This is a genomic window from Actinocorallia herbida (genome assembly GCF_003751225.1).
Taxonomy (GTDB): Bacteria; Actinomycetota; Actinomycetes; order Streptosporangiales; family Streptosporangiaceae; genus Actinocorallia; species Actinocorallia herbida.
Genome location: NZ_RJKE01000001.1, coordinates 274,841 through 501,814, shown reverse-complemented (window position 1 = coordinate 501,814; position 226,974 = coordinate 274,841). Strand labels below are relative to the sequence as shown.

The 226,974-nt window shown below is 70.4% G+C and carries 210 protein-coding genes, 1 tRNA gene and 1 riboswitch (2 of these 212 only partly in view); of the genes, 99 read left to right on the top strand and 112 right to left on the bottom strand.

All coding sequences use genetic code 11. From position 1 onward, the window contains the following. The 5 genes from EDD29_RS02590 to EDD29_RS02570 all read left to right on the top strand — a co-directional run. Window positions 1-21, top strand: partial view of a BREX-2 system ATPase PglY family protein gene (locus tag EDD29_RS02590; RefSeq protein WP_123661993.1) — the final stretch only. 3,789 nt of this gene lie to the left of the window's left edge; the window shows 21 of its 3,810 coding nt (coding positions 3,790-3,810); its start codon lies beyond the left edge, outside the window; the stop codon is at window positions 19-21. After that, window positions 18-2,657 (top strand): BREX-2 system phosphatase PglZ, encoded by a 2,640-nt coding sequence (pglZ, locus tag EDD29_RS02585; RefSeq protein ID WP_123661992.1) that lies wholly within the window; start codon window positions 18-20, stop codon window positions 2,655-2,657. Before EDD29_RS02590 ends, pglZ begins: the two co-directional genes overlap by 4 nt. After that, on the top strand, window positions 2,654-3,961 hold the full coding sequence (brxD, locus tag EDD29_RS02580; protein ID WP_123661991.1) for a BREX system ATP-binding protein BrxD: 1,308 nt from the start codon (window positions 2,654-2,656) through the stop codon (window positions 3,959-3,961). Before pglZ ends, brxD begins: the two co-directional genes overlap by 4 nt. A 14-nt stretch (window positions 3,962-3,975) precedes the next feature. Then, the gene (locus tag EDD29_RS02575; protein ID WP_211359530.1) at window positions 3,976-6,066 is read left to right on the top strand and encodes a DEAD/DEAH box helicase; all 2,091 of its coding nucleotides are present in this window, start codon (window positions 3,976-3,978) and stop codon (window positions 6,064-6,066) included. 106 nt (window positions 6,067-6,172) lie between these two features. Then, window positions 6,173-8,050: a DNA/RNA helicase domain-containing protein gene (locus EDD29_RS02570; RefSeq protein ID WP_246053352.1), complete on the top strand. Its 1,878-nt coding sequence runs from the start codon at window positions 6,173-6,175 to the stop codon at window positions 8,048-8,050. A gap of 279 nt (window positions 8,051-8,329) precedes the next feature. Here the strand turns inward: EDD29_RS02570 and EDD29_RS02565 are convergent, their stop codons facing one another. Continuing rightward, a complete protein-coding gene (locus EDD29_RS02565) occupies window positions 8,330-8,890 on the bottom strand; it encodes a hypothetical protein (RefSeq protein ID WP_148085858.1) in 561 nt (186 codons plus the stop codon). 269 nt (window positions 8,891-9,159) lie between these two features. Between EDD29_RS02565 and EDD29_RS02560 the strand changes: the two genes are divergently transcribed. The 4 genes from EDD29_RS02560 (at window position 9,160) to EDD29_RS02545 (ending at window position 17,633) form a co-directional block, all read left to right on the top strand. Then, the gene (locus EDD29_RS02560; protein WP_123670220.1) at window positions 9,160-10,698 is read left to right on the top strand and encodes a TIGR02677 family protein; all 1,539 of its coding nucleotides are present in this window, start codon (window positions 9,160-9,162) and stop codon (window positions 10,696-10,698) included. A gap of 74 nt (window positions 10,699-10,772) precedes the next feature. Continuing rightward, on the top strand, window positions 10,773-12,116 hold the full coding sequence (locus EDD29_RS02555; RefSeq protein WP_123661987.1) for a DUF2398 family protein: 1,344 nt from the start codon (window positions 10,773-10,775) through the stop codon (window positions 12,114-12,116). Continuing rightward, complete coding sequence (locus EDD29_RS02550; protein ID WP_123661986.1) at window positions 12,113-16,267, top strand: TIGR02680 family protein; 4,155 nt, start codon at window positions 12,113-12,115, stop codon at window positions 16,265-16,267. Before EDD29_RS02555 ends, EDD29_RS02550 begins: the two co-directional genes overlap by 4 nt. A gap of 31 nt (window positions 16,268-16,298) precedes the next feature. Then, complete coding sequence (locus tag EDD29_RS02545) at window positions 16,299-17,633, top strand: TIGR02679 family protein (protein WP_170201270.1); 1,335 nt, start codon at window positions 16,299-16,301, stop codon at window positions 17,631-17,633. On the opposite strand, the gene EDD29_RS02540 is transcribed toward EDD29_RS02545, so the two are convergent. Together EDD29_RS02540 and EDD29_RS02535 are read right to left on the bottom strand one after the other, a co-directional pair. Next, on the bottom strand, window positions 17,599-18,180 hold the full coding sequence (locus EDD29_RS02540; RefSeq protein WP_123661984.1) for a fasciclin domain-containing protein: 582 nt from the start codon (window positions 18,178-18,180) through the stop codon (window positions 17,599-17,601). The two genes, EDD29_RS02545 and EDD29_RS02540, sit on opposite strands and share 35 nt — an antisense overlap. Window positions 18,181-18,343: 163 nt before the next feature. Continuing rightward, complete coding sequence (locus tag EDD29_RS02535; protein ID WP_123661983.1) at window positions 18,344-19,003, bottom strand: TetR/AcrR family transcriptional regulator C-terminal domain-containing protein; 660 nt, start codon at window positions 19,001-19,003, stop codon at window positions 18,344-18,346. 106 nt (window positions 19,004-19,109) lie between these two features. Here EDD29_RS02535 and EDD29_RS02530 point away from each other — a divergent pair, with 106 nt between their 5' ends. The 5 genes from EDD29_RS02530 (at window position 19,110) to EDD29_RS02510 (ending at window position 24,002) form a co-directional block, all read left to right on the top strand. Further along, window positions 19,110-20,054 carry an ATP-binding cassette domain-containing protein gene (locus tag EDD29_RS02530; protein WP_123661982.1) on the top strand — a complete coding sequence of 315 codons (945 nt, stop codon included), beginning with the start codon at window positions 19,110-19,112 and terminating at the stop codon, window positions 20,052-20,054. Beyond that, complete coding sequence (locus EDD29_RS02525) at window positions 20,051-20,836, top strand: ABC transporter permease (protein WP_123661981.1); 786 nt, start codon at window positions 20,051-20,053, stop codon at window positions 20,834-20,836. The genes EDD29_RS02530 and EDD29_RS02525 overlap by 4 nt, the downstream gene beginning before the upstream one ends. Window positions 20,837-20,988: 152 nt before the next feature. Beyond that, window positions 20,989-22,278 carry an ABC transporter permease gene (locus EDD29_RS02520; protein WP_148085857.1) on the top strand — a complete coding sequence of 430 codons (1,290 nt, stop codon included), beginning with the start codon at window positions 20,989-20,991 and terminating at the stop codon, window positions 22,276-22,278. Between the two features lie 9 nt (window positions 22,279-22,287). After that, entirely contained in the window at window positions 22,288-23,277 is a 990-nt protein-coding gene (locus EDD29_RS02515) for an efflux RND transporter periplasmic adaptor subunit (protein WP_123661979.1), read from the top strand. Then, a complete protein-coding gene (locus tag EDD29_RS02510) occupies window positions 23,274-24,002 on the top strand; it encodes an ABC transporter ATP-binding protein (protein ID WP_123661978.1) in 729 nt (242 codons plus the stop codon). Before EDD29_RS02515 ends, EDD29_RS02510 begins: the two co-directional genes overlap by 4 nt. Before the next feature lie 17 nt (window positions 24,003-24,019). On the opposite strand, the gene murA is transcribed toward EDD29_RS02510, so the two are convergent. The 3 genes from murA to dapE all read right to left on the bottom strand — a co-directional run bounded on the left by murA (window position 24,020) and on the right by dapE (window position 27,434). Then, window positions 24,020-25,360, bottom strand: coding sequence for a UDP-N-acetylglucosamine 1-carboxyvinyltransferase (gene murA, locus EDD29_RS02505; RefSeq protein WP_123661977.1), 1,341 nt, complete (start codon window positions 25,358-25,360; stop codon window positions 24,020-24,022). Between the two features lie 153 nt (window positions 25,361-25,513). After that, complete coding sequence (locus tag EDD29_RS02500; protein WP_123661976.1) at window positions 25,514-26,341, bottom strand: hypothetical protein; 828 nt, start codon at window positions 26,339-26,341, stop codon at window positions 25,514-25,516. 1 nt (window position 26,342) lies between these two features. Then, entirely contained in the window at window positions 26,343-27,434 is a 1,092-nt protein-coding gene (dapE, locus tag EDD29_RS02495) for a succinyl-diaminopimelate desuccinylase (protein WP_123661975.1), read from the bottom strand. A gap of 81 nt (window positions 27,435-27,515) precedes the next feature. On the opposite strand from dapE, the gene EDD29_RS02490 reads away from it, so the two are divergent. Then, window positions 27,516-28,301 carry an LOG family protein gene (locus EDD29_RS02490; protein ID WP_123661974.1) on the top strand — a complete coding sequence of 262 codons (786 nt, stop codon included), beginning with the start codon at window positions 27,516-27,518 and terminating at the stop codon, window positions 28,299-28,301. Between the two features lie 20 nt (window positions 28,302-28,321). Here the strand turns inward: EDD29_RS02490 and EDD29_RS02485 are convergent, their stop codons facing one another. After that, complete coding sequence (locus EDD29_RS02485; RefSeq protein ID WP_246052462.1) at window positions 28,322-29,338, bottom strand: NAD(P)-dependent alcohol dehydrogenase; 1,017 nt, start codon at window positions 29,336-29,338, stop codon at window positions 28,322-28,324. Further along, on the bottom strand, window positions 29,335-29,703 hold the full coding sequence (locus tag EDD29_RS02480) for a DUF6285 domain-containing protein (protein ID WP_123661972.1): 369 nt from the start codon (window positions 29,701-29,703) through the stop codon (window positions 29,335-29,337). The genes EDD29_RS02485 and EDD29_RS02480 overlap by 4 nt, the downstream gene beginning before the upstream one ends. 59 nt (window positions 29,704-29,762) lie before the next feature. On the opposite strand from EDD29_RS02480, the gene EDD29_RS02475 reads away from it, so the two are divergent. Next, entirely contained in the window at window positions 29,763-30,935 is a 1,173-nt protein-coding gene (locus EDD29_RS02475; protein WP_123661971.1) for an acyl-CoA dehydrogenase family protein, read from the top strand. 3 nt (window positions 30,936-30,938) lie between these two features. Here the strand turns inward: EDD29_RS02475 and EDD29_RS02470 are convergent, their stop codons facing one another. Further along, complete coding sequence (locus EDD29_RS02470; protein WP_123661970.1) at window positions 30,939-31,874, bottom strand: phosphotransferase family protein; 936 nt, start codon at window positions 31,872-31,874, stop codon at window positions 30,939-30,941. Window positions 31,875-31,916: 42 nt separating this feature from the next. Here EDD29_RS02470 and EDD29_RS02465 point away from each other — a divergent pair, with 42 nt between their 5' ends. The 4 genes from EDD29_RS02465 (at window position 31,917) to EDD29_RS02450 (ending at window position 35,132) form a co-directional block, all read left to right on the top strand. Next, on the top strand, window positions 31,917-32,936 hold the full coding sequence (locus EDD29_RS02465) for a PHP domain-containing protein (protein WP_123661969.1): 1,020 nt from the start codon (window positions 31,917-31,919) through the stop codon (window positions 32,934-32,936). 47 nt (window positions 32,937-32,983) lie between these two features. Further along, window positions 32,984-33,892, top strand: coding sequence for an LLM class F420-dependent oxidoreductase (locus tag EDD29_RS02460; protein ID WP_123661968.1), 909 nt, complete (start codon window positions 32,984-32,986; stop codon window positions 33,890-33,892). Between the two features lie 83 nt (window positions 33,893-33,975). Continuing rightward, window positions 33,976-34,923 (top strand): hypothetical protein, encoded by a 948-nt coding sequence (locus EDD29_RS02455; protein WP_123661967.1) that lies wholly within the window; start codon window positions 33,976-33,978, stop codon window positions 34,921-34,923. Further along, window positions 34,923-35,132: a hypothetical protein gene (locus tag EDD29_RS02450; protein WP_123661966.1), complete on the top strand. Its 210-nt coding sequence runs from the start codon at window positions 34,923-34,925 to the stop codon at window positions 35,130-35,132. Before EDD29_RS02455 ends, EDD29_RS02450 begins: the two co-directional genes overlap by 1 nt. Window positions 35,133-35,154: 22 nt before the next feature. Here the strand turns inward: EDD29_RS02450 and EDD29_RS02445 are convergent, their stop codons facing one another. The 3 genes from EDD29_RS02445 to EDD29_RS02435 all read right to left on the bottom strand — a co-directional run bounded on the left by EDD29_RS02445 (window position 35,155) and on the right by EDD29_RS02435 (window position 36,861). Next, window positions 35,155-35,619, bottom strand: a complete 465-nt coding sequence (locus EDD29_RS02445) for a hypothetical protein (RefSeq protein WP_123661965.1) — start codon at window positions 35,617-35,619, stop codon at window positions 35,155-35,157. A gap of 97 nt (window positions 35,620-35,716) precedes the next feature. Next, window positions 35,717-36,097 carry a hypothetical protein gene (locus EDD29_RS02440; RefSeq protein WP_123661964.1) on the bottom strand — a complete coding sequence of 127 codons (381 nt, stop codon included), beginning with the start codon at window positions 36,095-36,097 and terminating at the stop codon, window positions 35,717-35,719. Next, entirely contained in the window at window positions 36,094-36,861 is a 768-nt protein-coding gene (locus EDD29_RS02435; protein WP_281281013.1) for an NAD-dependent protein deacetylase, read from the bottom strand. Before EDD29_RS02435 ends, EDD29_RS02440 begins: the two co-directional genes overlap by 4 nt. Window positions 36,862-37,275: 414 nt before the next feature. Here EDD29_RS02435 and EDD29_RS48050 point away from each other — a divergent pair, with 414 nt between their 5' ends. After that, window positions 37,276-37,518: a DUF397 domain-containing protein gene (locus tag EDD29_RS48050; protein WP_123661962.1), complete on the top strand. Its 243-nt coding sequence runs from the start codon at window positions 37,276-37,278 to the stop codon at window positions 37,516-37,518. Here the strand turns inward: EDD29_RS48050 and EDD29_RS02425 are convergent. Continuing rightward, a complete protein-coding gene (locus EDD29_RS02425) occupies window positions 37,515-38,399 on the bottom strand; it encodes a helix-turn-helix domain-containing protein (RefSeq protein WP_170201269.1) in 885 nt (294 codons plus the stop codon). The two genes, EDD29_RS48050 and EDD29_RS02425, sit on opposite strands and share 4 nt — an antisense overlap. Before the next feature lie 542 nt (window positions 38,400-38,941). On the opposite strand from EDD29_RS02425, the gene EDD29_RS02420 reads away from it, so the two are divergent. Together EDD29_RS02420 and EDD29_RS02415 are read left to right on the top strand one after the other, a co-directional pair. Beyond that, window positions 38,942-39,601: a hypothetical protein gene (locus EDD29_RS02420; protein ID WP_123661960.1), complete on the top strand. Its 660-nt coding sequence runs from the start codon at window positions 38,942-38,944 to the stop codon at window positions 39,599-39,601. Window positions 39,602-39,701: 100 nt separating this feature from the next. Continuing rightward, on the top strand, window positions 39,702-40,073 hold the full coding sequence (locus EDD29_RS02415; RefSeq protein WP_123661959.1) for a thioredoxin family protein: 372 nt from the start codon (window positions 39,702-39,704) through the stop codon (window positions 40,071-40,073). A gap of 30 nt (window positions 40,074-40,103) precedes the next feature. Here the strand turns inward: EDD29_RS02415 and EDD29_RS02410 are convergent, their stop codons facing one another. From EDD29_RS02410 to EDD29_RS02375, 8 genes are all read right to left on the bottom strand, one after another. Next, window positions 40,104-41,321, bottom strand: a complete 1,218-nt coding sequence (locus EDD29_RS02410) for an oxygenase MpaB family protein (RefSeq protein WP_148085856.1) — start codon at window positions 41,319-41,321, stop codon at window positions 40,104-40,106. Between the two features lie 94 nt (window positions 41,322-41,415). Next, window positions 41,416-42,264 carry a serine/threonine-protein kinase gene (locus tag EDD29_RS02405; protein ID WP_170201268.1) on the bottom strand — a complete coding sequence of 283 codons (849 nt, stop codon included), beginning with the start codon at window positions 42,262-42,264 and terminating at the stop codon, window positions 41,416-41,418. 200 nt (window positions 42,265-42,464) lie between these two features. Beyond that, entirely contained in the window at window positions 42,465-44,171 is a 1,707-nt protein-coding gene (locus tag EDD29_RS02400) for a PucR family transcriptional regulator (protein WP_123661956.1), read from the bottom strand. A gap of 13 nt (window positions 44,172-44,184) precedes the next feature. Next, window positions 44,185-44,898, bottom strand: coding sequence for an ABC transporter ATP-binding protein (locus EDD29_RS02395; protein ID WP_123661955.1), 714 nt, complete (start codon window positions 44,896-44,898; stop codon window positions 44,185-44,187). Next, complete coding sequence (locus EDD29_RS02390) at window positions 44,895-45,713, bottom strand: ABC transporter ATP-binding protein (protein WP_123661954.1); 819 nt, start codon at window positions 45,711-45,713, stop codon at window positions 44,895-44,897. Before EDD29_RS02390 ends, EDD29_RS02395 begins: the two co-directional genes overlap by 4 nt. After that, window positions 45,710-47,407, bottom strand: a complete 1,698-nt coding sequence (locus tag EDD29_RS02385) for a branched-chain amino acid ABC transporter permease (RefSeq protein ID WP_123661953.1) — start codon at window positions 47,405-47,407, stop codon at window positions 45,710-45,712. Before EDD29_RS02385 ends, EDD29_RS02390 begins: the two co-directional genes overlap by 4 nt. After that, a complete protein-coding gene (locus EDD29_RS02380) occupies window positions 47,404-48,372 on the bottom strand; it encodes a branched-chain amino acid ABC transporter permease (RefSeq protein ID WP_211359529.1) in 969 nt (322 codons plus the stop codon). Before EDD29_RS02380 ends, EDD29_RS02385 begins: the two co-directional genes overlap by 4 nt. Window positions 48,373-48,447: 75 nt before the next feature. After that, entirely contained in the window at window positions 48,448-49,659 is a 1,212-nt protein-coding gene (locus EDD29_RS02375) for a branched-chain amino acid ABC transporter substrate-binding protein (RefSeq protein ID WP_211359528.1), read from the bottom strand. 410 nt (window positions 49,660-50,069) lie between these two features. Here EDD29_RS02375 and EDD29_RS02370 point away from each other — a divergent pair, with 410 nt between their 5' ends. Next, window positions 50,070-51,311 (top strand): PucR family transcriptional regulator, encoded by a 1,242-nt coding sequence (locus EDD29_RS02370; protein WP_148085855.1) that lies wholly within the window; start codon window positions 50,070-50,072, stop codon window positions 51,309-51,311. Between the two features lie 50 nt (window positions 51,312-51,361). Here the strand turns inward: EDD29_RS02370 and EDD29_RS02365 are convergent, their stop codons facing one another. Further along, entirely contained in the window at window positions 51,362-52,933 is a 1,572-nt protein-coding gene (locus tag EDD29_RS02365; RefSeq protein WP_123661951.1) for a PucR family transcriptional regulator, read from the bottom strand. A gap of 104 nt (window positions 52,934-53,037) precedes the next feature. Here EDD29_RS02365 and EDD29_RS02360 point away from each other — a divergent pair, with 104 nt between their 5' ends. From EDD29_RS02360 to EDD29_RS02340, 5 genes are read left to right on the top strand one after another with little or no spacing between them, the layout of a single operon-like run. Further along, window positions 53,038-53,856: a GNAT family N-acetyltransferase gene (locus EDD29_RS02360; RefSeq protein WP_211359527.1), complete on the top strand. Its 819-nt coding sequence runs from the start codon at window positions 53,038-53,040 to the stop codon at window positions 53,854-53,856. After that, window positions 53,853-54,965, top strand: coding sequence for an o-succinylbenzoate synthase (gene menC, locus EDD29_RS02355; RefSeq protein WP_123661950.1), 1,113 nt, complete (start codon window positions 53,853-53,855; stop codon window positions 54,963-54,965). The genes EDD29_RS02360 and menC overlap by 4 nt, the downstream gene beginning before the upstream one ends. A 51-nt stretch (window positions 54,966-55,016) precedes the next feature. After that, window positions 55,017-55,916 carry an ABC transporter substrate-binding protein gene (locus tag EDD29_RS02350; RefSeq protein WP_123661949.1) on the top strand — a complete coding sequence of 300 codons (900 nt, stop codon included), beginning with the start codon at window positions 55,017-55,019 and terminating at the stop codon, window positions 55,914-55,916. Continuing rightward, window positions 55,913-56,728, top strand: coding sequence for an amino acid ABC transporter permease (locus EDD29_RS02345; protein WP_123661948.1), 816 nt, complete (start codon window positions 55,913-55,915; stop codon window positions 56,726-56,728). Before EDD29_RS02350 ends, EDD29_RS02345 begins: the two co-directional genes overlap by 4 nt. Beyond that, window positions 56,725-57,513, top strand: coding sequence for an amino acid ABC transporter ATP-binding protein (locus EDD29_RS02340; protein WP_123661947.1), 789 nt, complete (start codon window positions 56,725-56,727; stop codon window positions 57,511-57,513). Before EDD29_RS02345 ends, EDD29_RS02340 begins: the two co-directional genes overlap by 4 nt. 80 nt (window positions 57,514-57,593) lie before the next feature. Here EDD29_RS02340 and EDD29_RS02335 read toward each other — a convergent pair whose 3' ends face one another. From EDD29_RS02335 to EDD29_RS02310, 6 genes are all read right to left on the bottom strand, one after another. Next, entirely contained in the window at window positions 57,594-62,087 is a 4,494-nt protein-coding gene (locus EDD29_RS02335) for a cation-translocating P-type ATPase (protein ID WP_123661946.1), read from the bottom strand. Window positions 62,088-62,225: 138 nt separating this feature from the next. Then, window positions 62,226-63,446: a hypothetical protein gene (locus EDD29_RS02330; RefSeq protein WP_211359526.1), complete on the bottom strand. Its 1,221-nt coding sequence runs from the start codon at window positions 63,444-63,446 to the stop codon at window positions 62,226-62,228. Next, window positions 63,436-64,701, bottom strand: coding sequence for a hypothetical protein (locus EDD29_RS02325; protein ID WP_148085854.1), 1,266 nt, complete (start codon window positions 64,699-64,701; stop codon window positions 63,436-63,438). The genes EDD29_RS02330 and EDD29_RS02325 overlap by 11 nt, the downstream gene beginning before the upstream one ends. Then, window positions 64,698-65,426 (bottom strand): hypothetical protein, encoded by a 729-nt coding sequence (locus tag EDD29_RS02320; protein ID WP_123661944.1) that lies wholly within the window; start codon window positions 65,424-65,426, stop codon window positions 64,698-64,700. Before EDD29_RS02320 ends, EDD29_RS02325 begins: the two co-directional genes overlap by 4 nt. Window positions 65,427-65,505: 79 nt before the next feature. Then, complete coding sequence (locus tag EDD29_RS02315; RefSeq protein WP_170201267.1) at window positions 65,506-65,784, bottom strand: DUF202 domain-containing protein; 279 nt, start codon at window positions 65,782-65,784, stop codon at window positions 65,506-65,508. Window positions 65,785-65,786: 2 nt separating this feature from the next. Continuing rightward, the gene (locus EDD29_RS02310) at window positions 65,787-66,152 is read right to left on the bottom strand and encodes a YidH family protein (RefSeq protein WP_123661942.1); all 366 of its coding nucleotides are present in this window, start codon (window positions 66,150-66,152) and stop codon (window positions 65,787-65,789) included. Between the two features lie 381 nt (window positions 66,153-66,533). On the opposite strand from EDD29_RS02310, the gene EDD29_RS02305 reads away from it, so the two are divergent. Then, entirely contained in the window at window positions 66,534-68,438 is a 1,905-nt protein-coding gene (locus EDD29_RS02305) for a hypothetical protein (protein ID WP_123661941.1), read from the top strand. A 297-nt stretch (window positions 68,439-68,735) separates the two neighbouring features. Continuing rightward, entirely contained in the window at window positions 68,736-71,462 is a 2,727-nt protein-coding gene (locus tag EDD29_RS02300) for a tetratricopeptide repeat protein (RefSeq protein ID WP_123661940.1), read from the top strand. Window positions 71,463-71,517: 55 nt separating this feature from the next. On the opposite strand, the gene EDD29_RS02295 is transcribed toward EDD29_RS02300, so the two are convergent. Beyond that, window positions 71,518-72,285, bottom strand: coding sequence for an SGNH/GDSL hydrolase family protein (locus EDD29_RS02295; protein WP_123661939.1), 768 nt, complete (start codon window positions 72,283-72,285; stop codon window positions 71,518-71,520). Between the two features lie 152 nt (window positions 72,286-72,437). On the opposite strand from EDD29_RS02295, the gene EDD29_RS02290 reads away from it, so the two are divergent. Together EDD29_RS02290 and EDD29_RS02285 are read left to right on the top strand one after the other, a co-directional pair. Beyond that, entirely contained in the window at window positions 72,438-73,517 is a 1,080-nt protein-coding gene (locus EDD29_RS02290; protein ID WP_123661938.1) for an NAD(P)H-dependent amine dehydrogenase family protein, read from the top strand. Continuing rightward, a complete protein-coding gene (locus tag EDD29_RS02285; protein WP_123661937.1) occupies window positions 73,514-73,996 on the top strand; it encodes a carboxymuconolactone decarboxylase family protein in 483 nt (160 codons plus the stop codon). Before EDD29_RS02290 ends, EDD29_RS02285 begins: the two co-directional genes overlap by 4 nt. A gap of 118 nt (window positions 73,997-74,114) precedes the next feature. On the opposite strand, the gene EDD29_RS02280 is transcribed toward EDD29_RS02285, so the two are convergent. The 6 genes from EDD29_RS02280 to EDD29_RS02255 form a co-directional block, all read right to left on the bottom strand. Beyond that, window positions 74,115-74,966, bottom strand: coding sequence for a phage holin family protein (locus EDD29_RS02280; protein WP_170201266.1), 852 nt, complete (start codon window positions 74,964-74,966; stop codon window positions 74,115-74,117). 133 nt (window positions 74,967-75,099) lie between these two features. Then, entirely contained in the window at window positions 75,100-76,662 is a 1,563-nt protein-coding gene (locus tag EDD29_RS02275) for a GMC oxidoreductase (protein ID WP_246052461.1), read from the bottom strand. A 234-nt stretch (window positions 76,663-76,896) separates the two neighbouring features. After that, on the bottom strand, window positions 76,897-77,412 hold the full coding sequence (locus EDD29_RS47555; protein WP_123661934.1) for an Hsp20/alpha crystallin family protein: 516 nt from the start codon (window positions 77,410-77,412) through the stop codon (window positions 76,897-76,899). Window positions 77,413-77,522: 110 nt separating this feature from the next. Further along, entirely contained in the window at window positions 77,523-78,761 is a 1,239-nt protein-coding gene (locus EDD29_RS02265) for an FG-GAP repeat domain-containing protein (protein WP_170201265.1), read from the bottom strand. Between the two features lie 290 nt (window positions 78,762-79,051). Further along, entirely contained in the window at window positions 79,052-79,936 is an 885-nt protein-coding gene (locus EDD29_RS02260) for a hypothetical protein (RefSeq protein ID WP_148085853.1), read from the bottom strand. 62 nt (window positions 79,937-79,998) lie between these two features. Then, on the bottom strand, window positions 79,999-81,489 hold the full coding sequence (locus EDD29_RS02255; protein WP_123661931.1) for a carotenoid oxygenase family protein: 1,491 nt from the start codon (window positions 81,487-81,489) through the stop codon (window positions 79,999-80,001). Between the two features lie 55 nt (window positions 81,490-81,544). Here EDD29_RS02255 and EDD29_RS02250 point away from each other — a divergent pair, with 55 nt between their 5' ends. Further along, complete coding sequence (locus EDD29_RS02250) at window positions 81,545-82,225, top strand: TetR/AcrR family transcriptional regulator (protein WP_170201264.1); 681 nt, start codon at window positions 81,545-81,547, stop codon at window positions 82,223-82,225. A gap of 13 nt (window positions 82,226-82,238) precedes the next feature. Here the strand turns inward: EDD29_RS02250 and EDD29_RS02245 are convergent, their stop codons facing one another. Together EDD29_RS02245 and EDD29_RS02240 are read right to left on the bottom strand one after the other, a co-directional pair. Then, window positions 82,239-82,664 carry a hypothetical protein gene (locus EDD29_RS02245; protein ID WP_123661929.1) on the bottom strand — a complete coding sequence of 142 codons (426 nt, stop codon included), beginning with the start codon at window positions 82,662-82,664 and terminating at the stop codon, window positions 82,239-82,241. 69 nt (window positions 82,665-82,733) lie between these two features. Next, entirely contained in the window at window positions 82,734-83,315 is a 582-nt protein-coding gene (locus EDD29_RS02240; RefSeq protein ID WP_123670216.1) for a DUF4291 domain-containing protein, read from the bottom strand. Between the two features lie 156 nt (window positions 83,316-83,471). On the opposite strand from EDD29_RS02240, the gene EDD29_RS02235 reads away from it, so the two are divergent. After that, window positions 83,472-84,380 carry a D-alanyl-D-alanine carboxypeptidase family protein gene (locus EDD29_RS02235; RefSeq protein ID WP_170201263.1) on the top strand — a complete coding sequence of 303 codons (909 nt, stop codon included), beginning with the start codon at window positions 83,472-83,474 and terminating at the stop codon, window positions 84,378-84,380. An 18-nt stretch (window positions 84,381-84,398) separates the two neighbouring features. On the opposite strand, the gene EDD29_RS47550 is transcribed toward EDD29_RS02235, so the two are convergent. The 4 genes from EDD29_RS47550 to EDD29_RS02215 all read right to left on the bottom strand — a co-directional run bounded on the left by EDD29_RS47550 (window position 84,399) and on the right by EDD29_RS02215 (window position 87,157). Continuing rightward, the gene (locus tag EDD29_RS47550) at window positions 84,399-84,593 is read right to left on the bottom strand and encodes a DUF397 domain-containing protein (protein WP_123661927.1); all 195 of its coding nucleotides are present in this window, start codon (window positions 84,591-84,593) and stop codon (window positions 84,399-84,401) included. Next, window positions 84,590-85,429, bottom strand: a complete 840-nt coding sequence (locus EDD29_RS02225; RefSeq protein WP_123661926.1) for a helix-turn-helix domain-containing protein — start codon at window positions 85,427-85,429, stop codon at window positions 84,590-84,592. The genes EDD29_RS47550 and EDD29_RS02225 overlap by 4 nt, the downstream gene beginning before the upstream one ends. A gap of 91 nt (window positions 85,430-85,520) precedes the next feature. Beyond that, window positions 85,521-86,255, bottom strand: coding sequence for an ABC transporter permease (locus tag EDD29_RS02220; protein ID WP_123661925.1), 735 nt, complete (start codon window positions 86,253-86,255; stop codon window positions 85,521-85,523). After that, complete coding sequence (locus EDD29_RS02215; RefSeq protein ID WP_123661924.1) at window positions 86,252-87,157, bottom strand: ABC transporter ATP-binding protein; 906 nt, start codon at window positions 87,155-87,157, stop codon at window positions 86,252-86,254. The genes EDD29_RS02220 and EDD29_RS02215 overlap by 4 nt, the downstream gene beginning before the upstream one ends. 92 nt (window positions 87,158-87,249) lie before the next feature. Between EDD29_RS02215 and EDD29_RS02210 the strand changes: the two genes are divergently transcribed. Further along, the gene (locus tag EDD29_RS02210) at window positions 87,250-88,674 is read left to right on the top strand and encodes a sensor histidine kinase (RefSeq protein WP_211359525.1); all 1,425 of its coding nucleotides are present in this window, start codon (window positions 87,250-87,252) and stop codon (window positions 88,672-88,674) included. 10 nt (window positions 88,675-88,684) lie between these two features. Further along, entirely contained in the window at window positions 88,685-89,332 is a 648-nt protein-coding gene (locus EDD29_RS02205) for a response regulator transcription factor (protein WP_123661922.1), read from the top strand. Here EDD29_RS02205 and EDD29_RS02200 read toward each other — a convergent pair. Together EDD29_RS02200 and EDD29_RS02195 are read right to left on the bottom strand one after the other, a co-directional pair. Next, window positions 89,329-89,904 carry a dihydrofolate reductase family protein gene (locus tag EDD29_RS02200; RefSeq protein ID WP_123670215.1) on the bottom strand — a complete coding sequence of 192 codons (576 nt, stop codon included), beginning with the start codon at window positions 89,902-89,904 and terminating at the stop codon, window positions 89,329-89,331. The two genes, EDD29_RS02205 and EDD29_RS02200, sit on opposite strands and share 4 nt — an antisense overlap. Then, the gene (locus EDD29_RS02195) at window positions 89,804-90,997 is read right to left on the bottom strand and encodes an MFS transporter (protein WP_123661921.1); all 1,194 of its coding nucleotides are present in this window, start codon (window positions 90,995-90,997) and stop codon (window positions 89,804-89,806) included. The genes EDD29_RS02200 and EDD29_RS02195 overlap by 101 nt, the downstream gene beginning before the upstream one ends. Window positions 90,998-91,044: 47 nt before the next feature. Between EDD29_RS02195 and pdxR the strand changes: the two genes are divergently transcribed. The 3 genes from pdxR to EDD29_RS02180 all read left to right on the top strand — a co-directional run bounded on the left by pdxR (window position 91,045) and on the right by EDD29_RS02180 (window position 94,950). Next, on the top strand, window positions 91,045-92,421 hold the full coding sequence (pdxR, locus tag EDD29_RS02190) for a MocR-like pyridoxine biosynthesis transcription factor PdxR (RefSeq protein WP_123661920.1): 1,377 nt from the start codon (window positions 91,045-91,047) through the stop codon (window positions 92,419-92,421). 178 nt (window positions 92,422-92,599) lie between these two features. Continuing rightward, the gene (locus EDD29_RS46160; protein WP_123661919.1) at window positions 92,600-94,219 is read left to right on the top strand and encodes a serine/threonine-protein kinase; all 1,620 of its coding nucleotides are present in this window, start codon (window positions 92,600-92,602) and stop codon (window positions 94,217-94,219) included. Next, on the top strand, window positions 94,216-94,950 hold the full coding sequence (locus EDD29_RS02180) for a DNA alkylation repair protein (RefSeq protein WP_246052459.1): 735 nt from the start codon (window positions 94,216-94,218) through the stop codon (window positions 94,948-94,950). The genes EDD29_RS46160 and EDD29_RS02180 overlap by 4 nt, the downstream gene beginning before the upstream one ends. 105 nt (window positions 94,951-95,055) lie before the next feature. Here the strand turns inward: EDD29_RS02180 and EDD29_RS44870 are convergent, their stop codons facing one another. Beyond that, entirely contained in the window at window positions 95,056-95,958 is a 903-nt protein-coding gene (locus tag EDD29_RS44870) for an SEC-C metal-binding domain-containing protein (protein ID WP_148085852.1), read from the bottom strand. Window positions 95,959-96,084: 126 nt separating this feature from the next. On the opposite strand from EDD29_RS44870, the gene EDD29_RS02165 reads away from it, so the two are divergent. Beyond that, complete coding sequence (locus EDD29_RS02165) at window positions 96,085-96,474, top strand: hypothetical protein (protein WP_170201262.1); 390 nt, start codon at window positions 96,085-96,087, stop codon at window positions 96,472-96,474. 184 nt (window positions 96,475-96,658) lie between these two features. Further along, window positions 96,659-97,483: an intradiol ring-cleavage dioxygenase gene (locus EDD29_RS02160; protein WP_123661914.1), complete on the top strand. Its 825-nt coding sequence runs from the start codon at window positions 96,659-96,661 to the stop codon at window positions 97,481-97,483. A 69-nt stretch (window positions 97,484-97,552) separates the two neighbouring features. Here the strand turns inward: EDD29_RS02160 and EDD29_RS02155 are convergent, their stop codons facing one another. Genes EDD29_RS02155 through EDD29_RS02130 form a run of 6 tightly spaced genes read right to left on the bottom strand, consistent with a single transcriptional unit; the run spans window position 97,553 to window position 102,671 of the window. Beyond that, window positions 97,553-98,308, bottom strand: a complete 756-nt coding sequence (locus EDD29_RS02155) for an ABC transporter ATP-binding protein (RefSeq protein WP_123661913.1) — start codon at window positions 98,306-98,308, stop codon at window positions 97,553-97,555. Beyond that, a complete protein-coding gene (locus EDD29_RS02150; RefSeq protein ID WP_170201261.1) occupies window positions 98,292-99,242 on the bottom strand; it encodes an ABC transporter permease subunit in 951 nt (316 codons plus the stop codon). The genes EDD29_RS02155 and EDD29_RS02150 overlap by 17 nt, the downstream gene beginning before the upstream one ends. Further along, complete coding sequence (locus EDD29_RS02145) at window positions 99,239-100,198, bottom strand: ABC transporter substrate-binding protein (RefSeq protein ID WP_170201260.1); 960 nt, start codon at window positions 100,196-100,198, stop codon at window positions 99,239-99,241. The genes EDD29_RS02150 and EDD29_RS02145 overlap by 4 nt, the downstream gene beginning before the upstream one ends. Window positions 100,199-100,224: 26 nt before the next feature. Continuing rightward, the gene (locus EDD29_RS02140; RefSeq protein WP_123661910.1) at window positions 100,225-101,232 is read right to left on the bottom strand and encodes a class I SAM-dependent methyltransferase; all 1,008 of its coding nucleotides are present in this window, start codon (window positions 101,230-101,232) and stop codon (window positions 100,225-100,227) included. Between the two features lie 6 nt (window positions 101,233-101,238). Continuing rightward, a complete protein-coding gene (locus EDD29_RS02135) occupies window positions 101,239-101,589 on the bottom strand; it encodes a RidA family protein (protein ID WP_123661909.1) in 351 nt (116 codons plus the stop codon). Continuing rightward, window positions 101,586-102,671, bottom strand: a complete 1,086-nt coding sequence (locus EDD29_RS02130; RefSeq protein ID WP_123661908.1) for an alpha-hydroxy acid oxidase — start codon at window positions 102,669-102,671, stop codon at window positions 101,586-101,588. The genes EDD29_RS02135 and EDD29_RS02130 overlap by 4 nt, the downstream gene beginning before the upstream one ends. A 137-nt stretch (window positions 102,672-102,808) precedes the next feature. Between EDD29_RS02130 and EDD29_RS02125 the strand changes: the two genes are divergently transcribed. Further along, entirely contained in the window at window positions 102,809-103,438 is a 630-nt protein-coding gene (locus EDD29_RS02125; protein WP_123661907.1) for a TetR/AcrR family transcriptional regulator, read from the top strand. Here EDD29_RS02125 and EDD29_RS02120 read toward each other — a convergent pair. Genes EDD29_RS02120 through EDD29_RS02110 form a run of 3 tightly spaced genes read right to left on the bottom strand, consistent with a single transcriptional unit; the run spans window position 103,410 to window position 105,963 of the window. After that, a complete protein-coding gene (locus EDD29_RS02120; protein WP_123661906.1) occupies window positions 103,410-103,745 on the bottom strand; it encodes a YciI family protein in 336 nt (111 codons plus the stop codon). The two genes, EDD29_RS02125 and EDD29_RS02120, sit on opposite strands and share 29 nt — an antisense overlap. Further along, window positions 103,745-105,070, bottom strand: coding sequence for an MFS transporter (locus EDD29_RS02115; RefSeq protein ID WP_123661905.1), 1,326 nt, complete (start codon window positions 105,068-105,070; stop codon window positions 103,745-103,747). Before EDD29_RS02115 ends, EDD29_RS02120 begins: the two co-directional genes overlap by 1 nt. Then, window positions 105,067-105,963: a prephenate dehydratase gene (locus EDD29_RS02110; RefSeq protein WP_123661904.1), complete on the bottom strand. Its 897-nt coding sequence runs from the start codon at window positions 105,961-105,963 to the stop codon at window positions 105,067-105,069. Before EDD29_RS02110 ends, EDD29_RS02115 begins: the two co-directional genes overlap by 4 nt. A gap of 235 nt (window positions 105,964-106,198) precedes the next feature. Between EDD29_RS02110 and EDD29_RS02105 the strand changes: the two genes are divergently transcribed. Further along, window positions 106,199-106,726, top strand: a complete 528-nt coding sequence (locus tag EDD29_RS02105; RefSeq protein WP_170201259.1) for a NaeI family type II restriction endonuclease — start codon at window positions 106,199-106,201, stop codon at window positions 106,724-106,726. Between the two features lie 147 nt (window positions 106,727-106,873). On the opposite strand, the gene EDD29_RS02100 is transcribed toward EDD29_RS02105, so the two are convergent. Further along, complete coding sequence (locus EDD29_RS02100; RefSeq protein WP_123661902.1) at window positions 106,874-107,902, bottom strand: SRA domain-containing endonuclease; 1,029 nt, start codon at window positions 107,900-107,902, stop codon at window positions 106,874-106,876. A gap of 148 nt (window positions 107,903-108,050) precedes the next feature. Here EDD29_RS02100 and EDD29_RS02095 point away from each other — a divergent pair, with 148 nt between their 5' ends. After that, the gene (locus EDD29_RS02095; protein ID WP_123661901.1) at window positions 108,051-111,152 is read left to right on the top strand and encodes a DEAD/DEAH box helicase; all 3,102 of its coding nucleotides are present in this window, start codon (window positions 108,051-108,053) and stop codon (window positions 111,150-111,152) included. Between the two features lie 110 nt (window positions 111,153-111,262). On the opposite strand, the gene EDD29_RS02090 is transcribed toward EDD29_RS02095, so the two are convergent. Beyond that, complete coding sequence (locus EDD29_RS02090) at window positions 111,263-111,439, bottom strand: DUF397 domain-containing protein (protein WP_123661900.1); 177 nt, start codon at window positions 111,437-111,439, stop codon at window positions 111,263-111,265. After that, complete coding sequence (locus EDD29_RS02085) at window positions 111,429-112,250, bottom strand: helix-turn-helix domain-containing protein (protein ID WP_123661899.1); 822 nt, start codon at window positions 112,248-112,250, stop codon at window positions 111,429-111,431. The genes EDD29_RS02090 and EDD29_RS02085 overlap by 11 nt, the downstream gene beginning before the upstream one ends. A gap of 260 nt (window positions 112,251-112,510) precedes the next feature. Here EDD29_RS02085 and EDD29_RS02080 point away from each other — a divergent pair, with 260 nt between their 5' ends. From EDD29_RS02080 to EDD29_RS02030, 10 genes are all read left to right on the top strand, one after another. Then, a complete protein-coding gene (locus EDD29_RS02080) occupies window positions 112,511-112,834 on the top strand; it encodes a hypothetical protein (protein WP_148085851.1) in 324 nt (107 codons plus the stop codon). Beyond that, window positions 112,831-113,088 (top strand): hypothetical protein, encoded by a 258-nt coding sequence (locus EDD29_RS02075; protein WP_123661897.1) that lies wholly within the window; start codon window positions 112,831-112,833, stop codon window positions 113,086-113,088. The genes EDD29_RS02080 and EDD29_RS02075 overlap by 4 nt, the downstream gene beginning before the upstream one ends. A gap of 304 nt (window positions 113,089-113,392) precedes the next feature. After that, entirely contained in the window at window positions 113,393-113,656 is a 264-nt protein-coding gene (locus EDD29_RS02070) for a hypothetical protein (protein WP_211359523.1), read from the top strand. Then, entirely contained in the window at window positions 113,640-114,176 is a 537-nt protein-coding gene (locus EDD29_RS02065) for a DUF6879 family protein (protein WP_211359522.1), read from the top strand. Before EDD29_RS02070 ends, EDD29_RS02065 begins: the two co-directional genes overlap by 17 nt. A gap of 10 nt (window positions 114,177-114,186) precedes the next feature. Further along, entirely contained in the window at window positions 114,187-115,050 is an 864-nt protein-coding gene (locus EDD29_RS02060; protein WP_123661895.1) for a helix-turn-helix domain-containing protein, read from the top strand. A gap of 97 nt (window positions 115,051-115,147) precedes the next feature. Further along, complete coding sequence (locus EDD29_RS02055; protein ID WP_170201258.1) at window positions 115,148-116,296, top strand: amidohydrolase family protein; 1,149 nt, start codon at window positions 115,148-115,150, stop codon at window positions 116,294-116,296. Between the two features lies 1 nt (window position 116,297). Next, window positions 116,298-117,413, top strand: coding sequence for a hypothetical protein (locus tag EDD29_RS02050; protein ID WP_123661893.1), 1,116 nt, complete (start codon window positions 116,298-116,300; stop codon window positions 117,411-117,413). Window positions 117,414-117,537: 124 nt separating this feature from the next. After that, window positions 117,538-118,839, top strand: coding sequence for an aspartate--tRNA(Asn) ligase (gene aspS, locus EDD29_RS02045; protein ID WP_123661892.1), 1,302 nt, complete (start codon window positions 117,538-117,540; stop codon window positions 118,837-118,839). A 121-nt stretch (window positions 118,840-118,960) separates the two neighbouring features. Continuing rightward, entirely contained in the window at window positions 118,961-119,437 is a 477-nt protein-coding gene (locus tag EDD29_RS02040; protein WP_170201257.1) for an ATP-binding protein, read from the top strand. A 156-nt stretch (window positions 119,438-119,593) separates the two neighbouring features. Beyond that, entirely contained in the window at window positions 119,594-120,922 is a 1,329-nt protein-coding gene (locus EDD29_RS02030) for a hypothetical protein (protein WP_148085849.1), read from the top strand. Window positions 120,923-121,026: 104 nt separating this feature from the next. On the opposite strand, the gene EDD29_RS02025 is transcribed toward EDD29_RS02030, so the two are convergent. The 3 genes from EDD29_RS02025 to EDD29_RS02010 all read right to left on the bottom strand — a co-directional run bounded on the left by EDD29_RS02025 (window position 121,027) and on the right by EDD29_RS02010 (window position 124,356). Next, window positions 121,027-122,133 (bottom strand): SPFH domain-containing protein, encoded by a 1,107-nt coding sequence (locus tag EDD29_RS02025; protein WP_123661888.1) that lies wholly within the window; start codon window positions 122,131-122,133, stop codon window positions 121,027-121,029. Between the two features lie 369 nt (window positions 122,134-122,502). Further along, window positions 122,503-123,597 carry a sulfite oxidase gene (locus EDD29_RS02015; protein WP_211359521.1) on the bottom strand — a complete coding sequence of 365 codons (1,095 nt, stop codon included), beginning with the start codon at window positions 123,595-123,597 and terminating at the stop codon, window positions 122,503-122,505. Window positions 123,598-123,681: 84 nt separating this feature from the next. Then, window positions 123,682-124,356, bottom strand: a complete 675-nt coding sequence (locus EDD29_RS02010) for a cyclase family protein (RefSeq protein WP_123661886.1) — start codon at window positions 124,354-124,356, stop codon at window positions 123,682-123,684. A 254-nt stretch (window positions 124,357-124,610) separates the two neighbouring features. Here EDD29_RS02010 and EDD29_RS47545 point away from each other — a divergent pair, with 254 nt between their 5' ends. After that, window positions 124,611-124,745 (top strand): hypothetical protein, encoded by a 135-nt coding sequence (locus EDD29_RS47545; RefSeq protein WP_281280833.1) that lies wholly within the window; start codon window positions 124,611-124,613, stop codon window positions 124,743-124,745. Window positions 124,746-124,910: 165 nt separating this feature from the next. On the opposite strand, the gene EDD29_RS02005 is transcribed toward EDD29_RS47545, so the two are convergent. Then, the gene (locus EDD29_RS02005; protein WP_123661885.1) at window positions 124,911-125,348 is read right to left on the bottom strand and encodes an XRE family transcriptional regulator; all 438 of its coding nucleotides are present in this window, start codon (window positions 125,346-125,348) and stop codon (window positions 124,911-124,913) included. 202 nt (window positions 125,349-125,550) lie between these two features. On the opposite strand from EDD29_RS02005, the gene EDD29_RS02000 reads away from it, so the two are divergent. After that, window positions 125,551-125,624: transfer RNA gene (locus tag EDD29_RS02000), tRNA-Met, on the top strand. Between the two features lie 152 nt (window positions 125,625-125,776). Continuing rightward, on the top strand, window positions 125,777-126,646 hold the full coding sequence (locus tag EDD29_RS01995; protein ID WP_123661884.1) for an alpha/beta fold hydrolase: 870 nt from the start codon (window positions 125,777-125,779) through the stop codon (window positions 126,644-126,646). Between the two features lie 251 nt (window positions 126,647-126,897). Here the strand turns inward: EDD29_RS01995 and EDD29_RS01990 are convergent, their stop codons facing one another. Next, entirely contained in the window at window positions 126,898-127,296 is a 399-nt protein-coding gene (locus EDD29_RS01990) for a VOC family protein (RefSeq protein WP_123670212.1), read from the bottom strand. 540 nt (window positions 127,297-127,836) lie between these two features. On the opposite strand from EDD29_RS01990, the gene EDD29_RS01985 reads away from it, so the two are divergent. Together EDD29_RS01985 and EDD29_RS01980 are read left to right on the top strand one after the other, a co-directional pair. Beyond that, window positions 127,837-129,189: a tyrosine-type recombinase/integrase gene (locus tag EDD29_RS01985; protein ID WP_123661883.1), complete on the top strand. Its 1,353-nt coding sequence runs from the start codon at window positions 127,837-127,839 to the stop codon at window positions 129,187-129,189. A 2,598-nt stretch (window positions 129,190-131,787) separates the two neighbouring features. After that, complete coding sequence (locus tag EDD29_RS01980) at window positions 131,788-134,295, top strand: hypothetical protein (RefSeq protein ID WP_123661882.1); 2,508 nt, start codon at window positions 131,788-131,790, stop codon at window positions 134,293-134,295. A 1,089-nt stretch (window positions 134,296-135,384) separates the two neighbouring features. On the opposite strand, the gene EDD29_RS01975 is transcribed toward EDD29_RS01980, so the two are convergent. From EDD29_RS01975 to EDD29_RS01950, 6 genes are all read right to left on the bottom strand, one after another. Then, window positions 135,385-136,488, bottom strand: a complete 1,104-nt coding sequence (locus EDD29_RS01975; protein WP_170201256.1) for a DNA adenine methylase — start codon at window positions 136,486-136,488, stop codon at window positions 135,385-135,387. A 154-nt stretch (window positions 136,489-136,642) separates the two neighbouring features. Then, window positions 136,643-138,052: a hypothetical protein gene (locus EDD29_RS01970; RefSeq protein WP_148085848.1), complete on the bottom strand. Its 1,410-nt coding sequence runs from the start codon at window positions 138,050-138,052 to the stop codon at window positions 136,643-136,645. A 3-nt stretch (window positions 138,053-138,055) separates the two neighbouring features. After that, window positions 138,056-140,059 (bottom strand): ATP-binding protein, encoded by a 2,004-nt coding sequence (locus EDD29_RS01965; protein ID WP_123661879.1) that lies wholly within the window; start codon window positions 140,057-140,059, stop codon window positions 138,056-138,058. Between the two features lie 771 nt (window positions 140,060-140,830). Continuing rightward, window positions 140,831-141,739 (bottom strand): aminoglycoside phosphotransferase family protein, encoded by a 909-nt coding sequence (locus EDD29_RS01960; RefSeq protein ID WP_123661878.1) that lies wholly within the window; start codon window positions 141,737-141,739, stop codon window positions 140,831-140,833. Beyond that, the gene (locus EDD29_RS01955) at window positions 141,739-142,866 is read right to left on the bottom strand and encodes an aminotransferase class V-fold PLP-dependent enzyme (RefSeq protein ID WP_170201255.1); all 1,128 of its coding nucleotides are present in this window, start codon (window positions 142,864-142,866) and stop codon (window positions 141,739-141,741) included. Before EDD29_RS01955 ends, EDD29_RS01960 begins: the two co-directional genes overlap by 1 nt. Window positions 142,867-142,876: 10 nt before the next feature. After that, a complete protein-coding gene (locus EDD29_RS01950) occupies window positions 142,877-145,264 on the bottom strand; it encodes an ATP-binding protein (protein WP_123661876.1) in 2,388 nt (795 codons plus the stop codon). A 453-nt stretch (window positions 145,265-145,717) separates the two neighbouring features. Here EDD29_RS01950 and EDD29_RS01945 point away from each other — a divergent pair, with 453 nt between their 5' ends. From EDD29_RS01945 to EDD29_RS01935, 4 genes are all read left to right on the top strand, one after another. After that, entirely contained in the window at window positions 145,718-146,176 is a 459-nt protein-coding gene (locus tag EDD29_RS01945; RefSeq protein ID WP_123661875.1) for a plasmid mobilization protein, read from the top strand. Then, entirely contained in the window at window positions 146,173-147,666 is a 1,494-nt protein-coding gene (locus tag EDD29_RS44865) for a relaxase/mobilization nuclease domain-containing protein (protein WP_148085846.1), read from the top strand. The genes EDD29_RS01945 and EDD29_RS44865 overlap by 4 nt, the downstream gene beginning before the upstream one ends. Before the next feature lie 227 nt (window positions 147,667-147,893). Beyond that, window positions 147,894-148,412 (top strand): hypothetical protein, encoded by a 519-nt coding sequence (locus EDD29_RS01940; RefSeq protein ID WP_123661874.1) that lies wholly within the window; start codon window positions 147,894-147,896, stop codon window positions 148,410-148,412. Then, window positions 148,409-148,618, top strand: a complete 210-nt coding sequence (locus EDD29_RS01935) for a helix-turn-helix domain-containing protein (protein ID WP_123661873.1) — start codon at window positions 148,409-148,411, stop codon at window positions 148,616-148,618. Before EDD29_RS01940 ends, EDD29_RS01935 begins: the two co-directional genes overlap by 4 nt. 957 nt (window positions 148,619-149,575) lie before the next feature. On the opposite strand, the gene EDD29_RS01930 is transcribed toward EDD29_RS01935, so the two are convergent. Next, window positions 149,576-149,986, bottom strand: a complete 411-nt coding sequence (locus EDD29_RS01930) for an ATP-binding protein (protein ID WP_123661872.1) — start codon at window positions 149,984-149,986, stop codon at window positions 149,576-149,578. Window positions 149,987-150,154: 168 nt separating this feature from the next. Here EDD29_RS01930 and EDD29_RS01925 point away from each other — a divergent pair, with 168 nt between their 5' ends. Both EDD29_RS01925 and EDD29_RS01920 read left to right on the top strand, forming a co-directional pair. Beyond that, window positions 150,155-151,024, top strand: coding sequence for a helix-turn-helix domain-containing protein (locus EDD29_RS01925; RefSeq protein ID WP_246052457.1), 870 nt, complete (start codon window positions 150,155-150,157; stop codon window positions 151,022-151,024). Window positions 151,025-151,032: 8 nt separating this feature from the next. Beyond that, window positions 151,033-151,254, top strand: a complete 222-nt coding sequence (locus tag EDD29_RS01920; protein WP_123661871.1) for a DUF397 domain-containing protein — start codon at window positions 151,033-151,035, stop codon at window positions 151,252-151,254. Window positions 151,255-152,749: 1,495 nt separating this feature from the next. Here the strand turns inward: EDD29_RS01920 and EDD29_RS01915 are convergent. Next, window positions 152,750-153,892, bottom strand: coding sequence for an acyl-CoA dehydrogenase family protein (locus tag EDD29_RS01915; protein ID WP_123661870.1), 1,143 nt, complete (start codon window positions 153,890-153,892; stop codon window positions 152,750-152,752). A gap of 197 nt (window positions 153,893-154,089) precedes the next feature. On the opposite strand from EDD29_RS01915, the gene EDD29_RS01910 reads away from it, so the two are divergent. Further along, complete coding sequence (locus EDD29_RS01910) at window positions 154,090-154,602, top strand: hypothetical protein (protein WP_148085845.1); 513 nt, start codon at window positions 154,090-154,092, stop codon at window positions 154,600-154,602. Between the two features lie 12 nt (window positions 154,603-154,614). Here EDD29_RS01910 and EDD29_RS01905 read toward each other — a convergent pair whose 3' ends face one another. The 10 genes from EDD29_RS01905 to fdxA form a co-directional block, all read right to left on the bottom strand. Beyond that, a complete protein-coding gene (locus EDD29_RS01905) occupies window positions 154,615-155,103 on the bottom strand; it encodes a DUF2617 family protein (RefSeq protein ID WP_123661868.1) in 489 nt (162 codons plus the stop codon). A 54-nt stretch (window positions 155,104-155,157) separates the two neighbouring features. Then, on the bottom strand, window positions 155,158-156,051 hold the full coding sequence (locus EDD29_RS01900) for a S1C family serine protease (protein WP_123661867.1): 894 nt from the start codon (window positions 156,049-156,051) through the stop codon (window positions 155,158-155,160). Next, window positions 156,048-156,503: a T3SS (YopN, CesT) and YbjN peptide-binding chaperone 1 gene (locus EDD29_RS01895; RefSeq protein ID WP_170201253.1), complete on the bottom strand. Its 456-nt coding sequence runs from the start codon at window positions 156,501-156,503 to the stop codon at window positions 156,048-156,050. The genes EDD29_RS01900 and EDD29_RS01895 overlap by 4 nt, the downstream gene beginning before the upstream one ends. A 25-nt stretch (window positions 156,504-156,528) precedes the next feature. Next, window positions 156,529-158,058 (bottom strand): polyamine aminopropyltransferase, encoded by a 1,530-nt coding sequence (locus EDD29_RS01890; protein WP_123661865.1) that lies wholly within the window; start codon window positions 158,056-158,058, stop codon window positions 156,529-156,531. A gap of 25 nt (window positions 158,059-158,083) precedes the next feature. Further along, on the bottom strand, window positions 158,084-158,515 hold the full coding sequence (locus EDD29_RS01885) for a DUF350 domain-containing protein (RefSeq protein ID WP_123661864.1): 432 nt from the start codon (window positions 158,513-158,515) through the stop codon (window positions 158,084-158,086). Next, window positions 158,515-159,228 carry a hypothetical protein gene (locus EDD29_RS01880; protein ID WP_123661863.1) on the bottom strand — a complete coding sequence of 238 codons (714 nt, stop codon included), beginning with the start codon at window positions 159,226-159,228 and terminating at the stop codon, window positions 158,515-158,517. Before EDD29_RS01880 ends, EDD29_RS01885 begins: the two co-directional genes overlap by 1 nt. After that, on the bottom strand, window positions 159,225-159,626 hold the full coding sequence (locus tag EDD29_RS01875; RefSeq protein ID WP_123661862.1) for a DUF4247 domain-containing protein: 402 nt from the start codon (window positions 159,624-159,626) through the stop codon (window positions 159,225-159,227). The genes EDD29_RS01880 and EDD29_RS01875 overlap by 4 nt, the downstream gene beginning before the upstream one ends. Then, entirely contained in the window at window positions 159,623-160,126 is a 504-nt protein-coding gene (locus EDD29_RS01870) for a DUF2617 family protein (protein WP_246052456.1), read from the bottom strand. Before EDD29_RS01870 ends, EDD29_RS01875 begins: the two co-directional genes overlap by 4 nt. A gap of 60 nt (window positions 160,127-160,186) precedes the next feature. After that, window positions 160,187-161,266 (bottom strand): succinyldiaminopimelate transaminase, encoded by a 1,080-nt coding sequence (dapC, locus tag EDD29_RS01865; protein WP_123661861.1) that lies wholly within the window; start codon window positions 161,264-161,266, stop codon window positions 160,187-160,189. A gap of 74 nt (window positions 161,267-161,340) precedes the next feature. After that, window positions 161,341-161,661, bottom strand: a complete 321-nt coding sequence (fdxA, locus tag EDD29_RS01860) for a ferredoxin (RefSeq protein ID WP_123661860.1) — start codon at window positions 161,659-161,661, stop codon at window positions 161,341-161,343. 181 nt (window positions 161,662-161,842) lie between these two features. Here fdxA and EDD29_RS01855 point away from each other — a divergent pair, with 181 nt between their 5' ends. Then, a complete protein-coding gene (locus EDD29_RS01855) occupies window positions 161,843-162,100 on the top strand; it encodes a putative acetyltransferase (RefSeq protein ID WP_123661859.1) in 258 nt (85 codons plus the stop codon). Here the strand turns inward: EDD29_RS01855 and EDD29_RS01850 are convergent. Further along, window positions 162,097-162,978: a crotonase/enoyl-CoA hydratase family protein gene (locus EDD29_RS01850; RefSeq protein WP_123661858.1), complete on the bottom strand. Its 882-nt coding sequence runs from the start codon at window positions 162,976-162,978 to the stop codon at window positions 162,097-162,099. The genes EDD29_RS01855 and EDD29_RS01850 overlap by 4 nt on opposite strands. Before the next feature lie 106 nt (window positions 162,979-163,084). Between EDD29_RS01850 and EDD29_RS01845 the strand changes: the two genes are divergently transcribed. Next, entirely contained in the window at window positions 163,085-163,888 is an 804-nt protein-coding gene (locus EDD29_RS01845) for a class I SAM-dependent methyltransferase (RefSeq protein WP_123661857.1), read from the top strand. A gap of 7 nt (window positions 163,889-163,895) precedes the next feature. Here the strand turns inward: EDD29_RS01845 and EDD29_RS01840 are convergent, their stop codons facing one another. Next, entirely contained in the window at window positions 163,896-164,537 is a 642-nt protein-coding gene (locus EDD29_RS01840; protein WP_123661856.1) for a hypothetical protein, read from the bottom strand. Between the two features lie 109 nt (window positions 164,538-164,646). Here EDD29_RS01840 and EDD29_RS01835 point away from each other — a divergent pair, with 109 nt between their 5' ends. The 4 genes from EDD29_RS01835 (at window position 164,647) to EDD29_RS01820 (ending at window position 167,382) form a co-directional block, all read left to right on the top strand. Continuing rightward, the gene (locus tag EDD29_RS01835; protein ID WP_148085844.1) at window positions 164,647-165,699 is read left to right on the top strand and encodes a M48 family metalloprotease; all 1,053 of its coding nucleotides are present in this window, start codon (window positions 164,647-164,649) and stop codon (window positions 165,697-165,699) included. A gap of 97 nt (window positions 165,700-165,796) precedes the next feature. After that, entirely contained in the window at window positions 165,797-166,285 is a 489-nt protein-coding gene (locus EDD29_RS01830; RefSeq protein WP_123661854.1) for a hypothetical protein, read from the top strand. Further along, window positions 166,279-166,929: a hypothetical protein gene (locus tag EDD29_RS01825; RefSeq protein WP_123661853.1), complete on the top strand. Its 651-nt coding sequence runs from the start codon at window positions 166,279-166,281 to the stop codon at window positions 166,927-166,929. Before EDD29_RS01830 ends, EDD29_RS01825 begins: the two co-directional genes overlap by 7 nt. A gap of 102 nt (window positions 166,930-167,031) precedes the next feature. Further along, the gene (locus tag EDD29_RS01820) at window positions 167,032-167,382 is read left to right on the top strand and encodes an STAS domain-containing protein (protein ID WP_123661852.1); all 351 of its coding nucleotides are present in this window, start codon (window positions 167,032-167,034) and stop codon (window positions 167,380-167,382) included. Window positions 167,383-167,520: 138 nt separating this feature from the next. Here the strand turns inward: EDD29_RS01820 and EDD29_RS01815 are convergent, their stop codons facing one another. Beyond that, window positions 167,521-167,757, bottom strand: a complete 237-nt coding sequence (locus EDD29_RS01815; RefSeq protein WP_123661851.1) for a helix-turn-helix domain-containing protein — start codon at window positions 167,755-167,757, stop codon at window positions 167,521-167,523. Between the two features lie 120 nt (window positions 167,758-167,877). Between EDD29_RS01815 and EDD29_RS01805 the strand changes: the two genes are divergently transcribed. Further along, window positions 167,878-168,834: a D-isomer specific 2-hydroxyacid dehydrogenase family protein gene (locus EDD29_RS01805; RefSeq protein ID WP_148085843.1), complete on the top strand. Its 957-nt coding sequence runs from the start codon at window positions 167,878-167,880 to the stop codon at window positions 168,832-168,834. Window positions 168,835-168,891: 57 nt separating this feature from the next. Here EDD29_RS01805 and EDD29_RS01800 read toward each other — a convergent pair whose 3' ends face one another. The 3 genes from EDD29_RS01800 to EDD29_RS01790 are packed head-to-tail and all read right to left on the bottom strand — an operon-like array spanning window position 168,892 to window position 170,317. Next, complete coding sequence (locus EDD29_RS01800; RefSeq protein ID WP_123661848.1) at window positions 168,892-169,224, bottom strand: hypothetical protein; 333 nt, start codon at window positions 169,222-169,224, stop codon at window positions 168,892-168,894. 59 nt (window positions 169,225-169,283) lie between these two features. Continuing rightward, window positions 169,284-169,625 carry an STAS domain-containing protein gene (locus EDD29_RS01795; RefSeq protein WP_211359520.1) on the bottom strand — a complete coding sequence of 114 codons (342 nt, stop codon included), beginning with the start codon at window positions 169,623-169,625 and terminating at the stop codon, window positions 169,284-169,286. Continuing rightward, window positions 169,622-170,317, bottom strand: coding sequence for a hypothetical protein (locus EDD29_RS01790; RefSeq protein ID WP_148085842.1), 696 nt, complete (start codon window positions 170,315-170,317; stop codon window positions 169,622-169,624). The genes EDD29_RS01795 and EDD29_RS01790 overlap by 4 nt, the downstream gene beginning before the upstream one ends. Before the next feature lie 190 nt (window positions 170,318-170,507). Here EDD29_RS01790 and EDD29_RS44860 point away from each other — a divergent pair, with 190 nt between their 5' ends. From EDD29_RS44860 to EDD29_RS44855, 3 genes are read left to right on the top strand one after another with little or no spacing between them, the layout of a single operon-like run. Further along, on the top strand, window positions 170,508-171,074 hold the full coding sequence (locus tag EDD29_RS44860) for a hypothetical protein (RefSeq protein WP_148085841.1): 567 nt from the start codon (window positions 170,508-170,510) through the stop codon (window positions 171,072-171,074). Then, window positions 171,068-171,889, top strand: a complete 822-nt coding sequence (locus tag EDD29_RS46155) for a hypothetical protein (RefSeq protein ID WP_123661845.1) — start codon at window positions 171,068-171,070, stop codon at window positions 171,887-171,889. Before EDD29_RS44860 ends, EDD29_RS46155 begins: the two co-directional genes overlap by 7 nt. A gap of 21 nt (window positions 171,890-171,910) precedes the next feature. Beyond that, window positions 171,911-172,636, top strand: a complete 726-nt coding sequence (locus tag EDD29_RS44855) for a hypothetical protein (RefSeq protein ID WP_148085840.1) — start codon at window positions 171,911-171,913, stop codon at window positions 172,634-172,636. A 241-nt stretch (window positions 172,637-172,877) separates the two neighbouring features. Here the strand turns inward: EDD29_RS44855 and EDD29_RS45220 are convergent, their stop codons facing one another. After that, entirely contained in the window at window positions 172,878-173,042 is a 165-nt protein-coding gene (locus tag EDD29_RS45220) for a hypothetical protein (protein ID WP_170201252.1), read from the bottom strand. Window positions 173,043-173,354: 312 nt separating this feature from the next. Between EDD29_RS45220 and EDD29_RS01775 the strand changes: the two genes are divergently transcribed. Continuing rightward, the gene (locus EDD29_RS01775) at window positions 173,355-174,116 is read left to right on the top strand and encodes a helix-turn-helix domain-containing protein (protein ID WP_123661844.1); all 762 of its coding nucleotides are present in this window, start codon (window positions 173,355-173,357) and stop codon (window positions 174,114-174,116) included. Further along, window positions 174,113-174,304 (top strand): DUF397 domain-containing protein, encoded by a 192-nt coding sequence (locus EDD29_RS01770; RefSeq protein ID WP_123661843.1) that lies wholly within the window; start codon window positions 174,113-174,115, stop codon window positions 174,302-174,304. Before EDD29_RS01775 ends, EDD29_RS01770 begins: the two co-directional genes overlap by 4 nt. Here EDD29_RS01770 and EDD29_RS01765 read toward each other — a convergent pair. The 4 genes from EDD29_RS01765 to EDD29_RS01750 form a co-directional block, all read right to left on the bottom strand. Beyond that, window positions 174,301-175,344 (bottom strand): AI-2E family transporter, encoded by a 1,044-nt coding sequence (locus EDD29_RS01765; protein ID WP_123661842.1) that lies wholly within the window; start codon window positions 175,342-175,344, stop codon window positions 174,301-174,303. The genes EDD29_RS01770 and EDD29_RS01765 overlap by 4 nt on opposite strands. 52 nt (window positions 175,345-175,396) lie before the next feature. After that, a complete protein-coding gene (locus tag EDD29_RS01760) occupies window positions 175,397-175,612 on the bottom strand; it encodes a helix-turn-helix domain-containing protein (protein ID WP_123661841.1) in 216 nt (71 codons plus the stop codon). Window positions 175,613-175,695: 83 nt separating this feature from the next. Beyond that, window positions 175,696-176,004 carry a hypothetical protein gene (locus EDD29_RS01755; protein ID WP_148085839.1) on the bottom strand — a complete coding sequence of 103 codons (309 nt, stop codon included), beginning with the start codon at window positions 176,002-176,004 and terminating at the stop codon, window positions 175,696-175,698. Window positions 176,005-176,041: 37 nt separating this feature from the next. Next, a complete protein-coding gene (locus tag EDD29_RS01750) occupies window positions 176,042-176,743 on the bottom strand; it encodes a Uma2 family endonuclease (RefSeq protein ID WP_123661839.1) in 702 nt (233 codons plus the stop codon). A 78-nt stretch (window positions 176,744-176,821) separates the two neighbouring features. Here EDD29_RS01750 and EDD29_RS01745 point away from each other — a divergent pair, with 78 nt between their 5' ends. Then, on the top strand, window positions 176,822-177,049 hold the full coding sequence (locus EDD29_RS01745; RefSeq protein ID WP_123670208.1) for an EF-hand domain-containing protein: 228 nt from the start codon (window positions 176,822-176,824) through the stop codon (window positions 177,047-177,049). 18 nt (window positions 177,050-177,067) lie between these two features. Here EDD29_RS01745 and rraA read toward each other — a convergent pair whose 3' ends face one another. Both rraA and rocD read right to left on the bottom strand, forming a co-directional pair. Continuing rightward, window positions 177,068-177,550 carry a ribonuclease E activity regulator RraA gene (rraA, locus tag EDD29_RS01740; RefSeq protein WP_123661838.1) on the bottom strand — a complete coding sequence of 161 codons (483 nt, stop codon included), beginning with the start codon at window positions 177,548-177,550 and terminating at the stop codon, window positions 177,068-177,070. 67 nt (window positions 177,551-177,617) lie between these two features. After that, on the bottom strand, window positions 177,618-178,808 hold the full coding sequence (gene rocD / locus EDD29_RS01735) for an ornithine--oxo-acid transaminase (RefSeq protein WP_123661837.1): 1,191 nt from the start codon (window positions 178,806-178,808) through the stop codon (window positions 177,618-177,620). Between the two features lie 67 nt (window positions 178,809-178,875). Between rocD and EDD29_RS01730 the strand changes: the two genes are divergently transcribed. Then, window positions 178,876-179,313, top strand: a complete 438-nt coding sequence (locus EDD29_RS01730; RefSeq protein WP_123661836.1) for an Lrp/AsnC family transcriptional regulator — start codon at window positions 178,876-178,878, stop codon at window positions 179,311-179,313. A 7-nt stretch (window positions 179,314-179,320) separates the two neighbouring features. On the opposite strand, the gene EDD29_RS01725 is transcribed toward EDD29_RS01730, so the two are convergent. The 3 genes from EDD29_RS01725 to mshB are packed head-to-tail and all read right to left on the bottom strand — an operon-like array spanning window position 179,321 to window position 181,070. Next, the gene (locus EDD29_RS01725) at window positions 179,321-179,815 is read right to left on the bottom strand and encodes a flavin reductase family protein (RefSeq protein ID WP_123661835.1); all 495 of its coding nucleotides are present in this window, start codon (window positions 179,813-179,815) and stop codon (window positions 179,321-179,323) included. Continuing rightward, entirely contained in the window at window positions 179,793-180,212 is a 420-nt protein-coding gene (locus EDD29_RS01720; RefSeq protein WP_170201251.1) for a DUF6113 family protein, read from the bottom strand. The genes EDD29_RS01725 and EDD29_RS01720 overlap by 23 nt, the downstream gene beginning before the upstream one ends. Window positions 180,213-180,218: 6 nt before the next feature. Further along, the gene (mshB, locus tag EDD29_RS01715; protein WP_123661833.1) at window positions 180,219-181,070 is read right to left on the bottom strand and encodes an N-acetyl-1-D-myo-inositol-2-amino-2-deoxy-alpha-D-glucopyranoside deacetylase; all 852 of its coding nucleotides are present in this window, start codon (window positions 181,068-181,070) and stop codon (window positions 180,219-180,221) included. 156 nt (window positions 181,071-181,226) lie between these two features. Here mshB and EDD29_RS01710 point away from each other — a divergent pair, with 156 nt between their 5' ends. Together EDD29_RS01710 and EDD29_RS01705 are read left to right on the top strand one after the other, a co-directional pair. Then, window positions 181,227-183,035 carry an ABC transporter transmembrane domain-containing protein gene (locus EDD29_RS01710; RefSeq protein WP_123661832.1) on the top strand — a complete coding sequence of 603 codons (1,809 nt, stop codon included), beginning with the start codon at window positions 181,227-181,229 and terminating at the stop codon, window positions 183,033-183,035. Next, entirely contained in the window at window positions 183,032-184,738 is a 1,707-nt protein-coding gene (locus EDD29_RS01705; RefSeq protein ID WP_246052455.1) for an ABC transporter ATP-binding protein, read from the top strand. The genes EDD29_RS01710 and EDD29_RS01705 overlap by 4 nt, the downstream gene beginning before the upstream one ends. Before the next feature lie 13 nt (window positions 184,739-184,751). Here the strand turns inward: EDD29_RS01705 and EDD29_RS01700 are convergent, their stop codons facing one another. Next, window positions 184,752-185,702: a LysR family transcriptional regulator gene (locus EDD29_RS01700; protein ID WP_123670206.1), complete on the bottom strand. Its 951-nt coding sequence runs from the start codon at window positions 185,700-185,702 to the stop codon at window positions 184,752-184,754. A gap of 110 nt (window positions 185,703-185,812) precedes the next feature. On the opposite strand from EDD29_RS01700, the gene EDD29_RS01695 reads away from it, so the two are divergent. Continuing rightward, window positions 185,813-187,882, top strand: a complete 2,070-nt coding sequence (locus EDD29_RS01695; protein ID WP_123661831.1) for a S9 family peptidase — start codon at window positions 185,813-185,815, stop codon at window positions 187,880-187,882. A gap of 18 nt (window positions 187,883-187,900) precedes the next feature. Here the strand turns inward: EDD29_RS01695 and EDD29_RS01690 are convergent, their stop codons facing one another. Next, window positions 187,901-188,524 carry a TetR/AcrR family transcriptional regulator gene (locus EDD29_RS01690; RefSeq protein ID WP_123661830.1) on the bottom strand — a complete coding sequence of 208 codons (624 nt, stop codon included), beginning with the start codon at window positions 188,522-188,524 and terminating at the stop codon, window positions 187,901-187,903. A 66-nt stretch (window positions 188,525-188,590) separates the two neighbouring features. On the opposite strand from EDD29_RS01690, the gene EDD29_RS01685 reads away from it, so the two are divergent. From EDD29_RS01685 to EDD29_RS01665, 5 genes are all read left to right on the top strand, one after another. Continuing rightward, entirely contained in the window at window positions 188,591-189,142 is a 552-nt protein-coding gene (locus EDD29_RS01685) for a peroxiredoxin-like family protein (protein WP_123661829.1), read from the top strand. A 192-nt stretch (window positions 189,143-189,334) separates the two neighbouring features. Then, entirely contained in the window at window positions 189,335-190,024 is a 690-nt protein-coding gene (locus EDD29_RS01680) for a succinate dehydrogenase cytochrome b subunit (protein WP_281280832.1), read from the top strand. Beyond that, window positions 190,024-191,982: a fumarate reductase/succinate dehydrogenase flavoprotein subunit gene (locus EDD29_RS01675; protein WP_123661827.1), complete on the top strand. Its 1,959-nt coding sequence runs from the start codon at window positions 190,024-190,026 to the stop codon at window positions 191,980-191,982. The genes EDD29_RS01680 and EDD29_RS01675 overlap by 1 nt, the downstream gene beginning before the upstream one ends. Before the next feature lie 14 nt (window positions 191,983-191,996). Continuing rightward, window positions 191,997-192,737, top strand: coding sequence for a succinate dehydrogenase/fumarate reductase iron-sulfur subunit (locus tag EDD29_RS01670; RefSeq protein ID WP_123661826.1), 741 nt, complete (start codon window positions 191,997-191,999; stop codon window positions 192,735-192,737). 175 nt (window positions 192,738-192,912) lie between these two features. Beyond that, window positions 192,913-193,473 (top strand): hypothetical protein, encoded by a 561-nt coding sequence (locus EDD29_RS01665; RefSeq protein WP_123661825.1) that lies wholly within the window; start codon window positions 192,913-192,915, stop codon window positions 193,471-193,473. An 83-nt stretch (window positions 193,474-193,556) separates the two neighbouring features. On the opposite strand, the gene EDD29_RS01660 is transcribed toward EDD29_RS01665, so the two are convergent. From EDD29_RS01660 to EDD29_RS01650, 3 genes are read right to left on the bottom strand one after another with little or no spacing between them, the layout of a single operon-like run. Beyond that, window positions 193,557-194,327 (bottom strand): succinate dehydrogenase/fumarate reductase iron-sulfur subunit, encoded by a 771-nt coding sequence (locus EDD29_RS01660; protein ID WP_123661824.1) that lies wholly within the window; start codon window positions 194,325-194,327, stop codon window positions 193,557-193,559. After that, window positions 194,327-196,210: a fumarate reductase/succinate dehydrogenase flavoprotein subunit gene (locus tag EDD29_RS01655; protein ID WP_123661823.1), complete on the bottom strand. Its 1,884-nt coding sequence runs from the start codon at window positions 196,208-196,210 to the stop codon at window positions 194,327-194,329. Before EDD29_RS01655 ends, EDD29_RS01660 begins: the two co-directional genes overlap by 1 nt. Before the next feature lie 8 nt (window positions 196,211-196,218). Beyond that, window positions 196,219-197,049: a hypothetical protein gene (locus EDD29_RS01650; RefSeq protein WP_123661822.1), complete on the bottom strand. Its 831-nt coding sequence runs from the start codon at window positions 197,047-197,049 to the stop codon at window positions 196,219-196,221. 263 nt (window positions 197,050-197,312) lie between these two features. Between EDD29_RS01650 and EDD29_RS01645 the strand changes: the two genes are divergently transcribed. Then, window positions 197,313-197,828, top strand: coding sequence for a DUF4282 domain-containing protein (locus tag EDD29_RS01645; protein ID WP_123661821.1), 516 nt, complete (start codon window positions 197,313-197,315; stop codon window positions 197,826-197,828). Between the two features lie 12 nt (window positions 197,829-197,840). Here EDD29_RS01645 and EDD29_RS01640 read toward each other — a convergent pair whose 3' ends face one another. Together EDD29_RS01640 and EDD29_RS01635 are read right to left on the bottom strand one after the other, a co-directional pair. Beyond that, a complete protein-coding gene (locus EDD29_RS01640) occupies window positions 197,841-198,134 on the bottom strand; it encodes a hypothetical protein (RefSeq protein ID WP_123661820.1) in 294 nt (97 codons plus the stop codon). Window positions 198,135-198,190: 56 nt separating this feature from the next. Continuing rightward, a complete protein-coding gene (locus EDD29_RS01635) occupies window positions 198,191-199,297 on the bottom strand; it encodes a glycosyltransferase family 4 protein (RefSeq protein ID WP_170201250.1) in 1,107 nt (368 codons plus the stop codon). Window positions 199,298-199,895: 598 nt separating this feature from the next. On the opposite strand from EDD29_RS01635, the gene EDD29_RS01625 reads away from it, so the two are divergent. The 6 genes from EDD29_RS01625 (at window position 199,896) to EDD29_RS01600 (ending at window position 207,783) form a co-directional block, all read left to right on the top strand. Next, on the top strand, window positions 199,896-201,464 hold the full coding sequence (locus EDD29_RS01625) for a protein kinase domain-containing protein (protein ID WP_123661817.1): 1,569 nt from the start codon (window positions 199,896-199,898) through the stop codon (window positions 201,462-201,464). A gap of 42 nt (window positions 201,465-201,506) precedes the next feature. Continuing rightward, window positions 201,507-202,616: a coiled-coil domain-containing protein gene (locus EDD29_RS01620; protein WP_148085838.1), complete on the top strand. Its 1,110-nt coding sequence runs from the start codon at window positions 201,507-201,509 to the stop codon at window positions 202,614-202,616. Beyond that, the gene (locus EDD29_RS01615; protein WP_246052454.1) at window positions 202,606-204,495 is read left to right on the top strand and encodes an AAA family ATPase; all 1,890 of its coding nucleotides are present in this window, start codon (window positions 202,606-202,608) and stop codon (window positions 204,493-204,495) included. The genes EDD29_RS01620 and EDD29_RS01615 overlap by 11 nt, the downstream gene beginning before the upstream one ends. Further along, window positions 204,492-205,190, top strand: a complete 699-nt coding sequence (locus EDD29_RS01610; protein ID WP_246052453.1) for a 4Fe-4S single cluster domain-containing protein — start codon at window positions 204,492-204,494, stop codon at window positions 205,188-205,190. Before EDD29_RS01615 ends, EDD29_RS01610 begins: the two co-directional genes overlap by 4 nt. Beyond that, window positions 205,178-206,611 (top strand): FHA domain-containing protein, encoded by a 1,434-nt coding sequence (locus tag EDD29_RS01605; protein ID WP_123661813.1) that lies wholly within the window; start codon window positions 205,178-205,180, stop codon window positions 206,609-206,611. Before EDD29_RS01610 ends, EDD29_RS01605 begins: the two co-directional genes overlap by 13 nt. A gap of 176 nt (window positions 206,612-206,787) precedes the next feature. Next, the gene (locus EDD29_RS01600) at window positions 206,788-207,783 is read left to right on the top strand and encodes a hypothetical protein (protein ID WP_123661812.1); all 996 of its coding nucleotides are present in this window, start codon (window positions 206,788-206,790) and stop codon (window positions 207,781-207,783) included. A 367-nt stretch (window positions 207,784-208,150) separates the two neighbouring features. Here EDD29_RS01600 and typA read toward each other — a convergent pair whose 3' ends face one another. Beyond that, entirely contained in the window at window positions 208,151-210,001 is a 1,851-nt protein-coding gene (gene typA, locus EDD29_RS01595) for a translational GTPase TypA (RefSeq protein ID WP_123661811.1), read from the bottom strand. 194 nt (window positions 210,002-210,195) lie between these two features. Then, window positions 210,196-210,338, top strand: a riboswitch (cyclic di-AMP (ydaO/yuaA leader). Between the two features lie 4 nt (window positions 210,339-210,342). On the opposite strand from typA, the gene EDD29_RS01590 reads away from it, so the two are divergent. Next, window positions 210,343-211,254 carry a C40 family peptidase gene (locus EDD29_RS01590; protein ID WP_148085837.1) on the top strand — a complete coding sequence of 304 codons (912 nt, stop codon included), beginning with the start codon at window positions 210,343-210,345 and terminating at the stop codon, window positions 211,252-211,254. On the opposite strand, the gene EDD29_RS01585 is transcribed toward EDD29_RS01590, so the two are convergent. From EDD29_RS01585 to EDD29_RS01545, 9 genes are read right to left on the bottom strand one after another with little or no spacing between them, the layout of a single operon-like run. Further along, complete coding sequence (locus EDD29_RS01585; RefSeq protein WP_246052452.1) at window positions 211,251-211,685, bottom strand: (deoxy)nucleoside triphosphate pyrophosphohydrolase; 435 nt, start codon at window positions 211,683-211,685, stop codon at window positions 211,251-211,253. The two genes, EDD29_RS01590 and EDD29_RS01585, sit on opposite strands and share 4 nt — an antisense overlap. Before the next feature lie 12 nt (window positions 211,686-211,697). Next, window positions 211,698-212,468 carry an SEC-C domain-containing protein gene (locus EDD29_RS46650; protein WP_246052451.1) on the bottom strand — a complete coding sequence of 257 codons (771 nt, stop codon included), beginning with the start codon at window positions 212,466-212,468 and terminating at the stop codon, window positions 211,698-211,700. A 53-nt stretch (window positions 212,469-212,521) separates the two neighbouring features. Continuing rightward, the gene (locus tag EDD29_RS01575) at window positions 212,522-213,571 is read right to left on the bottom strand and encodes a C40 family peptidase (RefSeq protein ID WP_123661809.1); all 1,050 of its coding nucleotides are present in this window, start codon (window positions 213,569-213,571) and stop codon (window positions 212,522-212,524) included. Beyond that, window positions 213,568-214,209, bottom strand: a complete 642-nt coding sequence (locus tag EDD29_RS01570) for a hypothetical protein (protein ID WP_123661808.1) — start codon at window positions 214,207-214,209, stop codon at window positions 213,568-213,570. The genes EDD29_RS01575 and EDD29_RS01570 overlap by 4 nt, the downstream gene beginning before the upstream one ends. A gap of 6 nt (window positions 214,210-214,215) precedes the next feature. Continuing rightward, complete coding sequence (locus EDD29_RS01565; RefSeq protein WP_123661807.1) at window positions 214,216-216,315, bottom strand: type IV secretion system protein; 2,100 nt, start codon at window positions 216,313-216,315, stop codon at window positions 214,216-214,218. Continuing rightward, window positions 216,312-218,777 carry an ATP-binding protein gene (locus EDD29_RS01560; RefSeq protein WP_123661806.1) on the bottom strand — a complete coding sequence of 822 codons (2,466 nt, stop codon included), beginning with the start codon at window positions 218,775-218,777 and terminating at the stop codon, window positions 216,312-216,314. The genes EDD29_RS01565 and EDD29_RS01560 overlap by 4 nt, the downstream gene beginning before the upstream one ends. Next, window positions 218,774-223,405 carry a TcpE family conjugal transfer membrane protein gene (locus tag EDD29_RS47540; protein WP_123661805.1) on the bottom strand — a complete coding sequence of 1,544 codons (4,632 nt, stop codon included), beginning with the start codon at window positions 223,403-223,405 and terminating at the stop codon, window positions 218,774-218,776. Before EDD29_RS47540 ends, EDD29_RS01560 begins: the two co-directional genes overlap by 4 nt. Window positions 223,406-223,451: 46 nt before the next feature. Then, a complete protein-coding gene (locus tag EDD29_RS01550) occupies window positions 223,452-223,736 on the bottom strand; it encodes a hypothetical protein (RefSeq protein WP_123670204.1) in 285 nt (94 codons plus the stop codon). 16 nt (window positions 223,737-223,752) lie between these two features. Further along, window positions 223,753-224,709, bottom strand: a complete 957-nt coding sequence (locus tag EDD29_RS01545) for a conjugal transfer protein (RefSeq protein ID WP_148085836.1) — start codon at window positions 224,707-224,709, stop codon at window positions 223,753-223,755. 705 nt (window positions 224,710-225,414) lie between these two features. On the opposite strand from EDD29_RS01545, the gene EDD29_RS01540 reads away from it, so the two are divergent. Both EDD29_RS01540 and EDD29_RS01535 read left to right on the top strand, forming a co-directional pair. Further along, the gene (locus tag EDD29_RS01540; RefSeq protein WP_123661803.1) at window positions 225,415-226,173 is read left to right on the top strand and encodes an ABC transporter ATP-binding protein; all 759 of its coding nucleotides are present in this window, start codon (window positions 225,415-225,417) and stop codon (window positions 226,171-226,173) included. Between the two features lie 3 nt (window positions 226,174-226,176). Continuing rightward, window positions 226,177-226,974 carry the 5' portion of an FtsX-like permease family protein gene (locus EDD29_RS01535; protein WP_123661802.1) on the top strand. Its footprint extends 534 nt past the window's final position, so the window shows 798 of its 1,332 coding nt (coding positions 1-798); its start codon is at window positions 226,177-226,179; the stop codon falls past the right edge of the window.

Below are 226,974 nucleotides of genomic sequence, written 5' to 3'. Positions count from 1 at the left end.
GGCGTGGAGCCGCCGCGATGACCGAAGCACCCGTCGTTGACCGGCGGATCGTCGAGGCTCTGCTCGAGGTCGAGCTGGAGCGCAAGCCCGAACACCGGCTCGTCCTGGTGCACGGCCGCTATGAACAGGGCGCGTCGGAGCGGTTCTCGATGCGGATCGACGGCAGGGAACGACGGATCAGCGTCACCGACCAGCCGTCCGTCCTCGGCGTCGCCGACGCCTGGCTGAGGCACCGGACCGCCGAGGATGCCGAGGACGGGGACACCCTCGTCGTCACCACCACGGCCCCGCCCGCCCAGCTCGGACTCGACCTGTGCGCCCACGCGCTGCGCCGGACGACGTTGACGGTCTCCCTGGAGGAGATCGTGCGGCGCCGCTTCGGTGCCGCCCAGATCGACCCGCGCATCCGCCGGAACACCTGGCTGGTCGAGGCGCTTCTGGCCGCCGAGCCGGCAGTCGGCTGGCGCGCCGCCGCGGCCACCGCGGACTGGCGGCGGAGCGGCGGCAGGCTGCTCAGCCTCGACGCAGCGGTCCGGGTGCTGATCGAGGAGCGGATGGGCCGTGTCTTCGACCTCGACGCGCTGCTCGCCTGGTCGCGGACGGCGCTCTTTCCCGGCGAGTTCGCCAAGCTCTCCGCCGACGAGCGCGAGGGCATCACCGCCTGGCTGCGCGGCCATGTGGGCGACGCGGCCGTGATCGTCCTCTCGCTCGCCGAGCAGGGCCGCGCCTCCGACGCGATGGCGTTGGGCGTCGTCAGCGCGGTGCTGACCGACGCCCGGGCCGCACCAGAGGCCGCCCTGGCCGTTGGCGGGCTTTTCGGCGCTGCCGCCCCCTCCGTCACGGACCTGAAGACCTTCAGCTCCGCCGTCCAGGGCACTCTCACCCGCTGGATCGGTGAGGCCGCGTCCGGCCGCGGCGGCGCAGGGGACCGCGTCAAGGCCGTGGTCGACCGAGCGGACGAGCTCGCCGAGCAGGCGGGAATCCGCGATGCGCTCGCCGACAACCCCTACCTTCCCTCGGGGATGCGTGTTCGGCTCCAGCAGCTCGCCCACGCCCTCGGCGGCAACTCCGACTGCGCTGAGACCGCGCTGCGTCATCTCGCCGATCACCGGCTCGCCGACCTGAACGCCGACCGGCTCACCACGGCCCGCATGGCCGTCCGGTTGCGGCGCTGGCTCGACGACGCGACGGAGCCACTCGTCACCTCGGTCTCCGTGGGGGTGCGCGAGCACCTGGCCTCCTGGGGTTGGGTCGACCGCGCGCTCGCGGTCCTCTGGGACGGCGACCAGGACAGCGACCCGATCGTGGCGGGCGCCTACCGGCTGCTGTTCACCGAAGCGCAGGCTCGGCGGAACCTGCTGGACGAGGCCTTCGCAGGACGCCTCACGGCCTGGGCCGCGCACGCCACCTCCGTCGAGCCCGGCGGCTGCCTGCTCATCGAGGACGTGCTCACCAAGGTCGTCCTGCCGCTCGGCGCGGTCCGTGCCCCCCTCGTCCTCGTGCTGGACGGCATGAGCGCCGCCGTCGCCGCCGAACTCGGCGAGGAGCTGTACCGGGGTGGCTGGAAAGAGGTCTCCGCGACCGGTGCGCGCCGCGCCGCCGTGGCCATGATCCCCTCGCTCACCACTCTCAGCCGGGCATCACTGCTCAGTGGAACACCCACGAGCGGCGGCCAGAAGGCCGAGAGCGACGGATTCGCCGCCTACTTCCGCACGCACCGCCGCGAGGCGCTGCTGTTCCACAAAGCCGACATCGCCGGGGGAGCGGGGCAGCGGCTCGCCCAGCCGCTGCACGACGCGATCGCCGGTGAGGCCGTCGTCGCCGTGGTGCTGAACACCATCGACGAGGCGCTCGACCACGGGCGCGCGCGCTGGCAGTGGTCCGTCTCCGACATCGGCCATCTCGCCGAGTTGGCCGGGGCGGCGCGTGGCGCGGGCCGTCCGCTGGTGCTGGTGTCCGACCATGGACATGTGCTGGAACGCAGTGAGAACGCGCCCGCGCCCGGCGGTACCGGTGCCGCCCGGTGGCGCATCGGCTCGCCCGCACAGGGCGAGGTTTCGGTGAGCGGACCCCGGGTCCTCGAAGGCGGCGGCACCGTGACCGTGCCGTGGCGCGAGGACCTGCGTTACACATCGCGCAAGAGCGGCTACCACGGCGGGGCGTCTCTCGCGGAGATGACCGTGCCGGTCCTGACCTTCGTTCCCTCGATGGACGTCGCTCCGCCCGCCGTGCGGGAACTGGCGCCGGAGACCGTGACACCGTCCTGGTGGCAGGGCGGGGCCGCGGCCGTCGTCGAGGCTCCCGTCCGGCTGGCTGCGCCCGACAGCGGGGCGCTGCTGGACATCGTCCAGAGCCTCGGCTCCCAGGTCGTGGCCAGCGAGCGGTTCCGCGAGCAGAAGCGCCACGTGCGGCGGGCTCCGGACAATGCGCAGGTCATCACAGTCATCGATGCGCTCGTATCCGCTGACGGCCACAGGCTGTCGCCCGCCGCGGTCGCCGCTGCAGCGGGCGGCCGGGCCTCGCGCGATGCGATCCCGTTCGTGACCGTGCTGGAGCGGCTGCTGAACGTCGAGGGCTATCCCGTGCTAGGTCTCATCGACGGCGGACGGACCGTGCGGCTGGACGTCGCGCTGCTGCGCGAGCAGTTCGGGCTGTGAGCGGGCAGGTCAGCGCCGCGCGGCGGCGCGAGGTCATCGACGCGCTGCGCCGCGGCACCGTGCCGCAAGCGGGCCTCGACCTGTTCGCCGTCGGGCTCGACCGGTTCGCAGGCAGCCTCGACGAGGAACTGGATACCGTCGCCAAGGGCGGCGCGGCCTTCCACGCGGTGCGCGGCGAGTACGGCTCGGGCAAGACTTTCTTCGCCCGGTGGCTGGGCGAGCGCGCGAAGCGAGCGGGCCTGGCCGTAGCGGAGATCCAGATCTCCGAGACCGAGACGCCGCTGCACCGGCTGGAGACCGTCTACCGCCGCCTCACCGAACGGCTCGCGACCGCCACGCACGCGCCGAGCGCCCTTCGCGCCGTCATCGACGGCTGGTTCTACACGCTCGAAGAAGACGTCCTCGACGAGGGCGATCTTGACGACGACGCGCTGGCCAAGGCCGTCGAGGAGCTGATGGAACGGCGGCTCGCCGACGTCGCTCGGACCACTCCCGCCTTCTCGGCCGCGCTGCGCGGCTACCACCGGGCGCGTGGCGCGGGCGACACGGCCACCGCGGAGGCGCTGATCGCCTGGCTCGGCGGGCAGAAGTCCGTCGCCGCCACCGCCAAGCGCACCGCCGGGGTTCGCGGCGACCTCGACCACTTCGCGGCGCTCGGCTTCCTGCAAGGGCTGCTCACGGTGCTGCGCGACAGCGGGCACCCCGGGCTGCTGCTCGTCCTGGACGAGATCGAGACCCTGCAGCGGGTGCGCGGCGACGTCCGGGAGAAGGGGCTGAACGCGCTGCGGCAGCTCATCGACGAGATCGACACCGGGCGCTTCCCCGGGCTGTTCCTGGTCGTCACGGGCACTCCGGCCTTCTACGACGGGCAGCAGGGGGTGCAGCGGCTGCCACCGCTCGCCCAGCGGCTGGCCACCGATTTCACCACCGACCCGCGCTTCGACTCGCCCCGCGCGGTCCAGCTCCGGCTCACCGGGTTCGACCTACCGCGCCTGGGCGAACTCGGCAGGGCCGTGCGCGACCTCTACGCGGCTGGTGCGACGGACGCGCAGCGGATCAATGAGGCCGTAGACGACGCGTACATCGCGGAGCTGGCCACGGCCGTCACGGGCGGGCTCGGGGGCAAGGTGGGGATCGCGCCGCGGGTGTTCCTGCGCAAGCTCGTCGCCGACGTGCTGGACCGGGTCGAGGAGTTCTCGGAGTTCGATCCGCGGTTGCACTACGCGCTCACCCTCTCGTCCGCCGAGCTGAACGAGGCCGAGCGCAGCGCGGCGGCAGCCGACGACATCGACCTCGATCTCTGACGGGCGGGCTCCCGATGGACGATCTCTCGCCCGTGCTGGTTCACCACATCGTCAACACGCTCGGGTGGCCCGCGCTGCGGCCGTTGCAGCGGGAGGCGGTCGGGCCCGTCATGGGTGGGTCGGACGCGCTGCTACTGGCGCCGACCGCGGGAGGAAAGACCGAGGCAGCGGTATTCCCGCTGCTGTCGGCGATGGAACGGGAGCGGTGGACGGGGCTTTCGGTCCTGTACGTGTGCCCGATCAAGGCGCTGCTGAACAACCTGCTGCCCCGGCTGGAGACCTACTGCGGGTGGGTGGGGCGGCGGGTCGGGCTGTGGCACGGGGACGTGACCTCCTCGCGGCGGCGGGCGCTGCTGCGGGACCGGCCGGACATCCTGCTGACGACGCCGGAATCGCTGGAGGCGATGCTGGTGAGCGTCAACGTCGACCATCGGACGGTGTTCTCGGGGCTGCGGGCGATCGTCGTGGACGAGGTACACGCGTTCGCCGGGGACGACCGGGGGTGGCATCTGCTCGCGGTGCTGGAGCGGCTCAGCCGGGTGGCGGGGCGGCCGATCCAGCGGGTGGGGCTGTCGGCGACCGTCGGGAATCCAGAAGAGCTGATGGAGTGGTTGCAGGGATCCTCGCGCGGCTCCCGGCCGCGGGCCGTGGTCGCACCGGATGTGGTGGGCACGCCGGTGCTGCCGCCGCCCGGGGAGATCGAACTCGACTACGTCGGGTCCGTCGCCAACGCGGCGAAGGTGATCGCGGCGCTGCACCGGGGTGAGAAGCGGCTGGTGTTCTGCGACTCTCGGCAGCTCGTGGAGGAGCTGGGGGCGGCGCTGCGGGCGCGGGACGTCACCACGTTCCTGTCCCATGCCTCGCTGTCGGTGGACGAGAGACGGCGGGCCGAGGAGGCGTTCGCTTCGGGGCGGGACTGCGTCATCGTCTCGACCAGCACGCTGGAGCTGGGGATCGACGTCGGGGACCTGGACCGGGTGATCCAGATCAACGCGCCTTCCAGCGTCGCGTCGTTCCTCCAGCGGCTCGGGCGGACCGGGCGGCGGGCCGGGTCGGTGCGCAACTGCCTCTTCCTGGCGCTCGACCTCGACTCGCTGGTCGAAGCGGCTGCCTTGCTGCTCCTGTGGGGGCGCGGGTACGTCGAGCCCGTCTTGGCACCGCCGGAGCCGCGGCACATCGTCGCCCAGCAGGTGCTCGGGCTCGCGCTCCAGGAGAACAAGATCGGGCGCGGGCTCTGGGCTCAGTCGTGGAATGGCCTGGCACCGTTCGACCGGAGCGCTGAGCCGATCGTCGCCCACCTGGTGAACGAGGGCTTCCTGGAGCGGGACGGCGAGTTCCTGTTCATCGGCCCCGAGGCCGAGGCCCGGTTCGGGCGCCGCCACTTCATGGGCATGACCGCGGTCTTCACCGCGCCGCCCGAGTTCACCGTCATCTCCGGCCGGCAGGAGATCGGCCGCACCGACCCGATGCTGCTCACCGAGGCCGTCGAGGGCCCGCGCGTCCTCCTGCTGGCGGGCCGCAGCTGGAAGGTCACCTGGATCGACTGGAAGCGCCGCCGCTGCTTCGTCGAACCCTCCGACCTGCGCGGCAAGGCCCGCTGGTACTCCCCAGGCCTCTCCGGCGCCTCCTACGCCCTCACCCGCGCCTGCCGCGAGGTCCTCCTGGGCGCCGACCCACCCGTCTCCCTCACCCGCCGCGCCACCGCCCACCTGGCCGAGGCCCGCGAAGACGCCCTCCCCACCGTCCACCCCGGCGGCACCGTCGTCCGCCGCACCGACCACGACCTGCGCTGGTACACCTGGGCCGGCTTCCGCACCAACGCCGTCCTCGCCTCCACCCTCGGTTCCCTCGCCGACGAGTCCCAGCGCATCGACGACGTCTGGATCCGCCTTGCCCCCGAGACCGCCGTCGGTGCCTTCCGCACCGCCACCTCAGCCGCTCACCTCGTCCTCCCCCACGTCGATGAGGAGGCTCTACGCGGCCTGAAGTTCAGCGAGGCCCTCCCCCGCCGCCTCGCCCTCACCACCCTCGCCACCCGCTTCGCCGACCTCCCCCATGCCGAAGCAGTCCTGGAAGAACCGGTCCGCTTCCTGGTGGACCGCTGAGAGCCGCAGGTGAGACCGTGGCTTCCGCCTGGTCGCCGAATTCGGCGAAGCCATTCTGTCGGTGGGCCCGCATAAATTGTCGCCCGGAGGTGGTGGGGCGGTGTCCATGATCGATCGGCCGGAGCGGGGTAACCGAAACGGTGTGGATTCCTTCGTGTGGGCAGGGCGGGTCGTCGAACTGAAGCGGCATCTGGCCGATGCCCCCGACGAGTTCGTCGCCCGGTGCACGCGACGCTATGCGGCCGCGGGATACGGCGACGTGGGCTTTTCGGAGGCCCAGAGCTGGCGGAACAGCTGGCCGGCGCTCGTCGAATTGTGCGAGCGGGCGGGGCTCGCCGACTGGACGATCTACCTCGAGTACGGCACGCCCGGTGGCTCCAGCCGATTCGACGCACTATTGCTGTCGTCGGCCCCGGACGGGCGATCGGTCTTGACCATCGTCGAACTGAAGCAGTGGACCGACACCACGGTGCTGTCGGATCTACGAGTCCTCCGCTCGGACGGGGTCGAGGCGGTCCACCCGGTTAACCAGGTCAAGGCCTATCTCGCATTCATCGAGAACTGGTCGCCTTCGGCCGATCTCAGGTGCCGGGGAGTCGTGCTCCTCCACAATGCCGAAGCCAAGGAGACCGCGAGCCTCAGCGGAGGACAGACCGAGATCCCCGTTCTGGGCAAAGCCGCCCTGCAGGCCGACGTGCCTGAAGAAGCACTCAGAAAACGACTAGGCCTGTCCGGGCACCGCCCGCCACACGAACGACAGGTCTCGGCGATGACCGACATCGTTTGGCGACCCGGGCGGAAAATGCTCGACAGCCTCAGCTCCGTCCTTGAGAAGAACAGTGCGTTCATCCTGATCGGCGATCAGCAGGAGGCCCTCCTGAAGATCAATGCGGCCATCGACCGAGCACTGCGCTCTGGCCAGAAGGCCGTCATCGCCGTTGGCGGGGGCCCTGGAAGCGGCAAGACGGTGATCGCCACTCGTGTCCTGGCCCATCTGGCAGGACGCGCAGATGTGAGTCCGCTGTACCTGAGTGCTTCCGGCACGCTGCGGAAACAGATGCAGCAGGCCGCCGCAGGCGTCGAAGGCGCAAGGGACCTGTTCCGCGGTACCGACACGGCCTTGAGCCCCGGCGGAGCATCTCGGCGCGTGGTGCTGCTGGACGAAGGCCAACGCCTTATCTGGAGGCCGCCGGGTTCCGGGCCCCTGAATCACATCATCGGGCGCTCGCAGGCGGTCGTGGTGTTTCTCGACGAACGTCAGGTGATCCGGCCGAAGGAAGGAGTCACGGTCGAGGAGATCGGAGACCATGCCCGACATCAAAGAGCAGAGTTCGAGATGATCTCCTTGTCGGGCTGTTTCCGCTGCGGTGGCTCCCGCGCCTACGGCGGCTGGATCAACGACCTTCTCTACGAGACGCCGAGCCCCTGGATCGGCGCGGACTACGACCTCGGCGCCTCCCGCGACCCCCGGCAGCTGCAGAGTTGGATCGACTCCCATGTGGACAGGGGAAGTCCCTCCCGTATCGCGGCCGGGTTCTGCTGGCCCTGGGGCGAAGCCCGCGACCCCCTCCCCGAGGACGTGGCCATCGAGTGGGACGACGACGCCGGCGTCCGTCACGGGTGGTCGGCGCCATGGAACGCGCGTCGAGCGACCGCGGAAGCACCCGTTTCCCAGTTCTGGGCGACCGGCCGGAACGGGCATCGACAGATCGGCTGCGTCTACACCGCGCAGGGCCTCGAATACGACTACGGCGGCGTCATCATGGGCGGTGATCTGGTCCGTAGGGGAGACCGTTGGGAGGCCCGCCCAGGGAAGAGCCATGACAAGGACCTCATGCACCTCGATCGCGACCGCTACCTTCCGCTCGCCCTGAACATCTATCGAATTCTGCTCACTCGCGGCATGAAAGGAACCAGAATCTACTCCACCGACCCCGAAACCCAGACTTTCCTGGCAGACCTGATTCCGGCGAACGGCGGCTGATGCGCTGACCTCGAGCCACCCGCCGTGCCCGGTCGGCGATGGCCGCGGCCGCCGGACCCCGGGACCTCCGCGAGGTCTCCGTCGACCGAAGAGCGCAGCAGGTCCATGATTCTCGCGAAGTTCTCCGAGGCGAGATCGCCCGTCGGCTCGTCGCACAGCAGGAGCACGGGGTCGTGCACTGTCGTGCGGGCCACCGCGGCGGCGGTCAAGGACTCGAAGAATCCCGGGGGCGGGTTCACCGGCCGTCGCGGCGGGCCTACGGCAAGCTGCCGGCGGAGGTCAGAATGTGCAGGCGGAGTACCACGGGCCGGTGAGGTGGGTGTAGTCGGTGGGCGGAGAAGTCAGCTCGACGTCTTCGGGGTCGGTGCCCGGAGGGAGTCGGACGAGGTCGCACAGGTCGAGGTCGATGGTTCCGGTGTCGAGCCATACGAAACCGTCCTCGGACCCGGTGGAGCGGACGTAGAAGAGGCCGGCCAGAGCCGGGCCGTCGGACGGGGCCGTATCCGCCACGCGGTCGAGGAAGGGGCGGGAGACGAAGGTGGCGGCGCGAGTCGGCCAGTCGGTGAGGAGCGCGACGCCCAGGACGTAGAAGGCGAGCAGGGGGACGAGGGCCGCGGCGATGAACCGGTCGTCCGGGAGAATGCGCGGCTTGGAGGAGGCTAGACCGCCGACCCAGCACACGAAAGCGACGACGGAGAGCGCGGCGCCGAGGAGCACCGCCCCCAGGTCCCACATCGTCGCGTCCGCGTACGCGAGGACCGCGATGGTCACCGTGCCGCTCGCGGCCCCCGGCGGCCTCAGCCGCCAGGCCCGGCGGATCCATGACTCCGGCGTGCGCACGGCCGGGACCTGCCGGGGTACCGAGGAGGGATGCATCGTCTTCCCGAGTTCATGACGATCGGCCGGCGAGCCCTGCCGAGATCCACGCGGACCGCCTCGCGCACCCTCGCAGGCCCACATGGAGTTTCCGCCCTTACCGGTTGAAGCCTGCCAAATCCAAGATCCACCGGCAAGCCGTCCGGGCCCACCTGCCCGTCCGGCACACGCACGAGGTGTGACCTGTGGAAAAAGGGGCGGGGGCGTCGGTGGGGAGGGCGATACTGGGGACGATGAATGAGGGTACGGGTGGGCCGCGGGGGTGGGGGTTGGACTCCCTGGCGGTCGGGGATCGGTTGCGGCTGCTGCAGTTCGTTCGGAGAGACGAGGCCGGGGGGTATCTGTGGGTGTTGAGGGGGATCGATCGGCTTCGGTCTCGGCATCGGGTGCAGGTGGGGGTGGACGAGGTCGCCTCGGTGCTGCGGGAGCTCTCCGAGGGTTACGAGGAGGCGCCTCGGCTTGAGGGGGTGCTGCTGCGGGAGCGGCTGGACTCGCTGGCGGCCGATGGGCTGCTGCATCGGCATGACGACGTGTCGCGGGCCGGGTCGCTGGCGGGATATCGGAACCGGCAGTCGGTGTACCAGTTCTCCGAGCTGGGGTATCGGGCGTACACGCTGGTCGAGGAGTTGCTGGGGGCTCAGGTTCATGATGTGAACCTGTCTCGGCTGGCGTTCTCGGACGTGCTGGAGGATCTGCGGGCGCTGGCGCGGGCCAACCGGTCGGGGGACGGGCGGCAGGTGCTGCGGCGGCTCAGCCGGCTGGATGAGGCCGTCAAGGACATGGGGCGGCGGTCGGCGCGGTTCCATGTGACGCTCGGGGAGATCGTCAGCATGACGGACGCTTCGCCTGAGCTGTTCCTGCGGTACAAGAACGCGCTGCTCGCGCACATGCGGGACTTCATGGACGACCTTGACCGGTACCTGCCGCGGCTCGACCAGGCCGTGCGGGAGGTCGAGGAGTCCGGCGTCTACACGATGCTGACGCGGGCGGCCGAGGCCGATGAGAGGCCGCTGCTGGAGGCGGGGGCGCGGATGGCCGACTGGGAGCAGCGCTGGCGGGGGCTGCGGAGCTGGTTCGTCGCGGGGACGGACGGGCGCTCGGGCGTCACCGAGCTGCACTCGGCGACGCGCACCGCGGTCTCCGCGGTGATCGCGCTGCTGCGCCAGCTCAGCGAGGCGGGTCGCAGCGGGGTGAACCGGGCCTCGGAGCTGCGGCACCTGGCGTCCTGGCTGGTCCGCGCGCCCGACGAGGACGCCGCGCACGCCCTCGCGACCGCCGCGTTCAACCTTTCCTCCGCGCGCCACCTCGGCGGCGCCTACGACGATGAGGAGCGCATCGACGAGGGCACCCGCTGGTGGGACTCCCCCGGCGTCGAGATCGCCCTCACCCCGTTCCGGACGGGCCGGCCCGCCGGGCCCGGCGCGCCCCAGCCCGTCCGCGCGGACACCGGGGCGCGGGCCGAGTTGCGCCGCCGCCAGGTCGCCGAGCGCGCCGCCGAGCGGGCGGCCGCCCGCGCCCTCGCCGACGACGGCCCGGTGGGGCGCGAGCTGGGCGAGGACGAGACGAGGGTCCTGCTGCGCCTCCTCACCAAGGCCCTGGAGGCCCGCACCGTGATCTCCGGCCGCCTGTCCTCCGGCACCGGCGCCGACGACATCGTCGTCCTGCGCCTGCGCCCCGCCGAGACCGGCGACATCGTCCGCATCCCCGGCGGCACCCTCCACCTCCCCGGCTTCGCCCTGGAGATCGAGACCCTGGAGCGCACCCGTGGCTGAACCACGCCCCACCGTCGGCGTCCCCGGGTGGCCGCACCCGACCTGGGCCGGTCCGGAGATCCCGGAGCGCGCCCGTGGCTGAACCGCGCGCCGCCGCCGATGTCGCCGACGCCGATCTGGGTTCCTACCAGGCGGCCGTAAGGCTCGTGCTCTCCCACGGACTCATCACGGCCCGGCATCCTCGGCCGGGGATCTTGGACAGGGTGCTTCCGTGGGCGGATCTGCTGGCGAGGGATCTCCGTGATCTGTGCGGGTACACGCTGGTGGCGACGACCCGTCAGGTGCGGCTGGTCCGGCGGCTCGACGGGCTCGATCCGAGCCGGGGGCGGGTGTTCGTCAACCGGGCGGGGCGGGCGTTCGACCGGCGGCGGCTGGCCTACCTGTGCCTTGTGCTGTCCACCTTCCAGCGATCAAGGGTCGAGGTGAGCCTCACCGACATCGTGCGGGCGCTCACCCCGGCCGCCCAGGCGATCGACGGGCTCGGCTACGACCCCCTCCAGGGCCCGCACAAGGCCGCCGTCGTCGACGTCGTCGGCTGGCTGCTCGACCGGGACGCCCTCGCCGTCTCCGACGGGTCCGTGGAGGCGTGGGCGCGCTCGGCCGAGGGCGACGCCCTGTTCGACGTCGACCACGACATCTGCGCCGCCCTGCTGCGCCCCGCGCGGCCCCTCCAGCATCTGACGGGCGCGGCGGGCCTCCTGGAGGACCCGCACGGCCCCGCAGCCGCCCGGGTCCGCCGGATGGTCCTGGAACGCCCCGTCGTCTACTACGCCGACCTCGATCCGGAGGCCGCGGCGGTCCTGCGCCGCGACGGCCTGGCCGAGAACCTCGCCCGGCTCACCGGCACCGTCGTGGAGCGGCGGGCCGAGGGCGTCTCGCTGATCGACCCGTCCGGCTCCTTCACCGACCGGCCTTTCCCGGGCCGGGGCGCGCTCGCCCGCGCGGCGGGTCTGCTGCTCGGCAAGGTCGCCGACGCACTCGACGGCGGCATGCTCAGGCGGGCGGCCGGACCGTCCGACGCCGAGGAGCAGGCGGCCCTGCGTGCACGGCTCGACAAGGCCGTCCCCGAAGACACCCTCGCCCGGGGCATGGCATGGGATCTCCCCCGCTTCGCCTCGCCGGAGGTGTCCGCCGAGACACTGCCGCTGGTGGAGCGGCACCGCCTGGAGCAGATGGTGCAGGAGCTCTACACGGAGTTCGGCGCCGACTCCTTCACCGCCGCCTGGCGGGCCGACCCTCTGGGGCTTCTCGACGCCTCGCTCGCCTTCCTTTCCGACCTCCGCCTGGTGCGGCCCGTCCCGGGCGGCGTCCTCGTGCTGCCCGCCGCGGTCCGCTACCGCAACATCACCCAGGCCCTGCCCACTCCGGACGGCCAGATCGGCCTGTTCGCCGGGGCCACCGCTCAGGAGCAGCCGTGACCAGCCGATTCCGTCCGTCCCGCGCCGGACTCGTCAACATCTGGGACTACGTGGACGAGGAGTTCGTCTTCGCCGACGGACGCCTCGTGCTGCGCGGGCACAACGGTTCGGGCAAGACCAAGGCCCTCGAGGTGCTGTTCCCCTTCGTACTCGACGGGGTCACCGACGCCCGCAGGCTCGACCCGTTCAGTGGCGAGAACCGCACGATGAAGTCGAACCTCCTCTACCGGGGGCAGGAGTCCGAATACGGCTTCGTCTGGATGGAGTTCGCGCAGGAGGACGAGACGGTCACCTTGATCGTCGCGTTGCGGGCGCACAAGGACCGGCCGAAGGTGAACACCTCGTTCTTCGTCACGCGCAAGCGGATCGGCGTCGACTTCGGGCTGCTCACCGACGACGCGCGCCCGCTCACCGAGAAGCACCTGCGCGGCGTGCTCGGCCCGGAGTGCTCCTATGCGACGGCGACGGAGTACCGCGAGGCGATCGACGCCGAGCTGTTCGGCCTGGGCCGCCAGCGCTACACCCAGCTCATCGACCTCCTGCTCGCGCTGCGCCGCCCGCTGCTGGCCAAGGACCTGGACCCCGAGAAGGTCTCGGCGACCCTGACGGCCGGGCTCAGCCCCGTCTCCGACGGCCTCGTCGAGCGGGCCGCGCGTGATTTCGACAACCTCTCGGCCGTGCAGCGCCTCAGCGAGGACCTCACCGCCGCCGACGGGGCCGCCGAGCGCTTCCTGGCCGTCTACACCGGCTATCTGAAGGCGGGCGGCAGGCACCAGGCCGATCTCGTCGCCGACCGGACGCGCAAGGCGGTCGAGCGCGCTGCGGCGCTGCGCAAGGCGGCCCGGCAGGAGTCCGAGGCCAAGGAGGCCGAGACCGCCGCGCTGGAGGAGCGGGACTCTGCGGAGAGCCGTAGGAACGAGCTGGAGGGCGAGCTCAAGACGCTGCGCTCGGACGAGGCCTACCGGAGCCAGGAGAACCTCGACGAGCTCCGGTCGCGGGTGCGCACCGGCAGGGAGAGCCTCGCCCGGCAGCGCAGGACGTTCGCGGCGATGGAGGAGCAGCTCGCCGCGCTGCGCGGGGAGGCGACGGACTTCGCCGGGCGGCTGGAGGATCGCAGGAAAGCCGTCGCCGAGGCCGCCGCGGACGCCGAGCGGGCCGCGCGGGCGGCCGGGATCGAGCACGACGACGCCGAACTGCCCGAAGTGAAGGCCCGGGTCACGGCCCGGGAAGAAGGCGTAAGGCGAGTCCTCGCCCTGCTCGACTCCGTAGCGGCCGCGGACGGCGAGCGCGACCGCGCCGGAGCGACCGCCGAGACCTCGCGCGGGCGCCTGGAGGAGGCCGACGACGCGTGCACGGCGGCCGCGGAGGCCGTCGAGACCGCGAGGGGTGAGGTTCGCAGCGAACTCGAAGCCTGGGCGGAGCGCTGGGATGCCGTCGGTGAGGACGACGCCGCGGTTCTGCTGCGCGCGCTCCAGGAGGTCTCCGGCCCCGGCGCCCCCGCCCTCGCGACGGTCTTCGCCGACCTCGCCGAGGAGCGCCGCGGCAGGCTGGCCGACGAGCGGGCCGACCTGCGGGCCGCCAGGCGCGCGACGGCCGAGCGCCGGGCCCTCCTGGTCGAGGAACGCGCCAGGATCGCCGCGCAGACCCAGGATGCCCCAGCCTCGCATCCGGCCCGGTCGGCCCGTCCTGCAGAGCGCCCGGGAGGGCCCTTGTGGGAACTCGTCCGGTTCGCCGACGACCTTCCCGAAAGCGAAGGCGCCGCGCTGGAAGCCGCCCTGGACGCGGCAGGTCTTCTCACCGCCTGGATCCCGCCGGACCCGGCCGTGATCCCTGCTCTGCTTTCGGCCGAGGAGAGCGACGCCTATCTGCGGCCCCTGCCCGAGCCCGAGCGCCCTTCAGGACGCACTCTTGCCGACGTGCTCGTGCCCGAAGAGCAGGACCGTGTACCGGAGGCCGTGCTGGCGGGCGTTCTGCGCTCAGTGGCCCTGGCTTCGGAAGTGGGCCCGCGGACGCCGGCCCCTGCCATCGGCTTGGACGGCGGGTTCACCTACGGCGTCCAGGTGGGCGCGTGCCGCAAAGCGGTGCCCGAGTTCATCGGGCCGGTGCACCGGGCGGCGCGGCGGGCCCGGCTCATCGCCGAACACGACGCGCTGATCGCCGGCGCGGACGCGCAGGACACGGCGCTCGCCGACCGGCTGACGGACGTCGAGGAGGCCCTCGCGGTCCTGCGCAAGGCCAAGGACGCTCTGCCTTCACTCGCCCCCGTCCTCACCGCCCTCGGCGAGGTCGCCACCGCGTCGGCGCTGCTCGCCGCCGCGCGCCGGGTCCACGCCGAGGCGTCGATCGCGGCGGACGCCGCGGTGGCCGCCGCGGAGCAGGCGCGACGCGTGCTGCGGCTGGTCGCAGGCGAACTGGATCTGCCGTCCGGGCGGGCGGAGCTCCAGGTCGTCCAGGGGGCGATCGCCGATCACCTGCGCAGCGCCGAGCGGCGGGCCGCCGCGGAGCAGGCCGTCGCCGCGGGCGAGGCCGAGGTGGCGAGCCGGGACGCGCTCATCACCAGGTCCGCCCTGGGGGCCGAGGCCGAATCCGCCTCGCTGCGGGAGAACGCCGGCCGCCAGGAAGAGCTGGAGAAGCGGCTCAGCGCCTTGGAGGACAACCTCAGCGCCCCGTTGAAGGCGATCCTTGAGCGGCTTGAGGTCGCCGAGGGCGAGTTCACGCAGGCGTCGGCCGCGTGGACGGCCGCCGACACACGTGCGCAGAGCGCGCGTGAGAGCCTGATCCGCGCCGAGACCCTGCACGGGCAGCTGGCCGCCCAGCTCGCGGAGGCGGTGGGCGGGTTGCTGGAGGCCGCCCGGCGAGTCGGGCCGTTCGCCGAGCCCGAACTGCGGGCCGTGCTGGGCGTTCCGGCCGAAGCACCGCCATGGCCGCATCCGACCCGGTGGGCCTCCTCCGAGGACACCGCCGAAGCCGTCATCTCCGGACTCGCGGAAGCGGAAGCCGAGGAGGCCGTCGCAAGAGTGGTCCCGGAAGACGCGGCCGCATTCGTGCGCGCGCTCGATACGGCCACCACGGGGCACTCGGCCGGGGAGGAGGCGCGGCGGGACTCCCGGCGGCGCCTGAACACGGCCTTGAAGTCCTTCGGCGAGGTCCTCGCCGAGCGTGAGGAGGACTACCGTCTCGACACCGAGTCGGACGACGCGCTCGTCTACGTCCGGGTCGCCGACCCCGACGGCCGCCACCCGGTCGCCGAGTTCGCCGCCCGGGTCCGCGAGCGTGCCGAGGAGCAGCGTTTCCTGCTGGAGGACCAGGAGCGCCGGGTCCTGGAGGACGAGCTCCTCGCCGAGCTGTCCCAGGAGATCTTCGACCGCGTGTACACCGCCCGGGAACTCGTGGAGCGGATGGACGCCGACACGCGCTCACGGCCGATGTCCAACGGCACGACCGTCGGCATCCGATGGGTGGCCTCGCCCCGGGTCACCGACGCTCAGCGGGAGGTGTCGGCCCTCCTTGAGCTGTCGGACCTGGGCCGCGACCAGCTCGGGCGTCTGCGCGCCGCGCTACGGCAGATGCTTCGCGACCACCGGGCCGCCCATCCTCGCGCGACGTACAAGGAGGCCCTCAGCGCGGTCCTGGACTACCGCTCCTGGCGCTCGTTCGAGCTGCGGTTGAAGGTGCCCGGCCAGGACGAGGTGAGGCTGACGCGCAAACAGCACTCGCTGATGTCCGGCGGAGAGAAGTCGGCGGCCATCCACCTGCCGTTGTTCGCGGCGGCCAACGCCCTGTACGAGTCGGCGAAGCCGGACTGCCCCAGGATGATCGCCCTGGACGAGGCGTTCGCCGGCATCGACGACAGGTACAAACCCGACCTTCTGGGCCTGACCGTCCAATACGGCCTGGACACCTTCATGACGGGCCACGACCTATGGATCCGATACAAGACGGTTCCCGCCGCCGCCCATTACGACATGCACTCCGACAAACTCGCCCACACCGTCTCGGCGATGCTCATCCTCTGGGACGGCGCCGAACTCGTCGACTCCGGCGCGGGCTTCTCCGGCAACGAGGAGCTGGCCTCGTCCCTCCTCGGCTTTTCTCCCACCCGCCGGGCCCCCTCCGCCATCGGCCTCTTCGGCGCCGAGGAGCCCGCCTGACTCCCGCCCCCAGCCTCCGAGGAAGGCCGCCGTGCAGAACGACTCGCTCTCCAGCCTGCGCCGCCCCACCCTGGCCGACCTGTTCGCCCTGGCCAGGAAGCGCCTGGAGTCCGGCCATGCCTCGCTCTCCGTCGAGATCGCCTCTCCCGAGGCGCACAGGGAGCTCGTCGGGCTGCTCGGTCCGTTGCCGAGGTTCCGGGTGGGGGCGACGGCCCGCGTACGGATGAGCGAACTGGACGCGGCGGTCCGGGCCAGGACGGGGATGGCGCTCGGCGACGTCTTGGTCGAGCTGCACGGCAGGCCCCTGCGCGACCGCCGTGCGGAGGCCGCCACCGCGGCCGGGGCCCGCGCGGCGCTGCTCGCGACCGCCGAAGCCACCGAGCTGACGTCCCATGCCTGGTACCGCGCCTGGGTCGGCGAACTGCGCGCGACGTCCAACGGAACCCTCACCCGGCTCTTGGGCCGCCCCGACAGGCTGGCCCGCGCCGTGCGCGTCCTGGAGCTCCTCGACGGCAACGCGACGACCCTGCCCGAGCTCGCGGACAAGGCGACCGGCGACGCCCACGCGCTGGACTCCGGCCGGCCGCTTTCCGGGCTCGTGCTGGCCGCGCTCGCCTTCCGGGCCGGTTCGGCGGCCCCCGATTCGGCGGAGGATCGGCGCGACCTGTGGGAGCGGTTCGGCGTCGCCGAGAACGCCTACAGCAGCACCGTGCTCGTGCTCAACCTGCCCGCGCGGGGCGAGGCCCTCGGCGAATGGATGACGAGCGGTGCCCGGCACGGCACCGCGCTGCGGGTCACCCTCGACCAGCTGGTCCGCCATCCCGTCAGCCCTGACGCCACGGTGGTGCACGTGTGCGAGAACCCTTCGGTCCTGGGCGGCGCGGCCAGAGAGCTGGGACCGGCCTGCCCGCCCCTGGTCTGCGCCGAAGGGCAGCCGTCCGTCGCCTTCCTCGAGCTCGCCGAACGGATCGCCCTCTGCGGAGGTTCTTTGCGTTACCACGGGGATTTCGACTGGCCTGGCATCCGGATGACGGCGGCTCTGGTCTCGCGTCATGGTGCGGCGCCTTGGCGGATGTCCTCGACGGACTACCTCCAAGGGCTCGCGGACGCCGAGCGGTCCGTTTCCAGGCCGCCGCTCAAGGGCGGCGCACAGGAGACTCCCTGGGACCCCGAGCTGCAGGAAGTGATGCGGGCCAGGGGCGTCGCCCTGAGCGAGGAATCTGTGATCCCGTCCCTGCTTTCGGACCTGCGCGCGCACGCGGCGAACTCTGTGGGCGGACATGGACGCGCGGCCCGGGGCGAGGCCGGGCCGCGCGTGTTCGAGGGAGGGGTCAGGTCTGGGGCGGGACCAGGACGGAGTCGATGACGTAGACGGTGGCGTTCGCGGTCTGGATGCCGCCGCAGGTGATCTTCGAGCCGTTGACCATGTAGTCGTAGTTGCTGCCCCGGACGATGACGGGGCTGCCCTCCAGGGTGATGAGGGTGGCGTTCTGGAGGTCGGCGGTCGTCTTCTGGCCGTTGACGACGTGGTAGTTGAGGGTCTTGGCCAGGGCCGCCTGGTCGGTCAGGAGCTGGTCCCGCTCGGCCTGCGGGATCGCCGCGAACGCGTCGTTCGTCGGGGCGAAGACGGTGAGCGCGGGGGCGGCGTTGAGGGTGGTGGTGAGCCCTGCGGTCTGGATCGCGGTGTTCAGCGTCGACAGGAACGGCAGGGAGGCCACGGCCGTCGCGACGGGCTGGGTCGCCATCGTGGCGAGGCTGCCCGGTCCGGTCGCCGGGATGGACGCGCAGGCGGGGCCGAACGGTTCGGCGGTGAGCCCGCCGGGCGCCGCCGACGCCGGGGGCGCCGTCACCGCCGTGAGGCCGAGTCCCAGGACGAGCGCGGCGCCCGCGCCGATGGCCTGCCATTTCTGCATGACGTCCCCCTCTGTCGCGAATAGCCCTTTTTCTGGGTATTCGCCCGAAAGGCGGGTCGGGACGCCGTCCCCGGGGCGACCTTGCCCGAAGCCCGGCGGTTTCCAGTCCGCGCTTTGACCCCCGACGCGGTCCGGGCGTACGGCGGGCCGAAGGAGAGGACCCTCAGCGCGCGCGCAGGCGGGCTTCGAGGCCGTCGAGGATGATCTCGAGGCCGAAGTCGAACTTCTCCTCCACGAACACCGCCTCGTCGACCCCGGCCTGCTGCTCCAGCCGGGCGCGCAGGCGGGGGTAGGAGGCCGCGATCTCCCCTGCCTCGGCGAGCGCCTCGCGCATGGCCGCGGTGTCCCCGCGCTGCTTGACGGGGTCCAGCGACGCGTCGGAGAGGGCGGCGCCCCCGGCGAAGGTGGACGCGGCGTTCACCGCCCAGTCCAGGTCCCAGCCCGTGAAGCCCGCCGCCTCGTAGATCGCGTAGCTGGCGTCCTGGACGCGGGCCATGCCGTGGCCGTACACGAAATAGGCGCCCGTCGCGGCGATGACCCAGGTGTGGCCGCGCAGGGTCTCGTAGGTGTCGCGGGCATGCCGCCGCGCCGCCTCGCGCCAGCCGAGCTCCGCGGGGTCATGGGCGCCGACCTCGCTCCAGACCCGGTCGCACGCCAGGGAGACGAGGTTCTCCTTGCTGCCGACGTGCCAGTACATCGCGGTCGCGGCCGAGCCGAGGCGCTGGCCCAGCTTGCGCATGCTGAGGCCGTCGATGCCCGCCTCGTCGAGCAGGGTGACGGCGGCCTGGACGATCTGCTCTCTGGTCAAGGTCTCGCGGGGCATGGGGACAGCGTATTGCACACTGTTCAATCTTCCTCTTGCACAGCGTTCAAGTTTCTTTTACAGTGTTCAACACAGGGACTTGAACACTGTGCAAGAAGGAGTGGTGATGACGGACTCAGCCGCTATCTCAGCCATCGGGCTGCGCAAGGCGCTCGGCGGCAAGACCGTGCTGGACGGGGTCGACCTGCACGCCGCGGAAGGCAGCGTGCTGGCCCTGCTCGGCGCCAACGGCGCGGGCAAGACGACCGCGGTGCGCATCCTGTCGACGCTGCTGCGGCCCGACGCCGGCACCGCGCGCATCGCCGGGCACGACCTGGCCACCGCGCCCGAGGCGGTCCGCGCCGCGATCGGCCTGACCGGCCAGTTCGCCGCGCTCGACGGCCTGCTCACCGCCGAGGAGAACCTCTTCCTCATGGCGGACCTGCACCACCTGCCCAAGCGGGAGGGCCGCCGCCGCGCGGCCCACCTGCTGGAGAGGTTCGAGCTGACCGGCCGCGCCCGCGAGACCGCGGCGACGTTCTCCGGCGGCCTGCGCCGCCGCCTCGACCTCGCGATGACGCTCGTCGGGGAGCCCCGCGTCATCTTCCTCGACGAGCCCACGACCGGCCTCGACCCGCGCAGCAGGCACACCCTGTGGGACATCATCCGGGACCTGGTGGCCGACGGCGTCACCATCCTGCTGACGACCCAGTACCTGGACGAGGCCGACCGCCTCGCCGACCGGGTGGCCGTGCTGGACGGCGGCCGGATCGTCGCCGAGGGCACCCCCGCCGAACTGAAGCGGCGCATCCCGGGCGGCCATGTCCTCCTGCGCCTCCCCGACGAGCGCGCCCTCGCCTCCGCCGGGGCGCTCTTCCCCGCTTCGGTCCCCGACTCCGACGCCCTCACCCTGCGCGTACCCGGCGACGGCGACATCGCCATGCTCCGCGCCGTCATCGACGCCCTGAACGGCGCCTCCCTGGAACCCGACTCCTTGACCGTCCATACGCCCGACCTGGACGACGTCTTCTTCGCCCTCACCGGAAACGCGACCTTGGAGACCTCCCGATGAGCACCGCCCACGCCCTGCGCGACTCCCTGACGATGCTGCGCCGCGACCTGCGCCACCAGCAGCGCTACCCGTCCATGACGATCTCCATCGTCATCATGCCCGTGCTGTTCCTCCTGCTGTTCGTCTACGTCTTCGGCGGGGCGATCGGCCCCGGCATCGGCCTGTCCGGCCCCCGCGCCGACTACGTGAACTACGTGATCCCGGGCATCCTGCTCATGGCGGTGGCCACCGGCACGATCTCCACCGCGGTCGCGGTGTGCACCGACCTGACCGAGGGCATCGTCCAACGCTTCCGCAGCATGCCCGTCTCCCCCGGCTCGGTGGTGACGGGGCACGTGGCGGGCAACATGATCCAGGTCGCCTTCATCCTCGTGCTGATCTTCGGCATCGCCTTCGCCACCGGCTTCCGGCCCGACGCCTCGCCCATCGAATGGCTCGCCGCCCTGGGCCTCCTGTTCCTCACCGCCTTCGGCCTGAGCTGGCTGTCGGCCGCTCTGGGGCTGCGCGCGAAGACCCCTGAGGCCGCGAGCAACGCCCCCACACCGCTGACCTTCCTCCCGTTCCTCGGCAGCGCCGTCGTCACGCCGGAGTCCATGCCGTCCGGCCTTCGCTGGTTCGCCGAGCACCAGCCCTTCACGCCCATCACCGAGACGCTGCGCGGCCTCCTCCTCGGCACCCCCATCGGCTCGGACGCCTACGCCGCCCTCGCCTGGTGCCTGGGCCTCGCCCTCGTCGGCTACCTCTGGGCCCGCGTCACCTTCGCTCGCCTGACCCGCTCCTGACCTCCGCCTCCGCCCACCGCGCGCTTCTTCCAGGACCCTCCCCGCGAGGGTCCTTTAGCGCTTTCCGGCCGCGCCCGGAGAATTCGCATTAAGACGGGGCTCCAGTCACAGAAACATCACGTAATGCTGGACATAGGGCGGATCTGGGTAGAGTGAGCGGCCGCACTTCCGGTGATCATCGAGGTCGCATGCCAATCTGGGGACTCGTACTCTCCGCATTCGCGGAGATACGCGTGGGCAAGGTCAGGGTGATCCTGTCGACGTTCTGTGTGGCCTGCCTCGTCGGCACGGTGACCATCGCCGCGGCTATTTCCTACCTCACCCAGCAGATGGCCCGGCAATTCTTCGAGCAGCAGGCCGGACGGCCCGGGACCATGAGCGTTTCGGTCGAATTCAAGCAGATCGAGGAAGGCGCCGGCGTCAGCGTCGAGAGCTTCACCGAGGTGCAGAACGCCTTCGCGAGGTACAAGATAACCGCCTCTCCCATCGCCTCCATCGACACCACGGTGCGGACCCCGTCGGGTGAGGTGCTGTCCACCCAAGGCCGGAACTCCCCTCCTCAGTTCATGATCAACGGCGCCGACAGCAGTCTCGCCGACATCCGCGCACTGAAGATCATCGGCGGCCGGTGGCTGACGGAGACCGACGACCTGCGACTCGAACCGAGCCTCGTGGTCAGCCAGGGCTTTCTCAGGACGGCGGGCATCCCCCGCGCGACCGCCCTCGACACGACGCTCCAGATCGCCACCGGCGGACACTGGACCCGCGCGCGCATCGTCGGCGTCCTGGACATCGGCCAGGAATGGGGCCCCGGCGGGGAACAGACGGGCAGCGTCCCTCAGGTGTATCTGCCCGCGGAATCCGTCATCGGCCTCGGCCTGCCGATCATGTACTCGGAATTCGTCATGAGAGTGCCGCCCGAGACGGCGAAGCGGACCGGAAAGCAGATCCGGGAAGACGCGAAGCACTGGACCGGGGTCATGGGCGTATCGGTCAGCCCGCAGTTCGGGGACTTCGGGCAGATCGGCAGGAGCCTGCGCCTGATCATGTACGGCGCGGCACTCGGAATGCTGTTGCTCGGCTCGCTTCCGGTCATCGCCCTCGGCATTTTCGCGGTGCGGCAGCGCCGCAGCGAGTTCGGCGTGCACCGGTGCTTCGGCGCGACCGGTCCCGACCTCTTCTTCACAGTGCTCCTGGAAGCGCTGATCACCTGTACCGCCGCGGGACTCGTCGGTGTGCTCGGCGCGTTCGTCGTCACCGGGAGAGCCGCGGATTTCGTGCTGCGGCGGCAACTGCCCGGCGTGGCCTCGATCGACACGTCCTTCCCCTGGGAGGCCGCCCAGCTCGGGCTCGGCGTCGCGGTCTGCGTGGGGCTCTTCACCGGGCTCATCCCCGCCTGGCGCGCGATGCAGAAGTCCGTCATCCGGGCGATCCGGGCTTAAGGAGATCTCATGGGAATCTGGGTCAACCGGGCCGGCAAGGCGGCCATCCTGCTCGTCGTCGCCGGGGTGGTCGGGGCCACCGGCTACCTCGCCGGCAACGGCGCCGCCGCGCCCGAGCCCGTCGCGGAGCGGATCCCCGAAGCCGACTTCTCGCCCCGCGTGATCAAGGTCGACGAGGGCACCATCGTCTCCCGGCTCGTCCTCGACGCCACCGTCCAGGCCGACCCCGCGGTCGGGGTCCGGCCGGAGAAGGGCGGCGAGGTCACCAAGGTCTACGTCAAGGCCGGTGACAGCGTGGTGAAGGGGCAGACCCTGTTGTCCTTCAAGTACCAGCCGCCGCAGTCCGACCCCAAGAAGAAGCCGCCGAAGCCGCAGACGCTGTATCTGAGCGCGCCCGCGGCGGGCAAGATCCGCTCGGTCAACGCGCACGTGGGGACCCCGGTCTCGCCGGGCGACCCGGCCTTCACCGTCGACAAGGGACTCTTCCGGGCCGTCGCGAACGTCGAGAGCAAGAACGTCTACAAGCTGTACAACAAGCCGAGGTCGATCAAGCTCCAGATAGACCACGGCCCGGCGCCGTTCGACTGCAGGCTCCTGGACTACGGCGCGGGCACCGGCGGTGACGGCGGTGACGGCGGCGCCGAGGTCAAGGTGACGTGCCGGATCCCGCTCGGCAAGCGGGTGTTCGCCGGGCTGCCCGGCAAGATGTCGATCCTCACCGACAAGGCCGCCGGCGTCCCGGTCGTCCCGCTCTCGGCCGTCCTCGGGCAGAACGGCACCGGATACGTGACCGTCGTGCAGGACGGGAAGCAGGAGCGGCGCAAGGTGAAGCTCGGCCTCAACGACGGCGAGAAGGTGGAGATCCGGGAGGGCCTCGAGGTCGGCGAGCGGATCCTCGACCGGGCGCCCGAGGACGCCGCATTCTCCGGCCCGGACTCGAACGGACCGAACCTGGGCGAGAACGGCGGACAGGGCGAGCCGATGGTGATCATGCCGTGACCCGGCCGGACGTGAAAGTCGCCGGGGCGGCCCCTCCCACGACACCGGCCGTCGAGGTCACCGGCGTCTCGAAGCGGTTCAAGATCCGCGGGAAACCCGATCCGATCACCGTGCTCGACGACATCCGGCTGACCGTGCCCAGCGGCGGGATCGCCTCGATCGTGGGCCTGTCGGGCGCCGGGAAGTCGACCCTGCTCAACATCCTCGGCCTGCTCGACCAGCCGGACGACGGCAGCATCAGCGTGTTCGGCACGAACGCCACGGCCCTGCCGGAGCGCGGCCGCGCGTCCCTGCGCGGAAAGACGATCGGGTTCGTCTTCCAGCAGCTGAACCTGCTGTCCGGGCGGACCGCCCTTCAGCAGGTCGCCGTGCCGCTCCTCTACGAGGGCGGCCGGGCGCTGCGGGAACGTCGACGCCTGGCCGAGGAGGCCCTCACCCGGGTCGGCCTCCAGGACCGGCTGCACTCCAAGGTGTCGGAGCTGTCCGGCGGCGAGCAGCAGCGGGTCGCGATCGCCCGCGCCCTCATCCGCGATCCCCGGCTGATCCTCGCCGACGAACCGACCGGCGCCCTCGACCCCGTCACCGCGGACCAGGTCATGGACCTCCTGTTCCGCACCGCGCGCGAGGACGGCCGCGCCCTCATCCTCGTCACCCACGACCTGTCGCTGGCCCGCCGGGCCGACACCGTGCACACCCTCGACGGCGGCCGGCTGACCGCCTCGTAGCCGCCGACGGGCGCGGCTCAGCCGACGGGCGCGGTCTCGACCTGGCCGCCCATGGCGGTGAGCTTGCCGACCGGGTCCTCGTAGCCGCGCTCCAGGTAGCGGGTCCCGGAGATGGTGCTGGTCCCCTCGGCCACCAGCGCCGCGAGCACGAAGGCGAAACCCGCGCGCAGGTCGGGGATCTCCAGGTCGCGGCCGGTCAGCGGGGTCGGCCCGTTCACCACCGCGGAGTGCGCGTGGTCGCGGTTGGCGAACCGGCAGGAGTCCCCGACCAGGCACGCGGTGTTCAGCTCGATCCGCGCGCCCATCTGCCTGAGCTGCTCGGTGTAGCCGAAGCGGTCCTCGTAGATCGTCTCGTGGACGATGCTGGCGCCCTTGGCCTGGGTCAGCAGGAGGACCAGCGGCTGCTGCCAGTCGGTGAGAAGGCCGGGGTGCACGTCGGTGCGGATGTTGGCCGCGGTGAGGTCCCTGGCCCGGTAGAAGGCGAGGCCGCGCGGGGTCTCGGCGAAACCGCCGCCGATCCGGTGCAGGGAGTTGATCAGCCCGGTGAGGTCGGTCTGGCGGGCACCGATGACCTCGACGCTGCCGCCGGTCGCCACGGCCGCCGCGGCGAACGACGCGGCCTCCACCCGGTCGGTGATCGCGGTGTGCCCGGTGCCGCGCAGGCGCTTGACGCCCTCGATGACGATGCGCCGGTCGGTCTGCACCTCGATGAGCGCGCCCATCTTCTGGAGCATGAGGATCGTGTCGATGATCTCGGGCTCGATCGCCGCGTTGTGGATCACGGTGGTGCCCCGGGCCAGCACCGCGGCGAGGACGATGTTCTCGGTCGCGCCCACGCTCGGGAAGGCCAGTTCGATGTGCGCGCCGACCAGGCCCGTGGTGCGCACGTGGACGGCGGTGGGCTGCTCGATCACCTCGGCGCCCATCTGCCGGAGCGCGTCGAGGTGGTAGTCGATCGGGCGCTTGCCGATCTGGCACCCGCCCGGCAGCGGGATCACCGCCTCCCCGACCCGGTGCAGCAGCGGCCCCATCATCAGGATCGGGATCCGGTTGGCGCCGGTGTACCGCTCGGCCAGCCCGGAGTCGGCGATGGTGCCCGCCTCCACCCGGATCTCGTGCCGTCCGGTCCAGTCGACGGTGGCCCCGAGCTGCTGGAGCATCCCGACGACCAGGTCGACCTCGACGATGCGCGGCACGTTCGCGATCCTGACCGGTTCCTCGGTCAGCAGCGCGGCCACCATCTGCTTGGTGATCGCGTTCTTCGCGCCGGAGACCTTCACCTCGCCCTTCAACGGCATGCCGCCGGTGATGCGGTACAGATGCCGGTCGGCGGACATGGCGTCGGTGCCGGTGCTCATGGGGCTCCTCAAGATCGGAATTCTCTCGCGCAAGGCTACGGCCGCCGGAGCCACAGGGCCCGAACGCCGGTCCGCCTCTGTGAGACGGCCGCGGGCCCCGTTGTATTCCGCGTGAGGCGGTCCGGCGATCGTAGGTGATTCGGGCCCATATCGTCAGCGGACGAGAACGCGGTCCTTCGGGGCCTCGGTGTCGTCGGCCCAGCCGTCGTGGCCGGTTTCCGCGGTCCACCTGCGGCCCGCGTGGCGGACCTCGGTGAGGCCGTAGGTCTCGGCGTGGGTGACCGCCCAGGCGGCCAGGGACCTGCCGGTGGCGGCCTTCCCCGTTCCTTCGGGGACGCTGACGGCCCCGTCCTCGGCGCGCACCTTGTCGCCGTAGGTACGGCCCAGTTCGGTGAACGCCTTCTTCGGGTCCGCCTTCACCGCCTCGTCGGGGCGGAACCAGCAGGTGACCTCGCCGCCCTTCTCACCGGTGAAGCCCGCCGCGAGGATCTCGGCCATCGGCTCGTGCTGGGCGTACAGGCTGCCGTCGAAGCTGCGCTGGACCTCCTGGGCGGCCTCGTGCAGGTCCTTCTTGGCGTAGCCGTCGACCTTCTCCAGCGCGTCGAAGAACTTGCGCGAGGAGTAGACCGGGTCCTGGAGCTGGTCGGCGCTGCCCCAGCCCTGCGACGGCCGCTGCTGGAAGATGCCGACGGAGTCGCGGTCGCCGTAGGCGAGGTTCTCGATGTGCGACTCCTGCTCGGCGGTCGCGTACGCGATCACCACGGCCCGCCGGGGCAGGTCCTTGCGGTGCGCGACGCCCGCGATGGTCGCCGCGTTGGCGGCCTGGCCGAGGCTGAGCTGCACCTCGCCCGTGGGCGCGGTGATCCGGCAGCCGTCGCCCAGCAGGGCGGTGTGCGCGTTCATGAACAGGCGGTAGCCGCCGTAGCCGATGGCCGCGACCAGGGCCACCGCGAGCAGACCGGCCAGGGCGCGCCAGCGCATCTCAGCCTCCGGAAAGCCAGGAGCGCAGCCGCTTCTCGCAGGCCGCGACGGACTCCAGGGACACCCGCTCGTCCTTGTGGTGGGCGAGGGTCGGCTCGCCCGGGCCGAAGTTCACCGCGGGCACGCCGAGGCCGGAGAAGAGCGAGACGTCGGTCCAGCCCAGTTTGGCCCTGACCTTCCCGAGCTCGACCGCGTGCTCCAGCTCGACATCGGTGACGGACCGGACGAACGCCCGTGCGGCCGGATCCTGGAGCCCGGGCCTGGCCGCCTCGCTCGCGTCGACGACCTCGACCTCGTATCCGGCGAACAGCTCGCGCAGATGGGCCTCGGCCTCGGCGAGGTTCCGGTCGGGCGCGTACCGGTGGTTGACCGAGATCGTGCAGGCGTCCGGGACGACGTTGCGGGCGACGCCGCCGGAGGCGAAGACCGCGTTCAGGCCCTCGTGGTAGGTGATGCCGTCGACCACGGGCCGCCGGGGCTCGTAGGCGCTCAGCAGGTCGAGCAGGGGCTTCATCTTGTGGATCGCGTTCTCGCCCATCCACGAGCGGGCCGTGTGCGCGCGGGCTCCCCTGGCCGTCACGTCGACGGTGACGGTGCCCTGGCAACCGCCCTCCACCTCGCCGTCGGTCGGCTCCATGAGCACCGCGAAGTCCGCCGCGAGCAGTTCGGGACGGGTCTCGGCGAGGCGCTTCAGCCCGTTGCGGTCGGCACTGACCTCTTCGCACTCGTACGCCAGGAACGTAATGTCACGCGTGGGTTCCGGCAGGGTCGCGGCGAGGTGCAGCAGGACGGCGAGGCCGCCCTTCATGTCGCAGCTCCCCAGGCCCCACAGGGTGTCGCCGTCCAGCCGGGACGGGAGGTTGCCGTTCGCCGGGACGGTGTCGATGTGACCGGCGAGCACGATCCGCTCCGCGCGCCCGAAGTGGGTGCGGGCCACGAGCGTGTCCCCGTCGCGGACGACCTCCAGATGGGCGTGGGCGCGCAGCCCGGCCTCGATCGCGTCGGTCAGCGCGCGCTCGGACCCGCTCTCTGACGGAGTGTCGACGAGGGCCCTGACCAGGGAGGTGACGTCCTGCGAGAGATCCATGTGCATTGAGCTTACTTCGCTTCCCGGACTTCGACGCCTCTGGGCGGGGACACGGTTCGGACGCCCCCGGGCATTACGGTGAAGTGCATGGACGAGACTTCTCACCGCCGTGGTCCCGCGACGCTGCGGGGCCGGGCACGCCCGTCGACCACGCATGATCAGCGCCTGCTCGACGAGCGCGGATCCGCCGAATGGCTGCACAAGGACCCGTGGCGCGTCCTGCGCATCCAGGCGGAGTTCGTGGAGGGATTCGGGCTGCTCGCCGAACTCGGCAGGGCCGTCAGCGTGTTCGGTTCGGCGCGGATCAAGCCGGGCAGCCCCTACTACGAGCTCGCCACGGAGGTCGGCGGCCGCCTCGCCGCAGCGGGCTACGCGGTGATCACCGGTGGCGGCCCCGGCATCATGGAGGCCGCCAACAAGGGCGCCGACCCGCACGGCCTCTCCGTCGGCCTCGGCATCGAGCTGCCCTTCGAGCAGGGCATGAACGCATTCGTGGACCTCGGCATGCAGTTCCGCTATTTCTTCGTGCGCAAGACCATGTTCGTCAAGTACTCGCAGGCCTTCGTGGTGCTTCCCGGTGGGTTCGGCACCCTGGACGAGTTGTTCGAGGCGATCACCCTCGTCCAGACCCGGAAGATCACGAGGTTCCCGATCGTCCTGATGGGCGTCTCGTTCTGGCAGCCCCTCCTCGACTGGATCACCGGCACCCTCCAGGCCGAGGGCCTGATCTCGCCCGACGACCCCGCCCTCCTCCACCTCACCGACGACCCCGACGAGGCCGTCCGCATCGTCATCGAAGGCCACATGAACGCCGGCCAGGCCGACATCGAGGCCCGCGTCCAGGCCGCCACCGCCGAAGAGGCCGGCACCTGACCGCACCGCGTTCCCGGCCGTCAGAAGATGAGGACCGGCTTGATGGCCTTGCCGGTCTTGGCGGCGGTCACGGCGGCGTCGATGTCGGCGAAGGCGAAGGTGGTGATCAGGCGTTCCAGGGGGAGGCGGCCCTTGCGGTGGTGCTCGATGAGTTCGGGGATGAAGCGCTGGGGGATGGCGTCGCCCTCGATGGAGCCGCGGATGCCGCGGCCGTTCATGAGGTGGCGCTGGTCGAGTTCGACGGGGTTCTTCTGGCCCTGGAAGCCGACGGTGACGCACTGGCCGGGGGCCGCCAGGGACTTGACGGCCGCGCGGACGACGTCCGGATAGCCGATGCACTCGACGGCGTGGTCCATCGCGTTGAACGGGGCCTCGGAGGGGTCGACGGCTTCCGTCGCGCCCAGCTCCAGGGCCAGCGCGCGGCGGGACGGGTTGGGGTCGACCGCCACGATCCGCTCGCAGCCCGCGATCCGGGCCGCCATGACGGCGCTCAGCCCGACGGCGCCGAGCGCGAACACCGCGAGGGAGGACCCCGGCTCCGGGCGCAGGACGTTGAGGACGGCTCCCGCGCCCGTCTGGACGCCGCACCCCAGCGGGGCGAGGAGTTCCAGCGGGAGGTCGTCGGGGACGCGGATGACGTTGCGCTCGGTCGTCACGGTGAACGTGGCGAACGAGCCCTGGCCGAGGAGCCTTTCCCCGAGGTAGTTGAGCCGGAGGAAGTCGGCGCAGTACGCCATCCTGCCGTTCTCGCAGGCGGGGCACGCCCCGCACCAGGAGTAGCTGAGGACGACATGGTCGCCGGCTTCGACGCCGCTGACGGCGTCCCCCACCGCCTCGACGACGCCCGCGCCCTCGTGACCGAGGATCTGGCCCGGCACCACGGGGTGGGCCGCGGTCACGAGGTCGGTGTGGCAGACGCCGGAGGCGACGAGCCGGACCAGCACCTCTTCGGGTCCGGGCTCGCGCAGCTCCACGGGACGCCGCTCGAAGCGGCCCTCGGGCGAGGTCGGGAAGGCCGCCTCCACGGTATAAGTCACCGCTTACTTATATCCCCCGCCGCCGCGGCGGCATAACCCGGGTTGGCCACTTCGAGCTTGGCGCGGACCGTGTCCAGCAACTCCCCGCGCACCTCGTCGAAGCGGTCGTCGAGGTCGCCGTCACGGATCGCCCCGGCGAGCGCCGCGTCGTCGGCGAAGCCGAGGCGGGCCAGCCGGTCCCGGTGCTCGGCCTCGTGCCCCGGCCCTTCGGCGAGCTCCCGCTCGACCATCCCGAGGACGTTCGCGGCGACCAGGGTGTGGAAGCGCAGGCGGCCGGAGGCGGACGGCAGGACGTCCCGTTCCAGGAACTCACGGACCGACTCCACGAGTTGCGCGGCGGTCGGCACATCGTGCGGCAGGGGCATGGCGCGGGCTTCCCTTCACAAGACAGAATGCGATTCTAGTCGAACGAAGGGCGAAGTCCATGAGCTTCGAGATCCCGGCATCCGTCCGCCCCCTGCGCGATGCCGTCTATGCGTTCATGACCGAGCGGGTGGAACCCGCCGAGGAGGCCCTGCACGCGGGCGACAAGGACCTGCTGCGCAAGCTCCAGCAGGAGGCCAAGGCCGAAGGGCTGTGGGCGCTGGGGCACCCCAAGGAGATCGGCGGAGGCGGCCTGCCCTTCCTGGACTACGTGTACATCAACGAGGTCCAGGGCCGGAGCGAGTTCGGCCAGCTCGCCCTGGGGACGTTCACCCTCCAGGACTCGCTCATGCTGCACAAGTACGCGGCCCCCAGCCAGCGCGAAAGGTTCCTCGCGCCCCTGGTGCAGGCCGACATCTGGCCGTCCTTCGCCATGACGGAGCCCGGCCTCTCCAGCTCCGACCCCACCCAGCTCAGCACGACCGCCGAACTCGTCGACGGGCAGTGGGTCATCCGCGGCCGGAAGTGGTTCACCACCGGCGCGGACCGGGCCGCCTACACGACGGTCATGTGCCGGACCGAGACGGACGCGAGCCCGTACCTGTCGTTCAGCATGATCCTCGTGCCCACGGACACCCCCGGGTACACGATCATCCGGGACACCCCCGTCCTCGGCCTCGACGGCGGCCACATGGAGGTCGTCTACGACGACGTGCGCGTCCCGGAGGAGAACCTCCTCGGGCCCCGCGGGCACGGCTTCGTCATCGCCCAGGAGCGCCTCGGCCCGGGCCGGATCTTCCACTGCATGCGGTGGCTCGGCCAGGCCCAGCGCGCGTTCGACCTGCTGTGCCGCAGGCTGCACGCCCGCGAGGCCTTCGGCGGGCCGCTCGCCGACAAGCAGCTCCTCCAGCAGCACGTCTTCGACTCCTACACCGAGATCCAGGCCGCGCGCCTGCTCACCCTGCACGCCGCGCACGAGATCGACGCGGGCGGCCAGGCGCGGGTGGAGATCGGCGCGATCAAGGTCGCGGGCGCGCGGATGCTGCACAACGTCATCGACCGGGCGATCCAGGTGCACGGGGCCGAGGGCCTGACCGGGGACACCCCGCTGGACCGCATGTACCGCCACGCCAGGGCCGGCCGGATCTACGACGGCCCCGACGAGGTGCACATCAGCCGCACGGCCCAGCGCATCCTCAAGGTGTACGAGAAGGGCGGCAGCTACGCCTTCTAGGCCCTAGGCCAGGGCGGTGAGCAGGTCGAACTCGTTCTCGGCGACCCTCCGGCCGAGCGCCGCGAGCTCGACCGAGCGCTCACCGCCCGTCAGGTGGCGGCTCGTCTGCACGATGCAGATGACGCCCCAGCGCAGCACGCCGTACAGCTCCCACCAGCGCAGGGCCTCGCGGTCGACCTTCGTTCCCGAGGCCCGCTCGTAGGACCCGACGAGTTCGTCGTATCCCCCGAAACCGCCCGCCGGGAGCGGGGATCCGAACCGCCAGGGCTTGGCGCACAGCCAGCCGAGGTCCTCCAGCGGGTCGCCGATGTGGGACAGCTCCCAGTCCAGGACGGCCCGGACGCCGTCGGGGCCGATGATGAGGTTGCCGTTCCGGAAATCACCGTGCACGACCGTCGTGGCGGACGGCTCAGGGCGGGTCAGCCGGAGTCTGCGCAAGGCGAGTTCCAGAGCGGGATACGGGTCGGGGAAGCCGTCGAGGACCAGCTCCCACAGGTCGAACTGATCCTCGTCCGACAGACCGGGCACGCTGTCGGCGGGGATCCGGTGGATCGCGGCGAGGATCTCGCCGCACTCGGCGGCCAGGCCCGACCGCGCCTGCGCCAGCTCGGGCGAGCGGAGGATCTTGCGCGGGATCGTCTCGCCGTCGATCCGGGTCATCACGATGTAGCCCTCACCCGCGGCGATCACCTCGGGACTCGGCGCGCCCGCCTTCGCGGCCGCGCGCATGAGGGCGGCCTCGACGTCCAGGGAGTTGCCGGTGGCGGCCCCGCCCGGGGTGTCGCGGCGAAGGATCAGCGCGTGCCTCTCGCCCGCCTGGGTGACCGCGTCGAACGCCGTGGTCAGCCGGGACGCGCCCGCGCCGTCCCGGCGCAGCCCCTCGATCTGGAGGCCGGGCCCGTAGATCCCGCCCAGCACCTCGTGCAGCAGCTCTTCCATCCCGACATATAAGCATTTACTTATGCGGGGTACCACTCCCCTATGGAACCCGTTGAGGCGCTGCGGCGCATCGCGTTCCTCCTCGAACGCGCCCACGAGCCCACCTACCGGGTGCGTGCCTTCCGCACGGCCGCCGCGACCGTAGGGGCGCTCGACCGGGGCGAGCTGGAGAGACGCGTACGAGAAGGCACCCTTGGGGAGCTGCCGGGCATCGGAAAGGTGACGGCGCTGGTCGTGACCGAGGCCGTCGGCGGAGAGGTCCCCGTGTACCTGCGGCGTCTGGAGGCCACCGAGGGACAGCCCCTGGACGAGGCGGCGGCGGCACTCCGCGGCGCGCTCCGGGGGGACCTGCACACCCACAGCGACTGGTCGGACGGCGGTTCGCCCATCCGGGAGATGGCCGAGACGGCACGCGCGCTCGGCCACGAGTACCTGGCGCTCACCGACCACTCCCCGCGGCTGAAGGTGGCCCGCGGCCTTTCCGCCGACCGGCTGCGCGAGCAGCTCGACGTGGTCGCCGCGCTCAACGCGGAGCTCTCCCCCTTCCGGATCCTCACCGGGATCGAAGTGGACATCCTGGACGACGGGTCGCTCGACCAGGAGCCCGGCCTGCTCGACCGGCTCGACGTCGTCGTCGCCAGCGTGCACTCGAAACTGCGGATGGACCGGGTGGACATGACCCGCCGGCTCGTCGCCGCCGTGTCGAACCCGCTGGTGGACGTCCTCGGCCACTGCACGGGCCGGATCGTCAAGGCGGGCGGCGCGAGGGGCGGGCTCCGGCCGGAGTCGGAGTTCGACGCGGGACTCGTCTTCGACGCGTGCGCCGCCTACGGCACCGCAGTCGAGATCAACTCCCGGCCGGAACGCCTCGACCCGCCCAAGCGGCTGCTCAGGCTCGCCGTGGAGGCCGGCTGCTCGTTCTCCATCGACTCCGACGCCCATGCCCCCGGCCAGCTCGACTGGCTCGGCAACGGCTGCGAGCGGGCCGTGCGCTGCGGCGTCGCCCCGGAGTCCGTCGTGAACACGCGTACGGCGGACGCGCTGTCGGGCGGTCGCGGGTGATCGTGCAGAATCCGGGTGACACACCCCACGGACCGAGGAGCGCACTCGTGCGGATCGGGATCTCACTGCTGGACAAGGGCGGACCTGACGCCCTGCGCCACTACACCGACGACGTGCGGCAGGCCGCCGACGACGGTTTCTCCTCCGCCTGGCTCACCCAGGTCTTCGGCCTGGACGCGCTGACCGCGATCACCGTCGCGGGCGGCGCCGTGCCCGGCATCGAACTCGGCACGTCCGTCGTGCCGACCTACCCGCGCCACCCCGCCGCCCTCGCCCAGCAGGCCCTGACGACCGCGCTGGCGATCGGCGACGGCCGGCTCACCTTGGGCGTCGGCCTCTCGCACAAGATCGTCATCGAGGGCATGTTCGGCTACGACTTCGCCCGTCCGGCGCGGCACATGGAGGAGTACCTGTCCGTCCTCGGCCCGCTGCTGTCCGGCGAGCACGTGGCGTTCGAGGGCGAGACCGTCAAGGCCCAGATCGGGTTCGGCATCGGCACCGAGGCGCGGGTGCCGGTCGTCGTGGCCGCGCTCGGCCCGCGGATGCTGAAGATCGCGGCGGAGAAGGCCGACGGCACCGTCCTGTGGATGACCGGGCCGAAGACCGTCCGCGACCACATCGTGCCGACGATCACCGCGGCCGCCGCCGCGGCGGGCCGCCCCGCGCCGCGCGTCGTGTGCATCCTGCCGTTCGGCGTCACCGACGACGTCGAGGAGGCCCGCGCGCGGGCCGGGGAGATCTTCCAGATGTACGGATCGCTGCCGTCGTACCGGGCGATGATGGACCGGGAGGGCGTGGACGGGCCCGCCGGGCTCGCCGTCGTCGGCGACGAGGACTCCGTGGCCGCTCAGCTGGAGGAACTGCGCGAGGCGGGCGTCACCGACTTCGTCGCGGGCGGTTTTCTCTCCGGCAAGGACAAGGAACGCACGCGTGCGTTCCTCAAAACCTTGCTCTAACCCCAGAAATCCCACCGAACGGGCTGTGGACAACTTCCCTTGACGGGCGCCTCCCGATGGTACAAACGCATCGGGAGGTGGTCATGGAACGGCTCTACGCCCTCACGGGCCCCGTCATCGACCCCGCGCTTCCGCCGAAGACGCGCGAGGTTCTGGAGAACCATCCGGAGTCGCTGCACCCCGGCACGGGGCCTCGTCCGGCCGGCCCGCTCGGCGGGCTCCGGCCGATGGACGCCGTGCTCGCCCTCTGGCAGACGCCGGTGTGGACCTACGTGCCCGCGCTGATCGGCACGCTGTACTCGCCCAGAGTGCGCAACATCGCCTTCGCGGCGCAGGCGCTGGTCATCGCCGGGTTCGTCCTCCAGCCGGGCCTGGCGCTGGCCGTGCAGCTGTGCCTCCAGCCGTTCGTCTTCGCGTTCCTGCTGAGCCGGTGCGGCGAGGGCGTGGCCGGGCGGCTCGCCCGCGACAACCACGGGCGCTACCTGCTGCCCCAGGAGCTCAACGGCCAGTACGGGGATCTGCTCGGCCGGGCGCGCAAGGCGGTCGCCTCCGTGCTCTTCTCCCGGGTGCAGACCCAGGGCCTGCTCGACGACATCCGCAACACCGTCACGCTGCCCCAGCAGGTCTGGGACATCGCCGAGACGATCTTCGAGCTGGACCGGCTGTCGGACGAGCACCGCGGCGCCGACGCCCGCAACCCACAGGTGGCCGAGCTGCTCGCGCCACAGCGCGAGGTGCTGCGACTGGCCACCGCCTCGGTCACCGAGCGGATCGAGGCGCTGGAGGCCTACGCCGCGCGGGTCAAGGCCGCCGACGAGGCGCTCCACCAGTGGGAGACCGTGCAGCGGCTCGCCGCCAGGGGCGACGCGTACCAGGATCTGCTCGCCCGCACCGTCCGCGACGAACTCGCCGTCGCCGAGATCGAGGGCCTCACCGAGCAGGCGCGCGTCGTCGAAGAGGCGCTGCGCGCCAGCGTCGAAAAGGCGAGGCGGGCAGGGCTCGCGCTCGTCCCCGAGAGGAAGGCGGGCTGATGTCCTCGCGCTCCGTCAAGCACACCGACCAGAACTCCACGATGGCCGAAGGGCGCGACGTCAAGCGCGCGCTCGCCCGGTTCTCGCCCGGCGGGCTGGCCCAGCTCGTCCGGGTGCCCTGGCCGGTGAACCTGCTCGGCGCGGCCCTCGTGCTGGTCCAGGTCTACCTGGCGATCGCGTTCGTCGCCTCGCTGGTCGAGCCCGGCTGAAGAGCCGTCGCGCCGCCGCCCGTCAGAACCCGGGCAGCGCGAGGTGCGGCAGGAAGAGCGCGGAGCCGACGACCATCCACCAGGCGCCGAGCAGCACGAGCGTGCCCAGGGAGGCCATCACCAGCCGCCATTGCGGCAGCGTGCCGCGGAACAGGCGGTCGCGGCGCGGGTCGAACAGGGCCCGCGGGTCGATCTTGCCGAACAGGCCGAAGGACGTCACATAAGGCGCCCCGAACGCCGAGAGCGAGACCATGCCGACGGCGAACAGCACCCCTACCGCGGCCATGCCCACCGCGACGATCCCTACCGCGAGCTGACCGATCGCGATGACGCCGCGGGCCACCTGCCCGATCGCGATCACCCCCGTGGCCAACTGGCCGAACGCGATCACCCCGGTGGCCAACTGCCCGATCGCGATGATCCCGACCGCCTCCTGCCCGATCGCGATGAACCCGACGTCATCCCCGCCCACCGTCACGATCCGCATGCGGGGAGCATAGACACCCGCTCACCCCCACCGCACCCCTTTCCACCCGGATACCCACCTTTACCGGCCTCCCATCGAGCCCCCTCCCGGGCGGGGGTCAGGGGGTGGGGAGGCGGGCGCCGAGGTCGGCGGCGAGGGCGTCGGGGGAGGCGACGGTGACGGTGAGGGCCTCGTGGGGTCGGGGGCCGAAGCAGCGGACGGGCTCGCGGAAGGAGACGCAGACGCCGGACAGGGCCGAGCCGAAGGTGATGCCCGTGTCGACGAAGGAGAGGCGCACGCCGATGGCGCGGTGGGCCTTGTAAGGGCCGGAGGGCGTCGCCGAGGCGATGTTCGACAGCGGCGTCGCCAGCGTCCAGCGGCCGAAGACCGCGCGCAGTTCGCGGTCGTCGACCGTGACGCGGCTGTTGCCCGGCCGCACCCCGAGGAGCGCGAGGAGAGGGCGGTAGAGCGGTGTGAAGACGAACGGGTAGTCGGTCATGACAAGGCCTCCAGCAGAGTGCGGAGCGTCGCGCCGAGCGGCGCGTCGACGCGGCACAGCGCGTCGGCGTCCGACCGCGTCGGCCCCTGGTTGACGATCAGGACGGGAATGCCGTGCGAGGCCGCGTGCCGGACGAACCTTCGGCCGGAGTGGACGGTGAGGGAGGAGCCGAGGACCAGCAGGGCGCCCGCGCCGGAGGTGAGCTCGTAGCAGTCGGCGACCCGGGGCCGCGGCACGGTCTCCCCGAAGAAGATCACGTCTGGCTTGAGCACCCCGCCGCAGGACGCGCAGTCCACGAGGGTGAAGGAGGCGGTCTCGGCGTCGGTCAGCGACACGTCGCCGTCGGGGTTGACCAGGGTGGGCCTGGCCTCCCAGTCCGGGTTCGCCGCGCGCAGCCGGGCGTCCAGCGCGTCACGCGGGGTCGGCTCGCCACATCCGAGGCAGACCACCCGGTCCAGCGCCCCGTGCAGCTCCACGACCCGGCCGGATCCGGCCGCCTGGTGCAGCCCGTCGACGTTCTGGGTGATCACCCCGTTGACGAGCCCGCGCCGCTCCAGCTCCGCCACCACCCGGTGCCCCGCATTGGGCTCCGCCCGCGTCATATGCCGCCACCCCAGATGCGCCCGCGCCCAATACCGGCGCCGGGCCTCCACACCCCCCACGAACGTCTGGTACGTCATCGGCGACGACGGCCGAGACCTCCCCGTCGCCCCCCGATAGTCGGGAATCCCCGACTCCGTCGACATCCCCGCCCCGCTCAGCACCACCACGTCCCCGTCCGCCACAAGATCGGCGAGCAGCTCCGCACCCCCGACCCCCACCGGGCCCACAGTCCGAGTCACCACCCCTTCATGGTGCCCCACGACCCCCCATGCCCCGACCCCGCCCTCACCCCGCCCCCGGAGACCCACCGCCCCACGAACGACTTCCCGAACGCAATTCCCAGGAATTCCCGAGCCATGATCCCGCGCCCTTCGCTCGGCATCGTGATTCGGCGATTCGCGGCTACCGGAGCGGGTACAACCGATAGTTTCTGTCGCGGACCTTTGATGAAGGCCCGGTGTGGCGACACACCGTCCGTCGGTGTGCGTGTCAGCCGTGTGCCGCAAGCCTGCCCGCAGTGGCCGGTGACCCGGGTCGCGTTCCGCTGACCGGCCAATGAAGAGAAGTGCGGTGCGATGGATCCGTTCGGTGGCGCGGTGCGGCGCCTTGGAGTGCTGCGTGCTGCCGGGCCGGCGACCGAGGTCGTGTGGCGTAAGGCTTCGGCGAGCGAGACGAGCGGGTGCGTGGAAGTGGCCGTGGCGGGCCGCGCGGTTTATGTGCAGGACTCCAAGCAGGCGGACGGAGGGGTCGTGCTGGGGCTGTCGGCGCGTGCTTGGCGGGGGCTGGCGGGGTCGGTCGTGCGGGATTTCTCGCGTTAGGCGCCTATGTCGGCGATCACCGCTTCGAGGAAGGGCACGGTCTCGTCCTCGGGGAGGGTGAGGCGGCGGAGGTTCTCGAAGGCGACGCGGTACTCCGTGATGCGGGTGTCCCGGTCTGCGACGTTGGTGTCGGACGAGCGCGCGTTCTCGATGAAGAGCACGTCGCCGAGGCGGCTGTCGGCGAAGCCGAGAATGGTGAACTCGCCCTGCATCCCGAAGTGCGCACCCTGCGTGAACGGGATCAGCTCGATGATGATGTTCGGTTCCGCCGACATCTCGACGAGATGGCGCAACTGGCGGGTCATGATGCCGCGGTCGGTCTGGCCGCCGACGTGCCTGCGCAGCGCGGCCTCGTCGAGGACGACGTGCAGGAGGGGCGGGTCGGCGCGGCCGAGCACCTGGTCCTGCCGCTGCATGCGGACCTCGACGATGATGTCCCGCTGCTCCCGGGTTCTGGCGAACTCGATGGTCAGGGCGTTGGCGTATTCCTCTATCTGGAGGAGGCCGGGGATGGCGAGGGGCTGGAGGCAGCGGATGGTGGAGGCGCCCGCCTCGTAGCCGATGAACTCGGTGTAGGCGGGGGAGATCTCGTTGCGGTAGAGGGCCCACCAGCCGCGTTGGCGGCCGTCGCGGGCGAGTTCGGTGAGGCGGCCGATGGCGGGGTCGCCGTCGGGCATGCCGTAGTAGCGCAGGAGGGCGTGCAGATCCGTCGTGGAGACGCCGACGCTGCCGCCTTCGATGCGGATGAGCTTGGACAGCGACCAGTCCAGCGCCGAAGCCGCCTGGTCCTGGGTCGAGCCGTGCTCCTGGCGAAGCCGTTGCAGCTCGCTGGTGAGAATGGCGCGCTGCACGACGGGTCCCGGACCCGAAGGCATGCTCATGCCGACCCCAACCCTTCTGTTGAGTTCTCCGCTTTCCCGCAGACGGGAACGTCGCTGTCGGCCGCCCTTCGAGATGCTTCGATTAGAACAGCTATGTGGCGGACGGCCAAGTCCGCTCCGCAAGAAGTGGCTTAATGCCATGCGGATATGAGCGGTAAGGATGAACGCCACCTCGCACACCGGTATCCCGACACTTTCCCAGGAATCCCATCCGCCCGGTGAGGCCCACCCGTTCTGAGGGATGTGCCCGAGGTATCAAGATTCGCCGATGGCCGCTTCCGGACGGGCAGAGTGCTGGCTGGCGGTATGCAAGATTGCCTCCCGCCCGGTGCTGCGAAAGAACGTCGCCGTCCGGTGGGAAGCAGAACAGTAGAAAGCAATCAGCCCGGAACAGAGCCCCGAAAACAAAGCTCGGATAATGGAAGCGCGGAGCCCCTGTCGTAACCAAGGGCTCCGCGCAGAACCGAAGATCCCAAGCCGCTGAGCCAAAAGGGGAACCTCGATCCATGATGAGCATAAGGTCTGTTGAGACGGCCTATCCAGTGGCGTTCGCGGAGGACGCCACCGGGGCCGGCGGATTCCTGGGGGGATTCGCGCCGGTGGCGCCGCGCCACCACACGTCGCTCGTGGCGTTCGACGTCTGCGCCTTCGGCGCCGGCCACCGGGACGAGAGCGGGCGCTTCGCGCTGAGGCGCGACATGTACGCGGCGGTGCGGGCCGCCTTCCAGAGGGCGGGCCTGCCCTGGGACGAGTGCCACCGGGAGGACCGCGGCGACGGCGCGCTCGTCGTCCTTCCGCCGGACGTGCCGCTCCATCTGCTGCTCGACCCGCTCGCGCACGGGCTCGCCCGGGAAGTGCGCGCGGGGAACGCGCGGCTGCGCGACGAGGCGCGGCTGCGGCTGCGCGCGGCGGTCCACTGCGGCTACCTCTACCGGGACGACCACGGCATCGTCGGCCACGCCGTCAACCACACGTTCCGGCTGCTGAACGCCGGGGCCTTCCAGAACGCGATGGCGCTGACCCTGACCGACGTGGGGCTGCTCGCCTCGGAGCGGCTCTACCAGGACGTCACCGCCCACGGGCCGGACGTGGACACCGCGTGCTACGAGCCGGTGCGGCTCGAGTGCAAGGAGACCAGGACCACCGCCTGGTTGTGGGTGCGCGAGGGCACCGGGCGCTGGGCGTTCGGCAGGCCCGCCTGACGCCCGCCGGAAGGCCGGAACCCGCACCGGGAACAGGGAAGGGCGGGGCGTGGTTTCACAGGCATACGACGCCGCGACAGCGAAAGCGAAGGAGAACGCGATGGCCACGGTCGAGCTGACCAAGGAGACCTTTGAGGAGGCCTTCGGGCGCGAGGGGCTGGTGCTGGTCGACTTCTGGGCGAGCTGGTGCGGTCCCTGCCGGAACTTCGCCCCGGTCTACGAGCGGGTCTCCGCGGAGCACCCGGACGCGGTGTTCGGCAAGGTCGACACCGAGGCCGAGCGTGAGCTGGCCGCGGCGTTCGAGATCACCTCGATCCCGACGCTCGTCGTCGCGCGCGACGGGATCATCCTGTACGCCGAGCCCGGGGCCCTCCCCGAGGTCGCGCTGAAGGAACTGGTCGGCAAGGCGCTGGAGCTCGACATGGACGAGGTCCGCGCCGCCGTCGCCGCCCGGCAGAGCGCCGGGAACTAAGGGCTCCCGCTCGCCGCTCCCCCGTCTCCGTCACTCCGGGGGGCCGGCGGCGGGGTGGTCGGACGAGGCGTCCACGAGGTCGTGACCGACGCCCAGGCGGGCGGCGGTCGCGGCCGTCGTGGCGTCGATGAAACGCAGCGCGCGGCGGAGTTTGCGGTCCATCCCGCCGGGGACCGCGTGCTGGATCACGTTGACGGCGCGCACCGGGGCCGCCATGACCGCGGGCAGGTGCCGCCACGCGTTGCGCCGGACGCCGAGCCGGTCGGCGATCTGGTCGCCCGCGAAGGTCCGGGCGAGACCGTGCACCATCGGGCGGGCGGTGCGCCGCAGGACGGGCGACAGCGGGCCCGCCTGGCTCGCGAGGTTGTCCGGCATGATCACGTCGAGCAGTTCCGCGACGAGTTCGCGGCTGTAGGCGCTGGGTTCCGCGCCGGTCAGGTGGTAGATCTCCTCGAGTTCGGCGAAGTCCCGCTCGGTCCGGGGCAGGATCCGCGGATCCACCCCCATGAGGTATCCGACATAACGGAAAAGGTGGTGGATCGCCGAGCGTTCCCGTGGCGTGTGCGGGATGCCGAAGCGTCCCATGACGCGCAGCGGGATCAGGCTGAACTCGATGAGGGTGTAGGCGGAGTCGGCCTGGTTGATCGGGTGGCCGAGCTCGGCGGCGTCCCAGGAGCCTTCGGGGAGGCCGGTCAGGATGTGGTGCCGCACGAACGCGTGGATCAGCCGCACCCGGACCGTCGCGGCGACCCCTGGCGCGAACCTCGCGAGGCCGCCCGGACGGGCCGCCGCCCACAGCCACGAGGCCGTCTCGAACGCGCGGACCGCGCCCCGGTCGGTGAAGCGCCGGGTGAGCGCGAGGGGCTCGACCGCGGCCCCGTTGACGTAGCTGCCGACGAGCGAGGCGGTGCCGAGGGCCGTCAGGACGGCGACGGGGTGCCGGCAGTAGGCGTGCGAGGCGAGATCCAGCAGGTCCCGGTCCAGCCACTCCGGTTCGGCGTCGATCTCGGCGAACAGCCGCACCACCGACGCGGGCGCGTCGGGCACCGCCCCGATCCCTTCCGCCAGCGCCCGCCGGATCCGCCGCATCCCGGGGCCCCGCCCCTCCGCCACCAGGTCGGCCACCACCGCGTCCGCGACCGGATCCCCCCACCCGAGCGCCTCCACGAACACCCGCGTCCGCTCCGGATACCGCGCCAGCGCGCCCTCGACCCCGGTCGCTCTCCCGGGAACCACACCGCTCGTCATGCCAGGCACCCTAAGCCAGTAAGCGCTTGCTTGCTAGCCCGGGGCGAGACCTCGCCCGATCACCGCCTGTCGGAGGCGGGGCGGCGCGGGCGCGTCATGCGGCGAGGGCGAAGGGGGCGGGGACGGGGGCCGGGGTGAAGTGCGGACGGCCGCGGCGGGTCCAGCCGAGACCGTAGAGGCGGCGGGCGAGGATCTCCACGGTGCGGAGGAGGGCGTGGGCGGAGTGGACGCGGGCGTCGGGGTCCTTGGCCAGGCCCGCCTTGACGAGGGGCTGGAGGTGGGGGTCGCCGGAGTCGGGGACTGGGCTGTGGAGATGCTGGGCGGCGAGTTCGGCGAGGTAGCGGGCCGGGTAGGGGCGACCGCCGGTGAGGCATTCGTAGAAGACCGCGGTGGCGGCGTAGAGGTCCCAGGAAGGAGTGGCGGGAAGGGCCTGCCACTGTTCGGGGGGCATGTACGCGGGGGTGCCTATCGGGTCGGTCTCGGTGCCGGTGGGGACGGCGATGCCGAAGTCGATCAGGGTGACCTCGCCCTTGGGGCCGACGAGGAGGTTGCCGGGCTTGAGGTCACGGTGCACGATCCCGGCGCGGTGGGTGGCCTCCAGTGCGCGCAGGACGCCCTGGAAGACCAGGAGGGCGGCTTCGGGGGCGAGCGGGCCGGTCTCGGCGAGCAGTTCCTTCAGGGGACGGCCCGGCGCGTGGTCCATGACGAGCGCCGCGGCGTCGCCGTGCTCGAGGTGGTCGAGGAGGCGGACGACGTTCCGGGAGCGCACCGCGGCGAGGTGCCCGGCCTCGATCGCGAACGCGCCGCGCCGGGCTGGATCGGTCAGGTACTTGACGGCCACCCGACGGCCGTCGCGGTCCCGGACCGCGGCGACGACGCGCCCGTGCGCCCCCTCGCCGAGGGTCTCGATGGTGGTGTAACCCGGCGCGCTCCAGCCGTCCATGTCCACGGTCTCCTTTCGACCGTGAACAGCATCCGTCATACGAATCACCCCGCGCCTGAGCACGGAGTACCGGTCTGCCCGGACGCCCGGGACAAACGGCTCTACGGCCCGGGACTTCCGACACGGGACACCATAAGTACTGAAATCGGTCACCTGACACAGATGCCGCCGAAACACAGATGCCGCCGAAACCGGAGGCGTCAGGGCTCGCGGCGCGCCGCGCGGAGCTGGAGCATCGCCAGCAGCCTCCGGTCGGGATCGGCCAGATCGAGCCCGGTCAGGGCCACCGCGCGGCGCACCCGGTGCCGCAGCGTGTTGGGGTGGACGTGGAGCCCTTCGGCGACCTTGGCCACGTCGCCGAACGCGTCGAGGTAGAGCAGCAGGGAGCGGGCGAGGTCGGTGCCGTGCCGCGCGTCGTGCCGGACCAGCAGGTCCAGCGACGGGTCCCGGACGGCCGGGTCGCGGAACAGCCCCACGATCTCGTCGAGCACGACCGAGGCGTGCAGTTCCTCGAAGGTGGCCACGGCGCGGTCGCCCATCCGGACCATCGACTCGAGCATCCGGTCGGCGCTCAGCCGGGCGGCGGGCACCTCCTCCATCCCGGAGACGACCCGCGCGATGGCGGCCTGCACGGGGGTGCCGAGGTTCTGCCGCAAGGCGCTGACGAGCCCTTGGACCCACCGGGTGACCGCGGCCCCGTCCGTCGTCCCCGACGTCTCGGGCAGGAGCAGATAGACGCGTCCCGCAAGGTGCGTCACCAAGGCGAGCTGACGGTACGCGGCGGCGTACACCGAGACGATCTCGGTGGTCCGGGCGTCGCGCAGCTCCCGGCGGGAGGGGTCCACCTGCTCCGCCGGGGCTCTCGGGTCGATGGCGATGACCGTCATCTGCGCGCAAGGGTCGAGGCCGAGGTGCCCGACGACGGCGCCGGCCGGGACCCGCCCGTCGATGAGGGCCCCGGCCAGGTCCTCCCGAAGGCCGGCCGCCAAGGACGCCTCACCCCGGTAGCGGACAAGGTGGAGGGCCGCGAGCCGCGCAGAGCCGCGCAGCACCTCCGAGGTGCGCGGCGACAGCGGGGACAGGCCCCTCTGCACCCAGATGGTGCCGAGCAGCCTTGACCCCGCCCGGACGGCCGCCACCACGCGGGGCCGTAGCCCGAGCTCCTCGTACGCGGGCACGTCGACGATCTCCTCACCCGCCCGCAGCCGTTGGTAGACGCCCCACTCGCGCAGCACCGAGAGGTACCGCTCGGGGCAGTTGCGGGTGAGGATCGACTCCCTGCGCATGTCGTCGGCGCCGTCGTCGGACTTGGAATAGGCGACGACGTGGTTGGCGGAGTCCTCGATGGCCACGATCCCGCCCGTCAGGGTGGCGATCGTCTGCGCGAGCGAGAACAGGTCGCCGTGGGAGTCGCCGGGGTCGAGGCCCGGGAGCATCACCGCGTTGCCGACGACGGCCTGCGCGACGGTCTCGACCTGTTCCCACCTGGCCTGCGCGGTGAGCGTCAGCAGGGCCACCCCGGCGGCCTCCGCGGTCTCCAGGAGCCGCTCGGTCCCGTCGCCCGGGCGGAGCGCGACGGCGGTCGCGCCGTCCCGCCCCGCGGCGCGCACCAGCCCGTCGGCGGCCGCGCCGCGCACCCCGATCGCCAGCACGAGGGCGCCCGCGGGGTGCGTCGCCTCGTCGCCGGGCTCGGTGATCACCACATCGGTGAGCGGGACGTCGGTGCCGCGCGGCGCGACGACCAGCACGGCGAGCGGGCCGAGCGCGGTGAGGGCGTCGCGCAGCCGCGACGGCTCCTCACCGCGCGCGAGTCCGCGCAGCGCCAGCCCCCGCGCCGGCAGCCCTCCGCCGGCGGGCGGTTCACCCGACGGAGGTTCGTCCGACGGCGGTCCCGGCAGTCCTCGCATCGGCGCTCGCCGCCTAGTCCTCGCCGAGGTAGGCCTTGCGGACCTCCTCGTCGTGCCGCAGTTCCTCGCCGGTGCCCGAGAGCACCAGGGAGCCGGTCTCCATGACATGGCCCTGGTCGGCGAGGGCGAGGGCGGCCTGGGCGTTCTGCTCGACGAGCAGGATCGTCATGCCGTCTTCGCGCAGCGCCCCGACCGTCCTCATGATCTGCTGGGTCATCAGCGGGGACAGGCCCATCGAGGGCTCGTCCAGCAGGAGCAGCCTGGGCCGGCACATGAGGGCGCGGCCCATGGCGAGCATCTGCTGCTCGCCGCCGGACAGCGTGCCCGCCGCCTGCCTCCTGCGCTCGCCCAGGACCGGGAACATGTCGTACGCCCGTTGGACGTCCTCGGCTACGCCGGGGTCCTTGCGCAGGTAGGCGCCGAGGAGAAGGTTCTCCTCGATGGTCATCTTCGGGAAGATGTGCCTGCCTTCCGGCGAGTGGGCGAGGCCGAGCGTGACGACCTGGTGCGGGCGCATGCCGTCGAGGCGCTTCCCGTCGAAGACGACGGTCCCGGACACGGGCTTGAGCAGCCCGGAAAGGGTGCGCATCGTGGTCGTCTTGCCCGCGCCGTTCGTGCCGATGAGGGTGACGATCTCGCCTTCCCCGACAGAGAACGAGATGCCCTTCACCGCTCGGACCTTGCCGTAGGCGACCTGAAGGTCCTCGACCTCCAACAGAGCGCTCATTGCCCCTCCCCGGCTTCCGTGGACGCCACGGGCGTCTCCTCATGAGGGGTACCGATGTAGGCCGCGATGACCCGTTCGTCGGCGCGGACCGTCTCGGCGTTCCCCTCGACGAGCTTGCGGCCCTGGGTGAGCACGATGATGCGCTCGCACAGGTTGAAGATGAACCGCATGTCGTGCTCGATGACGACGACGGCGAGGCCCCGGTCCCGGATGGCGAAGACCAGTTCCATGGTCTCCCGCGTCTCCTGGGGGTTCATGCCCGCCGTGGGCTCGTCCAGGAGGAGCACTCCCGGGTCCGACGCCAGCGCGCGCGCTATCTCGAGCCGCCTTTGGTCGCCGTAGGGCAGGTTGCGGGCGAGGGCCTCGGAGTGCCGGGCGATACCGGTGAACTCCAGCAGCTCCCTGGCCTTGTCCCTGGCCTCGGCCTCGGTCCTGCGGTAGCGGGGGCCGCGGCCGATGGCGGAGAACAGCCCTTCCTTGAGCCGGACGTGCCGGCCCACCATGACGTTCTCCAGGACCGTCATGTTGGGGAAGAGACGGATGTTCTGGAATGTCCGGGAGACGCCCGCCGCGGTCACGTCGTAGGGCCGCTTGGGGAGGCGCTTCCCCTTGTAGAGGATCTCGCCTTCGGTCGGCGTGTACAGACCCGTCAGGCAGTTGAAGAACGTGGTCTTCCCCGCGCCGTTCGGGCCGATCAGGCCGACGATCTCGCCGTGCCCGACCGACAGGTCGACGCCGTCGACGGCGGTGAGGCCGCCGAACCGCATCGTGACGCCCCGGACGTCGAGGATCGGCCCGTCGTTGGACGCGCTCATGCCTTCACCCCCGCGGGCTCCCGGCCGACGGCGGCGTGCGCCTCTGCGTCGGCGATCTCTTCCTCGTGGAACTCGAGACGCGCCTGCCTGCTGGGCACCAGGCCCTCCGGGCGCAGCCGCATCATGAGGATGAGCGTCGCGCCGAACAGCAGGAGCTGCTTGTCGGCGAAGAACTCGAACTTCTCCGGCACCACGAACAGCAGGAAGCCGCCGACGAGCGGTCCGCTGACCGTGCCCATGCCGCCCAGCACCACGGCCGCCAGCAGGAACGCCGAGTTCGGCGGGGCGGTGCTGAGGAACTGGTACTGGTCGGGCGTCACGGTGGTCGTCACATGCGCCTGGACGGTCCCGGCGAGCCCGGCGAGGGCGGCGCCGAGCCCGAAGGCCAGGAGCTTGAACCGGTAGCCGTTGATGCCCATCGCCTCGGCCGCGGTCTCGTCCTCGCGGATGGCGACCCAGGCGCGGCCGATCCGGGAGTCGGCGACGCGGTGGAAGACGAACACCACGAACGCGATCACCGCGATGAGCAGCAGGTAGTAGTTGGCGAACCTGCCGATCGTCAGCCCGAGGAAGTGGTGCTCCTCGCCGAAGTCGTAGCCGAGGACCACGAGGTCGGGGATGTTGGGGATGCCGTTCGGGCCGTTGGTGACGTGCGGCCCGGAGATGCCGTCCAGGTTGTTGACGAGGATCCGGAAGATCTCCCCGAACCCGAGCGTCACGATGGCGAGGTAGTCGCCGCGCACGCGCAGCGTGGGCGCGCCGATGATGACGCCCGCGATGACCGCGACGACCATGCCGGCGAGCATCGCCGCCCAGAACGGCAGCGGCTCCCCCGCGAAGCGCGAGTACGTGGAGCCCGACACCAGGGCGGCGACGTAGGCGCCGACGCCGAGGAAGGCCACGTAGCCGAGGTCGAGCAGGCCGGACAGGCCGACCACGATGTTCAGGCCGAGGGCGACCGCACCGAAGACGAGGATGTTGGCGGCCAGGGACGTGTAGGCGTCTCCGGTCTGCACCAGCGCGAACCCCACGGCGGCGACGAGGGCCGCGACGCCCGTCGCGTAACGCCGCCGCGTGAACATGTCCTTGACGGGCCCGGGAAGGCCGCTCTCCTTGACGGCCCGTACGGCGAAGCCGGCGGCGAGGCAGAAGGCGAGGAACTGCTCGGTGTGCTCGGTGGCCAGCCCGTAGCTGAGCAGGAGCATCCCGCCGAAGACGAGCACCAGGACGGCGGCGATCTCGACCGCGGCGGGGAGCCGCCAAGCGATCGGGACCGCTTCGCCGTCGGCCGGCAGGGCCAGTGCGCCCGCGAGAGCGAGCAGGGACCCTACTGCCGCGACATACGCGCCGGGCTCCCAGTTGGCGACGCCGCCGAGTTCCCACGCGATGGCCGCGACGCCGTACAGGGTGCACGCCGCGACGCCGAAGCAGGCGCCGCGTAGTGCGCGCGCCGCACGACCCGCAGGGAGGACGGCGAAGCGCGGCCCGCTCAACGCGGCGACCGCGAAGAGGAGGGCGAGGACCGCGGACACCAGCGTGATGAGCTGGTTGCCCGCCGGGTAGAACGCGACGGTCAGATCGCCGGGGAAGGACGACGTCCAGGTCCACGGGAGCATCGTCGAGCCGAGGACGAGGGCCGCGCCCGCCGCGGCGAGCGCGGCGGCGGTCTTGAAGGGGAGCCGCACGAGGGTCATGCCCTGTCCCCCGTTCTTTCTCCGAGCAGGCCCTGCGGACGCACCAGGAGGACGAGGATCAGGATGACGAACGCCCACACGTCCTTCCAGGCGCCGCCGCCGAACTGCGCGACCGCGTCGAGGTAGCCGAGGCCGCCGGCCGCGAGGGACTCCACGACGCCGAGGACGATCCCGCCCAGCATGGCGCCGTACACGTTGCCGATGCCGCCGAGCACCGCCGCGGTGAACGCCTTGAGGCCCGCGATGAAGCCCATCTCGTAGGTGAGCTGGCCGTACCGCAGCCCGTGCGCGAGCCCCGCCACGGCGGCGAGGGACGCGCCGATGACGAACGCGATGACGATGATGCGGTCGGTGTCGATGCCCATGAGGCCCGCGGTGTCCGGGTCCTGGGCGGTCGCCTGCATGGCGCGCCCGGTCCGGGTCCTGCGGACGAAGTAGGCGAGCACGAGCATCGCGACGAGCGCGAGCACGAGGGTCAGGACGTCCGCCCATTGGAGGGTGACGCCGCCGATCTCCAGGGCCTCGCCCGGGAGCTGCGGGAACACCTGGGGCTGCTTGGCCCCGAGGGTCAGGCCGTCGGCGCCGTTCGTCGGCCAGTACAGGAAGACGAGCTGCTGGACGAAGATAGCCAGGCCGATCGCGGTGATCAGCGGGGCGAGGCGCGGCGCGTTGCGCAGCGGGCGGTAGGCGAACCGCTCGGCCCCCACCGCGGCGAGCACCGAGATCGCCACACCGCCGATCAGCATGATCGGCAGAGCGAGCCACAGCGACATGTGCTGGAGCGGGGGGATCCAGGCGTACATGGCGAGCGCGCCGAATCCGCCGAGCATGAAGATCTCGCCGTGCGCGAAGTTGATCAGTTGGACGATGCCGTAGACCATCGTGTATCCGACGGCGATCAGTCCGTACATGGCGCCGAGGACGACGCCGCTGGTGATGAGCTGCATCAGCTCGGTCAGACTCACCCGAATCCTCCGGTGTTTCGTTTCGGGAGGAGGGGCGCCCGTCGCGCCGTTGCGCCGCGCGCCCCTCCGGGTGGGTCAGCTCTGCTCAAGGACGGTCCACTTGCCGTCCTTGACGATGTTGAGGGTGACGTCGTAGTTCTTGTTGTCGCCGAACTCGTCGTAGGCGATCGGGCCGGTCAGGCCGTCGAAGGAGACCGTCTGGACCGCGTCGGTCACGGCCTTGCGCAGACCGTCCGCCGGCACCTTGCCGCCGTTGGCCTCGACCGCGGCCTTGACGCCCTGGAGGATCGACTGGACGGCGTCGTAGGTGTACGGGCCGAAGATGCCGTAGGGCTCGGTGTGCCCGGCGGCGGTGTAGGCCTCGATGAACTTCTTCTGCGCGTCGGTGTCCCCGATCGGACGGGCGGCCGTGGTGGCCACGTCGCCTTCGGCGGCCTCGCCGGCGAGCTTGATGTACTCGGCGTCGAAGACGGCGTCGCAGCCGAGCACCGGCACGTCGACGCCCGCGGCCTTGAGCTGCTTGGACAGCGGGCCGGCCTGCGGGTACTCGCCGCCGTAGACGACGGCCTTGGCGCCGGAGTTCTTGATGTTGCTGACGACCGCGGAGAAGTCGGTGTCCTTCTCGCCGATCTGCTGCTTCAGGACGACCTTTCCGCCGAGTTCCTCGAACTTGGCGGCGAACTTGGTGGCGACGCCGAGGCCGTAGACCTTGCCGTCGTTGACCGTCGCGACCTCCTTGACGCCGAGTTCCTCGATGAGGTACTTCGACAGCTCGGGCGCCTCATTGGTGTCCGTGGTGACCGTGCGGAAATAGGTCGGGAACTGACGGGCGGGGGCCTCGACGTCCTTCTCACCGCGGGTCAGGGTCGGGTTGGTGTTCGCGCCGGAGATCTGCACGAGGTCGGCGTCGGCCAGTGTCGGCATCATCGACAGCGAGACGCTGGAGTTGTAGGCCCCGACCACGCCGACGACGTCCTTGTCGGCCACGAACGCCGCGGCGTTCTGCTGGCCGATGCTCGGGGTCGCCTGGTCGTCCTTGGCGACGAGCTCGAAGGTGACGCCCGGGACCAGCTTGCCGTCGTTGGCGTCCTTGACCGCGAGCTCCGCCGAGTGCTGCATGCCGAGGCCGACGGCCGCGAGGGCGCCGGTCAGGGGGGCGTCGAACGCGATCTTCAGGGTGGTCGAGGCGGAGTCGGCGGACTCCTCGCCGCGCGAGCCGCAGGCGGTGAGCGCGAGTGCGCCGGCCAGCAGCGTCACGCCGAGCCGAAGCATCGGACCGTTGCGCATTTATTGCTCCTTAGGGGGGACCCCGGACGGGGCCTCGATGGACGGGGCGTCCACCGGTCGGGGAGAGGGTCGGGCAAACCCTAGGGAGCGATTCCGGCTCAGCCCTTGTCCACTCGGACAACGTGTTCCGGGCAACGGTGTCCGACCGGCCAATGCCAGACCCGCGGCGCTCTTTCGCCCCGGACAACGGTCTGATCAGGGCAAAGATCTTTCCCTGACCGTAACGGCGGCGAAATGGCCCGGCACTACCCGACTCCGCTTCGTCGCGGACGACGGCAATTGTCGGAGCGCACAAAGGGGAGGACTCCTGGCCCGTTCCATCTCGACGAACCCGCGCGCTGTCCCGGTTCTCCCGGGGCGGAATTCCGCGCCTCTCACCGTGCTCTCATGTTGGTCTCTATCCTTGTCGCGTGGACCAACCCCCCTCAGGCGCCCGGTCCGGTGGTGGTGACCTGTTCGCCCTTGCCCGGTCCGTCGCGACCGTGAGCGGTGGCCTTGTCGTCATCGAGGACGCCGCGCACCAGGTGATCGCCTACTCGCCGTCGGCCGAGGGCGCCGACGCCGTCCGGCTGCGCACCATCCTCGACCGGGCCTGCCCGCGCGCGGTGGTGGAGGCGCTGCGCGCGGACGGCGTCCTCCAGCGGCTCGCGGCGCGCGAAGAAGTCGTCGAAGTGGCCACCGGGGCGGAGATGCGCCCGAGGATGGCCATCGGGGTCTCGGCGGGCAGCCGCCCGCTCGGCTCGATCTGGGTGCAGGAGGCCGAGCTGCCGCTCGACCCGCAGACCCCCAACGCGCTGGTGGGCGCCGCCCGGATCGCCGCCCGGCTGCTCCTGGACAACGCCTACGGCGGCGCCGCGGAGGTGCAGGAGGCCAACCGCGCGAACCTCACGCACGGGCTGCTCACCGGGCGCTTCCCCGCCGCGTCCCTCGCCGCGCAGCTGGGCGTCGACCCCGCGTCGTCGGCCGCGGTCGTCGGCATCGACCTGCGCGACACCGCCGAGGAGTCCCAGCGGGAGCTGGACCTCGCCGAGGCGCGCGAACTCGTCGCCGTGCACGCCGCCGCCTACCGGCGCAACGCCATGATCGCCGAGGCGTGCGGGCAGATCTACGTGATGTTGCCGGGCTGCCCGGAGGACGACAGGGCGCTGCTGTCCTGGACCGCAGAGGCCGTCGCCGGGCTGCGGCGGCACATCGGGCACCCGGTCCAGGCCGCCTACGCCGGAATCGCGCCGCGGCTGGACGACATCCCCGACTTCAAGCGGGTCGCCTGCCGGATCCTCCAGGTCGCCGCGGAACGCCCCGACCAGGCGGTCACCTCGCACACCGACGTGCGGTCGGCGCTGCTGCTGCGCGAGATGCTCGACGTGCTGGGCAGGCACGGCGTCCACCACCCCGCCCTGGAGGGGCTCGTGGCCGCCGACACCCGCCAGGGCACCGACCTCGCCGTCTCGCTACGCCACTACCTCGACGCCTTCGGCGACGTCGCTCAGGCCGCCCAGGTCCTCCACGTCCACCCCAACACCCTCCGCCACCGCGTCCGCCGCGCCACCGACCTCACCGGTCTCGACCTCGACGACCCGGACGAGCGCCTCGCCGCGACCGTCATGCTCCGCATGCTGACCGCCCCCGCCGACTCCCCCGTGATCCCCTGACCCGTCCCGCGCGACCCGGCCGGGCCCCGGCCACGGGCCTTGACGAGGGATCACCGCGACGCCGGAGGCGGCGCCAAGCGCAGCTGGAGCCAGAGGACGAGGCGGGTGTCGGGGTCGGTGAGGTCCAGGGTGAAGAGTTCGGCGGCCCGGGTGAGGCGGTAGCGGAGGGTGTTGGGGTGGACGGTGAGGGCCTCCGCCGCGGCGCGGATGTCGCCGTCCGCGTTGAAGTAGGCGAGGAACGTCTCGGCGTAGGTGGTCTTGTGGGCGGTGTCGTGGGCGCGGACGGCGGGGCCCGCGCCTTCGGCGAGGCGCGGGAGGGCCGGGAGGGCGTGCCCGAGGTCCAGGAGGGTGACGGTCGGGCGGATCTCGTCGATCGTCGCGACCGGGCACTCCTCGGCGGCGAGGACCCGCAGGACGGTGTCGGCGTCCCGGCGGGAGGCCGAGGCGCGGTCCAGGCGGGGCACGACGGAGCCGAGGGCCGCCTTGACGGGGAGCTGGAGCGCCCGCTCGGCGCGCGCGGTCACGTCGGCCACGAAGTCGCGCTTCGCCTCTCCGGGCAGGAGTGCGTAGACGACGCCGTCGAGGAGGGCGCATCCGTGCCTGCCGAAGTGGGCCTCGCAGTGGAGGCTCACAAGGTCGATCAGCTGGAGTGACGCGCGGGCGATCCAAGACTCGTCGTGGCCTGCGGCGTTCACGTGGAAGGCCGCCACGACGGCCGGGGCGTCCAGGGAGAGCCCGAGCTGAGGGGCCACGATGGGCGCGCTCTCCGGGTCTTCCAAGAGGCGGTGCAGGAGGTCGCCGCGCTGGCGGCGGGCCAGGTCGTGGGAGGTCCTCGCGCGCAGGAGGTGCAGCGCGGCTATGCGCCCGGCGTCTTCCAGCGCCCTGAAGGCGTCCTCGCCGAGATCGCCTTCGGCCTCGACCACCCAGATCGAGCCGAGGAGTTCGCCTCCGGCCCGGACCCCTACGGCGAGCCTGGACAGCCCGCCTACGCCGGACGGGAAGCGCAGTGCCTTATGGGTCCGCGCGAGTTCGCGGTACTGCGGGACGTTCTCCTCCAGATATGGGACGTGGAGGCCGAGGATGCCCTGGCGGCGCTCCTCGTCGATCGGCTGCCCGCGCAGGGTCGAGTAGGCGAGGATCCGCTGGTAGGGGTCCTCGATGGCCGTCGCGCCGCCGACGGCTCCGGCGATCGCGTTGGCGAGGGAGAAGAGGTCTCCGGCGTGGGAGCCCGCGGGGGCTCCCCCGCGTGGGGCGGCGACCGCGGTGAGCGCGGAGCCGATCAGCGCGTCGAGCTGCTGCCAGGCGACCTCGTCGTCGGCGCACAGCAGGGCGAGCCCGGCGTCCCCGGCGGCTTGGGCGAGCTCGCCGAGCGCAGCGCCGTAGCGCTTGATCACGAGCCCCGCGAAGCCCGCCCGAGCGGCCTCCGGCAGCAGCGCGCGGCCCTCCGAAGGCGGGACCCCGACGGCGAGGAGGAGCGCCCCGTCCATCCTGGGCAGCGGGGCGCGGGGCTCGTAGAGCAGGGTTCCGGCCACCGGGATCTCGGTGCCGCGGGGGGCGGTCACGACGCTGATCGGTTCCGCGCCCAGCGCTTCTACCAGGTGTTCGAGGGTCGAGGCGGGCACGAACGCCAGGGTATGCGGCTTTTGGCCTATCCGATAAATCACTTTTGTCACCTTTGGCCAATCAGCTAAAGCAGGGTTGCCGTTGGGTTGACGAGAGTGGAACCGTGCTCAATCCATCTCCCTCCGATCTCGCCCACCGGCAGGCCGACGCCGCCGCCGGCGCCGCAGGGGTGCGCGTGGAGGCGGTCGAGGACCCGGCCCGGCTGCACGCCGTCGCGCGGCTGCTCGCCGAGGTCTGGGAGACCCCTCCGGGCGAGGACCCCCTGCCGGTCGACGTCCTGCGGTCCGCCGCCCACGCGGGCGGCGCGATCCACGCCGCCTTCGGCCCGCAGAGCATGATCGGCGCGAGCGCCGCGATCTGGGGCCCGCCCGAGGCGCGCGACGTCTACTCGCTGATCGCCGGGGCGCACCGCACCGGCGGCGGCGTCGGCTACGCGCTCAAGCTCGCCCAGCGCGCCTGGGCCATGGAGCGCGGCGCCCGGACGATCACCTGGACCTACGATCCGCTGATCCGCCGCAACGCCTGGTTCAACCTGGTCAAGCTCAGCGCGACCGCCCCCGAGTACACCGTCGACTTCTACGGCCCCATGAACGACGGGTTCAACGCCGGAGACGAGTCCGACAGGCTCACCGTCCGCTGGCGGCTCGACGCCTTCCGGCCGGGCCGCGCCACCGATCCCGAGCCGCGCCCCGCGCCCGAGCCCGACCTCGCGCCCGACGGTCTGCCCTACCTCGCCCGCCGCGGCGCCGACGTGTGGTGCCGCGTGCCCGAGGACATCCTCGCCGTCCGCGCCGCCGACCGGGGCCTGGCCCTCGCCTGGCGCCGGGCCGTCCGCGAGGTCTTCCTGTCCGCCGAAGGGCTGTCCGCCGTGTCGATCTCGCGCGACGGCTGGTACCACCTGACCCACGAGGAGACCCCGTGAGGATCGAGAACGTCGAGCTGATCTCCATCGAGGTGCCTCTGGTCGGGGCCTTCCGCACCTCCTTCGGCACCGACACCGTCCGCTCGACCTTCCTGCTGCGCGTCGGCACCGACGAGGGCGAGGGCTGGGCGGAGTTCGCGGGCGACCCCGACCCCCTGTACTGCGCGGAGTTCAACGCCTCCGCCGAACTCGCCCTGCGCGACCACCTGATCCCCCGCGTCGCGGCGCTGGGCGACGGCGTCACGGCCGCCAAGGTCGGCCCCGCGGTGCAGCCGGTCAAGGGACACCGCCTGGCGAAGGCCGTACTGGAGACCGCCCTCCTGGACGCCGAACTGCGCTCCTACGGGATGTCGTTCGCGACCCACCTCGGGTCGGTGAAGGACCGGGTCCCTTCCGGCGTCTCCGTCGGGATCATGGACTCGATCCCTGAACTGCTGGCCGCCGTCGAGGGCTACCTCGCCGACGGCTACCTGCGGATCAAGCTCAAGATCGAGCCGGGCTGGGACGTCGAGGCGGTCCGCGCCGTGCGCGAGACCTTCGGCGACGACCTGCTGCTCCAGGTGGACGCCAACTGCGCGTACTCGCTGACCGACGCCGAGCACCTGCGCGGGCTGGACGACTACGGCCTCCTCCTCATCGAGCAGCCCCTGGAGGAGGACGAGCTGCGCGGCCACGCCGAGCTGTCCAAGCTCGTCCGCACGCCGATCTGCCTCGACGAGTCGATCACCTCGGCCAGGGACGCCGCCACCGCGATCGCCCTCGGCGCCTGCCGGGTGATCAACATCAAGCCCGCGAGGGTCGGCGGTTACCTCGAGGCCCGCCGGATCCACGACCTCTCGGTGGCCAACGGCATCCCCGTCTGGTGCGGCGGCATGTTGGAGACCGGGGTCGGGCGCTCGGCGAACCTCGCCCTGGCCGCGCTCCCGGGCTTCGTCCTTCCCGGCGACACCTCCGCCTCGGCCCGCTACTACGCCGAGGACCTGACCGAGCCCTTCGTCCTGGAGGACGGGCACATCGCGGTGCCCGACGGACCGGGCACCGGCGTCACCGTCCGTCCCGACTCCCTGGCCAAGGTCACGACCGGACGCCGCGAGCTGTACGCGCGCTAAGAGACCTCCTCCCACCCGCCCTCCCTGTAGTTCGCAAGAAGGAAGCCCCACATGAACCTCTTCTCCCGACGCCTCTTCGGCGCGGCCGTCGCGGCCGCCCTCGTCGCCGGGTCCGTCGCGGCCTGCGGCGGCGACTCCACGGAGGAGGCGGACACCGCGAAGCCCGCGGGTTCGGCCGCCCCGCTGTACGCCGAACTGCCCGCGGACCAGCAGAAGGCCGGCAAGATCGTCGTCGGCTCCGACATCGCCTATGCGCCGATGGAGTACTTCGACACCGACGGCGAGACCGTCCTCGGCTTCGACAAGGAGCTGGGCGACAAGCTCGGTGCGCAGCTCGGCGTCGAGTTCGAGTTCCAGTCCGCGTCCTTCGACGGTCTGATCACCTCGCTGAAGTCGGGCCGCTTCGACCTCGTGATGTCCGGCATGTCGGACACCAAGGAGAGGCAGGCCGAGGTCGACTTCGTCGACTACTACGTCGCCGGCGCCATGATGCTCGTCAAGAAGGGCAACCCCGAGGGCCTGGCCACGCTGGCCGACCTGTGCGGCAAGACCATCGCCGTCCAGCGCGGGACGACCCAGGAGGGCTACGCGCAGGAGCAGAGCGCCCAGTGCGAGAAGGACGGCGGTCAGAAGATCGACATCCTGTCCTTCGACCGCGAGACCGAGGCGATGCTCCAGATCAAGCAGGGCCGCGCCGTCGCGGGCCTCCAGGACTACCCGGTCGCCACCTACAACGTCCGCGAGTCCGGCGGCGAGTACGAGGTCGTCGGTGAGCAGATCCAGGCCGGGCCGCTCGGCATCGCCGTCGACAAGGCGGACACCGCGCTCCGCGACGTCGTCCAGAAGGCGCTCGCCGCCATCATCGCCAACGGCGAGTACGGCGAGCTCATCGACAAGTGGGAGATCCCGGCCGGCGCCGTCACCGAGGCCGAGATCAACGCGGGCACGTGAACGACACGATGATCAAGGCGGTCCCGGTCCGCCACCACAGCCGCTGGATCTTCCTGGCGATCATCGTCGCCGGCGCCGCGGTCACCGTCCGCGCCCTCATGGGCGCCGACATCGACTACGACGTCACGCTGGAGTTCCTCACCGCGGAGAACGTGCTCAAGGGCCTGTGGAGCACGCTGTGGATCAGCGTGCTCGCGCAGGTGGTCGGCATCGTCCTCGGCGTCGTCGCCGCGGTGATGGCCGGATCCCGCTTCGTCGAGGTCCGCGCCGTCTCCGCCCTCTACGTGTGGCTGTTCCGCGGCACCCCGGTGCTGGTCCAGCTCCTGCTCTGGTACAACCTGTCGCTCGTCGTGGACACGGTGACGATCCCGGGCGTCGGAAGCTGGGAGACGAACTCCCTCATCACCCCGTTCGTCGCGGCCCTGCTCGGCCTCGGCATCAACGAGGGCGCCTACATGGCGGAGATCGTCCGGGCCGGGATCTCCTCGGTCGACAAGGGGCAGAGCGAGGCCGCCCAGGCGCTCGGCCTGTCCCCCGCCCACACGATGCGGCGGGTCGTCCTGCCGCAGGCGATGCGGGTCATCGTGCCGCCGACGGGCAACCAGTTCGTCAGCATGCTCAAGACCAGCTCGCTCGCCTACGCCATCCAGTACGGCGAGCTGCTCCAGTCGGCGGTGCGGGTCTACACCAACAACCTGATGATCGTCGAGCTGCTGCTCACGGTCTCGATCTGGTACCTGGTGCTGACCACGATCGCCACGGTCCTCCAGAGGTTCCTGGAGAGGCGCTACTCCAAGGGGGTCCAGCGATGACCGTCGACATCCCCGTCGCGCGCAGGGTGCCGATCGTCCGGGCGCGGGGCGTGCGCAAGAGCTTCGGCGAGCACGAGGTGCTCTCCGGCATCGACCTTGAGGTCGCCCCCGGCGAGGTCTCCTGCATCATCGGCCCTTCGGGCTCCGGCAAGTCGACGTTCCTGCGGTGCGTCAACCACCTGGAGCGGATCGACGGAGGCCGGCTCGAGGTGAACGGCCATCTCATCGGCTACAAGGAGAAGGCCGGGAAGCTCTACGAGCTGCGTGAGAAGGAGGTCGCCGCGCAGCGCCGGGAGATCGGCATGGTCTTCCAGCGCTTCAACCTCTTCCCGCACATGACGGCGCTGCAGAACATCATGGAGGCTCCCGTCCGGGTGAAGGGCGAGGCCAAGGCGACCGCGCGCGCACGCGCGCTGCGCCTGCTCGACCGGGTCGGACTGGGGTCGCGCGGTGACGCCTACCCCGCCCGGCTCTCCGGCGGCCAGCAGCAGCGCGTCGCGATCGCCCGCGCGCTGGCGATGGAGCCGACGCTGATGCTCTTCGACGAGCCCACCTCCGCGCTCGACCCCGAGCTGGTCGGCGAGGTCCTGGACGTCATGCGCGACCTGGCCGCCGACGGCATGACGATGCTCGTGGTCACGCACGAGATCGGCTTCGCCCGTGAGGTCGCCGACTCGCTGGTCTTCCTCGACGGCGGCGTCGTCGTGGAGTCCGGCAAGCCCCGCGAGGTCCTGGCCGCCCCGACGCAGGAGCGCACCCGCGCGTTCCTGTCGAAGGTCCTCTGAACCAGGACGCTCCGCAGGACCCCGAGGGCCCCGTCCGCCGCGCTCCCCCGCGGCGTCCGGGGCCCTCGGCCTTCCCGGGGTCAGACGGGCAGGACCGCGGTGAACGCCGCGAGCCTGACCCTGACCCGCTCTGGCAGGACCGCCGGGACCACCTCGCGCAAGCGCGCCGGAATGCCCGCCGAGGCGTCCGGGATGGGGATGCGGGTGAGGACGAAGGCGAGAATGGCCGCGCTCGCCGCCGCCATGTAGGCGACGAACCAGCCGTGCGGCAGCAGCGGGCGGCAGCCGAAGAAGTGGCTGAGCCCGGGGATCTGCACGACCGCGGCGAGGACCGTCAGCGAGAACACGCCGGAGGCGAACACCAGCGGATCCCTGCCGCCCGCGGCGATCGTCTGGAAGAGCTGGGTCGCCACCAGCGCCACGAGGCCCGTGGTGGACGCCTGAAGCCGGGTGCCGCCCGCGAGGCCGAGCACGAACGCCGCGAACGCCGCGGCCGCCGTGGTGACGCCGCGCACGCAGATGTCGTGCGTCAGCGCCGTGCCCAGCGACCGCTCCGGGCCCTCGGCCAGCAGGTCCGCCTTGGTGACCCGGTGCGGCGGGCGGACCGCGAGGGCGATCGCGGGCAGCAGGTCGGTCAGCATGTTGACCAGCAGGAGCTGGCGGACGTTGAGCGGGCTCGCGCCCATCAGCACGCCGGTGCCGACGGTGAAGCCGATCTCGCCGAGGTTGCCGCCGAGCAGGACGGCCAGCGCGTCGCGGGTCGAGCGCCACATCGCGCGGCAGTCGGCGATGGCCTCGGTGATCGTCTCGATCCGGTTGTCGGTGATGACCACGTCGGCCGACTCGCGGGCCGCGGGCGAGGCGCGCTCGCCGAGCGCGATGCCGACGTCGGCGAGCCGGATCGCGGGGGCGTCGTTGGCCCCGTCGCCGGTCACCGCGACGACCTTGCCGAGCGCGTGCAGCGCCCCCACCGTCCTCGCCTTCTGCGCCGGGGTCATCCGGGCGAAGACCGACACGTCCGACAGCGCCTTGGCGAGTTCCGCGTCGCTGAGCGCGTCGAGGTCGGCACCCGTCATCACCCGGCCGTCCAGGATGCCGAGGTCCGCGGCGATCGCCTCGGCGGTGCTCGGATGGTCGCCGGTGATCATGATGATGCCGACGCCCGCGGTGCGCAGCCGGGCCACGGCCGCCGCGGCGGTCGGCCGGACGGGGTCGGCGATGCACAGGAGGCCGAGGAAGACCAGGTCCGCCACGTGCTCCTCGGTGAGCTCGGTGAGCTCGGCGCGCCGCCCCACGGGCATCTCGCGGTCGGCCACCGCGAGGACCCGGAAGCCCCTCCTGGCCAGCGCCTCGATCTCCTCGGCCACCCGGGCGCGCGCCACGGCGTCGAAGGGGCGGCTCGCCCCTTCACGCTGCCAGGTCGCGCACCTCTCCAGGACGAGTTCCGGCGCGCCCTTGACGCTCAGCCACCGCCCGGTGGAGGAGGCCCCCAGGACGGCGTGGTAGCCGCGGGCCGGCTCGAACGGCAGCTCGTCGAGGCGCTCCCACTTCTCCATGCGGCCGCCCAGGCCGAGTTCGTCCACCGCGTACATGACGGCCCGGTCGGTCGGGTGCGGAGGCCGCTCGCCGTTGAGGTCGGGGCCCGCGCGCATCGCCACGGCGACGACCTCCAGGAGGCCGTCCGGCAGGTCCTCCACCGGCGCGGAGTCGACGCCGTCGGACACCTGCCGGAGCCGCAGCCTGCCTTCGGTGAGGGTGCCCGTCTTGTCGAAGCACAGGACGTCGACGCGGCCCAGCGCCTCGATCGTGGCGGGGTTGCGGACGAGGGCGCCGCGCCGCGTCAGGCGGCGCGCCGTGGCCAGCTCGGCCGCGGTGGCCACGAAGGGCAGCCCTTCGGGGACCGCGGCGACGGCGAGGCTGACGGCCGAGCCGAGCGCTCTGCCGAACGGCTGGCCGCGCAGGAGGTTGGAGCCGAGGAGGGAGATCCCGGCGGCGAGCGAGACGGGCAGCGTCACGCGGGTGAGCGCGCGCAGCCGCCTCTCCACACCGGTCTCGCGGTACTCCGCCCCCGCGAGGTGAGCCGTCCGCCCGACCTCGGTCGACGACCCGGTGGCGACGACGACGCCCACCGCCTCGCCCGCGGCGACGACCGTTCCCTGGTAGACCATCGAGCGCCGTTCGGCGACCAGCGGCGAGAAGCTGGGCTCGGCCTCCTTCTCGACGAGCTGGGACTCGCCCGTCAGGCTCGACTCGTCCATCTCCAGGTTGTCGGCGCTCAGGAGGCGGCAGTCGGCGGGTACGGAGTCGCCCGCGGTGAACCGGATGACGTCGCCGGGCACCAGGTCCTCGCCGGCCGCGGCGCGCTCCCCGTCGGGCCGGGTGAGCCTGACCTTGACGGCGCTGCGGTCCACGAGGCCGCGCAGCGCCCGGTCGGCCCCGAGGCGCTGGAGGCCCGACAGGACCGCGTTGGTGGCCAGGACGACGCCGATGAGCGTCGCGTCCGTCACCGACCCCACGACGGCGGAGACGCCCGCGCCCAAGGCGAGCGCCGGGGTGAGCGGGTTGTCCAGTTCCTCCAGGACCAGGCGGCTCAGCCCGTGCTCGTGCGGGCTCTCGTGGCCCGCCCCGGTGCGGCGCTTCGCGGCCTCCTCGCCGGTCAGCCCGGTGGCGGCGGAGTCCAGATGGTCCAGCACCTCCTCGGCGGGCCAGGAGTGCCACGGCGTGCGGTCCACGGAGATGGGGCGCGGAAGGCGGGAGAGCCCGAGGCCCGCCCAGGCGCCCTGGGCGAAGGCGGAGAATCCCGACAGGTCCACCGCGAGCTGGGCGCGCCGGTCGGAGGTCTCGGCGGGGCCCGCAGCCGACAGCAGGAGCGCGGTGAGCGAGCCGAGCTTGGCCGTGCGGGCGCTGCGGCGGCTGTTGTCGTGCGCCCTCGGCACGGAGTCCAGGAGCAGGCACACCGTCTCCAGGCCGGGCCCGCACAGGACGTCGGCGCCCCACGGCGGCGGCGCGGCGTCGACGAGCACGCCGATCCCGACGTCGGCGGCCGACAGCGCCTCGCGGTCCTCCGGCGAGACCAGGGCCACGACATGGGCGTCGGCCTGGAGCGCCCGGACCGCGTCGGCGGGCGCGCCCGCGCGGAGACCGTCCACCCGGAGCCGCTGCTCCAGGCCCCGGCCGTCGCCGGTGATGAGGACGAGCCCCGCCTTGCGCGCGGAGGCCACGAGCGCTTCGGCCGTGGGATGCAGTTCCGGCACCACCGAGACCAGCGCCGCGGGCGCGTCCCGGTGCTCGAGCAGCAGGACCAGGGCGCCTCTGCGGCGCAGGACCGCGATCCGCTCGGCGAGGTCGGGCTCTCCGTCGAACAGGGTCGAGCCGCGGCTGAGCGGGCTCATCAGCCATCCGTCGGCGCGGGCGACCGCCCGGGGCCTGGTGAGGTCGGCGAGGGCGTGCGCCCGCGCGTAGAGCGCCTCGGGGCCGTACTCGGCCGAGATGGGGACCACCGCGTCGATGATCATCCGGCCGGTGCGCAGCGCCGCGGCGTCGAGGAGGACGCGGTCCACCCGGTCGAGGCGGCGCAGGAAGGCGGTGTCGAGCACGAGCGCGTCGCGTTCGGCGAGCGCGCGCGAGAGCTGTCCGCAGAAGGACTCGCGTCCTAGCCTCGCCGCCTTCGGCACGCCCGCGACCAGCACCCCCTGGGCGCGGCCCGCGTCCTGCGTGAACGCCCACGCCCCGGCCGTCGCCGTGGCGGAGAACGGCCCGCTCCACCGCTGCACGCCCTCCACCGGGCCCTCGGGCAGCGGGACGGGGCGCGGCGCGCGCACCAGGGGCTCGGCCTGGAAGGAGCCCCGCTCCGCCACCAGATCCGCGGCCCTGCGGTGCCAGACCGCGCGGCGCGCGCGCAGCTCCGCGACGTGCGAGGCGCGCCGCGAGAACGACAGCAGCAGCCCGACGGGCTGGGCGGCGAGCACCTGGCTGGCCAGCAGGCCGACGGAGAAGCAGCTGTCGGCCGCGCGCTTGCCGACCGTGCGCTCCAGCGCGGTGCGCAGCGGCGGGTTCACGTCGGTCAGGCCGAGCACCGCGGAGACGGCGGACGGGAGGAACGCCACGCGCAGCGTCGCGGCGACCGCGGCGACGCCCCAGCCCACGAGGTTGGCGCCCGCGTGCACGGCCTCGGACACCAGGGAGCCCGCCTCGCCGGGGTGGACCGCGCGCAGATGCGGCTCGTCCTCCAGCCCGTGCTCCCGCTCGACCTCGTCGACGATCGCGAGGAGGTCCTCGTCGACCACCCCTTCGTGAACGACGAGAACATGGCCGAGCACCCCGTTGACCTCCGCGCGGGACACCCCGTCGACGGCCTCCAGCGCGGTCTCCAGGTCGGCGGCGAACTTCTCGCCGCCCTCGCCCTTGACCGCGATGTGGCGGTGGCCGTCGGCCGGGCCGTGCACCTCGCGGTCGGCGGCCGCCGCGGACACCAGGCGCACGACCGACAGCGACCCCTTGACGGCGTCCGCCGGAATCCGCCCGACCCTCGCGGGCAGCCCGACCGCCGCGCCGAGCGCGCGCCGAAGCACCATGGTTCCCCCGTGGCGGCCCGCCCCTCACGCGGAGGCGACCCGTGTGTCACCCATAGCCATCGGAGACGATCTTTATGCTCCCGGCCTGGACAAGATCACGGAGTGCGGAGGTCAGGGCCCGGAGGCCGGACCCGCGGGTCAGGTGCGGTGGTCGCCCCGCAGGACGCGCGCCACCAGGCCGTCGCCGCTTCCGTCGGCGGAGCCCGTATCGCCGAACTGGCCGTAGCCGGTACGCGACCAGAGCGAGTCGGCGGCGTAGTAGGGCAGCGGCCTGTCCCCCGAGGTGTCCAGCAGGGACTCAGGGCTCCGGTGGTCGCGGACCGCCTTGGCGCACGCCTGGCACGCCCGGACCCTGATGGAGTCGCGCGAGCCGATGCGCCGCCACGTCACCTGGGCGGTGGCGTCGCCGTGCAGCGGGTTGTAGAAGCACAGCGGGCTCGGCGGGATCTCCCTGCCGCCCTTCCTGCGGGCGCGCACCGCCGCGATGGCGTCGCTCCCGATGTCCACGAGGACGAGCACGCCCGCGAGGTCCGGGACGCCCTTCGCCGCGTCGAGCACCTTGCCCGCCGCCTGGTAGGCGTCCAGGGCGAGGGAGATGAGCTCCTGTCCGCGGGGATCGTCCGAAGGCACCTCGGTGCCTTCGACGAGTTCCCCGAGAGCGACGACCGCCGCGGCGGCCTGCTTGCGCAGCCCGTTCTCGTCCGCGTGGCGGGCCGCCTCCAGCGTCGCCCTGGACAGCACGAGGGGGTGGGCCTCACGCGGTGCGGGACCGCGCGTCCGCCTCCAGCGCCATACCGCGAGCCCCGCCACCGCGGCCGCCCCGAGCCCGAGCGCGGTGACGCGCACGGGCGAGGTGTCGCCCCACTCGTCCTTCGTGAGCCTGGCGACCGGATTGGGCGTCTCGTGCAGGTAAGCGGTCGCCTTCTCGTACTCGGCTTCGGCGTTGCCGGCGGTGATCGCGTCCATCGCCTTGAGGAGGCGGTCCGCCAGCGGGGCCTCGTCGTACTCGTCGAGGTAGCGGACGAGGGCGGCGCCGTAGATCGCGTCGGTCCCCTCCTGCCGGGTGCCGCCGAAGCGCTTGGCGGTGAGGCTTCCGGACGCGGTCGGCACGAGGTACACGCCGTCGCGCTTGAGCCTGTCGTGCACGATGGTGATCATCTCGTCGGGCTCGCTCCAGGTGCCGCCCTTGACGAACGGCACCATGATGATCCAGAAGGGCACGGTCTCCTTCTCGACCGCCGCCAGGACCTTCGCCCGGTCCGCCTCGGGGAGCGCGGTCTCGTAGGCGGGGTCCAGGTACAGGGGTGAGCGGCGCAGCGCGGCGGCGACGATCTCGCCGGGGGACGGTTCAGCGGACACCGAGGGACTCCAGTACTCGTGCGGCGAGGTCGGGACGGCCGCCGAAGCCCGTGCGCCACAGGCTTTCGACCTCGGGATAGGGACGGCCGTCGGGGACGCGCAGGATCGCGGTCCGCACCCGGCTCCTGGACAGACCGGCGCACACGGCGCAGACCTGGCCTGGAGGATGGCCCGCGTCGGCGCTCGTCCTGGCCCGGGTGCCGAGCCCGTGCAGCGGGTTGACCTGGCAGAAGAGCGGGCCCCGTGAGAGGTCCTGGGCGAGGGCGAGCGTGCCCTGGCGGCACAGGACGATGACGCCGAGCAGGTCGAGCGCCTCCACGGCCGGGTCGGTGCCGCGGCGCGCCTCGTCGGCGACGAGCAGGGCCGCGTCGTAGGCCCGCATCGCGGTCGCCGCGCCCGTGGTGTCGCCCGCCTTGTCCAGCCCCTCGGCGAGGGTGCGCAGTTCCTTGCGCGAGGTCGTCCTGAGGCGGCCCAGGCTCGGCTTCGTCCGCCACGACGCCTTGGCCTTGGCCTCGCCCCGGCCCGCCCAGAGGCCCTTGGCCGCGGCCCAGAAGCCCCAGAGGACGAGGACGAGGAGCGGCCCGAGGATGAGCAGTCCGGCGAAGAACGGGCCTGCGATCTCGGGCTCGGGGCCGAAGGGCTCGTCCTCGGCGAAGGACGGGAGGTCGGGAGGACCGTCCGGGAGGCGGGGCTCCCCGGCGGGCAGGGCGGCGGCGGCGGTGAGGACCGTCTCCACCCGGCCGAGCAGGTCGGCGAAGGGCCTCTCGTAGTCGGCGGCGTTCCTGTCCTCGTACGCGACGACTTGGTAACCGAAGTCGCGGGGCACCCCGTAGTCCCTGCCTTCGAGGTCGCCGTCCTGGTCGACCATCAGGTACAGGCCGTCCTTGCGGAACTCGTCGTACACGCCCGCGAGCAGGAGGGAGGCGTTTCCCTCCGTCTCGCTCTCGTTCGGATCCGGCACCGCGATGAAGTAGACGTCGGTCTTGAGCGCCTCGGCGGCGGTCTTCATCTCGGCCCGCAGCTCCCGGCGCATCGGGCCGGGCATCGCGTCGGCGAGGTCCGTGTCGACGAACAGCGGGTCATCGCGCAGCGCCTCGGCGATCCGCTCCCAGCGCGCGGTGGCGTGCGGAGGGATCACGCCCTCGGCGAACGCGGGGGCGAGCGGCAGCGCGAGGAGCACCACCACGAAGGCGGCCGCCGCCCTTCGGACGGTCCGGGCACCTCGTGAGGGAACCGGGTTCCTGGTACCGCTCATCGGCGGCCTCCCTTCCGTCCCTTGCGGCGGGCCGCCTGCGCGGACTTGCCTTTGCGGGACGTGTTCGCGCGGGGGGCGCCCGCGGCCTTCTGCGGTGCCCTGCCCCGGGCGGATCCCTTGTTCCTGGACTTCAGGGCTCGATTCAGCAGGATCGCGACACCGACGAGGAGGGCGCCCGCGGCGGTGCCGACGGCCAGGGCCGTCATCTCGACGCGGTCGCGGTCGTCGCTCGCGCTCTCGTATTCGGGTGCCCTGGTCGCGGCGGCGACCCGGGCCGCGGGGTCGGGCGCGGACAGCATCTCGGCGAACCGCACGAAGTGCTCGACCAGGTTGGTGCCGTAGGGCAGTTCCCGCCGGGTGGCGCGCCAGGCGTCCTGGGCGGGGAGCGCGGAGCCGTACATCCGGGCCTCGCCGCTCCCGGTGGTGTCGGTGACGACGTAGAGCCCGTCCTTCCGGAGCCTGTCGTGCAGGATCGGGATGAACTCGCCGGGACTCGCGTACTCGTCGAGGAAGATGTGCTGGGGCGTCACGACGACGTAGTACGGGACGCCGAGGGGATCCAGCGCCGTTTTGAGGTCCGCGCGGATCGCGTCCGGGTCGACGAGGCGCGCCTCGTGGTCGGTGACCTGCACCGGGTCCTCGGCGAGCGCCTCCGCGACGAGGTCGGTGCGGCTCGGCGGGTCCGGTGGCGCGGCTGCGACCGGCCCCGCACTCAGACCGAACAAAAGGACAAAACTGGCAATTAGCCCCAGGCGCAACACGCCGGGCAGTCTAACCAAGTCGGTCACACGCGCCAGGGGCCGTTCACAGCACGATGGCCAGTGCGGCGATCGCCACCACCACCCCGGCGAGGGTGATCATGCGCGCGCGGCGCGGGTCGCCGGGCCTGCGCTCCGGCCCGCGCACCGTGCGGCTGACCCACCAGACGCCCACCGCGACCAGGAGGATCAGCAGGCCGGGCAGGGGCGCGGCGCGGATGCTCGCCGCGCCGAGGGCGGCCAGCGAGATCGCGCTGCGCAGCCAGGCGAGCTCCGTCCGCTCCCCGGCGAGCCCGGGATCGCGCCCTTCGAGGTCCACGGCCACCGTCAGAACTCAAGGACCGCGGACACCGCGACGACGGCCGCGGCGAGGAAGGCGACCGCGGTGATGGTCCCCGCGAGCAGCTTCGGCAGCGCCGAAGGCGGCAAGGGCTCCCCGCGCCTCAGCGCGCGCTGGTTGCGCCCCCACTCCAGGTACCCCGCGACCGAGATGGACCCGCCGAGCACGATCAGCGGGACGGCGAGCAGGTGCCGGCCCCACGGGACCCCGGGAAAGGGCGGCAGCAACTGGGCGATCGCCAGCCCGGCGACGACCAGGGCGAGGCCCGTGCGGCTCCAGGCCAGGAACGTCCGCTCGTTGGCGAACGTGAAGCGCACGTCCGGTTCCGCGTCGTGCATCTTGATCTTGGCCATCGCTTTCTTCGGGACCGCTCCAACACCTCCATTCGACCACGCCCCGCCGCACGGAAATCGTCCACCCCTGGACAACTTCCCTGCCAGGAAATACCGATCAACCAGGCATTTTCGATCAATTCGGTTGTCATCACCCCCGTCGGCCGGACCTCCCGACGGCCTCCCCGGGACGGGGGCGGGATGGACCGGGCGCGCCGGTCGGCCGGGGGACGGCTGTGGCACTGGCCGAACCCGCCAACACATCGCACGAACGCGCCAATCCGCTCACATCCCACCAGGTCATGGCAGGTGTGACATATCGGCGGCGCTTCGCGTGGGATCGATGGTCGCAGTTCGTGAAAATTGCATTACTCTCGGGAAACGGCTCTGTAGCTTCATCGCATGCGTACTTGCTTCGGCACCGAAGAGGAAGAGGAGTACCGGGCCGCGCGCGAGCTGATCGTCCGGCGCTGCCGGGCCTGGGCGGAGGACCAGGGCGTCCGCCTCGTTCCCGAGATCATCGATGCCGCGCTCCAGTTCCGGCACGAGTGCCCCGATGGGCGGCTGGGGTTCTGGCGGCCCGCCGAAGTCCGGCAGTTCCTCCTGGAATGGGTGCCGGAGCGCGTCGCGGCCGAGCCCGAGGACCTCGCGTGCGTGCCCGAGGCGCTGCGGACCCTGCTGCGCTACCTGGACGCCGCGGGCCTGCGCGACCCGCGCGCGGGCGACCCCGCGGAGGCCGAACGGGCCATCACCCGCACGGTCCCCCTGTTCACGGCGGCGATCCGCGACCAGGAGCGCTACAGCGTCACCAAGTACTGGAAGCTCACCGCGGCCCGGCACGGCATCCCCCTCACCGACCGGCTCGGACTGGAACGCCTGAAATCCGGGGTCTCGGCCGGGCGGATCCCGCACGACAGGGACCTGCTCATCCGGCTCGCCGAACGCGCGCCCGCCCCCGTCCGGCGGGCCGTGGCGCCGCCTCCGCTGGCCCTGCCCTGCGCCGACGAACTGCGCGAGGCCGCGGAGCGCTCGCCGGTCGTCAGGCGGCTGTCGGCGCTGGTGGCATGGGTCGGCTCGGACGGCAGGCCGCTGACCCCGCGCGGGGAGATCCCTCCCGTCGACGCCCGCGCGCTGGTACGGCTGCTGGAGAACGGCAATGGATGCGGCGACATCGGCGATCTGCCCCTGCTGGTCGCCTGGGCGCGCAAGGCCCGGATCATCCGGGTGCACGCGGGACGGCTCACGAAGGTCGGCAGGGCGTCCGCCGTGCTCGCCGACCCGCTCGCCCTGTGGCGGCGGGCTTTCAGTGCCTTCCCCCGCCTCGGGGACAGCTTCTGCGCCTCCGGCTCCATCCTGCGCACGGACTTCGCCGAGACGGTGCCCGACCTGCTCAACGCGCTGTACGGGCTGCCCTGCCCGGTGCCCGGCCACCGGCTCCAGGACAAGGTGTGGCTGTACTGCACCGCGCCCTACGACCTCGCCGACATCGACGGCGAGCAGCGCATTCTGTGGCGTTCCGCCCTGGACCAGGATCTATCGCTCACCCTGCGCGCGCTAGGCGACCTCGGCGCTCTGGAGCTCCAGGGACCGCTCCTCCCCGAGCAGGGAAGGAGCCGCAGGGGCGCGGCCTGGGACGCGGCCCACGCGCCCGCCGTGTCGCTCACCCCGCTGGCCGCGGCGGAGGTGCGCGAGGCTCTGCTCGCCGAAGGCCGCGAGTGCGGGCGTATCGGAGAGCTCGCCTCCGCGCGGCCCGCGGAGCTGCTCGGGGTCGCCGCCGAGCGCTATCCCGCCGACGCCGCCCGCGCCGAGATCCGCGGCTGGCTCGCCGCGCACGACAACGACGTGCCCGCCCTGGTGGAGGCCGTACGATCGTGTCCCTTCCGCGACCGCACGCTGCTCCTCCTGGACACGCTCGTCGACGCCCTCAGCGACGGCCCCTCCCTTCTGCTCTCCCTGCGCGACGACCCCGTGCTCGCCCCGTCCGCCCTCACCGCCCTCCTGCGCCGCGGGCTGCTGTCCCCCGACGCCCTGGCTCCCGAGGAGCATCTGCTCGCGCTCACCGACGGGCTCCTGCGCCTGCTGGAGATCGCCGGGGCTGACGCAGTGCGGGAGTCGCTCGAACGCGAGATCCCCCCGCAGGAGCCCGCGCTGGTCGCCGTGGACGTGCTGGCCGCGGGGCACCCCGACGCCGCGGCCGTCGCCGACTTCTGCGCGCTCGTCCTCGCGCCGCTGGCGGGCCGCGCGGCCCTGCCGCACGAGCCCGTACCCGAGCCCCTGTCCGCGCCCTTGGACGACCGCACGCCCTGACCAGTGATCCCTCGCCCCGGGAGCGGGCGCTCCGGTTGAAGGCTTCGCCCGATCCGGATAGTTTCGCGGTGGCCCAGGGGCCGGCCGGGGCGCCGGGCACCCCCGCGCCGGAACAGCCCACCGAGGGCTGCCGCGCCGCCCGGAGCGCACGCCGCCGGGGTCCCACACCTCCGGGAGCACATCCTGTCCGCCTGCCATCCCCTCCTCGACGTCGCCGCGCTGTGCGGGCTCGACGCGGCGACCACCGCCGCGCTGGAGAAGCTGCTCGCGGAGGTCGCGCCGCCCGCGGACCCGACCGTGCAGCTCGCCTTCGACGATCCGGCGATCCTGCGCGCGGAGCTGGCGCGGGGCCTGGGCGACCTCGCCGCCGCGCTCGCGCGCGCGGGCGACCGGCCGCGGGAGATCATCGCCCGGCGCGTCCTGGCGGGCCTCCTTCCGCCCGGTCTTCCCCTGGCCGGGGTGCTGCGCGACCTCGCCGCCGCGCACGCCGCCTCGGGCGATCTGGAAGAGGCCGTCGCGGTGCGCGGGCGGGCCTTCCGGCTGCTGGAGTCGCTGGCGGCCGAGGACGAGCGGCGGTGGCCGGACGTGCTGGCCGACGCCGAGGCTTACACGGAACTGCTCGCCGAGGCGGACCGCCCGACCGACGCGGCGGTGGTGAGCCGCCGCGTCGTCCGCGGCCTCGCCCTGCTCCTCGCCGACGGCCGCGAAGGGCTCCGGCCGGAGTACGCGCGGAGCCTTCGCCTGTGGGGCGACAGCCTGGCCGGCGACGACGAGTACGTCGAGGCCGCCGACGCCGTCAGGCAGAGCGCCGAGCAGTTCCGCCTGCTCGGCGACCGCTACTCCGCCGCGCTCTCCCTCGCCCGGGTCAGCTCGCTCCAGGCCCTCCTCGACGATCTGGAAGGGGCGCTGGACAGCTCGCGGGAGGCGCTCGCCGAGGTCCAGGCACTGGCCCGGGAGGACGTCGACGGCGACTGGCGGATGACGCGCTGCTCCGCCGTCCAGACGGTGGCCTCCCGCCTGTCCGCCCTGGACCGCCCGGACGAGGCGCTGGAGGCGCTGCTGTCCGTGCGCGACGGTTTCGCCGGGCTGTACGCCGAGGACACCGGCATCCACCACTGGTACGCCGACTACCTGGAGGACCTCGCGACGGCCTGCTCCGCCGTCGGCGCGGAGTCCGAGGCGCTGAAGACCGCGGAAGACCTCGTGCACGTCTACCGGGACAGGAACGCGGGGATGCCTGCGGAGCCCGACAGGGAACTCGCCTATTCCCTGCTGAGGCTGGTCGGCCTGCGCCGGGACGCGGGGGACGTAGGGCAGGCCATCCAGGCCGCGCGGGAGGCCGCCGGGCTGTTCCGGGACCTCGGTGAGGACGCCCGGTACGTCCACTGCCTGTGCCTGGTGAGCGACCACCTCGCGCTGCTCGACGACTCCGACGACGGCCTGGGCGCCGCGGAGGAGGCCGTCGAAGCCGCCCGGCGCGAGGGCGGACGGCCGCTCGGCGAAGCCCTCGTGACGCTGGGCAACCGGCTGGACGACCGTGACAGGGCCGACGAGTCCTTCGCCGCCGCGGCCGAGGCCGTCGACGTGCTCACCGAGCTGGGCGGGCACGCCGACCTCCTCGCGCCCGCCCTGCACGACCGGGGGTCGCGCGCGCGGTCTCTCGGCATGCACGACCTCGCCCTCCAGTCCGCGCTGGACGCCACGGCGCTGTACCAGGAGCTGTACGAGGAGGACCTCGCCCACGGCCTCCTGCTCGCCGACGCCCTCTGCCTGCTCGGGCAGATCCGCGAGGCCGAGGAGTCCTTCGAGCACGCCGTCACCGCACTGGACCGGGCCGTCAGCCTTCTGGAGCGCATCAGCCGGCCCGATCTCCCCCGCGCGGCCACCGCGCTGGCCGTCGCGCTGCACGACGCGAGCCGCTACCACGAGCGGATAGGCGGCCTGGAGAAGGCGCTCGGGCTGATGCGGCGCGCCATCACGCTGTACGGCGAGCTGTCCCGGGACGAGCCCGACCGGTTCCGTCCGCTGCTCGCGGGCGCCTGGCGGTCGCTCGGCATCTATCTGGCGAAGCTCGGCCAGACCGAGGAGGCCTTCACCGCCGCGCTGTTCGACGTGGACCTGCACCGCGAGATCGGGGACCTGCCTAACCTCGCCCAGGCGCTGCGCGCCCTCGGCCTGCACCACGAGGCGCTGGGCAGGCCCGCGGAGGCCGTCGGGGCCACCCGTGAGTCGCTGGAGGTCTACGAGGAGCTGCACCTGCTGCGCGGCGGCGCCTACTTCGCCGCGCAGACCGCCGTGGTGTCGAGCCGCCTCGCGGCGCTCGTCGGCGCCCCGGAGGCGGTCGCGCTGCGGGAGCGGGCCGTGGCGCTGTTCACCGAGGCGGGAGAGGCGGTGGAGGCCGCCGCCGAGCTGATGCGGCTGCTGCGCGAGCGGAGCCTGGCCGGGCTCGACGTCGAGCCGACGATCGCGGCGATCTCCGCGCAAGGCAGCGCGGTCGGGACCGTGCGCCATCTCAACGCGGTCGCCGACGAACTGCTCGACGACGGCGCGCTGGAGGCCGCCGATCTCCTGCACACCCGGGCGTGGGCGCTGTGGGAGATCCACCTCCTGGAGGTGCCCGACGCGCCGCGCGTCACGGCGGTCGCCCTCCTGGAGACCGACGCGGCGCTGCGGGCCAGGCTCGGGCTCCCCGACGCCGCCGCGACGGCCCAGGCCGAGGCCCTGGAACTGCTGGAGCCGCTGCTCGACGCCTACGCGGCCGAGCACCTGAACGCGCTCGCCCGGGTGCTCAGCAAGCTCGCGGGCTACCTCGCCGACGCCGACCGCCCCGGCGACGCGCTCCCGCACCAGACCCGTGCGGCCGGCCTGCACGAGGACATCGCCACCCGCTCCCCCGCGCACCGCCCCGCCCTGGCCACCGCCCTGTCGGTCCTGGCCGACCTCCAGTCCCGCACCGGCGCGCCCGAGGCCGCCCGCACCCGGGCCCGCGCCGAAGCCCTGACCGCGGCCCTCACCGACGAGTGACCGGGCCCGGGGGACGGCCGGGCCCGGTCACTCGACCGTCCGACGTATCGGTGGGTCAGCCGCCGAGGGCCGCGGTGACGACCGGGAGGTAGCCCTGCGCGTGGCCGGTGGCGGTCGGGTGGATGTTGCCCGAGTCGATCCACGCGGTGGAGGTGCAGATCTCGTGGCCGGCGAAGCCGGGGCGGGCGTCGGCGAAGGTGAAGCCGGCGGCCGCGGCGCGGGCGGCGAGGACCGCGGTGAGGCCGTCGGCCGCGGTGTTGATGAGGTCGCGCTTGGCCGCGCTGAGGCCGCCCGCGCACAGGCCGCCCTGCTTGTAGAGGCGCGGGTAGCCCACGACGACGACCTCGGCCTGCGGGGCCCGGGTGCGGATCTGCGCGTAGAGGGTGTCGAGCTCACCGGGCAGCTCGCTCTGGACGAACTCCGTGCCCTCTTCCAGGGCGCCGCGGCAGGTCGCGGTGGTGCCGTACTGGCACGACAGCATCGTGGAGCCGAAGCCCGCGTCGTTGCCTCCGATGCTGATGGTGACGTGCGTGGTGCCGGAGCCGAGGGCCGAGAGCTGGTTCGCGACGACGTCGGGGATGGTGGCTCCGCCGCAGGCGACGAACTTGAAGGCGGTGCCGGGGTGCGCGACGGCGTACCTGGCCGGGTAGGCGTTGGCGCTTCGGGTGCACAGCAGGTTGGTGTAGGACCCCGCGCCGGTACCGGACGAATAGGAGTCGCCGAGTGCGACGTACTCAGGCGACGCGGCGTGGACGGGGGCGGTGGCGAGCCCGGCGGCGAGGCCGAAGGCCGCGGTGCCGAGCAGCAGGCGCAGGAGGCGCATGGGGTCTCTCCTCAGAGGGGTGGGTCGAGGCTCCCCGCAAGGATGAGACCCGCCCTGTGCTCCGGGCATCGGGGAAATCACCGGCCAGGTGGAGCCTTGACCGGATACTTGTGACTCTATTCACACAACCAAACGCTTGCTAGGCTTTCCCTATGATCTCCACGATTGTCTGGGGCACCGGCAATGTCGGCCGGGCCGCGATCCGGGCCGTTGCGGCCCATCCGGAACTTGAGCTGAGCGCCGTCGTCGTGCACAACGCGGAGAAGGTCGGGCGCGACGCGGGCGACCTGTGCGGGCTCGAACGATCTCTCGGCGTCGCGGCGACCGCCGACATCGACGCCGTGCTCGCCGCACGGCCCGGCGCCGTCGTCTACGCCGCGTCCGGGGACATCCGCCCCGACGACGCGCTCAATGACATCTGCCGCGCGATCGCGTCCGGCGCGGTGGTCGTGACCCCGTCCCTCTACGCGCTGTACGACCAGCGCAACGCCCCCGCCGAGATGCGCGAGCAGGTGCTCGCCGCGGTCGCCGAAGGCGGCGGGTCCCTGTTCGTCTCCGGCGTCGACCCCGGCTGGGGCAACGACGTGCTACCGGTCATCATCAGCGGGCTCGGCTCGGTCGTCGACGTCGTCCGGTGCCAGGAGATCTTCGACTACACCACCTACGACCAGGAGGACTCCGTCCGCTACCTGGTCGGCATGGGCCAGCCCATGGACTACGAGCCGCCGATGCTCGCGCCGACCGTGCCGACCATGGTGTGGGGCGGGCAGGTCAGGCTCATCGCGCGGGCCCTCGGCGTCGAACTCGACGAGGTGCGCGAGACCCTCGACCGCCGCGCGCTGGACGAGACGGTCACCACCAAGCTCATGGGCGACTTCGAGGCGGGCACGCAGGGCGCCGTCCGCTTCGAGGTGCAGGGCATCGTGGACGGCGAGCCGAAGATCGTCATCGAGCACGTCACCCGCATCCACGCGGCGTGCGCGCCCGACTGGCCCGTGCCCCCGTCGGGCGACGGGGCCCACCGCGTCATCATCGAGGGCAGCCCGCACATCGAGGTCAGCGTCGAGGCCCACGACGAGGGCGGCAACCGGTCGGCGGGCGGCAACGCCACCGCGGTCGGCCGCCTGGTGAACGCGATCGACTGGCTCGTGGCGAACGAGCCCGGACTGTACGACGCCTTGGACGTCCCGCTGCGCGGCGCGGTGGGCAAGCTCGGAAGGAAGCCGGCGTGAACATCGACATCCCGGAGGGCAAGGACCCCATCCTCTACGTGTGGGGCGAGTTGGTGCCGGGCATCGGGGCCGCCGCGTCGGCGTTCTCGCTCTCGGTGTACGAGCACACCACCCTCGGCCTGCGCGAGTTCGAGGCGGCCCGGCTGCGCGTCGCGCAGATCAACGGGTGCGTCTTCTGCCTGGACTGGCGTACCGAGCGGGACGGCGAGAAGGTCGAGGACGCGTTCCTCGACGAGGTCGCGAACTGGCGGACCGCCAAGGGCTTCGACGACCGCACCAGGCTCGCCGCCGAGTACGCCGAGCGGTACTGCACCGACCACCACGGCCTCGACGAGGAGTTCTGGGCGCGGATGTCCGCGCACTACTCCCAGGTGGAGGTGGTGGAGCTGAGCATGAGCATCGGCTCGTGGCTGGCGTTCGGGCGGCTCAACCACGTGCTCGGCCTCGACGCGATGTGCATGCTGCCGCGCATCGACTGAAAAGCGATCCGGGCCGGCCGCGTGAACGCGGTCGGCCCGGAACCCCCATCCCCGGGGCTCTGGCACCGCCGGGCCGGCCGGAATTCCGGCGGCCGCGGCGGACGATCGTCGTCGTCGGTCAGCGCCGCGCGTACTGCGGAGCCGGGATGTCCTCGCGGGTCGGCGCCGCCTGCGCGGTGCGCGGCGCCCGCAGGGCCTTGGCGTCCTTCGGCGTCTCCCGGCCGGTCCGCGACGTCTCCCTGGCGTCCTTGCGGCCGAGCGCCGCGGCGGCGGCGACGAGCACCACGCCGACGCCCATGGACGCCGCCCATAGCGGCACGAAGAGCGCGAGCACCGCGATGAGGGCCACCACGAGCGCGGCGGCGCCGAGGGCCCCCGCGACACCGGCCGCGGTCAGCTTGCCGCGCTGCTCGGTGATCGCCGCCTCGCGCGCGTTCGCGGCCTCGGCGGCGGCACTGCGGACCTCCGCGCGCACCATGCGCGCCATCTCCTCGCTCGCCTGCTGGAACAGGCGGCCCACGCTGCTCTGGAGTGAGTTCCCCGCGTCCTCGATCCGGCCGGCCGCCTCGCGGCGGTCGCGGTCCGCGGCTTCCTCGGCATGGTCCGGCCGGGTGCCGTACCGTTCGGGGGCGGGGGGCGCGGTGTCCGCACGACGACCCGGGATCACCCGCTCGGTGCGGGGCTCCTCGGCGGCGTACCCCTGCCCGGCGGGCTGCCGCTCGTAGGCGGACCGGTCGTAGGGCTGGTCATGAGGCCGGTCGTAGGCGGGCTGCTCCGGACGGGGCGGCGCGGGCTGCTGCCGGCCCTCGTAGGCGGGCTGGTCGTAAGCGGGCTGGTCGTAAGCGGGCCGCTCTTGGGCGGGGCCACCGGCCACGCGGCGGTCGGCCACGGGCTCCGCGGTGACGGCCTGGGGAGGCGCCTCGCGGCGCGGCTGCGGAACGGGCTGATTCTCGGGATCGGCCTCTGTCATCGTTCCTTTCCCTTCGCGTCGGAAGTTCATGGAACAAGGCTTTCCCCATAACAGTTTGGTAAAACACCTTCCTGCTCAAGGCAAGGGAAACCGGCCGCACGCGCCCGCGGCCGGTCCTGCTCTCAGGCCGTCACTACAGCCCGGTGGTGATGATGTTCTCGATGTTGCGCTCGGCGAGCGCGGTGATGGTGACGAACGGGTTCACGCTGGTGTTGCCGGGGATCAGCGAACCGTCCATCACGTAGAGACCGCTGTAGCCGTGGAGCCGTCCGTAGTTGTCGGTCGCCTTGTTCAGCACGGCGCCGCCCAGGGGGTGGTAGGTGAGGCCGTCCTGCCACTGCTTGGTCCCGCCGAAGAGGTCGGTCCGGTAGATCGTCCCCTCCTTCGAGTTGATCTTGTTGAAGATGGTCTTGGCCATGTCGATCGACGTCTGCTTCCACGCCTTCTGCCAGCTGAGGTCCACGCCGCCCGTCGAGGCGTTGTAGGAGAACTCGGCGCGGTTCGGCGTGTTGGTGATCGACAGGTAGAGCGAGGCGTAGGTCTCGATGCCCGTCGGCAGCGGCGCGACCTCGGCGAAGGCGCCGCCCGCGGCCCAGTTGTCGATGCCGGTCGTCGGGATGGACGACTGGACCGAGCCGGTCGGGTCCCACATGTGGTTGGCGCGGCCGCACATGACGTTGCCGTTGTCGCCCCAGCCCTTGCCGACCTCGTTGTTGAGGTTCGGCAGCGCGCCGGTCGCCTTCAGCTTCACCAGGAGCTTGCTCGTGCCGACGCTGCCCGCGGCGAAGAAGACGCGGTCCGCGCTCACCGTCTTGGTGGCCACGACGTCGCCCGCGGTGTTCAGCTGCTCGATCGAGATCGTGTAGCCGCCCGCCGCGCGCGGCGTCACCGAGGTGACCTTGTGCAGCGGCGAGATCGCCACGCGGTTGGTCGCCTTGGCCGCCGGAAGGTAGGTCTTCTGGAGGCTCTTCTTGCCGGCGTTGTTGCCGTAGATGACCTCGGCGTCGAGCGCCGACTTCGGCACCGTCCCGGCCTGCTCGGCCTTCATGTAGTCGAAGTCGTAGACGTTCGAGACGAAGACGTGGTCGAAGTTGGACCGCTGGGCGTGCTTGCGGCCGACGCGGGCGTACTTGTAGCAGTCGGCGGTCTCCCACCAGGACTGGTCGATGTCGGTGACGCCCAGCCCGGCGCGGGCGCGCGGGTAGTAGGTGTCGTACATCTCGTTGGCGTCGACCGAGGGCAGGACGCCCCCGAAGCGGGCGCGCGGCGGGGTGACCGCCATGCCGCCGTTGACCAGCGAGCCGCCGCCGACGCCGCGGCCCTGGTACACGGTGATGCCGCTGAAGTCCTCGGCGTCGAGGATGCCGGTGTACTTCGGGACGTCCTTGTCGATCGGGAACCCGAGGAAGCTGGACACCGGCTGCTTGGTCTTCGTGCGCAGCCAGAAGGACCGGACGTCCGGGCTCTTGGTGTTGGCGAAGATCTTGCCGTCGGATCCGGGGGTGTCCCAGGCCTGACCCATCTCGATGATGTGGACGTCGATGCCCGCCTGCGCGAGGCGCAGGGCCGCGACGGAGCCGCCGTATCCGCTGCCGATGATCAGCGCGGGGACGTGGGAGCCCGACGCGATGGGCGCGGGCGGGGGCGCGGCAGCGGCGGGGACCGCCCTGCCGAGCACCGCCGCGGCACCCAACATAGAACCGGTTCCAGCAATGAATCCACGACGCGAGACTTGCAGCCTTCGCGCTCTGTACACGCCTTCATCACTCATGTGATGCACCTCACTCCTTTCGAGCTAGAACACGTTCTACCTCGCTGAGTGAGCCGCGTCACTACTTTCCCTGCGGCACAATGTGGCCACGATCACATCTTTACGAACAGGAAAAAGGCGGGAAGCCCGCTCGGGCTCCCCGCCTTCTCCGGTCGCGGGTCAGGCCTCCTTGGGGGCCTCGACCTCGGCCTCCACCTCGGCCGGCGCCGCGCTCACCGCCGCCTCGACGGGCGCGGCGGTGCCGACCGTGATGGCGACGCGACCGGGGCGGGCCTCGGCGAAGGCGTCGGCCACCCTTACGCGCAGCACTCCCGCGTCGTACACGGCGCTCACCGCGTCGGCGGTGACGTGCTCGGGGAGCACGAACTCGCGACGGAACGAGCCGTACCGGATCTCGCGGCGGCCGCGGTCGCCACCGGTCTCGTCACGGCGCTCGCCGCGCACGATCAGCCTGCCGCGCTCGACCTCGACCGCGACGTCCTTGGCCGCGTCCAGACCGGGCACCTCGACGGCCACGACGGCGTCCTGGCCGTCCCGGGTCACCTCGGCGCTCGGCACGAACGCCCGCCGCTGCGCGGCCGCCGGCGCCTGCGCGAACGCGGGGCCGAAAGCCTGCCGGACCACGGCGTCGAACTCGGCGAAGGGGTCGCGCCGCCACAGGGAAACAGTGCTCATGATCTTCTCTCCTCCAACTGCCGGCTCACTGCCATTGCCTTGTATGACTCAGTAAACCTGAGCGAGGTCGACTCAATTCCAGGCGGCGGTGAGACCTGCGTCACCGAGGATCAGGGGCTGAGAAGGGTGAAGCTCTCGACGCCGCCGGTGGCCCTTCGGATCACCCTCTCGGTGGCGGTCCCGCCCGTGTGCAGGTGGAGGTCGGTGCCGCCGTAGCCGTCGGTCGAGGTGAACAGCACGTCGGCGCGGCGATCCCCGGCGACGTTCGGCAGCGCGAGGTGCTCGCCGTAGCCGACCGCCTCGGACTCGCCCCCGTAGGCGCCGCTGCGCGGGCCGACGCCCTCGTCGGTGCCCGGGTAGAGGGCCACGTACGAGTGGAAGGACCACAGCGAGGCGAGGAGTTCTCCCCTGCCGTCGCCGGTGAAGTCGCCGATCGCGAAGACGCCCGACGCGGGCGCGTCCTGGCCCGTCACGGTCGCCTTCGGAGCGGCGAAGCCCCGGCCGTCGCTCAACTGGGTCGTGAACCCCTGCTCGTCCTCGGTCCCGGCGTCCTGGGTCCGGACGAGGTCGGCGCGGCGGTCGCCGTCGAGGTCGCCCAGGACGAACCGCAGCGCGCGCTTGGTCGGCACGGACCAGCGCGTCTCGGTGGCGGTCCGCGGCCCGCGGGCGGAGCCCGGCAGCAGCGTGAACGGCTGGTCATAGACGGCGGACGGCGGGGTGGCCGAGCCGTCGGGGGTGGCCTGGGAGGCGACGAGGTCCGCGCGGCCGTCGCCGGTCACGTCGCCGGAGGCCAGGAACGTCCCGAACCTCTTGAGCCCGTTGGTGAGGCGGACCGCGCCCTTGGTCGTGAGACCCTTCTTGCCGCCCTTGAGCACCAGGACGCCGGACCTGCCCCGGTCGCTGCGCACGGCGAGGTCGGCGTAGCCGTCCCCGTTGTAGTCGCCGGAGCTCATGACGGTGCCGAACCTTGCGGTGTCCGGGGCTCCCTGGGCGCTGCCCGGACCGTCCTGCCGGGCGGAGAAGCCCGGCAGGATCTCCTTGGCCCGCTTCCCCGTCAGGCCCTTCTTCGAGCCGTGGAGGACGACGACCGCGCCCGCCGTCCCGACCGCGAGGTCGGCGAACCCGTCGCGGTCGAAGTCGCCGCTGACGATCTCCGCGCCGAACCGCTCCCCGGAGCGGGAGCGGCCGGGCACGCCCGCGGTGTCCCGCGTGATGGTCCGCCACTGCTTGCCGAGCCTGTTCGCCCCGTTCAGGACGAGCACGCCCCCGGCCTTCTTCCGGCCCTTCGTCGCGAGCCCGGGGTGGCCCGCGACGATGTCGACCCTTCCGTCGCCGTTGAAGTCGCCCACCTTGGCGGGCTTCCTTGCGGCCTTCGCTGCCGGCTCCGCCGCCGACGCGCCTTGTCCGACTGTCCCTACGGCCGTTGTCGCGAACATCCCTACGGCCGTGAACAGTGCCACCGACTTGCGCACACCGTCCTCCTCGACGCCCTGCGGCCCGCGTTTCGGAACCGCTCCGGGCCCTCAGAGGACGCCGCCGCACACGTCCGAGTTCGCCCTAGAACGCGATGTTCAGCACCTGTCGTCCGAATGTTCACGAAAGACGGCACCGGCCGGGACCACGTCGGGAATCGGCGTCCTCAGTGGTCGTCGCCCGCTTCGCGTCGCGGCCAGACCTCGATGCCCAGGCCGGGAAGCCACAGGTCGCCGTCGTCCCCGGCGCCGACGTCATGGGCCATGAGGCTCCGAGGGTCGCGGACCCGGGTCCGCAGCTCGGCGACGACGACCCGCGCGATCTCCGCGGCGGACCCCGGATCCGCCTCGGGAAGGTCGATCCGCCACCGGCCGTACCGATCGACGGACCGCCATCCGCGCGCGCGCATCACGTCCTCGTCATCCGTGCCGCGATCCTCGACGATGGCGCAGAGTTCCGCACCGTGGTCCCGGAGGTCGTAGTTGAGCAGCACGTCCCTGCCCTCCGCACGCAGCCGGAAGGCCACCCAGCATTCGCCGGCCTGCACCGGCATGTGCTCCACGAACGACGAGAGCACCCGCTCTAGAGCCTCGCCGAACTCCTCCCAGCCCACCCTGCCGTTCAGGTGGCCGGCGTACTCGTAGTAGCGGGTGACCGGCCCCGGGCCCTTGCGGTCGAGCCGCCACAGGTAGGGCGGGCGTTGGGGCGACGGCGTCCCGTAGTTGCGCTGGAGCGCGTCGTACTCCTTCCGCAGGAACTCGCGCGTGTCCACGGAGACGAGCGTCGCGGCCGCGCGGTCCCCCGTGAGCAACAGGGTGTCCCCCCTGCGGCCCCATCTGACGTACGGCCCGTCCCCGGTCGCGCCGAGCAGGGTGGGCGGCCCGATCCGCTCGACGATCGCCGCGTAGACGGGGCGCATCTCCTCGCGCCGCTCCACCGGCCCCGCGCCGGGCGGGTACTCCACGATCGGTCTCGGGAGGCGATACGGCGTTGCGAGCATCTTCTCGGCGAAGTCCGCCGCGCGTTCCGCGGCGCTCAGGGGATCGACCATGGGCGCGATCTTCGCGCGCCCCACCGACAGGACGCGGCGTTTCCGGGAATCTCAGGAGCGGGTCAGAGGGCCGCCACGCGCGGGGTGAAGGCGCCGTGGAAGTTGAAGGGCAGGTGGAAGGGCAGCCAGGCCTCGGCGATCGGCCCGTCGGGGAGGTGCGCGGCCTCGAAGACCATGAGGCGGCTTCGGTGGGACGGGGCGTGGTACCCGACCGTCAGGATCCAGCCGTCGTCCTCCGCCGCGCCCGGCCCGCGCGGCACGAAGACCGGTTCGACCAGGACGTCCTCGGGGGTCGCGTAGGCGTCGGTCGCGCCGGTGCGGTGGTCGAAGCGGGCGATGCCGAAGCCGGGCCCGAGCGGCCCGGTGAGGCCGTCGGTGCGGGCCAGCGCGTAGCTGTAGCGGTGCTCGGCCGCCGAGAGCCGCAGGTCGAACTGAGGCGCCTCCACCGCCGCCCCGCTGACGGTCTCGGTCTCGACCGCGCCCGAGGCCCGGATCCGGTACCGGGTGAGCGTCCCCGCCGCCGCGTCGGCCCGGCGCACGTCGGCGAAGAACGCCATCGCCGCCCCGAACGTCTCGGGCGCGTACCTGACGAGGTCGACGACGACATCCGGGCCGTCGTCGTAGGCGTTGACGAAGTGGAAGAAGAAGAACGGATCCGTCTCCACCACCCGGACGGGACCGCCGTCGCGCGGCACGAGGAGGAACGCCGCCGCCTCGTCCGGCGCGAAGTGCAGCGCGTCCATCATCGGCGCGGCGCCCGTCATGATCGGGACGGGGTCGAAGCGCAACGGGGTCGCGGCGAACACCTGGTACCCGCGCGTCAGGGCCATGTCGTGCATGAAGGAGAAACCGGGCAGCGGCACCGCGCGCAGGTAGCGGGTGGCGCCCGCCCGGTCGGTCTCGTAGAGCCGGAGCCGCATCCGGGGCCGTGCCTCGGCGAGGGTCTCGCGCAGCCTGCTCCTGCGCTCCTTGGCGTCGCCCCCGGCGCGCACCCAGCGCGCGTCCACGCGCGGCATATAGGGGTCGAATCCGAAGTTCACCACCGCGCCGGTCTCCGGGTCGTGCCGGAAATGCGCGGAGTAGGCGCCGAGGAGCCCTTTGAGCGCTCCCCCGAGGTCGGTGGTCCCGCGCGTCTCCAGGGTGTCGGCGTCGAGCTCGTGCGGGCGGCCCGCCTCCCAGAGGGCGAGGACCCGGTCGTCGCGGAGCAGGACGCTGGTGTTGGCGGTGTTGGCGGGCGGGCGCAGCATGTTGGCCGCGACGCCGCCCCGGCGCTGGCGGCCGAGGCCCCGCGTCGTCAGGCGCCCCTTGCGCAGCGACGTCGTGTACTGCCGCGTGCGCACGAAGCGGTTGCGGAAGCGGACGCCGCGCCCGTCGAGGGCGAACGCGCCGATCATCCCGTCGGTGTCGAAGAGGCAGTCCACGGCCGTGGGACCGACGTCCCAGCGGCCCGACCCGTTGCGGTACAGGGTGCCGGTGAGCCCTTCCGGCAGCCGTCCGGTGATCTCGTCGACGGCGAGGTCCCGCTCGCCGGGAACCGCTTCCCACATGCGCATAAAAGACAAGCTGTACTTTTTGGAGGACCGCGTCAAGGGCCCCTACGATGACCCCGTGGCCAACCAGCGCGGCCGCGGCCGCCCGGCGGGCCCCGGCGTCGACCCCGAGCAGCGCCGCGCGGACCTCCTGGACGCCGCGGAGGAGGCCCTGCGCCTGCACGGGCCCACCGCGAGCCTGAGCGACATGGCCCGCGCGTCCGGCTACGCCCGCTCCGCCGTCTACGCGGTCTTCCCCAGCAGGCCCGCGGTCCTGGCCGCTCTCGGCCACCGCCACGCCGACCGCCTCATGGCCGCGATGCTCACCGCGCTCGGCGGTCCCGGCCCCGCCGAGGACCGCTTCCACGCGATGCTCGACGTCCTGTTCGCCTGGGCGGAGCGCGAGCCGTCCCTCTACCGCGCCCTCGCCCGCCCGCCCGACGGACCGGCGACGGGCTCCCCGGCGCGACCGGGTACTCCAGGCGCCCGTCATCAGGCCCACGGATACGGACCCGGCACGCTCGTCACCGGCCTCGCCGAGGCGATCGAGGCGATGCTGACCGCCACCGGCACCCCGCCGGAGCTCGCCGCGCCCAGCGCCCAGGCCATGCTCGGCTCGGCCACCGCCGCCATCGACTGGTGGCTCGCCGCCGGCGCCGCTCTCCCCCGCGCCGCGCTCGTCACCCAGATCGGATCCCTCGCCTGGCACGGCGGCGCGGAACTCCTCGCGTCCTGGTTCACCGGCCCGTCCGAACCCTGACGGCCGAGGGCGGTCAGTCGGAGCTGAGCGAGATCACGGCTTTGTCGCCGTCTCGGGCGAGGATGCGGAGTTTGAGCATGCGGACCGGGGAGGTGCCGAGCCACGAGGCGTTCGCGCCGAGCCCGCTGACGCGCATCTTGCCGGTGCCGCCCGTCCGGTAGGTGTAGCGCCAGGTGGAGTCGGCCGGATCGAAGGAGAAGGTCCGGAAGCCGAAGCGCTCGTTCAGCGGGATCTCCGTTCTGCCGTCGACGAGGATCTCGCAGTTCCCGTTGAAGCAGGCGCGGACGTCCCTCCCGTCGGCCGCGCGCGGGAGTCCGTCCCGCGCGGCACCGCCCGCCGTCGCGTCGTTCACGCCCTCGCACGCGGCGCAGGCCGCCGCCATCCCGACGAGCGCGGACGCCGCGGCCGCCGCCCTGCCCAGATTCCGAAGCCAGGTCATGACGGAGAGTGTCGCATCCGTCACGCCCCGCCGAACCGTCAGTCGACCTCGCCCCGGCGTGCCGCGGCCTCAGCTCAGCCGAAGGTGCGGCGCCTCGAACGGGTAGGGCCGCGACGGCGGCAGGAGATCCCGCGCCCGGCCGTGCCGCCCGTCCACGACGAGCCGGTGGATCCGCCGGGTGAGCGGCGTGAGGTCGACGATCTCGCGCACCCACTCGTCGGCGTACTCGTCGATGGCGTGGCGGCTGACGCCGACCTGGATGCTGCGCGCTTCGAGCTTCCCGCCCCGCAGCGTCCGCTCGGGATCCCATTGGACCCGGACGTCGGCTTCGCGCAGCGCCTTCCGCCAGGCCGCGGAGTCGCCGTGGACGTCCCGTTCCGGACTCGTCAGCACGGCTCGGCGCAGCGCGGACTCCCAGCCCGAGCGGCTGATCCGCACGCCGAGGATCCGCTCCTGGCCGGGTTTGCGGCCCCACCCGCTGCGCTCCATCAGCCAGAGGAACGAGGGCTTGATCCAGGTCATCCGGGTGCGCGAGAACGGCGGGACGAACCCGCCCGCCCGGACCGCCGCGTCGCCGATGGCCGGGCCGTAGGCCTGGTAGACGACGATGTCGTCCGCGTCGTAGTCCGCCCGGATCTCGTACATCTGCATCGGCCCAACCTGCCGGGCGGGCACCGCCTCCGCCACCGGTTTTTCCGCCCGGCACACCCCCGATGTCTCTTTACGGACATGTCGATTTCCTGCGGGATTCTCAAGATCGCGGTAATCTCTCCGGGCTTGCGAGGAATCCGACGAAGGGGACAGCCCATGTTCAAGAAGCTGACCGCGACGGCGCTCGCGGCGTCCATGCTCACCCTGGTCCCGGTCGGCGCCGCGGAGGCCAAGCCCAAGGCCCCGGCGGGCGTCTCCGGCACGTCGGCGATCCTCTTCGACGCCACCACGGGGAAGGTCCTGTGGAAGCGCAATCCGAACAAGCGGATGCCGGTCGGCAGCATGAACAAGGTCGCGCTGGCGATGGTCGTGCTCAAGCGCGGCGACCTGGGCCGCAAGATCACCATCAAGCAGAAGTACAAGGACTGGGTCGACAGCTGGGGCGCCAGCAACAGCCACCTCGTCCCCGGCGACGTCCTCACCGCCCGCCAGCTCCTCGAGGCGATGCTCATCGAGTCCGGCAGCGACGCCGCCTACGCCCTCGCGGAGTCCTACGGCGGCACCGGCGGCTACCTCGGCGCCCAGAACAAGATGGACGCCCTGGCCAAGAAGCTCGGCATGACGCGCACGAACTACGAGTCCTTCGACGGCCAGCCCGCGAAGGGCGACCTCACCACCGCCGCCGACCAGCTCAAGCTGGCCCGGTACGCGATGAAGAACAAGACCTTCGCCACGATCGTCAGGACCGTCCGGAAGGACATCACCTCCCTGAAGGGCCGCGTCTACCCGCTGCGCACCCAGGACCTCCTGCTCAAGGGCAGCGGCACCGACGAGGACAACACCGGCTACCCGGGCCTCTTCGGCATCAAGACCGGCTCCACGGGCTCCGCCGGCGGCTGCTACATGTTCGTCGCCCGCCGCAAGAAGCACACCGTGTACGGCATCGTCCTCAAGAGCACCTCCACCACCACGCGCTTCACCGACGCCGTCAAGATGCTCGACTGGGCCTACAGCACCAAGACCACGGTCACCCTCACCCCGGCCCCGCCCCGCATCGCGTCCTGACGCGGTACCGGCCGCCCGTCAGCCCCGCACCCCGTCGAACAGCGCCCGCAGAACCACCCGCGAGACGACGACCCGGCCGTCGGCGGGACGCTTGGAGTCCCGGAGCGAGACCGCGTCCCGACCGTCGGCCAGTTCCACGCAGTTCCCGCCCTGACCCGTGCTCCGTGTGCTCTTTCGCCAAACCGTGCAGAGCTCTTCCCGACTCGCTGTCACCGGGACTCCTCCAGTCTGCGCCTGATCAGGTCGACCGACTCGGCCTGGGAAAGCGCCTCGCCCATGAGTGTATGAAAGCGCGTGCGACCGGTCATGACGAGATCCGGCCTCTGGATGATCTGGGCGCCTCCTCCCGTCTCGACGTACATCAGGTCCGTGCCGTCGCCGAACCCGAGCAGGGTGAAGCTCGAATCCAGCGCGGCGGGAATGACCGGCTCGAACGGCAGGACATGGATGCCCACCCGCGGCAGCGCGGACAGTTCGATCAGCCTCAGCAGTTGCCCGGCCATCACCTCCGCCCCGCCCACGGGACGGAGGAGCACCGACGCGTCGAGAACGAACTTCGCGACCGGAGGTACTTTCGCGGTGAGGAGTTCCTGTCGTAGAAGGCGTCCGGCGACGCGGGACTCCGCGGTCTGCTCAGGGGTGTCCAGGCTCATGGTGCCTCGCGCATACGCCTCGGTCTGGAGGAGCCCTGGCACGACCTGCGCGGAGTACTCGCACAGGACCGTCGCCTTCTTTTCGTACTCCAGATAAGCCTCGAAACCGGGCAGAAGAACGCGTGATCCCTGAGCGGACTTGAGGGAGCGGTGGAGGCGGACGAAGAGGCCGTCGTCGCTGTCCCAGCCTTCGGTCTTGAAGTAGGTGTCGAGGTCCAGGGCGGTCCGGGGGGAGACGGTGCGTTCGCCGGACTCCAGTTTCGCGAGCCACTGCGGCGTGCAGCCCAGCGCCGTCGCGAGGCGGCTGCGCGACAGCCCCGCGTTGGCGCGGAGCCTGCGCAGCTCGTCCCTGAAGTGGGTCCGCAGGGAGTCCGGATCGACGGCGGTGCGGCTCATCGGCGCCTCACTCGGTTCGCGTGACGGTATGTCGCCGACAGTAATCCTCGCCCGGGGCCTTGTCCGTTCTTTCCGCCGGAACGAGCTTCCGTCATTCCCAGCGGAACACGCGGACGGCGAGGGCCGTGAAGAGGGCGAGGCCGACGGTGATGACGGCCAGGTGGGAGAGTTCGGGCCAGTCGCCGGCCCAGGTGTCGCGGAGGGCGTTCACGAAGGGGCCCACCACCGAGTAGTCGCTGACGGTGCGCAGCGCGTCGGGCATGACCTCGCGGGGGATCCACATGCCGGCGAGGAACAGCAGCGGGAACATCGCGGCGGAGCCGAACGCCGGGGCCGATTTGCCGCTGGCGGCCACCCCCGCGATCACCAGGCCGAGCGCGAGCATCGCCGCGGCGCCGAGCAGGAACACCAGGACGAATCCGACGGGGTTCGCCGGGAGGTCGGAGCCGAGGACGAGCCACGCGGAGCCGACGATCGCGAGCGCGCCGACCGCCACGACGGCCAGGTTGAGCAGGAGCTGCGCGCCCAGGAGGCGGGCCGGGTGGACGGGCGTCGTGGACATCCGGCGCAGGATGCCCTGCTCACGGTAGGTGGCCAGTACTGCGGGCAGCATGGTGAAGGCCGCGGTCAGCAGCGAGAGGAGGATCATCGTCGCGGGGAGCTGGGCGTCGACGAAGCGCTCGCCGCCGAGGTTCGGGTCGGCCTTGCGCAGGTCGGGGATCTGGCCGATGCCGAGTACCAGGCCGACGGGGAGCAGCAGCGTGAAGAGGCCGCCGGCCCAGTCGCGCAGGAACAGCTTGGTCTCGACGAGCAGGATCTTCTTCACTTGATCTTCCTTCCGGTGAGGGCGACGAACGCGTCGTCGAGTGTCGCCTGCTCGACCCGCAGCCCGGTGGGGACGACGCCGTGCCGGGCCAGCAGGAGCGTCACGGCGGGGACGAGGTCGCCCGTGCCGGAGACCACGACGTGGCCGTCCTCGACGCCCGCGTCGGCGACCTCGGGGATCTCGGTCAGGAGGGCGAGGTCGAACTCCGCCGAGGGGCGGAACCGCATCGTCTGGCCGCCGCCGATCCGGGCGACGAGCCCGTCGGGGGTGTCGATCGCGGCGACCCTGCCCGTGTCGATGAGCGCGATCCGGTCGCAGAGGCGCTCGGCCTCCTCCATGAAGTGGGTGACGAGCACGATCGTCACGCCCGAGTCGCGGACCTGCTCGACCAGCTCCCAGGTGTCGCGGCGGGACTGCGGGTCGAGGCCCGTCGTCAGCTCGTCCAGCACGGCGACGCGCGGCTTCCCGACGAGTGCGAGGGCCACCGACAGCCGCTGCTTCTGCCCGCCGGAAAGCGACGCGAACAACGCGTTCCGCTTGTCGGCGAGCCCGACCCGCGCCATCAGCTCGGGCCAGTCGGCGGGGTCGGGATAGAAGGAGGCGTAGAGGTCGAGTGCCTCCCAGACCTTGATCTTCTCGGGCAGCGCCGAGCTCTGGAGCTGGACGCCGAGGACGCGGCGCAGCGCGTCGCGGTCCTCGGCGGGGTCGATTCCCGCGACGCGCACCAGGCCGCCGTCCCGCGCGCGGAGCCCGGACACGCACTCGACGGTGGTCGTCTTGCCCGCGCCGTTCGGTCCGAGGATCCCGAAGATCTCCCCGGCCGCGACCGTGAACGACACGTCGTCCACCGCCACGTGGTCCTCGTACCTTTTGTGGAGGTTCTCCACCTCTATGACGTTCATGGCGACCAAGCTAGAAAGGCCCGGCGGGTCCGGACATCGGCGCTGAATGCCGATCCATGGTGCATCTAGGTGCCATAGGACTCTTCGCCCAGATGAAGCACACTGTCAGGATGCTGCGGAGATACGGTCAGGTCGGTGCGCTGCTGGCGCTCGTCGTCGCCGAGCTCGTCGCGCTCGCGACCACCGTGCTGTGCGTCGTCCTCGTCTTCGGCCTCGGCCTGGTCTTCGTGCTCCCGCCGCAGGTCCGCCTCGTCCGGAAGGTGACCGGCGCGGCACGACGCCTCGTGGAGTCCTCCACCGGAACCCGGATCGACCCGCCCTACCTTCCCCCGCCTCCGCCCCCGGTACCGCAGCCCGACGGCATGTACCGCTCCCACCGCACCCTCTACAAGTCGCCCCGGTTCCCCGCCTGGAACGACCGCTGGAAGTGGCTGGCCGAGGACCCCGCGACCTGGCGCGACGCCCTCTGGCTACTGCTCGACCCGCTCGTCAAGCTGGCGCTGCTGCCCCTGCTGTTGCTGCTTCCGGCCCACGGGCTGCGCGTGCACGCCGCTTGGTGCGGCCTCCTGCTCTCCGCCACCGCCTCCAGCCGGCTGAACCAGCGGCTGGAGCGGGTGACCCGTGCGCGGCACCTGGCGGTCGGCACCCAGGCCGCCGAGATGCGCCGGATCGAACGCGACCTGCACGACGGCGCCCAAGCCCGCCTCATCGCCCTCGGCATGACGCTCGGCACCGCCGAACAGCTCATGGACACCGACCCCGACGCGGCCAAGGCGATGATGGCCAGGGCCCGGGAGGCGTCGGCCGAGACCCTCACCGAGCTGCGCCGCGTCATCCACGCCGTCCATCCGCCCGTCCTCGCCGAACGCGGCCTCGCCGACGCCGTGCGGCTCCTCGCGCTGGAGAGCCCGCTGCGCGCGTCGGTCGAGATCGACCTCCCGCACCGGCCGGAACCGCCCGTGGAGGCCGCCGTCTACTTCGCGGTCAGCGAGCTGCTCGCCAACGCCGCCCGGCACTCGGGCGCCGCGTCCGTCGAGGTGGCCCTCGGCGGGGTCGGGCCGCACCTGTTCGTCCGGGTCGCCGACGACGGCCGGGGCGGCGCGGACCCGTCGGCGGGAACGGGACTCCACGGGATCGAAGACCGGCTCGCGGCCTTCGACGGGACCGTGGCCGTCGACAGCCCGCCCGGCGGAGGGACCGCGGTCACGCTGGAACTCCCGAAGGTCCTGCCCGAGCACTGGGCCGGCCTCCCGGCCGGGCTGCCTCGCTGGAAGACCCTGCTCATGGTCGCGCTGTGGTCGACGGCCTGGTGCCCGCTGTTCCCGCAGGGCATCGTCGCGGGGCTCCTCAAGACCTTCGACGCCGACGTGCGTTCCTGGTTCCTGGCCCTGTACCTGCCCGAGCCGTGGCAGTGGCCGTGCGTCGTCTTCATGATCGCCCTCGGCACGGCGATGGTCGCCCTCGCCGTGGCCCTCCCGTCGACGGTCCCGCGTGCCCGCCCCTCGTGGGAGGCGTAGGCTCCTGCCGATGCTCCGCGTTCTCGTCGCCGAAGACCTCTACCTCCTGCGCGACGGCCTCGTCCGGCTGCTCGAAGCCCACGGATTCGAGGTGGTCGCCGCCGTCGAGACCGGGCCCGAGCTCCTGAAGGGCCTGCTCGAACTGCGCCCCGACGTCTCCGTCGTCGACGTCCGTCTCCCGCCGACCCTCACCGACGAGGGCCTCCAGGCCGCCCTGGCCGCCCGCAAGGCGATCCCCGGCCTTCCGGTCCTCGTCCTCTCCCAGCACGTCCAGCAGCTCTACGCGCGCGAACTCCTCGCCGACGGCTCCGGCGCCATCGGCTACCTCCTGAAGGACCGCGTCTTCAACGCCGCCCAGTTCGTCGACGCCGTCACCCGCGTCGCCTCCGGTGGCACCGCCATGGACCCCGAGGTCATCGCCGCCCTCCTCGCCCCCACTCCCACCGACCCCCTCGCCGCCCTCACCCCTCGCGAACACGACGTCCTCGCCCACATGGCCCAGGGCCTCTCCAACGCCGCGATCTCCGCGACCCTCCACCTCAGCGAAAGCACCATCGCCAAGCACACCGCCGCGATCTTCACCAAACTGGCCCTGCCCCCCTCCGACGACACCAACCGCCGGGTCCAGGCCGTCCTCACCTACCTCCAGTCCCGCTAGGCGCCGGCGCCGGACGCCCGGCGCACGACCCGGTAGCGCAGATGGGTGGCGTGCGGGGTGATCCCGGCGTCCAGGCACTCGAAGGCGTGCGGGTCGGCTCCGGTGAACAGCCGGGTGCCGGAGCCGAGCGTGAACGGCGCCAGCTGCAGGCGCAGTTCGTCCACGAGCCCCGCCGCCAGGGCCTGCCGGGTGACGTCGGCGCCCATGATGATCACGTGCTTCGCGCCCGCCGCCTCGTGCGCCCGCCGGACCGCCTCGGCGAGGCCGCCGACGAAGGCGAACGAGGCGCTCGTCATCTCGAGGTCGTCGCGGGTCCGGTGGGTGACGACGAACGACGGTGCCGGGTAGGGCGTGTCGTTCCACCGGTCGAGGCCGACGTCGAAGGTGCGGCGGCCGAGGACCACCGCGCCGACCGTGGCGAGCGTGTCGGCGATGATCTCGCGGTCGGCGGGCGAGGGGTCGAAGATCCAGTCATGCAGCCGTTCGCCGCCCGCTCCCATCGGCAGTTCCGCGCCGACGTCCGGCCCGGTCATGAAGCCGTCGAGCGAGACGGTCACGTGTGCGTGCAGCATCGGGATTCCCCTTCAGGGTGAGCGCGGCGAGGATGAGCGCCGCGGTGAGCGCGTAGGCGACGGGGTAGCCGGTCAGGCCGGCCGCGACGCCCAGGGCCGCCGCCCCGACGCCCATCCCGGCGTCGAAGGCGAGGTTCCACAGGGCGCTGACGGTGCCGTAGCCGGAGGCGTCGACCCGGGAGAGCATCAGGGTGTGGATGGCCGTTTGGGCGAGGCCGAACCCTGTGCCGAGCAGGGCTCCGGCGACCAGCGGCGTGAGCCCGAGGAGGGCGGTTCCGGCGGCGGCGACCACCAGGGCGGGCGCCACGAGGCGGGACGGCCCGTGCCGGTCCGCCAGCCGCCCGCCCCACCAGCGGCTCGCGGTCATCGCGAGCGCCTGGCACAGCAGCGCCGCCGGCGCGGCCCGGCCCGCCGTGATCGGCAGGAACGTGATCGCCGCACCGGCCGCCATGGCCGTCGCGCCGAACATCACCGACGGCCGGACCAGGCCGGGGCTGCGCAGTCCGGCCCGCATCCCGCCCTGTTCGCCGGTGCCGCGGCCGGGCAGCGCGGGCAGGCAGCACAGCCCGGCCATCGCGGCCAGGCCGCCGACCACGAAGACCGGGGTGAAGCCGACCGCGTGGGCCAGCCAGACCCCGAGCGGCAGGGCCAGCACCGCCGGGACCGCCGCGACGATCCCGGCCACGCCCAGGCCCTCTCCGCGACGTCCCTCGGGCACGAGCAGCGGGACCAGTGCCCCGCCGACCACGACCACGAGACCCGTTCCGAGGCCGCGCGCGAACGACACCCCGCCGACCAGCGCGGCGGAGGTCCCGAGCGGGAGAAGCAGGGCGGGCAGGCCGAGCAGGAGCAGTCCGGCGCCGAGCACGTTCCGGTGGCCGAAGCGGGCCGTCAGCGCGGGGGTGGCGAGCTCGGCGACGACCGTCGCGGCCAGCAGCAGCGCGTTGGCCGCCCCAGCCTCCGCCCTGCCCGCGCCGCCGCCCGCGACGTAGAGCGGCACCACCGAGAGCAGCAGGTAGAAGCCGGTCATCGCGCCGAAGGTGGTGGTGAACAACAGGGCGAGCCGTCCGTTCACCAGTCGCGGTGGGGTCATGCGGAGACCGTAAAACGGCGGACCGGCCTCCGCTAAGGTCCAATTCCGTGTCCGTCGAGTGGGCCGGTCGGTCGCCGGAGCTGCTGGTGCGGCTGGATCGCGCGCGGCCGCTGCGCGTCCAGCTGGAGTCCGCGCTGCGGGAGGCGATCCGGTCGGGACGGCTGTCGCCCGGCGAACGCCTGCCGTCGTCGCGGGCGATGGCGGCGCGGCTCGGCGTCTCCCGCGGGCTCGTGCAGGAGGCCTTCGACCAGCTCAAGGCCGAGGGGTATCTGACCGCCCGCACCGGCTCCGCGACACGGGTGGCCGCGCCGGCGGCCCCGCCCGCGGCGCCCGCCGCCCGGCCTGAGCCCCCGGCCCCGCCGCTGCTCGCCGACTTCCGGACCGGTGTCCCCGATCTCGCCTCGTTCCCGCGCGCCGACTGGGCCTGGGCGCAGCGCGAGGCGGCCAGGACGGCCCGCACCGCCGATCTGGGGTACGGCGATCCGCGCGGTGCCCGCGAGCTCCGCGAGGTGCTGGCGGGCTATCTGCGGCGGGTGCGCGGCGCCGCCGCCGACCCCGGCGACCTCGTGATCTGTGGCGGCTTCGCGCAGGGGCTGATCCTCGCGCTGCGCGCGGCCGGGGTCCGCCGGGTGGCCTTCGAGGACCCCGGATACGACGCCGAGCTGCTGGAGGCCGCCGCCTGGCTCGGCGTGGAGGCGGTGCCCGTCCCGGTCGACGAGGAGGGCATCGACGTCGAGGCCCTGCTCGCCTCGGGGGCGGACGCCGCGGTCCTCACCCCTGCCCACCAGTGGCCGACGGGGGTGGTGCTGTCCCCCGCGCGGCGCCGGGCGCTCGCCGCGACGGACCTGCTGCTCGTCGAGGACGACTACGACGCGGAGTTCCGTTACGACCGCGACCCCGTCGGCGTGCTCCAGGGCCTGGCCGCCGACCGCGTCCTGCTGATGGGCACGGTCTCCAAGTCGCTCGCCCCGGCGGTGCGGCTCGGCTGGATCCTCTGCCCGCCCGCCATGACCGGGGCCGTCGCCCGGCAGAAGGCGATCGTCGACAGGGGGTCGCCGCACCTGGACCAGCTGGCGCTGGCCGCGCTGCTCCACTCCGGCCGCTACGACCGTCACCTGCGGCGGATGCGCACGCTGTACGCGGCCCGCCGCGCGGCCCTGGTCGCCGCACTCGCCCTGCACGCGCCGCAGGTCCGCCTGTCGGGCCTGGCGGCGGGCTTCCACGCCGTCGCCCACCTGCCCGCGCACCTGTCCGAAGAAGCGGTCATCGCCGCCGCCCGCGACCGCGGCGTGGCCCTCTACGGCCTGAGCACCCACCACTCGAACAGCACCGCGACCCCGCCCCTCCTCGTCCTCGGCTTCGGAAACCTCCCAGAACACCTGATCCACGAGGCGATAGCCCTGATCGCCCCGCTCCTCCGCTGAGCCCCGAAGCGCGCGCCCCGGGCCTCACCTTCGCCGACTACGGTGCGCTCGTGCGCCGGCTCGAGTCGGCGCCGCGATGGGTGGTGATCTGGCCGTGATCGGCCAGTGTGGGGAGGTTGCTGCGGGTGGGCGGTGATCTTGTGGAGGATCTTGGGCGGTGAGTTCGAGGAGGCCGGGGATGGGCGAGAACCTTGCGCTGTCGGGGCGGTATCGGCTCGACGGGCCGATCGGGCGGGGCGGCATGGGCGAGGTGTGGCGGGGGACCGACCTGCGGCTCGGGCGTCCCGTGGCCGTCAAGCTGCTGTCGAAGGAGCTCGTGGGCAGCGCCTCGGCGCGGCGGAGGTTCGAGCGGGAGGCGGCGGCCGCTGCGGTGCTGCGGCACCGGGGCATCGCGGTCGTCTACGACAGCGGCTTCGACGAGACGACCGGGCAGCTGTTCTTCGTCATGGAACTGCTCGAGGGCGAGGATCTCCAGCGCGTCCTGGACCGCAACCCGGCGGGCCTGCCGCCGGAGGTCGTGCGGGACCACGCGGCGCAGATCGCGGCGGCGCTGGGCGAGGCGCACGAGCGGGGCGTCGTGCACCGGGACGTCAAGCCCGCGAACGTCATCGTCCAGCCGGACGGCGAGCTGAAGATCTGCGACTTCGGCATCGCCCGCCTCGACGCGTCCCGGGGCTCGCTCACGCAAGGCGCGATAGGCACGCCCTCGTACATGGCGCCCGAGCAGTTCCGCAACGAGGAGGTCGACGGGCGCGCCGATCTGTACTCGCTCGGCTGCCTCCTGTACGCCCTCGCGTCGGGCCGCCCGCCCTTCGTCGCCGACTCGGTGCCCGCGCTGCTCTACCAGCACCTGAACGCCGCGCCCCGGCCGCTCACCGAGGTCCGTCCCGGCTTCCCGGCCGACCTCGCGGCGTACGTCGCGCAGCTGCTCGCCAAGGATCCCGCCGGCCGGCCGCCTTCGGGCCGGATCCTGGCCGGGGCGCTGCGCGGCCACGCCGTCCCGTCCACCGGGCCCGTCGAGGCGTCCCCTTCCCCGCACGCCCCGCCGACGCTGCCCTCCGGCCGGGGAGCGGCCCGGTCGAGAGCCGCGGTCGCCGTCGCGGCCGCCGCCGTGGTCGTCGTCGGGGCGGCCGCCGCCGCGGCGTGGGCGCTGTCCGGGGACGACGAGAAGAAGGTGCGGGAAACGCCACAGGCAGCCGCCTCCGCACCCGCTTCGGCTCCGGCCTCTCCCGCGGGGCCGCCGCGTCCGGCCTCGGTCCCCGACGGCTGGTACGTCCTGGACCCCGCCTCCTACCAGGCCCCCGACTGCCCTCCTTCGGGGTCCGGCTACCTGCTCAACGTCGACGCGAAGATCGGATCCGTCACCTTCTGCGACATCTCCGCCGGCCGGTACTCCGACGTCGCCCTCAGCACGACCGTCACCCTCACGGGCGCCCAGTGCGCCTCCCTCATCCTGCGCCGCGCCGAACCCTTCTCCTACGAGTTCGTCGTCTGCGCCAACGGCGGGGGCTTCGCCAGGAAATGGACGCGCGACGATGCCGTCCTCCTCACGGAGAAGGGCCCCGGCGACCCGATCGCCGGCCCGGTGACCCTGACCGCCGTGGCCCAGGGCGGCACCCTCTCCCTCTCGCTGAACGGCACCCCCTTCCACAGCGTGCGGGACTCCCAGATCGAGGCGGGCGGCGTGGCCCTCGGCACCTCCGTCATCGAGGACGGCACCGCGAGCACCCTCCCCTTCACCGACCTCACCGTCTGGACCCCGGCCGCCCCCATCGAAGGCCACGGGACATCGCGGTGACCGACCCGGAGAAGACCGGAGAGGACCTGACCGCCCGGCGGTTCACCGCACGCCTCGAAGCACTGGCCTCCCCGGACGAACTGGCGAAGATCCGGCGCTACTTCAAGACCGGCGAAGGCGGCTACGCCGAGGGCGACGTGTTCCTCGGCGTCAAGATGGGCGAGGTCTTCGCCCTCGCCAAGGAGTTCATCGATCTGCCGCTCCCGGAGATCGACGAGCTCCTCGACAGCCCCCTGCACGAGGTGCGCGCCGGAGCGCTCAGCATCATGGACAAGCAGGCCCGCCGCAAGCGCACTCCCGCCGCGCACCGCACGGCGCTGTACGAGCTGTACCTGCGCCGCCTGGACCGGATCGACAACTGGGACCTGGTCGACCTCGCCGCCCCCCACGTCATCGGCGGCCATCTCGCCGACAAGCCCCGCGAACCGCTCTACCACCTCGCCCGCGCCACCGACGTGTGGGCCCGCCGCACCGCCGTCTACGCCGCCCTCCACCTGGTCCGCCTGGGCGACCTGGACGATCTGTACGGCATCGCCGAGATCCTCCTCGCCGACGACCACGACCTGATCCACAAGGCCGTCGGCGGCGTCCTGCGCGAAGCCGGCAAGAAGGACCGCCCCCGCCTCCTGTCCTTCCTGGACGCCCACGCCGCCGCGATGCCCCGCACCATGCTCCGCCACGCCACCGAACACCTCGACCAAGACCTCCGAACCCACTACCGACGCTTGTAGCGGGCGCCCTCCAGACCGTCAGGCCCCGGCCTCACAGGCCGGGGTCGGGCACGGCTCAGGCGTTGCTCTCACCCCGGTCGCCGCCGCCCCTCCCGTCACCCGACCTCAGACCCCGCAGCACTTCTTGTACTTGTGCCCGGAGCCGCACCAGCAGGGCTCGTTGCGCCCCGGAGGCCAGGTGAGCAGGGGCGTCCCGGTCCACGCGGCCTCGTAGAGGTGCTCCCGGCGGGTCGCCTCCTCCGCCGGGTCGCGGCCGGTCGCGGCGGCGAAGGACAGGAGGTCGTCCACGCGCAGGGGCAGGATCGTCAGCTTCGACACGCCCGCTTCCCGCGCCGACGCGCGCCAGCCCAGCTCGACCTCGCGGAAGTAAGAGCCCGGAGAGTCCTTCGCCTTCCCGGACACCAGCCCCGCGGCGAACGCCGCGGCCACGTCGGAGCCGACGAAGAAGGACCCCAGCACCCGGCCGTCGGCGTCCGGGGCGTCCGTCCTGTCGTTCAGGCGCGCCCGGTTCCGGGAGACCGCCAGATCGGCGGTGTCGGGGGGCAGGCCGAGCGCCGCCCGTACGCGGGCCCGGCCCACGAGTTCGAACCCCGAGAAGACATCGACGTCCGCCAGGGCGTCCTCGTCCAGGGCGAGGACTTCACGGCAGGCCATGTTGAACCAGGTGAGCGCCTCCGCCGGCCGGCCCTGCGACTCCAGCCACTCGGCGGCGAGCGTGGCGGGGCCGGGCAGCGGACCCGCCGCCGAGAGCCGCGCCAACTCCGCCTCGGCCTCCTCGGGCCGGCCCAGCTCCGCGAGGAGCTCGATCCGCGCGGTCCGCGCGAACTGCGCGTCCTCCTCGTCGGCCGACGCCGCGAGCCCGTCGTAGATCTCCAGCGCCCGCGCGCTCTCCCCGGCGTCCGCCCACGCGCGGGCGGCCTCCATCAGGATCTCCGCCCGCTGGTCCGGCCACTTGAGCGCGTCCTTCTCCAGCGCCAGAGCCTCCGCCTTGCCCTTTGCCGTTCCCATGCCGCCAAATCTAGGGCCTGACCTCGCCGGATGCCGGATGATCCCCGCACTCGGCCCGCCCCTGACCGTCGGCCCGGAGCCGCCGAAGACGACAATGGGGACAGAGCGCTCGGACGGGGGTCGGGCATGCGGAGGATCTATCCCGTGGCGGGGATCGCGCTGGGGTGCGCGTGGGCCGTCGGCGGCGACAAGCCCGTGTGGGAGCACGCGATCAGGACCGTGGTCCTCCTGCTCGTCCTGCTGCCGGTCGCCGAGATGGTGCTGAACCGGCGGAGGGCGCGCGGCGACGCCCCGATCCCGCGCCTGCGGCACGGCCCGATCATCACCGCGAAGCTCAGCCTCGTCGTGCTCGCCGCGGGCGCCCAGCTGGCCTTGGCCCTGGTCACCTCGTGGGCCTCGGTGATCGTCGGCATCGCCCTCGCCGCCGTCATCATCGGCGTCGGCCCGTTCGCGGACTCCTTCTTCGTCCGTGACCCGAAGGCACCGCCGCACGACGACGGAAGCGAGCCCTCGTGACCCGCCCCACCTCAGAGCGTCAGGCCTTCCGGTAGACGCGGACGTGGTCGACGTCCATCGTCGGGGGAGCCCGCGACGGCCTCAGCGGCCCTTCAGCGAATTCGAGTCCGGCCATCACAGCCCCTTCACAAAGCGCGGCCAGACTCCCTAGCGGCAACGCCCTCCCACCCGAAAGGCCCACCCCATGACCGACGACCACGACCGGGGTCTCGCGTTCGACCTGTCCACTCTCATGGGCCGCCGCGGCGTGCTCGGCCTGATCGGCGGGGCCGCTCTCGCCGGCCTCGTCGGCTGCGCCGCCGAGGACAAGACGTCCGCCACGGCCTCGGCGACGGCGGGCGGCGGCCCCGGGGGCCAGGCTCCCCCGCCCGGAGGCGGCGGCGAGGCGACCCCGGAAGGCGAGATCCCCAACGAGACCGCGGGCCCCTACCCGGGCGACGGCTCGAACGGCCCGAACGTGCTCACCCAGTCCGGCATCGTGCGGAGCGACCTCCGCACGAGCTTCGGCGACGCGAGCGGCGTGGCCGAAGGCGTCCCGCTCACCATCGAGCTGACCCTCGCCGACGACGGCGAACCGCTCGCCGGCGCGGCCGTGTACCTGTGGCACTGCGACCGGGACGGCAACTACTCGCTCTACTCCGACGGCATCACCGGCGAGAACTACCTGCGCGGCGTGCAGGAGGCCGACAAGAAGGGGAAGGTGAAGTTCACCAGCATCTTCCCCGCCTGCTACTCGGGCCGCTGGCCGCACATCCACTTCGAGGTCTACGAGTCGCTCAAGTCCGCGACCACCCCGGGCACCCCCGTCAAGACGACCCAGCTCGCCTTCCCCAAGGCGGTCTGCGACACCGTCTTCGCCACCGACGGCTACTCCGCCAGCATCAGGAACCTCTCCGAGGTGTCCCTCGACACCGACAACGTCTTCTCCGACGGCCACGACCTCCAGCTCGCCACCGTCACCGGCTCGGTCGCCAAGGGCTACAGGGCCACCCTCGCCGTCCCCCTCTAGGCGGGCAGGCGACCGCCGCGGGCCGACGACCGGCCCGCGGCAGGACATCCCCTCCCTCTTCCGCACGGGTCAGGCGGCGGCGAGGAGGGTGGTGAGCGCGTCGGACGTGAGGGCCCCGCGGGACTCGGCGGTGAGGTCCGAGGCCAGCCGGCCCCCGGACAGCACCAGCAGCCGGTCGCCGACGGTCGTCGCGTGGTCCATGTTGTGGGTGATCATGAGGGTGGTGCAGCCGAGGTCGGCGGCGAGGTCCAGGGTCAGTTCGAGGACGCGGGACTGGGTGCCGGGGTCGAGCGCGGCGAGGTGCTCGTCCAGCAGCAGGACCTCCGGGGCGGTCAGCGCGGCCATGATCATGGTGAGGCTCTGCCGCTGGCCCGCCGACAGGAGCCGGACGGGGGCCGACAGCCGGGTCTCCAGGCCGAGACCGAGCATCGCGAGCCGGTCGCGCATGAGGGCGCGGTGCGCCTTGGTCACCGCGGGGCGCAGGCCCCGGCGACCGCCCCTGCGCAGGGCCAGGGCCATGTTGTCCTCGATGCTGAGCTCCGGCACCGAGCCGAGGTGGGGGTTGTCGAACACGCGGGCCACGTGCCGGGCGCGGCGGTGGTCGCCCTGGCGGGTCACGTCGCGCCCGCCGATGACGACGGTGCCCGAGGTGGGGCGGAGCGTCCCGGAGACGATCTGGATGAGGGAGCTCTTGCCCGCGCCGTTGCTGCCGACGATGGCCACGAACTGCCCCTTCGGGACGGACAGCGACAGGCCGTCCAGCGCCGTCACCTCGCCCGGGGTGCCCGGATTGTGCACCAGGCGGACGTCACGGAGTTCGAGCAAGGCGTTCTCCTAGGTCTCGGTGACCGCCGCGCGGCCTGCGCACGGCCCACGCGGGCAGCCACCCGCCGATGCGGCGGGTGAGGATCTGGGCGGCGACCGCCAGCGTCAGCGTCGCGGCGGTGACCAGCTTCAGGTCGCTCGCCGCGAGGCCGAGGCGCAGCGCCATCACCTGCACGAACTGGTAGAGCAGCGCCCCGACCAGCACCGCGGCCATGGCCTTGACCACGCGCGACGGTTCCGGCCGCAGGACCAGGTCGCCGAGCAGCAGCGCGCCGACCCCGGCGATGAGGGTTCCGGTGCCGCCGTTGACGTCGAGGTACCCCTGGGTGTGCACGGTGAGGGCGCCGCCGAGCGCGGCGAGCGCGTTGGCGAGCATGAGCGTCACCGCGACGGCCCCGCCCTGCGCGACCCCCTGCGCCCGCGCCATCACCGGGTTCAGCCCGGTGGCCCGCAGCGCGAGCCCGGCCTCGGTGCGCAGGAAGTACGCCGCCAGGCCCAGCACCGCGACGTCCAGCACGAGCAGCACACCGGAGATCCACAGGTCGCGGGCGTCGGGGCCGAGGTCGGCGAACCCGTCGAGCAGGCCCTGCCCGGTGGCCAGGCTGATCGCCGGCTCCCCCATGATCCGGAGGTTGACGCTGAACAGCGCCAGCGACATCACCAGCCCGGCCAGCAGCACCGGGATCTTCAGGGTGAGGTGGAGCACCGCGGTGACCAGCCCGGCCGCCGCGCCGACGAGCGCGGCGGCGGGCAGGCTGAGGGACGGCGCCATGCCGTGCCCCACCAGGACGGCGCTGGCCGCCCCACCGGTGACGAACGAGCCGTCCACGGTGAGGTCGAAGTCGCGCAGCACCCGGAAGAGCACGAACACGCCGGCGTAGGTGATGACGAGGGGCAGCCCGGTCACCAGGGTGTCGAGGAGGATGCCGGTCACTGCGCGGCACCCGCCGGCAGCGTCAGCTCGAGTGCCTTCACGGTCTCCGGGTTCACCGCCCAGGTGACCTCCCCCGGCTGGGCGAAGGGGACCTCGCCGGGCGCCGCGCCGAGATGGACCTTGGCGGCGACCTGCCCGCCGAGCACTCCGAGCTGCGGATAGTCGGGGCCGAGCGTGGCGAGCACGCCGGGCTGCTCGACGTCACCGCCCACCAGGTAGAGCTGCTGGCCGGCCGAGGCGGCGGCCTTGCCGACGGCGGGCAGCCCGGTCTGGACGTCCGCGTCGGGCCCGATGAGGATGGCGTCGGCGCGTCCTTCGAGCGAGCGGGCGGCGGCCGGGACGTCGGCCGAGCCGTTGACGGACGCCTCGACGAGCTTGATCCCCGGGTGCGCCGCGACGGCCTGGCGCAACTGGTCGACCCACACCTTGGAGTTGGTGTTCGACGGCTTGTAGATCGTGCCGAGCGTGGTGAACGCGGGCTGCACCTGCACCATCTGGTCCAGCAGCTTGGCCGGTTCGATGAAGTCGATACTGCCGGTGACCTGGCCGCCGGGGGCCTCCAGGGAGGCGGCGAGTCCCGCGCCGACCGGATCGCCCATCGCGACCGCGACGATCGGGAAGTCCGGCTTGAGCTTGGCGAGGGCGAGCACCGCGGGCGTGCCCAGCACCTCGACCATCTCGACATCACTGTCGGCGAACTGCCGGGCGATGGTCTGGATGGATCCGGCGTTGCCCTCGGCGTTGCGCTCGACCCACTCGACCTGGTCGGGCTTCAGCCCGGCCTCCGCGAGGAACCCCTGCTTGAAGCCCTCCTGGATCTGGGTGAACAGCGGTGCGGAGGAGATCAGGAACATTCCGACCTTGACCTTCTCCGGCGCCTTGCCCCCTTCGTCCGACGAGCCGCAGCCCGCGGTGAGGAGCACGAGGGCGAAGACCGCGGCCAGCGGGCGTCTCATGCCCCGCCGGCCCGGGACCGTGGTTCTCACACCGCCTCCAGCTGGAACAGGTAGCCGCCGGGCGGGTTCGGCACGGCGTGCTCGACCGCGCAGCGCCAGCCGGATTCGGCGAACGCCGCCCGCCATTCCTCCAGCGTCGGCAGGTAGACGCCCATGAGCGCGTGGACGAGCTCGAACCCCAGCGTGAAGATCGGGGTGCCGTCGCCGGGCAGCCCGGTCGAGCGCACCACGTCGCACAGGAGGAAGGTGTGCGCGTTGGGGAAGGTCTCGCGCAGGCCGCGCAGGGTGTTCACACAGGTGTCGTGCGGCCAGAAGTCGTGGCCCATGAACGAGCACGTGATGACGTCGACGTCCTCGGCGCCCGGGATCTCACCGAGGTCCAGCACGTCGGCCCGGTGCACCGAGATCACGTCGGCCAGCCCTGCGGAGGCCACCGACTGGGAGGCCAGTTCGACCGAGGCCGACGAGATGTCCAGGCCGATACCGCGCGTCCCGGGACGGATGCCCGCCACCCGCATGAGCCGCTGGCCGGAGCCGCAGCCGAGGTCGGCGACGACGGAGGCGCCCTTGGCCTCCAGCAGCCGGTCGAACAGCGGCTCCACGTCGCCGTCGCCGATCAGCTTGGAGCCGATCGCCACGGCCCGCATGTCGCGGCTGTAGAAGTCACCGCCGCGGCTCGCCTCGGACGTCACCCCCGGGGCCTCGGTGAACAGGGTGCCGCAGCCCCGCACCATCCAGTAGAAGTAGCCGCGCGCGGCGAAGGCGTCGTCGAACAGCGGGCCGGGCCGGACGATGGCGCCGTCGATCTCGACGATCCCGCCCCACATCAGCGCGTTCATGTACCGCGCGACGACGGTCGGGTCGAGCCCCTCACCGGACTCGCCGAGGGTGTAGACGCCCTCGACGTGCAGGGCGTCGAGGATGCCGAGCTCGTGCGTGGCCGACAGCGCCACGGACACCAGGTAGGAGGAGAAGTGGGAGGCCGTGGGCCCTTGGACGAAGGAGACGGGAGCGGAGGGCGAAGAGACGGTCATGCGTGATCACCTTTCTCGGGATGGAACGGCGACTGCTTGGATCTCTATGCGGAGCCCCGGCAGGGCCAGGGCGGTCACCAGCGTGGTGCGGGCCGGTGGGTCATCGGGGAAGGCGGCGGAGAACGCCGCGTTCCAGGCGGGGAAGTCCGCGGAATCGGTGAGGAAGCACTCGACGCGGACCAGGTCGGACAGGCCGGCGCCGTAGGCGTCGAGGGTGCGGGTGAGACCGGCGAAGACCGCGTCGGCCTGTTCGGTGAAGGACCCGGTGAAGAAGGTCCCGTCGGGGTTCTGGGCGACATGCCCCGAGAGCCAGAGCACTCCCCCCGCGAGGACGGCGGGCGGGAACGGCGGCTTCACCGCTCCGCCTTCTGGACCGCGGTGGGGCCGAGGTCGGCGACGGTCGCGCGGCCGAGGAGGGTCATCGTGGCGCGCATCTCACGCCGCAGCAGGTCGAGGACGGCGGCGACCCCTTCCCGTCCGCCCGCGGCGAGGCCGTAGGCGATGGGGCGGCCGAGCGTGACGGCGTCCGCGCCGAGCGCGAGCGCCTTCAGGATGTCGGTGCCGCGCCGGAACCCCCCGTCGATGATCACCGGGACCCGCCCTTCGACCGCGCGGACGATCTCCGGAAGCTGGGTGAGCGTCGCGGGCGCGCCGTCGAGCTGGCGGCCGCCGTGGTTGGAGACGTAGACCGCGCAGGCCCCCGCCTCGACGGCCTCGTGGGCGTCCTCGCCGACCAGCACGCCCTTGGCGAGGAACGGCATCCCGGCCCGCCGGGCGAGCGCGGCGAGCCGCGCCCAGGTCCAGACCGGCTCGTCGTTGCGCAGCATCGGCCCGAACAGCTCCTCGGCCGAGTCGTGGTTGCCCTCCATCGCCGAGGTGTCGAGGCCGAAGCGGTTGGTCTTGTTGCGCTCGCGCCAGCCGTCGACGGGCGAGTCGACGGTGACGCACAGGGCCGCGTATCCGGCGTCACGGGCGCGTCCGGCGAGGCCGAGGAACATCTCGTCCGAGCCGAGCGCGTGCAGCTGGAAGAAGCGGGCGGCGCCGGGCGCCTCCTTCGCGAGGGTCTCCAGGCTGAACGAGCCCGCCTCCGGGACGATCGAGGCGATCCCCGCCTCCTGGACGGCGGCGGTCACCGCGCGATGGCCCTCGGGGTGGAAGAGCCGGTCCGCGCCGAACGGCGCGACCAGGACGGGCATCGCCAGCTCGACGCCGAGCAGGGTGGTGGAAAGGTCGGGCGGCGCGGTCCCCCGCAGCACCCGGGGGCGGAAGGCCCACGCGTCCACGGCCGCCCGGTTGGCGGCGAGGGTCCACTCGGCGCCGGCGCCTCCCTCCAGGAAGTCCCAGACCGACGAGTCCAGCGTGCGTTGGGCGGCGGCGTGGATCTCACCGAGGGTGACGAAAGTGCTTTGGGCGTCATGGAACGTGATGGCCTCGACCATGGGCTCCTCCATGGGCAGATAACTGAGAAATTCTTCTCAGATCGTCATACGTGCGGGGCCTGACCGTCAACGGTCCGGCTGTTACGCTTCCAAGAAGCGCCTGTTACGGGCCTGTAGCCGGACCCGGGAGTGATCGAGTGCCCAAGTCGCCAGCGCCGGAGACCTCCAAAAGGAGAACCCGCAGCGACTTCCTCGCCAGCAGGCGCGCGCTGCTCGGCGCCGTCGAGACCCTGCTCGCCGAGCGCCGCGGCCCGCACTTCAGCCTCACCGAGCTCGCCCAGGAGGCGGGCATCTCCACCGCCACCGCCTACCGCCACTTCCCCGACGTGCGGGGCGCGCTCGAGGCGTACTACGAGCAGCTCATCCTCGGCCTGATCGAGCAGATGAACGCCCTCCCCGACGAGGGCGACCCCATCGCCCGGTTCGAGGCGGTGTGCCTGCTCTGGGTGCAGCAGGGCTCCCGCTGGGCGCGCGCCGCGGTCCACATCCGCTCCTGGCGGGGCTTCCTCGACCGCCTGCACGACGGCGACCCGCTCGTCCGCGCGATCCACGAGACCCTCGCCGAAGTCCTCGGCGCCCTGTGGGCCGCCGGGCACATCGCCCCGCAGCCGATCGAATACGCGGTCCTCGTCTGGGAGACCCTGTTCGACGAACGCGTCATCGTCGACCTCCTGGACACCCTCGACTGGCCCGTCGAACGCGTCGCCGCCGAACTGACCCAGACCGTGCTGTCGGCCCTCAGGCGAGAGCCGCCCGCTCGGCCTTGACGAGTTCCTCGGCAAGCCTCCCCGGCCACGCCTCCGGCACCATCGCCACCATCGGATGCGTCACGACCCGCGCGAACAGCCCAGCCCGGAAATAGGGCTCACCGGCCAGGAACTCCTCGGCGGCTCCTTGGTCCTCGGCCTCCAGCGCGAACACCGAGCCGATCACGGCGCCCGCGTCATCGTGCAGCGGCCCGCCGAACGGCAGCCGGTCCCGCGCGGCGATCATGTACCGCAGATGCGCGGGCCGCGTCACGACCCGCAGCGCCTGCGCTCCCGGCTTGTCGAGGCAATAGACGAGGATCAGCATCAGGTTCCCTTCGGCAGAGCCAGCACCGCGACCAGCGCGGCAAGGAGATAAGCGACGGCGTCGAACACCAACGCAGCCCCGACACCCTCGGCAGCCGCCACCCCGCCGAGCAGCGCCACCCCGAACGTGCCGCCGATCTGACGCGCCGTGTTGTTGAGCCCGGACCCGAGCCCACCCCGCTCAGCCGGCACCGCCCCCACGGCCGTCGTGACGATCGCCGGCAACGCCATCCCGATCCCGAGCCCGGCCAGGACCAGCAGCGCGACCCCGGGCAATGTCCCGACATGCGGCAGAACCAGCACACAGGCCCCGGCCACCGCGGTCCCGAGCGCCGCAGGCAACCGCGGCCCGTGCCTGGCCGCGATCCGCCCACCAAACGGTGACACCAGCGCATAGGCGGCGAACAGCGGCGCGATCCGAGCCCCGGCCTCGGCCGCACCGAGCCCCGCCGTGTACTTGAGGCTGAGTAGGAACAGCAGCCCGAGCGTGGCCGCGTTCAGGAGAAGAGCCGCCCCGTTGGCACCCGCGAACGGCACAGACCGAAACAGATCCATCGGTACCAGCGGATGCCCGGACCGCCTCTCGACCCGAACGAAAACCACGATCCCCACGAACGCCGCAGCAAACGCGCCCAACGCGGCAGGCGAGCGCCATCCGGTCTCCAGCGCCCAGGCCAGCGCGCCGATCGCGGCGACCGCGAGTACCTGTCCCGCCCAGTCCAGTCCCCTGTCACGCACGCCGGGCACGCGCGGCAGCACCCGGTATCCGGCGAGTACTCCGACGACGCCGATCGGCAGATTGATCCAGAACACCGACCGCCAGCCGAACCCGTCGACCAGCAGCCCGCCGAGCACGGGACCCACCACCATCGACAGCCCGGCGACCGCCGACCACCACCCGATCGCGCGCGCCCGCTCCCCGGCCGGAAACCCGTGCACGATCAGCGCCAGCGACGACACGAGAACGGCCGCACCCGCCACCCCCTGCCCGGCCCTGGCCGCGATCAGCCATCCAACGCCCGGAGCGACGGCGCACCCGACGGACGCGGCAGTGAACACGACGAGCCCACCCAGGAAGACGCGGTGCCTCCCATACAGATCCCCGATGTCCCCAAAGCTCAGCATGAACGCCGCGAACGTGACGAAATAGGCCGCCACGACCCACGTCCCAGCCGCCAACGAGGCGTTCAGATCCTCCCGAACCGCGGTGACCGCGACGTTCACGACCGTCAGATCGAGCTGCGTCACGAACAGCCCGACGCAGGCCACCGCCAGCAGCGCCCGTCCACTGCGCCGCGCCTCCCGCTGGGACCCCACCGCGCTCACGCCGCCACCAAACGCCCCGGCAGCGCCCCCAGTACCCGCACCCGCATCCGCGCCTCCGCCAGCGCCGCAAGTACCCCGCCGAGTCGCGCAGGACCGGCCGCGACCTCCAGCAGGAAGTAGTAGTCCCCAAGCTTCCGACGCGTAGGCCGCGACTCGATATGCAGCAGGTCAACACCGGCCAGCGCGAACGGCTCCAGAATCGGCAGCAGCGACCCGGGCCTGTTCACAGGCTGAAAGCAGGCCAGCAGGGTCCGCTCACCGTCTTCGCCACCCGCCGGAGCCCCCTGGCTGAGCACCACGAACCGGGTACTCGCCGCAGCCTCGTCGGCCACCCCGTCTGCAAGCACCTCCAGCCCATCAGCCACGACGACCCCCGGTGCACCGATCGCCGCAGTCCGTCCCGTGGCGTCGGCCGCCGCTGTGCCTCGCGCCGCCACCGTCGAATGCGTCGCCAGCAGCGCCGCCCCAGGCAGCGCCCCCCGCAACCACCCCTCGCACTGCGCAAGCGCATGGCTGTGCGACGCGACCACGGAGATCTCCTCAAACGAAGCCCCACCCCGCCCCCAAAGCGAGAACGCAACAGGAATCTCCACCGACCGCTCGATCCACACCGACGCCCCCCGCTCCGGCGGCGTCGCCAGCAGATCCAACGTCGCCCCCACCAACCCCGCGACCGAGTTCTCCCAGGCCAGCACCCCGAACCCCACCACCCCCGCCCGCACGGCCTCCACAACCCCCGCCGCTGTCGAAACCGGCACCTGCCGCTTCCCGGCCAGCACCGGATCCGCCATCACGGCCTGATGCGTGAACGTCCCAGCCGGCCCAAGAAACGCCACAGCCTCGCCGAGGCTACGCGGGTAACTATCTGAGAAACTATTCACAGATAAGAGCATCAGCCCCCGCCGACATCCACGTCAAGCCCCAAGAACAGAACAACCCCAAACCCCCAACCAGCCCCACCCGCGATCTTGAAGTAACACAACGTGACCTCCCGCAAAGGCGTACCCGAAACCCGCTCCCGCTGCCCTCATCACGCTCAGCATCCGGCGAAACGTCTACGAGGCGAAGACCCTTCAGACATCCACACCCGGCCAATGCCTCTGCCGTCTACCGTCCAGCACGTGCGACGTGACCACCGACCTCCTACCGAGGACTCAGAGCTGGCCTTGGTCGCCAGCGCGATCAAACGCGCGGACCCCGCTGGCCTGCGCTTCGCCAAAGCCTTCCGTAACGCCTTCGACATGGCACTCGACAGCCGAGCGCACTGGCCGTCACCACTGGGACCAACTCCACAAGACCGAGAAGGACCACTTTGGCGGCCTCGCCGAGATCGCCGTGCAGCGCGAACTCGGGTTCCCCGACGGCCACACGACGGAGATCGCCATCTGCGACCTGGACATCGGCTGCAAGTACGCACGCAAGGAAGCCGAGTGGGACATCCCCTCAGAAGTGCACGAGGAGGGACTCCTCTTCCTTGGCCTGTGGGCCAACGACGGCCAGCTCCTCTGGTCAGTCGGCCTCGTCCGCCCCAACGAAGAGACCCTCACACCCGGCGCCCACAACCATCACCGACTCACAACGGCCGGAAAACTCCAAATCAACTGGCTCTACCGCTACGCCCCTCTACCCGACACGTCCCACTCCGCTTCGACGTAGGTAGAGAACTCACGCTCCGCTGGACGGCGTCGGTAATAGCACGATGCGGGGGCAGGGGATCTCCCTCTACCAGCACACCACGTCACCGGTCACCGTCATCGACAAGCACACCTCATGAGCGTGCGCCAGCGACCGGTACCCTGCCATTCAGATTCCGACAGGGAAACCTGCAAACCCATCTGCTGTACGGGTGACGAGCGCGATGTTCTCTCGTTGCAGCAAGTCCCGCAGGTCATCTCCGGGTTCGCTGGGGAGGAGCACAGCGAGCCGCAGTCCTGGCGGAGTTTCGATATGGCGCCGGTAGTCAAGCAGCTGACCGATCGCCAGGCGTACGTCAGTGCGGCGGGCTGCACCTTTGGCTTCGTAGAGCACGTTGTCTGTGACGTCGTAGAGATCAGTCATCAGCGCGCCCGCGACACCTGCGACCGTGATCTGGAAGCGCTTGACGGTATGCCCGCGCTCCACCAAGAAGTCCTTGTAGGCCGTGGTCAGCTCTCCTTCCCGACGAACCACGGTCGATAGTCCGCCAGTGATCTTCGCTACCGTCTCGTTCGTGTGGTGCGCCTCGGTCTCCACCTGGACGGAGGCCGCGAACCGCGCTTCCATCACGCTCGTCGGCTCGACCTCCAGCGTTACCTGCTCCGTCTTTGATGCAGCTCTTACCCCATCCCTAGCCTGAAACACTGCGGGGTATCTGGCTGCCGAGTCCGGGCGAAAGCGAAACACGATGACGTGGCGCTCTCCACTGGGCCCTACTGCGCGTCGCATTTCGAACGGCTGCACTTCGTCGAGCATCATCTGACCGAGGTAGCGCTGCTGCTTTGTTCCAGTCTTCCGCCCCGTGGCCTCGTTCACTACAACGCCGTCAGCAACGAACAGGTGTATTGGCCGCCCGTCTTCACGTGCCCTATGCAGTGAAGCGTTACCCTTCGTGAGCTCTTGGTCTTCCTTGCCCTCACCCGTGTACAGGTACAAGGGCCCTTGCTCGTCCGGCTCGGCCAGGCCATCGAAGGTGTATCCGTATTCCTCTCCGGCCTCCGGGTCTGAGTAGATAAAGATCATGTTCGTCTTCTTCGACACCTCAATGCCACTGAACCGCGACCCTCCGTAGGCAGTAGCGACCTCCGCCCTGGTCGTCAACATCCCTGGAACAAGCTCAAGACTCTGAGTCGACATGTCCGGAATTTATCGGTATCCACCGACAAGATGCACCCGCGGGCTATACCTCTGCCGGCAGGGAGAGGGGCTTGGTAGGAGCTGTCGCCGTAGGCAGCTACCGAGAATTTCAGTTCGGCGGGCTGTCGGGGCGCTATGTTGGCTGGCTATGACGGATCTTGCCCCCGGCGTCTACGAACAACCCATCACCGAGCACCTCCAGGAGAGGCTCGGGAGGGTCGACACGAACCTGGTCCATCGGCGCGATCTTGAAGAATCCGAGGCCGTCGATGTCCTGGTCAAGCACGTTGCGCTTTTGGTGAGGCAGGCGCTCAAGGTGACCGGCGAGGCCAGCGAAGACCCGGTCTCCCAACAGGTCGAGGTGGCTAACCGCATCGGCGCTGCCATCGCTGACGTCGTAGCTGGATCGGTCAGGGAGGAGGATCACCTCGCGGCGAGCCGTGATGTCCTGCTAGAAATCGCGGCGGGAGTCCAACCAGACGGCACCGTCTCCTACCTTAAGCGTCCCGATATCCCGTTCTCGTCCTCGGCGCTCCTTGTCAACGGCCGCGACCAGCCCAAAATCGGTCCCGAGGTCATCAAGGAACTCGCTTCCGCAGACCAAGTTGATCTACTCTGCGCCTTCCTCAAGTGGCAGGGACTACGGCTTATCGAAAGCGCGCTTAAGAGCTTTCTCGACCGGGGTGGCAAGCTCCGCATTATCACCACGACCTATATGGGCGCTACGGACAAGAGCGCGGTCGACCGACTGGTCGAGTTGGGTGCCGAACTACGCATCTCCTACGATGTACAGCGCACCAGGCTGCATGCAAAAGCGTGGCTCTTCCGCCGCAGTTCAACTCTCGACACTGCCTATATCGGGTCTTCGAACCTTTCTCGCTCCGCAATGCTAGATGGCTTGGAATGGAATGTCCGACTTGCCCGCGCAGAGCATGGACCAATTCTTGAAACCTTCGCCGCAACCTTCGATGAGTACTGGAACGACCCGTCGTTTGAACCGTACGACCATGAACGCGACGGAGACCGGCTCACGAAGGCGCTCAGCCAAAGCAATCTCAATGGTGCAAACAAACTACAGATCGCCAATATCGACGTCACCCCATATGGCTACCAGCAAGAGATCTTGGATGAGCTAGAAGCAGCCCGGGTGGAGCACGGCCACTGGCGCAATCTCGTTGTCATGGCCACCGGGACAGGGAAGACGATAGTCGCCGCCCTCGACTACAAACGCCTTCTCGACCAAGGAAAAGTCGACTCGCTACTCTTCGTCGCCCACACGAAGGAGATCCTGCTCCAGAGCCTCCATACCTTCAGAACAGTCCTCAAGGACGGTTCCTTTGGCGAACTCTTCGTAGACGGACAACGTCCTCACCAGTGGAAGCACGTGTTTGCTTCCATCCAATCGCTGAACGGTCTCACCCAGTTGGCCGCCGATCAATTCGACATGGTCATCGTAGATGAGTTTCACCATGCAGCTGCAAAGACTTACGCGAACCTGCTCGATCAACTGAGCCCCAAATCTCTACTCGGCCTCACGGCTACCCCGGAGCGCACAGACGGGGCCTCCATCTTGCATTGGTTTGACGGGGGCGCTCCGACGGTCGAACTCCGACTCTGGGAGGCGCTAGAGCAGGGTCTTCTCGCTCCGTTCCACTACTTCGGTATCCACGATGACGTCGATCTATCTAGCGTGGCCTGGCGACGCGGCGCTGGGTATGACGTCAAGCAACTTGAGGATCTGTACACAAGCCTGGATACCCGCGTCAGTCTCATCGTTCAGGCGGTGCAAGACAAGCTTGGCGAGCTTGACACGATGAAGGCGGTCGGATTCTGCGTCAGTATCAAGCACGCCGAGTACATGGCCGATCGTTTCAACCAACGCGGAATTCCCGCTCAGGCGGTGACTTCAGCGATGACGCGTGAGCAGCGCGAAAACGCATTGGTTCAGCTACGTGATGGATCATTGAAGGCCGTCTTCACTGTTGATCTATTCAACGAGGGCGTCGATGTTCCCTCGATCAACACCGTGCTCTTCCTTCGGCCTACCAACAGTGCCACGGTCTTCCTTCAGCAGCTGGGCCGGGGCCTACGCATCACCAGGGACAAGCCTGTCCTCACGGTGCTCGACTTCGTGGGCACCCAGCGGAAGGAGTTCCGCTTCGACCGCAACCTCAGCGCCCTCACTGGCGTTCCCCGAGGTGAGCTCGAAGATGCCGTCAAGGATGGCTTTCCGACACTTCCCGCGGGATGTGCGATCGACCTTGATCGCGAAGTCAGTAAGTCGGTCCTAGCAAGCATCAAACATGCGCTGAGCTTCCGCCGTGCCGAAGCTGTGGCTGAACTGCGAGCCTTGGACGATCCGTCGTTGTCCGAATACTTGCAGCGCACCGGGCGTGAACTCGAAGACCTTTATGGGGGCACCCGTGGAGGCTGGGCCCGGCTTCGTCGCGAAGCTGGTCTCGACCATCGTCCGGTACCTGACGGGCGCGATGACGACTTGCTCGGCCGGACGTTCAGCCGAATGCTGCACCTCGACGACCGCCAGCGCATTACCTTCCTCAAGGAGACGCTGGAGCAACCCACACCACCATCACTCACCACAGCGTCTCCTATAGAACAGCGCCTCCTCGCCATGCTCCACGCCCTTATGGACAGCAGTCGTCCACTCAGCGAGTTCGACGACAATGTCGGCCGGCTCTGGGATCATCCTTCCCGCCGCGAAGAACTGATCCAGGTAACAGACGTTCTCCTCAGCCGCATTCACCGGGTCATGTCAACCATCCCAGAAATCAGCCACCTGCCTCTTCGGCTGCACGCCAGGTACAGCAAAGATGAGATTCTTTCTTCTTTCGGTATCGAGAAGCCTCGATCTTGGGTTCAGGGCATTCGATGGGTTGACGAAGAGAAGGCTGACCTATTCTTCGTCACGATCAATAAGACTGGCAAGGGATTCAAGCCCTCGACGATGTACAACGACCGGGCCATCACGCCGCAGTTGTTCCAGTGGGAGAGCCAATCTGAAACCCGCGAGTCGTCACGCGACGGACAGCGCTACATCCACCACGTCTCCCGCGGCTCCACGGTCCACCTCTTCCTCCGCGAAACCAAGGCAGGCGCTCCGCCCTACCTCTACGCCGGCCCGATGACCTACCTGTCGCATGAGGGAGAGCGCCCCATGCGCATTCTGTGGGAGCTCCGAAACGCGATGCCCGCAGACGTCTTCCACTACGCCAAGGTGACCGCCGGATAGCCCTGTCTATCCAGCAGTCCCACGCTCCCTCACCTAGCCGCGGTCGCTCGGTCTGGAAGCCGCGCCCGTGTGGGCGGAGCTAAGCAAAGGAACCGGCGACCCGAACATCTTCACTGCGACTTCAGGGTGGCGAGGAGGTCTCGGTAGCTAGCGACAGTCAGGGTGAGGACGGGGCCGGAGGGGTTCTTGCTGTCGCGAACGAGGCGGGTGCCACCGGTGAAGGCGACTTCCAGGCAGTCGGTGTTGTCTCCCTGGCTGTAGCTGCTCTTGAACCAGTCACGCTCCATCGTCGGCCTCCAGGGTTGCGGTGATGATCTCTCGGGAGATCTGTTCGGGTAGAGCCTTCGCACCGATCTGTCGGTAGCGCAGGGCGAAGCCTTCGACCTCGGTTCGGTCGGCGGTCAGTCGGCCGCCGCCTGTGGTCTCGGTGTAGGCGAAGCGCCTTCCCTCGACGTCCAGGACCTTGAAGGACGAGGATAGGCCGGGGTGCCAACCTGCCGAAAGAGGGACTATTCGGATGCTGATGTTGCGCCGTGCTGAGAGGTCGATCAGCCATTCAAGCTGTGGTTTCATGACGTCCCAGCCGCCGATGCGGCGATCAAGGATGGACTCGTCCAGCAGGGCCCACACATGCGGAGGGTCTTTTCGGCTAAGGATCTGCTGCCGTTCCATCCGCTTCACCAACTGCGCTTCGAGGGCGAGCGAGCCCGCCTCGATGAGGATCGCGCGGGCGTAGGCCTCGGTTTGGAACAGGCCCGGAACCTGGCCTAGTTCAGCGAGACTGATCTGCGACGCTTTGCGCTCCTTATCCAGGTGTTCGGCGAACCAGTCTTCAGCCTCTCGGCTCCGGCACTGCTGGAGGAGCCATTGGAAGTGGCCGGGCAGCTCGTAGAACTCGTCCAGTGCCTTCGCATGGCGGTCTTGCAGGTTCCAGCCCTGCCGGGCGTATTCGTAGTTCGAGACACCCGTCCGAAGGCAGCCCATCACGGGTGCCAGATCTGCGAGTGAGAGACCCCTCTGTTCACGGAAGAAGCGCAGGTCGTGAGCGATTTTGTGCCTGATGGATGCGGACGGATCGAGCCCTTCGACGGGTGGCATGTCTCTCCTCACTGTCTCGACCTTCTCGATGAGACACGACGAGCCTAGGCCGAATCGGTTACCAATGACTCACATACAGTCAGATTCGCCGAACGGTAGGAGGCTTGAGCATGGCTAGAGTCCTGGGAGACGACGGGCTCGCTCATCTGCGGGCGAGCTACCCCGGGTGGTGGTTCTTTCGGTCACGGACGCGGGACGGGCGGCTCGGGAACGACTGGGTAGCATCGCGGTGCGACACCCGCCCGGGTTTCGATCCGACCGTGATCCGGCGGAGCGCCCGCGAGTTGCGCGAGGCGCTGGACGAGCAGCTTCGCCGGTCGCTCGGGCCGGTCGCGCCCACCGCGGCAGAGGTCGCGATGCTCGACCTGCCCGGCTGGGAAGTCGCGTTGGACGGCAGGCTGCTGCTGGCGGGGTCTCGAAGGTCCTTCACGCTTTACCAGCGGATGGCCGGGGTCCAGGACCACGCCGAGGCCCGGACCGTCGAAGAGCTGCACATCCTCTGCCACGCCTACGACGCCCTCACCGAAGCCCTCATCCGCGCCGAAGCCGTGCGTCGTTCCTGGTTCGAGGCGGGCCGCCCGTGAGCCGCAGCGCACACAACCCCAGCGTCCTTGAAGCCCTGGCCTACCTCCGCCTGCGCTTCCCCGCCACCACCATCTGGTTCGGCAACCACACCCGCAGCTTCTGGGCCCTTACCGAAACCGGCTTCATCGAAGCACCCACCCCGGTCGCGCTCGTCCAGGCCCTCCAGCGCACCTTCCCCACCCGCGGCACGGCCCCAGTCCCGCGGCTCCGCCCCTACGCTCGCCCTCCTCACCGGCGCCCAATTGCGGCCTGACGGCCGAGAACCGGTGCCGCTCCCGGACCGGCAGCGCAGGACCGGGAGCGGGCACCGGTGAAAACGTCACTCGATGCCACCGTCTCCGCCGGAGGGCTGCCTGCCCTTGCCCGGCAGGCCCCGGAGAAACGGGGTAGACCGCAGAGGCCCGGATCATCTCGACCGATCCTGGCGGCCTATGCCTCGCGTCGTGCGCGAGGCCGTTGGTGTCCGCAGCGCGGCACGTACTGTCCGCCCTTGGCCACGGCCGTTTGTCGGAGTGCACGCGGGCTACTTAGTGCATAGTTCTGCATTCAACCGACCTGTGGAGGTCGTGGTGGCTCTAAAGTTCATCGGGACGGATCCCGACAGCGGTCAGGGGCAGTCGCCCACCGCGTTCGTCGATCCGGTGCGGAGGGAGCTGGTGCTCCAGTCGTGGACTGCGGATGAGGCAACAGTGGCCGAGGTGGAGCGGATCTTCTATCCGGTGCCGGGTCATGAGAGCGTGCTCCGGATTCCTGAGAGGATGATCCCGGTGCTGCGTCGGGCGATCGAGGAGCTGGAGGCGCTGGGTGGGTCTGGAGCTTAGGCCGGTCGCCGACCTCCGGACGTTCGCGGAACTGTTCCGGTCGGCGAAGTCCGAGCTGCTCCACCTGGAGCTGCGGGACGTCTACGCCGTCGACTACGAGGACGCCGTCTGGCGCGCCTGGGCGGACGGCGGACGGCCGCGCAGGCTGCCTCGTGACGAGGACGCCTACTGGGATCTGACGGCGGAGACCACGGCTCGTGGTGTGCGGATGAGGCGTGCCCGCATCGTCTCGACGCCGGTGGGCGAGTACCACCGGTTCCTGCACGCCTGGGGGTACCGGAATCTGGAGTGCGGCGAGGACGTCCGGTGGCTGCCCCGTGATCAGGCCACAGACCTGCGGCTGCCGGGCAACGACCTGTGGATGGTCGACTCCACGCGGGTCATGTTCAATCTGTTCGACGGCGACGGGCGGCCGAAGGCGTCCCAGCTCAGCGACGATGCGGCCCTCGTGAAGTTCTGTGCGGAGGCGTTCGAAGCCGTGTGGGAGCGGGCCGTGGACCACGCGGACTTCGCTCTCTGATCACCGCCTTATGCCTCCTGTACCTCGCCCCTCGCCGAAGTCCGGGGTGCAGCAGGCCCGTCAAGCGCTGGCCGACCGGCTTCGCGACCTGCGCGTCCGGGCTGGGCTGTCCGCCACGGGTCTGGCCCGGGCGGCGGGCTGGCACCAGACGAAGGTGTCGAAGCTCGAGCACACCATCACCTCCCCATCAGTCGAGGACATCCGCGTGTGGTGCCGGCTGTGCGGCGCCCAGGACGAGGCCGAAGACCTGATCGCGGTGGCGCGGACGGTGTCGTCGGCGTACGTGGAGTGGAAACGCAGGCAGCGCACCGGGCTCCGCCAAGTACAGGAGTCCTACCTCCCGCTGTGGGAGCGGATCACCCGGTTCCGCGTCTACGAGCCCGGCCTGCTGCCCGGCCTGTTCCAGGTACCCGCCTACGCCGAGGCCGTCCTTCGGTCGGTGATCTCGTTCAACCGGATCCCCGACGACCTCGTCGAAGCGGTCGAAGCACGGATGGAACGTCGAAAGGTCCTGGACGACCTGGGCAGGACCTTCGCCGTGGTCATCGAGGAGCAAGCCCTGGTCACTCGCTATGGCGGCGCGGCGACCATGGCGACCCAACTCGGCCACCTCCTGACGGTGATGGCCCGACCGAACATCTCGCTCAGCATCGTCCCCGCGACCGCTCCCCGCGAGGGCATGTGGCCACTGAACGGCTTCTGGATCTACGACTCCGAACGCGTCATCACCGAACTGCTCACCGCCGAAGTGACCATCACCCAGCCCTCGGAGATAGCGGTCTACGAGCGGGCCTTCGCCGCCCTGACCGCGGCCGCCGTGCACGGCGCCGACGCCCGCGCACTGATCCAGTCCGCACTCCGAAGCCTGCACTGATCCTGCTGCATATCTCTGCATGATGCTGGATCTGGCTCGTGCCCAAGCGCGAGGCTCAGTCCGGCAGATATGGCACACGTGTTCGGCAGGAGGGTTCATGTGGGAAGTCGAAAGGGTCATCGACGCCGACGGTCATGTGATGGAGCCGCTCTGGCTCTGGCGTGACTACCTGGATCCGGCCTTCCGGGACCGGGGCCTGCGCGTCCTCAGGGACGCGAATGATGGTGACAAGCTGCTCATTGACGGTGCTCCGTCGCGGTTGATCCGCCGTCTCGGGGGTGTGGTGCCCAGGGAGGGGCAGAAGATTCCCGATTGGAATCATCTCCCTTGCAGGCCGCACTTCGCCTCCTACGAGGAGTCCTGCACCGTCGCGTCGTGGCAGGGGCCCGCCCGGCTGGAGTGGCTGGACAAGTCCGGGATCGACGCGACGTTCCTGTTCCCGAGCCTGGGGCTCATCTGGCCTCGGGAAGCAGATCCCGTCAGCCCGTACGCAGTGGCGCACTTCGATGCCTACAACCGCTGGGTTCGCGACATGGCCGCCGATTCAACGGGCCGATTGATCCCCGTGGCCCAGATCGCTCACACGGACTCCGTCAGCGCGGACCTGACGCACTTGGCCGAGGTGGGTTTCCGGCACGTCATGCTTCCCATGGGCGTCGGACAGAGCCTGCGCGGCGTCGACGCGTTCTTCGCGGCCGCCCAAGACTTTGAGTTCGTGGTTCACCTCCACAAGGTCGCGATCCCGCATCTACTGCCGACCGCGTCGCCGACGGATCTGCGCACCGCCGGTGCCGGGGCGTTCTACAACCACGTGAACGAGGTGCTTCCCGGGCAGCTTCTGCTCGCCGCGCTTCTCGATGACCGCGTCCTGGACCGGTTTCCGCGTCTGCGCTTTGCCTTCCACGAGTGCGGCGCGGGCTGGCTGCCGGCATGGCTCGACCGAGCCCGCGAATCGTGGGAGACCCTGCGCAGCAACCGGTCCTCGGATCTGCCGGAGCATCCGCCGAGTGACTACTTCACAGACGCCGACAGGATCTTCTTCTCCGTCGGCCTCGGTGAAGACCTGGCCGCCACGCCGGGATGGCTGCGCCGTCGATCGATGCTGGCCACCGACTATCCGCATCCCGGTACTCCAGCCTGTCCCGCCTCTTCTTGGACGAGGCCGCTTCGGCCACTGCCGATCTCCGACGCCAACGCCGTCGCCGCTGGGAACGCAGCACGCCTCATCTCTGCGAAAGGTGGCTGAGATGCCCTCATCCACCGCACCTTCGAAGCTCATCGATCTGACGGTCCCCAGCGCTGACCTGGTGAGCGTTCCGGAACTGCTGCGCCTGGGCGTGCTCCGCGACGGAGTCCAGCTCACCACTACGGATATCCGCCTTCCCATGCTCGGCCAGGTGATCCCACGGATCGAGATCGAGATCTCGGCACCCGGCTTCTGCAAGAAGGTGACGGTCCGAGTCGACCAGCGGTCCCCTTTCCGGTTCGACGGGACGCGCCTGACGGCCCGGATCAACGAGAAGGACCGTGATGTCGCCTGCTGTCAGCTCATCGATGAAGGCAGGGCTCCGACCGGCATGTACAACTTCGGTCTCCTACGTGAGAACGGCGTGCGCAGCTTCGTCTTCGACTACCACACCTACTGCGCGTACTCCTGCGACTTCTGTTTCAAGGAGTCCGAATGGGAGATCCTCGCCCTTCGGGGTAGCAGCCCGGCCTGCTACTCGGCCAACTTCGACGCCTGCCTCGCCTACGTACGCGACTGCGCCGAGGACTTCCTGACCAAGTACGACATCGTCTGGCTGTGCACCGGCAGCATCAAGAACACCGGACTCGAGCTGGAACGGCACTGCCGACTGGCCGCTGAACTCCGCTCGATCGGCTACTCCCAGGGCATCTACGTCTCCCAGGTCATCCCCGAAGCCCTCCGAGGTGAGTCCTCCTACCGTCTCGACTATCTCCACGCTCTGAAGGCGGCCGGGGTGAGTCGCTTCAACAGCGGGGTGGAGATCGTGAACGACGACTATCGGCGCCGCTACGTCCACGGCTACAAGGGAACCCTGACGTTCGGCGACTACGTGACCGTGTTCACCGACGCCGTCGACGTTTTCGGGCACCAGCAGGTCGGGAGCTGCCTGCTAGCGGGCATCGAACCCGCCGCAGACACCCTGCGCGGCCTGGAAACCATCGCCGCGCTCGGCGTAGTTCCCTCACCGACGGTGCTCACCCCGTTCGTAGTCAAGCAGCAGGACATTCCGTTCCAGTACGACCTCGACGGGCTGGTCAACGTCCATGTCGGCTTCCAGAAGATCATCGAAGCCCGCGGCCTCCCGGTGTTCTCCGGCGTCTTCAGTCTGGCCTGACACCCCCGAAATCGCGGTGCCTCTCGGCCACGGGTCGGCTACGCTGTGGCCCGTCCTCGCAGGCGGCCGTCTACCGCCCTGCTCACCGGCGCGAACAACGCGCCAGCAACCAAGGGAGTTGCCGATGTCGCGCACCCTGATCCGCGACCTTTCGCACCATCCGGACGAGTCGGTGACCGTCTGCGGATGGATCCAGGCCCTCCGGCTTCAGCGCCGCATCCAGTTCGTCATCGTCCGCGACCACACCGGGCTCGTACAGGTCACGCATGTGCGGGACGGGGGCGTCGTCGAGGCGGCCTTCGAGGGCGCGACCGTCGAATCGGCGGTCCGGATCACCGGCAAGGTCGTCGCGAACGACAAGGTGAAGCTCAGCGGGCTGGAGATCGTTCCCGAGCGCGTCGAGATCGTCGCCGCGGCGGAGGCGCCGCTGCCGATCGACGAGCACACCAACCTCGACCAGCGCCTGGACTGGCGGTTCCTCGACTTGCGGCGCCCCTCCCAGCAGCTGGTGTTCCAGGTGCAGACCACCGTGGAGCGCGCGATGCGGGAGATCGCGGAAGCCGAGGGCTTCACCGAGCTGCACACGCCCAAGCTGATGGCGACGGCCTCGGAATCCGGCGCGGAGGTCTTCGAAGTCGGCTACTTCGACCGCACCGCCTACCTCGCCCAATCCCCGCAGTTCTACAAGCAGATGGCCATCGCCGGCGGCATCGACCGGGTCTTCGAGATCGGGCCGGTCTTCCGTGCGGAACCGTCCTTCACCGCACGGCACTCCACCGAGTTCACCGGCGTCGACCTTGAGCTGGCCTGGATCGACTCCGTCGAGGACGTCATGGCCGTCGAGGAACGCCTGCTCCACCACGTCCTCATCGAGGTCCACCGCCGCCACGGCGTTGAGATCGAGGAGCACTTCGGCGTCACCGCGGCTGTCCCCGAGCTGCCTTTCCCGCGCATCACGATGGCCGACGCGCTGACCCGGCTGCGCGCGGCGGGCTGGGACCCCGAAGGCGGCAAAGACGACTTGGACCCCGAAGGCGAACGGGCCCTGTCCGCACTGATCGCCGCCGAGACCGGGCACGAGTTCGTCTTCGTCACCCGCTACCCCGCCTCCGCCCGGCCCTTCTACCACCTGCGCCCCGACGACGACCCGAGCGTCACCGAGAGCTTCGACCTGCTCTGGAAAGGCGTCGAGATCACCACCGGCGCCCAACGCGAGCACCGCCACGAAGTCCTCGTCGCTCAGGCCCGCGAGAAGGGCATGGCCTTGGAGCCGCTCCGCGGCTACCTCGACTGCTTCCGCTACGGCACCCCGCCCCACGGCGGCCTGGGGCTCGGCCTCGCCCGCCTCCTCATGCTCCTGCTCGGCCTCCCCTCCATCCGCGAGACGACCTTCCTCTTCCGCGGCCCTCACCGACTGGAGCCATGAAACCTTCTGACCGAACGCCACGCTCGGTGGCCGACGCTCTCCACTGACAGAACTTTGGGACAACTGGGACAAAGTGGTTCTCTCGCCACGTCCGTTGACGGTGCGTGAAACGATGGCGTCCATGACCGCAGCGAAGGTCCAGGCGGGGCAGTCCATCCTTGAGGGGTACGTCCGCAAACCCTCGGTCGGCCTGGCCGAACTGATCTGGAACGCCTTCGACGAGGATGCCACGACGGTCACCATCGCCTGTGACTACAACGATCTCGGCGGCCTCGAGGAGATCGTCGTCTCGGACAATGGCAACGGCATGAACCTGGAGCGCGCCGAGCGTGCGTTCTCCCGTGTCGGCGATAGCTGGAAGCTGGTCTCCGGGACGCAGAGCCCTGCAGGGCGCCCCGTTCACGGACGGCATGGCCGTGGCCGCTTCGCCGCCTTCTCCCTTGGCAACCTTGTCCAGTGGGTCTCGACCGCCGAGCAGGTGCAGGGAGGCTTTGCCACCGTTCACATCGATGGCCGGCGCACTTCTCTTGACAGTTTCGACATCAACGCCGGTCCCGCCGAGAGTGAAGAAACCGGCACCACTGTGACGATTACTTAGATCTCCGATGATGCCGCATCAGAATTTGAAGAACCCCAGGGGCTGCGCCAGTCGATCCTGACCGAGTTCGCTCTGCATATCGATCGTTTCAAGGACTTCGGCGTCCGCTTCCTCGGCACCGATCTGGACCCGGGCACCGTAGAGGATAATCGGCGAGTGCTGACACTCAGCCAGCCTGACGTCTGGCAGAACGACGCTACGCTGACCGTAATCGAGTGGGATCTCCAGAATGTCAATCGCGCGATCTTCCTGTGCGATTCCGCTGATCGCGTCGTCTACGAGGTAGACCCACGCGTCCAAGCACCGGGGCTGGAGTTCACCGCGTACCTCAAATGGGACGGCTTCACCGCCGACGATCCGATCGGGCTGGAGGATGACACCGATACTGCGCGAGGACGTCTCATCGCAGCGGCCCGCGATGCGCTGCGCGAGTACCTCGGAGAGCGCGTTCGCCTCCGTGAAGCGGCCACCGTCCAACGATGGCGCGACGAGGGCGTATGGCCGTACAGGCATGAGCCGACGACTCCGACGGAGGCTGCGACCCGCGATACCTTCAACGTCATCGCGCTCGCTGCGTCACGCACCGTGGACGAGAGCAAAAGCAGTCGTTCCAAAGCCCTGTCGCTCCGGCTGCTCAAAGAGACCTTTGAGAGCGATCCGGAATCCCTGCTTCCCATCCTCGGTGACGTCGCCCGTCTCTCCAAGGCGCGTCTTGAGGAGCTGACGAGGCTTCTGAAGCACACCACGCTCGCCCAACTCATTCAGACCGGCCACGAGATCGGCTCACGCATGGAGTTCTTGAGCGGTCTCAACACCATCCTGTTCGATCGGCAGATCAGGAAAAGACTGCTCGAGCGGCGCCAGCTGCACCGGATCCTCGCGCATGAGACGTGGATCTTCGGCGAAGAATGGAGCCTTACCGGCGATGACGAGAGACTGACGAAGGTCCTCAGAAGATTTCTGGCGAAGCTGGGCCAGGACGTCGAACTCGCCGAGCTCCGAGAAGTGCGCCTGGAAGACGGATCCGACGCCATCCCGGATCTCGTCCTGGGCCGTCGGCTACAGATTAATGCCGACTCCTTCGAGCAGCTGGTCGTCGAACTCAAAAGGCCGAAACATCGCCTGGACGACGAGGACGTGAGCCAGCTGCGTTCCTACGCCAGTGCGATCGTCAACGACGAGTCCTTCGCGCAGCCCAACGTGAAGTGGGATTTCTGGCTTGTCGGCAACGAGACCACACGCACCGTCGACGAACAGCGCAGGCAGCCGCAGCTTCCCTTCGGGGTCGTCCAGGACACCGGCACCTACCGGATCGTCGTGAAGCAGTGGAGCGAGCTGATCTCCGAAGCCCAGCACCGCCTCAAGTTCGTCCAGAACTCCCTCGACTACGAGACGACCCACGACTCGGGCCTGGCGTATCTTCGCGAGAAGTACGCGCAGTTCCTCCCTGCCGACGCGATGTCCGATGAAGCCGGAATCGCCTAGCCTTCCTCTTCCGCGGCCCGACCGACTGGAGCCTTGAGCTCGAAGCCGTCCGCGGCATCCGGCCCGTGGAAGGGGGCGGCCCCTTCCACGGGATCGGGCCGGGGTCAGGCGGGGAGCTGGGGCTTGTCGTCCTTGTCGATGCCCTTCTTGACGGTCTCCAGGATGGCGAGGCCCTGGCCGACGAGGCCGGCGGCGACCTCGCTGAGGCCGTCCGCGCCGTTGAGGATGTTGACGTTCGCGCGCTCCAGGCCCGCGGCGGCCTTCTCCACGATCAGGGGGAGCTGCTCGATCAGCATCCGGTCGAGGGCGACGCGGTCGTGGGACGCGGCGGCGGCGGCCTGGATGCGCATGCGCTCGGCCTCGGCCTCGGCGAGGATCCGAATCCGCTCCGCGTCGGCCTCGGCCGGGCGGACGATCTCGCTGACCAGCTCCTGCTGGCGCAGCTCGGCGGCGCGCTGGGCCAGCTCGGTCTGGGCCATCAGCACCTCCTGCTGGGCGTTGGCGAGCGCCAGCGGGCCGGCCTGGGCGGACTCGGCCTGGGCCCGGTCCACCTCCGCCTTGTACTGGGCCTTGACGATCGCGGTCTGCCGCGCGTACTCGGCCTGGTTGCGCTCCGACTCCTGGGCGGCCTCGGCCGACTGCTGCGCGGCCTGCGCCTGCGCGATCTGCGCCTGCCGCTGGATCGCCGCGACGTGCGGGGCGGCCATCGCGTCGATATAGCCCGCGCCCATGTCGTCGATCGACTGGATCTGGAGCGAGTCGATCACCAGCCCGATCTTGGCCATCTCGGGGGTGGCGGTGTCGAGGACGGCGATCGCGAGCTTCTGCCGCTCCGTGACGATCTCCTCGACGGTCATCGACCCGACGATCGCCCGCAGGTGCCCGGAGAAGATCCGGCCGGTGAGCACCGCCATCTGCGCCTGGTCGGACAGGAAGCGCTGACCGGCGTTGACGATGCTCTCCAGGTCGTTGCCGACCTTGAAGGCGATGATCGCCTTGACCTTCAGCGAGATGCCCTGGCGGGTCACGCAGGTGTCGGCGACCTCCGCCTCGTGCATCGACAGCGACATGAACTCGACCTTGCGGAACACCGGGACGACGAAGGCCCCGTGTCCGATGATCACGCGGAACGGAGCGCTGTACTTCTCCGAGGTCTTGCCGCCGGAGATCAGCATCGCCTCGTCGGGCAGGGGGACTCGCCAACCGAACATTCAGACGTCCTTCCTCGGGGCGAACCCGGGACTCGGAGGGGTGAACCGCTCGGACGGATCAGAGTCCGTCCAATGGGTCAGACCATTCCATGACGTCAACGGTTCTGCCTCCGCGCGAATTAAAGACGAGAACCTTCGTCCCGGTCGGCAGCGGCTCCTCCGACCAGGCGAGGAACGTCTCGGTCCCGCCGCGGATCTTCAGCAGGACCTCACCCGGTCCGGCGCTCCCGCGGGTCCCGATCGTCAGTACGCCCTCGCGTCCGACCGCTGACGTCCCCGGCACCCCGATCACCCCTTACACGTCCTTTTCACCAGAACGGTACTGGGAATCGGCCGGCGGGTCTCGGGGACGTCGGAGGGGACGTTCCGTCAGGAAGGAAGGCAGATCACGGAGACCCGGTGGGCGGTGTTGTTGGCGAAGCCGCCCAGGTTCCAGGGCGGGGAAGGCGGCTGGGGACCAGAGGTGTCGGAGGCTCGGACGGCGAGGACGTGGTCGCCTGGGGGTGCGGTCCAGGGGAACGTCCAGGAGCGCCAGGCCCAGGGGTGCGCGGAGTCCTCGGGGGTGAGGGCCGCGTCGTGCCATGTGGTGCCGTCGTCGGTGCTCACCTCGACGCGGACGAGCGGGGAGCGGCCCGACCAGGCGCGGCCGCGCAGCGTCAGCGGGCCAGGGCGGACGAGGCGGGTCCGGGACATGAAGTCCGGAAATCCGGGGGGTTCCAGCAGAGCCCGGGGCTGGATCCGGGTCACGGGGACTCCCTCCTCGTCCGGTTCTTGGCGCAGCCGGTAGGCGACGGTCTGCTGGAATCCGTCGAAGGGGGGCTCGACGGGACGGATGCGGCGGAGCCATTTCACGTGGGCCATGCCGTACCAGCCGGGGACGATCAGGCGGAGCGGGCCGCCGTGCTGGGGCGGCAAGGGCAACCCGTTCATCTCGTAGGCGAGGAGGACTTCCGGGCGGGTGGCCTCCGCGAACGGGAGGCTGCGCTCGTAGTCCTGCTCGACGCCCCGCTCCAGCCCGTGATCCGCTCCGGTGAACACGAGTTCGGTCGTCGGATCGGTGAGCCCTGCCTCGTCCAGGACAAGGCGCAGGGGCACTCCCGTCCAGTCCGCCGTGCCGACCGCCTCGAGCAGCCACGGCTGGCTGACCGGGCGGGGGCGCAGGCGAGCGCGACCGTTGCCCGCGCACTCCATCGTGACCCGGACGGTCTCGACCGGGAACCTTCGCAGCGTCCCAAGATCGAAGGAGACGGGTCCTCGCGGGCCATCGACCTCCAACCGCCACTCCTCCGGGAGGCCATAAGGGATGTCGTAATGGATCAGCAGGTAATGCAGGCCCGCGGGGGTGACGTCGTAGCGCAGGGCTTCCAGGGGCATGCCGTGGTTCCGTGCCGCCAGCGCGAGCTCGTCCGCGCCGATGCCCTCGTCCGGGCCGGCGACCCGGCCAGGAAGACTGATCCTCTCCAAGCCCTCCATACCTTCGGCCTACCCGTCCGGGACCAGGGTCGGATCCGGGAAACGCAAGGCTTGGCGAGATCGTCGTGCCGCCTTCTAGGACGCGGCCACCGCGTAGGCGCGGACGGGGCAGGGATTCCGCGCGGGGTCCAGGGGCACCACGTGGAGGCGGGTGCCGGTCGCGGGCAGGTCCGCGAGGCCGGTCGCGGCGGAGACGACGGGGATGCCCGCGGACGTCAGGAGGCCGTTCGCCGGCCCTCCGCCGTCGGTGACGACGACCGCGGGGGCGCGGTCGGCGAGCCAGGCCGCCGCGTCCTCGCCCAGGCCGGCGCCGCCCCCGCTGTGGAGGACGACCGCGGTGCCCGTCACCTCGAACGGGGCGAGCTGGGATCGTCCGATCTCGCCGGAGCCCGCTCCGAGGGTGCGCACCAGCGTCACGGGCAGATCCACCAGCGCGCTGAGCCGCGGTACGGCACCGGCGTATGTCATGACCGCCTCCGGCAGCTCGACGACGTCGCGCCCGCCTCCCGCGACCGGCACGCCGCGCGACCCCTTGTGCGGCTCCCGGATCAGGCGCTTGTTGGAGATCTTCACCTCGCCGACCATGAGCAGTCCCAGATGGCGGACGAACAGCTCACCGGCCTCCGCATCGGCGATGTCCGCCCCGGGGATGTCCAGCCGGAACTCCCGGGCCCGCAGCCCTCCGCCGTTGCTGAAGACCACGTTCGCGTCGAACTCGACCCGCCACTGCTCTCCTGAGCTCCCGGCCATCACCGCTCCCCTTCCCCCACCGCGTGGCTTTCGTTACACCGCCGGGGTCCCGTGCCTCGCGTTCTCCCGGGCGGCCGCCGCACGGGCCGCGAGACATGCCAGGTCACCCCGCATGCCGGGCGCGCGCAGCCGCCGACCGCCCGGCCGAGGGCGCCGCGCACCGTGTCCGAGCACACCATGGCCCACCCCTTCAGGTCTCGCACAATAGACACGAAGCCACTCATTCCGCCCTCGACTCACGAGAGAAGGACATCGTGTCCGGCTCCCTCCTCAATATCGCTTTCTTCGCCGTGCCCGCCATCCTGCTGCCCGTCCTGATCGTCGCGTTCTACTTCGCCGAGCCGTCCGGCAGGCCAGAAAGCGGCGACCGCTGGCGCAGCCGCTACTGACACCTCCGCGCAGCCGGTCGGCGGGCGCCACGGAACCGGGCCCGCTCCCGCCAGGAGGCGGGAGCGGGCGGGACTCCCCCGCACCGTGCGGCACGGCCGTGGCCGAACGGCCGGTGCCCGAAGCCGATCGGGTCGTCCGCGACGCCGTCGTCCAGCGGGCGGCTCTCAGGCTCTGCCTCTCCGGTCCGCGGCCGCCGCGGCGAGGACGATCTCGTCGAGCAGGTGGCGCGTGCCGGGGGAAAGTCCGATGAGGGCCCGGAGCACGTCCGGACGGATCGCTCCAGCGCGGAGTTCGCGCAGGAGCGCCCGGTGGGTCAGGTCGTCGTCGATCGGCGCTGCCTCACCGGGGAAGCCGAAGTAGCCGATCGGCACGCCGAAGAAGACGGCGAGTGCCGTGAGCGTCCTGAACTGCGGATTCTCCTGGCGTCCGGTGCGCAGCTTCCAGACGGTCGTCCCCGACATCTCCACCCCCGTCCCGGCCACGACCGCCTCCGCGATCTCCACATTGGTCTCCTTCTGCGGGACCTCGTCCGGCCAGGAGTTCACGATCAGCCATTCGATCCGCTCGGCGAGGCTCGCCGCGGGCGAAATCGTCTCGGTCATGTCATCCCCCGGAGAATCGACGTGCCGCGCCACATCCCCGATGGCGCCGCGCAGGTGACTTTAGGTGATGAGGTGAACACCCATCGCCTACGGCGCGCGGGGCTGCCGACCGCCGCTCCCCTCCCGGAACCCCGCCAGGCACGCATCGCGGCGCCGACCGGGCGCGAGGACGTCAGATCAACGGTAGAGTTGTACTTACCGACGCGGGGTGGAGCAGCTCGGTAGCTCGCTGGGCTCATAACCCAGAGGTCGCAGGTTCAAATCCTGTCCCCGCTACTGATCACAACGGTCCGGCGCGTGCATCGCGCCGGACCGTTGTCGTTCCTCACCTTCTCGAGCAGCCACACAACGGCCCTCCCCCGGCGTAGCGCCTGGCTGGAGGAACGCCTCATCGCGCTTTTGTCACTGGTGGCGGTCACGATGGTGGGATGAGCACACAGGTTCTGCGGCTGCCCGAGGTCGACCTCGTCTACGACGTCCATGGCCCGCTGCCGACCCCGGATGGGCGCCCACCGGTCGTCATGATCGGCCAGCCGATGGACGCCGGCGGGTTCGGCGCTCTGGTGTCCCACTTCACCGAGCGCACCGTGATCACCTACGACCCGCGAGGGCTGGGCCGCAGCACGCGCAAGGACGGCCGCGCCGACCACACGCCCCAGACCCAGGCCGAAGACGTGCACGCCCTCATCGAGACTCTGGGCGCGGGCCCGGTCGAGCTCTTCGCCAGCAGCGGCGGCGCGGTCACCGCACTCGCCCTGGTGACCGCCCACCCCACCGACGTGACCACCCTCGTCGCACACGAGCCGCCACTCCTGTCGGTGCTCCCCGACGCCCGGCTCGCCGCACGCGCCAGAGCCGCCGTTCGAGACGTCTACCAGGCCCGCGGATGGGGCGCCGGAATGGCGGCCTTCATCGCGATGACGTCATGGCAGGGCGAGTTCACCGACGACTACTTCACCCAGCCCGCACCGGACCCCGCCCAGTTCGGCCTGCCGACCGAAGACGACGGCTCCCGAGGCGACCCGCTCCTGTCCGACCTCTCCTGGCCCGTCAGCGACTACCACCCGAACGCGGCACGACTTTTGGCCGCCCCGACCCGGATCATCATCGCCGTCGGCGAGGAATCCCTCCCCCTCCTCACCGGCCGCACCTCCCTGGCCACCGCCGACCTTCTAGGCCGGCAGCCGACCGTGTTCCCCAGCCACCACGGCGGCTTCATCGGCGGCGACCACGGCCACTCAGGCCGGCCAGAAGCCTTCGCCCGCAAACTCCACGAGGTCCTCACCGAACCGACCTGACGCCCAAACCGCTGACGACCCCACCCCTCTCCACCCGAACCGCCGGTTCCCCGGCCGCCCGGTGGCCAGCGGCGTATGACCGCGGCCACCGAACGAGGGTCTTCCCTCCTTAGGCTGACGACCGAGACGTTCCGCGCCGCAGCCCAGTGGACGCCCGGACCCGTCGCGCGGAGCGGTGAGCGTCGGCGTTCACGCGGAGACGGTGGTCCCGAGCGCCTGCCACCCGCGACACCGCGTCCCGCCGCAGGGAATCAGCTGTCGGCCTCGAGGGCGAAGGTATTGCCGTCCGGGTCCTGGAACCACGCGATACGTCCACCGCCGGCCCGAGCGGTGATCCCCTTGGCGTCGTGTTCGAACTGGTCGTAGCGGACGAACTCGACACCGGACGAGACGAGCTCGTCAACGATCAGATCGATGTCGTCGACGTACCACGTCGCCAAGGTCGCCGGGGTCTTCCCGGCAGTGACCGACTGGTACACATTCAACGCCGGCCCCCCACCAGAACCATAGACGCGGCTGCCGTCAACGATGCGGGCGCTGGGTCCGGACTCCAGCACCTCCAGGCCCAGCTTGCCTTCGTAGAACGCGACAGCCTCCTGTATGTCGGACACGGCGATCGAAGTCCTGAGTTGATAAGCGCTCAAGGGCATGAAACCACTCTCGCACAGCGAGTAATGATCCGGCCCCACTGCCCAGGGCAGGGCACCTCCTCAAAGGCATGAGCGAAAAGACGACGATCCCCACGAAAGACAGTTTCGGGTGCATGGACCTCACCGAAAAGGCCCCGGAGTTCATCCGCGGAGGAATGCAGGAGGGTCAGACCCAGGTCACCCGGGACCACATCCTGGCCTGCTCCACATGCCGTAACGCCTACGTCCGCGCCGACCACCGGCCCCACCCGCTCCCGGCCCCACCCCAAAGGAGACCGGGAGCGACCACCCCGCGCCGCATCAGACGCCCAGACTGCGGCCGATGATTTCCTTCATGATCTCCGTGGTGCCGCCGAAAGTGCCCCGCGGCGATCTTGGGGTATGACTGAAGTCATGAAACCGCAGGTCAGAGCCCATTTTATGGGGCCGCATACCACCGGATGCCAACCGGTGATCATGCGTCCGTCTAACAAACGATCTAACACGACGCCCGCCGCGAGGCGGTCGCCGGAGCCCTCTTCTTCGTGAAGGAGGTGCCCGATGCCCTACGTCATCCAGCGAGCCGACAAGGACGGCAAACCGCGCTACACGGGCATGTACCGGACGAAGGACGGACCGTACCGCTCCGCCGGAACCTACGACGACCACCGCCGAGCTTACGAGGTCGCCGAGCAGGAAGAGCAGCACATCCACAGCCTCCTCCAGGAGACCAGCCCCGCGGACAAAGCGCGCATGACCTTCCTGGAGTTCGGCGAGACCCGCTTCTTCCCCCGCCACAGAGCCAGCGCCGCGACCATGCAGGGCTACTTCTCCGTCGCCCAGCTCTACATCTACCCCTACCTCGGCCGTCTCCGCGTCAGCGAGGTCAACCGCGAGACCTACTACAACCTCCTCATCAAGACCCTCCCCCAGGCCGAAGTCCCCCACAGCGCCATCCTCGCCACCCGCAAGGTCCTCTCGGCCATGTGCGAGATGGCCTGGAACGAGGGCTACCGCTCCAACAACCCCGTCCGCAGCATCCGCCTCCCCTCCGCTCCCACCAAGCCGGTCCTCGTCGCCAGCCACGACCAATGGCGCCTCCTGGAGGAAGCCCTCACCTACCCTCCGGCCCGCCTCCACGCCCGCCTGAACGTCACCACCTGGGCCCGACGCTGCGAGCTCATCAGCCTCCGCCCCTGCGACTTCGACTTCGGCAAACAGCTCCTCACCATCACCCGTTCCAGCGTCCGCGTAGGCGCCCGCTTCCACCCCACCGGCCGTGCCGGCTGGATCACCAACCCCCACCCCAAGAACGGCGACTGGCGCCGCTTCACCATCTCCAAGCAGATGTGCACAGCCCTCCAGGACCACATCGACGAGTACAGCATCGCCGACGACGCCCTCCTCTTCCCCCAGTGGATGTTCGCCTACAAGGGCCTCATCACTCCCGACCAGGCCGCAGACCCCGACCTCCCTCCCCTCATCACCAAGACCGGCAAGATCCACCACCACGGCACCACGGGCGCCCGCTACGGCATGAACTGCACCTGCCCCAAATGCCGCTCCTTCGCAGCCGCCTACCAACGCGACTGGCGCCGCCGCCAACCCACCACCTCCACCCGAGCCAACCCCTTCCGCACCGACGGCACCGAGTTCCTCACCCCCGCCGTCTGGACCCGCTTCTGGAACCACGCCCGAGCCCAAGCCTCCCTCCCGCCCACCTTCACCCCCTACAACGCCCGCCACACCGGCATCAGCTGGGCCATCGCCAAAGGCATCGACCTTCAAAAAGTCCGCCAACGAGCCGGCCACGGCAGCCTAGAAGTAACCTCCCGCTACGCCGCCATCCTCAACGAAGAAGACACCACCCTCGCTGACGCCCTAGAAGAAATCTTCGACACATTCACCCCCTGAACCACCCGTCGGCACGGAGTTCGAGCAGGGTGCCGAGCGTGCCTTGAGCACCCTGCAAGCCCTAAGAAGCCTCTCAAGTCACCGAGTCCTAGGACCGACCGGCCCGTCTCAAGGATCGCTAGCAAAGTACCCCTTAGACCTGGGCATCCCTATAGCAAGAGCCTGGTGTACCTGCCAATGATCAAGAGCCTTGCCACCCGATACACCCAGAGTCAATGCAAACTTATAACTACCTGTTAAACTAATCCGGAAATTCCAGCCCGACCGCAATTGATCGATCTGCTTTGAGCGGGGCGAGATCATTCGGCACCAGAACCGTTGAACTAGCAGGACTTAATGACTAAGACAGGTTTGGCGAAATTACAATTTTTAGCTCTAGGACACTTTTCCACAGTACGTCCGGAGTCAGTTCATCCGTTAGGGCTACGGTCTCAGTCCACCCGTCGTAGGTCTCTCCTTCGTCGAGAACCGGGTCCCATCTTTGAGCACGCCATTCAGCAATTACTTCTCGTTCCAGCTGTGCAGCGCCATTTCCGTGGTGGAATTCCAAGGTCTCATAGCGTCGCCAGCCGCGTCTTTGGTGACGTTCGATCCGTCCGGTGGCGAGGTTGCAGATGCCAATCTTAGCGGCGTTCAGGCGCGGGTGCGTGAGGAAGTAGACCAGCGCGGGTTTGTCGGGTTTGAAGCCATAAACCGCGCATGCCGCACATCTGGTATCTCGGCTTCTAACGCTTCCCAGAGTGGGTCGGACGACGGCTTGGCATGCGGGATTGAGGCACCGGCACGCCCATGGAGTGCGCACGCCAGGGTAAGGCTCCAAAGGAGCCAGGCCGACGGCGACCATGGTGTCGTGGGCGACACGCACGTCAATGGCAACGCCCGCACACCACTTGCATGCCTGGGCGCCTCGCCGTATCCATCCCAGGCGCGGGTAGATGATGCGGTCGGCGGGACCGGGACAGTCGAGAGCGAGACAGCGACTGCGCCAGCGTTCGTTCGCACCAGGATAAGCGGCGAGTGGTTCCGCACCGACTTCAAGCATCTCCCTGACGGCCTGTTGCTCCGGCACCCTCTTCCGCCCACCGCAGTGCTCACAGCCTCCCTGGCCGGTGAGGACCACGTTTGCATACGAGGGGCTGATGTCTGTCGAATTGCAGGTTAGGCATCGGCAGTGCCACGCCGCGGCAGCGCCGGGGTAAGGCACGATCGGCTCAACGCCGCGCTCAATCATTTCATAGGTCGCTCGTTCGGGTCGGATGGCTACCCTGGCACAGAATTTGCATGCCGATGCGACGCTGCGCCGGACGTCGGCGAGTCGCGGTCGGATGTCCGCAGGATCGCCCATCCACAAGCCTGGGCACAAGGGGCTGAGGCACCGGCATCGCCATGGTGCGTCGATTCCGGGATAGGGCTCAATCGGCTCGACACCAGCCGTCCGCATCTCCGCCACAGAGGCCTCGGCCGGCAAACGACGGTTGGCTGCTGAGGAGAGCCGCCCGCATGGTTCGCAGCCTCCCCTTCCAGGTTGCATCACGTTGTTGTAGCGGGGCGTAACGAACTCACCACATTTCATGCACACGCACAACCAGCGTTGAGAGCCGCCTGGCCACGTCGAGACTGGCCATACCCCTTTGCCGATCATCCGGGCCTTAGCGACGGCAGGGTCGAGATAGCGAGGCACAGCATAATCCTTGCCGAAGGAGGAGCAATGGCTTCACACAGTAGGTCTCAGACAACCACCTTGTCCCGATATTTGGCGCAAAACATCCTCACCTACCGCGATGAGCGCGCGTAACCGCCAAACGGGAGCGTTCACAGCCGCGACGCCAGCGGCGGGCTTTGAACCTTTCTCCGATCGCGCAAGTTAGTACATCCCGACTGAATCCAATTTTCACCGAAAGCGACAGGGACATGCCCGACAACCGATACTTACACGGGTTCGACTCGATAACCGGGGTAACATCCAGATCGCCGAATTCCCGACCGCTGGCCGGTTCCCGCAGAGTACTGGCTTTCTTATTCGAGCAGCTTCCTGAAGATCACGCCGCCCGTAGGGCTTCCGATCACAAGCCCCTCCGTGCCCGCCTGCCGCTTGGGCGGTTCGGTCACTCCCGCACCTCTTCACGATCTCGCAGAGGTGCAAATAAGCCCTAGAATGCACCAATGACCGAATAGTTCCTATATTGATCCCAGTGGTGCGCGAGCAACAAATGTCGAGATTCCCCAAGATCCAGAATGACATAGCGGCTCATCGTGGAACATAAGATCCGAGTTCCGCTGCGCCCGGACCGACCGGCATGCGAATGTTGCACTACACGTCGGTGGTTCTCCACCGTTGTCCGCCTTGTGCCGCCGTCGGCGGAGTAGGAGCAGGCTGCGAGAAGCCCCGGCCCGGGAGGGAGCCTTTGGGGGCCAATCCTCCTCGGATAGCGGCAGGTGGATCGAGCGGAGCAGACCGCGACTGGGTGTCACGAACCCCGGGTCTAGCGAGTCTGCTGGCACGGGAACTTCGGCTCTCGGGTGCGTGTCGCGCCCTCGACAGCCGGGGACGCGCTTCCCCGGCCAGAGCCGGAGAAAGCAGCGAACGCAGTGCCTGCAATGAAGCGCCCGGAAGGCATCTTCCCCTACATCAGTACGCCCGCTAATGCGGAGCGGCTTGCGGATGCCGTCGAGAACACATGCGCCCAGGAGGGCGTGATTGCACCGCCACGCGAGGCCATAATCGAGGGGCTTGCCTCGGCTTTGGGCGACGCCGAGATCAAGAAGCTTATGGAGTATCGGAGCAGTAAGCGGGGACTCGCTCCGAGCAGCTACCGGGTCGTGAACGCCGGCGACGAGAAGGTGCTCCTGCTCATCTGCGACGTACATGGAGCAGGGGTCGTTCCCTGGGACCTTAACGACCGCGCCGTCGGTGCATGGACCCCGCCGAGCGAAGAGGCTCTCCAGCGGGTCGCCGAGCTGATCACGGCGGAACGCGATGTAACGCAGGCGGAGAAGAACCTCCGCTATGTCGAGATGGGGCGTGACGCACTCCAACGCGCCGGAACCGATGTGACGCACTCTGCCGCCGCGCTCGCTACTGCCGACGACCAGTGCAAGGAGGCTGCCAGAGTTCTCGCAGACGCGCGGTATCAGCGGGATCGCGTCCTGTCTTCGCTTGGCAACCGCCGCCCCCGCCCCCTCATTCGCGCCGCAGAGCAGGACGGCGAAGCATCAGCGGCGTTCGCGCTTTCGCCGCAGTCGCGGGATGTCGCGGTCCACCTTCAGCGCTACGGGTCGGAGCAGCTCCGCCGCTCCGGTCGACGCCGTGGCTACGACCTCGAGGAGTCCCTGGCCGCATCAGGTCAGCTGTCGAGAGGGATGTGTGCGCTCCAGGAATGGCAGATCCAGCGGCCAGATGGGGAAACGGACCGGCTCTGGCGCATGGTCGCCGTGACGGCGAACAACCGGGCGCTGGCTCGTCTAAATATCTTCGGTGTCCGGGCCGAAGACCTCGTGACCGGCATGCCGCAGCCGAAGTGGCAACTGCCGAACGAGGCCGCAGATCATGGGCTCCTGCTGCTCAACCAGCGCGAGGTTCTGAACCGTATCTCTCACACGCTGAACGCGGCACGATCTGCAAACGAGGCGAACCCAGACCATGCTGCCTATCGGGCCGCAAAGATCACGACCGTGCCCGCCGAGATCGTGGTCGGCTGCAGCAACCCCGCTGGCCTCGAACACGTGCTGCGGGCGCTAAACGTCGACGACCACCTACGAGGCGTCCAGCCCTACGAGGAAGACGCACGTCTCATCGCCCTGTGGGCGATCCTTGTAGACGCCTATGCCAACGAGGAGATGCTTCTCTCCGCGCTGGGCGACAGTTTTCCCAACGGAAGAGCTGTGGACCGCCTCGAAGAGAACGCGGTGCGCACCGCCCTCACCGCGAACGGACCGCTTGACGCGCTTATTCCTCTGCTCCCACTCGAGGAGGCACCCACGCCTGCTGCGCTGCGTGACGTCGCCATCCGTGCCATCACCGCGTTGATCTTCCCGAGGCTATCGCCGGAGCCCCAGGAGAAAGGGAAGAGCGGGCGGCGCAAGTGGCGGGACACCGGGGTGTGCTGGCCGATCGTCAGGGGCGCCCTGCAAGAACCCGCATGGAGCCAGATACGTAGGAAGGACGCGGATGCCCGGACGAGGCTTTGGTCCGCCGCCGTCGCCCAGTTGTACCTTCACCGCGGCAACATCCTCGCTGCGAACGGCCTGTTCGGGGCCTCTGATGCCAAGGAGGGCTTCCAGCAGGATCCCCGGTCGATCCGGCAGCTGCTCCTCGAAGCAGAGGCTGGCGACCCTGCGGCATGGTCAACGCTGGTCGATCGCATCATCCCCAACCTCATCCACGCACCAGAGCCATTGATCACTCCCGGCCAAGGCAGCGAGGCGGGCAACAAGCGCAAGGGCGTCCGCCGCACCCCAACGAGCGCCGTCGCAGCCCTGAAGACGGCCTTCACACGCAAGTCGCCAACGGTAACAAGAGAGCTCCTCATCGCCTTCGCCAAGGTGCTGATCGCGCATCCTGACGCCACCGATGCGCCGCAAGGACCTAACGGCGCGACGCCGATCTGTTACAGCGAGCAGGATGCATCCGACCGAAGCCCAATCGTCCCAGGCATGGTGCTCGCTCCGGACCTCAAAGGAAACCCCACCAACATCGTCATAGACAAGGGGTGGTTCGACGACACGTTCCCGCCCGATGCTGGATTGTCGGAGGCGCCCACCGAGGAGGAGGCAGACGAGGAGGCAGAAGACGGTGACTCCGGCACCACCCGGCTGACTGACGGCGAGGGGACACCGGACCCACGGGCTTTGCTCGACGGCCTCCGACGCGAGCTTCCTGCTCGGATCGAGGTGGCCGCCGGCATCTACGAACGCGCGGTTCAGGGCGCTGACGAGCTGCTCGGAGATTTCGAAGCGGCGCGACGCATCCGCATCCAGCTCGAGGAGGAACCGTTGTCAGCGGACCAGCGGATCGAGTGGATGGAGCGCCTCGCCAAGCTTCGTGACATGGCTCAGGCCAGCGTGACGGCGCTTCAGCATGCCGAAATCCTGATCCTGCAGATGTAATAAACCGAGGCTCGCCGTCCCAAGCCCTCACGCCTTAGCCAGCTGTGAGTAGTTGCGGCACAAAAAGCAGGGACGGCGGCCCACGAAATACCTTCCCTCATCGTGATCGCACGATATGGATCTATACCGTTGATCAGGTGAAGACCATCACTAGGGACCAACTCGTGGAATCTGCGAAGGACTTCGCCTAAAGGGCGCCAGCGGCACACCTCGATCATGTCAATAAAGTCGTCCTGATGTTCACTGCGATGAGCTAGAAGTACCGCTGCGAGGCGTATCTGTACTCCTTATGCCCGAGCCTGCTGATGGAGCTGAATAACGGTCAGCTCGACTCTCTTCTGTATTTGGTCGAGCACGGCGAAAAAGCGAAGACCATATAAAGGGTCCGCGTACGCTGGTAGGCGCGAGCCCCTCCTCCGGGTGAAGAGCATCTTGAAGGGACTCACCTACCCGAGGCACCGATCCAAGCAGCTACATGACGTCCGTGACGGTGTCGTCCCTGTTGGACTGTTGGACGAAGCCGAAGCGCGCGAGACCCTCACAGCGTACTTGAGACTATGCAACGTGATATACGACGAGCTCAATATCGCCAAAGAAGCACGCTGGAAATCTCAAGAGGACTACGTCGAGTCGCTGATCTCCGAAACACTCACGGCGATCAGGAACGGACGCCGCTAAGCTGCGCATAGCCAACATTCTTAAAAGCTTTCTGAGGACGAGCATCGGTCAATCTTGCGGCGCCGGGCACACAGCATCAAGTTCCTCTCCCAGGGCCAGCACATAGTTGAGCCGAGTTCCCAGTGTGCGAGGACTACAGCACAGCGCGCGTGGGCACGGTTACCAGAAAGCCTCTCTACGAAGATCCAGGCGACGCCTCGACGCTCGTCTCGATCTCCCGGGATCTTAACTGCGAAACCTTCACTTGTGATGCCCGCGGTTTGTAGCTATACGCCCCAGACAAGCCGTACTCCGCTGGGCTAGACCTGCTGCGCGACGTAACGGAACTGTTCATATTCGAACGGCCCCATCCACAATCTACCGGCCCCCAAGAACCTGGCGAACGCTCCGGGCCCATTTAACGAACAGTGGTCAATGGATAAGTCTCAGCTGATCGTCGATCGGGACCGTAGACGGGGGAAGGGTCGTTATCAGGAGTTCCTCCGCGGATCGCTTTCCCGTGCGGCCGGCCGCGGTGTACCGGGTTGTGACGAGGCGTTTGCTGATTCGCCAACTCCGGACGTTGAGAAGCTCTCGGTCGGCTTTCGTGGGGGTCATCTGGTTACGTGCGTAGAGCCATTGGCTTTCAGTTAGCAAGGGCTGGTGGTCATAGCTGAGGAGCCATCTGAACTGTGCCTTGGTCCTGAGGTATTCGGCGAGCTTGAGATGGAGAGCGTCGGCGCTGGGCAGCGAATCGTCGACTGCGTCACCGCGGTAGCCGCCTCGGGGATCGAAGGAGGTCCGATATAGAACAGAGGACTTCTCCACGTATGGCGGGTCGAGGTATGCGACGACGCGCGATGGCAAGAGCTGGGGGTAGTACTCCGGTACGTCATCGAGGGTCCTGCGCCAATCCTTGCACCAGACGTCGACGAGCCGTCCAACCTGGTAGAGATGGCCGACGTACCGAAGGCGTTCGGTGATTGATACGGGGTTCCAGCGGCAGCTGATTGGGTAGGCGCTGGCCTGGGTACGGCCTCCGATGGGACCGGCCTTTCCGTGCAAGATCCCCGAGAAGGTGGTCCGGTTAAGGAAAAGGCATTTTGTAGCGTATTCCAGGCGTCGGGTACTCGCTGTCGTACCTGGCTTAGGGGTCCAAGCTCGCCAGTAGTCCCATCGGTCCACGGCCGTTTGTCCCCCGTGGCAGACGTAACGGTTCCACTCGTCGTGCATGCGGTCAATGAGCTGCTCGGTATCGGAAGCTGCCACTTGCCACATAGCAGTTACGAGGGGATCCGCATCTGCGAGGAGGATTCGGTCGACGACACCCTCACCGATCATGCGTAGTGAGGCGGATGCCCCGCCGGCAAAGGGCTCAACCAGAAGGTTGACTTCGGGGACTTCCTCCGACTGCTTTGCTGACGTGATGATCCTCGCGATTACGGGCGCGAGTGAAGACTTAGCCCCGGGGTATCGCAGCGGTGACTGAAAACGACCGTGTGCCAGGGTGTGGGAAACTGTCTCAAGCTCGGGCACAAATGGGCGTGGATGAACATGAATCGCCTCGCTAACGCCGAACGGGCGGCCCAATGTGCCGAGAGTGTTGGTTTCTGTAGGGGGAGTCGCTGAGGTCGGGGTCGTCACGATCATATGATGCCGTACGGACACGTGTTCGACCGCATGGATCAGCCTACCGTTTGAAGTATGTTGGAGGCTGGACGGCTTGGATGTCGATTTTCAGGCCGGGGATGTTCTGCTGAGCCATCATGGTCAAGACGGAGCGTCCGACCCCAAGGGGGAGCGCGGCGGCCGAGTGGGCCAGCGCGACGGGCACGACGGCGTGCCGGTACATGCGAGTTCGAAGCGAATCAAGGATCTCGCAGATCAGCCGAAGCGTGGGATAGGCGTCCCAGCCTTCAACCTCGGAGCTCCCATCGTATGGCGATAGTCCTGGGGCGGGCGGGATGGTGATGACGAGAGCGTCGCCTGAACGGGTTCGGTAGATGAACCGCCGACCGTAGAACTCATCCACTCCGTAGTGGTTGTCCTCGGGGCGCCCCGAGATCTTGTTAATGTAGCTGCTGGTCAACCGCATGACGTGGCCGCAGGGGATGAGCTCTTTGATCTGCTCGGCGTGTTCGACGAACGACCCGCTCTTCTCGATGCCGACTATGAGGGGTGCGACGAGATCTCGTTGCGCGCACCAGCTGCTCAGGTCGCTGAGGTGCTCCTGGAACCGACGCTTGAGCGGAGCCATCGGCCCGAACAGGGCGAGTGGCCCGTCGGTGATGAAGACGGTGTGGCGAAGGGTCTCTGGGGCCTCGTCGGCGAAGAAGTTCACATAGCACAGCGACATGAGTCGCTCGGCAGCTGTCATGACTCGGCCGAGGGGCGTGAAATTGGACCCCTCGACGTTGTATTCCTCGTGGGTGCGGAGAACATCGGCGAGGTAGAGGCGTGCTTTGCATGAGGAGCAGGCTCCTCCGGTGAGCCCGACGAGGAGCGTGGACTCGTTCGGTGCTTTGAGGCGGCAGCTTGGGCATACCCGCAGGGGAACTTGTGTGGCGGGGGCTCCACGTACGCCGTGAAGAGCGAGAAGCCCGTCAGCGAGCGTCATGGTGGTCTTGGAGTCGAACCGTGAGTCTCGCAGGAAGTCGTCGAGCTCAGCGCGCCAGGTGTCGACTCCGGTCATCCCTGGGCGGGCGAGCTGCGAGCCGGGCAGGGCCACATCGAAGGCGTACTCACTGTGAGACTTGCGTACTTCACGGGGGTCGATGTATTTGAGGGGCGCGAGATTGCGGAAGACGTCCAGCTGGACGACCGAGCCTGCAACCCGGAGGTACCCCACCTTCACGGTGGGGTGGTCGCGGGTAGTTTCAACTTCGGTGTCGGAACCGTCTACGGTAATCGAGAAGTCGACGTCCTCGAGCTTTCCGATCATCGGCAGGTCTTCGAGCGGCGAGCATAGCCCGTCAATCTCGTCTCGGCTATTCGGCTTCGCGGTTGTGATAGACCAGCGCTGGAGGGCTGTCTTCACCCGCTCGTTACGAACCGTGCCCACGTGTCCGAGTCGAGACGCCTTTTCGCCGTCATAGGGCATGGATCACTCACCTTCTGCAGGGCGAGGGACCACGACGAGCCCGAGGCCAGCAGCCTGCCGGGCGGCGTTAACCATGGCGTGGTCGAACCTGGCGATCTGGACCGGGACGATGTACTTGCCTGAATAGGTCTTCATCCGAACAAAGCCTACGTCCTCGGCGCGGACGATGCTGGGGGTCCAAACCTTGAAGTCGTAGTAGTGCGCGAGTTCCTTGGTCTCATGGTCGGAGTTGAGATGGGCGATCAGCCAGTTGGAAGTATTGGACAGGATGCGTTTGTCGACCGAGGTGACCTCCTGGGTTGCGTAGATCAGCCCCATCTTGTACTTGGCGGCCTCCTTCGAAAGCCGGACCCAGGGGTTGTCGGAGACCTCGCGTCCACCGCGCTCGAAGAGGTTGTGCGCCTCCTCGACGATGATCTGCATCTCAGTGGGGTCCTCATCAGAGCGGAAGCGCTCGCCTGCACGGTTGAGGAGATGGGTGACGATTCGCTCGGACATGGTTTTGGCCACCAGGTCGTTACCGCTGGAGAGGTCGACGATGGCCAGGCGGCCAGCGCACATGTCCTCCCACAGGTGTTCGCCTACATCGCCAGCGGACTGCTCGCCATGGAAAGCGCGAATCGTACGGATTGCGGCGGTGATGCCGGTGAACTTGTAGACACCCCAGATGGCCTTGAACTCGCAACGCTGCTCGTCGTGCCACTTGTCGAAATCGCTTGGGCGCTCGCCGACCCATTCGGCGAGCGCAAGGGCGCCTGCAGGGGTGCTGACGTTGTAGTATCCGGCGCGGCTGCCCGGGGCGACGCCGGCCGAATTGAAGCCCTTCATCGCGTCTACCTTCGCCTGGATCACGAGATCCTGGGGCAGGCGGCTGGCGTAGAAGCCGCACTTGGACAAGAGTCCGTAGTAGGCGACCATCGCCCACGACCACCGGCAGTAAGCGCTGCGGTCGTTCGGGTCCGGCTCCGCGAGCGCAGCCGCCCGGAACGTCTTTCCATAGTTGGTGTTGACAGGTGCTGTCGCTTCACTGACCAGACTCCATGCGGCCTCGAGAACCTGCCTGTCATAGAAGTTGATACGCAGAGGCTTCTCGCGCGGGTCGCTGGGGTCGGGCTCCACCTTGTAGATCCGCACCGTCGCGTCGTCATCGCCCAGCAGACGCAGGCCCGTCCCATCCTGCTTGTTGACGTTCGCGTACTCACCTTGCGGGTCGAAGATCAACTGGCCGATGGTGCGGCCGTGCTCAGAGCCGTAGCGGTGAACCGCGGTGATCAATGTCTTGATCGTGTTGGACTTTCCCGTCCGGGTCATGCCGAAGACAGCAGTCTTACGACCGACGAAGTCGGCGACGTCAATGCGCACCTCCGCCTGGTCAGTTCCGGCGATCAACGCCTTGCGCCGGGTCGCGGCGAACCTCACCTTGCCAATGGCGAGGGCATCCCTCTCGTCAGCGGGCTGGGGGTAAGAGGCTAGCCACGACAAGACCTGGGTGGACGGGAGGAAGACCTGGTAGCGGGCGGACACGACCACGTTGTCGATGTCCGCACCATATTCGATGCGTGCGTCGCGAGCGTCGGTCTCGGTGTAGAAGGTCCCGAGCACCTCGCAGTCAAACGCCGACTGCTGCAACTCGTTACGAGTGAGGACGTCAGCGACATCATCGAATCCCACTCCAGACGCACCCGCATCACGCACGACCGCCAGCCGGGTCTGAATCAGCTCCGACTCGTTAGGGAGCGGAGCGGTTCCGCGCACACGCAGCAGGATGACTTCCTGGTCCTCGAGAATGAACCCGGACCCTGAATTCTCTCCCGCGACCGCGAGGAGGAACCCTCCGCGGGGAACCCCTCCAGCCTGGTGCTTCTTGAAGTCATCGGTCAGCACGATTGCCGAGTCATAATCAAGGCGAAAGATGCCCCCCACTGGCATGCATCCCATATTGATCAGGGCTGTCAGCGGCTTCTTGAGCCCCACCGTCGCCGTGACCGTCTCCATGATGCCCGTCATACGCGCTCCCCTCCGTAGGCGTATGCACCGACGCATCCGCCGAAGACCGAGAATGTGATCCAGAGTCAAGGCGACTCTACAGGGCACCACCGAAAAAATGCTTTCTGTTGGTCAACACGGGCGAGTTCAGTCTCAGGAGGTGGGGCCGGATTGGGTGGCTCAGGCGGTGAGGGCATGGGCGCCTCACGTGAGCGTGTGGATGCTTACACGCCGTATCGGCGGCACCCGCCATGGGTGACGGACAGAAAAACGAGCAATGAAGATCAGGGAACGTCGCTACGATCCCACGGGAGCCTGGCAGCAGGACCTGGGGGTGGGCGTTCAGCGTGCTTCCAATCCCTATGACGCGACCACCTCCCCAAGGAGTTCCTCGCCCCGCCACCGGACTGCCAGCCCCGGGATCGCCTTGTCCTTGTCCGAACTGCCTTGTTAGCTTGAGCCCCGATACAGATGGCTCAGTCGCTTGTCTTCCTGGAATGCCGGTCCGAAGCCGCTGAGAGTGAATCCGGGCCCTCCCCGTTGAGATCCTTCCCGCCCCATACGCCGACACCCACCCACTGCGCTTACGCAGGGAGGAGAAGCAGGCGAGCTCGCTACTATTCGTCGCAGTCACCAGTGTCCGCGACGCTGCACGCATCATCTGGCATGGCGAGAAAAACCTTTCCCTTCCGTGAGACCCGGTAGACCGGTGAGAGTGCAGTGGCACCCGTGATTTGGGAGTGCGTGTGGTTCATCGATCTATTCGGGAGTGTCCCCCAATGTGACGGACAGCTATCGAAGGCATGCAGTGAGCTCGGCAGGTGCCCTCTGGGAGAGGAACCCTTCGATCCTTACGGCTGATGGGGGGAGGTAGGGCCTGTATTCGGCGGTGGCCAGCACGTAGGTCCAGGCGCGGAGGCGGGGTGGGCTGAGGAGGGGGTGTGGGGAGAGTTCTGTGAGGCGGTCTTCGATGGTGGTGGGGCCGTCTTGGATGGCGATCCAGAGGGCGGCTTCGGCGTTGATGTCTCCGGTGGCGCCCATGGGGTCGATGGCGTGCCAGTGGTTGGGGCTGGTGAGTATGTTTTTGGCTTGGAGGTCGGCGTGGAGGACGTGGTGGGTTGTGGTGGTGGCTAGGAGGGTGGAGAGGACGGTTTCGGCGTCTTTGATGGAGGCGACGTCGTTGGCGTAGCGGGGGTCGGCGAAGCGGTCGCGGGCCCAGTCCAGGCGCATTTCGGCGATGTCGGCCAGGTCTTTGAGGGAGGGGGCGGGGGGTGCGTCGGGGGGGTTGAGGCGTGTGAGGAGGTCGCCGAAGCGGCGGGAGTCTTCGGGGCCTTCGGCGGCCCAGGCTGTGGCGCCGGGGAGGATTCGGCTCATGAGGAAGACGCCGGATTCGTTGTCGCGGTGGAGGACGTCGGGGGAAGCCGATGAGGAGGCCCAGTGGTCTAGGAGGAGGGCTTCTGATCTGCCGGCGGTCTCATCTACGGGGATTTTGAGGACTGCTGGGGTCCCGTCTGGGGTTGAGCAGTAGACGCAGCAGGACATGGCGCCGCCTTCGGCTACCTCGTGGAGTTGGAGGTCCCAGCGGTCGGCGTAGCTGGCCATCCGGCTGGGTAGCGCGGCGAGCCAGGTCCTTCCGTCGTCTTCGCCTCGGAGGAAGATGATGGCCTTTTCGAGGCGTTCGGGGATCTCGGGGACGTCCATCAGGGGAGGGTCTCCTTCAGCTGGGCACAGAGGAGTTCGAGGTCGGCCTGGTCGGTGTAGACGTGGGTCGCGATGCGAAGGATCGTTGAGCCGTCCGCGCCGGGGCCGCACCAGACGCGGATTCCGGCTCGGCTCATGCTGGCTTTGACCTCGGAAACGGTGACCCCGTCCAAGGTGAAGGCGCGCATCCTTGGTGGGGCATATGCATCGGTGGTAGTCGGGATCGCGCCGAGGTCTGCCAGGAGCGGGACTGAGGCTGCGGAGAGGTCTTCGCATCGAGTGAATGCGCCTGCTGTCAGCCATCCGCAGTGCTGGGTGAGGGCTTCGTCGAGGGACAGGCGTGGGACTGGGTCGAAGGTCCCTGGCCAGGAGAAGCGCCCGACCAGGTCGGCGGAGTCCCAGGTGAGCGAGACTTCTGCCGGGCGGACTACGTCGATCAGGTCCTCTGACAGCCAGAGGAATCCGACGGGCCGCAGGCTGGGGAACCACTTGTGAAGTGTGCCGAACATGGCATCGACATTCGACAGCCCTGGAGCGAGCGGGACGTGTCCCGGGCCATGCGCGGCGTCGAGGACGGTGCGGCCGCCGCGCGCGCGGGCCCAAGCCAAGAGGGGTTCGATGGGGAAGCGGATCGCCGTTGATGAGGAGATGAGGCTGAACTGCAGATAGCTGACCGTTCCAGGCACGAGCTCGTCCAGGTCGGCGAGGAGTTGGTGCGGACCGGTGAAGGGGATGCGCACCGGAATGCGGATGAGGTCGGCCCCGACCTGTCGGCATCTCTGTTCCCAGGCTCGCAGGATCGAGGAGTACTCGGTGTCCAGGACGATGACCGTCGAATCCGATCCCAGCGGCAGCGAGGAGACGATCGCGGCTGCTGCGGATGTGGCGTTGGCGCACAGCGTGGTTCCGGTCGCCGGGAGCGTTAGTGCGGTCGCTACCTCGGCGGTGAGTTCCCGGAGGCGTTCGGTCAGGTGCTGCCCGAGGTACACGGTGGGGTCGGACTCGATCTCCTGCCGGATCCTGTCTGCGTGGGCGGCGACTCGGCGGGAGGTGAGGCCGTAGGAGGCATGGTTGAGGAGGGTCAGGCCGGGAGCCAGGAAGAATTCCTCTTGCGCTTCGCTCCTCACGGCCGGATGCCTACCCAGGGTTGGGGGTCAGGGAACGGAGACGAGCGAGGTCGAGGACGTCGAAGCGGAAGATCGCGTCAGCCGCGGCGGCTTCGTCGTGAGCGACTCCGAGCACGTTGACCGTGAACGGGATGGGCTCCCAGTGGTGAGGGCGGTCAGACAGTAGACGGAGCTGGTCGCTCAGGTGAGCGTGCCGGTTCTCGGTGGTCGTGCCGGTCAGGCCGGCGAGTAGTTCTGCGAGGAGATCGTCCCCGGCCGGCCTGCCGAAGAGGGACTCGAGTTCGCCGATCTGGCAGGCGAGGGTGGTGATGGCTCGTCCCGGGGAGCTGGGGTAAGCGCTGTCGAGGTACTGGGCGAGGACGGTCGCGGCCTGGGGGATGCGGCTTTGCAGGCCGAGGACGCGGCTGGAGTCGCGCAGGTGCCAGGGGCTGTCGCTCGCGACTCCGGATGCATCGGAGTTGTGGGCGAGGGCTTGGAGCAGGCGCCAGGCGCGGTCCAGTTCGAGGCAGGCCATGGCCTTCTTGCTCAGCCAGTGGATCGCCTCGTACTCGGCGTAGGGATGTTCCTTTTCCCGAGCAACCTGGATCGCGTGCAGCAGCCAGCGATCGGCTTCGGCGTGGTCGTAGGCGGCGAGATGGGCCAGGCCGCGGTGCCCGTGGGCGCGTGACTGGAGTTCGGGATTGGCCGACATCTCAGCGACCACACCGCAGAGCTGGATGCAGCGCGCCGTGTCCTGGATCGGGCCGCACAGGGCGATCTCTGCATGGAGCATCAGTGCTTCAGCAAGGATCTCGCTGGGGCCGACGTTCGCGGCGACGAGCTGGTCGAGGAGGCCACGGCACTCCTCCCAGCTGTTGGTCATACGAAGGTTGCGAGCCCACAGAAGCCGGACGGCCAAGACAGCCTCGTCGGTGGCAGCGCCGAGTTGCGCCACCGCGGACGAGCAGGCCTCAGCCGCGGCGACATGGTTGCCTTCTGCAGAAAGGCACTCGGCGAGTTGCACGAATGCCTCAACCGTGTTCGTCCCCTGATCTACAGCGACTGCAGCAAGGTCACGGGCCTTCGACACCGAACCGATGGCGAACTGCCTGCGGGAAGCGTCGATGGCGTAGGCGCAGGTCTTCTCCTTCACCCCGGCCGCCGAAGCGACCGCGACCGCCCGAACCTGCATCTCGTCATCCCAGGGCCGCTCCGCCTCCAGCAGTTCAAGGAGCTTGCGGTGCTGACGACGCCACCGCGGACCGTTCACCACCCCTCGCTCACGCAGGACCTCAGCGAGGAGCGGGTGGTGGATCGTGTACCGGTCGTGTTCGTCTCGCGGATCGGCTGGCCGGACCAGGGCGTGCTCACTGAAAAGGACGTCCAGGCGCTCGTAGACGTCATCGACGTCCATACGTGCGAGCTGGGCCAGGTAGTCGACCTCGAAGCTGTAACCGATCAGCGCGGCGGCTTCCAAAATCCTCTGATCCGCGACGTCCAGGAAAGAAAGACGTTCTTCCAGAACCGCGGTTATTCTTCGCGGCATCCCCACATGGGCCTCGCTGCCGAGCCGGACCAGCGACTCTGCGAACAACGGGTTCCCCGCGCTCATCTGCACGATCTGCGCGACCAGCCCTGACGGGACACGGGAGCTGGCTGCCTGGCGGACGAGGACCTCGGTGTCCTCACCGGTCAAGCGTGGAAGATCGATCTCCACGCAGTCGTCCCGGTAGCGACGGAGCCGGAACAACGCCCGCTTCAAAGGGTGGGCCTCGTCGCGGCTTTGGAGGTTGTCCGGACGGTAGGCCAAGACGAGCGTCAACGGTCCCTCGACGCGCAGGGCCAGCGTCACGAGCAGGTCGACGGTCGCGGTGTCGGCCCAGTGAAGGTCGTCTAGGACGAGCAGTAGCGGTCCGCGCTTCAGCAGCTCGTCGACGAACCCGATCAGCTGGTCGAGCCTGCTGTCCATGTCGACGGTCTCGCGTCCCGCTTCGCGGACCGATCGTCCGGTCTTCATCCCTGCCGCGAGCAGGCCGCCGACCATCGGCACCGATTCGACCCAGTCTGGAGCGTGCAGCCGGAAGGAGTCGACGACCCGGCCCATCATGTCCCGCGAACCGGAACGTTCAGCCGCGTTAGCGAGCGACCTGAGGCACTCACGCACTGCTTGGAAGGAATCGGATGCCAGCGAGTTGAGCATCGCCTGGCCGTAGCCGTGCAGCAGACCGGCCTCTCGGTGCCGTTCGATCGAAGCGTCCGCGAACGCGCTCAGGAGGCTCGACTTTCCGACGCCAGCTTCCCCGCGCAGGACCAGGACGCTGGTTCTCCGATTTCGTATCGAAGCGTCGACCCGCTCCATGAGGAGTGCGAGCTCGTCTCGCCGGTCGACCAACCGGGTAGGCGTTGTCTGGCGCGACAAGGACGGGCACCTCCACACGTCGACTACCGCCCACAGGGCACGCAGCTGGGCCGCGTCAAGCCCAGCTCACCGTGTTTCAGCCAGAGATTATCTGATCAAGCCCCGAATCGGCCCTGCCGAAGGATTTTGATTCCTCGACGCAAGGGGTGCTGGACTCACGGGGCGTAGAGAGTCCCAGCAATGGGCTTCGACATAGTGGACGAGGGGCACCGGGTTGGCGACGCTCTGGCCTCCCGCTTGGCCACCACAATCAGGCTCACGAGTCGAGCTCCGTACACATGGCCTCACTGGCAGCGGCTGATCATCTTCGACCCACTGCGTGACCCGACAGTCGGTTGCGGCCGATTCCGGCTTCCGGCGCCATTTATCGGGATGGCTCCGCGGGGTGCAAGATGAGGCATTCGTGGCTACGAAGTGGGCGACGCTGCGCGCTCGTCCACTTCGCACCGAGGGATGGACCGGGCGCGGTCCACGGAGAATCCGGAGGTGCGGGTAGTGCCCGACGGCTGCGACGAAATGCCAGTTCAGAAGACGTATCGACGACGTGGAGAGGGGCCCAGGCGGAAGTGCCTGTGCTTGCGGCTCAGTGAAGACGAGTACGAGGTCATCACGGCGGCGGCAGGACGCCAAGGCGTGACTCGGACGTTCTTCGCCGCCGAGGCGGTGCTGTTGGTGGCCCGTGAGGACGTGCCGGTGGTGAGGGCGGCCGACCGGGCGCTGCTGCGGGAAGTCATGGAGGGAAACCGCCAGATCCGGCGGGTCGGCGGGAACCTCAACCAGATCGCGCTTCGCCTGAACGCCTCCGGGCAGTGCCCTCCGGAGCTGGGCTGGTGCCTGGAACTGGTCGCGGAGAGCCTTCAGAGGCTTGATGGGCTGGCCATGGACCTGGACGAACTGATCCACCGCCGATGATCGGAAAGATCACTCGCGGGTCGAACGTGGGGAACCTGATCGTCTATCTTTACGGGCCCGGTCGCACCAGCGTCCACGACAACCCGCACGTGGTGGCCGGCTTCCGGACTCCCCTCGAATTGGAGCCTCGCATCGAGAACGGTGCGCCGGATCTCAAACCGCTCATCAGCCTGCTGCGGCAGCCGTTGGCCGCTCTGTCCGTCAAAAGTCTCGACCAGCCGGTATGGCAGTGCTCTCTACGCGCGGCTCCGGAGGATCCGTGGCTGAGCGACGAGCAATGGGGCGAGATCGCCGCGGAGACGCTCCGCCGCGTCGGCATCATCCGCGACGCGGATCGTTCCGGATGCCGGTGGATCGCGATCCGCCACGCGGATGACCACGTCCACATCGTCGCCACGCTCGCCCGCGAGGACGGCCGGACGCCGCGACTGTGGAACGACAGACTAAAAGTCCGGGACGCATGCCTCGCCGCCGAGGAGAGCCACGGATTGCGGCGGACGGCACCGGCCGACAGGACCGCGAATCGACGTGCTACCCGTTCCGAAGACGAGAAAGCCGCACGTCAGGGACGTAAAGAGGTACCGCGCCAGACGCTCCGCCGAGCTGTGACGACCGCAGCCGGTGGAGCTGCGGGACCCGACGAGTTCTTCGCAATGCTCGCCGACGCAGGAGTCCTGGTCCGCACCCGCCGCAGCACGCGGATTCGATCCGAGGTCACCGGATACAAGGTCGGCCTCCCCGGTGACGTCACGAAGGCCGGAGAGCAGATCTGGTTCTCCGGAGGCCGGCTCGCGCCGGAACTCAGCATGCCGAAGCTATGCCAGAGATGGGCCGATCCGGAGCGATCCGCTGATCCGTCCGCGCGTCCGCGAGCGATCCGCAGCCCGGAACAGCGTGAGGCCGTGTGCCGGGCAGCCTCCCAGGCCGTCATGCAGGCCGCCCACCGGTTCCAGTGGAGCAGCAGTCCAGAGGTGCGCTCGGACATCGCAGCGGCCACCACCGGTGTGCTTCACACAGTGGCACATGTGACCGGGAATCCCCGGATGAGCCACATCGCCGACGTCTACGCCAGGGCCGGCAGAGAACCTCACGGGCGCGTGTCTCCTCTCGGCTCCTACTCGCGCGGGCTGAGGACGGTAAGCCGGGTTTTCGCCCATGCGCTGAGCCGCCAGAGCGGAGAGGCCTACCGAAGGACTGTCGCGTGGATCCAATTGTTCTCGTGCCTGGCGCACCTCGTCGAGAGGATCGCCGCGCACCGCGCCGCCCAGGGGCGGATCGCGCAGGCTCAGGCTGCTCAGGCGGCCGCGGATGCGCTCAAGCAGATGGCGGACCCGACCCAGCAGGCATCGAGGCAGGCTCATCCAGTCCTTCCTGGTCTGCTCGCCGTGACGTTCCCTGCTCCCCCGCGAGCGAGCGCGACATCAAGAAATCGACCGTCACCCGACACTTCACCGAACTCCCCCGGTCGTTCACGAGCAGCCGGAAGATAGATCGAAGACACCAGGAGTAAACACTAGCGACTCTGGGTAACAGGGCTGGCAGTGCTCGACCAACGAGCACGGACGTGCAGCAGTGCGCGGAGTCCCCTAAGAGAAAGGAGCGCCCATGGCTGAGTCGGCGGAACAGAGGACCGACATGCGAGTACCACCCGGGCTCGCACGCTAGCCAACCGCGTCACGCTGCGCCGACCCCGACCGAACGCGGAAGGCCTGCGGCAATGACGAAGAGCAGAACCCAGCAAGCAGCAGACGACCGGACCGAGCAGCTCGCGCGCAACGTCTACGACAACGTGCGGCAGCTCAACCACGCGACCGCCCGACCCCCAGGACTGACGTATCCCGGAACCGCTTACTCGGTCCTCGGCAACCTCTCCGAGGCCGTCTACGGACTGGGGCAGACCCTCGAACAGCTCGACCGCTTCCTCACCGAAGAACTGAACGCGGGACGACTCGGGCATGACCTCGGCCACAGCCCTGTCACCGAGATCCACGGGGCGCAGGACGAACTTCGCTCAGCCAGCACCACCGCGAGGAAGCTCGCAAACACTCTCGGACGCGCCCAGAGCTCCATCAACGCGGTCAACGCGAAACCCCAGCTCACACCCGCAAGCCTGGCAAGCCAGGCCTTCCCCATGCCTCCCGGCGAAGCCATCCTCAAGACCGGCTCGGCGGGTACCCGTCCAGACCATCCACCCCAAGCACGACCCGGGCGGGCTCACGGAAGGGGCGAGGCATGAAGCCCATCACCCTCGACGGCCTCCGCTCGCTCCCGCCCTTCATCGACCTGATGACCGCCGCCGGCATCCTCGGAATCGGCCGAACCAAGGCCTACGACCTCGCACGAAGAGGCCGCTTCCCCTGCCACGTCGTCCTGATCGGCGCCAGCTACAAGGTCAGCCTCAAGGACCTGCTCAGACTCATGAGCCCACCGGAAGGTACCTGAGTTAGGCAGGTTCCGCGCTCTCCGTCGGAGCGGAAGCTCGGAGCCACTTCGGCAGCAGCCAATAAGGTCGCCGCGGGACTCGACCGTGGCCACCGCAAGCACATCCGAACGCGCTGGCCTCCGTCACTTCGTTGAGGAGTGACGGAGGCCCTGAAACATCCACGAGGAGCTCTCAGCGGAAGTGGGCAATGCTTCGGGGCGACGCCTCATGCGGCGGATCGCCGGAAGCGCAAGCGACCACCGAGCCTGGACATGATGCTTGGGCGGCCCTCCGAGTTCGGAGAGCGGCGCTCAAGGCCAGGCCAATAATCGTCGGTGTTGAGCGAACCTCCCGCCGGGGCTGGCATCTGGCGTCGCGGCGGCAGCGACGCGCTTGCGGCTGCTCGGGGTGCGGGCGGACGCTCCCTCCCACCGACGACAGACCTTGAGTAGGGGCGATAATCCGTCCTTGTAGGTGGTGAAGGCTTCGGGCCGGAGCGGAGACGGATCCACAACGCGTGGCCGAGATGTTCGAGCGTCCTCGCAGTGACCCACTCGTCATGCCCGTCGACGTTCACGAGGGCTCGCCACACCTTCGTGGCCTCGCCCCACCACAAGGTGAGGATCTCGGGAAACGAGCGTCGGAGGGCAGCCTCCATTGGACCGTTCGAGAGGTTCTGGCGCGGCTGGCCGATCGTCGTCAGGGGCGGCCCGGCGCTGGCCGGTGATCTGGTGGCCGACGCGAGCGGAGGCGCCGAGTATGTAGCCACTGCTTGGGGCACTTGCGTGAAAGCTCTCTTGGAGGCGGTGTCGCAGAAGTGCTGCATGAATGATCTCCGTTCTCGGGTCGTGCGGTGCTGGGTCCAGCTCTGTCCGCAGGTGTCAGAGCGGTTCGCTCTTGCGGTGCCGGTGAATGCACGATCGCGAGCAGAGCCCGTACCGCGTCACCGCGAAGTCCTGCGGATGGGTTCGCCGTCGTCAGGCGGAGGGCGGGATATCGACTTCGAACCAAACGACGGTCCCTTTACCGTCGGGGGCGAGATCGTGGCCCCATGAGCGGGCCAGGACATCGAGAAGGAAGAGGCCGCGCCCGTCCTCGTCATCGTCTGAGGCGTCCCGAGGCACGGGGACTCCTCCGCCTTCGTCGGTGACCTCGACGCGCAGCCCGGAGCGGCAGGTCAGCAACGCAACCCTGACAACGCCCGATGTTCCTCCGTGCTTGAGCGCATTGGTTGCGAGCTCCGAGGTCAGAAGCTTCAACGTGTCGATCACCTCCGATCCCGCGTACGACTTCCCGACAGCCGCCACCCAGTCCCTCGCCCGGAACGGCAACAGCAGATCCGGCTGAAGCCGGGCGAAACCCACGAGATCCAGCCCAAACCTCTCCATGCCCCATCACACTCCCCAAAGTCGCGATAAGAACACGCTCCGCAGTCAAGCGCACGAGGCCAGCATGGCATTGACAAGTCAACATTGCTCTGCACAAGTCAATATTCGCTGGCCCGATCCGGCCAGTAACAGGGAGCGACCCATCCGCCCCGTGGAAGACTTCGGTGCATGGCAACAGCGGAGATGGCGGACTACAAGGTGAGCGAGACGGCGGGCGGACCGACCGTCAGGCACCGTCGCCTGTCCGCCGAGCTCAAGAGGTTGCGCGAGGCCGCCGATCTAACTCCCCAAGAGGCCGCCGATCTCCTCGGCTGGAGCCGACCGAAGCTCGTGAGGATCGAGAACAGCGGCGGCGTCCCCTCGGTTGAGGACGTACATCGCATCCTCGACTCCTACGGAGGCATCGACCAAGCGCTGCGGCTCGCCCTGGCGCAGCTCACTCAGGACGTCCGACTTCGAGGGTGGTGGTCGGCCTACGGCGACGTCGTCGGCGGCTCCTACGCGCAATGCGAAGACGTGGCGACCGAGATACGCAGTTTCGAGACGTCGTTCATCCCGGGACTCCTTCAGACCGCCGCGTACGCCCGCGCGATCATGCAGGGCGACGAACCCGACCTGGTGGAGCGACGTGTCCAAGCACGCATGACCAGGCAGGCGCTGCTCACCCGCCCGAACGCGCCGAAGCTCTCCGTCGTTCTCGACGAGAGCGCCCTTCGTCTTCCTATCGGGGACATGGAGGTCCTGCGCGAACAGCTGGAGGCGCTACTCACCGCATCACGACGCTCGAACATCAGCATTCGGGTGCTGGACGAGACCGCCGGCCTCCATCCTGGCCGGACGGGCGGAAGCTTCGTAATCTTCGGTTTCGAAAGCGCCATCGAGCCCGACGTCGTCTACCTGGAGACGCTCGCAGGCGGGCTCTATTTGGAGGAAATCGCACAGGTTAGGCGCTGTAATGTCCTGTATGAGGGCATCGTCAGCGCTGCCCTCCCTGAGGATCAGTCGGCAGCTCTCATCGCCGCCATCATCAAGGAGTGACCAGGCGAATGTCCCCCCGACACAACGTCCCGACCGCGACGTGGCGCAAGAGCTCTCACAGCGCGCCGCAGGGCAGCAACTGCGTCGAGCTCGCCGACCTTCGTGGCCGAGTCGGCATCCGCGACTCTAAGAACTCGGACGTCGCCCACCTGACGGTCACCCGCCGCCAGTTCAGCCGCCTCGCCTCCCACATCCGAGCTGGCAGCCCTTTCGAGCAACATGCCAGCTGAGCTGTTGGTGCCGAAGAGTTCCTTAGCGGGCGCTCAATCAGTCAACAGTGGTTACGGCTCGTAGCGTGAACGCAGATGGACATCTACTAATTAACTAACTATGAGAGCCAAGTGAGCGTGCGCGACGACAGGCGGAAGCCACTGCGCAGCATCCGAGGCCTTGACACCGTGCCTCGACCGCTCAGTGCCGACCTCGCCAAGTCTTAAGTCGAAGTGAGCGATGCCTCGACAAAGCTCTTCAGGACGAAAGTGGCGTTCGGCTCCCTTGCTAACCAACCAACCAGATCGAAGCGAAGGCCGCGTCCGCCAAAGTGATGGGTGGTCGTTCGAGGTCAGTGTGTCTTCCTTGCGAAAGACAGCCATCGCGTGACCGTTGGGAATTCGGCCGACGGCGTCAGAAGAGCAGACACACGACGGCTGTGAACGGCAACGTAGACCATGGCCAACAGTTGAGCGGTTCGAGTCGGACCTGTTGAGGAGCCACGCTGACAGCCACGACAACCCTGGATGCCAGCTGCAGGCATGCCTTGGCGGGCGATATCCCGCGCCGGCCCGTGTGAGGAAGGCGCCAAGCTCACCACTCAAACCCGAGGGATCTCCCCGGCTCTTGGTGCGCGAGCCTTGAGCGGCCGTGAGATGTAGCCACCGCAAGCTACAACAAGTAGCATAACGCTACGTTTAGTAACGTCTGGCCAGGTTGCGCCACCCAATAGACAAGCAACTCGATCTCGTGCATAATATTTACAGCGCTTGCCAGCTTGACAGAAATGTGGCACCGCTTACCCAAAATCGGATTTTTCAAATCGAATCGTCTGATCCGCGAGGGGATAACTACGGTCGAAAACGATTAACAAAACCCTGACGATCGCGCATTTGGCTTAGTGCATCACTCCATGAGACAGAGTGATAGCCCTAAGGGTAGGACTATGTTCTGCCCTAGCTAAGTCAGAGTGCGTTTTTTTATGGGCGAAACCAGCAGGTCGAACGTCACGGCCTGCTTTTTTGATGCACGAAAACAGCAGGTGAGGGGCCCTCGTTGGCGCGAGGACCCCTCCGCCCCCCCAGAAGCAGCCGGTCCGCGGTCGCAAGAAGGAGAGCACACATGCAGAGTAACCACGACGGCAAGAAGCCTGGCCTCCCAGAGATCGTAGAGATCCTCGCTGTGAGCGTGTGCTTCACCTACATCTCAGGCGGTGAGGCGGTGGGAGCCGTCGGCTTGCTCATCGCGTACGCCACGCTCCGTTGGGGTCGTAGCTAGACAGTACGGGTGCCCGCTGAGCCTTCGGGGCTCAGCGGGCACTGACACGCTTCGATGAAGGACCTTCGATAGCGAGAGCATCGCCCCGCCATGCGCCCCGTAGGTGAGGGCCAGTGAGCCTCTGGCCGCAACGTGGACCGGAGCTCATCTAGCCACCTCGTGGCCATCCGTCTAACAAATGATCTAACGAGGCGTTAGAATCTGGGGACAACACAAGCCATGAAGAGGCAGGTCAGGCTAGACGCCGAGGCTGCGGCCGATGATTTCCTTCATGATCTCGGTGGTGCCGCCGAAGATGGTTTGGATGCGGACGTCCTGGTAGGCCTTGGCGATGGGGTATTCGGTCATGTAGCCGTAGCCGCCGTGGAGTTGGAGGCAGCGGTCTACGACGCGCTTCAGCAACTCGGTGTTCCACCACTTGAGCATGGCCGCCTCGTCGGGGGTCAGCGTGTGGGTGGTGTCGGCGAGGATGCACTTGTCGGTGAAGGCTCGGGCGACGGTGATCTCGGTCTTGATCTCGGCGAGGACGAAGCGGCTGTTCTGGAAGGAGCCGATGGGCTTGCCGAAGGCGGTGCGGGTCTTGCAGTACTCGAGGGTCTTCTCGAAGGCGTCTTCGGCGGCGGTGAGGGCCGTCGCGCCGATGGAGAGGCGTTCGCGGGCGAGGTTCTGCATGAGGTAGATGAAGCCCATGCCCTCTTCGCCGAGGAGGTTCTTGGCGGGCACGCGGACGTTGTCGAACGAGAGTTCGGCGGTGTCCTGGGCGTGCATGCCGATCTTCTCGAGGTTGCGGCCGCGCTCGAAGCCGGGCATGCCGCGCTCGACCATCAGCAGGGAGATGCCCTTGTGCTTGGCGGTCGGGTCGGTCTTGGCGACGACGACGATGATGTCGGCGAGGATGCCGTTGGAGATGAACGTCTTGGAGCCGTTCAGGATGTAGTCGTCGCCGTCGCGGACCGCGGTGGTCTTGATGCCCTGGAGGTCGGAGCCGGCGCCGGGCTCGGTCATCGCGATGGCGCTGATCAGCTCGCCGGAGCAGTAGCCCGGGAGCCAGCGCTGCTTCTGCTCCTCGTTGAGGAGCTGCTTGAAGTAGCCGCCGTTGATGTCGTTGTGAACGGCCCAGCCGGGGCCGTGGATGCCGGCCTTGGCCAGCTCCTCGCCGAAGACGACGTAGTAGCGGTAGTCGTCGTTGCCGCCGCCCCCGTACTCCTCCGGCATGTCGATGCCGAGCAGGCCCGCCCGTCCGGCCGCGAGCCAGACCTCGCGGGAGACGATGCCGTCCTTCTCCCACTGCTCGTGATACGGGGCGCACTCCTTCGCGATGAAGGCTCGCACCATGTCGCGGAAAGCCTCGTGCTCCTCGGTGAAGATCTCACGCGCCATCGGGCCACACTCCTGGGTAAGTACGTACTGACTGACCTCCGAGGGTACCAAGTCGCGGAGCCCGCCTCCCACCCGGCTCCCGCCGCGGCTCCACTCGGGCACCCCGACGGACCCGCACACGCACCCGACCGCAACTGGACTTTCCCCGTTCCCCCCGGCGCCCCGTTCTTATGATCATGGCGACCCAGGGAGGGAACGTGTCCGACGCCCGTACCTACCGTCTCCCCGCCAGAGAGATCCGCAATTCCGCCGCCATCGGCGGCCTCGTCTGGCTTGCCGTATCGGCCGCCATCTGGGGGCCCGGGTTCCTCGCACTGCCCTTCGCGGTCTCCGCCCAGACCGTCGTCACGATCCTCACCGCCGCCATGGTCGCCGAAGCCGTCCTGACCAGGACCACCGCCGACGAGACGGGCCTGACGGTCCGGAAACTCACGTCGTGGCGGCTGCCGTGGGAGGACGTCCAGGGGATCAAGGCCATGAGGCACCCGAACGCGGTGACCGGCAAGAGCGGACCGCGACGCATGGTCGTCTACTGGGACGCGCAGGGCGAGCCACGGCGGATCGCGGGTCTCGACGATCTCTCCGTGCCCGGGTTCAAGGACGAGGTGGCCCGCCTCCAGGGCCTCTGGACGGCCCACCGCGGAGGCTCCTGGCGGGAGATTCCGCAGGTCCAGCACAGTATCGCCGACTACGGGCGCGGGAGCGCGTAGCTCACGGCCCGCTCAGCCGATCAGCAGCCGGCTCCTGGTGCTGACGACCTGGCGCGTCTCCGGGAAGGTGTACCACCCGCGCCACTCGATGCCCCGGCGGAGCTGCCGCACCAGCACCCCGCACAGGACGTCCTGACGGCCCGGGAACGAAGCCGCGAGGCTGTCGTCCCGGTCGGTGAGATACCTGCGGAGGAAGGCCACGGCCCGTGTGAAGTCGGCGTAATCACGACGGTACACATCGGCGGTGAAGACGTGCGACCAGCCCCCGACCTCACGCCTGAGGTGGTACGGCAGCGGGCCGGACCTTCCGGGGAGCTGCGCGACGGTCTCCACGACCTCGCCGGCGACCACCTGGAAACCGGCCGGGAGCAGCCTGGCCTGGACGTCCACACCGGCTATCCGCCAGCCCCGGACGGCCAGCGGATCGAGCGGGGGCTCGTCCAGTGTGAACGCCAGATCGTCGGCCACGACCTCGACGTCGGGCCGCGAGAGTTCCAGCATGCGGAACCTCCAGGGGTCGGCGTTATGCCGGGATTGTATGACGCCCGGGGCTGCTCAGCCGTCCAACGCGGCGGGGATCACCTCGACGTGGCAGACGGCGCCCTCGCGATGGATCGCGAGGGTGAGGGCGACGCCGATCCGGTCGCCGCCGAGCTGGTCGTAGAGGGCGGCCCTGCCGTCGATCTCGACGCCGTTCACCGCGAGCAGGGCGTCTCCGACGCGCAGCGCGTTGCCCTCCCCGACGCGGGTGACGATCTGGCGCTTGGCGGTCAGGCCGTCGATCTCCACGTGCCGTTCGGCGATGGCGACGCCCAGCGACGCGCGGGTGACGCGGCCGTGCGCGATCAGGTCGAGCGCGACCGAGGCGACGGTCCCGGCCGGGACGGCGAAGCCGATGCCCGCGCCGTCGGTCCGGATGGCGGTGTTGACGCCGAGGACGCGCCCGCGGGCGTCCACCAGGGGTCCGCCGGAGTTGCCCGGGTTGATCGCGCAGTCGGTCTGCAGGACCCGCTCGAGCGAGCGCACGCCGCCGCGGGTGGGCAGGGAGCGGGCGAGGCCGCTGATGATGCCGAGCGAGACCGACTCGGGGAACAGGCCGAGCGGCGAGCCCAGCGCGAGGCACAGTTCGCCGAGCCGGGCGGGCTCGGCGCGCAGCTCGAGGTGGTGCTCGGGCGGCTCCGCCAGCCGGAGGACGGCGAGGTCGGTGAGCCGGTCCGCGCCGACGATCTTCGCGGGCTGGGACCGCCTGCCGGGCAGGTCGGCGATGAGTTCGCCGCCGTCCTCGATCACGTGGTGGTTGGTGACGACGTGGCCCTCGGTGTCCAGGACGAAGCCCGAGCCGTACGAGGTCCCCTTGTCCCCCTTGAGGGTGAGGGCGACGACGGAGGGCAGCACCCGTTCGGCGAGCGCCGCGAGTTCGTCGCTGAAGGAGGCGAGTGCGAGGCTCATACGGTGACCGCGTCCTCGTCTTCCTCTTCCTCGAAGGACTTCTCGCCGCTGAAGTCGGCCTGGAGTTCGTCGTCGAACCGGTCGGCGAGGTCGCCGATCGCGTCGCAGGCGTAGGAGAGGTTGTCGACGGTGAGGGTCTCGGCGAGCAGCTCCGTGCTCATGATCACGTCGCCGTCGTCGGTGACGTAGGCCCTGGCCTGGAGGATCCGGGAGTTGATCGAGTTGAGCGCCTTGAGGAGCTGCCTGCCGCCCGCGGCGCCGCGCAGCACGATGGACCAGACGCGGACGAGGTGGGGGTTCTCGCCCCGGTCGACCACGTCGACGTAGTAGAGCGCGCTACCGCGGCGAACGGGGATGGAACCGTCCTTGTCGACGGCCAGCGGCCCGTCGATCTGCAGCATCTCCTTGGCGAGCTTCTCGACGTACGCCTGAATCATCGCGATCTGTGCCATGCCTGAATTCTTCCGGATCGAACCCCTAGAAATCTTGCCATTCCGCATCCTCGTAGCCGACGATCACCGGCCGGACGAGGGTGTTGGCTTCGACGTCGTCGCGCCTGAGGTCCTTGGCGAAGACCTTGGCCGCGGAAAGGACGTCGGCGTCGAGGAAGCGCAGGGCGGGCGCCTCGTCGGAGAGCTTCAGGGCCGGCTCTCCGGAGGACGCCATGACGAAGCCCCAGTCTCCGAAGCTCGGTACGTCGACGTGGTACGGCAGCGTGCGCAGGCCCGATTCCCTGATCGTCTTCTCGATGCACCAGAACGACCTGGGCGCGAAGTACGGGGAGCCGGACTGGACGACCATCCTGCCGCCGTCGGCCACGAGGCGCCGGGCGAGCCCGTAGAACTCGGCCGAGTACAGCTTGGCCGTGGCGACCTCGTCGGGGTCGGGGAAGTCCACGATGACGGCGTCGTAAGGCTCGCGCCCGTCACGCGCCCACGTGAAGGCGTCGGTGTTGACGACGGTGACCCGCGGGTCCTCGAAGGCTCCCCCGTTCAGCTCCCGCAGCCGCGGCTGGGTCCGGGCGAGGGAGATCACCTCGGGGTCGAGTTCCACGAGGGTCACCTCCCGGACGTCCGGATAGCGCAGGACCTCGCGCAGGGCCAGGCCGTCTCCACCGCCGAGGATGAGGACCCGCGCCCGGGTACCGGACAGGGCGGGGTGCACGAGGGCCTCGTGGTAGCGGTACTCGTCGACCGAGGAGAACTGGAGGTCTCCGTTGAGGAAGAGCCGGGTGTCCGCGCGGCCCGAGAGGCTCACCTTCTCGGTGAGGACGATCTCCTGGTAGGCGCTGCGCGTGGCGAAGGCCACGGGGTCGTTGTAGAGGGCCTGGCGGGCCGTCATCTCGAAGGCGTCGGCCTTGACGTAGACGGCGCCCAGCAGCACGAGGACCCCTGCCATGACGCTCCACAGCACCGCCTTGCCCGTCCGCCCGACTTCCGCGCGGAAGATCCACAGCACCACCGCCACGCCCGCGACGGCGTTGACCGCCCCGACGACGAGCGCGCCCCGGATCTGCCCGAAGACCGGCAGCAGCAGGAACGGGAAGGCCAGGCCGCCGACGAGGGCGCCCACGTAGTCGGCCGCGAAGAGGTCGGCGACGGCCGAGCCGGCCTCCTGCTTGCGGATCTTCTGGAGCAGCGTCATCAGCAGCGGGATCTCCGCGCCGATGAGCGCGCCGAGCACGGAGGCGGCGACCACCAGCATCGGGACGTAGAGGTCGAGCCAGGCGAAGGCGGCATAAAGCAGCAGCACCGACAGGCCGCCGAGGAGCGCCAGGGCCGCCTCGATGGCCGCGAACGCCACCAGGGCGCGGGACTGGAGCGGCTTGGCCGCCAGCGACCCGACGCCCATCGCGCAGACCATCACCGACAGCACGATCGACGCCTGGGTGATGGAGTTGCCGACCAGATAGCTGCCGAGCGCCACCAGCGCCAGCTCGTAGACCAGCCCGCACGCCGCGCAGACGAAGACCGCCGCCAGCACCAGCGCGCGCCGCCCCCGGATCACCTGGGCGCCCTCCCCCGACGGCGCATCAGCTGATGGAGGCGCAGACGATGGCCGCCGTGGCGAGGTCCGTCGCCGCGACGACCCAGGCCGACGCGTGCGGCGAGCTCCCGCCGGACAGAAGGGTCTCGCCGAGCTTGCCGGGCGTGATCGCGTCGAGGATGAAGAACGCGACGACCGACAGCACGATCCCCAGCAGCGCGTAGACGACGGTGCTGAGCAGGCCATCGGTCAGGCCGTCCTCGCTGACGACGATCGCGGTCGTGATGATCGCGCCGAGGCCGAGGAGCTTGGCCGCCAGGACGACCGCGCCGCCCTTCCCGCCCTCGGTCCAAATGATCTTCCCGAGGTGGCCTGGGGTCAGCAGGTCCACGACGAGGAAGCCGAGGGCGAGCAGCGCGATGCCGACACCGCCGTAGGCGAGGGTCGCCAGGGCCTCGCTGAACATGTCGTCGAACATCACGGTCTTTCCGCCTTCCGCGCCTTCAAGGTGCCGGAGATGATCCAGATGAGGCCGAGCAGGACCAGCACCGCGCCGAGCGCCAGCCAGAAGTACCAGCCGAATCCGTGCACGGGGCTCAGCTCGTCGTTCGAGGACGCCGTCGGGTCCGTCGTCTGCTCTCGCGCGGGGATCGCCGCGAGGGCGCCGCCGCTCTCGGTCGAGGCCAGCATCGGGAGCGCGCCCAGGAGGTCGGCGAGTTCGGAGATCCCCTGGGGCTCCAGCGAGTCGTAGAGCTTCGCGCGCTCCAGCGCGCCGGGGTCGACGTCGAACTCCTGGATGTTGTCGCTCGCGTTCACGTTGACCGAGCTCCACTCCTTGTAGATGTAGGAGTAGTTCACCGCCATGACGATCCAGCGAGGGCACTCCTCGGGCCGTGACATGACGTCGACGCCGAGCCCGAGGTTGGAGCCCTTCTCCTGCGGGGCGCCCGTGCCCGCCTCGACCGACCAGCCGTAGCAGATCCCGTGCGCCTTGGCGGCGTCGGTGTAGACCTGCTGGATGCGGGCGGTGTCGTCGGCGTCGAGGGCCGTCGCGGTGGTGTCGTAGGCGAGGTCCTCGTCGAAGACGCCCTCGTCCCACAGGCTCCAGCCGAGCGGGAGGACGAAGCAGACCAGGGCGAGGACCACGGCGATGAGGCAGCCGGCGTTGGACCCGGACTTGCGCTGGCTCATTTGCCGTCCCCCGGCCCGCCGCCGCGGAAGAGGGTGGCGTGGCCCGCGGGCCCGCCCCACCGCCCGGCGACGTGCTCGTGCCAGCGCCGGTAGCCGGCGTCGGCCTGGTCCACGTGGATCACGCTGCCGGAGCCCGTGGCGAGGACCGCCACGATGACGTCCGGGTAGCGCAGGAAGACGCCCGAGGGGTCGACCGCCCGGTCCACGGGCTTGTGCCTGTCGGCGATGTCGCCCGCGGCCGTCAGCGGGTCGTCCGTGGTCGTCCAGGAGTCGCCCTGCGCGGCGTAGTGGCGCTCGATCCACGAGGCGGGCGACGTGGAGGTGCCCGCCAGGACGAGGGCCGCGATGAGCGCGCCGACGGCGATCAGGAAGCCGCCTCCCCAGGCCGCGCCCTTCACGCCGCCTCCCGGCGCACGAGCCGCGAGGCCGTCTCGACGATCTGGGCGGCCTCGGGGTAGGTGTGCCAGGTCCGCCAGGTGATCCCGGCCTCGCACGGGTCCACGATGATCCCGGTGAGGGCGCCGGGGTCGCCGGGGAAGACGCCGCTGAGCGCGTCCGGCCGGTCGAGCCGGGCGGTGACCTCGGCGAGGGCGGCCGGGAAGTCGGGGACGTCGAGGGTGCGCGAGGTGAACGCGTACCGCCAGCCGTCCAGGCCCGCCTCCGCGTGCGGCGGCAGGCCCTGCTCGCGGCCGGGGAGGCACGCGACGGTCTCCAGCACGGGCCCGGCGACGACCTGGTGCGAGGCGCCGAGCAGGCGCAACTCGACCGTCAGGCCGTCGACGACGACCGCGGAGACGGCCAGCGCGTCATGGCGCGGCTCGTCCAGCGCGAACACGAGCGCCCGCGCGCTCGTGTCGCGGTAGGGCACTTCGAGCAGTCCGGGCACGGCACCGTCCACGTCGATCCAGGGGGGTTTCCGGTGCTTCGCCCGGAGGGATCGCGTGGATCATAGTGCCCGTCACTTCAACCGGGCCACCGCTTGCTCGATCCGCTCATCGGTCGCGGTGAACGCGACCCGAACGTGCTGCGACCCGGCCGAGCCGTAGAAGTCGCCGGGCGCCACGAGGATGCCCAGGTCGGCGAGGTAGGCGACGGTCTCCATGCAGGCCTCGTCACGGGTCGCCCACAGGTACAGGGCGGCCTCGGAGTGGTCGACCCGGAAGCCGTGGCCCTCCAGCGCGGCCTTCAGCGCGGTGCGCCGGGCGGCGTAGCGGGCGTACTGCTCGGTGAAGTGCTCGTCGTCGCCGTACGCGGCGGCCATCGCGGCCTGGACGGGCGCGGGCACGATCATCCCGGCGTGCTTGCGGATCTCCAGCAGCCGCTTGACCATCACGGGGTCGCCCGTGATGAACCCTGCCCGGTACCCGGCCAGGTTGGAGCGCTTGGACAGCGAGTGGATCGCCAGCAGGCCCTCGTGGGAGCCGCCGGAGATGTCGGGGTGCAGGATCGACAGGGGCTTCGGCCCCTCCCACACCAGCTCGATGTAGCACTCGTCGCTGATCACCGGGACGCCGCGGTCGCGCGCCCAGGAGACGACCTTGCGCAGGTGCTCGGGCGGCAGGACCCGGCCCGTCGGGTTCGACGGCGAGTTGACCCAGATCATCTTCGGCACCACGGGGCCGAGGGTGAGCAGGCCGTCGGAGGCCACGCCCGTCGCGCCCGCGATCCGCGCGCCCACGTCGTAGGTGGGGTAGGCGAGCTCGGGGAAGACGACGGTGTCGCCGGGCCGCACGTCGAGCAGCTTCGGCAGCCAGGCGACGATCTCCTTGGTCCCGATCACCGGCAGCACCGCGTCGGCCGGGACGGTGACGCCGAGGCTGCGCGCCAGCCAGCCCGCGGCCGCCTCGCGCACCGCGGGGGTGCCCCAGGTCTGCGGGTACCCCGGCGAGTCCGCGGCCTCGATGAGGGCGCGCCGCGCCACCTCGGGCGTCGGATCGACCGGGGTGCCGACGGACAGGTCCACGATGCCGCCGGGGTGTGCCGAGGCCGTGTTCTTGTACGGCTCCAGTCGATCCCAGGGGAAATCGGGCAGATCCATCGGTGTTGCTCCTTCAGAGATGAAACGGCTCTCGGCCGCGGCCCACCGGGCCACGACCGAGAGCACGAGACGTGTTACTCGCCCTGCGGGGGCAGTGCAGCGGTGATCGGGTGGTCCCGCTCGATCTTGCCGACCTTGGACGCGCCGCCGGGAGCGCCCATGTCGTCGAAGAACTCGACGTTGACCTTGTAGAAGTCCTTCCACTGGTCAGGAAGGTCGTCTTCGTAGTAGATCGCCTCCACGGGGCACACGGGCTCGCATGCGCCGCAGTCGACGCACTCGTCCGGGTGGATGTAGAGCTGGCGCTGCCCCTCGTAGATGCAGTCGACAGGACACTCTTCAATGCAGGCCTTGTCGAGAACGTCCACGCAAGGCTGCGCGATGACGTAGGTCACGCCGTACTCCTCTCAGTTGCGATCCTCACCGGCCCCGGAGGATCGGTGCTGTCACCGCAAGCGCCGTGCGCACTCCAGGGCCGTTGCGATGGCGGCCCCGCCGACAGCCACGGCTCACCGTAAGCTTGTGGGCAATAGTATTGCTGGCGCAGGGCAGTCATTTCGACGTGGGGGTACCCACTTGTCATCCCAGTTCGCCTCACCCCGGTTCGCCGCGCGTCTCGTCGTCGCGATCTCCCCGGCTGACGTCGGCGCGCGGGTCTCGCTGCGCCGTCGGCTCCAGACGGGAGAGTACTCCGATGTGGTCGGGATCCTCGAAGCCTGGTCCGAGGGAAAACTGCGGGTGCGCCGCCGCACCGGCGAGATCGTCGAGGTCGCCGAGGCCGCGCTCGTCGCGGGCAAGACCGTCCCACCCGCGCCGGAGCGCCGCCCCCGCTAGTCCTCGCGCCGCTTGGGGAACTCGGGCAGGGCCGCGGGCAGGTCCCGCGAGACGGTCAGCGGGAAGACCGCGGGGCGCTTCTCCAGGAACGAGGTGACGCCCTCGGCGGCGTCCGCGCCGGATCCGATCTCGACCATCAGGCGCGAGTCGTTGGCGTGGGCCTGCCAGGGCGTCTCGGCCGAGAGGCCCGCGTACAGCAGCCTGCGGATCGCCGCGACGGAGACGGCCGAGGTGTTGTCGGCGACCTCCCGGGCGAGCGCGATGGCCGCGGGCAGCAGCTCCTCCGGCGGCACGACGCGGGAGACCAGACGGCCCGCGAGCGCCTCGGACGCGGAGAAGACCCGGCCGGTCATCGCCCACTCCATCGCCTGGGAGATTCCTACGACACGCGGCAGGTACCAGGACGAGGCGGCCTCGGTGACGATGCCGCGGCGCGCGAACACGAAGCCGAACTTCGCGTTCTCCGAGGCGATCCGGACGTCCATCGGCAGGGTCATCGTCGCCCCGACGCCCACCGCGGCGCCGTTGATCGCGGCGATCACCGGCTTGAGGCACGCCGCGATCCGCAGCACGACCGTGCCGCCGCCGTCGCGGGGGGTCTCGCCGTCGGACAGCATGTCGTCCTCGGCGAACATGTCCTTGGCCTTCTCGTAGTCGAAGGTCCCGCCGCCCGCGCTGAGGTCGGCGCCCGCGCAGAACGCCCGGCCCGCGCCCGTCACGACGACGGCGCGGACGGCGTCGTCGGCGTCGATGCGGTCGAAGGCGTCGAGGGTCTCCAGCCGCATGGTGTTGGTGTAGGCGTTCATCCGCTCGGGCCGGTTGAGCGTCAGCACGGCGACGCCGTCCGCGACCTCGTAGCCGATCTCCGTGTAAGTCATGCGCCCCGCCTTTCGCACCGGTTTCCGAATCTGATTCTAGGACGGGGCCCGTGCGGGGTGTCCGGACGGCCCCCGCCGGGGGGCATTGGTCGGATATCTTCGGCGCATGAACTGGTCCGTGGCGACATATGACTCCGCCTTCGGATATGTCTCAGCTCATGGCGCTCCGCTCATCGACCTGCTCGACCCCCAGCCCGGCGAGCGCGTCATCGACCTCGGCTGCGGGGCGGGCCTGCTCACCGCCGAGCTGAACGCCCGCGGCGCCGACCCCCTGGGCATCGACGGCAACCCCCTGCTCATCGCGCAGGCCACCGTCAATTTCCCGGAGCTGTCCTTCGCGCTCGGCGACGCGCACGACTTCACCGTCTCCGATCCGTACGACGCGGTGATCTCCATGTCCGCGCTGCACTGGATGGCGCGCGACCCCGACGCCGTCATCGCCCAGGTGTACTCGGCGCTGCGGCCCGGCGGCAGGTTCGTCGCGGAGATGGGCGGCGCGGGCAACTGCGCCGAGCTGATCGCGGCGATGCAGACGGCCTGGCGGGAGTTCGGCCTCACCGAACCGGAACTGCCCTGGTACTTCCCCACCCCCGCCGGGTACGCCGCGCGGCTGGAGGAGGCCGGGTTCACCGTCCGGATCCTCGAGTACTTCGACCGGCCCACCCGGATGACCGAGGGGCCGGGCGGCGCCGCCGACTGGGTGCGCGTCTTCGCGGCCGAGCCGCTGCGCGAGGTCCCCGCCGAGCTGGCCCCCGCGCTGCTGGCCCGGGTCAACGACCTCGCCGCGCCCGCGCTGCGCCGTGAGTCCGGCTGGGTCGCCGACTACGTGCGGCTCCGCTTCGCGGCGGTGCGCAAGGCGGGCGGCGCGCCCCCGCAGGGCGGACCCGTGCCCGCCCTCGGGCCCCTCTGACGGCGGGTCAGACCGTGCCGATCTTCCGCGGAAGGTCGAGGGCGAGGAGCTGGTCGAGCTGGAGCACGGCCTCCAGCTTGGCGCCCGGCGCCACGTCCGGGTCCTCGGTGAGCCGGTCGAGGGCGGCCAGGGCCGTCGGGACGTCCAGGTCGTCGCAGAGCGCGGCGAGGGTCTCCGCGGCGTAGGAGGGGGCCGGGGCGCGTGACGGCTCGGTCGCCCAGCCCGCGAGCAGCAGCCGCCACCCGTCGAGCCGGGCGGCGGCCTCGGTGAGATCGGCCGAGGTCAACGCGGCCTCAACGCGGTAATGCCTGGTCAGCAGGGCGAGCCGCAGGGCCAGCGGATCCCCGCCCGGCGTGTCCGGAGCGGTCCAGGGGGCGGTCTGCACCTCGCCCCCGGACGTGACGTTTCCCACACTCAACGCGCCGGGAAGCGGCTCCCCGGCGTCCAGGAGAGCGACGTTGTAGAGGGTGTGGTCCGCGGCCTGAGCTGCGGTGGTCAGGGTACGCCTGCGCAGCCGGGACGCGAGCCGCCGGAGCAGATCCGCGGTGAGGCAGACGCGCAGGTCACCGGGCGCTTGGACATAGAGTCTCAGGGGCCCGGACCGGACTCCGACGACCTGTCCGGTCCGGGTCTCGAAGAGGCGCAGCATGCCCTCCACCCTAGACACCGCCGGGCGCCGATGATCTCCCGGGCGCGGTTCCGTCGCGCGGCCCCGGTGCGGAAGTGCTGTCAGAGGCGGTTGGTAGCCTCCGGTTTTCATGAGGAACACAGCGCTTGGTCCCGACACGGCACTCGCCGTGCCGGTCACCGCCGAGAGCCAGCCGGACCTCTGGCTGCTGGTCCAGGACACCGCGGCACGCCTCGGCGTGACCGCGCCCGACGGGATCGGCCTCCACCCCCGCGCCGAGGTCAGCGCGGCGCCCGGCCGCCTGCTGCTCGGCCTGCCACACGTGCTCGACCTGCCCGCCGACGAGCTCGCCGCGGTCGTCGCGCACGAGCTCGCCAGGCCCCAGGCCCCCGCGTCCCGGCCCCTCGCCTTCCGCGCGGGCGGCGGCGCGTCGGTCACCGAGGCGCTCGTGGTCTCGCCGGAATCCGTGGCGGCGGCGCTCGTCCACGCCACCTACCTCGCCTTCACCTTCGAGCGGTTCGTCCTGCAGTACGTCGGGCCGCTGGCCGCGGCCGGATGGTTCCCCGTCGACCTCTGGGACGCCTGGCGGGGCAACCGGTTCCGGGAGCGGCGCGCCGACGCGGGCCGGCCCGTCCCGCTGCGCCCGCTGCCCGTCGAGGTCGAGGCCGGGTTCGCCAAGACCCTCGCCGAGGGGCTCTCCACCGCGGCTCCGGCCGCGCCCGTCCCCTGCCCGGCCGGCTGCCCGACCTCGACCCGGCTGGCCGTCGCGCCCCGCGCGCCAGAGCCCGCGGGCCTGCGCGGGGTCACCTTCGACGGCGTCGACGACGCCGTGTGGGAGGACGCGGTCACCCGGTGCGCGCTCGGCATCCGGGGCGCCGTCGCCGACCTCCTCGGGCATCCCGTGGTCCTCGGCGCCGACGTCGTCGCGCTCGTCCGGCAGGGGCGCGCGGTGGACATCCTGCGCAAGGCGGGCGCCGAGTCGCCCGATCTCTTCCCCGTCGGACGGGTCCTCGGGCCCCTGCTGGGCGACGCGCTGCGCCGTCGCGGCTACCGGGCCGAGCACGTACTCGCCCAGCATGTGCTGGTCGGCCCCGGATTCGACCGGATCGACACCGCGGCGCTCATCGACCCCGTCGAAGGCGGCGGGGAGCCTCCAGCACTGCTGCTCGAACTGCTCTCCTGACCGCAGTCACCAGATGTCCGGGCATGCCCCCGGTACGTAACGGCACGATTTCACGGAGTGACCACACCGTCCTGCCGGGGTGCCTAGGCTCCCCGGCATGCGTCCCGTACTCGCCTGCCTCCTGCTGGCGACGGCCTGCTCCAACGCCGCCGCCGGGATCTTCCAGCCGTCCGGGACGGGCGAACCCGTCGTCCCGTCACCCGATCAGCGCGCGGCGGTCGTCGCCGCCTACCTGGACTTCCACCGGGCCTTCCAGACCGCGCTCGGCGGCAACGACGCCACGGGGCTCCCGGCCGTCACCGCCGAGCCCCTGACGTCCCGGCTCACCGAGGTCGTCCGCAGCCAGGAGCGGCGCTCGGTCGTGCGGCGCACGCACACCGCGGTGAACCCGCGGATCGCCTGGATCAAGGGCGGCACCGCGCACATCGTGGACTGCGTGTCCTCCCCCGGCTTCACCACCTTCGACGCGGGATCGGGAAAGCGGCGCGGCCCCGCGGCCCGTCCGGAACAGGCGGTCCTGAACACCAGGCTCGTCCTGGACGGAACCTGGAAGGTCGCCTCGATCCGGGCGGGTGGTCCATGCTGACCGCGCTGGCGCTGGCGCTGCTCACCGCGCCGCCCGACGCGCCGGTCTGCGACACCGGCTCGGTCATCACCTGCCTGGACACGGTGTCCGGCGGGGGCGGCGGCGGTCCCGCCCGGCCGCGGCGGCCCGCCGTGCGGGCGCACTCCCGGGACGTCGCGGCCTGCCCGGACTCCGCCGACTACTGCACCACCGCCCTGGTCGACACGCCGCTCGTCACCACCGCCGACGTGGTCGGCATGGCCCGCGCCCTCCTGCGGCTCCCGCTGCCCCGGCCGCGCACCGACCCCGCGCCCAAGACCCTCGTCGGGATGCCGACCCTGCTGAGGGTGCAGGAGGGCCTCTGGCGCGAATACCGGGCCGCGGCCTCGGCGGCGGGGCGGCGCGTCGAACTCGTCGGACGGCCCGTCCGGATCGTGTGGGACCTCGGCGCCGAGGGTCGCGAGACCTGCACCGGAGACGCCCGCTGTGTCCACACCTGGTCGCGATCGTCCGCCGAGCCGGTCCCCGTCACCGCGACGGTGGAATATCGGGTGGCGTGGCGGTGCGCCGGCGGATGCGACGAGGCGTCCGGCGAACTCGAACTGCCCGCGACGGGGACGACGACGGTCGTGGTGCACGAAATTCAGACGATGGCGACGCGATGACGGCCGGGGGCCGTCTCAAAGATCGGTAATTTTCAGTGCCCCACCCCTTGGCAACGCGGCGTACCCAAGCAACTCTGAATTGTCACGGGGAAGGGGCGTTCCATGGACTATGGGGCGGAAGTGGCCGACTGCGGGCCGTACGTCTTGGTGAACGTGCACGGGGAACTCGACGTGGCGTCCGAGCCTTGGTTCCGCGGCGCGCTGCTGGAATCGATCGGCTTCGGCGACCGGGCCGTCGTGCTCGACATGCGGCAGGTGCGCTTCTGCGCCGCCGCCGGGCTGAACTCGATCGTCGCCACCCAGCGGATGACCCGGGGCCTCGGCCCCGGCGTGGCGGTCGCGGGGGCGATCCCCCGAGTCCGCAAGACCTTCGAGATCACCCGGCTCGACCGGGTGATCCCGCTCTATGACACCGTCCCCGAGGCCGTCCAGGGCCTCATCGGGGTCGTTTGAGCGTCGGGGGACCCTTCGGGCGAACGAGGGATCACCCGGGAGTGACCGGGCGCCGGGATCGCCGGCGGCCCGATCACCTCCCTGCCGGAAGCAGGGTGATCGAACGGGGGTGGGACGCTCGCGCCCGACCCCTGTTCGTCAGCTCTTCGACTGCGAGCTGGGGGGCGCCGACTTGGGGCGGCGGGCACCGCCCCTGCCGCGCAGCGGCACCCCGGTGTCGACGAGAAGGCGGTGCACGGCTCCGTAGGAGCGGCCGGTCTCGGCGGCGAGCTGGCGGATGCTGCGCCCGGCCTGGTAGCCCTCGGCGATCTCCTTGGCCAGCTTCTCGCGGCGCTCCCCGGACAGGCGTTCGCCCTTCTTCACGGCTTCGGACATGGTGTCCTCCTCCTGGGTGACGATTCGGCTCCTCTAGATCACAGTAACCCGCGAAGATCGGACATTCCACGCCAATCCGTGCGTCATCTGTCACGGGTGGGAGCTGAGAGACTGCGCGATGTGGAAGTGAAGATCGGTATCGCCCCGGAAAAGGCGATCGAAGGAGTCGGCCGGCCCACCGACGTCGCACTGGGCCCACTACGCGATCAGGTGGCCCAGGCCGTCACGAGAGGCGGCGGAACCGTCGTCCCGGTGCAGGAGGCCGAGGGGCTGGTCTGGCTCCTCCCAGGCGGCCCAGAGCCCCTCCTGGAGGCCCTCGACGCGCACCCCGGCATCCGCTGGGTGCAGCTCCCCTGGGCCGGAGTCGAACACTTCAAGGAGGCCTTCAAGCGGCCGCAAACCTTTACCTGCGCTAAAGGAAGTTTTGCCAAGCAGGTCAGCGAGCACGCCCTGATGCTCGCGCTCGCCTGCCTGCGCGATCTCGTCCGGCACGCCCGCACCCCCTCGTGGCGGCCCATCGACCCCCGCTCCCTCGGCGGGCTGTCCGTGACGATCCTCGGCGGCGGCGGCATCGCCACCGAGCTCGTCGCGCTGCTCCAGCCGTTCGGCTGCCGGATCCGGGTGCTGCGCCGCTCCCCCGAACCCCTGCCCGGCGCGGACGCGACCCTCCCGATCGGCGAGCTGCACGCCGTCCTGCCCGACACCGACGTCCTCGTCGTCGCCCTCGCGCTCACCCCGGAGACCCGGCACATCGTCGGCGCCCCCGAGTTCGCGCTGCTCCCGCCCGGCGCCGTCCTGGTGAACGTCGCGCGCGGCCCCCACGTCGACACCGACGCCCTCATGGCCGCCCTCGACTCCGGCGCCCTCACCGCCGCCGGCCTCGACGTCACCGACCCGGAGCCCCTGCCCGCCGACCACCCCCTGTGGGGCTACGACCAGGTCCTCATCACCTCGCACTGCGCCGACTCCTCCGACTACGTCGCCAGGAAGCTGTGCGAACGCGTCACGGAGAACGTCCGGCGGTTCGGTGCGGGCGAGGAACTGGAGGGCCTCGTGGACCCCGACACCGGATACTGACCGGCCCCGCGACCCACCCGTCCGGGCGGCGACGCCGCTCCGGGGGGCACGGGAGGGTCAGAAATCGGGCTCTGCGGGCACCGGAAGGCGGGCCGCGCGCCTCGCCCTGTCGGCGGCACGGCTGAGCCTTCCCGGATCCCTGGCGTCGGTGCGGTCCCGATTCCTCCGCTCCGCGGCCAGCTCCTTGCGCGGGACTCCCTTGTAATCCTCGCCGGGCAGGCTCCTGACGTCGGCGGCGTCCACCCAGGCCCGCGCGCCGCGGCACCCGTCACCACCGGTCTCCAGCCACACCAGCAGCGCCCACCAGGACCGGTCGGGACGCCTTCCCCAGGCCAGCAGATAGGCGGCGCCCCCGGTGAGCCGGTACCGCACTACCGGCGGGACCGGCATCGCACACCTTCGAACATACGTCCGGTTTTATCCGATTTCCCACCCGAACGCCAGTTCGATCACTCCGCGCGGAGGGCCTCTTCGACGGTCCCGCGCAGGCGCAACGGCCCGTCCAGGCGGGTCAGCCGCAACGGCTCGGCCACGCGCCGCTGGGCCGCCGCGAGCGCGAACGACCCGCTCTCGTTGCGCAGCTTCTGCCATACCCCGACGAACACGGCCATGCCCGTGCTGTCCAGGAACGTCACGTCCGTCAGGTCGATGACGAGCACGCGAGCCCCGTCGGCGATCATCCGCTCCAGCTCCCGGCGGAGTACGGGAGCCGTCGAGACGTCGACCTCCCCACTCGGCCTGACGACCGTCGCCTCCCCCTCGCTGCGCACCTCCAACGGCAGCTCCCTCACCGCTCCTCCTTCCCCGCGCCGTCACCGGGCGACGGAGCGGCCCACTGCCCCGGCTCCGGAGCGGGCCCCGCGGGCGGCGCCGCAGGGACATGCGGCAGATGCGGCGGCGGAACCGGCCCCGGCGCCCCACCGAACGGAGGCTGCCCTGGCGCGGGCACAGGAGCGGGCGCACCACCGAACGGAGGCTGCCCGAAGGGAGGCTGGCCGGGCGCGGGCACAGGCGCCCCGCCGAACGGCAGCGGAGAGGGCCCTCCGGACGGCAACACCCTCGGCGACCGCGCCGCCCACCGCGACGGCGGCAGCGACGCGACGACCATCGACAACCCGAGCAGCAGACCCATGCCCACACCGATGAAGTCGAGCACGGGGATCATGAACGAGTCGGGCAGCACGGCGTCCAGCAATTCGCTGCCCTGCGCCGGCGAGAGCAACCACAGCAGCGACAGCACGCTCATCAGCCCACCCGCGACCAGCGACGCGAGCGGCGAGATCCGCGACCCGCACAGCAGCCCCACCACCAATGCGCAGAGCAGCAGCACCAGGATCCCCGGGACCACCTCCCCAGCCTGCACCTCGAAGTACCGCGCCGTGGTGGTCACCTTCCTCGACGCCCACCCGCCCGCCACCACCAAGGGCAGCCACACCATCAGCCCGATGATCCCACCGAGCACATGCCGTGCCGAGTTGTTCATCTCAGTCCTCCCTCGCACCACAAGTCACACGCACAACTGAAGAATCATGACCCATCCCACTTCGAGCCAACCATCCCACCTCACCCGATCAACCGTCGATAACTCTTGGGACAGAGGGGTTAACAGCCATCTGACGGATCTGTAGGCTCCGGTCGTGCGTTATCCCAGCACGCCGGAATGAGCGAACCCCATGATGAAGACCCGATTCCTCCCCTCAATCACCCTCATCACCCTGCTCGCCCCTTCCGCCGTGTCCTGCGCCGCCACCCCACCCCCGGACGCCGGCTCCTTCGCCCCCTCCGGCACCACCGCCCCCCAAGCGGCCCCCATCCCCCTCCCCACCACCCCCACGATCACCAAGGCAGAAGCCGACAAGATCGTCCTGGACCGCTACCGCCTATACCAGGAAACCTACGAAAAGGCCTACGCCACCGGCGACCCATCCCCCCTCGCCGACATAGCCGTAGACCCCCTCCTGACCATCATCACCAACGACGTAAACGCCACCTACACCAAAGGCCACATCTGGCGCTTCACCAACCTCCTAAACCCCAGAATACAAAAGCGCTCAAAAGACCTCTCCGAAATCATCGTCATCGATTGCGTGAGAACCCTTGCCGCCTATCGATATTCCAAAAAGACCGGAAAGCGGACAGGTGGCACAGAAAAAAGTTCAACCTACAGCTATGCAGCTTTGTTTCAGTACGACGGAACAACATGGAGCGTAGCCGAGGCCCGCAAAGGAAAGCCATGCTGAAATCGCCCGGGATCATGGTAAGTCGAGTAGCAGCAACCGCTACAGCACTCATACTTGGTGCGACACTCACCGCACCTTCCGCCTTCGCGGGTCCTTGCGAGCTTAATGGAACCTTTGGATGCGGAGCAGAGGGAGAAAACCCTGGTGGTGGCGGCGGTGGCGGCGGCGGCGGCGGTGGTGGCGGCGGCGGCGGCGGCGGCGGTGGCGGTGGTGGTGGCGGTGGTGGTGGAAATGAGGGCCCGGGTGTAGGCCTGGGCGACGATGACGACTTCGAACTTCCGCCTGTAGTTCAAGCAGATCAAGGACCACCGCAACCTAACATCGACGATACTCTCGAAAAACTATGGGAAGAAATCCCTTTCCCCATCGTCGAAATCGGAACGGCGCCAGAGCCGAAGTCCTTCGTCAACATCGAGACAGCCTTCTGGCTCGACCCCGCCACACCTGTTCTTCTCGAAGTCGAAGCTGCGGTCGGCGAAGCAGAAGGAGTGCAACCCCAAGCCGTTACCGGCCAGGCGCAGCTCATCGGGGTCAAGTGGGATTTCGATGATGGAGAAGATAAGACCTGCCCCGGCCTGGGTAAAGTAAAGGGCGTGGGCCCGGGCGTTGAGTGCAATTACATCTATTTGACATCCTCCGTCTACCACGGCAAGGAGACCTTCAACCTATCTGCTACGCCAATCTGGGAAGTTACCTGGGAATGCCTGGAAAACTGCCCTACTCCTGGCGGAGTCCTCGACGCAGCATATGAGTCAGATGCGACTGAGATAGACTTCCTGGTCGATGAACTCCAGGCCGAGGCGGACGAAAATTAGGACTCACAGAAGGGAGCATTCTTGAGGCTGCAGCGTCGACATCTGACAGGCCCCATACTTATTCTTACGCCGCTAATCTCTCTTGGGTGCAGCGAAGAGGCCCCCAAGAAACCCACCACTTCGGCCACAGCAGCACCGATCCCTTCCTACACTCTTGCCGAGACCAGGAAATCGTCAATCCAGGCCGCAGATCTCGGCAAGAAATGGACCGAAGGCGAACTTCCCGAAGCATTCGAAGAGAAGAAGCTCAGGGGATGTTCCAATTCGGATATTCCGCTTCTCGACAGCCCTGAAATAGCAGCCGGCAAGTTCGGAGAGCCCGAGTTTCGGACAACAGGTGCAAATTATGCTCGAATTATAGCAATATATCCCGATGAGCCATCGGCTAATCGGGCGATGCTCGCAGTCCAAGAACAGCTCGACAAGTGCCCCGAAAACAAGCACTTTCCATCCAAAAAACTTCCCGACGAAAAGATCGAGATATCACACGACGACGAGTGGTCTAAATCAAGTGTTCCGACTTCCGGATGGCAGCATATAAGGGGGATCGAAAGTGTCACGTATCCAAGGTATGTGAGCATTGTTAATGTTCGACACCTCGTCTTCGACTACGCCCAACGCGGGAACCTGGTATTCGGCTCCATCTATGTACAAAGGCTAGGTCCGAAGGATTCATCGAAGCCCTTGCAGGAAAAGGCCAGCGAGATTTTCGATGAGCAGCTTGAGCGGTTTGGGGATGGGGTTTAAGGCTGGGGTCGGAGGTGGTTGGGGGGTGCTCCACTCAGGGTTGGTTGGGATGTGTCTAGCGAGCCTTGTCGGTGGAGGTGGGTGTTTTAGGGGCGGTGGTGGCGGCCTTTGGGGTGGAGGTCTTCGTGGAGGATGGTGGCTAGGGCGGTGAGGAGGCTTAGGGCGGTTGTGGTCAGGGCTGTGGTGCAAGCCAGGGCCCAGGGGGTGGCGGTGAGGGTGGTGTAGAGGGTGGTCGGCATGGTCACGGCTCGATTCGGGATTGGGCGGACAGGGACTCGGCTAGGGCTTCTGGGGTGTCTTCTATGAGGGTCATGGCGAGGCCCTTGCCCAGGTCGTCGGCGGTGAGGTGGTGGCGGTCTCGGCGGGTGGCGAGGTAGAGGGTTTTTGCGGGGGTTGGGCGGATCATTCAGTTCGGGTAGCGGTGTTGGAGGGCGGTGAGATCTGGCGTCATGCCTGGTCCTTGTGGGTAATCGGCGGTTTCGGGGACGACATTGACACAACAGGGTTACTGTCTGCTACGCACCGAACACCCACCGGCCGGCACCCGGGGTTCCGACTGGATGCACCTCGGCCTACCCCGGGGCTGCACCCGGCAGAAACCGGGCTGCTACTTACCTGCACCCGGAACGGGGTCTGCTGCTTCCAGGGCACAAACTGATTGAGGGGGGCGAAATCGGCGTCAATCGGTAGCGAGGCGTCCAGATTTCAACGGCTGTTCATGGAGGAGCTCAGGGTCCGGCGCGAGGCCGATGGGCTGTCCCGAGTGAAACTCGCCGAGCTGCTCGGGTGCACCCGGCAGTGGTTGGACAAGGTGGAGACCTTGGAGAGAGTGCCGTCCGAGGCCCTTGCGGCCGATCTCGACACCCAATTCAAGACCCATGGGACCTTTCAGCGGATCTGGGCGGCGCTGGACGAAGCCCGACGGCTCAGGAACGTTCCGACGGGGTTCCGCCCTGTCATCGAGATAGAGCGCGATGCCAAGCGCATCAGGTTCTACGAACCGGTGCTCGTGCCCGGTCTGTTCCAGACGGAGGCGTACGCGCGGACGGTCTTCAAGGTCCGGCATCCGCCCGCTGTCGTGGAAGAGCAGGTCGGCATACGGCTCGCCAGGCAGAAGGTCTTGGAGAAGGCGAAACCGCCATGGATCTTCCTGCTCCTGCGCGAGAACGTCGTCAGGGACATCCCCGGACACCTACGCCCGGAGCAGTGCAAGCGACTCCTGGAACGCTCGGAGCAGTTCACCATCTCCATCCAGATCCTTCCGATCGGAGCGGAGGTCTTCGAGAGCAGCGCTTTTCAGCTCATCGCCTCGGAGACATCCGAGATCGCGTACGCCGAATCGGTCAACGGCTTCGGACAGAGCGTGCGAGATCCTGACAAGGTCTCAGAATTCGCCCTACTCTTCGAACGGGCGAGATCCTCCGCCCTGTCCGTCGAGGAGTCCAGGAACCGTATTCAGGCGATCATGGAGGACGCATGAGCACACCGCACACCGCCCCGGATTGGCGCAAGAGCACCTACAGCGACTCGTCGGGATCGGACTGCGTGGAGCTCGCCGGGCTCGGGGCCGCTGTCCTGGTGCGGGATTCGAAGAATCCGGAAAGGGGGCTTCTCGTGGTCGGGAAGGGTGCGCTGCGGCAGCTCGCGTGGGAGTCCCGCGAGCTCTAGGGCCTCGGGTCGGAGCCGGTGAGGAGGCGGCCGGCCCAGCGTTTGGCGGGGTCTATGTCCAGGAGGAGGGCTCGGACCATGAGGGTCATGGGGACGGCCAGGAGAGCGCCCAGGGGGCCTAGGACCGAGGTCCAGACGATGAGGGAGAGCATCGTCAGGGTCACGGAGAGGCCCACGGCGCCAGAAAGGAACTTCGGGAGCAGGAGGGACTGGGTCACGAAGTTGATGGCTATGTAGGCGGCCACCACCAGGAGGGCCTTGGCGGGGCCGGAGATGACGAGGGTCAGGAGTGCCGGGGGGATGAGGGCCAGGAGGAAGCCCAGGGTGGGGATGTAGTTGGCGATGAAGGCCAGGAGGCCCCAGAGCCACGGGAGCGGAACTCCCAGCGCGAAGAGGACGACCACGTCGCAGGTCGCCATGAGGGCGCCGAAGATGGTCGAGACCTTGAGGTAGCTGTAGGTGTCGCGGACCACGCCGCGGAGTGCCCTGACGAGTGCGGGTTTGGCGGGTTCCAGGCGATCGAGTTCACGGCCGAGGGCTCCGGCGTCCAAGGACATGGCGACCAGGAGGGTCACCAGGAGGATGCCGGCGGATCCCACGTTGAGGAGGCCGTTGAGGGCGGTCTGGAGGTAGGGGACGAGGTTGGCGGGGTCCAGGCGGCTGGCGCGGGCCCACAGCTCCGAGGTGTCGATGCCGAGGCTCGACAGCCAGGCGATGGTGCGGTCGGCGAGGGCGGTGAACTTCTCGGAGTGGGCGGGCAGCAGCGAGATCAGCTGGGTGATGGCCAGCGCGATGGCGACGCCCATGCAGATGAGGAAGACGAGGACCGCGAGGAGCGGGACGAGGAAGCGCACCCAGTCGGGGGCGCCGAGCCGGACCAGCCAGGACCGGATCGGCTGGGCGGCGATGGTGAGGAGCAGGGCGAGGACGGCCGGGCCGACCCAGCCGGAAGAGGCTTGCAGGAAGGTGAGGACGATGGCCGAGGCTGCCAGTCCGAGGAGTACCAGCAGCCCCGGTGCGAGCGGGCGGACACGGTCCATACGGGCGAGGCTTTCCGCGCGCAGGGGCAGTGTCAACCGCGCTTGCCGTTCATCAGTCCTTCTTGGCCCGGTTATTGCCCCCTCGTCCACGAAGCTCCACGCCGGACTCGACGAGCAGCTTGTGGATGAAGCCGTACGAGCGCCCCAGCTCGGCGGCCAATGCCCGGATACTGCGCCCTGCCGCGTACTGCTCCACGGCGGTGCGGGCGAGTTCCTCTCTCTGGTCGCCGGAGATCCGGCGACCCTTCGACGTTCCCTGCTCGGTCATCGTCTTTCTTTTCCTCTCTCCGGTAGCGGCACGATAACCAGCGGTTGATCACGTCCAGGCCACAAGATCGACGCATTACGCGCTCACGGGACGGCACCCGGCTGGAGGACGGGTGCGGTCCAGGCGGGCAGCGGGGGCAGCGGCGGGGGTGTGGCGGGGATCGCGGTGCCCGTCGGGTCGACGACGGGGGTCTGCGGCGGGGCCGGCCTCGCGGTGGTCCCGGGGCCGGTCCTGGGCGGGTTCGCCTTCGCCGGGGCGTCCGCGGAGGGCGGGTTCGCGCCGGTCGGCGGGGCGGAGACCCCGGGGGCGGCGGGCGGCGGGGCCTTGGCGTTGCCGCCGCACGCGGTCAGGGGCGCGAGCGCGAGCACGCCGATCACCAGATGTCGCATCATGCTCACATGGTGCGATCTTCCAGGGCCGCGCCGCAGCTCACATGCCCGGACGGTATGGGGCTTCGGGGATCGCGGTGTCCAGGACCGCGTCGAACGGGAGCGGGAGCGCGGTGCCGAGGGGCGCGTCGGTCTGGTGGTGGTAGTCGCCCTCGCAGGGGATGTCGTACAGGACGGCGTCGCCGCGCTCGAGGTCGAGCAGGACGTAGCAGGACACCCCGGCGGTGGCGTAGAAGCGGCGTTTGAGTTCGCGGTCGTCGGCGGCGTCGGGGGCCGCGGCGACCTCGACGGCGACGGCGAGGTCGGCGCCGAGGACCACGTCGCCCTGCCAGACGGAGCCCGGCCGCACGCAGACGAGGTCGGGCCGCACGTAGGCGCCGCCCGAGGGCAGGAGGACCGTCGTGTCGCGGCGGACGGCCCACTCGCGTTCCTTGGCGGCGGGGGCGATCCGGTCGGCGACCGCCTCGACCATGCGGTCGTGCGCGCGGGAGGGGGCGCCGGCGATGACGATCTCCTCGCCGTACTGCTCGACCCGGACCGCGGCGGGCAGGTCGGCGATGAGGCGCGCGGCGATCCAGCGGGCGTTCCAGCCGCCGTCGATCCTGAGCCGGCCGCCGGAGATCCGCGCGGTGCGGCCCTTGGGGAGGCGCAGCTCGCGGCGGACCGCCTCGGCGGTGGGGGCGGCGGGCGGGCGGCGCAGCAGGCCCCGGGGTTCCCGGCGCAGTAGCGAGTGCAACACCATGCCCGTCACCTTACGTCGCCGGACGGTGACGAAAGGTGCTCTTCTCGGTCCTCTGACGGATTCGATACCGTGCGGCACGTGACGAACGAGATCAATGCAGGCGAGTACCAGGCGACCTTCAACCTCATCGACGCCGACGGCGACGGCTTCATCGACGTCGGCGAGCTCGGCAACCTCATGCGCGCGCTCGGGAAGGAGGCGAGCACGTCCCGGGTGGTGGAGGTGATGGTCCAGGCCGACCTCAGCCAAGACGGGAGGATGACGCTCGGCGAGTTCGCCGCCTTCATGGCCAAGGCGAACGTCTGACGGGCCCGCCCCGGAGGATCAGGCGAGGACGTCCCGGTCGGCGATGACGATGCCGTCGGCGTCGCTGTAGAGCCACGCGCCGGGTTTGAACTCGACCCCGCCGAACTCCACGGGGACGTCGGTCTCGCCGACGGCGTCCTTGGCGCTCTTGCGCGGGTTGGATCCGAGCGCCTTGACGCCGAGGGGCAGCGTGGCGAGGGTCGCGGCGTCCCGGACGGCGCCGTAGATGACGACGCCGGACCAGCCGTTGTCGACGGCGGCCTTCGCGATGAGGTCGCCGCAGAGGGCGGACGCGAGGGACGCGCCCCCGTCCACGACGAGGACGCGGCCCTCGCCCGGCGAGTTCAGCGTCCGCTTCACGAGTCCGTTGTCGCGGAAGCAGCGGATCGTGGTGATCTGCCCGGAGAACGAGGACTTGCCGCCGTACTGGCGGAACTGGGTCTCGCAGCTCTGGAGTTCGGCGTCGAAGTCGTCGATGAGGTCGGCCGTCGCGAAGGTCATGGCGGCATCGTAAGCAATGGCCCGCGGCCGGGTTACCGGCGGGTACCCGGGCCTGCCGGGAGCCGCGTCAGTGCTCGCCGAGCGCGGTGCGCACCTGCTCCAGCGACCAGTCGAGCTCCTCGCGGGTGATGGTCAGGGGCGGCGCGAGGCGGATCGTGGTCTCGTGGGTCTCCTTGGCCAGGACGCCGAGCTCCATCAGCCGCTCGGAGATCGGCCTCGCCTTGCGGTCGAGGTGCAGGCCCGCCCACAGGCCGCGGCCCGAGACGTAGGAGACGCCGGACAGCTCGGCGAGGCGCGCGTGCATGTAGGCGCCGAGTTCCTTGGAGTGCCGCTGGTGGGTGCCCTCGTTCAGCATGGCGACGACCTCGCGGCCGATCGCGCAGGCGAGCGGGTTGCCGCCGAAGGTGGAGCCGTGCTGGCCGGGCTGGAAGACGCCCAGGACGTCACGGTTCGCCACCACGGCGGAGACGGGCATGATGCCGCCGCCGAGGGCCTTGCCGAGGATGTAGAGGTCGGGGACGACGTCCTCGAACTGCGCGGCGAAGGTGTCGCCCGCCCGGCCGAGGCCCGCCTGGATCTCGTCGTCGATCATCAGCACGTTGGCCTCGGTGCACAATTCGCGCAACGCCCGCAGGAAGCCGCGCGGCGGCACGTTGACGCCCGCCTCGCCCTGGATCGGCTCGACGAGGACGCCGACGGTCGAGCCGTCCATCGCGGCCCGGACGGCGTCGATGTCGCCGTAGGGGACGGTGCGGAAGCCGGGGGTGTAGGGGCCGTAGTGCTCGTGCGCCTCGGGGTCGTCGGAGAAGGAGATGATCGTGGTCGTCCTGCCGTGGAAGTTCCCGGCGAACACGATGATGTTGGCCTGGTCGGCGGGCACTCCCTTGACCTCGTAACCCCACTTGCGCGCGGTCTTGATGGCCGTCTCGACGCCCTCGGCGCCGGAGTTCATGGGCAGCACCATGTCCTTGCCGCACAGCTGCGCCAGCTCGGTGACGAAGGGGCCGAACTGGTCGTGGTCGAAGGCCCGGCTGACGAGGGTGACCCGGTCGAGCTGCTCCTTGGCGCGGGCGACGAGGCGGGGGTTGCGGTGCCCGAAGTTGACCGCGGAGTACGCGGACAGCATGTCCAGGTAGCGGCGGCCGTCCGCGTCGGTCACCCAGACACCCTCGGCCTCGGCGATCACGACCGGCAGCGGGTGGTAGGTGTGCGCGGCGTGCTCGTCCGACAGGGTCCGCAGCTCAGAGGAGATCGTCATGCACCTCAGGTTAGGCTCGCCGGGGAGAGCACTCCAATGAGGAAATCGCAGCTAGAACGGCAATTCATTGCAAATTGACGATATCGACCGACGGATCCTTGCGTCGCTCATCGCCGACGCTCGAACCTCCTATTCCCGGATCGGCGCCGAGGTAGGCCTGTCGTCCCCCGCGGTCAAGCGCCGGGTCGACAGGCTGCGCGCCGAAGGGGCGATCACCGGCTACCGCGCCCTGGTCAGCCCGGAGGCGCTCGGCTGGACCACCGAGGCGTTCGTCGAGGTCTTCTGCGCGGGCGGCACCTCGGCCGCGCAGATCAAGGCGAGCATCGCCCGCCACCCCGAGGTCGTGGCCTGCTACACCGTCAGCGGCGAGCCCGACGCGCTGATCCACATCCGGGCCCGCGACATCCCGCACCTCGAGGAGACCCTGGAGCGGGTGCGGGTCGACCGGATGATCGTGCAGACGAAGACCTCGATCGTCCTGTCCCGGCTGATCGACGCGCTGTGAACCCGTCCTATTCGGGCTTGAGCGCCCGGTAGGCGCCCCGGTCGTACAGCAGCGGTCCGCCCTCCGACGGGAGGCTCACAGCCAGCACCTCGCCTACGACGATGCTGTGGTCTCCCCCGTCATGGACGGCATGGGTCCGGCACTCCAGGGCGCCGATGGCCTCGTCGAAGACCGGGGCTCCGGTGACGGCCCCGGGATGGGTCGCCCACCCGTCGAGCTGGCCCTCCAGGGGACGGCCCCGGGTCGCGAACCAGGACGAGGCGGCCTCGGAGTGCTCGCCGAGGATGGACACCGCCCAGGTCTCCCGCCCGAGCACGGTGTCGTGGAACCTCGCCTTCTTCTCGGCGCAGAACAGCACGAGGAGCGGGTCGAGGGACACCGTGGTGAAGGCGCTCATGGTCATGGCGTGCGGGACGCCCTCCACGACGGTCGTCACGATCGTGATGCCCGTGGTGAAGCGGCCGGCGACGCGGCGGAACTCAGCGGGGTCGGGAGGGATCATTCGGCAGTCCGGTGAAGAACGATGTGTGCGGCTCTGGGCTGAGCGCGATGGCGATCAGCGCGACGACCATCCCGCCGAGGAGGTAGACCACGCCGAGGATGTCCCCGCTGATCACGATGTCGCCCTCCTTGGGCCCCACCGAGAGCGCCCCCGTGACGAGCACCCACGGCACCGCGGCCACCAGGGCCCCGTACCGGGTGCCCGCGGCCCAGCCCGCGCCGAGGATCGCGAGGAACGTGCCGAGCAGGACAAAAAGGCAGGAGACCACCGGCGCCGGGCGGAAGGCGGTGTACTCGAACGCGCCGATCAGCGCCACGAGCGCGCCCCCGATGCCGAGCAGCCCGTAGAGCGCGACCTTGGCCCCGCCTTCATCGCCGTTCATCCGCCGCCCGTTCACAAAAGCTCAGGCTATCCCGCCGAACAGGTCGGACTCGCGCCCGTCCGGCCCGACCGGGCCCTTGGGGCCCGCGATCAGCGTGTAGTACTCGGTGCCGAACGCCTGCTGGCCGACGTTGTCCGACAGCGCGAAGTGCGAGCCGGCGACGGTGATCTGGGTGCGGTGCGCGGCGAGGGCGGTGAGCTTGCGGGGCAGGTAGGCGCGGGCGTCGATCGCGGTGGTCACCTGGTCGTCCGGGACGCCGTAGGCGACCTCGTCCACCGAGGCCGGGCCGCGGAAGGGCCCTCCGGCCTGGAGGACGGCCACGGACCGGGCGATCACCGAGCGGGGCATGGCCGTCGCGTAGAACTTGGCGACCTCCCAGTCGGTGCCCTGGGCCTTCTGGAAGGCGAGCCAGGCGACCCGGTGGGCCTGGATGTGGTCAGGGTGGCCGTAGTAGCCGTTGTCGTCATAGGTGACCATGACCTGCGGCCGCACGTCCCTGATCACCTCTTCGAGCTGGCTCGCGGCGACCTCGAGATCGGCCTGCCAGAACGCCTCGGACCGCTCGTTGGACGGCACCCCGGCCATCCCGGAGTCGCGCCAGCGGCCCGCGCCGCCCAGATACCTGTGGTCGGCGACGCCCAGCGCGTCGAGCGCCGCGCCCAGCTCGGTGATCCGGTAGACGCCCAGCTCGTCGCGCTGGTCGGCGCCCAGTTCGGCGAGCTCCGGCGGGATGATCTCGCCCTCCTCGCCGAGGGTGCACGTCACGAGGGTCACCTGGGCGCCTTCAGCCGCGTACCGGGCCATGGTGGCGCCCGTCCCGATCGACTCGTCGTCGGGATGGGCGTGCACGAACAGGATGCGGCGGTCGCTCATGCCATGCAGGGTAACCATCCCCACCGCCCCGGAGCCCCACCAGGGGCCGTGCCGCCCCTCACATCCAGGTGACGATCTGCGCGGGCCGCCGTGAGCGCGCGGAAACACGCGAAAAACCATTGGCGCCGTCGCCGTCCGATTACTTAACGTCGAGGGATGCGCGACCTTCCGGTACGAGATCCCGGCACGCCCGCCGACGGCGGGCCGTGGCGCTTCCTGAGCTGGCTGACCCGTGCGGAGGCGCCCGCCTTCGCGGCGACGGCCGCGTGGAGCGTCGTGGGCATGACGGCGCAGGCGCTCATGCCCGCCGCGGTGGGCAGGGCCGTCGACGAGGGGATCACCGCCCGGGACGCCGGGGCGCTCGGCGTCTGGGCCGGGGTGCTGCTCGGGCTCGGACTGCTCATGGCGGTGGCCAGGACCCTGGGGCACGTGGCGTCGGTGCGGGTGTGGCTGGGCGCCGCCTACCGCACGGTCCAGGTCGTCTCCCGGCAGGCCGGGAGACTCGGGGAGTCACTGGCTCGGCGGATCGGCTCGGGCGAGGTGATCACCGTCGGCACGGGCGACGTGGTCAAGCTCGGCTCGGTCGTCGAGGTGCTCGGCCGGGCGGTGGGCGCGGCCCTGGCGATCGGCACGGTCACCGTGGTGCTTCTTGGCATCGACCTCAGGCTCGGCCTCGTCCTGCTGCTCGGGGTGCCCGCGGTCCTCGCGCTCAGCGGACCGCTGCTCGGTCCGATCCACCGCCGCCAGAGCGAGCGGCGCGACCTCACCGGGGAGATGACGGCGACCGCGTCCGACATCGTCGCGGGGCTGCGGGTGCTGCGCGGCATCGGCGGCGAGGCCCTGTTCGAGCGGCGCTTCCGGGCGGAGTCCCAGCGGGTGCGCGAGGCCGGCACCCGGGCCGGCCGGGCCGAGGCATGGCTGAACGCCGCGGCGGTCCTGTTCCCCGGTCTGCTGCTCACGCTCGTCACCTGGCTGGGCGCCCGGTACACGGCGGCCGGCGAGATCACCGTCGGCCAGCTCGTGGCCTGCTACGGCTACGCGGCGTTCCTCGTGACGCCGCTCTGGGTGCTGGGCGAGGCCGCCGGGCACCTCACCAGGGGCCATGTGGCCGCGGCCCGGGTCGTGCGGATCCTGCGGATGACGCCGGATCACCCGGGCGACGGCGTGCGCGAGCCGAGCGGGGGCGAGCTCGCCGATGACGCCTCGGGGCTGCGGATCCGGCCCGGCCTGCTCACCGCGGTGGTGGCCGGGCAGGAGGCGGGCGCGCTCGCCGACAGGCTGGCGGGCTATACCGGCGAATCGGGCGTCACCTATGGCGGTGTGCCTTTGGCCGAGCTGGCGGGCCTGCGCCGTCGCATCCTCTACGCGGCAGAAGGGGACGTGCTCTTCACCGGCCCGCTGCGGGCGGAACTGCTGCCGGAGGGCCCGGACGAGCGGATCGCCTCGGCCGTGCGGGCCGCCTCGGCCGACGACGTGCTCGCCGAGGCGGGCGGGCTCGCCGAGGGCACGGTGGCCGAAGCCGGACGCGAGTTCTCCGGCGGGCAGCGCCAAAGGCTGCGGCTCGCCCGCGCGCTCGCGGCCGACGCCGAGGTGCTCTTGCTGGTCGAGCCGACCAGCGCGGTCGACGCGCACACCGAGGCGGCGATCGCTGAGCGGCTCGCGGCGCACCGCGCGGGCCGCACGACCGTGGTGTTCACCGGGAGCCCGCTGGTGCTCGCCGCGGCCGACCACGTGGTGCACGTCCAGCGCGGCAAGGTCGCCGCCGAGGGCGGGCACGCCGACCTGATGGCCGAGGCGCCCGGATACCGGGCCGCCGTGACCCGGCAGTTAGGCGGCCCCGGCATTCCGGACGAGTACGGGCCGAACGAACGCGTGCCTGCCGAGAACGTGCCGGAAGAAGGCGCGCCGGACGAAAGCGTGCTGGAGGAGAACGTGCCGAACGAGCGGGAGGGGGATCCGGCGTGAAGCTGCCCATCGCGAGCGCGGACCAGGCCAAGGCCTACGCCAGGCGGCTGGTGCTGCGCCATCCGCGTGCGCTGGCCGCCACCGTGGCGCTGCACGCCCTGGCGACGGTCTCGGGCCTCGCCGTGCCGTGGCTGTTCGCCCAGCTCGTGCAGGACCCGGGCCGCCGGATCGACCTGCTGGCCGCGGGCATCGCCGCCTTCACGGTGGTCCAGGCGCTGCTCACCAGGGCCGCGTTCGCGGCGTCGGCGGCCCTGGGCGAACGGGTGCTGGCCGATCTGCGCGAGGAGTTCGTCGAGCGGTCCCTGCGGCTGCCCCTGGCGACGGTGGAGCGGGCCGGGACCGGGGACCTCCTCGCCCGCTCGACCCGCGACGTCGACCTGCTGGAGTCCGCGGTCCGCGAGGCGGTCCCGCACGTCCTGGTCTCCGGCGTCACCGTGGTGCTCACCGCGGGGGCGCTGGCGCTGACCGCGCCGGTCCTGCTGCTGCCGACGCTCGCCGTGGCGCCACTGCTGTGGCTGTCCACCCGCTGGTACCTCAGGCGCGCGCTGAACGCCTACCTCGCCGAGGACGAGCGGTGGGCCGAGCTGATCGAGGCGTTCTCCGAGACCGTCACCGGCGCGAGGACCGTCGCGGCCCTGGGGCGCGAGGAGCAGCGCCGCGTCCTCACCGACGCCCGCATCGGCGCGAGCTGGGCCGCGGAGAAGTACTCGCTCGGCCTGCGCAACCGCTGGAACCCCACGCTGGAGCTGAGCTACGTGCTGCCGGTCGTCGGCACCCTGCTGCTCGGCGGGCTGCTGTACCTGCACGGGCACGCCTCGCTGGCCCAGGTGACCGCCGCGACCCTGTACGTGCAGCAGCTCGGATATCCGCTGAACGTCCTGCTCATCCAGCTCGACGAGCTCCAGCTCGGCGGGGCGTCCCTGGCCCGGCTGCTGGGGGTCGCCGAGGTGCCCGCCGACCGCTCCCCCGGCGGCGCGGACCCGTCGGGGCCCGAGCTGTCGGCGCGCGACGTGCGCTACGCCTACGCCGAGCGGGACGTGCTGCACGGCGTCGACCTCGACCTGGTGCCCGGTGAGCGGCTCGCCGTCGTCGGGCCGTCGGGGGCGGGCAAGTCGACGCTCGGGCGGTTGCTCGCGGGCATCGACGGGCCGCGCACCGGCGCGGTGACGCTCGGCGCGGTCCCGCTGACCGAACTGCCGCTGGACGAGCTGCGGCGGCGGATCTCGCTGGTCACCCAGGAACACCATGTCTTCCGGGCCACCCTGCGGGAGAACCTCGCACTCGTCAGGGAGGCGCCGGACGCCGAGCTGCTGGCGGCGCTGGAGGCCGTCGGCTGGACCGGCCCCGACCTGGACACCGTCGTCGGGTCCGGCGGCGCCGCGCTCACCCCGGCCGAGGCGCAGCGCCTCGCGCTGGCCCGGCTGGTGCTGGCCGACCCGCACACCCTGATCCTGGACGAGGCGACCTCGCTCATCGACCCGCGCACCGCACGCGGCCTCGAACGATCGCTCGCCGCGGTGCTGCACGGCAGGACCGTCGTGGCGATCGCGCACCGGCTGCACACCGCGCACGACGCCGACCGGGTCGCCGTGGTCGAGGACGGCAGGATCACCGAACTCGGCACCCACGACGAACTCGTCAGCCGGGGAGGCTCCTACGCGGCCCTGTGGGCCACCTGGAACCGCTTATCCGGACGGCGCTGATGGGCCAGTGACGTCAGGTCAGGTGTCTGACGCCGGGCGGCAGGGACCCGTCGCGTGCGGCGTCCGTGAGGTAGCCCTCCAGCGTCTCGCGGAACGCCCGCGCGGCGTGGGTCGGCGCGACGTCCTTGCGGTGCGCGATGGCGATCGTGCGCTCCAGGCCCGGCCGGTCGGCGGGGCTGCCGCCCTCGCCCGGCGACAGCGGCACCCCGCGCAGCCCGGGACGGCCCGCCAGGACCATGCTCGGCACCACCGCGATCCCCAGGCCCGCCTCGACGAACCGCAGCACCGCGTCCATCTCGCCGCCCTCCACCGCGTAGCGGGGCTCGAACCCGGCCTGGCGGCACGCGGCGATGGTGGAGTCGCGCAGGTCGTAGCCGACCCGGAACATGACGAGGTCCCGGCCGTGCAGGTCCTCCACCGACATCGGGGAGCGGCGCGGCCGCTGGTCCGACGGCATCGCCACCACCAGGTGCTCGCGCAGGATCGGGGTGGTCACCAGCGGCGTGTCGTCGGCCAGGGGCAGGATGACCAGGGCGATGTCGAGGGAGCCGCGGGTCAGATCCCGCACGAGGTCCCGCGAGCCGCCCTCCTCCACGGTCAGGTCGATGCCGGGGTAGGCGTCGTGGAAGCGGCGCAGCGCGTCGGCGAGCAGGCCCGCGCACAGCGACGGGGTCGCGCCCAGCCGGACCCTGCCCCGCACCAGCCCGGCCAGTTCCCTGACCTCGAGGCGGGCGGTGTCGACGTCGGCGAGGATCCGCTTGGCCAGCGGCAGCAGCACGTCGCCGGCCGGGGTCAGCGTGATGTTCCCGCGCGCCCGGCTGAACAGCGGCGCCCCCAGCTCCTTCTCCAGCGCGCGGATCTGCTTGGACAGCGAAGGCTGGGCGATGCCGAGCGACTCGGCCGCCTGCGTGAAGTGGCGGATCTCCGCCACCGCGACGAAGTAGGCCAGCTGCTGCAACTGCACACCGGCCATTGTTCCGCACTCCTTGTTCCCCGGGGGGCGGCCCGCCGCGCCGCGGGCCCGGGCCCGCGGGCCGGACGAGGCCCGGTGATCGAGACGCTTAGGCTAAGCGCATGACGATGAGCTTCCCGCGCCAGAGTGCCAGGACCCGCAGGTTCACCCTGGGAGCGCCCCGCGGCGCCACCGTCGCGCCGGACGGATCGTCGGTGGTCTTCCTGCGGAGCAAGGACGGCACGGACCCCGTCACCTGCCTGTGGCGGCTGGATCCGGCCACCGGCGAGGAGGTCCTGCTCGCCGACCCCGCGCAGCTCGCCATCGACGAGAGCGACCTGCCCGCCGAGGAGCGGGCGCGGCGCGAGCGGGCCCGCGAGTCGGCGGGCGGCATCGTCTCCTACAGCACCGACGAGAACGCCGGGATCGCGGCGTTCACCCTCGGCGGCCAGCTGTTCACCTGCGACCTGGCCACCGGGACGGTCAAGCAGCTCCCGGCCGTCACGCCGGTCTTCGGACCGCGCCTCGACCCGCGCGGCGCCCGGATCGCCTACGTCGCCGGGCGGTCCCTGCACGTCATCGACGTCGCCTCGGGCACCGACACCGTGGTCGCCCGGTCGGAGAGCGAGCAGGTCTCCTACGGTCTCGCGGAGTTCATCGCGGCCGAGGAGATGGGCCGTATGCGCGGCTTCTGGTGGTCGCCGAAGGGCGACGCCCTGCTCGTGGCCCGGGTGGACGAGACCCCCGTGCACCGCTGGCACATCGCCGACCCCGCGCACCCCGAGCGGCCCGCCCAGGTCGTCGCCTACCCGGCGGCCGGGACGCCGAACGCGATCGTCTCGCTGGTGATCGTCGGCGCCGACGGCGAGCGCAAGGCCACGGTCGACTGGGACCGCGGCATGTACCCCTACCTCGTCACCGTCTCCTGGGACGCGCGCGGCCCGCTCATCGTCGTGCAGACCCGCGACCAGCGGACCCTGCGGGTGCTCGGCGTCGACGTGCTCGGCGGCCAGACGACCGTGGTGCAGAACGCGCACGACGCGGCCTGGCTGGAGATCGTCGGGGGCGTCCCGGCACGGACCGGCTCCGGAGCGCTGGTCTGGACGATCGACGACGACCACACCCGGCGGCTGACCGTCGCGGGCGAGCCGGTGACCCCGGCCGGCCTCCAGGTCCGGGCGGTCCTGGACGTCACCGGGGAGTCGGTGCTGTTCACCGCCTCGGAGGAGCCGACCGAGGTGCACGTCTGGGAGTACTCCCCCGAGGGCCTGACCCGGCTCACCGAGGGCCGCGGCGTGTTCTCCGCGGTGCGGGCGGGCGGCGTCGTCGTGCTGTCGGGCACCACGCTGGACTCGACGCGGGCGCGCACCTGGATCCGCGGCACCGACGTGGAGATCGCCAACCACGCCGAGGTCCCGGTGATCACCCCGAACGTCGAGATCTTCGCCGCGGGCGACCGGGAGATCCGGACCGCGGTGCTGCTGCCGAGCGGGTTCGACCCCGCGTCCGGCGAACGGCTGCCCGTCCTCATGGACCCCTACGGCGGGCCTGGCGCCCAGCGCGTCCTGGCGGCCGGGCGGGCGTTCTGCGAGGCGCAGTACCTCGCCGACCAGGGCTTCGCGGTGATCGTCGCCGACAACCGCGGCACGCCGGGCCGGGGCCCCCGCTGGGAGCGGACGATCCAGGGCGACTTCTGCGACGTCGTCCTCGAGGACCAGGTCGCGGCGCTCCAGGCGGCCGCCGAGCGGTATCCGCTGGACCTGGACCGGGTGGCGATCCGCGGCTGGTCGTTCGGCGGGTTCCTCGCGGCCCTGGCCGTCCTGCGCCGTCCCGACGTGTTCCACGCGGCGGTCGCGGGCGCGCCGGTCACCGACTGGAGCCTGTACGACACCCATTACACCGAGCGTTACCTCGGCGACCCGGGCGAGGAGCCCGACATCTACAAGACCAACTCCCTCATCGAGGACGCGCCGTCCCTGACCCGGCCACTGATGATCATCCACGGTCTCGCCGACGACAACGTGGTGGCCGCGCACACCCTGCGGCTGTCCAGCGCGCTGCTGGCCGCGGGCCGCCCGCACACCGTGCTGCCGCTGTCGGGGGTCACCCACATGACGCCGCAGGAGATCGTCGCCGAGAACCTCCTGCACCTCCAGGTCGCCTTCCTGAAGGAGTCCCTGCCCTCGGCCTGAGCCGATCCGGCCGGGTCGTCACCGCGGCGGCGATCCGGCCAGCCCGTCCAGCCCGTCCAGCAGGGCGGCGAGGCCGCGTCCGAATTCGGCGCCGGGCGGAAGGGCCAGCGCGTCCCGTGCGGTGGCGGCGAGCAGCGGGAACCCCGTCAGCTCGGCCATCCGGCGGGTGCTCCGGCCCTCCAGCGGCCCCCGGTGCTCCAGCTCGATCGCGCCGACGAGGTAGGCGACGAGCGCGCGCAGCGCCACGACCCTGTCCTCCCCCGCGAAACCCGCCCCGGTCAGCACTTCGAGGACCGACTCGCTCCAGCGGGCCAGCGCGGGCGAGCCGTCGCGGTGGGCCGCGGTGAGCGGCAGGGCGTTCGGGTGCAGCGCGACGGCGGCGCGCACCCGTCCGGCCAGGACCGCGACGCGTTCCCGCCACGGGCCGTCGGGCGTCGCGGTGTCCACGTCCGCCAGCACCCGTTCGACGACGAGTTCCTCGAGTTCCGCCCGGTCGGCGACGTACCGGTAGAGCGACATCGTCCCCATGCCCAGGCGGGCGGCGACGGCCTTCATGGTCAGCGCGGCGAGCCCTTCCGCGTCGATGACGGCGAGCGCCGCCTCGGCGATCCGGGCGGGCGTGAGCGATCGGGGCCTCGGCACCCTTGACAGCGTAGGGCATACGCCTAAACTCGTAAGCGTATGACATACGCCTACAGGAGGTACCCCATGACCGTCACCGAGCAGAGCATCATCGCGTCGCGCGCACTGGAGACCGTGACGGGCGAGCCGGTATCCGTCCCCGACCCCGGCGGCCTCCTTCACCTCCAGTTCCGCAGGTTCGCGGGGTGCCCGATCTGCAACGTGCACCTGCGGTCGTTCGCCCGGCGGTACGCCGAGATCCGGGCCGCGGGCGTCACCGAGGTCGCGGTGTTCCACGCCCCCGCGGCCGAACTCGCGCCGCACGTGGCGGACCTGCCCTTCGCCGTGGTGCCCGACCCGGCCCGACGGCTGTACGTTGAGTTCGGGGTGGAGAGCTCCCCGAGGGCACTGCTCGACCCGCGCGTCTGGCCCGGGATCATCCGGGCGGTGGCCGCCGAACTGCCGCGGGCGCTGCGCGGCAAGGCGAAGTTCCCGGACCGGCGCCCCACCGGCGGACGGCTCGGGCTCCCCGGCGACTTCCTCATCGCCCCCGACGGCAGGGTGCTCGCCGGCCGGATCGGCGCCCATGCCGACGACCAGTGGAGCGCCGACGAGCTGCTTCACCTGGCCCGACGTTGACCACTATGACTCGTAGTACTACGCTGCGTAGAGCACCAAAAAGGTTCCGCCACGCTCTGTGAGTTCCATCACCGCCCCGGTGGCCGCGAACCGCCGAAAGGCCCCCGGGCAAGGAACCATAGCCTCAGGCTATCGAAACTAGACGTTCGATGACTTGGACGAACCGTTGTCGCATTTGTACGGTTCCGAACCGTGGCTATTGCGTCGATCCCCGCTCTCTACCGCTCTTCGGTAGGCAAAAAAGCGATCATGGCCGTCACAGGCGCGTTCATGGTCCTCTTCCTCATTGGTCATATGGTCGGGAACCTGAAGATCTTCTTCGGCCTCGAAGAATTCAACGGTTACGCCGCCTGGCTCCGCACGATCGGGGAACCGGCACTCCACCACGAGTGGTTCCTGTGGATCCTGCGCCTCGCGCTGGTCGCCGCCGTCGTGCTGCACTTCAGCACCGCCGCCGAGCTGACCGTCCGCGCCAAGCGCGCCCGGCCGGTGAAGTACCAGCACCGCGGCCCGGTGAACGGCTCCTACGCCGCGCGCACCATGCGCTGGGGCGGAGTCATCGTCCTTCTCTTCATCATCTGGCACATCCTCGACCTGACCGTCGGCGTCGCGAACCCGAACGGCGTGCACGGCGAGGCCTACCAGAACGTGGTGGCCGGCTTCGCCCCCGACCGCTGGTGGGTGACGGCCTTCTACGTCGTCTCCATGATCATGCTGGGCTTCCACCTGCGGCACGGCCTCGTCAGCGCCGTGCAGACCCTCGGCCTGAAGAACCCCAAGCACGACAAGACCCTGAACGTCGTCGCGACCGGCTTCGCCGTCCTGCTCAGCATCGGCTTCCTGATCGTTCCGATTTCCGTGACCCTGGGGGTGGTCGACTAATGAGCGACGCGACCGAAGCGCTCGACCTTGAGTTCTACGGCCTCGGCGACCCCGTCGCCGACACCAAGGCCCCGGCCTCGACCCCGGTCGAGCAGCGCTGGACCAAGCGCAAGTTCGACGTGAAGCTGGTCAACCCGGCCAACAAGCGCAAGAAGACCGTCATCATCGTCGGCACCGGCCTCGCCGGCGGCTCGGCGGGCGCCACCCTGGGCGAGCTGGGCTACAAGGTCGTCCAGTTCTGCTTCCAGGACTCCCCGCGCCGCGCGCACTCCATCGCCGCGCAGGGCGGCATCAACGCCGCCAAGAACTACCGCAACGACGGCGACTCGGTGCACCGGCTGTTCTACGACACGGTCAAGGGCGGCGACTTCCGCGCCCGCGAGTCCAACGTGCACCGCCTCGCGGAGATCTCCACCCAGATCATCGACCAGTGCGTCGCGCAGGGCGTCCCCTTCGCCCGCGAGTACGGCGGCCTGCTCGACAACCGCTCCTTCGGCGGCGCGCAGGTCTCCCGCACCTTCTACGCCCGCGGCCAGACGGGTCAGCAGCTCCTGCTCGGCGCCTACCAGGCGCTGATGCGGCAGGTCGACGCGGGCAACGTCGAACTGCACGCGCGGCACGAGATGCTCGACCTGATCATGCACGAGGGCAAGGCGCGCGGCGTCGTCGTCCGCGACCTGATCAGCGGCGAGATCAAGTCCTACACCGCCGACGTCGTCATCCTCGCGACCGGTGGCTACGGCAACGTCTACTTCCTGTCGACGAACGCCATGGGCTCCAACGTCACCGCCGCCTGGCGGGCGCACAAGCACGGCGCGTACTTCGCCAACCCGTGCTACACCCAGATCCACCCGACCTGCATCCCGGTCTCCGGCGACCACCAGTCGAAGCTGACCCTGATGTCGGAGTCGCTGCGCAACGACGGCCGCGTGTGGGTGCCGAAGGAAGGCGGCGACGCCCGCCGCCCGAGCGACATCCCCGAGGACGAGCGCGACTACTACCTGGAGCGCATCTACCCGGCGTTCGGCAACCTGGTCCCGCGTGACATCGCGTCCCGCGCCGCCAAGAACGTCTGCGACGAGGGCCGCGGCGTCGGCCCCGGCGGCCTGGGCGTCTACCTGGACTTCGCCGACGCGATCGGCCGCCTCGGCCGCAAGGCCGTCGAGGCCAAGTACGACAACCTCTTCCAGATGTACGAGCGCATCACGGGCGAGAACCCCTACGAGCAGCCGATGCGCATCTACCCCGCCGTGCACTACACGATGGGCGGCCTCTGGGTCGACTACGACCTGGAGTCCACCATCCCGGGCATGTTCGTGCTCGGCGAGGCCAACTTCTCCGACCACGGCGCCAACCGCCTCGGCGCGTCCGCGCTGATGCAGGGCCTGGCCGACGGCTACTTCGTCATCCCGCAGACGGTCGGCGAGTACCTGGCCAAGAACCCGGCGACGCCCGTCCCGGACGAGACCGTCCAGGCCGCCGTCGACGGCGTCAACGCCCAGGTCGAGAAGTTCCTGTCCATCAAGGGCGACCGGACCGTCGACTCCTACCACCGCGAACTCGGCCACATCATGTGGGAGTACTGCGGCATGGAGCGCACCGACGAGGGCCTGCGCAAGGCCATCGACATGATCCGGGCGCTGCGCGAGGACTTCTGGAAGAACGTCACCGTCCCCGGCTCGGGCGACGACCTCAACCAGTCGCTGGAGAAGGCCGGCCGCGTCGCCGACTTCCTCGAGCTCGGCGAGCTCATGTGCATCGACGCGCTGCACCGCACCGAATCCTGCGGCGGCCACTTCCGGGCCGAGTCCCAGGACGAGGAAGGCGAGGCCAAGCGCGACGACGAGAACTTCTCCTACGCGGCGGCCTGGGAGTGGACCGGCGGGGCCAAGCCCGTCCTCCACAAGGAAGAACTCGTCTTCGAGTACGTCAAGCCGAGCACCCGCTCTTACAAGTAAGAGGCGCGAAGAACATGAAGCTGAAGCTCCGCATCTGGCGTCAGACGAACGCCGCCGACAAGGGCCGGATGGTCACCTACGACGTCGACGGCATCTCCGAGGACGCGTCGTTCCTCGAGATGCTCGACGTGCTCAACGAGCGCCTCACCGTCGAGGGCGAGGAGCCGATCGCGTTCGACCACGACTGTCGTGAGGGCATCTGCGGCATGTGCTCGCTGGTCATCAACGGCCAGCCGCACGGCCCTGAGCGCAACACCACCACCTGCCAGCTGCACATGCGCAAGTTCAAGGACGGCGAGACGATCGACGTCGAGCCGTGGCGGGCCAAGGCGTTCCCGGTCGTCAAGGACCTGGTCGTCGACCGCGGCGCGTTCGACAAGATCATCGAGTCGGGCGGCTACATCTCCGCCCCGACCGGCACCGCGCCCGACGCGCACGCCACCCCGGTGCCCAAGGCCGACGCCGACAAGGCGTTCGTCGCGGCCGAGTGCATCGGCTGCGGCGCCTGCGTCGCGGCGTGCCCGAACGGCTCGGGCTCGCTGTTCCTGTCGGCGAAGATCTCGCACCTCGGCCTGCTCCCGCAGGGCCAGCCCGAGCGCGACAGCCGGGTGCTCAACATGGTCAAGACCCATGACGACCTGGACTTCGGCGGCTGCACCAACACCGGCGAGTGCACGGTGGCCTGCCCGAAGGGCATCCCGCTGGAGTTCATCGGCCGGATGAACCACGACTGGCTGCACGCCTCCGGCAAGTAGCCACGGCGGAACCACCCTGCGGAAGGGCGCTCGACGGAAACGTCGAGCGCCCTTTCGTCATGTTCCGTCACACCTGGACCGTTAGCGGACAGATATTGATCGTTGTCCCATCGCGTCACTAGGCTGAGCGGGCTCTCTCCCTCCCCCCCCGAATTCTCCGCACGAGGAGCCCCCTGTGAAGCTTCGCAAGCCCGCGCTTCTGGCCGCGACGGCGGCGCTCGCCATAACGCCGGCCCTGACGGCCGTCACGCCGGTGCACGCGGCGCCGCAGGTCCCGGTCGTCGCGGTCGCGGCGGCCCCGGACGTCAACGCCATCATCGCCGAGGTGCTCGCGGTCTTCCCCGCGGAGATCTCGGCCATCGCCCAGCAGATCCTGGCGGGCGACTACACGCGTCTCCTCGAACTCGTCCAGCTGGTCTTCGCGCTGCCGCAGGACCAGCTGACCGCGATCTTCGGCCAGCTCACGGAGATCGCCACCCGCGTGATCAACGAGATCCTCGCGGGCGGCACGCCGACCACCGAGCCGACGGCCACCGCGACGCCGGAGGCGACCGAGCCCGCCGCCGCGGACCCGGCGCCCGCCGACGCCGCCCCCGCCGCGCGCGCCGCCGGTCCCACCGCGCAGGACAAGAAGGTCGCCTGGACCCTCGACGCGCTCGTCCAGGACGCCAAGGGCAAGCAGACGCCCAGCAAGCTCGCCAACATCCTCATCACCCTGTCCATCGCGGGCCGCTGACCGCGACCGGCGGCGGCACCCCGCTGCACTGAGAAGGCCCCCGGCGCGTCGCGCGCCGGGGGCCTCTCCGTTTCCGGGGCCGGTCAGGCCTTCGGGGTGTCCTCGCCCTTGCGGACGATGCCGAGCTTGCTGCCCAGCCATACCAGGGGGTCGTACTTCTTGCCCGCGACGCGCTCCTTCATCGGGATGAGCGCGTTGTCGGTGATCTTGATGTGCTCGGGGCAGACCTCGGTGCAGCACTTGGTGATGTTGCACAGGCCGAGCCCGAAGTCGTCCTGGGCGATCTCCCGCCGATCACGGACGTCGGCGGGGTGCATCTCCAGCTCGGCGACCCGCATGAGGAAGCGCGGACCGGCGTAGGACGACTCGTTCTCCTCGTGGTCGCGGATCACGTGGCAGACGTTCTGGCACAGGAAGCACTCGATGCACTTGCGGAACTCCTGCGAGCGCTCCACGTCGATCTGCTGCATCCGGAAGTCGCCCGGCTTGACGTCGCCGCCGTCGAAGGACGGGACCTGCCTGGCCTTCTCGTAGTTGAACGAGACGTCGGTGACGAGGTCGCGGATGACGGGGAACGTCCGGACCGGGGTGACCGTGATGGTCTCGTCCTCGGTGAAGGTCGACATGCGGCACATGCACATCAGCCGCGGCTTGCCGTTGATCTCCGCCGAGCACGAGCCGCACTTGCCCGCCTTGCAGTTCCAGCGGACGGCCAGGTCGGGGGTCTGCGTGGCCTGGAGCCGGTGGATGACGTCGAGGACGACCTCACCCTCGTTGACCTCGACCTCGAAGTCCTCCAGCGCCCCTTGCCCGCTGTCTCCGCGCCAGACGCGGAACTTGGCCAGGTAACCCATTACGGCAGCTCCTCTTCGGTGAGGTACTTCTTCAGTTCGGAGGTCTCGAAGAGTTCCAGCAGGTCGGTGCGCATCGGCACGAGCGGCTGGTGCGTCAGCGCCACCCCGCCGTCCCCGCTCAGGGAGCACACGAGGTTCACCTTGCGCCACTCGGCGGACATGCCGGGGTAGTCCTCGCGGGTGTGGCCGCCGCGCGACTCCTGGCGCTCCAGCGCCGCCTTGGCGACGCACTCGGACACCAGGAGCATGTTGCGCAGGTCCAGCGCCAGGTGCCAGCCCGGGTGGTAGCCGCGCCCGCCGGGACCGGCGTCCTTCACCCCGACGCCCGAGACCCGGTCGCGCAGCTTGACCAGCGACTCCAGCGCCGCCTGCAGCTCGCTCTCGGTGCGGATGATGCCGACCAGCTCGTTCATCGTCGCCTGGAGGTCGGCGTGCACGGCGTAGGGGTTCTCGCCGTCCGGCCGGGCGAACGGCGCGAGCGCCTCGGCCTGGGCGGCCTCCACCTCGGCGTCGGGCACCGCGGGCGGTTCCGCGAGGCCCTCCAGGTAGTCCACCGCGCCGCCGCCCGCGCGCCTGCCGAACACCAGCAGGTCGGTCAGGGAGTTGCCGCCGAGCCGGTTGGAGCCGTGCATGCCGCCCGAGCACTCGCCCGCCGCGAACAGACCGGGCACCGAGGCCGCGCCGGTGTCCGGGTCGACCTCGACCCCGCCCATCACGTAGTGGCAGGTCGGGCCGACCTGCATCGGCTCCTTGGTGATGTCGACGTCCGCCAGCTCCTTGAACTGGTGGTGCATCGACGGGAGCTTCTTGATGATCTGCTCGGCCGGAAGGCGCGAGGACACGTCGAGGAACACGCCGCCCTGGGGGCTGCCCCGTCCCGCCTTCACCTCGGAGTTGATCGCGCGGGCGACCTCGTCGCGCGGCAGCAGCTCGGGTGGACGGCGGTTGTTGTCGGCGTCGGTGTACCAGCGGTCGCCCTCTTCGGGCGTCGTCGCGTACTGGTCCTTGAAGACGTCCGGGACGTAGTTGAACATGAAGCGCTCGCCCTCGGAGTTGGTGAGGACGCCGCCGTCGCCGCGCACCGACTCGGTGACGAGGATGCCCTTCACCGAGGGCGGCCAGACCATGCCCGTCGGGTGGAACTGGATGAACTCCATGTTGAGCAGGGTCGCCCCGGCCAGCAGCGCGAGCGCGTGGCCGTCGCCGGTGTACTCCCAGGAGTTCGACGTCACCTTGAACGCCTTGCCGATGCCGCCGGTCGCCAGCACGATCGCCGGGGCCTCGAACACGACGAACTTGCCGGTCTCCCGGACGTAGGCGAACGCGCCGCAGATCCGGTCGCCGTCCTTCAGCAGCTTCGTCACGGTCGTCTCGGCCCACACCTTGATGCGGGCCTCGTAGTCGCCGAACTCGGCGTGGTCCTCCTGCTGGAGGGAGACGATCTTCTGCTGGGTCGTCCGGATGAGCTCGAGGCCGGTGCGGTCGCCGACGTGCGCGAGCCTCGGGTAGGAGTGGCCGCCGAAGTTGCGCTGGGAGATCTTGCCGTCCTTGGTGCGGTCGAACAGCGCACCCCAGGCCTCGAGCTCCCAGACGCGCTCGGGCGCCTCCTTGGCGTGCAGTTCGGCCATCCGCCAGCTGTTCAGGAACTTGCCGCCGCGCATCGTGTCGCGGAAGTGGACCTGCCAGTTGTCGTTGCTGTTGACGTTGCCCATCGCGGCCGCCGCGCCGCCCTCGGCCATGACGGTGTGCGCCTTGCCGAACAGCGACTTGGAGATGACCGCGACCTTCTTGCCGCGCAGCCGCGCCTCGATCGCCGCGCGCAGGCCCGCGCCGCCCGCTCCGATGACGACGACGTCGTAGGAGTGTCGTTCGAGTTCAGTCATGAGGGCCTTCAGTTGAAGAAGCGGAGGTCGTTGATGGTGTTGCTGGCCACGAGCATCACGTAGAAGTCCGCGACGACGAGGGAGACCAGGGTGATCAGCGCGAACGTGCCGTGGCGCGTGTTGATCTTGGAGACCCAGGTCCAGAGCTTGTACCGGACGGGGTTCTTCGAGAAGTTCTTCATCCGCCCGCCGACGACGTGCCTGCAGGAGTGGCACGACAGCGTGTACAGCCACAGCAGGATCACGTTCGCCCAGAGGATGACGGTGCCGAGCCCGATGCCGAATCCGCCGTCCTTGCCGTGGAAGGCGAGGATCGCGTCGTAGGTGTTGATGAGCGAGATGACACCGGCGGCGAACCAGAAGTAGCGGTGCAGGTTCTGGCCGATCAGCGGGAAGCGGGTCTCGCCGGAGTACTTGGCGTGCGGCTCGGTGACGCCGCAGGCCTGGGGCGACAGCCAGAACGCCCGGTAGTACGCCTTGCGGTAGTAGTAGCAGGTCAGCCGGAACAGCAGCAGGAACGGCAGTGACAGCAGCGCGTAGGGGATGAAGAACGGGACGCTCTCGGGGATGAACGTCCCGAACAGCGCGGCGCTGCCGGTGTGCCCGTCCAACGTGACGCTCCCGCAGGCGTCGTTGAAGCAGGGCGAGTAGAAGGGGGTCAAATAGTGGTATTCAGGGACAAAGAAGGCGCTCCCCCACATCGCCCGAACCGTCGCATAGATGACCCATGCCGTGAAGAACACAAAGGTCAGTACGGGGTACTGTCGCCAGTTGTCGGTGCGGAACGTCCGTTCCTTGATCTGTGCGCGCGTCTTCGCGGGCGCCTCGACCGTCGCCATCGCCGCCTCCTCAGGGGTGCAGGAAGGCGACCCTACGCCTGTGGTTCACAAATGTGACACAGTTAACAACAGGTCGGAGCGATGTGATGCTCATCACATATACTCTCGCGCACTTCGATAGCCATAGGCTATGGACAGCGAAGCACCGGGGCATTGTTTCCGGACATCCCTCACGGCTAATACGAACCCGTACCTAACGACGCGGGCGGATACCCGTTCGCCAGTTCCCTCGCCCGGCGGGCGCGGCGTTTTAAGGTGGAGCGGTGACTACCCCGGAGCAGCCGCGCTTCAACCCCAGCCAGTACGGCTACCGCGCCGACCAGCCGCCCCCCGCCGCCGCGCCGCCGCAGGCCCCCGTCCCGTCGCAGTGGCAGGGCCGGCCGCAGCACACCGGGCCTCAGCCCGCCGTTCCCCCGGGAGAGGCCCCGCCCCAGCAGCACGGCCCCCCGCCGGTCAAGCGCAAGGGGTTCTTCGGCGCGCTCTTGGACACCAGGTTCGACGCCATGGTCACCCCGATGCTCATCCGGGGTTTCTACCTGCTGTCCCTGGCCGTCATCACACTCTTCAGCATCCTGCTGTTCCTGTTCATCTGGGGCCTCGGCGGCAACAACCCCTACGAGGAGACCCCGGCCTGGCCGATCATCACGGCGATCATCGTCACCCCGCTCTTCTGGATCTTCCAGGTGGTCTGCGTCCGACTGGCGCTGGAGTTCGTCATCAACCAGTTCAAGATCACCGAAGAGCTGCAGAAGATCCGGCGGAACACCGGGCAGCGGTGAGGCGGCCCGGCGCTAGGCGCGCCGGGACAGCCGCTTCTTACGGGCCTTGACGCGGCGGCCGGTGCCGCCGCAGGTGACGCAGTCGTGGTCGTAGCTGACCAGCTTGCGGATCTTGATCACGCCGACGCCCCAGCAGTCGGGGCACAGGCCGAGGTCGGCCAGGTGCCCGCCGAACGCGACGCGCCCGCCCAGGAACCCGCACCCGGGTGCCTTGCAGCGGATGAGCTCCAGGGTCGCGTCGTAATTCGGCCGGTGCGGACTGCCGCTCGCACTGTGCCCGTGGTGGCCGGTGCCGTCGTCACTCATAGACCGCGCATCCTATGGGCACCGGGTGCGTTCGGTCGACTTCGTTGCGTTTCTTCTTACCTTCGGGCAAGGGGTTCCTCACCCGGTCGGAGCACCGCTTCGTAGAGCGTCTCGGTCCGCGCCGCGACCTCGTCGGGGCCGGGGCCGAGCTCGGGCAACGGCACGCCCGGCGAGTAGAGCAGGCCGTTGATGGTCTCGGCCAGGGCCGCGGGTTCGCCCGGCGGTACGGTCCAGCGGCCGAACAGTTCGGGGAGCGCCCCGACGGTCGTGGCGACGACCGGCCGGTGGGTGGCGAGCGCGAGGTGCGCGACGCCCGTGCGGACCGCCCTTCGGTAGGGCAGCACGACCGCGTCGGCGACCGCGAACCAGGCGGCGACCTCCGCGGCCGGCACGAACCCGGTGAACGTCACCCGCTCGCCGAGCCGCTCGCGCGCGACGAGGCGGCGCACCCGGCGCAGGTGCCCGCGGTCGCGCAGCTCCGCGACGCGGGCGAGCCCGGCGCGGCGCCGCACCCCGCCGGCGACGACGAGGCGGGCGTCCCCGCCGAGCAGCGAGAAGGCGCGCACGAGGTCCGCGAGCCCCTTGTCGGGGTGGATGAAGCCGAAGGACAGCAGCACCGGGTCCGCGCCGAACGCGTGCTTCTCCCGCAGGGCGTCCGCCGACGTCTCCGGCCGCGCGGGCGGGATGCAGAAGTGCGGCACGACGGCGACCTGGGCGTCCCGGCCGAGGGCGGCGAGCGTGCCCGCGGCGTCGTTCGAGTGCACGACGACGGTGCCGCAGCGCGCGATGACCCGGCGGTAGAGCGCGCGGCCCGCGCCGCGCAGCAGGCCGAGGTCGCGGCCGACGCCGTGCAGGGTCAGCACGACGGGCACGCGCTGGGCGGCGAGCGCGTCGAGCAGCCGCAGCAGGACCCGGACCCGTCCGGCGTAGGCGCCCGCGGTGAAGTGGACGTGGACGAGATCGGGCCGGAAGCCGGTGCGGACGTCCTGTCCGAGCACTCCCACGACCTCGGCGGGCCGCTCGCCCCTGGGCTCGCGCGCCGCGAGCACCGCCGTGCGGTGCCCGAGCCGGGCGACCGCCCGCGCCAGCACCCGCGTGTACTCGGCCACCGCGTCATGCGGCTCGTTCGCCGCCCCGTAAGGGCTCACGTAGAGCACCCTCATGCGCGCCGCCCGCGCTGATGGCGTGCGATGGAGACCACCCCCGGCCGATGCGTTTCCCGATGCCCCGCGCGGTGCACTCCCGCGACGTGCGCCGCGTCGTGACCGCCCCGAGCTGCCCGCTTCCCACCCTAATCCCGCGACCCCCGACCCAGTCGGCATTCCAGACAATCCACTCACTTGTCGCAGGGGATGGAGAGGTCGGAGAGCGCCCTCGGCACCGTCGATTTCCCGCTCCGCCTCCGCGCCTCGATGGAGGCCCCGCAAAGCCTGCTGGAACAGGCTTTGCGGCCCCTCGGCGCGGTCCCGGCGAGGGCGGCCGAAACACACCGGACCGTTTCGGACGCCCTCCGGCCGATGACCGAAATCCACGCCGACTCCACACCCTGCCCGGACCCCCGGGCCGCGCGACGGTGAAATGACCGGGGCAATAGGGAATTCACATTCTCTACTCACTGCATGGCCGGAATACCCGTATTTCCGACCCGTGTTCCTCGGCTTCCGCTCCGGGCCGCCCCAGGAGGCCGCCACGTGGTGCGCGGATGGGGCGGGATGTCCGGCGGGACGGGCTCCGGGACGGTGCCCGCGATAAGGTCGCGGGGTGGACGACCCCCAGTGGACACGACGGGATCCGGGAGTCACGAGCCGGGACGCGCCGGGGCCGGCGGCGGGCGGCGGCGGGCCGCTGGTGCGGTTGCCGGGGGTGCTCGCCGGACGGTTCGAGGTCGAGGACGAGCTGCCCGTACAGGGTGCGGAGTCCGATCTGCTGCTCGTGCGCGAAGGCGCGACGCGCTATGTCGTCAAGATCTACCGGCGCGGCTACCGGGCCGACCCCGCGGTGTGGGAGCAGGTGCCGCGGCTGCGGTCGCCGCACATCGTGCGGGTGCTGGAGACCGGGCACGCCGACGGGCGCGACTACGAGATCATGGAGTACCTCCCGGAGGGCAGCCTGCGGTCTCTCGCCCGTGCCCGGCAGGTCGATCCGACGGCGGTCGTCGGGCAGCTCGCCGAGGGGCTGAAGGTGCTGCACGACGCGGGCATCGTGCACCGGGACCTCAAACCGGAGAACGTGCTCGTGCGCGGCGCCGACCTCGTCATCACCGACTTCGGGCTGAGCCGCGTGCTGGAGCAGAGCGTGGTGTTCGCCTCCTCCTCGCGCACCCTCGCCTACGCCGCGCCCGAGTCGCTGTCCGGCCAGGTCTCCCCCGCCCGCGACTGGTGGTCGCTCGGCATGATCGCGCGCGAGGTCGTCACCGGGAAGGCGCCCTTCGACGGGATGAGCGAGACCGTCGTCGTCGACCATCTGGCCACCCGGCCGATCGACAACGGCGACATCCAGGACCCGCACCTGCGGCTGCTGTGCCGCGGCCTGCTCACCCGCGACCCCCGGCGCCGCTGGGGCCACACCGAGGTGGCCGCCTGGCTGCGCGGCGGGACCCCCGAGGTGCACGACGAGCAGCCGCCACCCGTGCGGCGGCCCGCCGAGACGCCCGCGCCCGTGCCGCCGCAGACCCGGGTCGCCCCGCCGCTGCCCGGACGCCAAGAAGCCGAGGAGGCTTACCGCGCCGAAGGCCGGCTCGCCCTGTGGGAGCAGAAGGAGCGCGCGCGCAAGGCGGGTGCGGGACGGGCAAGGCTGCGCGCCGCCTTGTGGACGCTCCCGATCCTCGCCCTATGGGTGGGCGGGAGCTTCGTGCTCGAGATGCTGTTCGGCGGGGAACCCGACCGCGTCCAGGCCGCCGGCTCGGTGCAGAAGATGCCCGTCCCGCTCGGTCTCCTGGTGACCGCCTCGGTCGCGGCGTGGGCGGTCTCCCTGGTCGTCGAGCTGGTGCTGGCCTCGCAGCAGGGCGGCGACTACCTGGCGGACGGCCCCTGGGCGACCGCCGCCAGGATCTCCCGCCTCACCGGCGGCGGGCTGTCGAAGACGTCGCGGGCGATGTCGGCCACCGCGCAGCGGACCGGCGCGCGCGGCTGCGGCCTCGCCCTTCTCGCCGCGACGATCCCGCTGCTGCTCGCGCTCCTGCTGCTGTCCCTGCTGAGCGCGCTGGCCTGGATGCTCTGGATGCTGGCGCTGACGGCCGGCGCCCTCGCGCACATCGGCAACGGTGGAATCCGCATGCACCGGTGGCGGCAGGCGAACTCGAGCCGCCGCGCGGAAGTCATAGAAGACTGACCGGACGGCCCGTGCGGGGTCCGTCCAGGAAGAGGCTTGTACATGAGCAGTGGCGTGGAGGCCGAGATCGCGCTGGACGCGGCGGTCATCGCGAGCCTCGGCGCGAACCGCCTCCTCGGCGCGGGCGCCGGGGCGGCGGCGCACGGCGCCGCGGCGTTCGCGGCGCTCGCGGAGAAGAAGGCGGGCGCGCGGGCCGAGGCGCTGGCCGACCTCGAGCGGTACGAGCGGGCGCTGCGCGAGGCGGTCGACCGCAACGCGCGGATCCGCGCGCTGCGCGACACGGTGCACGCGGCGGCGCGCGAGCACGCCGGGCAGGTGTCCCTTCCCGTGCCGGAGGAACTCGACCTCACCGGCGTCGCCCATGACGAGGTCGTCACCTGGTGCGCGGCGGTCGACACCGCCCTGGACGAGGCGGAGGCCGCCCTGTCCGCCCGGCTCGCCGAGCTCATGACCGAGCAGGTGAGCGCCGAAGCGGGCGCCGGGGTGAGCGTGCCGCGCGACCGGGCCGCCGACCTGGCGCGCGTCCTCGCGCGGCTGCTGCCCGACGCGGCCGAAGCCGACCGCATCCGGGTGCGGGAGGCCGCCGAGCACGTCGCCGCGGCCGCCTCCGACGGCGAGGCCGAGGCGCTGCTCAGCGAAGTGCGGCTGCGTGTCCAGCAGGCGAACCAGCGGACCCGCGAAGAGCGCGCGCGCCTGCGGCTCTGGGCGGAGGAACAGGAGGCCCTCGCGCAGGCCGAGGCGGAGCGCCGCTACGTCCTGGAGAGCATCACCCGGGCGTTCGAGGACCTCGGCTACCAGGTCGACACCGGCTTCGAGACGCGCGCCGCGGTGGACGGCAACCTCGTCCTCACCCGGGGCGAGTGGCCCGACCAGGCCGTCAGGATGAGGCTGGAGGACGGCACGCTGCGCGCGAAGATGCTGCGCACCCGCCCCCTGGAGAGCGAAGACGACCGCAGGCGCGACGCCGAACGCGAGCGGCAGTGGTGCGACGAGTTCGAGGCGGCCCAGGCGAGACTCGCCGCCGAAGGACTGGGAATGGCCGTGACCTGGCGTCTCGAGCCGGGGGCCGAGGAGCTTCCCGTCACGGAAGAATCGGGGCAGCAGGCCCGACGCAAGCAGCACAAGCCGAAGGAACGCCGTCTTGAGTACTGAGCAGCCGACACTGGGCGGGCGCCTCATGGGCTGGCCGCCGTTCATCCGCGAACTCGACGCCACACTGTCGGTGCACTCGCAGTACGTCCTGTCGGGCAACCTCTACGACAGTTTCCTGTTCCCCAACGGCGGTGGCGAGATAGCCCTGCTGCCCTTGCGGGAACTGCTGTGGGAGGCCCTCCAGCCGAGCGGCATCTCGTGCCTGGTCATCTACGACCCCGTCGACGGCCTCCGGGTCCACCCCGACGACGAGGACGCGGCCGCCGCGGCGACCAAGCTCCTCGGCAAGTGGGACGCCAAGCCGTCGCTCGAAGGGCTCACCAAGCACCTGGCGGCCCTGGCGCGCCCCACCGAGCAGGTGCGCGCGGCGTTCGTCATCGAGGGCGCCTCGCGGATCGCCTCCTCGCCCACCGACCTCCAGCCCGCCGAGCGCGACTTCTTCCGGTTCTGCGAGAAGCTGGCGCGCACCGCGCGGCCGGTGCGGGTGCCCGGCATCCGGCCCAAGCCGTTCTACAACCCGATCATCTGGCTCGCCGAGCGGCCCGGCGACCTCCCACCGTGGCTGGTGACCGGCAACGACGCGATCCGCGAGATCGTGCTGCCGCGCCCGCACCTGGGCGACCGCCAGCAGACCGCCAGGCTTCTGGCCCGCGCCTTCGCCGCCGACCCCTCCGCGGACCACGCCGCGGCCGACGCGTGCGACGCGTTCGCCGAGCAGGCCGACGGGCTCACCCTCCAGTCGATGATCGAGATCACCCGGCTGGCCAAGGAGCAGAACGTCGACCTGTACGGGCTGCCCGACGCGGTGCGCACCTACAAGCTCGGCGTCCTGGACAACCCGTGGTCGCGCGGGCACCTGCGCAAGCGCGTCCTGGACGGCGAGCGACGGGTGCCGGAACGGGTGCTCGGGCAGCCCCAGGCCGTCACCAAGACCCTCGACATCCTCAAGCGGGCGGTCCTCGGCCTCTCCGGCGCGCAGGCCACCAAATCGGGCTCCCGCCCGCGCGGCGTGCTGTTCTTCGCCGGGCCCACCGGCACCGGCAAGACCGAGCTGGCCAAGGCGATCACCTCGCTGGTGTTCGGCGACGACTCGGCCTACCTGCGGTTCGACATGTCCGAGTTCTCCGCCGAGCAGGCCGGCGACCGGCTGATCGGCTCCCCGCCCGGCTACGTCGGGCACGAGGCGGGCGGCGAGCTGACCAACGCCGTCCGGGAGGACCCGTTCCGGGTGATCCTGTTCGACGAGATCGAGAAGGCCCATCCGCGGATCCTCGACAAGTTCCTGCAGATCCTGGAGGACGGGAGGCTCACCGACGGGCGCGGCCACACCGTCCACTTCTCGGAGTCCATCCTCATCTTCACCTCGAACCTGGGGTCGTCCAAGGTGATCCCCGGACTCGGGTACGCCGAGATCGAGCACCGGATCAAGGCGGCGATCTCCGACCACTTCACGTCGGTGCTGAACCGGCCGGAACTGCTGAACCGGCTCGGCGACAACGTCATCGTCTTCAACTTCGTCGCCGCCGAGGCGGCCTCGAAGATCTTCGACCTCCAGCTGGAGAACATCTGCCGCCGCGTCACCGAGGAGCACCGGGTGTCGCTCGCGGTGAAGTCCGAGGTGCTCGGCACCCTGCGCGAGTGGTGCACCGCCGAGCTGGACAAGGGCGGCCGCGGCATCGGCATGGCGCTGGAGGCGCACTTCGTCAACCCGCTCGCCCGCGCGCTGTTCGAACGGGAACTGGCACCGGGCGAGAAAGTCACCGTCACCGGGATCAAACGGGCGGGCAGCATCGTCGAACTCGATGTGACCACAGGACCCGACACGCCCGAGACGGCGGACACGGACAAGACCCTCGACGCGGCGGGCTCGACGGAGTGAACGGCGAGGGGATGGGCGGCGGCGGGGCGGAGATCCGGGACGGCGACGTCCCTATCCGGCTCGCCAAGGTGCACCATCCGGTGACCGCTCTCGGCCCCGGCACCCGCGCGGGGATCTGGTTCCAGGGCTGCACGCTCGCCTGCCCCGGCTGCCTCTCCACCGACACCTGGCCCGCCGACGACGGCAAGGTCGTCCCGGTCTCCGAGGTGCTCGACTGGCTGGGCGGTCTGCCGCCCGTCGACGGCGTCACGATCTCCGGCGGGGAGCCGTTCCAGCAGCCGAGGGCGTTGGCCGCCCTCCTGCGGGGCATCCACGTGTGGCGTGGGTCACGGGAGTTCGACATCCTCCTTTATTCCGGATATGTAAGCTCACGGTTGTCCCGCGACCCGGAGTCGCGGAACATCCTGGACCTGTGCGACGCTGTCGTGGCAGGGCCGTACGTGGAACGGCTCGACGACGGCTCCCCGCTGCGGGGGTCGGCGAACCAGACGCTCGTCCCGATGACGGCCCTAGGCCGGAAGCGGTACGCGCACGAGGGACACGACGGGCGACGCATGCAGGTGTGCGTCGAGGACGGTGCGGAAGGACGGCGGGTGTACTACATCGGCATCCCGCGCCGAGGCGACATGGATCGTCTGAGCGCGGTGCTGGACGGGGCCGGGGTACGAGCCGGGGAGGCGTCATGGAGACTCTGACCTGCGAGGTCTGCCAGACCCCGCACAACCCAGGCGATCTGATCTGCCTGACGTGCGGGAACAACCTCACCCGCGGGCGGCGCCGCCGTCCGCAGCAGCCCGCCGACTCCTACGGGCAGTCTCAGCCGCAGCCGGGCTACGGGCAGCCCCAGGGCGGCGCAGACCCTTACGGCCAGCCCCAGCAGGGCGGCGGCTACGGCCAGCCGCAGCCGCAGGGCGGCCAGGACCCTTACGGCCAGCCCCAGCAAGGGCAGGACCCCTACGCACAGCCGCAGCAGGGCTACGGGCAGCAGCAGCCCCAGCAGGGCGGGTACGGCAACGCGCAGCAGGGCTATGGGCAGCCCCAGGGCGGCCAGGACCCTTACGGCCAGCCCCAGCAAGGGCAGGACCCCTACGCACAGCCGCAGCAGGGCTACGGGCAGCAGCAGCCCCAGCAGGGCGGATACGGGCAGGACCAGTACGGCCAGCCGCAGCAGCAGGGCGGCTACGGCCAGCAGGGCGGCTACGGGCAGCCGCAGGGCGGCCAGGACCCGTACGGCCAGCCCCAGCAAGGGCAGGACCCTTACGGCCAGCCGCAGCAGGGCCAGGACCCCTACGCGGCGCCGCAACAGGGGCAGGACCCTTACGGGCAACCACAGCAGGGCGGCTACGGGCAGCAGCCTCAGCAGGGCGGTTATGGGCAGCCCCCGGCGCAGGATCCCTACGCGGCACCGCAGCAGGGCTACGGGCAGCAGCAGCCCCAGCAGGGCGGCTACGGCAACCAGGACCCTTACGCGCAGCAGCCGCAGCAGGGCTACGGGCAGCCGCAGGGCGGCCAGGACCCTTACGGCCAGCCCCAGCAGGGCGGCTACGGACAGCAGCCCCAGGGGCAGGACCCTTACGGCGCGCCCCAGCCGGGCTACGGACAGCCCCAGGACCCGTACGGCCAGCGGCGCGGCCCGCTGGACCCGCCGCCCGCGAGGGACGGCACGCTGGTCCCGCCGGAGCACCGGCAGCAGGGCGGTCCCGGCGGCGACAGCACCGCGGCGATGTGCCCGCACTGCGAGAGCGTGCTGGTCAACCCGGCCGCGACCCAGTGCAACGTCTGCCTGAAGCCGCTGCGCCCGGGCGGTGGCCCGACGCTGCGGCTGGCGTTCCCGACGGGCGAGCTGAAGGTCACCATGGGCCAGCAGCTCATCCTCGGCCGCGACGCGGGCCAGTCCCCGGCCGCGTCCACCTTCACCCAGTACGACAATGTCTCGCGCAAGCACGCCACGGTCTGGCTCGACCCGTCCGGCGTCGCCAAGGTGCGCGACGAGCGTTCGACCAACGGCACGTTCGTCAACGGCGAGCGGCTTTCCCCGGGCGTCGAGGCGTTCCTCCAGGACGGCGACTCGCTGCGCCTGGCCGCGGACGTCACCGGCACCATCCACCTGGCCTGACGCGCCCGGCGGGCCGGTTCGGTCCGGCCCGCCGCACGCGCTCGTGTCCCAGGCCGGCGTAGGTCGCGGACACATAACCGGTCATGGGTTTAGATCAAAATGTCACACGCCTTTTGTACGATCACGCCATCGTGAGTGGAGGCGAGATCCCAGTGCGTCGCAGTGTCCTCACAGCCTTGGCCGTCGTGGTCTCCGTGCTGTCCCCCATCCAGGCCTCGGCCCGCGCCGAGGACCCACCCGTCACGTCGGCCTCGGTGACCCTCGCCGCCGACGCCAAGGACGTCGCCACGGGCACGAAGGTGACTCTGACAGGTACTTTGCGCGGTGAGACCGCCGAGGGCGCCACGGTGGATCTGACGGGCCGCGAGGTGGTCATCCGCGAGGTGGACCGCCGTGACGAGGAGCTGACCGCGGTGACCGACGCCAAGGGCGTCTTCACCAAGGTCGTCACCCCGCACACGACCACCTACTGGGAGGCGGCGTTCACGCTCGGCGCCAAGGAGTACACCAGCCGCCCCGTGGGGGTGCGGGTGCTGGACGGCACGCTGCTCTTCGACTTCGCGGTCGCGCACGACGCGCGCCGGCAGGTCACCGCCTCGGCCCGGTTCAAGCTCAGCACGGACCCGGGCCCGGGCGGCGCCGACTCCGCCGTCCAGTTGCAGTTCTCCCCGGACGGCAAGGAGCCCTGGCGGACCGCGCAGACGCTGCGGCCGGACCACGAGGGCCGGCTCGCCACGTCGTTCCGGCAGTCCACGCCCGGCTGGTGGCGGATGTACTTCCCCGGCACGAAGAACTACGCCCCGGCCACCACCAAGGTGATCAAGGCCTGGCGCTGGTCGACCTCCATCACCGGGCTCAAGGTCACCCCGCGCAAGCTCAAGGTCGGCAAGAAGATCACCGTGACGGGCGTGCTCAAGCGCTTCACGGCCAAGAGCAGGAAGAAGACGGTCCCCTTCGCGGGCCGCAAGGTCACCGTCATCTTCAAGTGCCTCAAGGGCGCCGCCTGGTACACCGCGGTCTCCGGCAGAACCTCGAAGAAGGGCACCTTCACCCTCAAGCCCAAGACCTGGTGCGACGCCAACTACCAGGTCGTCTTCGACGGCTCGGCCGACACCTTCCGCGCCTACTCCAAATCCGTCAAGATCGACACCAAGGGCAAGCCCCTGCTCTAGCCGTGTCGGCCACCGCAGACAGAATGAGGCCCGCTCCGGGACCCCGGAGCGGGCCTCATCGCGTCGGCAGGTCCCGGTCCACCAGCAGGTGGCAGTGGAACCTCGGCCCGCGCGTACCCCGGCCATCTGCTCCGCTGGGCCGATTCCGGCCGGACCGCGCGGTCGTTGTCCGCGTGGGACTTCGAGGTGATCCCCACGGCCATCTCCACCTGGTCGGCGGCCGGCGGGCCGCACCCCGGCCTAAGCGCCTCCTCGTGGGTCTGCGCGCAGGGAACGTCCACAGCCAGGGTAGGCGGAACCATGCCGAAGGACCCGGCCTCTTCGCAGGCGAGGCCGGGTCCTTCGGGGTGTAACGGGGTGCTTCGGGTCAGGCGCGCTTGGCCCGCGCGGCGGTGCGCTCGCGCTCCTTGGTGTCGAGGATGACCTTGCGGAGGCGGACGGCGGTCGGGGTGATCTCGACGCACTCGTCGTCCCGGATGAACTCCAGGGCCGCTTCCATGGAGAGCTTCTTCGGCGGGACGAGGCGGTCGAACTCCTCGGCCGTGGAAGACCGGATGTTGGTCTTCTGCTTCTCCTTGGTGATGTTGATGCTCATGTCGTCGTTGCGCGAGTTCTCGCCGACGATCATGCCCTCGTAGACCTCGGTGGAGGGGTCGATGAACAGGGTGCCGCGCTCCTGGATGTTGAACATCGAGTAGGTGGTCGCGACGCCCGCGCGGTCGGAGACCAGCGAGCCCGTCGGGCGGGTGCGCAGCTCGCCGAACCAGGGCTCGTACTTCTCGAAGACCTGGTGGGCGATGCCGGTGCCGCGGGTGTCGGTGAGGAACTCGGTGCGGAAGCCGATGAGGCCGCGGGCGGGCACCAGGAACTCCATCCGGATCCAGCCGGTGCCATGGTTGGTCATCTGCTCCATGCGGCCCTTGCGGACGGCCAGGAGCTGGGTGACCGCGCCGAGGTACTCCTCGGGGATGTCCACGGTGAGGCGCTCGACGGGCTCGTGCAGCTTGCCGTCGATCTGCTTGGTGACGACGCGGGGCTTGCCGAGGGTCAGCTCGTAGCCTTCGCGGCGCATGGTCTCCACCAGGATGGCCAGCGCGAGCTCGCCGCGGCCCTGGACCTCCCAGGAGTCGGGGCGCTCGGTCGGCAGGATGCGCAGGGACACGTTGCCGATGAGCTCGCGGTCGAGGCGGTCCTTGACGAGACGCGCGGTGACCTTGGTGCCCTTCTCGCGGCCCGCGAGCGGGCCGGTGTTGGTGCCGAGCAGCATGGAGATCGCGGGCTCGTCGACCGTGATGAGCGGCAGCGGGCGCACGTCCTCGGGGTCGGCGAGGGTGTCGCCGATCATGATGTCGGAGATACCGGCGATGGCGATGATGTCACCGGGGCCGGCGGACTCGGCGGGCTTGCGCTCCAGCGCGTCCGTCATCATCAGCTCGGAGATCTTGACCCGCTCGACGCTGCCGTCGTGCTTGCACCAGGCGACCTGCTGGCCCTTCTTGATCGTGCCGTTGTAGACGCGGCACAGGGCGATGCGGCCGAGGTAGCTGGAGGCGTCCAGGTTGGTGACGTGCGCCTGGAACGGGGCGTCCGGGTCGTAGGACGGCGCCGGGATGGTGCTGCGGATGACGTCGAACAGCGGCTCGAGGTCCTCACCGTCGGGCATGTCGCCGTTGCCCGGCTTGTTCAGGCTGGCCCGTCCGGCGCGGCCCGAGGCGTAGACGATCGGGAAGTCGATCTGCTCCTCGGTGGCGTCCAGGTCCATGAACAGCTCGTAGACCTCGTCGATGACCTCGGAGATCCGGGCGTCGGGCCGGTCGACCTTGTTGATGACGAGGATGACCGGCATCTTGGCGGCGAGCGCCTTGCGGAGCACGAACCGGGTCTGCGGCAGCGGGCCCTCGGAGGCGTCCACCAGCAGGACGACGCCGTCGACCATGGACAGGCCGCGTTCGACCTCGCCGCCGAAGTCGGCGTGGCCGGGGGTGTCGATGATGTTCAGGAGAAGGTCACCGTGGTGCACCGCGGTGTTCTTCGCCAGGATCGTGATGCCCTTCTCCCGCTCGAGGTCGTTGGAGTCCATGACGCGCTCGTCGACGGACTGGTTGTCGCGGAAGGCGCCGGACTGCCAGAGCATGGCGTCGACCAGCGTGGTCTTTCCGTGGTCGACGTGGGCGACGATGGCTACGTTGCGCAGGTCATCACGGGTGGCGATGGGCATGGAAGCACGCTCGGTTTCGTGTTGGGATTCGCCGCTTGGAGCAGATCGGATTCACTCACGAGCCGGCGGCGGCAGAACAGCGGTACTCATTGATTCTAGTGGGTTCCCGCCGATGCCAGGTGGGTCGGCCTTCCCGGGCTTCGCCTTGACCGTCCCTTTTCGCGCTATTTGTCACAGTTTGACGTCTTTCGTAAGCTGCGCGCGTGCCGAGTCCCCGCGCCTTGCGGGGAGCCGGGGACCCAAGTGTTTCCCCCGGGGTGAATCCGCTCCCCCAGCGGTAGGGCGTCCTCCCGCCCGAACCCGTCAGCTAACCCGGTAGGCCGCCGAGAGGAGAGACCCCCGTGAAGGGTGCCCGATTCACCTTGGCCACGGCCGTCCTGGCCGGCGCCACGACGCCCCTGCTGCTCGCACCACCGGCCCAGGCCGCCCCCGTCGTGCCGGCGCCGAGGCCCGCCGCCGACACGCTCCAGAAGCGCCTGGACGGCCTTGAGGACCACGTCGCGCAGCTCGACAAGGAGCTGGCCGCGGACCAGAAGGCCGTGCTCGCCGCCCAGAACATAGCGCTCGCCGCGACTACCGAAGCCGACCTCCGGCGCGCCGAGCACCAGGACCTCGCCGACCAGGTCGCGGCGGTTCCCCCACCCGTCAACCTGCTCCAGGCCGCCTTCCTCCGGATCACCGGATCGCCCGCCGACGAGCTGACGGCGCGCAGGGACGCGGCGGCCCGGGTCGCGGACGACGCCTCGGACGCAGAAGGCGCCGCCCGGGCACGGCTCCAGGAGACCGTCCACAGGGTCGCGGAGACCCGCGGCGAGCGCGCCACGACGACCGCGCGGATCACCACGGTCAAGGCCGATCTGCGCGACGCCTACACCTACCAGGGCGTCACCGTGTGGGGCGGCGGCACCGCCGCGGTCGCCACCCGCCACGCCCTCGACCAGCTCGGCGACCCCTACGTCTGGGCCGCCGCGGGACCCGATTCCTTCGACTGCTCAGGGCTCGTCGTCTGGGCGTACGCGCAGGCCGGGAAGCCCGGCCTGCCGCACTTCACCGGTGCGCTCTGGGACCAGGGCACGAAGATCACCAAGGACCGGCTCAGGCCCGGTGACCTCGTGTTCTTCAACCCGAGTCGAAGCCACGTCGGCATCTACATCGGCGAGGGCAAGTTCGTGCAGGCGCCCTCCACCGGAGATGTTGTCAAAATCACACCGCTGGCGGACCGCAGCGACTTCAACGGAGCCGTGCGGGTCTAGCCCGACTCGTCGAGCGCGCGGTCCTTTTTCGGGCCGGGCAGCAGGTGCGGGCGGACGGCGTCGACCACCGGCAGATCGCCGGGCAACCAGGCGACGTCGTCCAGCTCGTGCGCGCCCAGCCAGCGCAGCGCCGAGTGCTCCAGCGCCGCCGGACGGCCCGCGATCAGCCGGGCCGTCCACACCCGCAGCACGCCCGCCTCGCCTATCGGCCAGTCCCCGCCGATCCGGTCGAGCAGCTTGACCGTCACCGCGAGCTCCTCGCGGCACTCGCGGATCAGCGCCGCCTCGTCGGACTCGCCCGGGTCGACCTTCCCGCCGGGCAGCTCCCAGCCCCCGGCCAGGGACGACGGGGCGGCCCGCTGGGCCGCCAGCAGCCGCCCGTCCTCGATGATCGCCGCACCCACCACGACCTGGGCGCCTCGCTCAGCCAAATCGGATCCTCCTCACACGGCGGGACGCCCGCAGCACTTCTTGTACTTGGCGCCCGACCCGCACCAGCACGCGTCGTTCCGTTCCGGCGGCCACGGGATCAGCTCCCCCTCCGGGGTGAAGATGCGGGCGGACAGGTCGGCCCGCATCCCGCGTTCGATCTCCAGCTTGTCCGTCCCCGGGTGGACGTAGCGGGGGCCCGTAGGCAGCCGCTTGCCCGGGACCTCGTACCCGGTCTGCGGCAGGTACGCGCCGACGACCGCCTCGAGCTGGGCGTCGGAACCGCCCAGCCGACGGAAGTGGCCGCGCAGCACCAGCACCAGATCCGGGTCCCAGCCCTCCACCACGCCGCGGCTGAGGTCCTCGGCCAGCCAGCGGACCGCCGTCGCCCGGTCGCCGAGGTCGCCCGCGAGCACCAGGGTGTTCATCAGCCCCTCGAGCGGCTCGACCTGGCCCCGCAACTGCTCCAGGAGGTCCCGCGCGGTCTCGGCGTCACCGTTCAGCGCGTGCAGATGCGCGATCGCGCCGAGCTCCTCCAGCCGCGCCGACTCGTCGACCTCGATCAGCCGGTAGGCCGCCGCGATCGCCTCCTCGTACCGTCTCAGCGAGGTGAGCTGGTCGATCAGCTCGTCGAGGTACTCGGGCACGGTCTCGTCGCCCTTGGCGCGCGGGTCGTCGAGGGCGCGCAGCAGCAGGTCGACGACCGCCTCGCGGCCGCCGACCTCGGCGGCCTCCTCGAGCGCGTCGTCCAGGTCGAGCGGGTGAAAAAGGTCATCGGACAGCACCCGCCCAGTCTGCCAGAGCCCGCCGCGCAACCCGGCCCGCGGCGGGCCGCGCCCTAGCCGAGCGCCTGGATCTGCGCGATGACCGCGTCGTTGGCCAGCGGACGGGTGAAGCCCACCATCGTCGAGACCCGGTAGGGGAACACGCCGATCGCCGGACTGCACTTGGTGCAGCGCGCGACGATCATCTTGTTCTCGCCGATCACCATGCCGACGTGCCCCGGCCGTCCGGGCGCGTTGTTCGGGCCCGACGAGAAGAAGACCAGGTCGCCCGGCTGCTCCTCACCGTCCTTGACCCGCACGCCGAACGGCCACTGGTCGAACGTGACGCGCGGGATCGTCAGGCCCGCCTCCTTGTAGGCCATCTGGATCAGGCCCGAGCAGTCGTAGCCGTCCGGGCCGGTGCCGCCCCAGATGTAGGGCTTGCCGCGCTGCGCCAGGGCGAAATCGATGATCGTCTGGATGAGGGAGTCGGCGTACGCGGGCAGGTCCGCGGTGTCCTTGCAGTCCGGCAGCGCGGCGTTCTGCACCACCTGGAAGTCGCCGGCGGCGTAGGTGTCGGCCCAGTCCAGGACCAGGTCGACGTAGTCCCAGCTGTGGTTGTACATGAACAGCGCGGTGCGGACCTTCTCCGGCGCCTTGTTGTGCTTGAGGTAGGCCGCGGCGCCCGGGATCGCGTCGCGCGGGTCGTACCTGTCCTTGTCGCCGTCGCCGTCGCCGTCGACGCCGAAGGACTTCCAGGTGGCCTCGAGGAACTGCATCGGGCCGCCCGCGCCCGCGTAGTTCTCCCCGCTCAGCACGCCCTCGCCCTTGAGGGTGCCGTGGATCGTCTCGACCCGGCCCACCCCCGCGAGGACGTTCCACGGGATGCCGTACTTCTCGCCCGACGCCTTGTAGAGGGCGAGGTAATCGGCCGGGATGCCCTTGGCGGCCGCGTCCTCCGTCGGCTGGTCGGCGGCCTGGGCGGTGTCGACGCAGTTGCCGTTGCCGCCTCCGCCGCCGAACAGGAACTGGGTCGCGCCGAAGAACGTCGGCACCACCAGCAGCGCGAAGAACAGGGCGCCGAACACACCGACCGCGCCGAGCGCCAGCAGCCTGCGCCTCACTGCGCCTCACCGTCCTCTCCCACATCGGCCGGGGCGAAGGAGAACACCCGCCAGGCGCCTCCCTCGTTCTGCACGGTGACCGCCCAGGACTTGGACTCGGTGCCGCTCCCCGCCGTCGAGGCGACCGTCTGGATGCCGGTCACCACGAACGTCACCGAGGTGGGCCCGAACGTCCGGACCGAGTCCAGGGAGGCGCTGCCCGTGGCGACCTTCTGCGTCTCCCTGCGCTCCTCCAGCACGCCGACGCTCGACGCGCCGGCGCGCAGGTCGTCGTAGACGAGGTCGACGACCATGGGGCGCATCCTGTCGAGGTAGGTCTGCGGCTCCTCGTCGAACCGGTAGGTGCCATAGGCGCTGACGAACCCCTGGGCCGTCGCCGCGGCCGTCGCGAAGTCCTTCCGGCCGAACGGCAGCAGCCGGTAGAGGTCGAACGCGTCCGGGTCGACCTGCTCCGCGATGCCCGGCGGGGGCGTGGCGGGGGCGGGCGGCGGAGTGGCGGTCGCGGTCTGGGCCGGCTGTTCCGCGCCCGTCCGGGAGGTGTCCGGGCGCGGCCAGGCCAGCCAGAGGCCGAGGACCACCAGCGCCGCGGCTATCCCGGCGAACAGGAGGCGGCGCTGGCGGTCGTTGTTCAGATCCATGGCAGGTCAGTCGTCGGAGGGCTCGGAGGGCTTCAGCCAGAACGGCGCGGGCGGCTCGTTGTCGGCGACCCGGCGCGCCCACAGCGGGGGCGCCTGGTCGCGCGGGGCCGCCGGAGCGGGCGGCGCGGGCCGAGCGCCCGGGGCGCGCGGCGCGGGCACGTCGCCCTGCCTGGGCGCCGCGGGACGCGCCTTCTCGCCCCTCTCGCCCCAGGAGACCGGCCGGGAGGTGCCGGGCTCCGGCCGCTTCGGCGCGGTCGCGAGCTTGCGCGGCGCGACGGGCTTGGCGGGCGGCTTCGCCGCGGGCGGCTTGGCTCCCGTCGTACCTCCGCGGCCCCGGCCCGAGCCCGCGGCGACCGCACCGCCGCCCGCGGCCGGGCCGCCACCGGACGCCGCGACGGAGCCGCCGCGCCGGGTCGGCAGGTTGAGCGGGGGCGCGGTGTCGGGGGCACGACCTGTGCCACCGTCGCCCGCACGCGGCTTGGTGAGCGTGCCTCCGCCTCCGCCGCCGGTGGAGGCGCCGTCCTCGCCGCCGATCGACAGCGCGGGCGCGCCGCCCTCCCGCCGCACCAGGCGCGACAGGGCGGAACCCGGCGCCGCCGCGCCCTGCGCGACGGACAGCGTGTTCTTGCGGACGGTGAGGATCGACTTCTCCAGCTCCTCCTGCGACCTGTTGCGGGAGACCGCCGAGTACCCGACCGCCGCGAACAGATGCTGGAACGGCTTGCGGTAGATGAACGCCGCACCCGTCACCAGGGCGAGCAGCATGATCTGCAGGCCCCAGGGCAGGCCCTCGCCGAGGATCAGCCCGTACGCCCACAGCAGCAGGGCGAGCACGCCGATGAGCGCCGCCTGTTTGAGCAGCATCGACAGCAGCAGTTCGAGCCAGCGGACCGCGATCACCCGGCCGATCCCCGGATGGATGCCGATCCCCAGGAAGATCGGCCCGGCCACCAGCAGGAGCAGGAACGCGATCTTCACGATGATCAGTGTCACCGAGATCACCAGGATGAGCAGTCCCGCCACCAGCGCGGCGAACAGCGCGCCGAACGCGACGGCGAGCCGCGACGTCCACTGCTTGCCCTGGAAGACCGGGTAGACGCCCGCGTAGTTCTCCTTGATGTCCTTGGCGACTTCCTTGTAGGCGTCGGCCTTCTCTCCGAAGTCGGGCGTCGCCTCCCCGTAGGTCTCCGGCAGGTCGACGGCCTGGGCGTACAGGAGCTTGTCGGCGTGCTTCTTGACGATCTCGGCCTCGGGGTCGGTCGTGCCGAACTCGCCCATCAGCCAGGGCTTGCACACGAGCGCGACCCACAGGCCGTTGGCGTTGCGGGTGGTCGCGTCGAGCTCGGCCTGGTCGACGGCGGGCTTGCCCTCGGGGGTCGGGATGCAGGTCGTCCCCGCGTTACTCTGCGGGAGGGCCGCGTTGAAGGCCGTGCTCGTGGCGTTGGAGACCGTGGTGCCGAGCGTGGTGAAGTCGCCGGGGCGGGCGATCAGCCACATCAGGCCGACCATCGCCGCGACCATCCAGATCGTGCCCTCGGCGACCTTGGACGTGCGCTTGCGCACCAGGCCCCACCAGGCGAGCGTGATGGCCGCGAGGATGACGACCGGGGTCCAGTAGCGGGCGTTGAACGTCTTGCCCATACCGGTGATGACGTCGTCGACGGTGTCCTTCAGCCAGGACAGCAGCGACTCCGAGGCCGCCGACTGGTAGACGCTGATGGTCGTCCGGTCGATCGCGCGGACCAGGGTGAACACGGTGTTCGCGACGGAGTTGCCCATGAGCGCCATCGCGTCGCCGCAGCCCATGTCGATCGCGTACCAGGTCTGGCCGACGGTCCCGTAGCGGTCGTAGTAGGTGAGCTGCTCGGCGGCGGTCGCCTGGAGCTTGTCGTTCGGGTAGTCGGGCGGCTTGATCAGGCCGTCGCTGCCGGAGCCGTAGGCCTCGGGCGCGGGGGACGCGGCTGGAGCGCAGGCGTCATTGACGTTCGTGCTCCAGGGCGGGGTCGGAGCGGCGTTCGCCGCGGGTGTGGCCAACAGGAACAGGGCCATGCAGAGCAGCAGCCACAGTGACCTGCGGCGGGTGCTTCCGCGACGGCGGAGCCTCATCCCGTGTTCTCCTCTGAGTCGGCCCCCGCCGATATGGCCCCCGCCTTGGACAGCACCGGCTTCTGCCGGGTCGGGTTGGTGTCGAGCCAGCGCTGGAGTTCCTCGGAGATCAGATCCACGCCGATCCGGCCCGCCCGGCCGTCCAGATCCCGGAAAACGCACTCGCCGTTGCCGAGGTTGCGCAGCACCGCCATGTGCTCCTCGGACGCCTCCACGCCGAGCAGCGACATGACGTGCCCGACCTCCACCCGTTCACTGGACCTGAACGAGAACACCGACGAGAGACAGTTCGTCACCTGCTCATTCAACAGGTCTCCGGCGTTCTGCGAAACCAAGATCAACGCAGTGTTGCGGGAGCGGCCCATACGCGATACTTCCGGCACCAGTTTGGCGCCTTCGGGTGTCGATGTGATGGCCCAGGCCTCGTCCAGAAAGATGGCCTTCGGGAGGCGTCTGTCCAGCCCGTGCATCAACCTGCGGGCGAACTGGGACACAAGGTACATGAGTGCAACGGAGAGGCGCTGCTCGTAGGAGTAGTCCTCGCGTCCGATGGTGACGTCGGGGAGGATGAGGCCGCCGAGGGTGAACACGGTGGTCCATCCCGCGGTGTCGATGCGCTCCCCGCCGGACGGGTCGAAGCACAGCGACGCGAGGCTCATCTCCGACATCGAGCGCAGCACCGCGCCGAGGTTCTTGGACGCCGGGTCGTCGGCGGCCTCCAGGTAGTCCACGACCCTGCCGAGCGAGGGCCGCTCGCCGCCGGCCACCGCGCCGACGGCCTGGATCATCGCCGACTCGCGCTCCTCGGACATGCGCGGCAGCAGCAGCCGCAGCGTCTCGGTCGCCATGGTCCGCTTGGTGGCGAGGTCGTCGCCGAAGCTGAACGGGTCGAGCAGGCCCGGCGCGGCCGAACCCAAGGGCAGCACCCGGGCCTTGCGACCGCGGGCCTTCAGCAGCTCCACAAGGGCCTCCGCGTCGCCCTTGGGGTCGATCGCGGCGATGGTGACCCCGCGCAGCGCCATCTGGTAGAGCAGCAGGAGCGCGAGCGTCGTCTTGCCGCCGCCCGGCTCGCCGGTGATGGCGACCGCGGTCGGCCGGTTGCGCGCCGCGGCGACTAGCGGGTCGAAGTGGACGATGCTGCGCGCCCGGCCCAGCGTCTCGCCCACGTACGGGCCGGTCCAGCCGCCACCGCTCTCGTCGGTGCGGTCACCCAGGTCGACGGTCGCGACCGGCATGCCGCCCGCGATGGTCCGCAGCGGCTGGCGCTGGGCGTAGGCGTTGAGCCGCAGGCGGTCGCCCGGCAGCGACTCGTTGAACAGCGAGAACTGGTCGCCCGTGGAGTTGACGACGTCGATGCCGATGTCGCGGTAGTGCTCGACGACCGCGTCGACCCGCTGCACCAGCAGTTCCTCGCTCGGCGCGGTGAGGACGAGGCGGTGCCAGCCGTAGACGAACGGCAGCCTTTCCTTGGTGATGCCGTGCTCCAGCATCCGGGCCGCGTCGATCTGCTCGGCGAGCGCGATCGGCGCCTCGGCCCCCGCCTCGCGGATGTGCGCGTCCATGTCGCGCGCGTGCGCGAGCTTGCGCGAGACGTCCTTGGACGCCATCGCCGGGGGGATCAGCCGCATCCGGGAGCTGATCTCGACGGGGAACGACAGCGAGTCGCAGTAGTGCAGCCACGGCTCGCCGTCGGGGAACGGCATGAGGTCGGGGAAGCGCGCGAACGACAGGTGGGCGGTGTAGGACTCGCCGCCCGGCTGCTCCATCCGCAGATGCGACCTGCCGTTGTGGATGGCGCCCTCGATGAGCGCCTCGATCTCGCCCGCGCCCCAGCGGCGCTTGGCCACCGCGGACGGCGGCGGGTCGGCGAGCGCGCCGGTCACCGCGTGCTGGAACAGCCAGGCGACCTCGCGGGACGTGGCGTGCCTGGCGCGCAGGGCGCCGCCGCCGAGCGCCCTGCCGAGCCGCTCGGCCTGCTCGGTCCAGCGCTTGATCTCGCGCTCTTCGATCGCGTCGTCGGCCATGCCGAGGGTCTTCTCCGACCTCCGGTAGAAGCCGAGCAGAGTGCCCAGGGAGCCTTGGAGCTGCGCCCCCCGGCGGCCCAGCCGGACGCCGAGGTAGACCTCCTTGGACCAGAAGTCCTTGGCCCAGACGTGCCCGTACATCTCCTCCAGGTACGAGCGCCAGCCCGCGCCGCCGTCACTGGTCTTGTCGAGCTTCAGCGCCCATTCGGCGGCCGGGTAGGTGCGGTGCGCGATCCGCAGGTGGATCTCGGCGTCCTGCATCCGGATCGCGGCGAGCGCGATGGTGAGGTTGGTCGCCAGGGCCTCGCGCTCCTCGCCCGTGGTGAACTCGTAGCTGAAGGTCGGCAGCCGGAAGTACGCCCACGCGGACTGGTCGGCGAGCAGGATCCTGTCGTCGAAGTAGCGGACGGCCAGACGGCTCGTCTTCGTCCGGCTCACTGCGCCCTCTCTTTGTCGCTGTACGGATCGGTGTAGGGGTCGTCGTACCTGTCGCGGTAACGCTCGGGCAGTGCCGAGAAGCCTCCGGCGACGACTGCGGTCAGCGCCAGGTAGGCCCGGCGGGTCGGCGGGCGCAGTGCCTTCAGCTCGTTGCGCGGCGCCCGGTCCAGGCTGAGGTGATCGTCCCATGGGATGCGCACGAGCGCGCGGCACTGCCCGCGGGCCACCTGCTCGGCCTGCTCCACGTCGGCCTGGCTGCGGCGGCTCACCCCGTTGATGACGGTGACGGCCCGCTGCCGGAGATCGCCGTAGCCGTGGCCGTCGAGCCACTCGAACGTCATCGACACCGCGCGGGGCGCGTCGGCGCTCGCGGGCGCGACCAGCACGATCTGGTCGGCGAACGGCAGGACCCGGCTGACCGCGCCCGCGGCGGCGTCCACCATCGTCACGCTGTAGAAGCGGTCGAGGGTGCGGATCGCCTCGGCGTAGTCCCGGTCGTCCAGGGCCGTGACGGGGTACTTGCCCGGCGCGATGACGTCGAGGCCGGACTTGGCGCGGCTGGTGTAGCGGCGGATCGCGCCGAGGCTGCCGATCTGGTCGGCCGCGGCGATGAGCGACGTCAGGGTCTCGTCGGTGTCGATCCGGGTACGCCGGGCGAGCGCGCCGGGACCCGGGTTGACGTCGAGCGCGACGATCGGCTCGCCGCAGTACTGCGCGAAGGTGTGGCCGATCATCAGCCCGGTGACGGTCTGGCCCGCGCCCCCGGTACAGCCGAGGACGACGATCCGGCGGGTGCCCTGGAAGGGCCGCTGCAGCCGCTCGACGTAATCCTGGTCGACGGGGTTGCCGCGGCCGAGCAGCCTGCGCAGCCCGCCCGTGCCGTGCTCTTCCACCTGCTCAGGCGGGGTGATCGCGGGGGTGCGGTCGGTCTGCCGCGGGGCCGGGACCTGGGTCGGCGCGGGCCGCGGCCGCACCGGCGAGGCGGGCGAGGAGCGCACCTCGCGCGGCGGCTCGGCGGGCCGCTCGGGCGGCATCACCCTCGGCGGCTCCGGCTTGATCGCGCGGCCCTGGACGGGTTCCGGCAGTTCGCCCGGCCACACCGACCGGTCGGCGGCGCCGCCCGCCGGGAACCCGACGTTGCCTTCCACCGTGGTGATGCGCGGCCGGGGCACCCGCTCGCCGAAGCTGCCCGGACGATCGCCCGGGGCGGTCCGCGTCTCGTCCGGGCGCGCGGGCCCGCCGTCGGCGCGCGCGCCGTCCGCCGGACGGGCCTCGTGCCCTTCGGCGCCGCGCTCCCGTGTCCCCTGCTCCACCGCGTGCCACCCCTGCTCGGCGTACTCGTGCGGCGCTTCGCCGCCGTCCTGTGCGGCCGCCGCGCCCTGCTCGACGGGCCCTTCGCCCCCGATGGAGTCCGCGAAGGGCAGCGGGCCGTCCGCCGGGGCGGAGGACTCGGCGCGGCCGCCGTCGTAGGCCGCCGCCCATGCCGACGCCGCGGCCTCGTCCCGCTCCGGGCCCTCGGCCGCTTCCGGCCGGACGGCGCGGTCCGCGCCGGGCCGACCCGCCACCGGGACGTCGCCGCGCTGCCGGGGCACGCCCGGCCGGGGCTCCGCGCCGCCGGCCGCCGGGGAGGCGCCCTCCGGCGCCCGCTCCCGCCGCGCCTCCGGCACCGGCCGCTCGCCACCGGGCCGCGCCGTCCGGGCGGGCCCGTACCCGGGCCCTTCCCCTCCGGCCTGCGGCACCGGCTCCGCGAAGGGCAGCGGCGCCGCTCCCGACCGCCGCTCCACCATGGGGATGTCCGGCGCGGTCGCGGGCGCGGGCGGCACCGCCCGTCCCGGCGCGGGCACCGGCGGCCACACCTGGTGGTCCGTCCGGTTCGCCACCGCGTCCGCGCGGCGCACCGGCCTCTTCACCTCCGCGCCTTCGTCGGCGGCCGCCTCAGCCACCTGCCACCCCTCCACCGGCACGGCCTCGCCGAGCCCGTCCCCAGAGGGGGCCGAACCCTCCCCGGGCACGTTCTCTCCCGGCATCGCGCCCGCACCGCCATCGGCGGCGACGGGCACCTCCTCGGCACGCTCCCGCGCTCCCGCGCCGCGCGCGGCCCCACGATCCGGCCGCTCCCCGACGGACGCCGCACCACGCGGATCGCGTGGCCCATCTCCGTCGGCCGTGAACGCCTCCTCCGCCGTCCCCTTCCGCGCCGCCGCAGGCGCCGACCCCTCGGCGGCGGACTCCTGCCCCGGTGCGAAGCCCACGGCCTCGCCCGGCGCGGGGGTCACCTGCGCCGAGGTGGCCGCCTGCTCCTGTCGCCGCGCGAGCTCCGCGGCGGCCTGGGCACCCGCTGTCGCGGGCGTCTCGGTGCGGGGGGCCGACGACTCGTCTGCGGCGGCCTGGGTCGCCGCGGCGCCGAAGGCGGCGGGGACCCGGGGGATGTCCGGGACGGTGACGGGCGCAACGGGGACCGGCGGGACGGCCCCCCGGTCCTCGGTGGTCCGCTCGACGCCGGACCCGTCCACTCTTTCGACGGGGCCCTCGCCGGGTTCCGCGCTGTCGTCCCGCACCGTGCTCCCTTGTGCCGCACCGGCCTCCGCGGCCGGGGCGGGCTGCCCCTTCTCATCCGTCCCGGGGCCGTCCGCGGCCTCCGCCTCCGGCACCCCCGACCGCTGACCACTCCGCCCCACCACGGGCACCGCCTCATGGCCGGCCCGCTCCGCCCCCGCCCCCGCCCCGGCGACCTCACCAGGACGGCCCTCACCCGCACCACCATCCGCCCCGACCGACCGCGACCCACGCCGAGCACTCCCCGGCACACCACCATCGGCCACGACCGTGTCCGCGCCCTCCGACACGACAGAAGCGTCCTCCGGCACACGGACTTCACCGGCATCCGCACGACCCGGACCGACCCGCTGCGACCCACGCGGCGCGCTCCCCGACACATCCCGGTCGGCCACGACCGCGTCCGCCGCCTCCGACACGACAGGAGCATCCTCCGCCACACGGACTTCACCGGCATCCGCACGACCCGGACCGACCCGCTGCGACCCACGCGGCGAACTCCCCGGCACACCGCCGTCGGCCACGGCCTCGTCCGCGCCCTCCGACACGACCCGCATCGGGCCTGTCTGCTCGTGCTCCGGCACATCCCGGTCGGCCACGACCGCGTCCGCCGCCTCCGACACGACAGGAGCATCCTCCGCCACACGGACTTCACCGGCATCCGCACGACCCGGACCGACCGGCTGCGGCCCACGCGGCGCGCTCCCTGGCATACCTCTGTCGGCCACGGCGGCGTCCGCGACGCCGGGCACGGGTCGCGGGCCGGTCTGGGCGTTCTCCGGTGCGCCGCGACCCGTCGCCACGGCGTCCGCGGGGCCCGACGGGGCCGGCTTCGGGCCGGTCTGGGCGTGCTGCGACGTGCGGGGTGGCTGGGTGGTGTGCGGGGGGCGGGCTTCGGGCGTCGGGGTGGGCCGGGGGTTCGCGGGCTCGCCGACGGCGGGCGAGGGGGGCGCGGCGGCGGGGCTGATCGGGGTTCCGGGGGTTTCCGCGGGGTTCGCGCGTCGGCGGCGCTGGGCCGTCTGCTCCACGTGGGCCCAGGTGACCTCGAGGTCCGCGGAGTGCTCGGGCGCGGCGTGGGCCGCGGTGCCGCGGGGGGCGGTGGCGTGGTCCTGGGCGTCCTGGGCCGCGGGGGGCCGGGCCGGGCTTCCGGGCTGGGGGGACCTGGCCTGGATGGGCGCGGGCGTGCGGGGCTGGGCGGGCGCGGAGGACGTGTCGGCCGGGGACGGGGAGCGGGGGGCGGGGACCGCCGACGCGGGGGTCGCGGCGGAGGGGAGGGCGCGGGCGGGGTCGTCGCGGGCGACGATCTGGCCGGGGATGACGCGGGCGCGCTCGGCGGTGGGGGCCTGCTCGGTGGCGCGCTCGTGCGGCGGCGGGGTGGGGCGGGCCCACTCCTGACGGGGTGCCCGCGCGTCCTCGCGGGGTGCGCGTGCGGGGGCGCCACCGCGGACGCGGCGGCGGGCCGCGGCGTCGCCCTCGGCGGGACGGGGCACGGCCTCGTCCGCCGCGAAGTGCTGGGCCGTCATCTGCGCCTGCATGCGGGCGACGGCCCCCTGATGGGCCGCGGCGTAGTCCGGCGCGTGCTCGGCGGCGTACTCGGCGAGCGGCTGCGGGGCGGCCGCCTTCGCGGGCGACGCGGCGGCCGCCGGGGAGGGCGCGGCGACGGGACGGCGCGCGAGGACGCGTTCCAGCGTCGGCGCGGCCTGCTCCGGCGAACGCCACACCCGGGCGACGACGACGACCCTGTCCGGCTCGCGCAGCGGGGTGAGCCGGCACCAGGTGCGCGGCTCGGACAGGTAGCCGAGCTGGGACTGGAGCAGCTCGTTCAGCCGCTTGCCCTCGATGACCGGACGGGTCGCCAGCCACGCGACGAGGCCGGGCGGCACCAGGTACAGCACGTGCCAGGGCGCGCCGAACGGCACGCCGAGCAGCTGGAGCAGGACGATCCACGGCAGGAACGATCCCGCGTACACGCCGATGGTGACCAGCGGCAGCGGCATCGGCAGCCGCAGGTCGTACAGCTTGTACAGCCGCTTCTCGATGCTCCAGACGTTGGTGTACGTGGGCAGATCCATGCGCCGCTCCCCTCGCTGATCGGCCGTCCGGCTGTCCTGGTTCCTCCTAGTTCAGATCGACGCCCAGGGCCGTGGCAATGGCCTTGGCCGTCACCTCGATGATGTTCGGCACATAGAAGATGATCCCGATGCCGATCGCCAGCAGGATGAACTGCGCGAACCGGGTGATCTCCCTGGTGAAGAGAAAGAACAGCGCGACGATCGAGACGATCACCAGGAACAGCGGACCGAAGAGGTTCCGCAGCCAGGTGGCCAGGTCCTCGGTGTTCAGCCCGTCTTCGGGCGCTGCCAGCGTCTCCCAGGGGAGAGCCGCCGCCAGGTGGTGGAACAGCACTACAACCTCATTTCTAGGACCCGCTCAGCACTGTGCCGCGGATCGAGCGTACGTTCCACTGGTCTCCGTCGCCCTTCACCACGGTCAGCTCATAGGTCTGGGGCAGCAGGCTCTCGTTGCCGCGCGACTCGGTGGGCTGCATCTGCCACTGGACGGTGGCGGTGATGCGCCGCTCATCGGAGTCGCCGACCGGCACGTTGACCTCCACGATCGCGCCGAACGTGACCGTCGAGTCCAGCCCGGTGATGGTGCTGCCGCCCTCGGTGTACCGCCCGAGGTTCACCGAGTCGCTCGCGGCGTACGCCTGGAAGAACCCGGTGAGATCCGTCTGGAGCTTCGCCTCGAGCCCGGTGTCGTGCTCGTAGGCGGGCGCCTGCGGCAGCTGGGCCTTGGCCGGCGCCTCCAGCAGCGCGGGCAGATCGGACACCACGAACCTGCCGCCGTCGGCGTACACCGGCACCGCGAGCCGGATCCAGCGGGTGCCGAGCCTGGCCGTCACCTCGACCGAGGCGTTGTGGTCGTCGCGCACCTGCACCGCGTGGACCTGGAGTTGTTCGGCCGACAGCTGCCCGAGACCGTTCCAGCCGAACTGCGCGTCGGTGCCCTCGGGCACGAAGCGCGCGAGCTGCTCCTGACGGGTGCCTGAGGTCGAGGCGTCGTAGTTCAGGTACACCTGCGCGAACTGGAGCGCGAAGGACGACCCCGCGTCCACGGGGAAGCCCGGCGCCTTCTCTCCGGTCTCGAGCACCGCCGGGGTGTCGGCGGTGAAGCGCTCGAACGGCGCACGGATGCCGTTGACCACGACGACCAGGACGAACGCCCACAGCAGCGCCCGGCCGATCCAGATCCACCAGCGACCGCCCCCGCCGCTCCACGACTTCTTCGTGCGCGGACGCGGGGCGTCCCAGGCTTCGTCGAGCGCGGCCGAGCCGACTTCGGGCTCTTGCTCCACAGCCGACTTGCGAGCCATGCACGCCTCCGCCTAATGCGCCTGACTCCGACCGGCGCGCTTCCAGTGTTCCCGTGGCCCCAAGCCTAGCCACGCGTGGGAATTGTTCCAGCTACAGCTCAGAATGCCCAGTCTCGGCGCGCGCTTAGCATGTCGCACTACGCCCCACATCTCACTCCGACCACACCCGACCACGACAAACCTCCACATCCCATGCCGACCCGGTCTCGATCCCGTGCCGACGCCGCAAGCCTCACACACTTTGCGTCACCCCGCCGTACACCCTGTGGATAACTCCCCGACACCCCACGGTGAAGGCGCGCCCACTGCGCGCAGCCGACACCCGGTGCGTGCAATTCCCGCGCCCCCGACGATTTCCGCGGCACCGTCCCGTGGGGATTCCCGAAGAAAGGCCGAAGTGACAGATGTGTTATCGGAAGGCCGTCTGCGCATGATGTGACGGTGATTGCGTGATCCGCAGGCAAACACGAGGTCTCACCGGCTCGCACGCCAACGGACCGACGGTCACCGGCATCGGGCCGGCGGAGCCGTCCGCCGACCGGCGGACCACCACGGCGCCCAGGCCGCGGACCTGCGGAGACCTCCCTCCCACGACGGCCCTTCTCCACCCCGGAGGGCCGCCGGCGCGGTGGGCTGACCACCCGATGAAGGGAACGGTCAGCCCACCGTCAGCGCACGGTCAGCGGCTCCCGCGACGCTTCGGCCATGAACAACGAGATCCTGCAACTCCACGGGCTGCGCAAGGTCCACGGTGACGACCGGACCGGTGTCGTCGCCCTCGACGACGTCTCCCTCGCCCTTCCGGCGGGCACGTTCACCGCGGTGATGGGCCCGTCCGGATCCGGCAAGTCCACCCTCCTCCAATGCGCCGCCGGCCTCGACCGGCCGACGGCGGGCCGCGTCCTCGTCGCGGGCCGCGAGATGACGGGCGACGAGACCGAGCTCACGAGGTTCCGCCGCGAGCACATCGGCTTCGTCTTCCAGCAGTTCAACCTGCTGCCGTCGCTCACCGTCCTGGACAACGTGACCCTGCCGCTCCGCCTCGCCGGGAAGCGGCCGGACAGGGCACGCGCGATCGAGATCCTCGAGCGCGTCGGCCTGGGCGACCGGATCGGCCACCGCCCGCCGGCCCTGTCCGGCGGCCAGCAGCAGCGCACGGCCATCGCCCGCGCGTTGGTGACAGAGCCGTCCGTGCTCTTCGCGGACGAGCCCACCGGCGCGCTCGACACGCGCGGCGCCCGCGCGGTGCTGCAGCTCCTCCAGCAGGCCGTGCGCGGGTACGGGCGGACCATCGTCATGGTGACCCACGACCCTGTCGCCGCCGCGCACGCCGACGCCGTGCTCTTCCTGGCCGACGGCAGGCTCGTCGGGCGGATGGCCGACCCGACCCCCGACGCGGTCGCCGAACGGCTGGCCAGGCTCGGCGACGACGTGGCGCGCGACGCCGTGCGGGCTGGTGAGTGAGCGATGTTCCGGATCGCCCTCGCCTCCCTGCGCCACCGCGCCTCGGCGTTCGTCGCCGCGTTCTTCGCGCTCTTCCTCGGCGCCGCGCTCGTCATGTCGTTCGGTTCGCTGCTCGACACCGGCACCTCGCCCGCGCTGGACGCCGACAGCGCCGAGACCCTTTCGATCATGGGCGGCGTGGTCGGCGGCTGGAGCCTTCTGCTCGTCGGCTTCGCGGCGGTCACCACCACGGCTCTCGGCGTCCGCCGGCGGGCGCGGGAGATCGCGCTGCTCAAGAGCGCGGGGGCGGTGCCCGGCCAGATCACCCGGATGATCCTCACCGAGGTGCTGCTGCTCGCGGTCGTGGCCGGCACGCTCGCCGTCCCCATCGGCTTCTTCGGCGGACGGCTGCTGCTCGGCCTCATCCAGGACAGCGGCCAGGTCTCGCCGGACGTCGCGCACGTCTTCGGTCCGGCCGCGCTCGGCCAGGGCTTCGGGATCACGCTGGTGTCCGCCGCGGGCGCCGCGGTCCTCGCCGCGCGCGGGGCGAGCCGGATGCGGGTCGTGGAGTCCATGGCCGAGGCCGAGGCACCGCCGGCCAGGCTGACCGTCCGTCGCGCGGTCTCGGGCGTGCTCCTGCTCGCCGCGGCCGCGACGATGTTCACGCTGACCCTGGTGCTCGGCCCCGACCTGGGCATCGAGGCGCAGGCGCTCGCCGGTTACATCGACATCCTGGTGGCCATCGCGCTCGCCTGCTTCGCCCCTGCGCTCGTCCGGCTGCTGCGCGTCCCCGGCTCGACCGCCTCGGCGCACCTGGCCCGC

Excerpts from the sequence above, each read along its gene's own strand:
- pglZ (WP_123661992.1), top strand. The coding sequence starts at position 18 with ATGACCGAAGCACCCGTCGTTGACCGGCGGATCGTCGAGGCTCTGCTC.
- EDD29_RS02575 (WP_211359530.1), top strand. The coding sequence starts at position 3,976 with ATGGACGATCTCTCGCCCGTGCTGGTTCACCACATCGTCAACACGCTC.
- EDD29_RS02570 (WP_246053352.1), top strand. The coding sequence starts at position 6,173 with ATGATCGATCGGCCGGAGCGGGGTAACCGAAACGGTGTGGATTCCTTC.
- EDD29_RS02560 (WP_123670220.1), top strand. The coding sequence starts at position 9,160 with ATGAATGAGGGTACGGGTGGGCCGCGGGGGTGGGGGTTGGACTCCCTG.
- EDD29_RS02540 (WP_123661984.1), bottom strand. The coding sequence starts at position 18,180 with ATGCAGAAATGGCAGGCCATCGGCGCGGGCGCCGCGCTCGTCCTGGGA.
- EDD29_RS02535 (WP_123661983.1), bottom strand. The coding sequence starts at position 19,003 with ATGCCCCGCGAGACCTTGACCAGAGAGCAGATCGTCCAGGCCGCCGTC.
- EDD29_RS02530 (WP_123661982.1), top strand. The coding sequence starts at position 19,110 with ATGACGGACTCAGCCGCTATCTCAGCCATCGGGCTGCGCAAGGCGCTC.
- EDD29_RS02525 (WP_123661981.1), top strand. The coding sequence starts at position 20,051 with ATGAGCACCGCCCACGCCCTGCGCGACTCCCTGACGATGCTGCGCCGC.
- EDD29_RS02515 (WP_123661979.1), top strand. The coding sequence starts at position 22,288 with ATGGGAATCTGGGTCAACCGGGCCGGCAAGGCGGCCATCCTGCTCGTC.
- murA (WP_123661977.1), bottom strand. The coding sequence starts at position 25,360 with ATGAGCACCGGCACCGACGCCATGTCCGCCGACCGGCATCTGTACCGC.
- EDD29_RS02500 (WP_123661976.1), bottom strand. The coding sequence starts at position 26,341 with ATGCGCTGGCGCGCCCTGGCCGGTCTGCTCGCGGTGGCCCTGGTCGCG.
- dapE (WP_123661975.1), bottom strand. The coding sequence starts at position 27,434 with ATGCACATGGATCTCTCGCAGGACGTCACCTCCCTGGTCAGGGCCCTC.
- EDD29_RS02490 (WP_123661974.1), top strand. The coding sequence starts at position 27,516 with ATGGACGAGACTTCTCACCGCCGTGGTCCCGCGACGCTGCGGGGCCGG.
- EDD29_RS02480 (WP_123661972.1), bottom strand. The coding sequence starts at position 29,703 with ATGCCCCTGCCGCACGATGTGCCGACCGCCGCGCAACTCGTGGAGTCG.
- EDD29_RS02475 (WP_123661971.1), top strand. The coding sequence starts at position 29,763 with ATGAGCTTCGAGATCCCGGCATCCGTCCGCCCCCTGCGCGATGCCGTC.
- EDD29_RS02470 (WP_123661970.1), bottom strand. The coding sequence starts at position 31,874 with ATGGAAGAGCTGCTGCACGAGGTGCTGGGCGGGATCTACGGGCCCGGC.
- EDD29_RS02465 (WP_123661969.1), top strand. The coding sequence starts at position 31,917 with ATGGAACCCGTTGAGGCGCTGCGGCGCATCGCGTTCCTCCTCGAACGC.
- EDD29_RS02455 (WP_123661967.1), top strand. The coding sequence starts at position 33,976 with ATGGAACGGCTCTACGCCCTCACGGGCCCCGTCATCGACCCCGCGCTT.
- EDD29_RS02450 (WP_123661966.1), top strand. The coding sequence starts at position 34,923 with ATGTCCTCGCGCTCCGTCAAGCACACCGACCAGAACTCCACGATGGCC.
- EDD29_RS02445 (WP_123661965.1), bottom strand. The coding sequence starts at position 35,619 with ATGCGGATCGTGACGGTGGGCGGGGATGACGTCGGGTTCATCGCGATC.
- EDD29_RS02440 (WP_123661964.1), bottom strand. The coding sequence starts at position 36,097 with ATGACCGACTACCCGTTCGTCTTCACACCGCTCTACCGCCCTCTCCTC.
- EDD29_RS48050 (WP_123661962.1), top strand. The coding sequence starts at position 37,276 with ATGGATCCGTTCGGTGGCGCGGTGCGGCGCCTTGGAGTGCTGCGTGCT.
- EDD29_RS02425 (WP_170201269.1), bottom strand. The coding sequence starts at position 38,399 with ATGAGCATGCCTTCGGGTCCGGGACCCGTCGTGCAGCGCGCCATTCTC.
- EDD29_RS02415 (WP_123661959.1), top strand. The coding sequence starts at position 39,702 with ATGGCCACGGTCGAGCTGACCAAGGAGACCTTTGAGGAGGCCTTCGGG.
- EDD29_RS02410 (WP_148085856.1), bottom strand. The coding sequence starts at position 41,321 with ATGACGAGCGGTGTGGTTCCCGGGAGAGCGACCGGGGTCGAGGGCGCG.
- EDD29_RS02405 (WP_170201268.1), bottom strand. The coding sequence starts at position 42,264 with ATGGACGGCTGGAGCGCGCCGGGTTACACCACCATCGAGACCCTCGGC.
- EDD29_RS02400 (WP_123661956.1), bottom strand. The coding sequence starts at position 44,171 with ATGCGAGGACTGCCGGGACCGCCGTCGGACGAACCTCCGTCGGGTGAA.
- EDD29_RS02395 (WP_123661955.1), bottom strand. The coding sequence starts at position 44,898 with ATGAGCGCTCTGTTGGAGGTCGAGGACCTTCAGGTCGCCTACGGCAAG.
- EDD29_RS02390 (WP_123661954.1), bottom strand. The coding sequence starts at position 45,713 with ATGAGCGCGTCCAACGACGGGCCGATCCTCGACGTCCGGGGCGTCACG.
- EDD29_RS02385 (WP_123661953.1), bottom strand. The coding sequence starts at position 47,407 with ATGACCCTCGTGCGGCTCCCCTTCAAGACCGCCGCCGCGCTCGCCGCG.
- EDD29_RS02375 (WP_211359528.1), bottom strand. The coding sequence starts at position 49,659 with ATGCGCAACGGTCCGATGCTTCGGCTCGGCGTGACGCTGCTGGCCGGC.
- EDD29_RS02350 (WP_123661949.1), top strand. The coding sequence starts at position 55,017 with ATGAACCTCTTCTCCCGACGCCTCTTCGGCGCGGCCGTCGCGGCCGCC.
- EDD29_RS02340 (WP_123661947.1), top strand. The coding sequence starts at position 56,725 with ATGACCGTCGACATCCCCGTCGCGCGCAGGGTGCCGATCGTCCGGGCG.
- EDD29_RS02335 (WP_123661946.1), bottom strand. The coding sequence starts at position 62,087 with ATGGTGCTTCGGCGCGCGCTCGGCGCGGCGGTCGGGCTGCCCGCGAGG.
- EDD29_RS02325 (WP_148085854.1), bottom strand. The coding sequence starts at position 64,701 with ATGAGCGGTACCAGGAACCCGGTTCCCTCACGAGGTGCCCGGACCGTC.
- EDD29_RS02310 (WP_123661942.1), bottom strand. The coding sequence starts at position 66,152 with ATGGCCAAGATCAAGATGCACGACGCGGAACCGGACGTGCGCTTCACG.
- EDD29_RS02305 (WP_123661941.1), top strand. The coding sequence starts at position 66,534 with ATGCGTACTTGCTTCGGCACCGAAGAGGAAGAGGAGTACCGGGCCGCG.
- EDD29_RS02295 (WP_123661939.1), bottom strand. The coding sequence starts at position 72,285 with ATGCGCCTCCTGCGCCTGCTGCTCGGCACCGCGGCCTTCGGCCTCGCC.
- EDD29_RS02290 (WP_123661938.1), top strand. The coding sequence starts at position 72,438 with ATGATCTCCACGATTGTCTGGGGCACCGGCAATGTCGGCCGGGCCGCG.
- EDD29_RS02280 (WP_170201266.1), bottom strand. The coding sequence starts at position 74,966 with ATGACAGAGGCCGATCCCGAGAATCAGCCCGTTCCGCAGCCGCGCCGC.
- EDD29_RS02275 (WP_246052461.1), bottom strand. The coding sequence starts at position 76,662 with ATGTTGGGTGCCGCGGCGGTGCTCGGCAGGGCGGTCCCCGCCGCTGCC.
- EDD29_RS47555 (WP_123661934.1), bottom strand. The coding sequence starts at position 77,412 with ATGAGCACTGTTTCCCTGTGGCGGCGCGACCCCTTCGCCGAGTTCGAC.
- EDD29_RS02260 (WP_148085853.1), bottom strand. The coding sequence starts at position 79,936 with ATGGTCGATCCCCTGAGCGCCGCGGAACGCGCGGCGGACTTCGCCGAG.
- EDD29_RS02255 (WP_123661931.1), bottom strand. The coding sequence starts at position 81,489 with ATGCGCATGTGGGAAGCGGTTCCCGGCGAGCGGGACCTCGCCGTCGAC.
- EDD29_RS02245 (WP_123661929.1), bottom strand. The coding sequence starts at position 82,664 with ATGACCTGGCTTCGGAATCTGGGCAGGGCGGCGGCCGCGGCGTCCGCG.
- EDD29_RS02240 (WP_123670216.1), bottom strand. The coding sequence starts at position 83,315 with ATGCAGATGTACGAGATCCGGGCGGACTACGACGCGGACGACATCGTC.
- EDD29_RS02235 (WP_170201263.1), top strand. The coding sequence starts at position 83,472 with ATGTTCAAGAAGCTGACCGCGACGGCGCTCGCGGCGTCCATGCTCACC.
- EDD29_RS02225 (WP_123661926.1), bottom strand. The coding sequence starts at position 85,429 with ATGAGCCGCACCGCCGTCGATCCGGACTCCCTGCGGACCCACTTCAGG.
- EDD29_RS02215 (WP_123661924.1), bottom strand. The coding sequence starts at position 87,157 with ATGAACGTCATAGAGGTGGAGAACCTCCACAAAAGGTACGAGGACCAC.
- EDD29_RS02210 (WP_211359525.1), top strand. The coding sequence starts at position 87,250 with ATGAAGCACACTGTCAGGATGCTGCGGAGATACGGTCAGGTCGGTGCG.
- EDD29_RS02205 (WP_123661922.1), top strand. The coding sequence starts at position 88,685 with ATGCTCCGCGTTCTCGTCGCCGAAGACCTCTACCTCCTGCGCGACGGC.
- EDD29_RS02200 (WP_123670215.1), bottom strand. The coding sequence starts at position 89,904 with ATGCTGCACGCACACGTGACCGTCTCGCTCGACGGCTTCATGACCGGG.
- EDD29_RS02195 (WP_123661921.1), bottom strand. The coding sequence starts at position 90,997 with ATGACCCCACCGCGACTGGTGAACGGACGGCTCGCCCTGTTGTTCACC.
- EDD29_RS46160 (WP_123661919.1), top strand. The coding sequence starts at position 92,600 with ATGGGCGAGAACCTTGCGCTGTCGGGGCGGTATCGGCTCGACGGGCCG.
- EDD29_RS44870 (WP_148085852.1), bottom strand. The coding sequence starts at position 95,958 with ATGGGAACGGCAAAGGGCAAGGCGGAGGCTCTGGCGCTGGAGAAGGAC.
- EDD29_RS02165 (WP_170201262.1), top strand. The coding sequence starts at position 96,085 with ATGCGGAGGATCTATCCCGTGGCGGGGATCGCGCTGGGGTGCGCGTGG.
- EDD29_RS02160 (WP_123661914.1), top strand. The coding sequence starts at position 96,659 with ATGACCGACGACCACGACCGGGGTCTCGCGTTCGACCTGTCCACTCTC.
- EDD29_RS02145 (WP_170201260.1), bottom strand. The coding sequence starts at position 100,198 with ATGAGACGCCCGCTGGCCGCGGTCTTCGCCCTCGTGCTCCTCACCGCG.
- EDD29_RS02140 (WP_123661910.1), bottom strand. The coding sequence starts at position 101,232 with ATGACCGTCTCTTCGCCCTCCGCTCCCGTCTCCTTCGTCCAAGGGCCC.
- EDD29_RS02130 (WP_123661908.1), bottom strand. The coding sequence starts at position 102,671 with ATGGTCGAGGCCATCACGTTCCATGACGCCCAAAGCACTTTCGTCACC.
- EDD29_RS02120 (WP_123661906.1), bottom strand. The coding sequence starts at position 103,745 with ATGCTGATCCTCGTCTATTGCCTCGACAAGCCGGGAGCGCAGGCGCTG.
- EDD29_RS02110 (WP_123661904.1), bottom strand. The coding sequence starts at position 105,963 with ATGCTCTTATCTGTGAATAGTTTCTCAGATAGTTACCCGCGTAGCCTC.
- EDD29_RS02100 (WP_123661902.1), bottom strand. The coding sequence starts at position 107,902 with ATGTCGACTCAGAGTCTTGAGCTTGTTCCAGGGATGTTGACGACCAGG.
- EDD29_RS02095 (WP_123661901.1), top strand. The coding sequence starts at position 108,051 with ATGACGGATCTTGCCCCCGGCGTCTACGAACAACCCATCACCGAGCAC.
- EDD29_RS02090 (WP_123661900.1), bottom strand. The coding sequence starts at position 111,439 with ATGGAGCGTGACTGGTTCAAGAGCAGCTACAGCCAGGGAGACAACACC.
- EDD29_RS02085 (WP_123661899.1), bottom strand. The coding sequence starts at position 112,250 with ATGCCACCCGTCGAAGGGCTCGATCCGTCCGCATCCATCAGGCACAAA.
- EDD29_RS02060 (WP_123661895.1), top strand. The coding sequence starts at position 114,187 with ATGCCTCCTGTACCTCGCCCCTCGCCGAAGTCCGGGGTGCAGCAGGCC.
- EDD29_RS02055 (WP_170201258.1), top strand. The coding sequence starts at position 115,148 with ATGTGGGAAGTCGAAAGGGTCATCGACGCCGACGGTCATGTGATGGAG.
- EDD29_RS02050 (WP_123661893.1), top strand. The coding sequence starts at position 116,298 with ATGCCCTCATCCACCGCACCTTCGAAGCTCATCGATCTGACGGTCCCC.
- aspS (WP_123661892.1), top strand. The coding sequence starts at position 117,538 with ATGTCGCGCACCCTGATCCGCGACCTTTCGCACCATCCGGACGAGTCG.
- EDD29_RS02040 (WP_170201257.1), top strand. The coding sequence starts at position 118,961 with ATGACCGCAGCGAAGGTCCAGGCGGGGCAGTCCATCCTTGAGGGGTAC.
- EDD29_RS02025 (WP_123661888.1), bottom strand. The coding sequence starts at position 122,133 with ATGTTCGGTTGGCGAGTCCCCCTGCCCGACGAGGCGATGCTGATCTCC.
- EDD29_RS02010 (WP_123661886.1), bottom strand. The coding sequence starts at position 124,356 with ATGGCCGGGAGCTCAGGAGAGCAGTGGCGGGTCGAGTTCGACGCGAAC.
- EDD29_RS02005 (WP_123661885.1), bottom strand. The coding sequence starts at position 125,348 with ATGACCGAGACGATTTCGCCCGCGGCGAGCCTCGCCGAGCGGATCGAA.
- EDD29_RS01995 (WP_123661884.1), top strand. The coding sequence starts at position 125,777 with ATGAGCACACAGGTTCTGCGGCTGCCCGAGGTCGACCTCGTCTACGAC.
- EDD29_RS01990 (WP_123670212.1), bottom strand. The coding sequence starts at position 127,296 with ATGCCCTTGAGCGCTTATCAACTCAGGACTTCGATCGCCGTGTCCGAC.
- EDD29_RS01985 (WP_123661883.1), top strand. The coding sequence starts at position 127,837 with ATGCCCTACGTCATCCAGCGAGCCGACAAGGACGGCAAACCGCGCTAC.
- EDD29_RS01980 (WP_123661882.1), top strand. The coding sequence starts at position 131,788 with ATGAAGCGCCCGGAAGGCATCTTCCCCTACATCAGTACGCCCGCTAAT.
- EDD29_RS01970 (WP_148085848.1), bottom strand. The coding sequence starts at position 138,052 with ATGCCCTATGACGGCGAAAAGGCGTCTCGACTCGGACACGTGGGCACG.
- EDD29_RS01965 (WP_123661879.1), bottom strand. The coding sequence starts at position 140,059 with ATGACGGGCATCATGGAGACGGTCACGGCGACGGTGGGGCTCAAGAAG.
- EDD29_RS01960 (WP_123661878.1), bottom strand. The coding sequence starts at position 141,739 with ATGGACGTCCCCGAGATCCCCGAACGCCTCGAAAAGGCCATCATCTTC.
- EDD29_RS01945 (WP_123661875.1), top strand. The coding sequence starts at position 145,718 with ATGGACCGGGCGCGGTCCACGGAGAATCCGGAGGTGCGGGTAGTGCCC.
- EDD29_RS44865 (WP_148085846.1), top strand. The coding sequence starts at position 146,173 with ATGATCGGAAAGATCACTCGCGGGTCGAACGTGGGGAACCTGATCGTC.
- EDD29_RS01940 (WP_123661874.1), top strand. The coding sequence starts at position 147,894 with ATGACGAAGAGCAGAACCCAGCAAGCAGCAGACGACCGGACCGAGCAG.
- EDD29_RS01935 (WP_123661873.1), top strand. The coding sequence starts at position 148,409 with ATGAAGCCCATCACCCTCGACGGCCTCCGCTCGCTCCCGCCCTTCATC.
- EDD29_RS01930 (WP_123661872.1), bottom strand. The coding sequence starts at position 149,986 with ATGGAGAGGTTTGGGCTGGATCTCGTGGGTTTCGCCCGGCTTCAGCCG.
- EDD29_RS01925 (WP_246052457.1), top strand. The coding sequence starts at position 150,155 with ATGGCAACAGCGGAGATGGCGGACTACAAGGTGAGCGAGACGGCGGGC.
- EDD29_RS01920 (WP_123661871.1), top strand. The coding sequence starts at position 151,033 with ATGTCCCCCCGACACAACGTCCCGACCGCGACGTGGCGCAAGAGCTCT.
- EDD29_RS01915 (WP_123661870.1), bottom strand. The coding sequence starts at position 153,892 with ATGGCGCGTGAGATCTTCACCGAGGAGCACGAGGCTTTCCGCGACATG.
- EDD29_RS01905 (WP_123661868.1), bottom strand. The coding sequence starts at position 155,103 with ATGCTGGAACTCTCGCGGCCCGACGTCGAGGTCGTGGCCGACGATCTG.
- EDD29_RS01900 (WP_123661867.1), bottom strand. The coding sequence starts at position 156,051 with ATGAGCCTCGCACTCGCCTCCTTCAGCGACGAACTCGCGGCGCTCGCC.
- EDD29_RS01895 (WP_170201253.1), bottom strand. The coding sequence starts at position 156,503 with ATGGCACAGATCGCGATGATTCAGGCGTACGTCGAGAAGCTCGCCAAG.
- EDD29_RS01885 (WP_123661864.1), bottom strand. The coding sequence starts at position 158,515 with ATGTTCGACGACATGTTCAGCGAGGCCCTGGCGACCCTCGCCTACGGC.
- EDD29_RS01880 (WP_123661863.1), bottom strand. The coding sequence starts at position 159,228 with ATGAGCCAGCGCAAGTCCGGGTCCAACGCCGGCTGCCTCATCGCCGTG.
- dapC (WP_123661861.1), bottom strand. The coding sequence starts at position 161,266 with ATGGATCTGCCCGATTTCCCCTGGGATCGACTGGAGCCGTACAAGAAC.
- EDD29_RS01850 (WP_123661858.1), bottom strand. The coding sequence starts at position 162,978 with ATGACTTACACGGAGATCGGCTACGAGGTCGCGGACGGCGTCGCCGTG.
- EDD29_RS01845 (WP_123661857.1), top strand. The coding sequence starts at position 163,085 with ATGAACTGGTCCGTGGCGACATATGACTCCGCCTTCGGATATGTCTCA.
- EDD29_RS01840 (WP_123661856.1), bottom strand. The coding sequence starts at position 164,537 with ATGCTGCGCCTCTTCGAGACCCGGACCGGACAGGTCGTCGGAGTCCGG.
- EDD29_RS01835 (WP_148085844.1), top strand. The coding sequence starts at position 164,647 with ATGAGGAACACAGCGCTTGGTCCCGACACGGCACTCGCCGTGCCGGTC.
- EDD29_RS01830 (WP_123661854.1), top strand. The coding sequence starts at position 165,797 with ATGCGTCCCGTACTCGCCTGCCTCCTGCTGGCGACGGCCTGCTCCAAC.
- EDD29_RS01825 (WP_123661853.1), top strand. The coding sequence starts at position 166,279 with ATGCTGACCGCGCTGGCGCTGGCGCTGCTCACCGCGCCGCCCGACGCG.
- EDD29_RS01820 (WP_123661852.1), top strand. The coding sequence starts at position 167,032 with ATGGACTATGGGGCGGAAGTGGCCGACTGCGGGCCGTACGTCTTGGTG.
- EDD29_RS01815 (WP_123661851.1), bottom strand. The coding sequence starts at position 167,757 with ATGTCCGAAGCCGTGAAGAAGGGCGAACGCCTGTCCGGGGAGCGCCGC.
- EDD29_RS01800 (WP_123661848.1), bottom strand. The coding sequence starts at position 169,224 with ATGCCGGTCCCGCCGGTAGTGCGGTACCGGCTCACCGGGGGCGCCGCC.
- EDD29_RS01790 (WP_148085842.1), bottom strand. The coding sequence starts at position 170,317 with ATGAACAACTCGGCACGGCATGTGCTCGGTGGGATCATCGGGCTGATG.
- EDD29_RS44860 (WP_148085841.1), top strand. The coding sequence starts at position 170,508 with ATGATGAAGACCCGATTCCTCCCCTCAATCACCCTCATCACCCTGCTC.
- EDD29_RS46155 (WP_123661845.1), top strand. The coding sequence starts at position 171,068 with ATGCTGAAATCGCCCGGGATCATGGTAAGTCGAGTAGCAGCAACCGCT.
- EDD29_RS45220 (WP_170201252.1), bottom strand. The coding sequence starts at position 173,042 with ATGATCCGCCCAACCCCCGCAAAAACCCTCTACCTCGCCACCCGCCGA.
- EDD29_RS01775 (WP_123661844.1), top strand. The coding sequence starts at position 173,355 with ATGGAGGAGCTCAGGGTCCGGCGCGAGGCCGATGGGCTGTCCCGAGTG.
- EDD29_RS01770 (WP_123661843.1), top strand. The coding sequence starts at position 174,113 with ATGAGCACACCGCACACCGCCCCGGATTGGCGCAAGAGCACCTACAGC.
- EDD29_RS01765 (WP_123661842.1), bottom strand. The coding sequence starts at position 175,344 with ATGGACCGTGTCCGCCCGCTCGCACCGGGGCTGCTGGTACTCCTCGGA.
- EDD29_RS01760 (WP_123661841.1), bottom strand. The coding sequence starts at position 175,612 with ATGACCGAGCAGGGAACGTCGAAGGGTCGCCGGATCTCCGGCGACCAG.
- EDD29_RS01755 (WP_148085839.1), bottom strand. The coding sequence starts at position 176,004 with ATGATGCGACATCTGGTGATCGGCGTGCTCGCGCTCGCGCCCCTGACC.
- EDD29_RS01750 (WP_123661839.1), bottom strand. The coding sequence starts at position 176,743 with ATGGTGTTGCACTCGCTACTGCGCCGGGAACCCCGGGGCCTGCTGCGC.
- rraA (WP_123661838.1), bottom strand. The coding sequence starts at position 177,550 with ATGACCTTCGCGACGGCCGACCTCATCGACGACTTCGACGCCGAACTC.
- rocD (WP_123661837.1), bottom strand. The coding sequence starts at position 178,808 with ATGACGATCTCCTCTGAGCTGCGGACCCTGTCGGACGAGCACGCCGCG.
- EDD29_RS01725 (WP_123661835.1), bottom strand. The coding sequence starts at position 179,815 with ATGATCCCTCCCGACCCCGCTGAGTTCCGCCGCGTCGCCGGCCGCTTC.
- mshB (WP_123661833.1), bottom strand. The coding sequence starts at position 181,070 with ATGAGCGACCGCCGCATCCTGTTCGTGCACGCCCATCCCGACGACGAG.
- EDD29_RS01710 (WP_123661832.1), top strand. The coding sequence starts at position 181,227 with ATGCGCGACCTTCCGGTACGAGATCCCGGCACGCCCGCCGACGGCGGG.
- EDD29_RS01695 (WP_123661831.1), top strand. The coding sequence starts at position 185,813 with ATGACGATGAGCTTCCCGCGCCAGAGTGCCAGGACCCGCAGGTTCACC.
- EDD29_RS01685 (WP_123661829.1), top strand. The coding sequence starts at position 188,591 with ATGACCGTCACCGAGCAGAGCATCATCGCGTCGCGCGCACTGGAGACC.
- EDD29_RS01675 (WP_123661827.1), top strand. The coding sequence starts at position 190,024 with ATGAGCGACGCGACCGAAGCGCTCGACCTTGAGTTCTACGGCCTCGGC.
- EDD29_RS01670 (WP_123661826.1), top strand. The coding sequence starts at position 191,997 with ATGAAGCTGAAGCTCCGCATCTGGCGTCAGACGAACGCCGCCGACAAG.
- EDD29_RS01660 (WP_123661824.1), bottom strand. The coding sequence starts at position 194,327 with ATGGGTTACCTGGCCAAGTTCCGCGTCTGGCGCGGAGACAGCGGGCAA.
- EDD29_RS01655 (WP_123661823.1), bottom strand. The coding sequence starts at position 196,210 with ATGACTGAACTCGAACGACACTCCTACGACGTCGTCGTCATCGGAGCG.
- EDD29_RS01650 (WP_123661822.1), bottom strand. The coding sequence starts at position 197,049 with ATGGCGACGGTCGAGGCGCCCGCGAAGACGCGCGCACAGATCAAGGAA.
- EDD29_RS01640 (WP_123661820.1), bottom strand. The coding sequence starts at position 198,134 with ATGAGTGACGACGGCACCGGCCACCACGGGCACAGTGCGAGCGGCAGT.
- EDD29_RS01635 (WP_170201250.1), bottom strand. The coding sequence starts at position 199,297 with ATGAGGGTGCTCTACGTGAGCCCTTACGGGGCGGCGAACGAGCCGCAT.
- EDD29_RS01620 (WP_148085838.1), top strand. The coding sequence starts at position 201,507 with ATGAGCAGTGGCGTGGAGGCCGAGATCGCGCTGGACGCGGCGGTCATC.
- EDD29_RS01605 (WP_123661813.1), top strand. The coding sequence starts at position 205,178 with ATGGAGACTCTGACCTGCGAGGTCTGCCAGACCCCGCACAACCCAGGC.
- typA (WP_123661811.1), bottom strand. The coding sequence starts at position 210,001 with ATGCCCATCGCCACCCGTGATGACCTGCGCAACGTAGCCATCGTCGCC.
- EDD29_RS01570 (WP_123661808.1), bottom strand. The coding sequence starts at position 214,209 with ATGGATCTGAACAACGACCGCCAGCGCCGCCTCCTGTTCGCCGGGATA.
- EDD29_RS01565 (WP_123661807.1), bottom strand. The coding sequence starts at position 216,315 with ATGAGGCTCCGCCGTCGCGGAAGCACCCGCCGCAGGTCACTGTGGCTG.
- EDD29_RS47540 (WP_123661805.1), bottom strand. The coding sequence starts at position 223,405 with ATGGATCTGCCCACGTACACCAACGTCTGGAGCATCGAGAAGCGGCTG.
- EDD29_RS01545 (WP_148085836.1), bottom strand. The coding sequence starts at position 224,709 with ATGGCTCGCAAGTCGGCTGTGGAGCAAGAGCCCGAAGTCGGCTCGGCC.
- EDD29_RS01540 (WP_123661803.1), top strand. The coding sequence starts at position 225,415 with ATGAACAACGAGATCCTGCAACTCCACGGGCTGCGCAAGGTCCACGGT.